This is a genomic window from Acidisoma sp. C75 (assembly GCF_054665095.1).
In genome coordinates this window covers 86804-311725 of sequence record NZ_BAAFHD010000002.1, presented here as the reverse complement: position 1 = coordinate 311725, position 224922 = coordinate 86804, and the positions used below count along the sequence as shown (strand labels likewise).

At 67.9% G+C, this 224922-nt stretch carries 210 protein-coding genes, 1 tRNA gene and 1 pseudogene (1 of these 212 running past the window's edge); 87 read left to right on the top strand and 125 right to left on the bottom strand.

The features are described 5' to 3' along the window. The 6 genes in view from hyfB to ACYQ7X_RS03710 are tightly spaced (at most 9 nt apart) and all read left to right on the top strand, a layout consistent with a single transcriptional unit that may run on beyond the window. Window positions 1-896: the end of a hydrogenase 4 subunit B gene (hyfB, locus tag ACYQ7X_RS03735; protein WP_459695492.1), read on the top strand. The gene continues 1111 nt to the left of window position 1, outside the view; only the last 896 of its 2007 coding nucleotides appear in the window; its start codon lies off the left edge, out of view; its stop codon occupies window positions 894-896. Beyond that, the gene (locus tag ACYQ7X_RS03730; RefSeq protein WP_459695491.1) at window positions 893-1858 is read left to right on the top strand and encodes a respiratory chain complex I subunit 1 family protein; all 966 of its coding nucleotides are present in this window, start codon (window positions 893-895) and stop codon (window positions 1856-1858) included. The genes hyfB and ACYQ7X_RS03730 overlap by 4 nt, the downstream gene beginning before the upstream one ends. Then, complete coding sequence (locus ACYQ7X_RS03725) at window positions 1858-2520, top strand: hydrogenase-4 component E (protein WP_459695490.1); 663 nt, start codon at window positions 1858-1860, stop codon at window positions 2518-2520. Before ACYQ7X_RS03730 ends, ACYQ7X_RS03725 begins: the two co-directional genes overlap by 1 nt. After that, a complete protein-coding gene (locus tag ACYQ7X_RS03720; protein WP_459695489.1) occupies window positions 2517-3965 on the top strand; it encodes a hydrogenase 4 subunit F in 1449 nt (482 codons plus the stop codon). Before ACYQ7X_RS03725 ends, ACYQ7X_RS03720 begins: the two co-directional genes overlap by 4 nt. Then, complete coding sequence (locus ACYQ7X_RS03715; protein WP_459695488.1) at window positions 3962-5389, top strand: hydrogenase large subunit; 1428 nt, start codon at window positions 3962-3964, stop codon at window positions 5387-5389. The genes ACYQ7X_RS03720 and ACYQ7X_RS03715 overlap by 4 nt, the downstream gene beginning before the upstream one ends. Window positions 5390-5398: 9 nt before the next feature. Further along, window positions 5399-5905 carry an NADH-quinone oxidoreductase subunit B family protein gene (locus ACYQ7X_RS03710; protein ID WP_459695487.1) on the top strand — a complete coding sequence of 169 codons (507 nt, stop codon included), beginning with the start codon at window positions 5399-5401 and terminating at the stop codon, window positions 5903-5905. A 74-nt stretch (window positions 5906-5979) separates the two neighbouring features. Here the strand turns inward: ACYQ7X_RS03710 and ACYQ7X_RS03705 are convergent, their stop codons facing one another. The 14 genes from ACYQ7X_RS03705 to ACYQ7X_RS03640 form a co-directional block, all read right to left on the bottom strand. Next, the gene (locus tag ACYQ7X_RS03705) at window positions 5980-7446 is read right to left on the bottom strand and encodes an alkaline phosphatase family protein (protein ID WP_459695486.1); all 1467 of its coding nucleotides are present in this window, start codon (window positions 7444-7446) and stop codon (window positions 5980-5982) included. Between the two features lie 151 nt (window positions 7447-7597). Further along, complete coding sequence (locus tag ACYQ7X_RS03700) at window positions 7598-8584, bottom strand: aldo/keto reductase (RefSeq protein ID WP_459695485.1); 987 nt, start codon at window positions 8582-8584, stop codon at window positions 7598-7600. 132 nt (window positions 8585-8716) lie between these two features. After that, on the bottom strand, window positions 8717-9487 hold the full coding sequence (locus tag ACYQ7X_RS03695) for an ABC transporter permease (protein WP_459695484.1): 771 nt from the start codon (window positions 9485-9487) through the stop codon (window positions 8717-8719). Next, the gene (locus ACYQ7X_RS03690; RefSeq protein ID WP_459695483.1) at window positions 9484-10410 is read right to left on the bottom strand and encodes an ABC transporter ATP-binding protein; all 927 of its coding nucleotides are present in this window, start codon (window positions 10408-10410) and stop codon (window positions 9484-9486) included. Before ACYQ7X_RS03690 ends, ACYQ7X_RS03695 begins: the two co-directional genes overlap by 4 nt. A gap of 177 nt (window positions 10411-10587) precedes the next feature. Then, the gene (locus ACYQ7X_RS03685) at window positions 10588-11274 is read right to left on the bottom strand and encodes a glycosyltransferase family 2 protein (RefSeq protein ID WP_459695482.1); all 687 of its coding nucleotides are present in this window, start codon (window positions 11272-11274) and stop codon (window positions 10588-10590) included. Beyond that, window positions 11262-12314: a radical SAM/SPASM domain-containing protein gene (locus tag ACYQ7X_RS03680; RefSeq protein WP_459695480.1), complete on the bottom strand. Its 1053-nt coding sequence runs from the start codon at window positions 12312-12314 to the stop codon at window positions 11262-11264. Before ACYQ7X_RS03680 ends, ACYQ7X_RS03685 begins: the two co-directional genes overlap by 13 nt. Beyond that, on the bottom strand, window positions 12299-13654 hold the full coding sequence (locus tag ACYQ7X_RS03675; protein ID WP_459695479.1) for a hypothetical protein: 1356 nt from the start codon (window positions 13652-13654) through the stop codon (window positions 12299-12301). Before ACYQ7X_RS03675 ends, ACYQ7X_RS03680 begins: the two co-directional genes overlap by 16 nt. Continuing rightward, entirely contained in the window at window positions 13651-14427 is a 777-nt protein-coding gene (locus tag ACYQ7X_RS03670) for a TIGR04282 family arsenosugar biosynthesis glycosyltransferase (protein ID WP_459695478.1), read from the bottom strand. Before ACYQ7X_RS03670 ends, ACYQ7X_RS03675 begins: the two co-directional genes overlap by 4 nt. Window positions 14428-14625: 198 nt before the next feature. Then, a complete protein-coding gene (locus ACYQ7X_RS03665; protein WP_459695477.1) occupies window positions 14626-15093 on the bottom strand; it encodes a hypothetical protein in 468 nt (155 codons plus the stop codon). A gap of 5 nt (window positions 15094-15098) precedes the next feature. Further along, entirely contained in the window at window positions 15099-15875 is a 777-nt protein-coding gene (locus ACYQ7X_RS03660; RefSeq protein ID WP_459695476.1) for a molybdopterin-dependent oxidoreductase, read from the bottom strand. Then, window positions 15872-16573, bottom strand: a complete 702-nt coding sequence (locus ACYQ7X_RS03655; protein ID WP_459695475.1) for a cytochrome b/b6 domain-containing protein — start codon at window positions 16571-16573, stop codon at window positions 15872-15874. Before ACYQ7X_RS03655 ends, ACYQ7X_RS03660 begins: the two co-directional genes overlap by 4 nt. A 228-nt stretch (window positions 16574-16801) precedes the next feature. Continuing rightward, window positions 16802-18349: a glycerol-3-phosphate dehydrogenase gene (gene glpD, locus ACYQ7X_RS03650; RefSeq protein ID WP_459695474.1), complete on the bottom strand. Its 1548-nt coding sequence runs from the start codon at window positions 18347-18349 to the stop codon at window positions 16802-16804. 168 nt (window positions 18350-18517) lie between these two features. Then, the gene (locus ACYQ7X_RS03645) at window positions 18518-19897 is read right to left on the bottom strand and encodes a purine-cytosine permease family protein (protein ID WP_459695473.1); all 1380 of its coding nucleotides are present in this window, start codon (window positions 19895-19897) and stop codon (window positions 18518-18520) included. Between the two features lie 19 nt (window positions 19898-19916). After that, window positions 19917-22010 carry an oxidoreductase gene (locus ACYQ7X_RS03640; protein ID WP_459695472.1) on the bottom strand — a complete coding sequence of 698 codons (2094 nt, stop codon included), beginning with the start codon at window positions 22008-22010 and terminating at the stop codon, window positions 19917-19919. A gap of 263 nt (window positions 22011-22273) precedes the next feature. Here ACYQ7X_RS03640 and argE point away from each other — a divergent pair, with 263 nt between their 5' ends. Continuing rightward, window positions 22274-23431 carry an acetylornithine deacetylase gene (gene argE / locus ACYQ7X_RS03635; protein WP_459695471.1) on the top strand — a complete coding sequence of 386 codons (1158 nt, stop codon included), beginning with the start codon at window positions 22274-22276 and terminating at the stop codon, window positions 23429-23431. A gap of 1 nt (window position 23432) precedes the next feature. Here argE and ACYQ7X_RS03630 read toward each other — a convergent pair whose 3' ends face one another. The 12 genes from ACYQ7X_RS03630 to ACYQ7X_RS03575 all read right to left on the bottom strand — a co-directional run bounded on the left by ACYQ7X_RS03630 (window position 23433) and on the right by ACYQ7X_RS03575 (window position 37437). Beyond that, window positions 23433-24368: a LysR substrate-binding domain-containing protein gene (locus tag ACYQ7X_RS03630; RefSeq protein WP_459695470.1), complete on the bottom strand. Its 936-nt coding sequence runs from the start codon at window positions 24366-24368 to the stop codon at window positions 23433-23435. A gap of 44 nt (window positions 24369-24412) precedes the next feature. Next, on the bottom strand, window positions 24413-25903 hold the full coding sequence (locus ACYQ7X_RS03625) for an aldehyde dehydrogenase (protein ID WP_459695469.1): 1491 nt from the start codon (window positions 25901-25903) through the stop codon (window positions 24413-24415). 83 nt (window positions 25904-25986) lie between these two features. Next, complete coding sequence (locus ACYQ7X_RS03620) at window positions 25987-26661, bottom strand: DUF1028 domain-containing protein (protein ID WP_459695468.1); 675 nt, start codon at window positions 26659-26661, stop codon at window positions 25987-25989. Next, the gene (locus ACYQ7X_RS03615) at window positions 26658-27086 is read right to left on the bottom strand and encodes a RidA family protein (protein ID WP_459695467.1); all 429 of its coding nucleotides are present in this window, start codon (window positions 27084-27086) and stop codon (window positions 26658-26660) included. The genes ACYQ7X_RS03620 and ACYQ7X_RS03615 overlap by 4 nt, the downstream gene beginning before the upstream one ends. Window positions 27087-27088: 2 nt before the next feature. Continuing rightward, window positions 27089-28363 carry a flavin-containing monooxygenase gene (locus ACYQ7X_RS03610; RefSeq protein ID WP_459695466.1) on the bottom strand — a complete coding sequence of 425 codons (1275 nt, stop codon included), beginning with the start codon at window positions 28361-28363 and terminating at the stop codon, window positions 27089-27091. A 178-nt stretch (window positions 28364-28541) separates the two neighbouring features. Beyond that, a complete protein-coding gene (locus ACYQ7X_RS03605) occupies window positions 28542-29777 on the bottom strand; it encodes an ABC transporter substrate-binding protein (RefSeq protein WP_459695465.1) in 1236 nt (411 codons plus the stop codon). A 50-nt stretch (window positions 29778-29827) separates the two neighbouring features. Beyond that, window positions 29828-30757: a beta-keto acid cleavage family enzyme gene (locus ACYQ7X_RS03600; protein ID WP_459695464.1), complete on the bottom strand. Its 930-nt coding sequence runs from the start codon at window positions 30755-30757 to the stop codon at window positions 29828-29830. 41 nt (window positions 30758-30798) lie between these two features. Continuing rightward, window positions 30799-31590 carry an SDR family oxidoreductase gene (locus tag ACYQ7X_RS03595; protein ID WP_459695463.1) on the bottom strand — a complete coding sequence of 264 codons (792 nt, stop codon included), beginning with the start codon at window positions 31588-31590 and terminating at the stop codon, window positions 30799-30801. A gap of 10 nt (window positions 31591-31600) precedes the next feature. Then, window positions 31601-33649, bottom strand: a complete 2049-nt coding sequence (locus ACYQ7X_RS03590) for an ABC transporter permease subunit (RefSeq protein WP_459695462.1) — start codon at window positions 33647-33649, stop codon at window positions 31601-31603. Then, a complete protein-coding gene (locus tag ACYQ7X_RS03585) occupies window positions 33646-35181 on the bottom strand; it encodes a sugar ABC transporter ATP-binding protein (RefSeq protein ID WP_459695461.1) in 1536 nt (511 codons plus the stop codon). Before ACYQ7X_RS03585 ends, ACYQ7X_RS03590 begins: the two co-directional genes overlap by 4 nt. Before the next feature lie 18 nt (window positions 35182-35199). Next, window positions 35200-36336, bottom strand: coding sequence for a sugar ABC transporter substrate-binding protein (locus tag ACYQ7X_RS03580; RefSeq protein ID WP_459695460.1), 1137 nt, complete (start codon window positions 36334-36336; stop codon window positions 35200-35202). Window positions 36337-36405: 69 nt separating this feature from the next. Further along, entirely contained in the window at window positions 36406-37437 is a 1032-nt protein-coding gene (locus tag ACYQ7X_RS03575; protein ID WP_459695459.1) for an SMP-30/gluconolactonase/LRE family protein, read from the bottom strand. Window positions 37438-37643: 206 nt separating this feature from the next. Here ACYQ7X_RS03575 and ACYQ7X_RS03570 point away from each other — a divergent pair, with 206 nt between their 5' ends. The 4 genes from ACYQ7X_RS03570 to ACYQ7X_RS03555 all read left to right on the top strand — a co-directional run bounded on the left by ACYQ7X_RS03570 (window position 37644) and on the right by ACYQ7X_RS03555 (window position 40608). Further along, the gene (locus tag ACYQ7X_RS03570; protein WP_459695458.1) at window positions 37644-38354 is read left to right on the top strand and encodes a TetR/AcrR family transcriptional regulator; all 711 of its coding nucleotides are present in this window, start codon (window positions 37644-37646) and stop codon (window positions 38352-38354) included. 73 nt (window positions 38355-38427) lie between these two features. Further along, complete coding sequence (locus tag ACYQ7X_RS03565; RefSeq protein WP_459695457.1) at window positions 38428-39333, top strand: SDR family NAD(P)-dependent oxidoreductase; 906 nt, start codon at window positions 38428-38430, stop codon at window positions 39331-39333. A 70-nt stretch (window positions 39334-39403) separates the two neighbouring features. Continuing rightward, a complete protein-coding gene (locus ACYQ7X_RS03560) occupies window positions 39404-40033 on the top strand; it encodes a TetR/AcrR family transcriptional regulator (protein WP_459695456.1) in 630 nt (209 codons plus the stop codon). Between the two features lie 83 nt (window positions 40034-40116). Further along, the gene (locus ACYQ7X_RS03555) at window positions 40117-40608 is read left to right on the top strand and encodes a DUF2852 domain-containing protein (protein ID WP_459695455.1); all 492 of its coding nucleotides are present in this window, start codon (window positions 40117-40119) and stop codon (window positions 40606-40608) included. Between the two features lie 33 nt (window positions 40609-40641). Here ACYQ7X_RS03555 and ACYQ7X_RS03550 read toward each other — a convergent pair whose 3' ends face one another. From ACYQ7X_RS03550 to ACYQ7X_RS03475, 16 genes are all read right to left on the bottom strand, one after another. Then, window positions 40642-41418, bottom strand: a complete 777-nt coding sequence (locus tag ACYQ7X_RS03550; RefSeq protein ID WP_459695454.1) for a cyclase family protein — start codon at window positions 41416-41418, stop codon at window positions 40642-40644. A 46-nt stretch (window positions 41419-41464) separates the two neighbouring features. Further along, window positions 41465-42568 carry an alcohol dehydrogenase catalytic domain-containing protein gene (locus ACYQ7X_RS03545; protein ID WP_459695453.1) on the bottom strand — a complete coding sequence of 368 codons (1104 nt, stop codon included), beginning with the start codon at window positions 42566-42568 and terminating at the stop codon, window positions 41465-41467. A 2-nt stretch (window positions 42569-42570) separates the two neighbouring features. Beyond that, complete coding sequence (locus tag ACYQ7X_RS03540) at window positions 42571-43674, bottom strand: ABC transporter ATP-binding protein (protein ID WP_459695452.1); 1104 nt, start codon at window positions 43672-43674, stop codon at window positions 42571-42573. Next, complete coding sequence (locus ACYQ7X_RS03535) at window positions 43674-44786, bottom strand: ABC transporter ATP-binding protein (protein ID WP_459695451.1); 1113 nt, start codon at window positions 44784-44786, stop codon at window positions 43674-43676. The genes ACYQ7X_RS03540 and ACYQ7X_RS03535 overlap by 1 nt, the downstream gene beginning before the upstream one ends. A 5-nt stretch (window positions 44787-44791) precedes the next feature. Further along, window positions 44792-45649 carry a carbohydrate ABC transporter permease gene (locus ACYQ7X_RS03530; RefSeq protein ID WP_459695450.1) on the bottom strand — a complete coding sequence of 286 codons (858 nt, stop codon included), beginning with the start codon at window positions 45647-45649 and terminating at the stop codon, window positions 44792-44794. After that, window positions 45636-46559 carry a carbohydrate ABC transporter permease gene (locus ACYQ7X_RS03525; protein ID WP_459695449.1) on the bottom strand — a complete coding sequence of 308 codons (924 nt, stop codon included), beginning with the start codon at window positions 46557-46559 and terminating at the stop codon, window positions 45636-45638. Before ACYQ7X_RS03525 ends, ACYQ7X_RS03530 begins: the two co-directional genes overlap by 14 nt. Before the next feature lie 58 nt (window positions 46560-46617). Further along, window positions 46618-48060 carry an ABC transporter substrate-binding protein gene (locus ACYQ7X_RS03520; RefSeq protein ID WP_459695448.1) on the bottom strand — a complete coding sequence of 481 codons (1443 nt, stop codon included), beginning with the start codon at window positions 48058-48060 and terminating at the stop codon, window positions 46618-46620. Window positions 48061-48080: 20 nt separating this feature from the next. Continuing rightward, window positions 48081-49034: an AraC family transcriptional regulator gene (locus tag ACYQ7X_RS03515; protein ID WP_459695447.1), complete on the bottom strand. Its 954-nt coding sequence runs from the start codon at window positions 49032-49034 to the stop codon at window positions 48081-48083. A gap of 173 nt (window positions 49035-49207) precedes the next feature. After that, window positions 49208-51151, bottom strand: a complete 1944-nt coding sequence (locus ACYQ7X_RS03510) for a glycoside hydrolase family 127 protein (protein WP_459695446.1) — start codon at window positions 51149-51151, stop codon at window positions 49208-49210. A gap of 29 nt (window positions 51152-51180) precedes the next feature. Next, window positions 51181-52077, bottom strand: coding sequence for a carbohydrate ABC transporter permease (locus ACYQ7X_RS03505; protein ID WP_459695445.1), 897 nt, complete (start codon window positions 52075-52077; stop codon window positions 51181-51183). Next, complete coding sequence (locus tag ACYQ7X_RS03500; protein WP_459695444.1) at window positions 52074-53006, bottom strand: carbohydrate ABC transporter permease; 933 nt, start codon at window positions 53004-53006, stop codon at window positions 52074-52076. The genes ACYQ7X_RS03505 and ACYQ7X_RS03500 overlap by 4 nt, the downstream gene beginning before the upstream one ends. 43 nt (window positions 53007-53049) lie before the next feature. Continuing rightward, window positions 53050-54315, bottom strand: a complete 1266-nt coding sequence (locus ACYQ7X_RS03495) for an ABC transporter substrate-binding protein (protein WP_459695443.1) — start codon at window positions 54313-54315, stop codon at window positions 53050-53052. Window positions 54316-54373: 58 nt separating this feature from the next. After that, window positions 54374-55408, bottom strand: coding sequence for a LacI family DNA-binding transcriptional regulator (locus tag ACYQ7X_RS03490; protein WP_459695620.1), 1035 nt, complete (start codon window positions 55406-55408; stop codon window positions 54374-54376). A 293-nt stretch (window positions 55409-55701) separates the two neighbouring features. Next, a complete protein-coding gene (locus ACYQ7X_RS03485; RefSeq protein WP_459695442.1) occupies window positions 55702-56355 on the bottom strand; it encodes a ThuA domain-containing protein in 654 nt (217 codons plus the stop codon). Between the two features lie 26 nt (window positions 56356-56381). Further along, window positions 56382-57467, bottom strand: coding sequence for a Gfo/Idh/MocA family protein (locus ACYQ7X_RS03480; protein ID WP_459695441.1), 1086 nt, complete (start codon window positions 57465-57467; stop codon window positions 56382-56384). Window positions 57468-57506: 39 nt separating this feature from the next. Beyond that, window positions 57507-58739, bottom strand: coding sequence for an ROK family protein (locus ACYQ7X_RS03475; protein ID WP_459695440.1), 1233 nt, complete (start codon window positions 58737-58739; stop codon window positions 57507-57509). A gap of 166 nt (window positions 58740-58905) precedes the next feature. On the opposite strand from ACYQ7X_RS03475, the gene ACYQ7X_RS03470 reads away from it, so the two are divergent. Genes ACYQ7X_RS03470 through ACYQ7X_RS03460 form a run of 3 tightly spaced genes read left to right on the top strand, consistent with a single transcriptional unit; the run spans window position 58906 to window position 61990 of the window. Further along, a complete protein-coding gene (locus tag ACYQ7X_RS03470; RefSeq protein WP_459695439.1) occupies window positions 58906-60168 on the top strand; it encodes an extracellular solute-binding protein in 1263 nt (420 codons plus the stop codon). A gap of 33 nt (window positions 60169-60201) precedes the next feature. Beyond that, the gene (locus ACYQ7X_RS03465) at window positions 60202-61092 is read left to right on the top strand and encodes a carbohydrate ABC transporter permease (RefSeq protein WP_459695438.1); all 891 of its coding nucleotides are present in this window, start codon (window positions 60202-60204) and stop codon (window positions 61090-61092) included. After that, the gene (locus ACYQ7X_RS03460; RefSeq protein WP_459695437.1) at window positions 61085-61990 is read left to right on the top strand and encodes a carbohydrate ABC transporter permease; all 906 of its coding nucleotides are present in this window, start codon (window positions 61085-61087) and stop codon (window positions 61988-61990) included. Before ACYQ7X_RS03465 ends, ACYQ7X_RS03460 begins: the two co-directional genes overlap by 8 nt. Window positions 61991-62012: 22 nt before the next feature. Here the strand turns inward: ACYQ7X_RS03460 and ACYQ7X_RS03455 are convergent, their stop codons facing one another. From ACYQ7X_RS03455 to ACYQ7X_RS03440, 4 genes are all read right to left on the bottom strand, one after another. After that, window positions 62013-63029, bottom strand: coding sequence for an ABC transporter permease (locus tag ACYQ7X_RS03455; RefSeq protein WP_459695436.1), 1017 nt, complete (start codon window positions 63027-63029; stop codon window positions 62013-62015). After that, on the bottom strand, window positions 63026-64528 hold the full coding sequence (locus tag ACYQ7X_RS03450) for a sugar ABC transporter ATP-binding protein (RefSeq protein WP_459695435.1): 1503 nt from the start codon (window positions 64526-64528) through the stop codon (window positions 63026-63028). The genes ACYQ7X_RS03455 and ACYQ7X_RS03450 overlap by 4 nt, the downstream gene beginning before the upstream one ends. A gap of 38 nt (window positions 64529-64566) precedes the next feature. Further along, entirely contained in the window at window positions 64567-65559 is a 993-nt protein-coding gene (locus ACYQ7X_RS03445; protein ID WP_459695434.1) for a substrate-binding domain-containing protein, read from the bottom strand. Between the two features lie 146 nt (window positions 65560-65705). Further along, the gene (locus ACYQ7X_RS03440; RefSeq protein ID WP_459695433.1) at window positions 65706-66422 is read right to left on the bottom strand and encodes a FadR/GntR family transcriptional regulator; all 717 of its coding nucleotides are present in this window, start codon (window positions 66420-66422) and stop codon (window positions 65706-65708) included. A gap of 121 nt (window positions 66423-66543) precedes the next feature. On the opposite strand from ACYQ7X_RS03440, the gene dgoD reads away from it, so the two are divergent. Further along, entirely contained in the window at window positions 66544-67716 is a 1173-nt protein-coding gene (gene dgoD / locus ACYQ7X_RS03435) for a galactonate dehydratase (RefSeq protein ID WP_459695432.1), read from the top strand. Then, complete coding sequence (locus ACYQ7X_RS03430) at window positions 67713-68498, top strand: SDR family oxidoreductase (protein ID WP_459695431.1); 786 nt, start codon at window positions 67713-67715, stop codon at window positions 68496-68498. Before dgoD ends, ACYQ7X_RS03430 begins: the two co-directional genes overlap by 4 nt. 27 nt (window positions 68499-68525) lie before the next feature. On the opposite strand, the gene ACYQ7X_RS03425 is transcribed toward ACYQ7X_RS03430, so the two are convergent. After that, entirely contained in the window at window positions 68526-69401 is an 876-nt protein-coding gene (locus tag ACYQ7X_RS03425; protein ID WP_459695430.1) for a LysR substrate-binding domain-containing protein, read from the bottom strand. A 142-nt stretch (window positions 69402-69543) separates the two neighbouring features. On the opposite strand from ACYQ7X_RS03425, the gene ACYQ7X_RS03420 reads away from it, so the two are divergent. The 7 genes from ACYQ7X_RS03420 to phnX all read left to right on the top strand — a co-directional run bounded on the left by ACYQ7X_RS03420 (window position 69544) and on the right by phnX (window position 77125). Continuing rightward, window positions 69544-70737, top strand: a complete 1194-nt coding sequence (locus tag ACYQ7X_RS03420) for a 2-aminoethylphosphonate--pyruvate transaminase (protein ID WP_459695429.1) — start codon at window positions 69544-69546, stop codon at window positions 70735-70737. A gap of 8 nt (window positions 70738-70745) precedes the next feature. Beyond that, entirely contained in the window at window positions 70746-72098 is a 1353-nt protein-coding gene (pbfA, locus tag ACYQ7X_RS03415; RefSeq protein WP_459695428.1) for a (R)-1-hydroxy-2-aminoethylphosphonate ammonia-lyase, read from the top strand. Window positions 72099-72463: 365 nt separating this feature from the next. After that, window positions 72464-73495 carry a 2-aminoethylphosphonate ABC transporter substrate-binding protein gene (locus ACYQ7X_RS03410; protein ID WP_459695427.1) on the top strand — a complete coding sequence of 344 codons (1032 nt, stop codon included), beginning with the start codon at window positions 72464-72466 and terminating at the stop codon, window positions 73493-73495. Continuing rightward, the gene (locus tag ACYQ7X_RS03405; RefSeq protein WP_459695426.1) at window positions 73495-74670 is read left to right on the top strand and encodes an ABC transporter ATP-binding protein; all 1176 of its coding nucleotides are present in this window, start codon (window positions 73495-73497) and stop codon (window positions 74668-74670) included. The genes ACYQ7X_RS03410 and ACYQ7X_RS03405 overlap by 1 nt, the downstream gene beginning before the upstream one ends. Next, on the top strand, window positions 74663-75523 hold the full coding sequence (locus tag ACYQ7X_RS03400) for a 2-aminoethylphosphonate ABC transporter permease subunit (protein ID WP_459695425.1): 861 nt from the start codon (window positions 74663-74665) through the stop codon (window positions 75521-75523). The genes ACYQ7X_RS03405 and ACYQ7X_RS03400 overlap by 8 nt, the downstream gene beginning before the upstream one ends. Continuing rightward, entirely contained in the window at window positions 75492-76310 is an 819-nt protein-coding gene (locus tag ACYQ7X_RS03395; protein WP_459695424.1) for an ABC transporter permease subunit, read from the top strand. The genes ACYQ7X_RS03400 and ACYQ7X_RS03395 overlap by 32 nt, the downstream gene beginning before the upstream one ends. Beyond that, window positions 76307-77125: a phosphonoacetaldehyde hydrolase gene (gene phnX / locus ACYQ7X_RS03390; RefSeq protein ID WP_459695423.1), complete on the top strand. Its 819-nt coding sequence runs from the start codon at window positions 76307-76309 to the stop codon at window positions 77123-77125. The genes ACYQ7X_RS03395 and phnX overlap by 4 nt, the downstream gene beginning before the upstream one ends. Before the next feature lie 15 nt (window positions 77126-77140). Here the strand turns inward: phnX and ACYQ7X_RS03385 are convergent, their stop codons facing one another. After that, a complete protein-coding gene (locus ACYQ7X_RS03385) occupies window positions 77141-77980 on the bottom strand; it encodes a LytTR family DNA-binding domain-containing protein (protein WP_459695422.1) in 840 nt (279 codons plus the stop codon). Window positions 77981-78319: 339 nt separating this feature from the next. Here ACYQ7X_RS03385 and ACYQ7X_RS03380 point away from each other — a divergent pair, with 339 nt between their 5' ends. The 12 genes from ACYQ7X_RS03380 to ACYQ7X_RS03325 are packed head-to-tail and all read left to right on the top strand — an operon-like array spanning window position 78320 to window position 88425. Further along, window positions 78320-79186 (top strand): FAD binding domain-containing protein, encoded by an 867-nt coding sequence (locus tag ACYQ7X_RS03380; RefSeq protein ID WP_459695421.1) that lies wholly within the window; start codon window positions 78320-78322, stop codon window positions 79184-79186. Between the two features lie 11 nt (window positions 79187-79197). Continuing rightward, window positions 79198-79719, top strand: coding sequence for a (2Fe-2S)-binding protein (locus tag ACYQ7X_RS03375; protein ID WP_459695420.1), 522 nt, complete (start codon window positions 79198-79200; stop codon window positions 79717-79719). Further along, a complete protein-coding gene (locus ACYQ7X_RS03370) occupies window positions 79719-82127 on the top strand; it encodes an aerobic carbon-monoxide dehydrogenase large subunit (protein ID WP_459695419.1) in 2409 nt (802 codons plus the stop codon). Before ACYQ7X_RS03375 ends, ACYQ7X_RS03370 begins: the two co-directional genes overlap by 1 nt. Next, window positions 82124-82774, top strand: coding sequence for an SRPBCC family protein (locus ACYQ7X_RS03365; RefSeq protein ID WP_459695418.1), 651 nt, complete (start codon window positions 82124-82126; stop codon window positions 82772-82774). Before ACYQ7X_RS03370 ends, ACYQ7X_RS03365 begins: the two co-directional genes overlap by 4 nt. Before the next feature lie 23 nt (window positions 82775-82797). Further along, window positions 82798-83676, top strand: a complete 879-nt coding sequence (locus tag ACYQ7X_RS03360) for an AAA family ATPase (protein WP_459695417.1) — start codon at window positions 82798-82800, stop codon at window positions 83674-83676. Window positions 83677-83681: 5 nt separating this feature from the next. Then, a complete protein-coding gene (locus ACYQ7X_RS03355; protein WP_459695416.1) occupies window positions 83682-84860 on the top strand; it encodes a vWA domain-containing protein in 1179 nt (392 codons plus the stop codon). Continuing rightward, window positions 84857-85489, top strand: a complete 633-nt coding sequence (locus ACYQ7X_RS03350; protein ID WP_459695415.1) for a nucleotidyltransferase family protein — start codon at window positions 84857-84859, stop codon at window positions 85487-85489. Before ACYQ7X_RS03355 ends, ACYQ7X_RS03350 begins: the two co-directional genes overlap by 4 nt. Further along, the gene (locus tag ACYQ7X_RS03345; RefSeq protein WP_459695414.1) at window positions 85486-86295 is read left to right on the top strand and encodes an XdhC family protein; all 810 of its coding nucleotides are present in this window, start codon (window positions 85486-85488) and stop codon (window positions 86293-86295) included. The genes ACYQ7X_RS03350 and ACYQ7X_RS03345 overlap by 4 nt, the downstream gene beginning before the upstream one ends. Continuing rightward, entirely contained in the window at window positions 86288-86755 is a 468-nt protein-coding gene (locus ACYQ7X_RS03340) for an iron-sulfur cluster assembly scaffold protein (protein WP_459695413.1), read from the top strand. Before ACYQ7X_RS03345 ends, ACYQ7X_RS03340 begins: the two co-directional genes overlap by 8 nt. Beyond that, complete coding sequence (locus ACYQ7X_RS03335) at window positions 86745-87107, top strand: XdhC family protein (RefSeq protein WP_459695412.1); 363 nt, start codon at window positions 86745-86747, stop codon at window positions 87105-87107. The genes ACYQ7X_RS03340 and ACYQ7X_RS03335 overlap by 11 nt, the downstream gene beginning before the upstream one ends. Beyond that, window positions 87104-87802 (top strand): XdhC family protein, encoded by a 699-nt coding sequence (locus tag ACYQ7X_RS03330; protein WP_459695411.1) that lies wholly within the window; start codon window positions 87104-87106, stop codon window positions 87800-87802. Before ACYQ7X_RS03335 ends, ACYQ7X_RS03330 begins: the two co-directional genes overlap by 4 nt. Then, complete coding sequence (locus tag ACYQ7X_RS03325) at window positions 87799-88425, top strand: hypothetical protein (protein ID WP_459695410.1); 627 nt, start codon at window positions 87799-87801, stop codon at window positions 88423-88425. The genes ACYQ7X_RS03330 and ACYQ7X_RS03325 overlap by 4 nt, the downstream gene beginning before the upstream one ends. On the opposite strand, the gene hisI is transcribed toward ACYQ7X_RS03325, so the two are convergent. The 6 genes from hisI to ACYQ7X_RS03295 form a co-directional block, all read right to left on the bottom strand. Next, window positions 88422-88859: a phosphoribosyl-AMP cyclohydrolase gene (gene hisI / locus ACYQ7X_RS03320; protein WP_459695409.1), complete on the bottom strand. Its 438-nt coding sequence runs from the start codon at window positions 88857-88859 to the stop codon at window positions 88422-88424. The genes ACYQ7X_RS03325 and hisI overlap by 4 nt on opposite strands. Then, a complete protein-coding gene (metC, locus tag ACYQ7X_RS03315; protein WP_459695408.1) occupies window positions 88840-90057 on the bottom strand; it encodes a cystathionine beta-lyase in 1218 nt (405 codons plus the stop codon). Before metC ends, hisI begins: the two co-directional genes overlap by 20 nt. Then, window positions 90050-90901 carry a 3-mercaptopyruvate sulfurtransferase gene (gene sseA / locus ACYQ7X_RS03310; protein ID WP_459695407.1) on the bottom strand — a complete coding sequence of 284 codons (852 nt, stop codon included), beginning with the start codon at window positions 90899-90901 and terminating at the stop codon, window positions 90050-90052. Before sseA ends, metC begins: the two co-directional genes overlap by 8 nt. Before the next feature lie 123 nt (window positions 90902-91024). Then, window positions 91025-94498: a chromosome segregation protein SMC gene (gene smc, locus ACYQ7X_RS03305; RefSeq protein ID WP_459695406.1), complete on the bottom strand. Its 3474-nt coding sequence runs from the start codon at window positions 94496-94498 to the stop codon at window positions 91025-91027. A gap of 6 nt (window positions 94499-94504) precedes the next feature. Next, window positions 94505-95116 (bottom strand): thioredoxin domain-containing protein, encoded by a 612-nt coding sequence (locus ACYQ7X_RS03300; RefSeq protein ID WP_459695405.1) that lies wholly within the window; start codon window positions 95114-95116, stop codon window positions 94505-94507. Window positions 95117-95199: 83 nt separating this feature from the next. Further along, window positions 95200-95784: a DciA family protein gene (locus tag ACYQ7X_RS03295; RefSeq protein WP_459695404.1), complete on the bottom strand. Its 585-nt coding sequence runs from the start codon at window positions 95782-95784 to the stop codon at window positions 95200-95202. Here ACYQ7X_RS03295 and ACYQ7X_RS03290 point away from each other — a divergent pair. Both ACYQ7X_RS03290 and ACYQ7X_RS03285 read left to right on the top strand, forming a co-directional pair. Continuing rightward, window positions 95783-96907 (top strand): A/G-specific adenine glycosylase, encoded by a 1125-nt coding sequence (locus ACYQ7X_RS03290; RefSeq protein ID WP_459695403.1) that lies wholly within the window; start codon window positions 95783-95785, stop codon window positions 96905-96907. The two genes, ACYQ7X_RS03295 and ACYQ7X_RS03290, sit on opposite strands and share 2 nt — an antisense overlap. Continuing rightward, window positions 96904-98013 carry an S-(hydroxymethyl)glutathione dehydrogenase/class III alcohol dehydrogenase gene (locus ACYQ7X_RS03285; protein ID WP_459695402.1) on the top strand — a complete coding sequence of 370 codons (1110 nt, stop codon included), beginning with the start codon at window positions 96904-96906 and terminating at the stop codon, window positions 98011-98013. Before ACYQ7X_RS03290 ends, ACYQ7X_RS03285 begins: the two co-directional genes overlap by 4 nt. A gap of 52 nt (window positions 98014-98065) precedes the next feature. On the opposite strand, the gene ACYQ7X_RS03280 is transcribed toward ACYQ7X_RS03285, so the two are convergent. Next, complete coding sequence (locus tag ACYQ7X_RS03280; protein WP_459695401.1) at window positions 98066-99181, bottom strand: AI-2E family transporter; 1116 nt, start codon at window positions 99179-99181, stop codon at window positions 98066-98068. A gap of 251 nt (window positions 99182-99432) precedes the next feature. Between ACYQ7X_RS03280 and ACYQ7X_RS03275 the strand changes: the two genes are divergently transcribed. From ACYQ7X_RS03275 to ACYQ7X_RS03245, 7 genes are all read left to right on the top strand, one after another. Next, window positions 99433-100221, top strand: coding sequence for a malonic semialdehyde reductase (locus ACYQ7X_RS03275; protein WP_459695400.1), 789 nt, complete (start codon window positions 99433-99435; stop codon window positions 100219-100221). A gap of 66 nt (window positions 100222-100287) precedes the next feature. Next, window positions 100288-100740: a type II 3-dehydroquinate dehydratase gene (aroQ, locus tag ACYQ7X_RS03270; RefSeq protein ID WP_459695399.1), complete on the top strand. Its 453-nt coding sequence runs from the start codon at window positions 100288-100290 to the stop codon at window positions 100738-100740. Further along, complete coding sequence (gene accB, locus ACYQ7X_RS03265) at window positions 100737-101216, top strand: acetyl-CoA carboxylase biotin carboxyl carrier protein (protein ID WP_459695398.1); 480 nt, start codon at window positions 100737-100739, stop codon at window positions 101214-101216. Before aroQ ends, accB begins: the two co-directional genes overlap by 4 nt. Before the next feature lie 16 nt (window positions 101217-101232). Next, a complete protein-coding gene (gene accC / locus ACYQ7X_RS03260) occupies window positions 101233-102576 on the top strand; it encodes an acetyl-CoA carboxylase biotin carboxylase subunit (RefSeq protein ID WP_459695397.1) in 1344 nt (447 codons plus the stop codon). Beyond that, the gene (locus ACYQ7X_RS03255; RefSeq protein WP_459695396.1) at window positions 102573-103262 is read left to right on the top strand and encodes a hypothetical protein; all 690 of its coding nucleotides are present in this window, start codon (window positions 102573-102575) and stop codon (window positions 103260-103262) included. The genes accC and ACYQ7X_RS03255 overlap by 4 nt, the downstream gene beginning before the upstream one ends. Window positions 103263-103419: 157 nt before the next feature. Continuing rightward, window positions 103420-104964 (top strand): UxaA family hydrolase, encoded by a 1545-nt coding sequence (locus tag ACYQ7X_RS03250; protein ID WP_459695395.1) that lies wholly within the window; start codon window positions 103420-103422, stop codon window positions 104962-104964. Window positions 104965-104988: 24 nt separating this feature from the next. Then, entirely contained in the window at window positions 104989-105471 is a 483-nt protein-coding gene (locus ACYQ7X_RS03245) for an iron-sulfur cluster assembly scaffold protein (RefSeq protein WP_459695394.1), read from the top strand. A gap of 14 nt (window positions 105472-105485) precedes the next feature. Here the strand turns inward: ACYQ7X_RS03245 and ACYQ7X_RS03240 are convergent, their stop codons facing one another. After that, window positions 105486-105935, bottom strand: coding sequence for an RrF2 family transcriptional regulator (locus ACYQ7X_RS03240; protein WP_459695393.1), 450 nt, complete (start codon window positions 105933-105935; stop codon window positions 105486-105488). A 244-nt stretch (window positions 105936-106179) separates the two neighbouring features. Here ACYQ7X_RS03240 and ACYQ7X_RS03235 point away from each other — a divergent pair, with 244 nt between their 5' ends. Both ACYQ7X_RS03235 and ACYQ7X_RS03230 read left to right on the top strand, forming a co-directional pair. After that, entirely contained in the window at window positions 106180-106398 is a 219-nt protein-coding gene (locus ACYQ7X_RS03235) for a DUF1127 domain-containing protein (protein WP_459695392.1), read from the top strand. Window positions 106399-106497: 99 nt separating this feature from the next. Then, complete coding sequence (locus tag ACYQ7X_RS03230) at window positions 106498-107802, top strand: leucine-rich repeat-containing protein kinase family protein (protein WP_459695391.1); 1305 nt, start codon at window positions 106498-106500, stop codon at window positions 107800-107802. Here ACYQ7X_RS03230 and ACYQ7X_RS03225 read toward each other — a convergent pair. The 3 genes from ACYQ7X_RS03225 to ACYQ7X_RS03215 are packed head-to-tail and all read right to left on the bottom strand — an operon-like array spanning window position 107789 to window position 109510. After that, window positions 107789-108223: a helix-turn-helix domain-containing protein gene (locus tag ACYQ7X_RS03225; RefSeq protein WP_459695390.1), complete on the bottom strand. Its 435-nt coding sequence runs from the start codon at window positions 108221-108223 to the stop codon at window positions 107789-107791. The two genes, ACYQ7X_RS03230 and ACYQ7X_RS03225, sit on opposite strands and share 14 nt — an antisense overlap. Beyond that, window positions 108220-108795: a Smr/MutS family protein gene (locus ACYQ7X_RS03220; protein WP_459695389.1), complete on the bottom strand. Its 576-nt coding sequence runs from the start codon at window positions 108793-108795 to the stop codon at window positions 108220-108222. Before ACYQ7X_RS03220 ends, ACYQ7X_RS03225 begins: the two co-directional genes overlap by 4 nt. Next, a complete protein-coding gene (locus tag ACYQ7X_RS03215; protein WP_459695388.1) occupies window positions 108773-109510 on the bottom strand; it encodes a YggS family pyridoxal phosphate-dependent enzyme in 738 nt (245 codons plus the stop codon). The genes ACYQ7X_RS03220 and ACYQ7X_RS03215 overlap by 23 nt, the downstream gene beginning before the upstream one ends. A 309-nt stretch (window positions 109511-109819) precedes the next feature. Here ACYQ7X_RS03215 and ACYQ7X_RS03210 point away from each other — a divergent pair, with 309 nt between their 5' ends. From ACYQ7X_RS03210 to holA, 6 genes are all read left to right on the top strand, one after another. Next, window positions 109820-111064 (top strand): porin, encoded by a 1245-nt coding sequence (locus ACYQ7X_RS03210; protein WP_459695387.1) that lies wholly within the window; start codon window positions 109820-109822, stop codon window positions 111062-111064. 353 nt (window positions 111065-111417) lie between these two features. Beyond that, window positions 111418-112680 (top strand): porin, encoded by a 1263-nt coding sequence (locus tag ACYQ7X_RS03205; RefSeq protein WP_459695386.1) that lies wholly within the window; start codon window positions 111418-111420, stop codon window positions 112678-112680. Window positions 112681-112902: 222 nt separating this feature from the next. Continuing rightward, window positions 112903-113403 (top strand): DUF3576 domain-containing protein, encoded by a 501-nt coding sequence (locus tag ACYQ7X_RS03200; protein ID WP_459695385.1) that lies wholly within the window; start codon window positions 112903-112905, stop codon window positions 113401-113403. A gap of 166 nt (window positions 113404-113569) precedes the next feature. Beyond that, window positions 113570-116185, top strand: coding sequence for a leucine--tRNA ligase (gene leuS / locus ACYQ7X_RS03195; protein WP_459695384.1), 2616 nt, complete (start codon window positions 113570-113572; stop codon window positions 116183-116185). A 7-nt stretch (window positions 116186-116192) separates the two neighbouring features. Continuing rightward, window positions 116193-116777 carry an LPS assembly lipoprotein LptE gene (lptE, locus tag ACYQ7X_RS03190; protein ID WP_459695383.1) on the top strand — a complete coding sequence of 195 codons (585 nt, stop codon included), beginning with the start codon at window positions 116193-116195 and terminating at the stop codon, window positions 116775-116777. 19 nt (window positions 116778-116796) lie between these two features. Then, window positions 116797-117810 carry a DNA polymerase III subunit delta gene (holA, locus tag ACYQ7X_RS03185; protein WP_459695382.1) on the top strand — a complete coding sequence of 338 codons (1014 nt, stop codon included), beginning with the start codon at window positions 116797-116799 and terminating at the stop codon, window positions 117808-117810. Between the two features lie 48 nt (window positions 117811-117858). On the opposite strand, the gene ACYQ7X_RS03180 is transcribed toward holA, so the two are convergent. Genes ACYQ7X_RS03180 through ACYQ7X_RS03170 form a run of 3 tightly spaced genes read right to left on the bottom strand, consistent with a single transcriptional unit; the run spans window position 117859 to window position 121574 of the window. Then, complete coding sequence (locus ACYQ7X_RS03180; RefSeq protein WP_459695381.1) at window positions 117859-118797, bottom strand: Gfo/Idh/MocA family protein; 939 nt, start codon at window positions 118795-118797, stop codon at window positions 117859-117861. A gap of 36 nt (window positions 118798-118833) precedes the next feature. After that, window positions 118834-120504: a formate--tetrahydrofolate ligase gene (locus ACYQ7X_RS03175; RefSeq protein ID WP_459695619.1), complete on the bottom strand. Its 1671-nt coding sequence runs from the start codon at window positions 120502-120504 to the stop codon at window positions 118834-118836. A gap of 2 nt (window positions 120505-120506) precedes the next feature. After that, window positions 120507-121574 carry an aminotransferase class V-fold PLP-dependent enzyme gene (locus tag ACYQ7X_RS03170; RefSeq protein ID WP_459695380.1) on the bottom strand — a complete coding sequence of 356 codons (1068 nt, stop codon included), beginning with the start codon at window positions 121572-121574 and terminating at the stop codon, window positions 120507-120509. Between the two features lie 110 nt (window positions 121575-121684). Between ACYQ7X_RS03170 and ACYQ7X_RS03165 the strand changes: the two genes are divergently transcribed. From ACYQ7X_RS03165 to ACYQ7X_RS03135, 7 genes are read left to right on the top strand one after another with little or no spacing between them, the layout of a single operon-like run. Then, a complete protein-coding gene (locus ACYQ7X_RS03165; RefSeq protein WP_459695379.1) occupies window positions 121685-122122 on the top strand; it encodes a hypothetical protein in 438 nt (145 codons plus the stop codon). Between the two features lie 38 nt (window positions 122123-122160). Beyond that, a complete protein-coding gene (locus ACYQ7X_RS03160) occupies window positions 122161-122997 on the top strand; it encodes a carbon-nitrogen hydrolase family protein (RefSeq protein WP_459695378.1) in 837 nt (278 codons plus the stop codon). 35 nt (window positions 122998-123032) lie between these two features. Further along, window positions 123033-123827 (top strand): NAD kinase, encoded by a 795-nt coding sequence (locus ACYQ7X_RS03155; RefSeq protein ID WP_459695618.1) that lies wholly within the window; start codon window positions 123033-123035, stop codon window positions 123825-123827. Beyond that, the gene (gene mazG / locus ACYQ7X_RS03150) at window positions 123824-124693 is read left to right on the top strand and encodes a nucleoside triphosphate pyrophosphohydrolase (protein WP_459695377.1); all 870 of its coding nucleotides are present in this window, start codon (window positions 123824-123826) and stop codon (window positions 124691-124693) included. Before ACYQ7X_RS03155 ends, mazG begins: the two co-directional genes overlap by 4 nt. 25 nt (window positions 124694-124718) lie before the next feature. Beyond that, window positions 124719-127487 carry an AsmA family protein gene (locus tag ACYQ7X_RS03145; protein ID WP_459695376.1) on the top strand — a complete coding sequence of 923 codons (2769 nt, stop codon included), beginning with the start codon at window positions 124719-124721 and terminating at the stop codon, window positions 127485-127487. 30 nt (window positions 127488-127517) lie between these two features. Continuing rightward, complete coding sequence (locus ACYQ7X_RS03140; protein ID WP_459695375.1) at window positions 127518-128225, top strand: ATP12 family chaperone protein; 708 nt, start codon at window positions 127518-127520, stop codon at window positions 128223-128225. Next, on the top strand, window positions 128222-128497 hold the full coding sequence (locus tag ACYQ7X_RS03135) for an acylphosphatase (protein WP_459695374.1): 276 nt from the start codon (window positions 128222-128224) through the stop codon (window positions 128495-128497). The genes ACYQ7X_RS03140 and ACYQ7X_RS03135 overlap by 4 nt, the downstream gene beginning before the upstream one ends. Window positions 128498-128576: 79 nt before the next feature. On the opposite strand, the gene ACYQ7X_RS03130 is transcribed toward ACYQ7X_RS03135, so the two are convergent. From ACYQ7X_RS03130 to ftsE, 21 genes and pseudogenes are all read right to left on the bottom strand, one after another. Continuing rightward, window positions 128577-128969 (bottom strand): DUF4167 domain-containing protein, encoded by a 393-nt coding sequence (locus ACYQ7X_RS03130; protein ID WP_459695373.1) that lies wholly within the window; start codon window positions 128967-128969, stop codon window positions 128577-128579. Between the two features lie 311 nt (window positions 128970-129280). After that, window positions 129281-130111: a peptide chain release factor N(5)-glutamine methyltransferase gene (gene prmC, locus ACYQ7X_RS03125; RefSeq protein ID WP_459695372.1), complete on the bottom strand. Its 831-nt coding sequence runs from the start codon at window positions 130109-130111 to the stop codon at window positions 129281-129283. A 50-nt stretch (window positions 130112-130161) separates the two neighbouring features. Further along, window positions 130162-131208 (bottom strand): annotated as a pseudogene (prfA, locus tag ACYQ7X_RS03120) (peptide chain release factor 1); the annotation flags it as partial. Next, the gene (gene hisS, locus ACYQ7X_RS03115) at window positions 131205-132464 is read right to left on the bottom strand and encodes a histidine--tRNA ligase (RefSeq protein ID WP_459695371.1); all 1260 of its coding nucleotides are present in this window, start codon (window positions 132462-132464) and stop codon (window positions 131205-131207) included. The gene hisS and the pseudogene prfA, both read right to left, overlap by 4 nt. Window positions 132465-132561: 97 nt before the next feature. Further along, window positions 132562-133692 (bottom strand): flavodoxin-dependent (E)-4-hydroxy-3-methylbut-2-enyl-diphosphate synthase, encoded by a 1131-nt coding sequence (gene ispG, locus ACYQ7X_RS03110; protein ID WP_459695370.1) that lies wholly within the window; start codon window positions 133690-133692, stop codon window positions 132562-132564. A 48-nt stretch (window positions 133693-133740) separates the two neighbouring features. After that, the gene (locus tag ACYQ7X_RS03105) at window positions 133741-134937 is read right to left on the bottom strand and encodes a helix-turn-helix domain-containing protein (RefSeq protein WP_459695369.1); all 1197 of its coding nucleotides are present in this window, start codon (window positions 134935-134937) and stop codon (window positions 133741-133743) included. Between the two features lie 261 nt (window positions 134938-135198). Next, window positions 135199-139365, bottom strand: coding sequence for a DNA-directed RNA polymerase subunit beta' (gene rpoC / locus ACYQ7X_RS03100; RefSeq protein WP_459695368.1), 4167 nt, complete (start codon window positions 139363-139365; stop codon window positions 135199-135201). Window positions 139366-139463: 98 nt separating this feature from the next. Then, window positions 139464-143645, bottom strand: a complete 4182-nt coding sequence (rpoB, locus tag ACYQ7X_RS03095) for a DNA-directed RNA polymerase subunit beta (RefSeq protein WP_459695367.1) — start codon at window positions 143643-143645, stop codon at window positions 139464-139466. Between the two features lie 317 nt (window positions 143646-143962). Beyond that, window positions 143963-144343, bottom strand: a complete 381-nt coding sequence (rplL, locus tag ACYQ7X_RS03090; protein WP_459695366.1) for a 50S ribosomal protein L7/L12 — start codon at window positions 144341-144343, stop codon at window positions 143963-143965. 92 nt (window positions 144344-144435) lie between these two features. Next, window positions 144436-144954 carry a 50S ribosomal protein L10 gene (gene rplJ / locus ACYQ7X_RS03085; RefSeq protein ID WP_459695365.1) on the bottom strand — a complete coding sequence of 173 codons (519 nt, stop codon included), beginning with the start codon at window positions 144952-144954 and terminating at the stop codon, window positions 144436-144438. Between the two features lie 341 nt (window positions 144955-145295). Further along, on the bottom strand, window positions 145296-146000 hold the full coding sequence (rplA, locus tag ACYQ7X_RS03080) for a 50S ribosomal protein L1 (RefSeq protein ID WP_459695364.1): 705 nt from the start codon (window positions 145998-146000) through the stop codon (window positions 145296-145298). A gap of 4 nt (window positions 146001-146004) precedes the next feature. Further along, on the bottom strand, window positions 146005-146439 hold the full coding sequence (gene rplK, locus ACYQ7X_RS03075; RefSeq protein WP_459695363.1) for a 50S ribosomal protein L11: 435 nt from the start codon (window positions 146437-146439) through the stop codon (window positions 146005-146007). Window positions 146440-146615: 176 nt separating this feature from the next. Then, window positions 146616-148454 (bottom strand): phosphoenolpyruvate--protein phosphotransferase, encoded by a 1839-nt coding sequence (gene ptsP, locus ACYQ7X_RS03070; RefSeq protein WP_459695362.1) that lies wholly within the window; start codon window positions 148452-148454, stop codon window positions 146616-146618. Further along, window positions 148441-148752, bottom strand: coding sequence for an HPr family phosphocarrier protein (locus tag ACYQ7X_RS03065; protein WP_459695361.1), 312 nt, complete (start codon window positions 148750-148752; stop codon window positions 148441-148443). The genes ptsP and ACYQ7X_RS03065 overlap by 14 nt, the downstream gene beginning before the upstream one ends. 9 nt (window positions 148753-148761) lie before the next feature. Further along, window positions 148762-149178, bottom strand: coding sequence for a PTS sugar transporter subunit IIA (locus ACYQ7X_RS03060; RefSeq protein ID WP_459695360.1), 417 nt, complete (start codon window positions 149176-149178; stop codon window positions 148762-148764). Window positions 149179-149214: 36 nt separating this feature from the next. Next, window positions 149215-150111 carry an RNase adapter RapZ gene (gene rapZ, locus ACYQ7X_RS03055; RefSeq protein ID WP_459695359.1) on the bottom strand — a complete coding sequence of 299 codons (897 nt, stop codon included), beginning with the start codon at window positions 150109-150111 and terminating at the stop codon, window positions 149215-149217. Then, window positions 150108-150533: an HPr kinase/phosphorylase gene (locus ACYQ7X_RS03050; RefSeq protein WP_459695358.1), complete on the bottom strand. Its 426-nt coding sequence runs from the start codon at window positions 150531-150533 to the stop codon at window positions 150108-150110. Before ACYQ7X_RS03050 ends, rapZ begins: the two co-directional genes overlap by 4 nt. Before the next feature lie 144 nt (window positions 150534-150677). After that, complete coding sequence (locus ACYQ7X_RS03045) at window positions 150678-151466, bottom strand: lysophospholipid acyltransferase family protein (RefSeq protein WP_459695357.1); 789 nt, start codon at window positions 151464-151466, stop codon at window positions 150678-150680. Next, on the bottom strand, window positions 151463-152149 hold the full coding sequence (locus ACYQ7X_RS03040; RefSeq protein ID WP_459695356.1) for a YdcF family protein: 687 nt from the start codon (window positions 152147-152149) through the stop codon (window positions 151463-151465). Before ACYQ7X_RS03040 ends, ACYQ7X_RS03045 begins: the two co-directional genes overlap by 4 nt. After that, the gene (locus tag ACYQ7X_RS03035) at window positions 152146-153267 is read right to left on the bottom strand and encodes a cell division protein FtsX (protein ID WP_459695355.1); all 1122 of its coding nucleotides are present in this window, start codon (window positions 153265-153267) and stop codon (window positions 152146-152148) included. The genes ACYQ7X_RS03040 and ACYQ7X_RS03035 overlap by 4 nt, the downstream gene beginning before the upstream one ends. Continuing rightward, complete coding sequence (gene ftsE / locus ACYQ7X_RS03030; protein WP_459695354.1) at window positions 153257-153928, bottom strand: cell division ATP-binding protein FtsE; 672 nt, start codon at window positions 153926-153928, stop codon at window positions 153257-153259. Before ftsE ends, ACYQ7X_RS03035 begins: the two co-directional genes overlap by 11 nt. A 389-nt stretch (window positions 153929-154317) precedes the next feature. Between ftsE and ACYQ7X_RS03025 the strand changes: the two genes are divergently transcribed. Next, entirely contained in the window at window positions 154318-154869 is a 552-nt protein-coding gene (locus tag ACYQ7X_RS03025; RefSeq protein ID WP_459695353.1) for a zinc-ribbon domain-containing protein, read from the top strand. A 68-nt stretch (window positions 154870-154937) separates the two neighbouring features. Here the strand turns inward: ACYQ7X_RS03025 and ACYQ7X_RS03020 are convergent, their stop codons facing one another. Beyond that, the gene (locus ACYQ7X_RS03020; protein WP_459695352.1) at window positions 154938-155816 is read right to left on the bottom strand and encodes a 3-hydroxybutyryl-CoA dehydrogenase; all 879 of its coding nucleotides are present in this window, start codon (window positions 155814-155816) and stop codon (window positions 154938-154940) included. 221 nt (window positions 155817-156037) lie between these two features. On the opposite strand from ACYQ7X_RS03020, the gene ACYQ7X_RS03015 reads away from it, so the two are divergent. Then, window positions 156038-158650, top strand: a complete 2613-nt coding sequence (locus tag ACYQ7X_RS03015) for an MMPL family transporter (protein ID WP_459695351.1) — start codon at window positions 156038-156040, stop codon at window positions 158648-158650. Window positions 158651-158694: 44 nt separating this feature from the next. On the opposite strand, the gene ACYQ7X_RS03010 is transcribed toward ACYQ7X_RS03015, so the two are convergent. After that, window positions 158695-159396: a FadR/GntR family transcriptional regulator gene (locus tag ACYQ7X_RS03010; RefSeq protein WP_459695350.1), complete on the bottom strand. Its 702-nt coding sequence runs from the start codon at window positions 159394-159396 to the stop codon at window positions 158695-158697. A gap of 149 nt (window positions 159397-159545) precedes the next feature. On the opposite strand from ACYQ7X_RS03010, the gene ACYQ7X_RS03005 reads away from it, so the two are divergent. The 4 genes from ACYQ7X_RS03005 to ACYQ7X_RS02990 all read left to right on the top strand — a co-directional run bounded on the left by ACYQ7X_RS03005 (window position 159546) and on the right by ACYQ7X_RS02990 (window position 164261). Next, window positions 159546-161126 carry a sugar ABC transporter ATP-binding protein gene (locus tag ACYQ7X_RS03005; protein ID WP_459695349.1) on the top strand — a complete coding sequence of 527 codons (1581 nt, stop codon included), beginning with the start codon at window positions 159546-159548 and terminating at the stop codon, window positions 161124-161126. After that, a complete protein-coding gene (locus ACYQ7X_RS03000) occupies window positions 161123-162199 on the top strand; it encodes an ABC transporter permease (protein WP_459695348.1) in 1077 nt (358 codons plus the stop codon). Before ACYQ7X_RS03005 ends, ACYQ7X_RS03000 begins: the two co-directional genes overlap by 4 nt. Before the next feature lie 67 nt (window positions 162200-162266). Continuing rightward, the gene (locus ACYQ7X_RS02995) at window positions 162267-163223 is read left to right on the top strand and encodes a substrate-binding domain-containing protein (protein ID WP_459695347.1); all 957 of its coding nucleotides are present in this window, start codon (window positions 162267-162269) and stop codon (window positions 163221-163223) included. 27 nt (window positions 163224-163250) lie between these two features. Next, entirely contained in the window at window positions 163251-164261 is a 1011-nt protein-coding gene (locus ACYQ7X_RS02990; protein WP_459695346.1) for an aldo/keto reductase, read from the top strand. Here ACYQ7X_RS02990 and xylB read toward each other — a convergent pair. Further along, a complete protein-coding gene (gene xylB, locus ACYQ7X_RS02985; RefSeq protein WP_459695345.1) occupies window positions 164258-165781 on the bottom strand; it encodes a xylulokinase in 1524 nt (507 codons plus the stop codon). The two genes, ACYQ7X_RS02990 and xylB, sit on opposite strands and share 4 nt — an antisense overlap. Further along, window positions 165778-167031 carry a DNA polymerase IV gene (locus tag ACYQ7X_RS02980; RefSeq protein WP_459695344.1) on the bottom strand — a complete coding sequence of 418 codons (1254 nt, stop codon included), beginning with the start codon at window positions 167029-167031 and terminating at the stop codon, window positions 165778-165780. Before ACYQ7X_RS02980 ends, xylB begins: the two co-directional genes overlap by 4 nt. A gap of 165 nt (window positions 167032-167196) precedes the next feature. Here ACYQ7X_RS02980 and ACYQ7X_RS02975 point away from each other — a divergent pair, with 165 nt between their 5' ends. Then, window positions 167197-167532, top strand: a complete 336-nt coding sequence (locus ACYQ7X_RS02975) for a polyphosphate kinase 2 family protein (RefSeq protein WP_459695343.1) — start codon at window positions 167197-167199, stop codon at window positions 167530-167532. A 136-nt stretch (window positions 167533-167668) separates the two neighbouring features. Next, the gene (locus ACYQ7X_RS02970) at window positions 167669-168298 is read left to right on the top strand and encodes a restriction endonuclease (protein ID WP_459695342.1); all 630 of its coding nucleotides are present in this window, start codon (window positions 167669-167671) and stop codon (window positions 168296-168298) included. A gap of 62 nt (window positions 168299-168360) precedes the next feature. Here the strand turns inward: ACYQ7X_RS02970 and ACYQ7X_RS02965 are convergent, their stop codons facing one another. The 3 genes from ACYQ7X_RS02965 to ACYQ7X_RS02955 form a co-directional block, all read right to left on the bottom strand. After that, complete coding sequence (locus ACYQ7X_RS02965; RefSeq protein WP_459695341.1) at window positions 168361-168834, bottom strand: helix-turn-helix domain-containing protein; 474 nt, start codon at window positions 168832-168834, stop codon at window positions 168361-168363. A gap of 137 nt (window positions 168835-168971) precedes the next feature. After that, window positions 168972-170843 (bottom strand): dihydroxy-acid dehydratase, encoded by a 1872-nt coding sequence (gene ilvD / locus ACYQ7X_RS02960; RefSeq protein WP_459695340.1) that lies wholly within the window; start codon window positions 170841-170843, stop codon window positions 168972-168974. Between the two features lie 151 nt (window positions 170844-170994). Continuing rightward, a complete protein-coding gene (locus ACYQ7X_RS02955) occupies window positions 170995-171225 on the bottom strand; it encodes a dodecin (protein WP_459695339.1) in 231 nt (76 codons plus the stop codon). A gap of 146 nt (window positions 171226-171371) precedes the next feature. Here ACYQ7X_RS02955 and ACYQ7X_RS02950 point away from each other — a divergent pair, with 146 nt between their 5' ends. Next, complete coding sequence (locus ACYQ7X_RS02950) at window positions 171372-172679, top strand: type I glutamate--ammonia ligase (RefSeq protein WP_459695338.1); 1308 nt, start codon at window positions 171372-171374, stop codon at window positions 172677-172679. A 12-nt stretch (window positions 172680-172691) separates the two neighbouring features. Further along, window positions 172692-173345: a cysteine hydrolase family protein gene (locus ACYQ7X_RS02945; protein ID WP_459695337.1), complete on the top strand. Its 654-nt coding sequence runs from the start codon at window positions 172692-172694 to the stop codon at window positions 173343-173345. A 34-nt stretch (window positions 173346-173379) separates the two neighbouring features. On the opposite strand, the gene ACYQ7X_RS02940 is transcribed toward ACYQ7X_RS02945, so the two are convergent. The 6 genes from ACYQ7X_RS02940 to ACYQ7X_RS02915 form a co-directional block, all read right to left on the bottom strand. Continuing rightward, complete coding sequence (locus ACYQ7X_RS02940) at window positions 173380-174000, bottom strand: glutathione S-transferase family protein (RefSeq protein ID WP_459695336.1); 621 nt, start codon at window positions 173998-174000, stop codon at window positions 173380-173382. A gap of 118 nt (window positions 174001-174118) precedes the next feature. Then, window positions 174119-174457 carry a hypothetical protein gene (locus ACYQ7X_RS02935; RefSeq protein WP_459695335.1) on the bottom strand — a complete coding sequence of 113 codons (339 nt, stop codon included), beginning with the start codon at window positions 174455-174457 and terminating at the stop codon, window positions 174119-174121. A 150-nt stretch (window positions 174458-174607) separates the two neighbouring features. Further along, complete coding sequence (gene rnhA / locus ACYQ7X_RS02930; RefSeq protein WP_459695334.1) at window positions 174608-175075, bottom strand: ribonuclease HI; 468 nt, start codon at window positions 175073-175075, stop codon at window positions 174608-174610. Further along, window positions 175065-176024, bottom strand: coding sequence for a homoserine kinase (locus ACYQ7X_RS02925; RefSeq protein ID WP_459695333.1), 960 nt, complete (start codon window positions 176022-176024; stop codon window positions 175065-175067). The genes rnhA and ACYQ7X_RS02925 overlap by 11 nt, the downstream gene beginning before the upstream one ends. Window positions 176025-176134: 110 nt before the next feature. Next, window positions 176135-177463, bottom strand: a complete 1329-nt coding sequence (locus ACYQ7X_RS02920; RefSeq protein WP_459695332.1) for a DEAD/DEAH box helicase — start codon at window positions 177461-177463, stop codon at window positions 176135-176137. 280 nt (window positions 177464-177743) lie between these two features. Further along, window positions 177744-178130, bottom strand: a complete 387-nt coding sequence (locus tag ACYQ7X_RS02915; protein WP_459695331.1) for an MAPEG family protein — start codon at window positions 178128-178130, stop codon at window positions 177744-177746. Window positions 178131-178200: 70 nt separating this feature from the next. Between ACYQ7X_RS02915 and ACYQ7X_RS02910 the strand changes: the two genes are divergently transcribed. The 6 genes from ACYQ7X_RS02910 (at window position 178201) to ACYQ7X_RS02885 (ending at window position 185396) form a co-directional block, all read left to right on the top strand. Further along, a complete protein-coding gene (locus tag ACYQ7X_RS02910; protein WP_459695330.1) occupies window positions 178201-178989 on the top strand; it encodes a CDP-diacylglycerol diphosphatase in 789 nt (262 codons plus the stop codon). Window positions 178990-179076: 87 nt separating this feature from the next. Next, window positions 179077-180201: a hypothetical protein gene (locus ACYQ7X_RS02905; protein ID WP_459695329.1), complete on the top strand. Its 1125-nt coding sequence runs from the start codon at window positions 179077-179079 to the stop codon at window positions 180199-180201. 46 nt (window positions 180202-180247) lie between these two features. Continuing rightward, window positions 180248-180958, top strand: a complete 711-nt coding sequence (gene hisG, locus ACYQ7X_RS02900) for an ATP phosphoribosyltransferase (RefSeq protein WP_459695328.1) — start codon at window positions 180248-180250, stop codon at window positions 180956-180958. After that, window positions 180958-182241, top strand: coding sequence for a histidinol dehydrogenase (hisD, locus tag ACYQ7X_RS02895; RefSeq protein WP_459695327.1), 1284 nt, complete (start codon window positions 180958-180960; stop codon window positions 182239-182241). The genes hisG and hisD overlap by 1 nt, the downstream gene beginning before the upstream one ends. A gap of 105 nt (window positions 182242-182346) precedes the next feature. Beyond that, window positions 182347-184287: a Hint domain-containing protein gene (locus ACYQ7X_RS02890; RefSeq protein ID WP_459695326.1), complete on the top strand. Its 1941-nt coding sequence runs from the start codon at window positions 182347-182349 to the stop codon at window positions 184285-184287. An 86-nt stretch (window positions 184288-184373) separates the two neighbouring features. Then, on the top strand, window positions 184374-185396 hold the full coding sequence (locus ACYQ7X_RS02885; protein ID WP_459695325.1) for an enoyl-CoA hydratase/isomerase family protein: 1023 nt from the start codon (window positions 184374-184376) through the stop codon (window positions 185394-185396). Between the two features lie 49 nt (window positions 185397-185445). Here the strand turns inward: ACYQ7X_RS02885 and ACYQ7X_RS02880 are convergent, their stop codons facing one another. From ACYQ7X_RS02880 to ubiG, 4 genes are all read right to left on the bottom strand, one after another. Next, the gene (locus tag ACYQ7X_RS02880) at window positions 185446-186447 is read right to left on the bottom strand and encodes a sugar-binding transcriptional regulator (protein ID WP_459695324.1); all 1002 of its coding nucleotides are present in this window, start codon (window positions 186445-186447) and stop codon (window positions 185446-185448) included. Between the two features lie 115 nt (window positions 186448-186562). Next, window positions 186563-187666 (bottom strand): alcohol dehydrogenase catalytic domain-containing protein, encoded by a 1104-nt coding sequence (locus ACYQ7X_RS02875; protein WP_459695323.1) that lies wholly within the window; start codon window positions 187664-187666, stop codon window positions 186563-186565. Window positions 187667-187702: 36 nt separating this feature from the next. Continuing rightward, window positions 187703-188707: a dihydroxyacetone kinase subunit DhaK gene (locus tag ACYQ7X_RS02870; protein WP_459695322.1), complete on the bottom strand. Its 1005-nt coding sequence runs from the start codon at window positions 188705-188707 to the stop codon at window positions 187703-187705. Between the two features lie 300 nt (window positions 188708-189007). Continuing rightward, window positions 189008-189739, bottom strand: a complete 732-nt coding sequence (ubiG, locus tag ACYQ7X_RS02865; protein ID WP_459695321.1) for a bifunctional 2-polyprenyl-6-hydroxyphenol methylase/3-demethylubiquinol 3-O-methyltransferase UbiG — start codon at window positions 189737-189739, stop codon at window positions 189008-189010. Between the two features lie 170 nt (window positions 189740-189909). Here ubiG and ACYQ7X_RS02860 point away from each other — a divergent pair, with 170 nt between their 5' ends. The 3 genes from ACYQ7X_RS02860 to ACYQ7X_RS02850 are packed head-to-tail and all read left to right on the top strand — an operon-like array spanning window position 189910 to window position 194575. After that, window positions 189910-191127, top strand: a complete 1218-nt coding sequence (locus ACYQ7X_RS02860) for an aspartate kinase (protein WP_459695320.1) — start codon at window positions 189910-189912, stop codon at window positions 191125-191127. Window positions 191128-191145: 18 nt separating this feature from the next. After that, window positions 191146-192198, top strand: a complete 1053-nt coding sequence (locus ACYQ7X_RS02855) for an NAD(P)H-dependent flavin oxidoreductase (RefSeq protein WP_459695319.1) — start codon at window positions 191146-191148, stop codon at window positions 192196-192198. Then, entirely contained in the window at window positions 192173-194575 is a 2403-nt protein-coding gene (locus ACYQ7X_RS02850; RefSeq protein ID WP_459695318.1) for a phosphoenolpyruvate--protein phosphotransferase, read from the top strand. Before ACYQ7X_RS02855 ends, ACYQ7X_RS02850 begins: the two co-directional genes overlap by 26 nt. A 47-nt stretch (window positions 194576-194622) precedes the next feature. Here the strand turns inward: ACYQ7X_RS02850 and ACYQ7X_RS02845 are convergent, their stop codons facing one another. The 7 genes from ACYQ7X_RS02845 to ACYQ7X_RS02815 are packed head-to-tail and all read right to left on the bottom strand — an operon-like array spanning window position 194623 to window position 201244. Beyond that, entirely contained in the window at window positions 194623-195144 is a 522-nt protein-coding gene (locus ACYQ7X_RS02845; protein WP_459695317.1) for a DUF1178 family protein, read from the bottom strand. A gap of 10 nt (window positions 195145-195154) precedes the next feature. Beyond that, window positions 195155-196024, bottom strand: a complete 870-nt coding sequence (locus ACYQ7X_RS02840) for a ParB/RepB/Spo0J family partition protein (protein ID WP_459695316.1) — start codon at window positions 196022-196024, stop codon at window positions 195155-195157. Further along, entirely contained in the window at window positions 196021-196908 is an 888-nt protein-coding gene (locus ACYQ7X_RS02835; RefSeq protein ID WP_459695315.1) for a ParA family protein, read from the bottom strand. Before ACYQ7X_RS02835 ends, ACYQ7X_RS02840 begins: the two co-directional genes overlap by 4 nt. Next, a complete protein-coding gene (gene rsmG, locus ACYQ7X_RS02830) occupies window positions 196905-197537 on the bottom strand; it encodes a 16S rRNA (guanine(527)-N(7))-methyltransferase RsmG (RefSeq protein WP_459695314.1) in 633 nt (210 codons plus the stop codon). Before rsmG ends, ACYQ7X_RS02835 begins: the two co-directional genes overlap by 4 nt. Further along, window positions 197524-199455 (bottom strand): tRNA uridine-5-carboxymethylaminomethyl(34) synthesis enzyme MnmG, encoded by a 1932-nt coding sequence (mnmG, locus tag ACYQ7X_RS02825; protein WP_459695313.1) that lies wholly within the window; start codon window positions 199453-199455, stop codon window positions 197524-197526. Before mnmG ends, rsmG begins: the two co-directional genes overlap by 14 nt. A gap of 32 nt (window positions 199456-199487) precedes the next feature. Continuing rightward, the gene (gene mnmE / locus ACYQ7X_RS02820) at window positions 199488-200846 is read right to left on the bottom strand and encodes a tRNA uridine-5-carboxymethylaminomethyl(34) synthesis GTPase MnmE (protein ID WP_459695312.1); all 1359 of its coding nucleotides are present in this window, start codon (window positions 200844-200846) and stop codon (window positions 199488-199490) included. Between the two features lie 35 nt (window positions 200847-200881). Further along, window positions 200882-201244: a (2Fe-2S) ferredoxin domain-containing protein gene (locus ACYQ7X_RS02815; RefSeq protein ID WP_459695311.1), complete on the bottom strand. Its 363-nt coding sequence runs from the start codon at window positions 201242-201244 to the stop codon at window positions 200882-200884. A gap of 131 nt (window positions 201245-201375) precedes the next feature. Between ACYQ7X_RS02815 and ACYQ7X_RS02810 the strand changes: the two genes are divergently transcribed. Both ACYQ7X_RS02810 and ACYQ7X_RS02805 read left to right on the top strand, forming a co-directional pair. Then, window positions 201376-201927, top strand: a complete 552-nt coding sequence (locus ACYQ7X_RS02810; protein WP_459695310.1) for a methylated-DNA--[protein]-cysteine S-methyltransferase — start codon at window positions 201376-201378, stop codon at window positions 201925-201927. Continuing rightward, window positions 201924-202895 carry a quinone oxidoreductase family protein gene (locus tag ACYQ7X_RS02805; RefSeq protein ID WP_459695309.1) on the top strand — a complete coding sequence of 324 codons (972 nt, stop codon included), beginning with the start codon at window positions 201924-201926 and terminating at the stop codon, window positions 202893-202895. Before ACYQ7X_RS02810 ends, ACYQ7X_RS02805 begins: the two co-directional genes overlap by 4 nt. A 15-nt stretch (window positions 202896-202910) precedes the next feature. Here the strand turns inward: ACYQ7X_RS02805 and grxC are convergent, their stop codons facing one another. The 9 genes from grxC to ACYQ7X_RS02760 form a co-directional block, all read right to left on the bottom strand. After that, the gene (gene grxC / locus ACYQ7X_RS02800; RefSeq protein ID WP_459695308.1) at window positions 202911-203162 is read right to left on the bottom strand and encodes a glutaredoxin 3; all 252 of its coding nucleotides are present in this window, start codon (window positions 203160-203162) and stop codon (window positions 202911-202913) included. Between the two features lie 68 nt (window positions 203163-203230). After that, window positions 203231-203998: a ComF family protein gene (locus ACYQ7X_RS02795; protein ID WP_459695307.1), complete on the bottom strand. Its 768-nt coding sequence runs from the start codon at window positions 203996-203998 to the stop codon at window positions 203231-203233. 122 nt (window positions 203999-204120) lie between these two features. Beyond that, on the bottom strand, window positions 204121-205272 hold the full coding sequence (locus ACYQ7X_RS02790) for a Gfo/Idh/MocA family protein (protein ID WP_459695306.1): 1152 nt from the start codon (window positions 205270-205272) through the stop codon (window positions 204121-204123). 65 nt (window positions 205273-205337) lie between these two features. Continuing rightward, on the bottom strand, window positions 205338-206402 hold the full coding sequence (locus ACYQ7X_RS02785) for a WD40 repeat domain-containing protein (RefSeq protein WP_459695305.1): 1065 nt from the start codon (window positions 206400-206402) through the stop codon (window positions 205338-205340). A gap of 10 nt (window positions 206403-206412) precedes the next feature. After that, window positions 206413-207411: a CobW family GTP-binding protein gene (locus tag ACYQ7X_RS02780; RefSeq protein WP_459695304.1), complete on the bottom strand. Its 999-nt coding sequence runs from the start codon at window positions 207409-207411 to the stop codon at window positions 206413-206415. Window positions 207412-207470: 59 nt separating this feature from the next. Beyond that, on the bottom strand, window positions 207471-208763 hold the full coding sequence (locus ACYQ7X_RS02775; RefSeq protein ID WP_459695617.1) for an O-antigen ligase family protein: 1293 nt from the start codon (window positions 208761-208763) through the stop codon (window positions 207471-207473). Then, entirely contained in the window at window positions 208763-209890 is a 1128-nt protein-coding gene (locus ACYQ7X_RS02770) for a glycosyltransferase (protein ID WP_459695303.1), read from the bottom strand. Before ACYQ7X_RS02770 ends, ACYQ7X_RS02775 begins: the two co-directional genes overlap by 1 nt. A 79-nt stretch (window positions 209891-209969) precedes the next feature. Then, window positions 209970-210191 (bottom strand): sulfurtransferase TusA family protein, encoded by a 222-nt coding sequence (locus ACYQ7X_RS02765; protein WP_459695302.1) that lies wholly within the window; start codon window positions 210189-210191, stop codon window positions 209970-209972. Beyond that, entirely contained in the window at window positions 210188-210364 is a 177-nt protein-coding gene (locus tag ACYQ7X_RS02760; RefSeq protein ID WP_459695301.1) for a hypothetical protein, read from the bottom strand. Before ACYQ7X_RS02760 ends, ACYQ7X_RS02765 begins: the two co-directional genes overlap by 4 nt. Window positions 210365-210435: 71 nt before the next feature. Here ACYQ7X_RS02760 and ACYQ7X_RS02755 point away from each other — a divergent pair, with 71 nt between their 5' ends. The 4 genes from ACYQ7X_RS02755 (at window position 210436) to ACYQ7X_RS02740 (ending at window position 213393) form a co-directional block, all read left to right on the top strand. Then, on the top strand, window positions 210436-210882 hold the full coding sequence (locus ACYQ7X_RS02755) for a Ros/MucR family transcriptional regulator (RefSeq protein ID WP_459695300.1): 447 nt from the start codon (window positions 210436-210438) through the stop codon (window positions 210880-210882). Between the two features lie 135 nt (window positions 210883-211017). Continuing rightward, window positions 211018-211560 (top strand): Fur family transcriptional regulator, encoded by a 543-nt coding sequence (locus ACYQ7X_RS02750; RefSeq protein WP_459695299.1) that lies wholly within the window; start codon window positions 211018-211020, stop codon window positions 211558-211560. Beyond that, on the top strand, window positions 211557-212390 hold the full coding sequence (locus ACYQ7X_RS02745) for a GNAT family N-acetyltransferase (protein WP_459695298.1): 834 nt from the start codon (window positions 211557-211559) through the stop codon (window positions 212388-212390). The genes ACYQ7X_RS02750 and ACYQ7X_RS02745 overlap by 4 nt, the downstream gene beginning before the upstream one ends. Window positions 212391-212394: 4 nt before the next feature. Continuing rightward, window positions 212395-213393 (top strand): NAD(P)-dependent oxidoreductase, encoded by a 999-nt coding sequence (locus ACYQ7X_RS02740; protein ID WP_459695297.1) that lies wholly within the window; start codon window positions 212395-212397, stop codon window positions 213391-213393. Between the two features lie 8 nt (window positions 213394-213401). Here the strand turns inward: ACYQ7X_RS02740 and ACYQ7X_RS02735 are convergent, their stop codons facing one another. The 9 genes from ACYQ7X_RS02735 to lipB form a co-directional block, all read right to left on the bottom strand. Continuing rightward, window positions 213402-214388: an RluA family pseudouridine synthase gene (locus ACYQ7X_RS02735; protein ID WP_459695296.1), complete on the bottom strand. Its 987-nt coding sequence runs from the start codon at window positions 214386-214388 to the stop codon at window positions 213402-213404. Continuing rightward, window positions 214385-215788 (bottom strand): replication-associated recombination protein A, encoded by a 1404-nt coding sequence (locus ACYQ7X_RS02730; protein WP_459695295.1) that lies wholly within the window; start codon window positions 215786-215788, stop codon window positions 214385-214387. Before ACYQ7X_RS02730 ends, ACYQ7X_RS02735 begins: the two co-directional genes overlap by 4 nt. A gap of 78 nt (window positions 215789-215866) precedes the next feature. Further along, window positions 215867-216298 (bottom strand): 50S ribosomal protein L17, encoded by a 432-nt coding sequence (rplQ, locus tag ACYQ7X_RS02725; RefSeq protein ID WP_459695294.1) that lies wholly within the window; start codon window positions 216296-216298, stop codon window positions 215867-215869. 59 nt (window positions 216299-216357) lie between these two features. Continuing rightward, window positions 216358-217377, bottom strand: coding sequence for a DNA-directed RNA polymerase subunit alpha (locus ACYQ7X_RS02720; RefSeq protein ID WP_459695293.1), 1020 nt, complete (start codon window positions 217375-217377; stop codon window positions 216358-216360). A 95-nt stretch (window positions 217378-217472) separates the two neighbouring features. Next, on the bottom strand, window positions 217473-217865 hold the full coding sequence (rpsK, locus tag ACYQ7X_RS02715; protein ID WP_459695292.1) for a 30S ribosomal protein S11: 393 nt from the start codon (window positions 217863-217865) through the stop codon (window positions 217473-217475). Between the two features lie 99 nt (window positions 217866-217964). Next, entirely contained in the window at window positions 217965-218342 is a 378-nt protein-coding gene (gene rpsM, locus ACYQ7X_RS02710; protein WP_459695291.1) for a 30S ribosomal protein S13, read from the bottom strand. Between the two features lie 149 nt (window positions 218343-218491). After that, window positions 218492-219178, bottom strand: coding sequence for an adenylate kinase (locus ACYQ7X_RS02705; RefSeq protein WP_459695290.1), 687 nt, complete (start codon window positions 219176-219178; stop codon window positions 218492-218494). Continuing rightward, window positions 219175-220524, bottom strand: a complete 1350-nt coding sequence (gene secY, locus ACYQ7X_RS02700; protein ID WP_459695616.1) for a preprotein translocase subunit SecY — start codon at window positions 220522-220524, stop codon at window positions 219175-219177. Before secY ends, ACYQ7X_RS02705 begins: the two co-directional genes overlap by 4 nt. Window positions 220525-220636: 112 nt before the next feature. After that, window positions 220637-221287, bottom strand: coding sequence for a lipoyl(octanoyl) transferase LipB (gene lipB / locus ACYQ7X_RS02695; RefSeq protein ID WP_459695615.1), 651 nt, complete (start codon window positions 221285-221287; stop codon window positions 220637-220639). A 111-nt stretch (window positions 221288-221398) separates the two neighbouring features. On the opposite strand from lipB, the gene ACYQ7X_RS02690 reads away from it, so the two are divergent. The 3 genes from ACYQ7X_RS02690 to galU form a co-directional block, all read left to right on the top strand. Continuing rightward, window positions 221399-221484, top strand: a tRNA-Leu gene (locus ACYQ7X_RS02690). A gap of 139 nt (window positions 221485-221623) precedes the next feature. Continuing rightward, complete coding sequence (locus tag ACYQ7X_RS02685) at window positions 221624-223894, top strand: NADP-dependent malic enzyme (RefSeq protein ID WP_459695289.1); 2271 nt, start codon at window positions 221624-221626, stop codon at window positions 223892-223894. A gap of 210 nt (window positions 223895-224104) precedes the next feature. After that, window positions 224105-224922: UTP--glucose-1-phosphate uridylyltransferase GalU (galU, locus tag ACYQ7X_RS02680; RefSeq protein ID WP_459695288.1), on the top strand; the 818-nt coding region annotated here is incomplete at its 3' end.

The window sequence follows — 224922 nt, the reverse complement described above, 5'->3', positions numbered from 1 at the left end:
GCCTCATCCACCGCATGCCGCGCACCGCCCTCGCCTTCCTCGTCGCCAGCCTCGGCATCGCCGCCTTGCCGCCGCTCAACGGCTTCGTCTCGGAATGGCTGATCTTCCAGAGCATTCTGCTAAGCCCGCATCTCGGCGGCATGGGCATGCGGTTTCTCGTGCCGGCGGTGGGGGTGCTTCTGGCTCTGGCCGCGGCCCTGGCCGCCGCCTGCTTCCTGCGCGCCTTCGGCATCGGCTTCCTTGGCCAGCCGCGCAGCTCGGACGCGGCCTCCGCCCGCGAGGCAGATGGCTGCTCCACCAGCGCGATGCTGGCCGGGGCCGCGCTGTGCCTCATCCTCGGCCTCTTTCCGGGTGTGCTGATCGATGCGTTGCGCCCGGTCTCCGCCGCGCTCGTCGGCGGCGTCATGCCCGCGCAAGGTAGCAATGCCTGGCTCTCGATCGAGCCGATTTCCGCGAGCCGCAGTTCCTATAACGGCCTCGTCATCGCGATCTTCCTCGCCGCCTCCGGCAGCCTGACGGCGGGGCTCATCCACCGCTTCGCCTCCCGCGCGCTGCGGCGGGCGCCTGCCTGGAGCTGCGGCCTGCCAGCGGGCGGGCCAGAGACGCAGTATTCCGCGACCGGCTTCGCCGAACCGCTGCGCCGGGTCTTCGCGACCCTGCTCTTCGCCGATCGCGCCACGGTGCGCCTGCCGCCGCCGGGCAGCACCGCACCGGCGCAGTTCCTCCGCCAGAGCGCCGATCCTGCCTGGCGGTATCTCTACACGCCGCTGGGCAGCCTGGTGCAGAGGCTGGCCGTGCGCTGCAACCAGCTGCAATTCCTCACCATCCGCAGCTATCTCAGCCTGGTCTTCGCGACCCTGCTGCTGCTGCTGATCCTGCTCGCGGTGCGCGGATGAGCGCGCTCCTCGCCCCTTGGCCAGCGGCGTTGCTCGCCCAGCTCTGCCAAATGACGCTGGTAGTGCTGATCGCCCCCGGGGTGACGGGGTTGATCCGCCGCCTGAAGGCGCGGCTGCAGCGCCGCCAGGGCGCCCCGATCCTGCAGCCCTACCGCGATCTCCGCCGCCTTCTCGGCAAAGAGGCGGTGGTGGGGGAGACCACGTCCTGGCTCACCCGCGCCGCCCCCTATGCCGTGTTCTCCGCGACCTGGGTGGCGGCTGCCCTGGTGCCAACCTTCCGCACGCAACTGCTCTTCAGCTGGTCGGGCGATCTCATCGCGATCGTCGCCCTCCTCGGCCTCGCGCGCTTCTTCCAGGCCGCGGCGGCGATGGATAGCGGCGGCGCCTTCGGCGGCATCGGAGCGAGCCGCGAGGTGATGATCGCGTCCCTCGCGGAACCAGCCATGCTCATGGTGGTCTTCACCCTCTCGCTCATTGCCGGCACCACCCAGCTCTCGACCATGGCGCATGTGATGCGCGACCTCGCCGGGCTGAGGCTTTCGATCGCCATGGCGCTGCTCGCCCTCATCATCGTTGCACTGGCCGAGAATACCCGCATCCCGGTGGACAATCCGGCGACGCATCTCGAACTCACGATGGTGCACGAGGCGATGCTGCTCGACTATTCCGGCCGGCATCTCGCCATGCTGGAACTCGCGGCCTCGCTCCGCATGGTGCTCTATATCTCGCTCATCGGCTGCATCTTCGCCCCCTTCGGCCTGGCCAGCGCCCCTGGTTTCACGGGCGGCCTGGTGGCGCTCGCCGCCTACCTGGGCAAACTCGCCGCCGCCTGTCTTCTGCTCGCGGTTTTCGAAATGGCGACCGCGAAGATGCGGCTGTTCCGAGTGCCCAATTTCCTCGGCATCGCGCTCATGCTCGGCCTGCTCGGCACGCTCCTGCTGTTCATTTCGGGTGAGATGTGATGCACTCACTGCCGCTCGACATCGCGCATATGCTGGCCGGCGGGCTCGTGCTCGTCAGCTTCGCGATGCTCTATCAGAACCGCCTGCCCCCGCTGATCTCCTCGCTCTCCCTGCAATCCCTGCTGCTCGGCCTCGCCGTCGGCTGGCAGGCACATATCCAGAAAGCGCCCGAGCTTTACGTGACAGCGGCACTCGCCATCGGCCTCAAATGCGTGCTCATCCCGATCGCCCTGCAGCGGATGGTACGTATCATGGGCATCCACCGCGAGATCGAGGGGGTGATCGGCACGGGCCTCACCATGCTGCTCGGCATCGGGCTCGTGGCGCTGGCGATGGATCTCATGCTGCGTGCGACGGCGGGCGCGAACCCGCTGGTGCGCGAGGATGTCGCCCTTGCACTGGCGACCGTGCTGCTCGGCCTCCTGATGATGGTGATGCGGCGGAATGCGGTGAGCCAGGTGGTCGGCTTCATGTCGCTCGAAAACGGCCTCGTTCTCGCCGGCACCGGCGCGCATGGCATGCCGCTGATCGTGGAGATCAGCATCGCCTTCTCCGTGCTCATCGCCTTCATCGTCATCGGCATCTATCTCTTTCGCATCCGCGAGCGTTTCGACAGCGTGGACCTCGAGACACTCGACCATTACCGGGGCGAGCATCCGTGAGCGGTTACGCACTCACGGGCATTCCCGCCCTGCTCGCCATCCCCCTTGGCGCCGCCATTCTCCTGGCACTCACGCCCGATATCCGCCGCGCCCGCGCGCTCAACATCGCGGCGAGCGCGCTCGGCCTGCTCTGCGCCCTTGGCCTCATCCCCCGCGCGGGCGAAACCTCGGTGCTCTTCCTCACCGATCGTCTCAACATCGTCTTTCTCATCCTCAACGCCTTCGTCGGTCTCACGAGCAGCGTCTTCAGCGCCGGCTATATCGGGCATGAGGTGGCGACGGGGCGGCTCAACCGGCCGGCGCTGCGGCTCTATCATGCGATGTTCCAGCTGATGCTCTTCGCCATGAACCTGGCACTCGCGGCCAATAATATCGGCCTCATCTGGGTGGCGGTCGAACTCGCGACGCTTTCAACCGTCATGATGGTCGGCATCTACCGGACGCATGAGGCCCTGGAGGCGGCGTGGAAATATTTCATCCTCGGCAGCCTCGGGATCGGGCTCGCGCTCTTCGGCACCATCCTTGTCTATCTCGCCGCGAGCGAGGCGCTGGGTGAAGGGCTGGCGGCGATGGAATGGAGCCGGCTCGCCGCCTCGGCACGGCTGCTCGACCCGCGATTGCTGAGCATCGCCTTCGCCTTTCTGCTTGTCGGTTACGGCACCAAATGCGGCCTCGTGCCGATGCACGCCTGGCTGCCGGATGCCCATGCCGAGGGCCCGACACCGGTCTCCGCCGTGCTGTCGGGCCTGCTCCTCAATGTCGCGCTCTATGCCCTGCTACGCTTCAAGATGATCCTCGCGGCGCGCCCAGGCGCCATTCCCCCGGCACCGCTGATGATCCTCTTCGGCCTCGGCTCCGTCCTCTTCGCGGCGCTGATGCTTTACCGGCGGGGGGACATCAAGCGGCTCTTCGCCTATTCCTCGATCGAGCAGATGGGCCTCATCACCTTCGCCTTCGGCATGGGCGGCCCGATCGCCAACCTCGCCGGCATCTTGCAGATGATCCTGCACAGCCTCGTCAAATCCGCGATCTTCTTCTCCGTCGGGCAGATCGTGCAATCCCGCGGGACGCAGAAGATCGCCGAGATCCGCGGGCTGACGGCGAGCCATCCGCTGCTCGGCTGGATGCTGGTGGCCGGGGTTATCGCGATCGCCGGGCTACCGCCCTTCGGCATCTTCACCAGCGAGTTTCTGTTGCTGACCTCAAGCTTCGCGCGCGCACCTCTGCTGGCGTTGAGTGCGGCGGGGGGCCTGCTGCTCGCCTTCGGGGCGCTGCTCTGGCGCATGCAGGGCATGGCTTTCGGCCGGCCGCATGGCAGCGCGGAGCCGGTGCGGGCGAGCTACCTGCCGGCGGCCGCCCACCTCGCCATCGCGCTGGCGCTCGGCCTCATCCTGCCCGGCGCAATGTTGGGCTGGCTGCAAGCAATCGCCGAGCGGCTGGGATGAGCCTCACGACGCAAGCGGCATGGGAAGAGGCGGCCCGTGCGCTCGGCGCCGGCCAGGGCAGCCTCGTGGCCCTCTGGGGAGAGGCTGATCGTGTGCATATGGTGCTGCTCGGCGAAGGCCGCCAAGCAGGGCCAGGCGCGGAAGGGGCGGCGCTGCGCCATCTCACCCTGCCCTGCCCGCAGCGCCGCTACCCCGCCGTCAGCCGCCACCATTCCCCCGCTCTCCGGCTGGAACGCGCGATCGCCGATCTCCACGGCCTGACGCCCGATGGCCTTCCCGATCCGCGCCCCTGGCTCGACCACGGCCGGCCCTATGACTTTCTGCCGGTCGAGGGGGAGCATCTGCATGTCGTCCCGGTCGGGCCCGTGCATGCCGGGATCATCGAACCCGGGCATTTCCGCTTCACCTTGTGCGGGGAAACCGTGGTACGGCTGGAAGCACGGCTGGGCTACGCGCATCGGGGGGTGGAGGCGCTGTTCCACGGTGCGAGCCTCGCCCAGGGTGCGAGGCTCGCCGGGCGCATCTCGGGCGATTCGACCGTCGGCTATGCCATCGCCTTCGCCCAGGCGGCGGAAGCAGCACTCGGCCAGCCCGCCCCGCCGCGCGCCCTCTTCCTCCGCGGCTTGATGGCGGAATGGGAGCGCATCGCCAATCATCTCGGCGATATCGGCGCCATCTGCAACGATGCGGCTTTCCCGATCATGCTCGCCCATTGCGCCACGCTGCGCGAGCGGATGCTCCGCGCCGCCGAAGGCGCCTTCGGCCACCGGCTGATGATGGATGCCGTCATCCCGGGCGGGGTCTCGCATGATCCGGACGCGGCGGCGCTGGCCGGCCTCCTCGCCACTGCGCGGGAATGCGAGGCGCGGTTCCGCCCGCTCGTCGCCCTCTACGAGAAAACCGCCTCCCTGCTGGATCGGACGATCGGCACCGGCATCCTCACCCCTGCCCTTGCCGCCGGCTTCGGCGCCGGGGGCTATGTCGGCCGCGCTTCGGGCCGCAGCTTCGATGCCCGGCGAGATCGCCCCTATCCGCCCTATGACCGGCTGAGCTTCACCGTGCCGGTCTTGCAACAGGGCGACGTGCATGCCCGGCTCTGGTTGCGGGTGCTGGAGATCGCGCAATCCTTTCGGCTGATCGAGCAGATCGCGGCCCATCTGCCCGAGGGCCCAGCCCATCGGCCGCTGCCAGAAATGCCCGGCGCGGGCGAAGGCGAGGGATCGGCCCTGGTCGAAGGTTTCAGAGGCGATATATTCCTGTGGCTGAGGCTCGGCCGAGACGGACGCATCGCGCGCTGCCACGCGCGCGATCCTTCCTGGTTCCAGTGGCCGCTGCTCGAATCCGCGATCCTCGGCAATATCCTGGCCGATTTCCCCCTCTGCAACAAATCCTTCAACTGCTCCTATGCGGGCGTGGATCTCTGAGGAGGCGGCATGCGCAAAACCCTGCTCGATAGCCTGCTGCACCGCCCCTTCACCGAACGCCTGCCGCAGCCGGACGCCGAGATGCAGGCGATGGTGGCGCTGCTGGATCGGGCCGCGCGCCGGCGGCTCGGCCGCAGCCTCGCCATCCGCGTGGTCGATGCCGGCTCATGCAATGGCTGCGAGGTGGAACTGCAGGCGCTGAGCAACCCGCTCTACGATCTCGAGCGATGCGGCCTCAAGCTGGTCGCCTCGCCACGCCACGCCGATGTGCTGCTGGTGACGGGCCCGGTGACGCGCGCGATGGAAGCCGCGCTGCTGACGACCTATGCGGCGATGCCCGCGCCGAAATGGGTGGTGGCGAGCGGCGACTGTGCCGCCGGCTGCGGCCCCTTCGCGGGGAGTGCCGCCTGTATCGGCTCCGTGGCGCGGGTTCTGCCGGTCGCCCTCACCATCCCTGGCTGCCCGCCGGCGCCCGGCCGGGTGCTGGCGGGGCTCGTCGCCCTGCTCGCGGCCTAGTAGGGCAATCCCCGCCCGATGGCCCTGCGCCCGAGGCTGAGGGCACGAGACCGCCATGCTCCCGCGGCGCGCGATCAGACCCGCGGGCGGCCATTGAAGCGCTTGCGCCGGCGGGCGCGGACATAGCCGAGGTGATGGCCGGTGCGGCGCACCCTATGGCGGAAATGCGCTGCGATGCGAGCGACGGAGCCGAGCAGCAACGCCACGATGCCGCTCATGCTGTATTGCAGGCCGCTCGCGCTATCGGTCTTGCGCAGGCGGATGATCTCCTCCCGCGTCGGCGGGGAGGGCACGAAGCGGATCTCCTCCGGCCCCATGTTGAGCGGCGCATCCGCCGCCGCCAGCGCCGGCAGCAGAGATGGCGCTGCCGCCACCCGATCCGTCAGCGGCGGGCCGAGGCCGAAGAGTTCCTGCACGGTCTTGATCACCGAGGTATGGTCGAAAGGCGGCCCGTCCGGATCGTCCGGCCGGATGATGCTGCCCGGCGGGATCAATGGCGAGATGATGACGGCCGGCACGCGGGCGCCGTAGCGATCGAAGCGGAAACCGTCCGGATAGGGGCCGCCGGGCGGCGTCGCCGGTGGCGGCGGCACATGGTCGTAAGTCCCGCCGTGCTCGTCATAGATGATCAGGAACAGCGTTCGGGCCCAATGCGGACCTTGGCGGAGCGCGTTGTAGGTCTCGGCGATGAGTTGCTCGGCATGGATGAGGTTGGTCGGCGGGTGCTGATCGTTGGGCACGATGTTGCGAAAGCGGCTGACGAAATAGCGCGGCTCGATGAAGGTATAGCTCGGCAGCACGCCGGCCCGCGCGTCGGCGGCGAATTCGTGCTCGTAGAGACGGAAATCCGCAGTCGGCAGGCGCGGCCAGAGATCGGCGAGCAGGGAGGTATTGGGCAGGTCGTGAAAATAGACCGCCCAATCCTGCCCGTATTCGGTGAGGCGGCGGAACAGGCTCGGCATGCGATAGGGGAAGTGGGGCGGATCGTTATTGACCCAGCCGCCCGCGGTGCCGGTATGCAGGAAGAAGCGATTGGGCCAGGTCTGGCACGGCGCGGAGGCGAACCAGCGGTCCGACACGCCGAAGGCGCGGGCGAGTTCGCTCAAGACCGGCACCTGCGCCGGCGAGAAGCAATGCATGATCTCGCTCGGTTCGGGTATCGAGGAATCCGGGCCGCGCGGCTGGCGCATGTAGTTATCGACGAAGCCATCCATCCTCGGCACGCCGCGCCCGCGCCCATCCGGCGTCATGCCCGCAGCGCCGAAGAACTGCGCCTCCATATCGTGGAACAGCTCGCCGGGATCGGGATCGGGGCCGGAGGCCTGGGCGCGGCTGAGCCCGGCATCGTTCCATACCCGCGTCATCACCGTGCCATCCGGCCGGTGCCAGGGGTTGCCCTCCTGGCCCGTCAGCCCATCGAAATCCGCGCGGTCGGGATAGAGCCAGCCGAGCACGCTATCGAAGGACCGGTTTTCGAGCATGAGCACGACGACATGCTCGATGACGCGGATCGAAGGGTCGTCGCGGCTATCTGATGGCATGGCTCACCGGCTCAAGCGTGCGGTTCTCCTATGGCCGGTCAGGCGCGCGGCATCCAGGCGAAAGCGGCGCTTTTCCCTGGCGCTGACCTATTCTTGAACGATGCGGCGCGCCTGAGCGGCGGGCTTGCCGCACCGGCCTCTGCCGCTCGCTTCACCAGCGCCCATGCACATGCGGGCGGATATCGGCGTCATAGATCGCGCGCAGGCGCTCCATCACGCTGCCGGAGAGCGGGGGAAGTGCGGCTGCCGCGGCATTGGAGACCGCCTGCTCGGCGGTGCGAGCCCCCGGGATCGCCACCGTCACCGCCTCGAACATCAGAATCCAGCGCAGCGCCAGCCGCGCCATGCTGGCATCCTCGCCGACGAGCGGGCGGATCTTCTCGACCGCGGCGAGCCCGACCTCATACGGCACGCCGGAGAAGGTTTCGCCGACATCGAAGGCTTCGCCATTGCGGTTGAACTTGCGGTGATCGCTGTCCTCGAAGTCGGTATCGGGCTTGAACTTGCCGGTGAGGAGGCCGCTCGCGAGCGGCACGCGCGCGATGATGGCGACGTTGCGCTGGCGCACCAGATCGAACAGCGCCTCCGCCGGCTTCTGGCGAAAGATGTTGAAGATGATCTGGATGCTGACGACGCCGGGATAATCGAGCGCCTTGCGCGCCTCTTCGACGCTTTCCACGCTCACCCCATAATCGCGGATGCGGCCTTGCTGCTTGATCTCCTCCAGCATCTCGAAGACCTCCGGGCGACGGTAGAGCGCCGTCGGCGGGCAATGCAGCTGCACGAGATCGAGCGTATCGACCGCGAGATTCTGCCGGCTGCGATCGATCCAGGCGATCAGGTTATCCCGGCTATAGCCTTCGACCGTCTGCGCCGGCAGCCGCCGCCCCGCCTTGGTGGCGACGAAGGGCCGATCACCGCCGCGCTCCTGGAGGACGGCGGCGATCAGCCGCTCGGAATGCCCGTCGCCATAGACATCGGCCGTGTCGATGAAGGTGACGCCGGCATCAAGCGCCGCATGCAGCGCCTGGCGCGCCGCCTTATCATCCACCTGCCCCCAGCTTGCGCCGATCGCCCAGGCGCCGAAGCCGATTTCGCTCACGGCCTTGCCGGTCTTGCCGAAGAGTCTCGTCTGCATCTCGCATCCCACCTTTTCTGTGTCGTCTTGCGCGGCTGCCGCCGCCCGCGACCGTTTCATGACATTGCAGGGCACTTGGCCGCTCGCTCGCCCGCACGGGCGGGCGGGCGGGCGGTCAAGCGCCGGATCGGCTCACGGCTTCAAGCGATAGCCGGTGCGGAACATCCAGCCGAGCAGCGCGAGGCAGAGCAGCAGGAAAGCCAGCACGAAGCCGAGGCTGGCAGCGACACTGACATCGCCGATGCCGTAGAAGCTCCAGCGGAAGCCGCTCACCAGATAGACCACGGGGTTGAACAGGCTGACCGTGCGCCAGGGCTGGGGCAGCATGTCGATCGAGTAGAAGGCGCCGCCGAGGAAGGTCAGCGGTGTCACCACCAGCGACGGGATGATCGCGAGTTGTTCGAAGCTCTCGGCCCAGATGCCGATGAGAAAGCCGAAGAGCCCGAAGGTCACCGCCGTCAGGATGAGGAAGGCGACCATCCAGCCCGGATGCAGGATACGCACCGGCACGAAGAGCGTGGCGGTGGCAAGGATGATCATGCCGATGAGGATGGATTTGGTCGCGGCCGCGCCGATATAGGCGAGCACCGCCTCGGTGCTGGAGATCGGCGCCGAGAGCAGTTCGAAGATCGTGCGGGTGAATTTCGGGAAGTAGATCGCGATCGAGGCGTTCGAGATTCCCTGCGTCAGCAGCGTCAGCATGATGAGCCCGGGCACGATGAAGGCGCCGTAGCCCACACCGCCGACCTGATGCATGCGCCCGCCGATCGCGCTGCCGAAGACGATGAAATAGAGCACCGTCGTGAGCACCGGCGTCGCCACGCTCTGCAGGATCGTGCGGCGCGTCCGCGCCATCTCGGTGCGGTAGATCGCCCACATGCCGCGCAGGTTCATTCCGTTCATGCGCTGCCCTCCACGAGGCCGACGAAGATATCTTCGAGCGAGGTCCGGCTCGTCTCCAGATCCTTGTAGTCGATCCCCGCGGCCCCGAGTTCACGCAGCAGGCGGGGAATGCCGGTATCGAGCGCATTGGCGTCGAAATCATACACCAGCCGTTCGCCCTCCGCCTCCAGCCGCAAGGGCCAGCCGGCGAGGGCGGGCGGAATGGCGGCGAGCGGCTGCTGGGTGGTGATGCTGAGGCGCCGCTTGCCGAACTTGCGCATCAGAGCCGCCGTCTGCTCCACCAGAACCAGTTCGCCCCGGTGGATCACGCCGACGCGATCGGCCATCTCCTCGGCCTCTTCGAGGTAATGGGTGGTCAGGATGATCGTGACCCCCTGGTCCCGCAGCCTGCGCACCAGCTCCCACATGTCGCGGCGCAGATTGACGTCCACCCCCGCCGTCGGCTCATCCAGAAAGAGAATATCGGGCTCGTGGCTCAACGCCTTGGCGATCATCACCCGGCGCTTCATGCCGCCGGAGAGTTCGACAACGCGCGCCCCGCGCTTGTCCCAGAGCGAGAGATCTTGCAGCAGCTGCGTGATATGGGCGGGATTGGCGGGCTTGCCGAACAGGCCCCGGCTGAAGCGCACGGTATCCTCGACGCGGGCGAAGATATCGAGCGCGATCTCCTGCGGCACGAGGCCGACGGCGGCGCGCGCGGCGCGATACGCCGTCACGCTGTCATGACCGTTGATGGCGACCTTCCCCGAACTCATCGAGACGAGGCCGCAGATGATGCTGATGAGCGTCGTCTTGCCCGCGCCGTTCGGCCCGAGAAGCGCGAAGATCTCGCCTTTTTCGACTGTGAGATCAACCGAGCGGAGCGCGGTCTGGCCGGATTTGTAGGTCTTGGTCACGGCGGAGACGGAAAGGACGGGCGGCATAGACACTCCTCTATGGGCGGCGAGGCACGTCGCTCGTCCCGGATGCGGCGAAAGCCGGCGTGCGAGACGCTCTTGCCAAAAGCCCAGACCTCCGGCGGCGCATCGGGATAGAGCGCGGCGGGGGCGCTGTCAAAAACCAGGGCGTTGCCACAAGGGGCGCGGGCAACGCCCCGCGTTCTACCGCTGCATGGCGAGGCGGCTAAAGGTCGAGATGATCTTGCTGCCGGCGCGGAGCGTGCCGCCGAGCGATCCCGCCACCTTGGACTGCCCGGCCGTGCGGTTGCGGTAGGGCATCGGCACCTCGACGATGCGGAGCTTCTGCCGCGCGGCCTTGACCTGCATCTCGATGTTCCAGCCATAGGTCATCTCCCGCATGTCGAGGGCGGCCAGCGCATCGCGCCGGATCGCGCGGAAGGCGCACATGTCGCTATACCGCACGCCGTAGCGGGCACCCATGGCGAGGCCGGCGAGGCGCCCGGCCAGCACCTGATGCCAGAGCATCGAGCCGCGCTCCCGCTCGCCCCGCGTGCGGGAGGCGAGCACGAAATCATGCGTGCCGGCGAAGAGAGGATCGAGGATGCGGCCGATAAGATCCCCCCGGTCGGCGCCATCGCCATCCATGAAGGCGATGATGCCGGCCGCCGGATCCGCCGCCGCCGCACCCGCCGCACAGGCCCGGCCATAGCCCCGGCCGGCCGCGACCACACGGGCACCGGCGCGGCGCGCGATCTCCGCCGTTCCGTCCGTGCTGCCGCTATCGGCGATGATGATCTCGCCCACAAGTTCGCGGGGGATCTCGGCGATGACGGCGGCGATCGACCCGGCCTCGTTCAAGGTCGGGATGACGAGGCTTACAGGCTCCATCGGAGACCGCAATTCTGGCAAGGGGCGGGCGGCGCGTCGGACAGCAGATTGGTGCGGAAATCCCGGTAGGCCGGGCTGTTCCAGATCTCCCGCAGGCTGGCCTGGGTGGCATCGCCCAGGGTGTAGCCGCTATAGCCTCGGACCGAGAAGGGCGCGATGCAGCAGGGCAGCGCGCGGCCATGGGCGGTGAAATACATCAAAGACCAGGGCCTGCGGCAGGTGGACCAGGCATTATCCGCCTGCTTCTGCAGGCTGAGCCCAGGCTCCGTCGCGCCCGAGGCATCGAGCGTGACGCCGAGCGGCGCGGCCACCGCCTCGGCCGCGGCAATCGCCCGCCGCTCCTCCTCCTGGGTATTCTCGAAGAGGGATTGCGCGGCGCTCGCCATGCCATAGCCCTGCTCGTCGAAAACGAGCCGCTGCAGATGCACCTCGCGGATACCCATGCTGGCGGCCAGGCGGACGAATTCGGGCAGCTGGGCAATGGTCTCCTTGAGGCCCGTGAGCCAGAGGGAGACGCGCGGGCTGGTCGCCCCCATCTTCTGCTGATAGGCGACGAATTTGCCGACATCGCGCACGATGCGGTTGAAGAAGTCCTTGCCGCGCACCTTCGCGTAGGTCTCCCGGTCGGCCGCGTCGAGCGAGACGCGCAATTCGTCGAGCCCGGTATCGATCAATTCCTGAAAGCGCTTCTGCTGCATCAGCGTGCCGTTGGTGTTGAACAGCACATAGGTGCCGCGGGCCTTGAGGTAGCGGATCATCCGCGGCAGATCGCGCACCAGCATCGGCTCACCCACCCCGTGCAGCACGACGCGGGCGATATCGGGCACCTGATCGACGATTTTCGTGAACAGCTCCCAGCTCATATCGGCGGGCGGCTCCAGCGTTTCGAAGGTGCGCGGGCAGGTCTCGCAGAGCAGGTTGCAGCGGTTGGTGACCTCCAGATAGAGGCAGACCGGCGGGCTTTCCGCCCTGGCCGAGCGCTCGGCCGCGATCCGCTCGAAATAGCGCCGCGGGTCGTTCGCCGTTATCGTTGCGGACATGATGAGCCTTCCACGGTTTGCAGGGGGGCGGGCCGGCGGGCATGCAGGCGGCTCTCGGCCGCGAGCAGCAGCAGCACCGGCCCGTAGATGAGCGCCGGCCAGAGAAAGCGGCTATCCCCGAGCGGGTCGATGATGAGCAGCAGCGGCGCGGTGGCGAGCCAGAGCAGCGCCGCCGAGGGCGCGACCACCGCAGGCAGCGCGGCCCAGGCGAAATACCAGTGATAGTGCGGGCTGATGACGAAGAGCGCGAAGCCGATGAGGAGCCCGGCATCGGCGGCAAGGCGCGCGGCGTCATTGGCGGGCGCGGGGCGGGCCAGCATGCGCCAGACGAGCGCCGCGTAGAGCAGCGCGGCGAGGGCGACATAGAACGCCGGGGCGAAGGCCGGCAGCGGCAGGAGATCCCCCAGGCCCGCGAGCAGCCAGAAACCCTGGCCGCTCGCCAACCCCTCCTCACCGGCATAGCCGGGCAGGAAGCCCAGGACATGCGCCCCCGCCCCGCTATAGGCCGCATAGCCGAGGAGGATGACGGCAAGCCCCGCCAGCGCCGGCCGCCAGAAGGTGCCGCCGCGCAGCAGGGCCGGGGCGACCACCAGCGGCAGGAATTTCGCCATCACCGCGGCGCCGAGCGCGGCCCCCGCCCAGCCCAGACGGCGCCGGGCGCGCAGCAGGAGGGCAAGGCCGGTGAAGCCGACGGCGATGGCATCGACATGCCCATCGGAGGCGAAAGACCACAAGGCCAGCGGGTTCCAGGCATAGATGAGGATGCGTTCGGGCGGCAGCCCCGCCATCGCCAGCAGCCGCAGCATGGCGAAGATGCCGAGCGCCTCGAAAGCGATCGCCGCGAGGCGGAAGCTGTTGACGCTGTCCCACAACCGCCCAGCGGCGGCGAAGACCATCTCGGCCACCGGCGGATAGATGGTGCGCGCATATTCCTTGCGGTTGATGTGCGGATAGACCCGCGCATCCCGCAGCCGGGCGAGGGCGGGGTCGGCGGGGATGTAGCGATAGGGGTTGATGCCCGCGGCCTGGACCCGCCCATCCCAGACATAGCGGTAGATATCGGTGGACAGCATGGGCGGGGCGGTGAGCAGCAACACGCGCAGCAAGGCAGCGACGCCGAGGACGAACCAGACGGTGCCGCGCGGCCAGGCCCGGCGCAGGACGAGCCCGACCGAGACGCCGTAGATCGCCGCGCTCGCCACCAGCAGAATGACGAGCCAGCCGAGCCGGGCGACGTGCGGGCCGCCCGGCACCGCCGGCGGATCGATCACGAGCCCGACGGCCGTGAGCAGGAAGAGGGCCAGCGCGCAGGCCGAGAGGAGGGCGAGACGCGCCTTCATGCGGCGAAAATATCCCGCCGGTCGAGCCGTTGCAGCGCCGCGCGGCTGAAGGGCGCGGCATAGCCTTCCGGCCGGGCGGCGAGGCGCGCGAGGCTCGCCGCATCGTCGATATCGTACCAAGGCGGCAGTTCGGCCAAGGCGAGGCCGACTTCGGCCGCGCGGGCCCGCGTCGTCGCGGCGACGGTTTCGGTGCTCCAGACGATATCCCTGAACAAGGCGGCGTGCGGCCTCGTCATACCCAGGAGATAGTAGCCGCCATCGTCGCAGGTGCCGAGCACGGCGCGATCGGGCGGCCCGTCGAGCAGCAGGCGCGCGGCCTGGATGAGCGCCTCCGTCGGCAGATTGGGGGTATCGGAACTCAGCACGCAGGCGGCCGCGTAGCCGGCAGCGAGCAGGCGCTCCACCGCCTGGAAGAGGCAGCGGCCGAAGCCATCGATGCCGCGCGGAAAATCGCCGCCGCCATCGGCCAGCATCAGCCCCACCGCCGGGCCGAGATGCGGGCCGAGCAGCGCCTCAGTGCCGGCGGGCGTATAGGCGGCATAGGCCGCGATCGGCGCCTGCTCCGCCGCACGGGCGAGGTTCTCTGCCGTATCGCGCAGGAAGGCACCGCTGATCATCGCCGCCTCGTCCGGCCGCAGGGGCGGGCAGAGCCGCGTCTTCGAGAAGCCGGGGCGCGGCGCCTTGGCCATGATGGCGATGGCGCAGCGGGCGCCGCGGCGCTGCCTGGCATCCTCTTCCGCTTCCTGCCCTGCGGCGCCTGCCGCATGGCTCATGCCGCTTCGCATCGAACCGTCCCGTTCATGGCCTCGGCCGCCCTGAGAGCCCGCGCGCCGGGCAGTGCCGCACATCCCTCGCCGGAAGATGGTATTGAGGCGCCCGCCCTTGCGCGCAGGCCGACCAAGCGCCGCTGCCCGCCATCCTGCCTATGGGAAAAAGCGCCGCGCCGCGCCGCTGACGGTTGATATCACGACCTAGTGAGATGGCTTGGCCAGCCCGACCTTGATTGTCGTGTCACCCGGCACGGCGGTGGTTCCCGCAGGATCGAAGGTCGGAAAACCCGCGAGCTGCTTCGGCGTGAAAGCCACCACCTCCATATCCTGGCCGAGCAATACCATCCCGTCCACCGGCACGGCAATCTTTCTGCCGCCGAAGCCGTAGAAGCCGCCGAAGTTCATGACGACGAAAATCTCGCCCTGCGCATTCTGCACGACGCCTTGCACCCGGCCGAGAATGACCTGGCTTTCCACCGGTTGCAGGATGAGCCGCCCGGCGAGATCCCCCACCCGCACGGGCTGGGGGAAGCGCATGGCGGCGGATTGCGCAAGGCTCATGCCCGAGGGCGGCGGCATGCCCCCCGGCATCGGGCTCTGCGCGAGCGCGGGCGCCGTGCCGCCCGCAGCGAGGAGGAGGAGGAGCGTCACCCAGCCGACCGCGCGCATCTTGTTCAAATCCCCGCGAACCAGGAAAACCCGCGCGATTCCCAATAGCCGCCTGGGTAGGTATTCGTCACCTCGATCGCCGTGACCCACTTGGCATTCTTGTAGCCGAGCTTCACAGCGGTCCGCAGGCGCAGCGGAAAGCCGAAGGGATCGGCCAGCGGAGCGCCACCGTAATCCAGCGCAAGCATGGTCTGCGGATGCAGCGCGGAGGCCATGTCGATACTGCTCGGATAGTTGTCGGCGGTTTTGAAGGCCACGTATTTGGCCCGCAGATCCGCCCCCACATGTTCGAGGAAGGCGCGCAGCGGCACGCCCGACCAGCCGCCGATATAGCTCCAGCCTTCCACGCAAATATGCTTGATGACCATCGAGCTCTGCGGCAGCGCCTGGAGCTGGGCGAGCGTCCAGGGCCGCTTATCGGCGATGAGGCCGGAGAGTTCGAGCCGCCAGCTCGCCCCGTCCACCGGCTTGACATCCACCACGTCATAATAGGCGTTGAACTTGGGCGGCCGCAGGATCATCGAGGCCGGATAGGTCGGCGCCAGCTTGTTCGGGTTGAAGAGGAAGGCCTGCACCCGGTCGGTCAAGCGCGAAATGGCGATCAGCGCATTCTCGACCGATTGCGGGCTGCTGCCATCGCAGCCGGTCAGCATGACGAGGCTGCCGAGCGTCAGCCCGCCGCGCAGCAGGCCGCGCCGCTCAAGCGAGCGGATGAGCGGGCGATGGAGATCGAGCGCCGTATCGTAGCGGTCGGCATCCGCAGGCCGGAACGGCGATGTCATTGCTTGGCCCCCCGGGCCGGGGCGCGGCGGGGCGGCAGGCGCGGCCCGCCCAGCACCATCGCGCCGATCGTTTTCGGCACCAGAAGCGACAGCAGGACATGAACCAGCAGGAACCCGACGATGATCGCCATGCCGGCGAAATGGAACACCCGCGCAGTCTGAAAGCCGCCGAAAAGAGCGACCAATGGGGAAAATTGCACCGGCTTCCAGATGGCAAGCCCCGTCACCGCCTGATTGACGCAAGCGAGGATGACGATGATGTAGAGCAGCTTCTGGATCGCGTTGTAGATCGTCAGATCCTCATGCGCGATCTTGAAGCGCAGGGTGTCTCGCACCGTGTGCACGAGATCGCGCGGGCGGATCGGCAGCAGCCGCTCCCTGAAACGGCCGGTGGCGAAGCCGTAGGCGAGATAGCAGAGGCCGTTGATGCCGAAGATCCACATGCCGGCGAAATGCCAGTTGAGGCTCGGCGCCGCCCAGCTGCCGAGCCGCCAGAAGCCGCTGAAATGCAGGCCGTGGATGATCACGTCGTCATCATAGATGCCCCAGCCCGAGGTGATCATGACCAGCATGATCCCGGCATTGACCCAATGCATGATGCGGAGAGGCAGGGGGTGCAGCCGCCGCTCGGCGGCGGGTCGGGAGGTCGAGGCCCCGTGCGGCGGCGCTGCCTGGGGGGAAGTCGTCCAATCCGACATCACTACTCCTCACCTCGTCCCGGCGCCTCGATCTTGCACAGCTGCCCGAAGGTGGCCCTACCGCATGACCGGCCACTTCCTCCTAACAAGTTTCCGGAACGACTTCACGCAGAATTAAGCATGCCATCGCACCGTCACACTGGCCGCGCGGCGGCGCAGGAGCGGATGCGAAACCTCCACCCGCGCGACGATCACGCCGGCCGCCCATGGGCGACGCGGGATAGCCGGTCAGGCGACGCGCCTTTCCGCCCCGATGACCGCGCCCAGATCGTCCCGGAGCCGGGCGAGATCAGCCTCGCCCAGGCGCAGGCCGAGCTTGGATCGGCGCCAGAGGATATCCTCGGCGCTGCTCGCCCATTCGGCGCGGACGAGGTAGCGGATTTCCGCCTCCGTCAGATCGGCGCCGTAGAGTCGGCCGAGATCGGCCATCGCGCGCGCATCGCCCAGCACCGCGGGCACACGCGTACCATAGGCGCGCAGCAGGCGGCGGAGGTGGCTTTCGGCCAGGAAGGGATAGCGGGCGGCCATTGCCCGCCGCAGCTCCTCGAAGCCTTGGCGTGGAAAATCGCCGCCCGGCAGCGGCACGCGCCCCGTCCATCCGGGCGCCTCGCCCGCCACCGGCCGCAGATGCGGCGCCAACTGCGCGAGGGCGGATTCGGCCAGCCGCCGATAGGTCGTGATCTTGCCGCCATAGACCGAGAGCAGCGGCGGGCGGCCCGCCTCCGCATCGAGCTTCAGCACGTAATCGCGCGTCGCGGCCTGCGCCGCGGAGGCGCCCGCCTCGTCATAGAGCGGCCGCACGCCCGAATAGGTCCAGACCACCTCATCGGGCGTTACCGCCTTCTCCAGATAGGCGCTGGCCGAGCGGCAGAGATAGGCGACCTCCTCCTCCGTTGCATGCACAAGGGAGGGATCGCCCTGATAGTCCTGATCGGTGGTGCCGATCAGCGTGAAATCCCGCTCATAGGGGATGACGAAGAAGATCCGCCGATCCGCGTTCTGGAAGATGTAGCAGCCGGGATGATCGTAGAGCTTGGGCACGACGATATGGCTTCCCTGGACGAGGCGCACCGGCGCCCGCGCATTGCCGTGCAGCACGCTGTTGCCGACATCGCCGACCCAGGGGCCAGCGGCATTGACGAGCGCGCGGGCATGGACCGTGCGCGTCATGCCTGACGCTTCGTCTCGCACCGCGACCCGCCAGGCAGCGCCCGCCCGTTCCGCCGAAAGGCAGCGCGTCCGCGGGGAGATCACCGCGCCACGCTCCGCCGCCGCCATGGCGTTCAGCACCACGAGGCGCGAATCCTCGACCCAGCAATCGGAATATTCGAAGCCGCGGCGATACTCCGGCCGCAGCGGCCCGCCGGTGACATCCCGCCGCAGATCGAGGCTACGCGTCGGCGGCAATTCCCGCCGCCCGCCGATATGATCGTAGAGAAACAGGCCGAGCCGTAGCATCCAGCGCGGCCTCAGCTGCTTGTGATAAGGCAGCACGAAGCGCAGCGGCCAGACTATGTGCGGCGCGATCCCCCAGAGGACCTCGCGCTCCATCAGCGCTTCGCGGACGAGGCGGAATTCGTAGTATTCGAGATAGCGCAGCCCGCCATGGATGAGCTTGGTCGAGGCGCTCGACGTTCCGGAACCGAGATCTTTCTGCTCGCAGAGAAAGACGCTCCAGCCGCGGCCTGCGGCATCGCGCGCAATTCCGCAGCCATTCACGCCGCCGCCGATGATGGCCAGATCATAGGGTTGAGCGCTACTGCCGGACTCTGCCAATCTGCTGCCCTCCTCCCCGCGCGCTTGCGCGCCTAGCACCCCAGAGAGGCACGAAACTTTCGCAGGCGCAAGCGGCGACGGATCGCAGACGCCGAGCGTTCGAGCGCCGTCGCGCGAGGCTGGCGAGGCGCGGGGCGCGGCCTCCGCCGCCCCCGCCCCGCCGGCCTATCAGGTCGTGATCGCCCGCGGCGCCATGCGCTGCGCCAACAGGTAATAGACCGGGCTGATCACGAGGAGGCCGACGATCCAGGAGAGATCGACGCCGCCGAGCGCCTTCGCGATCGGGCCGGTATAAAGCTCGGTCGAGACGAAGGGCAGCTGGATCAGGATGCCGAGGATGTAGCAGCCGATGGCGGGTTTGTTGAAGCGCCCGTAGATGCCGCCTTCGGCCGTGAAGAAGGCGTTCACGTCATACTCGCCATGGCGGACGAGGTAGAAATCGACGAGGTTGATCGCCGTCCAGGGCACCAGCACATAGAGCAGCAGCAGGATGAAGTTGGTGTAGTTGGTGAGGAAGTTGCCCGCGGCGAAGAGCGCGATCGCCAGCCCGACGAGGGTGATGACGGTCGCCGTCACCATGCGCGCCATGGCACCCGCACGCCAGCTCGGCACGAAGGTATGGACAAGCGTGATCGAGGAAAGCACGCCGCAGTAGAGGTTCATCGCATTGGTGCCGGCGATGCCGACCGAGAAAATGATGACGACGGGAACCGCGATCGCGCCGGTGAAGGTGGTGAGCCCGCTCACCGGATCGCCATTGGCGGCGACGAGGCCGAGCAGCGCGCCCAGGATCATCGGCAGGATGGAGCCGATGGAGCAGCCGAGATACGAAGCCCAGAAAGCGGGTTTCGCGCCCGTATCATGCGGCATGTAGCGCGAATAGTCGGACACGTAGGGCGCATAGGCGATCTGCCACAGCGCGCCGACCGAAATCGTCGAGAAGAAGCCGACCAGCGTGAACTTGTTGAGATGACCGAGATTGGCCGGCACGCCATGGATGAAGACGATCCAGATGAAGGCGAGGACGAGTGCCGCACCCGAGGCGAAGGTCAGAACCCGCGCATAGGCGTGGATGAGATCATGCCCATACATCGTCGCGATCAGGCTGATGACGGCGACGAGCAGGATGAGCAGCTTTTCGTTGACATGCGGCAGGATGGTCGCGAGCGACTGGCCGCCGAGCACGATATTCGACGCCAGGAAGCCGACATACATGATGATGACGATACCGACGACGAGCACGGCACCCACCGAGCCGAACTGCCCGCGCGTCTGCACCATCTGCGGCACGCCAAGCTGCGGGCCTTGGGCCGCATGCAGCGCCATGAAGATGGCGCCCACGAAATTGCCGATGGCGATCGCCCAGATCGAGGAGACGAAGTCGAGCTTGAAGACCGTGGTCGCCAGTGCGCCCGTGACGATCGTCAGCATCATGATGTTGGAGCCGAACCAGATCGTGAAGAGATCGCGGAAGGTGCCGTGCCGCTGATCGTGCGGAATGGGATAGATCGTGTGCTGTTCTATGGCAGCCGGTTTTTCATTGGCCAAGGCACTATCCTCGCGGTGGTTACTGCGCCAGGATGGCGCGGGGATCGAAGGGAAGCAATTCGGCGACTTCGCGCCTGAAGGGCAAGGCCGCAGGATCGCGCGGCACGCCAAGCTCCTCGGCATAGCGGCGCCCGCCGAAGACGGCGGCAGCGATGGTGCCCGGTGCCAGCGCATCGCCGATGGTGGTGACGGAGCGGAGGCCCGCATCGGCCCAATCGCCCGCACGGGCGGCCAGCGCCTGGGCGAGTTCATTCCGCGGCAACCGCGCGGTGACGAGCACCAGCGCGCCCGCTTCCTCCACGCTCTCCCGGCCCGTGAAGGCGCAGGCGAGCCTGGCCTGGCCCTCGCTCGCGCTGATGAGGATCTTGCTCGGCAGAATGCGCACGCCAAGCTCCATCAGCCGGGCCTGGATCTTGTGCTGCTCCATGGTGTTGAAGGTCCAGGCGGAAGCGGTCGCCGCCGGGGTGACGAGGGTGACCGAGAAACCCTCGCGCACCAGAAGTTCGGCCAGCACGCCGCCCATGTAGTAATGGTCATCATCGAACAACAGAACCGCGCGCGCGGCGGGCCGCCGGCCTGCCATCAGATCATCCGGCGTCAGCACCTCCGCGCCGCTGACCGCGAGCGGCTTGAGCACCGCGCGGCCGACGCCATCGCCCCGCCAGTGGCTGCCGGTTGCCAGCACCACATGCTCGAACCCGAAACTCAGAACGTCCTCGGCCGAGAGGTCGCTCTCGAAATAGGTCTCGACATTGGTCATGCGCTGAAGCTGCCCGATCCGGTAATCGGCGACGCGCCCCCAGGCGGAAAGCCCCGGCAACCGCCGCTCGGGGATCAGCCGCCCGCCCAACTGCCGCCCGGCTTCGGCAAGCGCCACCTCATGCCCGCGCCGCCCCAGCATCATCGCGGCTTCCAGCCCCGCAGGGCCCGCGCCCACCACCAGCACGCGGCCATCATCCTCGCGCGGGCGGATATATTCCGGGTGCCAGCCGCGGCGCCATTCCTCGCCCATGGCCGGGTTCTGCGTGCAGCGGGAGATCGAGGATGTATGGTCTCCGGCGATACAGATATTGCAGCCGATACATTCGCGAATATCCTCGATCCGGCCTTCGCGGATCTTCTCCGGGATGAAGGGATCGGCGATCGAGGGGCGCGCGGCGCCGATGAAATCGAGCACGCCCCCGCGGATCATCCGCACCATGGTATCGGGCGAGGTGAAGCGCCCGACGCCCACCACAGGTTTCGTCGTCATCGCCTTCACGCCCGTCACGAAAGGCTCCTGATAGGCTTCATCGGCAAAGCGCGAGGTCTGGCTGTCATTATCCCAGGAGGAAAGCGTCAGATCCCAGAGATCGGGCACCTCGCCCAAATGGCCGATAATGTCCCGCGCTTCGGAAGCGTGCAGTCCCTCCTCGCCGATCATCTCATCGACGGAGATGCGGCAGGCAACGGCAAGGCTATCGCCCACCGCGTCCTTCACGTCCTCGATCAACTCCCGCAGCAGCCGCGCGCGATTCTCCATCGAGCCGCCATATTCATCGGTGCGCGTATTGAAACGGCGGGAGAGGAAGAACATCGGGCCCCCGAAGAGCTTGCCGGCATAGACATAGACCATGTCATAGCCTGCGCGCTTGGCGCGGATGGCTGCTTCCCGGTGCCAGCGGCGGAGATTGCGAATGTCCTCCCGGTCCATCGCGCGCGCCTGCACCGGATCATTGAAGACGCTGAAGACCGGCAGATCCGCCGGCCCCATGGGGATTTCGCGCGAGTAGAGGTTCGGTGCGTTCATCCCGTTATGGCAGAGTTGAAGCCCGGCAAGCGCGCCGTATTGATGCACGGCATCCGCCGTGCGGGCGAGCATCGGAATATCCTGATCGGACCAGATGCGGAGTTCGATGAAGGGGCAAATCTCGGCGGAGGGATGGATCTCCGCCTGCTCGGTGCAGACGACGCCCCAGCCGCCCTGCGCCTTCACCGCCCGCATAGTGGCGAGCGCAGATGGATCACGATAGCCCATGCCGTTGCAATGCGGCACCTGGAAGAAGCGGTTGCGGGCGATGACCGGGCCGATCCGCACCTCTTCGAAAAGCACATCATAGCGCGGATCACGCATTCTGCTCTCATACCTTCAGCATTGACGGCCCGGCCCGGCTCTCGGGCGGATCGGGGCTTCGGCCGCTTCTTCCCCGACGCGAGGCCCGGCCACGGCTTTTGACAGAATTGTGACCGGCGCATAGCAGGGGAAAACAACTTCTTTTTTCCGCCCTGCTTAGCCTCCGCCTAAGCCGCCGATCGGCGGCCCGCCCGGTTGATGCCGCGCGCAAAGCCGGGCATGACGGATAGTGCCGGTTCTCCTCACTGAAAGGGCGCGACCCGATGGACAGCATCGATATCCTGGCGAAGCTCATCGCCTTCCCGACGGTCAGCCGCGACTCCAACCTCGCCCTTATCCACTATGTCGCGGGGCTGTTGGGCGACCACGGCATCGTTTGCGAGATCATCCCCGATCACGCCCATAACAAGGCAAATCTCTTCGCGAGCATCGGGCCGGCCGATCGACCCGGCGTCCTGCTTTCAGGCCATAGCGATGTCGTCCCCGTCGATGGGCAGAACTGGACGCTACCGCCCTTCGAGATGACCGAGCGGGACGGCAGGCTTTACGGCCGGGGGGCGGCCGATATGAAAGGCTTCGTCGCCTGCGCGCTGTCCGCCATGCTCCGCGCCGCCCAGCGCGAACTGCAGACGCCGCTGCACCTCGCCCTCTCCTATGACGAGGAGCTGGGCTGCCTCGGCGTTCATAGCTTGCTCGACATGCTGCGAGCGGCACCGGTCCGCCCGCGCCTCTGCATCGTCGGCGAGCCGACGGAGATGACGGTCGCCACCGGACATAAGGGCAAGGTCGGGGCGCATGCCATCGCCCGGGGGCGGGAGGGGCATTCGGCGCTCGCCCCGCTCGCGCTCAACGCCATCCATCTCGGCTGCGATTTCGTCGCCGCCATTCGTGCCGAGCAGACACGGATCGAGCGCGAAGGCCCGCGGGATGGCGATTACGATATCCCCTATACCACGCTCCATGTCGGGCGCTTCAATGCCGGCGTCGCGCTCAATATCGTGCCGAACCATTGCGCGCTCGATTTCGAGATCCGCAATGTCGCGGCGGATGATCCCTCCGTCATCATGGAGCGGCTGCGGCAGGCGGCGGCAGGCATCGTGGCGCGCGCCGCAGAACATGCGCCCGAAGCCGCCATCGATATCGAGATCTTCAACACCTATCCCGGCCTCGATACGCCGCGGACCTCGGATGCCGTCGCCTTCGTCAAATCGCTGACCGGCGGCAATGCGACGATCAAGGTCGCCTTCGGCACCGAGGGCGGGCTCTTCAGCGCCGAGCTTGGCGTGCCCACGGTCGTCTGCGGCCCAGGCTCGATGATGCAGGGCCACAAGCCCGACGAGTTCGTGAGCATCGAACAGCTTCGCCGCGCGGATGCCATGCTGGCGGCGCTCGAACGCCACCTCGTCCAGGGTCTCGGCTGAGCTATTCAGCCTCGCGGCTGAGCCCGAAGACCCCCTGCTCGCCCACGAAGCGACGGCAATGCTGGACGAAGGCGGCGAGCGTCTGGGTACGATGCTCCGCCGCCGGCATGGCGAGCCCCATGGTCAGCGGACGGATGCCGCCCACCAGCGGCACGAAGCACAGCGGCTTGCCATCGGGCGAAAGCGTGTTGAGCGGCCGCATATTGGCGATGCCATAGCCGAAACCATTGGCGACCATCGAGCGCATGACGGCGATATCCGCCGTCCGCTCGGCGATGTTCGGGCGAAGCCCGCGGGCGTGAAAGGCTGATAGGAAATAATCCCGGCTGAAGGGGAGATCGAGCAGCACCATCGGCTCGCCCACCAGCTCCTCCGGCGTCACTTCCGTGCGGCCGGCCAGCGGGTGCCGTTCCGGCAGCATGACATAGGGCGGCAGCGTGGCGAGCGGCTCGAAAACCAGATCCTGCGGCACGTCCAGATCGTAGGTCAGCGCGACGTCGATCTCTCCCTGCTGCAGCATGTCCAGAAGCTGGCCCTGGTTGCCCTCACACTGCCGCACCCGCACCTCGGGGTAGGCGGCCTCGAACTTGCGCCGCAGCGAGGGCAGCAGGATCTGCGCGAAGGTGAGCAGACAGCCGATGGCGAGCGGGCCGCGCGCCTTGCCCGAAAGATCGCTCGCGATGCCGCGCAAAGCCTCCAGTTCGCTGAGCAGCCGCGCCGCTTCCTTCAGGAAGATGCGCCCCGCCGAGGTGAGGGAAAGCCCATGCGAATGGCGGCGGACGAAGAGATCGATGCCGAACTCCGCCTCCAACTGCACGATCGAGGCGGAGATCGACGGCGGCGAGACGTTCACGAGTTCGGCCGCCCGGGCGATGCTGCCGGCTTCCCCCACCGCCACGAAATATTCGAGCTGCCGCAGCGTGAACCTCAGCGCCATGGTCCCCTCGGCCGGTCAGGCGCCCGGCGCGGGCGAGGCGGGCCTCAATACTTGATCCAGATCGTCTTGAGCGCGGTGTATTTGTCCACCGCATGCAGCGAGAGATCGCGCCCGAAGCCGGATTGCTTCATGCCGCCGAATGGCGTCAGCGGGCTCGTCGCGTCCACCGTGTTGACCGACACGGTACCCACCCGCAAGCGCGGCGCGACGCGATGGGCGCGCGCCAGGCTGTCCGTCCAGATCGAGGCGGCGAGGCCATATTGCGTATCATTGGCGAGGCGGATCGCCTCCTCCTCGTCATCGAAGGCGACCACCGACAGGACGGGGCCGAATACCTCCTCGCGCGCTATCGGGTCGCTCGGCGCGACATCGTCGAAGATCGTCGGCGCGATGAAGCTGCCACGGCCATTCACCGTCACCGGCATGCCGCCCAGAACCAGCCGCGCACTCTCACGGGCGGCGGTGATGAAGCGCATCACCCGCGCCGCATGGCCGGCATCGACCATGGCGCCCATGCGGGTCGCGGGGTCGAGCGGATCACCCGGCTGCCACGCGGCCGCCTGCGCCACGATCTTCTCAAGGAAGGCATCCTTGATCCGACGCTCGACCAGCAGGCGGGAATTGGCGGAACAGACCTCGCCTTGGTTGAAGAAGATGGCGAGAGCCGCCATTTCCGCCGCGGCATCGAGATCGGCGCAATCGGCGAAGACGAGGTTCGGGCTCTTGCCGCCAGTTTCCAGCCAAACCTGCTTCATATTGGATTGGCCGGCATATTGCAGAAAGAGCTTGCCGACGGCGGTGGAGCCGGTGAAGGCGAGGCAATCGACATCGGGGTGCCGGCCGAGCGCCTGGCCCGCCGTCTCGCCCAGGCCCGGCACGACGTTGAGCACGCCCGCCGGCAGCCCCGCTTCCATCGCGAGTTCCGCCAGCAGCAAGGCCGAAAGCGGTGATTGTTCGGCCGGCTTGAGCACGACGGAATTGCCGACGGCGAGGGCAGGCGCGCATTTCCACGTCGCCATATCGAGCGGAAAGTTCCACGGCACGACGGCACCGACGACGCCGAGCGGCTCGCGCCGGACAAGGGCGAGATCCCCCTCCCCGGTCGGCGCGATTTCGTCATAGAGCTTGTCCGCGGCCTCGCCATACCATTGGAAGATGTCGGCAGCTCCTGGCACGTCGATCGTCGCCGCATCCTGGATCGGCTTGCCCATGTCGAGCGATTCGAGCAGGGCGAATTCTTCCAGATGCTCGCGGATGAGCCGGGCGAGGCGCAGCAGCACCTCCTTCCGCTGTCCGGGCTTGGCGCGCGACCACACGCCGCTCTCGAAACTGCGGCGGGCGGCGGCGACCGCGCGGTCGATATCCTCGGCACCGCAGGCGGCGACCTCGGCGAGGACCGCTTCGGTCGCCGGATTGATGCTCGGAAAGGTGCGGCCCGAGCGCGCGGGGACGAAGCCGCCGTCGATGAAGGCGCGATCGCGGAACCGCAGGCCGGCGGCCTTGCGGACCCATTGCTCGTGGCTCAATTCGCTCATCGGCTCATCCCCCTCGCTGTCATTCACCGCGCACGGCGACCCCCGCGGATGCGGACCCGCACGCCACCCTCATCGGCAGCCGTCTATTCGTCACCCGCCACACCATAGCGTGGCGCTGACCGCGGATCGAGCGCACGCCGCACGTAATCCTCAAGCTGCGGCTGGTAGAGCGCCCAGAGCCTGGCCAGCGCCTCGATCGGGCAATCCTCGCTCCAATCGCAGCGCAGATCGGCAACCGGCCAGGACTGCTCGGCCACCAGCTTGAGCCCGGCGGAGCGCACCGGCCCCGCCTCCCCGCCGGCGCTGAGCCCGGCACGGAGTGCTGTGATGAGACGATCGCCGAGCGCAGCCTCCGCGCCGAGGAAAGCCTCCATCATCGCCTGCGGCACGCCCTCATGCGCCAGGAGATTGCCGGCGCAGGCGACGTTCAGGCCCTTGGCCTCGCCCCAAGTGCCGAGCACCCTGGCGCCCGAGTAGATGGCACTCCCGCCATCGGCGCCGACCGCCAGCAGCTGCCGATACTCCGCATGCGGCGCGGTACGGGCGAGGATGGCGAGCGCCTCGGCAGCCGTCGCCCCTGCCGCCATCAGCCGCAGCGCGCGCGTGCCCAAAGCAGGATCCGTCACGTTCTGGCTGGCCACCGCACCGACCTGCGCTTCGGCGAAAGCGCAGCGCGCGGCGACCGCCGGGGAGGAGGAGCTTGTCGCCACGCCGAACATGCCGGTGCGGGCGCAACGCGCGACGATGGTGAAGGTCATGCGCCATCCTCATCGGGGATCACGGCAGTCGCGTCGATCTCGACCAGCCATTCCGGCCGGGCGAGCGCCTGCACGACGAGACCCGTGGAGACCGGAAAGACGCCCTTGGTATATTCGCCCATCACCCGATAGACCGCCTCTCGATGTCGAACATCGGTGATATAGACGACGACCTTGACGAGATGCTCCATCCGCCCACCGCATTCCTCGATGAGCTGGCGGATGTTCTGCATCACCTTATGCGTCTGTTCCGCCGCATCATGGCTGTCGATGTTCTTGGCGGTATCGAGATCCTGCGGGCATTGGCCGCGCAGATAAACGGTCCGCCCGCCGCGGGTAATCACTGCCTGGCAGAGATCGTTGTCGAGCTTCTGCTCCGGGTAGGTATCGCGCGTATTGAACGTGCGGATGCGGGTATGGGCCATGGTTACGCGACCTCGCTCTTCTGTTGCTCACTTGGGCTATAGGCCATGTATTTCATCTGCGTCGCGATATGATCCGCGAGGAATTTCGCATCATGCCACACCCCCCAGATGAAGCTGGAGCCGCGGCGCGTCTGCCAGGGAAGCCCGAGGAAGTAGATGCCGCGCTCGGCCGAGACACCGCGCTGATGGCGCGGCCGGCCACGCTCGTCGAAAATATCGAGTTTGAGCCAGCCGAAATCATTGGTGAAGCCGGTCGCCCAGATGATGCTGGTGATCCCCTCGGCCCCGAGATCGAGCTGACGGATCGGCTGACGCACACAATCCGGATCGGGGCGGATCAGCCGCGCTTCGGGCTCTTCCGGCAGATCGAGACCATTGGCCGTGACGTATGCATCCGCCTCATCCAGCAGCGCGAGGTAATCGGCATCGCCCCGCGCGATATTGGCGGCGAGATCCCCGGCGATCGCGAGCCTATCCTCCTCGAAGCGCTCTACCCGGCCGAGCAGCGTCATCCCTTCGGCCGCGAGGCGCCGGAAATCGACCGTCTGGCCGCCGCGCGCGCCGCTCACCGCGATCGTCACATGCTCTGCCCCCGCCGCCGGCGTCGCCAGATCCCATTTGCCGAGCACGCCGAGCCACCAGACGAAATCCCGCCCGCGATAGCTGCGCGGCGGGCGGCCATGGGGCCCCACCGAGAGGAAGACGCGCCGGCCCGCGCGGCGCAGTTCATCGGCAATCTGGCTGCCGGAGGAGCCGGCGCCGACGACGAGCACAGCGCCCTCAGGCAACTGCCCGGGGTTGCGATAGCCGCTCGAATGCAGCTGCGTCAGCCCAGCCTCCGCCGGCACGATCGGCGGGATAACAGGCGTCTGAAACGCGCCGGTGGCGACAACCACATTCATCGCTTCGATCTCGCCATGCGAGGTCAGCACGCGAAAGCCGCGGGCGTGCGGGATCTTCTCGACGGACTTCACCTCCACGCCACAGCGGATCGGCGCCGCAATCATCCTGGCATAAGAGACGAAATAGTCGGCGACTGCCTCCTTCCCCGGAAAAGCCTCAGGGTCGATGCCGGCGAACTCCATGCCAGGGAAGCGGTCATGCCAGGCAGGGCCATTGGCGACGAGTGAATCCCACCGCTCCGAGCGCCAGCGTTCGGCAATGCGGTGGCGTTCCAGCACGAGATGCGGCACGCCGCTTTTCCCCAGATGCTCGCTCATGGCGAGCCCCGCCTGGCCACCGCCGACGACGAGGGTCTCTATGTGTTCGACAGGCATGCGCGCGCTTCCGTTTCGAGGGGCGGGTGCCCCGGCCAGACGATGGCATAGGCTTCGTTCTGCCATCTACGACCAAGCGCCGCGCGCGCGAATTATGTTTTGGCGCGGCCCGGATTAGCCTGCGCCTAAAGGGGGCCGGCCCGGCGGCTGGCCCGGCGCCCCCTCGGCCCCCCGCGCGTCAGCTCTTGACGAGCGGGCAATCCTCCTCGGCCATCGGCTCGAAGGTATCTTTCGCTGGTGTCTGATGCACGAGGTCGTAATAATCCCAAGGGATCTTGCTCTCGCTCGGCGTCTTCACCCGGAAGAGATAGGAGGGGCACATGAAGCGCCCGTCCTCGCGGATGTAGTTCTTGCCGAATGCGTCATCATCCGTCGGCATCTTCTTCATCTGAGCGACCACCTTGTCTCCCTCCAGCGCCGAGGCCGCGCCGATGGCATCGACGGCCTTGAGGAAATGGAGCGTGCCGCTGTAGCAGCCGGCATGGCCCATGGAGGGGTAGTTGTTCGGCGTCCTTGGCAGCACGCGCTTGGTGAAGGCGCGCGTACGGTCGTTGAGGTTCCAGTAGAAGCTCTCGGTCAGGATCAGCCCCTGCGCGATCTCCAGCCCCATGCCGTGCACGTCACCGAGATAGATGAGCAAGCCGGCGATCTTCATGCCGCTTTGCGTCAGGCCGAACTGATGCGCCTGCTTCACGGCGTTCACCGTATCCTTGCCGGCATTGGCGAGCCCCAGCACCTGCGCGCCGGAGGATTGCGCCTGCAACAGGAAGGAGGAAAAATCCGTCGTCTGCGGGAAAGGGTAGTTGACATTGCCGACGACCGAACCGCCGGCCGCCTTCACCACTGCCGCCGTCTGGTCCCGCAGCAGATGGCCGAAGGCATAGTCAGCGGTGATGAAGAACCACTTCTTGCCGCCTTCCTGCACCATCGCACCGCCGGTGGAATGCGCCAGCATATAGGTGTCGTACGTCCAATGCACGGTGGCCGCATTGCAGTCCTTCCCCGTCAGCAGCGTCGTCGCGGCGTTGGAGTTGATATAAGTGCGGTTCTTTTCCTTGGCGACGCTGGCGATTGCCAGCGCGACAGCCGAATTCGGCACGTCGATGAGCATATCGACGCCATTGTCGAACCACTGCCGGGCGAGACCCGCACCGATATCTGGCTTGTTCTGATGATCGCCCTGGATAACTGTGATGTCGTAGCCCTTCTGTGCCGCGCCCCAATCCTCGATCGCCTGACGAACGCAGGCAAGGGATGTCGCACCGGCGTCACCACTATAGGGGCCGGAGAAATCCGAGCAGACGCCGATCGTGAGCTTCTTCGCATCTGCCGCCCGCGCTCGCCTGGCTGGAAGCGCTGCCAATGCGGCGGCGGCGGCAGCCGACCCCAGAACATCACGCCGAGTTACCCTCATGATCGTCTTCTCCCTTTTGTTGTTATCGTTGCACGTGCCGCAGCCGCCGTTCAGAACGCCACATTCTCCGCGCCCTTGAGCGCCAAGATGCCGCGCGCCTCCGCGGGTGTCGCGATGGCAAGGCCGAGACCTTCGATGATCTGGCGCACCGCGCGCACCTGCTCTGCATTGCTCGCGGCGAGCCGCCCAGGGCCGGCCCAGAGCGAATCTTCAAGCCCCACGCGGACATTGCCGCCCATTGCGGCCGCCTGCGCGGCGATCGCCAGCTGGTTGCGCCCAGCGCCGAGGACAGACCATTGATACCGGTCACCGAACAGCCGGTCGGCTGTCCGTTTCATATGCAACACGTCTTCCGGATGGGGCCCGATGCCGCCGAGGATGCCGAAGACCGTCTGCACGAAGAGCGGCGGCTCTACGAGCCCACGGTCGAGGAAATGGGCGAGGTTGTAGAGATGCGCCGTGTCATAGCACTCGAACTCGAAGCGCGTGCCGCTATCGCCCAGCGTGCGCAGCACAAATTCGATATCCTTGAAGGTATTGCGGAACACGAGATCGCGCGAATTCTCCAGCGCCTCCCGCTCCCACCCATGCTTGAACTCCTGAAAGCGCTGGAGCATCGGGAAGAGGCCGAAATTCATCGAACCCATATTGAGCGAGGCGACTTCCGGCCTGAAGGCTTCAGCTGGGCGCACCCGCTCCTGCACCGTCATATAGGGGGCGCCGCCAGTCGTCAGATTGAGCACGGCATCAGTCGCCTGGCGGATGCGCGGCAGAAAGCGGCCGAAGGCTTCGGGTGTCTGATCCGGGCGACCGGTCTCCTCATCCCGCGCATGCAGGTGGATGATCGCCGCCCCCGCCTCCGCCGCTTCCACTGCCGCGCGGGTGATCTCCTCCGCCGTGACCGGCAGATGCGGAGACATCGAGGGCGTATGGATCGCGCCAGTAACCGCACAGGTGATGATGACTTTACGCGATGCCATGACGCATCCTTTCGTCTCGTGATGAACCGCGGTCACCGGGCTCAAATGGTCTCGACATTGCCGTCCACGCTCAGCGACTGGCCGGAGATATTGCGCCCGGCGGGCGAGAGCAGGAAGGCGACGGTTGCCGCCACATCCTCGGCCGTCACCATACGGCGCAGCGAGATCCGTTCGAGATATTGCGCCTCTATCACCTTGTAGCCGAGGCCGAGCTGCTCGGCCCGCGCGCGGATCACCTTCGTCATGCGCTCGCCCGCGACGATGCCGGGTAGCACCGCGTTGACCCGGATGTTCGCAGGCCCAAGCTCCTTGGCAAGGCTTTGCGTGAAGCCGACGACTGCCCATTTGCTCGCGGCATAGGGCGTGCGATAGGCATAGCCGAGCCGCCCGGCGACGGAGGCGATATTGACGATGGCACCCCCGCCCGCCGCCTTCAGCAGCGGCACCGCCTGCCGGGTGCAGAGGAACTGCCCCGTGAGGTTGACATCGATCGTCCGCCGCCAGGCCTCGGGCGCGATCTCTTCCACCGCGTCTGTCGGCCCCGCGATGCCGGCATTATTGACGAGCGCATCGAGCCCGCCGAGGGCCGCGCGCGCTTCAGCGAAGAGCCGCGCCACCTCCCCCTCGTCCGCGACATCGGCTCGGCTCGCGCCGATCTCCGCATGGGCCGCGCTGAATTGCGCCAGCACTGCGTCCGACACGTCGCAGATATAGAGCTTCGCGCCGCCGGCCGCGAGCCTTTCGGCGATCGCGCGCCCGATGCCGGAGGCACCGGCCGTGACCAGCACACGCAGCCCGCCGTGCTCCCGCCCTTGTTCGTTCAACTCCTGCATCTTCGCCTCCCTATTGGCTTCGCTCCCGCAGGCCGAGAACGGCGACCAGAACGACCAGTCCGAAGATCATGCTCCGGAAGGCGGCCGGCAGCAGCAGCCCTGTCAGAATGGTGGTCAGCGCCGTGAGAAACAAGGCACCGCCCACCATGCCGAGATAGTGCCCGCGCCCGCCCGTCATCAGCGTGCCGCCGATGACGACGACGGCGATGGCCGGCAGCAGGTAGGGATCGCCCATATCGTTGAATGCTTGGCCGGAGAAGCCGACCAGCATGATCCCGACGAGCGCGGAACAGAGCCCGCTCAGCATATAGGTGCGGATCAAGGTGCCGCTGACGGGCACGCCCGCGAAGAAGGCGGCGGTGCGGCTATTGCCGACGGCCTTGAGGCGCCGCCCGTAGGCGGTATGGCTCAGCAGCACGGTCGCGAGCGCCACGAAGAGGATGAGCAGGAGGACGACGGGTGTGATGCCACGCCAATTTCCTGTCATCACCCAGGAGATCGCGGGTGGCGAAGAGCCGCTCGGCGTGCCGTTGGTATAGACGAGCGAGAGCCCGGCGATGATGCCGTTCATGGCGAGCGTCATGATCAGCGGGAAGATGCCGAAGAGTGCGATGCCGATGCCGTTGATCGCGCCGATCAGCGCGCCTGCGAGCAGCACGGCCGGCACCGCCCAGAGGGCGGCTTCGTTCGACGCGCTCGCCCAGGAGGTCAGCAGGATGCCGGCGGCGGTGATGATGGCGGGCGGCGAGAGGTCCAGCCCGCCGCTCATGACGACCGCACCCTGGCCAAGCCCGAGCACCGCCAGGAAGGAAGCGAGCACGAGCAACGAATCGAGATAGGCGCCCGGCCGCACGCGGGCACCGAAGAGCAGCGCCATGACGATGAGCGTGAGCAGGAGCGCGGCCCAAACGGGTGCGGCAAAGCTCAGCGTGCCGGCATTGCGGGCGAAGAACCGGGGGATCGGCGCGCGCGGCAGGCTCGTGTCCGGCCGCAGCGGCGGGGGGACCACGGGCGTCGCCTGGCCTGCCACCTCGCGCCCCGCGCCCGCGTGCAGCCGCCGTCCGCGCAGCCGCGGCCAGACGAGGGAGCTGCCGCCCAGAGACTGGCTCAGCACCGCGGCGACCAGCAGCAGCCCCTCCACCACACTCGCATAATAGGTCGGCACATTGAAGACGAGCAGTAGGTTGACGACGAGCATCAGCGTCAGCGCGCCGAAGATCGCGCCGATCGGCGTGCCGCGCCCGCCGGCGAAAGACGTGCCGCCGAGCACGACGGCGACGAAGACCGGCAGCAGCAGCGGGCCGCCAACGGTCGGGTCGCCCGAGCCGGTCTGCGCGGTGAGGAGAAGACCGCCGCCGGCGTAGAAAACACCCGCCAGCACGAAGGCCCCGATGCGCACGGGGCGAAGCGGCACGCCCTTCATGCGCGCGGCCTCGGCATCGCTGCCCGCCGCATAGAGGTTGAGGCCGAAGCCCGTTCGGCGGATCAGGCTCCAGAGCGCGCCCGCCCCCGCCAGCACGAGCACCGGCGCCGGCAGCAGGCCCGGGATCGCGTTGCCGGTAAAGAATGTCGAGAAGCCCGACGGTACCTGCCCGCCCGGCTGCTCCAGCACGAGGAGCGCGACGCCCCCGACGATGAACATGGTGGCCAGCGTCACGATCACGGACTGCAAGCGCAACAACACCGTCAGCATGCCGTTGATGGCGCCGATCGCGCCACCCATGGCGAGGGCGAGCGCCGTCCAGAGCAGCATCGAACCCGGCGTCGCCTGCATATGCTGGGCAAGCAGGCAATTGGTCAGCGCGATCACCGCGCCCGCCGAGAGATCGAGCCCGCCGGCAATCACCACGATCGCCTCGCCCATCCCGGCAAGCGCGAGGGCCGCGGCGCTGCTCGCCGTGCTCGAGAGATCGTAGTAGCCGAGGCCATGCGCCGATTTCAGCGCAAGCAGTGCCAGCACCGCGAGGAAGGTGAGGATCGCGATGAGCAGGCCGGACTGGCGGCGGAGCAGGCGCGGCAGCGGCGCGCGGCGCGCGAAGGGCGGTGCGCTGGCACTCACGAGACCGCCTCCGCATGCCGCACGCCGGCCGGCACCTCCGCCCCCAGCATGGCCCGGCCGATTGCGTCTTCATCCATCGCCGCCGGCCCGAGTTCCGCGCCGATCGCGCCGCGATAGAGCACGAGCACACGATCCGCGAGCCCTATCAGTTCCGGCACCTCCGTCGAATAGAAGAGCACCGCGCCGCCGGCATCGGCGAAGTCACGCAACAGAGCGTAGATCTCGTGCTTGGTTCCGATATCGACGCCACGTGTCGGGTCGTAGGCGAGCAGGATCTTGCAGTCGGTCAGCAGCCATTTGGCGAGCACGATCTTCTGCTGGTTGCCGCCGCTGAAGGAGCCTGCGCGCTTGTGATGCGCGCGCGGATGCACGCCGAGCCGCGCGAAAGCGGCGTCGACCCGCGCGGCCTCCCGGCTTCGGTCGATGAGGCCGAAGCGCGTAAAACCATCGAGTGCCACGAGAGATGCATTCTCCCGCCCCGTCATGCTCAGCGCCAGGCCCTGGATCTTGCGATCCTCCGGTACCAGCCCGATGCCGGCGCGGATCGCATCGCGCGGGGAGCCGAGCAGCATCTCGCGCCCCCCCACCCTCACCCGGCCGCTGCTCATATGCCCGACGCCGAAAAGCGCGTTGAAAAGGTCGAGTTGGCCCATCCCTTCGAGCCCGGCAATACCGAGGATCTCGCCGGCATCGAGACGGAAGGAGACATCGCGCAGCCTGGGGCCCGCGGTCAGCCGCGCGGCCGCGAGAAGCGGGGGCTCGGCCGGCGGAGCGGGCACGCGGCGCGGCGGGAATGCCGCTTCGACCTGCCGGCCCATGACGAGCGAAAAGACCTCGCGATCGGCGATCACCTCTGTCCGATGCGTGCCGACATGCCTTCCGTTGCGCAGGATGGACAGCCGGTCGCAATAGGCCCGCACCTCCTGGATGCGGTGGGTGATGAGCAGGATCGTCGTGCCCTCGCCCCGCAGCTGCGCGATCCGCTCGCCGAGCCAGGCGACGTCCTGCGCCGCAAGCGCGGCCGAAGGCTCGTCCAGCAGTAAAATCTTCGGCCGCCGCGCGATCGCGCGGAGAATTTCGATCTTCTGGCGGAGCGAGAGATCGAGCGTGCGGATCTCCGCCTCCGGATCGATCTCCGGCAGATCGTAGGTGGCGAGAATTTCCTCAACCCGGCACCGCGCCGCCCGCCGATCGCGCCAGAGGCCGAACCGGCGCGGCGCATCTGGCAACAGAATGTTCTCGGCAACCGTCAGATCGGGGATGAGCGGGATTTCCTGAAAGGCGACTTCGATACCGCGCCTGCTCGACTCCGCACGGCTTGCCAGCGAGACCCGTTCACCGAAGATCTCGATGCCGCCATTATCGGGCCTTAGTAAGCCGCTCAGAATCTTGACGAGGGTCGATTTTCCCGCGCCGTTTTCGCCGAGCAGCGCATGCGTCTCGCCCGCTTCGACCGTGAGGCTCGCATCGGCGAGCGCGACCGTCGCGCCATATCGCTTGGTTATCGCATCGAGCGCGATCGCCGCAGGCATCGGCAGCCTTCCGCCCGCCTATTGCGCGGACGTCTGGTAGGCCTTTTCCGGCACGCCATGGAGTGCGGCCTCAAAACCGACCTCCGGCGTTGCCGGATCATAGATGGTGGCGAACCAGCCAGCTGGCACGAGAGTCGGGTCGAAGGTATTGCAGCCAGCCTTCAGCTCCGCCCAGCTTCCCGATTTGCAGAGCTTGATATTGTCGTTGGTAACGGCGTTGAGCGGCATCATGGTAAGCTTCGGAACCTTTTGCCCGTGCAGCACATCAAGGGCGAGCTTGAGTGCGAGCGCACCGGATGCCTCGTGGCTCTCCATCGAAATGCCCGGCGCACCCATCGGCTTATAGTACCCACCCGCGCCCGGCACGGTGCCGAGGGGCAACATCATGACGCGCATGCCATTGGTGCCTTCCGTGCCGCAGGGGATGAGGTGTTTGAGGCCCGCCTGCGCTTCGAGCGTCCAGGACTGGATGCAGGCAGTCGCCCCCCACACGCCCTGGATGTCCTTCCAGCTTCGCGTCGCCATCACCTCGGTCAGCGCCTTGCGGGCGACCGCCTGGCTCCACATGCCGTTCGGCTCGGCGACGATCTTGATCTTCGGATATTTGGCGAAGACGGCGTGCGCCGCCTTGTTGCGGTCGGTATCGACAGACGTGCCGGGCACGCCGGTGACGAAGATGAGGTTGCCCTGGTAGTTCATGGCTTTGGCGACCCATTCGGCACTCTGCGTCGCGAGCTCCTTCTGGTCGGTCACCACGTTGTAGGCGCAAGGAGCCGTCACCCGCGAGTCATAGGCGAAGACGACGACGTGGTGGGAGCAGGCGTTCTCGATCACCGGGTTAAGCGCGGTCGGCGAGATCGGATAGACGATGATGGCATCGGCCCCCGCCTGCACCATGGCGTTGATCTGCTGGATCTGCCGCTGCACCACGGGGCCTGCCACCTGGATCTGTAGATCGACCTCATTGGCATGGGCCTTTGCCATGGCAACCACCATGTTGCGCGCTTCCGCCTGCCAATCATTGCCGACGTAGCTCATGCTCAGGAAGACCTTGTATTTATGGGCCGCCGTGGCCGAAGCCGGGGTCACGAGGCCTGCGCCGGCGCAGAGCCCGGCCAAGAGGGCAAGGCCTTTAAAGAAGCCGCGGACCGTCATCGTCTTTTCTCCTCCCAGCGCGGGCAGCCGATCTGCACAGCCCTGCCTCTGTTCTTTTTGTTGCAGCTGCTACCAATGCACCATCGGCAGGCCGGGGACGGGCGCCCGGAAATAGCCGATGCGCACGCCCTTCAGATTGCCGACATAGACGGTGCGCAGATCGGGGCCGCCGAAAGTGACGCTCGTGAGCCAAGGCCCGGTTTCGCCGCCGGTCGCGGTGATGAGGTCGGGCGTCACGGCATCATGCCGAAAGGCGTCCATCAGCGCCGCACCCGCCGCACTGCCATGATCATCGTCGAGGATGATGCGAAGTTCGCCCTCCGGCGTGATAGCGAACACCCGATCGGTGAAGATATGCGTGCCCCAGAGATTGCCGTAGGCATCGAAGGCGATGCCGTCGATCAGCGCGCCGTGATCGGCCGGGCCAAAGGTCTCGCGCGCGGTCGCCTCGGCGCGGTCATTGATGCGGAGCCGGGTGATGCAGGGCCCGCAGGTTTCGACCACATAGAGCCATTCCTCCGCGGCATCGAAGCGGATTTCGTTGGTGAAGCGGAAGCCGTCCGCGACGATGCGAAGCGCGCGCCCATCGTAAACCGCAACATAGCCATCAGCCACCTTGGGGCTGATCGCGCGCATCCAATCCTTGATGCGGGTCGAGATCGTCAGCCAGATACGATCCTTGCTGTCCCGCAGGACGAAGTTGACCTTCCCGATCGCGGCCCCCTCGATCCTGTCGATCAGCACGCGGGTTTCGCCGCCGCGCGTCATGACTTCCAGCCGGTCGGTGCCGAAATTCGCGATCAGGATATCGCCGTTGCGCGCGAAGGCGAGGCCGTTCGGCAGCGTGCCTGTGGTATAGCGCGTCGCTTCGTCTGCGGTATTTGCGAAACCGCTGGCCGCCTGCTGGGTGATGAGATGCTGCGTGCCATCGGGCCGGATATGCACCACGCCGCCGCGCGCATCGGCCGTCCACAGCGATCCGTCCCGCTCGGCGAGGATGCATTCCGGCCGCTGCAGACCCTCCCCGATATAGGAGAGATCGTGGGAGGAGACGGTAAAGCCGTCGAGCGGGTTTGCCCGGGAACGCAGCACCGATGACATGCCTGCCACCTCCCTGCAATGCCGCGGCTCACGGCCCCTGGTGGCCGCGCGCAGCTTGTTATTGGACGTTCGTCCAAGTTCTAGAAGCCTCATCCCCGCACGTCAAGCAGCCGCGCGCGCCGGTCCGCCGCTTGCGGCGCGCAGCCCCTGCCGCTGGACCCTGCGGCAGGCGGGGGCTAGAAGCGGAGGCGAAGGTCAGGGAATCGATGGCAGTCGCAAAGCTCGCATCTTCTTCCGCCACCGCGGCCGATCGTGGGGCCGCCCGGGCGCCGGCCCGCGGGCGCGATACCAAGGCGCTCATCCTCAATGCCGCCGAGGCGCTTTTCTCGGTGCACGGCTATGATGGCGTCTCGATGCGCGCGATCACCGATCGCGCCGGGGTCCGCCTCGCCTTGGTGACCTATCATTTCGATACCAAGGAATTGCTTTTCGAAGCGGTCATCGCGCGGCGCGCCGAAGTCCTCAACGAACGGCGGCTGGCCGCCCTCGGCCTCGTTCTCGCCCACGGCAAGCCGAGCTTGCGCGAGATCCTCGAAGCCTTCATGCGGCCCTATCTCGATCTCCGCGTTTCGCATGATGCCGGCTGGCGCAACTACAGCCTGCTCATCGCGCAGCTGGCGCAAACCAATCGCTGGCTGCCGCTCGTCGATCGCTATTTCAACCCGACCGCGCAGGTCTTTCTCGCCGCCTTCTGCAACGCTTTGCCCAAGGCGCCGCGCCCCCGCGTTTCGCGCTGCTTCGTCTTCGCAATCCAACTCATGGTGAGCGAGCTTGCCGGCAATGGCCGCGTCGATACGCTCTCCGACGGTGTGCTCGACAGCGACGACGTGAAGGCGGTCTACGAGGATATGATCCCCTTCCTGCTCGGCGGGTTCGAGCGCTTGCTGCAAAAGCCCCCGGCGGCGCCCCGCGCATGATGAGTGCGCCCGATGGGTTGGACGTTCGTCCAAGCAGCCCTGCATTCCCTCCAGCGATGAAAAGAGAGACCCTATGAGCATCAGCTTCGCGGGCAAGGTCGCGATCGTCACCGGCGCGGGCGGCGGGCTTGGGCGGAGCCATGCGCTCGGGCTTGCCGCGCGCGGTGCCCGCCTCGTCGTCAACGATCGCGGGGCCGATGGAGCGCCGCCGCCTGCCGCCCTCAAGGTCGTGGCCGAGATCGAGGCGGCGGGCGGCACGGCCATCGCCGACGGCGCCGATGTCACCAAGCCCGAGCAGGTGGCCGCGATGGTGGCGAGCGCCGAGCGGGCCTGGGGCCGCGTCGATGTCCTCGTCAACAACGCCGGCATCCTGGCTGACAAGAGCTTCGCCAAGATGGAGCTTGCGGCGTTCGAGCGCGTGCTCGCCGTGCATCTCGCAGGCGCCGTCCATTGCAGCAAGGCCGTCTGGGAGGGGATGCGCGCGCGGGGCTATGGGCGGATCGTCTTCACCACCTCGTCCTCTGGCCTTTACGGCAATTTCGGCCAGGCGAATTACGGCGCGGCGAAGGCGGCGCTCATCGGCCTGATGAATGTGCTGCATCTCGAAGGCGAGAAATACGATATCCGCGTCAATGCGCTGGCGCCCATGGCGCTGACACCGATGACCGAGGGGCTGTTCTCGTCCCGCGAAGCGGCGCTGCTCTCGCCCGAGGCGGTGACACCCGCGGTCCTCTTCCTGGCGAGCGACGGGGCACCTTCCCGCACCATTCTCGGCGCCGGCGCCGGGGTCTTCGCCGTGACGCACATTGCCGAGGCGCCGGGCCGCTATCTTCCGCCGGAAGACCGCACGCCGGAAGGGATTGCAGAACATTGGGCCGAGATCAGCCGGCTGGCAGGCGCCGCCCCCTTGCATGATGCCTTTTCGCAATCCCGCAAATACGTGGCCCTGGCGACGGCGAAGGCCGACGCGCCCGGCTGAGACGCCGCCCGCCCAAGGGGGATGCCAAATCCCGCGCCATGGCGTAAGGGGCGGGCATGAGTGGGTGGACATGAGCTGGTCAGGGCACAGGCGAGGCTATCACCACGGCAATCTGCGGGAAGCGCTGGTGGAAGCCGCGCTCGCGCTGATCGCCGAGGGCGGCCCGGCAGCCTTTACGGTGGCCGAAGCCGCGCGCCGCGCCGGCGTCAGCCCCGCCGCGCCCTATCGCCACTTCAAGGATGCCGAGGCGCTGCTCGCCGAGGTGGCACTCCGCGGGTTCGACAAGCTGGCCGCGCGGCTGGAAGAGGCCGCCGCCAACGCCGAACCCGGCCGCTGGCAGGGTTTCGAGGCGATGGGCCTCGCCTATCTCGATTTCGCCCGGCGGGAGCCCGCCTTCTATGCTGCGATGTTCGAGGCGCGGCTGGACGAGGCGGCGCATCCCGGCCTGCTGCTGGCGAGCGAGCGGGCTTTCGCCGTGCTGCGGAACGCGGCAGATCTCCTCGCCGCCTCCTTCCCCAAGGAGCGGCGGCCACCCGCGCTGATGATCGCCCTTCATGTCTGGGCGATGTGCCACGGCATCGCCTCCCTCTTCGGCCGGCAGGATGCCGGGCGGCGCCGCCTGCCCATGGCACCCGAGGAACTGCTCGAAGCCGGCCTTCTCGTCTATCTGCAAAGCCTCGGCCCGTCCGCCAGAGCGTGAGCGCCGCCGCAAGTCCGCTTGACGGAGGATCGCGGTGCCGTCTAATGTAAATGTGCTTTACATTCACATGGGAGCCTTCATCAATGTCGGGCGCCAATCAGGCTTATGGCGGCAGCACCTCTCCTCCCTGGTCGCAGGACGAGCGGCTCTGGGCCCTCTGGTCGATCTCGCGGCCGCTGCTCGGCGCCGCCGCCATCCTCGGCTTCATCCTGTGGTGGCCGATCGGCTTCGCGCTGCTCTTTCTCGCGATCTATAACCGCCGCCTCGGCCGCATCTTCTTCGGCGGGCCGCGGGGTGCGGGCGGCTTCTGCGGCGGCGGCGGCCGCTCCGCGCGCTGGGCGGCGGCGCGCTCCGCCTGGTGCGGGCCGGCCGGCCGCTCCAGCGGCAACCACGCCTTCGACGACTATCGTGCAGCCACACTGCGCCGGCTGGAAGAGGAGCAGGAGGAATTCGCCTCCTTCCTCGATCGTCTGCGCTTCGCCAAGGACAAGGCGGAGTTCGACCAGTTCATGGCCGAACGCCGCCAGCGCGGCAGCGGCGCCGCGCCTGAGGAGCCGCAAGCCTCGCCCGGCTGAAGCCCCAGCCCGGACCCCCGCGCACGCCCCCTGTCACTCCGGCAGGATGGCGACCGCGCGGGTCCACCCGGCGGAAGCCGCGCGGATCTTCACCGGAAAGCAGGAGACGAGGAAGCCCTTGGCCGGCAGGGCCTGCAGATTATGCAGCTTCTCGATCTGGCAATAGCCGATCTCCCGCCCGGCCTTGTGGCCTTCCCAGATCAGCCCGGCATCGCCGGTTTCGGCGAAGCGCCGGGCGGTATGGCTGAAGGGCGCATCCCAGCTCCAGCCATCGGTGCCGACGACGCGAACGCCTTGCGCTGCCAGATGCAGCGTCGCTGCCCGGCCGAAGCCGCAGCCGCTATGGATGTAATCCGCCTCCCCATAGCGGCTACCGGCGCGGGTATTGGCGAGCACGATGTCCAGCGGGCTGAGCTGATGCCCGATCCGCGCGAGTTCCGCATCGATATCCGCAGGCTGCACGACATAGCCATCCGGCAGGTCTCGGAAGTCGAGCTTCACGCCGGGCTGGTAGAACCATTCGAGCGGCAGTTCGTCGATCTTGGCGGCAGGCTGCCCGCGATCCATGGTCGGGTGATAATGCCATGGCGCATCGACATGCGTGCCGTTGTGGGTAGATAGCGTCACCGTCTCCACCGCCCAGCCCTGGCCGTCCGGCAAATCCTCGGGCTTCAGCCCTGGAAAATAGGCGGCGATGGCAGCCGCCGTCTCCCCATGCCCGTGATAGGTGATGGAGACTTTCTGCTGCGGCGGATCGGCCGGCACGTCATTTTCGAGCGGAATGGAAATGTCGATCAGCCGGCGGGGCATGGGGCGGTATCCTCGAACTGCGTGGCGACGGGTGACGGTGCCGCGCTCAACGCCGGGCGGCGATCTCCGCCGCCCCCGGCCCGGTCATCAGAACCTTGATGGAATCGAGCGAGTTGGCAAGGCGGATCGCCTCATCCCAGTCCGCGAAGCCATAGGCGTGCGTCACGATACCCTTGGAGGTGACGAGCCCACGCGCCAGCAGGTCGATCGCAATCGGATAGCAATAGGGACCGAGATGGGCGCCCCGCACGTCCAGCTCCTTGCGATCGCCGATGATCGACCAATCGACGGAGGTCTCCTTGCCGAAGACCGAGAACTCCACGAACCGGCCGAGCTTGCGGATGAGCGTGAGGCCCTGCGTCACCCCCGAGGGCGAGCCCGTCGCCTCGATATAGACATCGCAGCCATAGCCGCCGGTCGCGGCGCGGACGATCGCCTCCGCATCCTCCTCCGCCGGGTTGATCACGATATCTGCGCCGAAGCCCCGCGCGAGTTCCAGCCGCTCGGGCACCATGTCGATGACGATGAGCTTCTTCGGCGTCTTGAGCTTCGCCACTTGCACCATCATCAGCCCGATCGGCCCGGCGCCGGCGATGACCAGCACATCATCGAGCTGGACATCGCCGCGCTGCACCGTGTGGATCGCGCAAGCCAAGGGCTCGATGATCGCGGCATCCTCGAGCGACAGTTCCGGCGGGATGACATGCACGCGCGCCGTGCGCGGGATGAGCATATAGTCCGACATGCCGCCATCAGCGACATCGCGCTGGAAGCCGAAGATGTTGTGCACCTCGCACATCCAGTAGCTGCCGCTGCGGCAATAGCGGCAGCGGTCACAGGGCACGATCTGCTCGGCGATCACCCGATCGCCCTGCTTGACGCCGAAATGCGCGGCGGCCTCTGGCCCCAGTTCGTCCACCACGCCGAAGAATTCGTGGCCCGGCACCACGGGCGCCTTCACCCAGGGGTTCTTGCCCCAGAACATGGCAGCGCCCGACCAGCATTTGCAGTCGCTCGCGCAGATGCCGCAAGCGGCGATGCGGATGACCATTTCGCCTGGCCCCGCCACGGGGCGCGCCTTCTCCTCCACCCGATAATCCTCGGGCCCGTGGCAGACGATCGCGGTCATCCGGTTGTTCGGCAGGCTCATGGTCATACCCTCTCTGCAAGATTGCGGGTGGCGGCAGCCGGCATGCCCCCATGCAGGAGCGCCTCGCCGCTCGCCGCATCGAAGAGGTGCAGCGCCGCCGGATCGAAGCCGATCGGGATCAGCGTGCCGGCGCGCGCGGCCACGCGCTGATAGGAGACGGCGACGAGCAGCCGGCCAGCCATGTCGAGTGCGACATGCGCCTCGTCCCCCAGCCAGTGGTTGGAAATCACACTCGCCCGCCACGCCCCGTCTCCGAGCGTGATGGCATGCGGCCTGAGCCCGAGGGTAACGGCCGTGCCCGGCGGCGGCAGTGGCAAGCCAGGCAGGCCGATGCGCACCGCGCCCTCGCCTTCAAGCCGCAACCCGGCCCCTTCGACCACAGCCGCCAATGCGTTCATCGGCGGCTCGCCAAAAAAGGTGGCGACGAAGAGGTTGGCCGGCCGCTCACGCAGTTCGTCCGGCGTCCCGTATTGCTGCAACACACCGCCCTCCATCACGGCGATGCGGTCCGCCATCGCATTGGCCTCGGTCTGGTCATGGGTGACGAGCACGGAGGTGAGCCCGCGCGCCCGGGTAAGCGCTTTGACGCGGCCGCGCAGCACGGCGCGCAGCTGGGGTTCGAGCTGGCCCATCGGCTCATCCAGCAGGTGCAGCTCGGCATCGCGGGCAAGCGCGCGGGCGAGCGAGGCGCGCTGCTGCTGGCCGCCGGAAAGGCCCGCCGGCTTGCGCCCCAGGATAGGCTCGATCTCCAGCAGCTCGGCCAGTTCGCGCACCCTTTGGCGCGGATCGAGGCCGGCACGCGCGGTCAGGCCGAAGCCGATATTCTCCGCAACCGTCAATGGCGGGTAGAGGGCATAGCCCTCGAAGGCCATGGCGACGCGGCGCTGCGCCGGGGGCAGCCCGTCGATCCGCCGGCCGCCGAGCGCGATGCGCCCCTCCGTCACCGCCTCGAAGCCGGCGATCATGCGCAGCGTGCTCGTCTTGCCGCAGCCGGAGGAGCCGAGAAGGGCGATGAATTCGCCATCCGCGATCTGCAAGGACAAATCGCTCACGGCTCGCGCCGGGCCACGGCCATAGATTTTGGTGACGTGGGCGAGTTCAAGCATCAGGCGGCCTCCCGCGCCGGGCTGCCCGCATCCGGGGCCAGTAGCCCGCTCTCGGCATCGTAGAGCAGAGCGGTTTCAGGGTCCGGCCGAAACCAGACGGTGCTGCCGGTTGCAGGCGGCATGCCGATGAGGCTCGCGAGGATCTCCTCCCCCGCCGCGTTGCGCAGAAGCAGCACCACTTTGCCATGCAGCGGGGTCGTCGCGGCAACCGTGGCCGGCACCGCCCCTTCGGTCGGGGTTTCGAAGAGGGCGATGCTTTCCGGGCGAAGCCCCAGCAGCGCCGCACGGCCGGCGATGGCGGCCATCGGGCGCAGCCGCATCTCAAGCCCGAGCGCCGAAAGGCTGAGCGTTTCGCCAGAGGCTTGCGGCCGGCAGGGCAGAAGGTTGAGCGGCGGATCGCCGAACAGCCGGGCAGCGGCCAGGGTGGCGGGCGCCGCATAGACGCGCTCCGGCGTATCGACCTGCACGATCCGGCCTGCGATGAGCACGGCGATCCGATCGCCAAGGGCCATCGCCTCGCGGTAATCCTGCGTCACGTAGATGGCGGCGGCCTCCATGCGGCGCAGCAGGCGCGGCAGTTCCATGCGCATCTCGTAGCGGAGCTTGGCGTCCACATTGCGCAGCGGGTCGTCCATCAGCAAAACCTTGGGCGCGGCGACGAGCGCGCGGGCCAGCGCGGTGCGCTGCTTCTGGCCGTTGGAAAGGGCCCGCGGCTGTTGGCTCAGCACATGCTCGATCTTGAGCAGGCGGGCGATCTGGCCGACCTTCTCCGCCACCTCGGGCTCCGCCAGCCGGCGCGCGTGCAGCGGGCTCGCGATATTCTCCCGCGCCGACATATGAGGGTAGAGCGCGAAGTTCTGGAAGGCGACGCCGATGCCGCGCCCCTCCGGCCCGACTTGGGAGACATCGCGGCCGCCGATCACCACCCGCCCGCGCGCATTGGGGTCAAGCCCGGCGATCGCCCGCAGCAGCACCGTCTTGCCGGCGCCCGAAGGGCCGAACAGCACCAGGGTCTCACCGGGCGCGACCGCGAGATCGACGCCGTGGAGAACCTCGGTCTTGCCGAAGCCCGTGCGGATCCCCTCGATCCGCAGGCCCTCTATGGGCAGCATCGCGCTCATCCTTTCACCGCCCCGAGGCTGAGGCCTTCGACCAGCCAGCGTTGCGCATAGAGCGCGAGGGCGAGGGTCGGGAGGACGGACAGAACGATGGCGGCGGCGATGATGCCATACTGAATGCCGGACGCCGTGACGAAGGCCAAGGCGCCGACGGTCACCGGCTGCTTGTCGGCCGAGGCCAAGACCAGCGCGAAGACGAAATTGTTCCAGGCGAAGATGAAGGAGAGCAAGGCCGCCGCCGCGATGCCTGGGCCGGCGAGGGGAATGGCGATCCTGGTGAAGGCCCGCCACCAGGAATGACCATCGACCCGGTAGGCGTATTCGATATCGGGGCTCGCATCCTCGAAATAGCCGCGCACGATCCACAGGATGAGCGGCAGGCAGATGAGCTGATAGATCCAGACCAGGCCGAGATAGGTGTTGCTGAGGCCGACATCCTGAAAATAGAGGCTGAGTGGCAGCAGCACGAGCAACGGCGGGGCGAAGCGGAAGGAGAGCAGAGTGAAGGCGATATCCTCCCGCCCGCGAAAGCGAAAGCGCGCGAAGGCATAAGCCGCCGGCACCCCGAGCACGAGCGAAACCGCAACGGAGCAGACCGAGAGCAATACCGAATTCCAGAGATTGTGCAGGAAGGTGATGTTGATCACCCCGGTTGCCGTGATGAGCTTGCCGGAAAGCAGCGCCACGTAATTCTGCAGCGTCAGATGCGGCGTCAGCGTCGGCGGCACACGCAGGACCGTCTCATTCGTCTCGAAGGACATGAGCAGGATCCAGAAGATCGGGAACAGGAAAAAAATCACGACGACGGCGAGGGTAATGCCTCGCAGCACCCGCAACAACCTGTCACGCCAGGCCATGAGACCGCTCCCTCAGCTTCGTCCACTGCTTCACGAAGACCTGGCTCAGCACATAGGTGATCGCCCAGAGCACCATGAGGATGGCGGCCGATCGGCCGACATTGGTGTAGGAAAAGAATTCGAGATAGGCCCGCACCTGGAAGACGAGCAGGCTATTGCCGGGGCCGCCCTGCGTCATCGCATAGATGATGTCGAACTGCTGGATGCTGTCGAGCGTGCGGAACAGGACGGCGGTAAAGAGGAAAGGAGTGAGCATCGGCAACGTGATGCGCAGGAAAACGAAGCCGGCATTGACCCCGTCGAGCTTCGCCGCCTCGAAAGGCTGCTGCGGAAGCGAGCGCAGCCCCGCCAGCAGCAGGATCATCATGAAGGGCGTATAGACCCAGATATCGACGAGCACGACGGTGAACATCGCCGTGTGCGGGCTCGACGCCCATTTGAAATCGGTGACCCCGAGCAGCGAGATCAGCCAGCTCAGCACCCCGAAGCCGGGATTGGTCATCAACTTCCACATCAGCGCCGCAATCGCCGGCGCCGTCATCAGCGGCATGAGCAACGCGATCGAGATGATATTGTTGAGCCGCGTGCGCTCGCGCAGCAGAAGCGCGATGCCGAGGCCGAGCAGAAGCTCAAGCAAGACCGTTGAAACGGTGTAGATGAAGGAGACCTCGATGGTGTTCCAGAAGTCGGGATCGGTGAAAAGGCTGATGTAGTTGCCGAGCCCGATAAAGCCCCGCAGATAGGGCATCGAGAGGTTGTAGCGTTCCAGACTGTACCAGACAGCGGTGACGAAGGGGATGAGAATGCCGATGCAGACGAGCAGAGCCGGTAGGCTGAGCAGATAGGGCAGCGCACGCGGCAGCCACGGCCGGCGGGGCGCGAGAGGTGGTGCGAGGCTTGGTTCGCTCATACTCTTCTCCGAAAGCAGCGCGCAGCCGGAACCTCAGTCCCGGCCGCGCGGCAGGTCATCAGCCGAGGCCGGCCTCGCTCATCTGGCGGTTGGTCGCCTCGGCCAGTTGATCGAGCCCCTCGTTCACCGGCACCTGCTTCGCCACCATGCGCTGCAGGGCGGCCGCCCAGTCGGTCGTCACGTTGAAGAAGAGCGGCTGCGGCGTGAAGTAGATTTTCGCATCGGGCGAGGTAACCTGGTAGGTCTCCAGGAAGCCGGGCACCTTCTCCTTCATGTGGGACTGGAACTCAGGGTCCTTCCAGATACTCGCGCGCACCGGGTCGATCATGTCATGATCGCGCGCGCCGAAGAGCAGATGATCGGTGCCGGTCGCCCATTGCATGAAGAGCCAGGCGGCATCCTTGCGCCGCGAGAAGTTCGACATGGCGAGCGACCAGATCCAAACGTTCGAGGTCGGGTGGCTCATCGCCGGGTTCGGGGCGATCGGAGCGAAACCGAGTTGACCCTTCATCTTCGTGGCGCCCGTCGCTGTGAAGTAGCCGAGGCTGTCGGCATCGTAGATCATGCCGGAGGTTCCGGCGCCGAGATCCGCACCCACTTCGTACCAGGTATAGGTCGCCCAGTTCTTCGGGCCGCTATCCTGCACCATCTTGACGAACTGCGCCGTGAACTCTTTCGATTCCTTCGAGTTGACGGCCGATTTCAGCTTGCCTCCGGCTACCGTGAAATCACGTGCGCCGAAATTCGCGTAGCCCGAGAGGAAGCCCGGGTGGATTGTGGCCCAGGAGCGGCTACCGCGCACGCCCACGCCATACATGCCGTTTCCGCCCTGCTGGGTGATCGTCGCCGCGGTCGTCATCAACTCTTGCATGTTCTTGGGCGGGCTGAGCTTGAGCCGGTCGAAAACCGGCTTGTTGTAGGTCAGCATATAGACTTCGAACCCCCAAGGGAGCGCCCATTGCTTGGCGCCCGGCCCACCCAGCGCATCGCCCGGCTTGCCGGACCAACTGTCCGAGGCCCGGAGATTGGGCAGGATATCCTCCCAGTCGTAATTGGGCGCGACCTTCGACTTGTCCTGCAGGAACTCGTTCATATCAACGAGCCAGCCCGCCGGTCCATATTGCCAGGTCTGGTACGCGCCGGTCATGAAGGCATCGTATTCGGTGGAGCGGGAGGAGAGTGCCGCCGTGACTTTATCGAAATACACGTCCTCGGGGAAAATGTCGTAGGTGACATTCATGCCCGTCAGCTTCTTGAAGGAATCCAGATCCGCGATCATCGAATCGGCATAAGGATGCTTGTTCAGAAGCAGCTTCAGCGTCTTGCCCTTATGCGCCTGCCAGTTGAAGTCCGCCGCGAGGGCGCGGGTGGCAGCGGCATTCACCATCATGTCGGCCATCGCGGCCGTGACGCCCAGGGCGCCGAGCCGACGCATCAACTCGCGCCGCCCGATCCCGCGCGCCACGAAGTTGGCGCAGAGGTCTTTTGCTTTCTCGTGCATCTCTCTCTCCTCGCTTATTGTTATGAAGGATGGGTTGCATCCGCCCCTGGCCGCCAGCGCCGCTGCTCGGCCGTCACGGCGGCCGGGGCGATGGCGTTGGCCGGGGCCAAGGGGGCGATGGCGCGGTAGTGCCGGCGAAAAACCCGCGGCGCCATGCCCTTATGGGCCAGGAACTGTCTGTTGAAGTTTGAAAGGTTGTTGAACCCAACACGAAAGCAGATATCGGCGATACTGCTGTCGTCGGCGATCAGCATCTCGCAGGCCAGCTTGATCCGCATGTCATTGACGTAGTGAACGAAGCTCACGCCCGTATGGCGGCGAAACGCGCGGGAAAAAGCGGCGAGGCTGTAGCCGCTCAGCTGCGCCATCTCCGATTCCTGCAGCTTCGATTGAAAATTATGGGCGATGTAGTCGAGCACGAGGTTGAGCGGCTGGGCCATATAGGTCGCCGGGTCGGGGCGATAGTTCCGGCTGGAGAGGATGCGCTTGCCGGTCGATCGCTGCAGCAGATCGAGCAGCGCGAAGAACAGGGCAAGACGGCGAACCCCGCGGGCGGCCAGTAATTCGCGCAGCAGCGGCTCGGCCTTGCGTCCATCCTCCGCCGAGAATTCGACACCGCGCCCGGCATCGCGCAGCAGATCGCCGACTGCGGCCATCTCGGGGAAGGCATTCAGGCAGCCTTGCACAAAATCCTCGCCGAATTGCACGATGAGGCCGCGCTCCGGCACGCTCGCTCCGGGCGGCACGTCGCTGATCCAGTTATGTGGCAGATTGGGTCCGGTCAGGATGAGATTGCCCGGCTCAAAAGTCCCCACATGATCGCCGACGAACGCGCGGCCGCTCGTTGCGGTAACAAGATGGATTTCGTACTCTGGGTGAAAGTGCCAGCGCACCGTGCGATAGGGATAGCCATGCGCCCAGGCGGCGAAAGACACATCCGTGTGCAGGCTGACGATTTCTCGATCAGGCTGCATCGACGGCATGCTCCAGCAATACCGAGAATTTCGGCACACTCTTCCTCCCCTTACGGGAGGGTTTCTTCGCCCCTCCGCGTGTTCGAGCCGGCGCAGTCTATCTGCATATCAACCTCTCTTTCTACATCACGAGGCGCACGAAATTGATACTTTTTTGCCCGCGCCGGTCCTGCTCACGCAGCCGTGCCAGCGGCCTCCTGGCGGAGCCAGACGAGCATTTCACCGGGCTCACGATTGTCCCAGGCGAAATAGGGAACCGCGCGCAGCGGGGCCGCGCGGCGGCGCGGGGCGGCAGCACTGTAGAGGGCGCCCTCCGCCGGCTCTTCCCGCCAGGCCTCGGCCGCCAAGGCCACCACGCCCTCCAATCCGCTTGCGCTCTCGCAGCGAAACCGGGCGCCGGCGGGAAGCACGAGGCTGTTGAGCGCCGCCCCGTTATCCTGCTCTTCCAGGCAAAAGACGAGCGGCCCGCGGGTGAGCGCGACGCGGCCCTGGTTGGCCCCTACCGCGGGATGGCTCCAGAGCCTGCGCACCGCCATGGGCAGGTCGATCGCGAGATGATCGCCAAGGCGCCATTCGCGATCGATCGCGACATAGCCGGAAGGGGCAAGCGGTTCGGCCGGGATCGGCTTGCCGTTGAGGGTTATCCGCGCACCGCTGCACCAGCCAGGCACACGCAAGTGAAGGGTGAAGCGCACCGCCTCGGCCGGCTCGACGGTGAGGCGCACCGCGCCCTCCATCGGGTAGCGCGTCTCCTGCCGCAAGCGCACGGCCGTGCCTGCCACCTCCAGCCGCGCATCGGACGCCATATAGAGATGGACTGCAACCTCCCGCTCGGCAACGCCATAGGCATAGGTGCCGATCGAAGCCACGAGTCGGGCGATATTGGGCGGGCAGCAGGGGCAACGATGCCAGATCCAACGATGATGGGCGCCCCGGCTCTCCAGCGGATTGTCATAGAAGAAGCGCGCGCCGTCTCGCGAAAGGCCGACCAGCGCGCCGTTATAGAGCGCCTGCTCCATCACATCCGCGTAGCGACGGTCGGGGCCCCGGCCGAGCATGCGGCTCGCCCAGAAGACGAGCGCCACCGCCGCGCAGGTTTCGGCATAGGCAGTGGCATTCGGCAGATCGTAATCATAGGTCAGGCCCTCATTATGCGCTGATGGGCCGAAGCCGCCGGTGACATAAAGGTTGCGGCCGGTCAGATGATCCCACAAAGCATCGAGCGCCGGGCTCAGCGTGTCGTCTCCGAATTCGGCGGCGACATCGGCCATGCCGGCGTAGAGATAGGCCGCACGTACGGCATGCCCCACCACCTTGCGCTGGGCGCGCACCGGCAGATGCGATTGGCTGTATTCGTAACTGCCGAAATAATACGCGGCCGGATCGGCCCCGCGCGCCCGCGCTTCGATATCGAAGTAATGCGGCTCGGTCCCGCGCGCGTCGATGAAGAAGCGCGCAAGCTCGAGGTAGCGCCGCTCGCCCGTCGCCCGCCCGAGCTTGACGAGTGCGAGTTCGATCTCCGGATGGCCGCAATAGCCGGGAATCTGCCCCGCGCCCGGCCCGAGAACGCGTGCGATATGATCGGCATAGCGGCTCATGATATCGAGGAAGCGGCGCTTGCCGGTCGCCTGGAAATAGGCGACCGCGCCTTCGATGAGATGGCCCGCATTGTAGAGTTCATGGCAATCTCGCAGATTGGTCCAGCGCTTTCCGGGCTCGATGCGCAGATACCAGGAATTGAGGTAGCCATCCTCGGCCTGCAGCCGGGCATAGGCATCGACTATGCCGTCGATCCGCGCTTCGAGCGCCGGGTCGGGCCGCCGGATGAGGCTATAGGCGGCGGCTTCGATGCTCTTGCCGAAATCCGAATCCCAGAACATCTGGGTGGAGACCGTGCTGTTATCACCCTGAAACGGAATGCGCAGGCCGGGATTGGGCCGCGCAGGGTCGATCTGATCGAGCATGCCGGCGGCGAAGCAGCGGTCGAGCAGGGTATGGACGGTCACGGAAGCGACGATATCAATCCACGTGCCGAAGAAGCCGTCCACACCAATCTGATGCACGCCAAGCGGACGGAAGGGCGCAGGCGGAGCCGCGGAGTCGGTCTGATCGTTCACGAAGACATCTCCCTTGCGGATATCGGCCGTCACTTGACGGAGCCGGCGGTCAGACCGCGGATGTAGTAGCGTTGTAGAAACAAGAACAGAAGCAGGCAGGGCACCATCATCACCGTCACGCCCGCCTGCACCGCACCCCAGTCGATCGAGCCAAAGCGCCCGGACTGCACAACGATCATCAGCACGGGTAAGGTGTATTTGCTTTGGTCGGAGAGGAAGATGAGGGCAGCAAGGAAATCGTTCCATGCGTAGAGAAAGGCGAAGAGGCCAACCGAGATGGTGCCGGGAAAGACCAGCGGCGTCATCACGCGCAGTAGCATGCCGAGATCAGCGAGCCCATCCAGCCGGGCCGCTTCCTCGATCTCACGCGGCACCGTATCGAAAGCATTGCGCATCATGAAAACGGAGAACGGCAACTGCACCGTTGAATAGACGAAGACGAGGCCGAGCAGACTGTTCTGCAGCCCGAGCTTGACGAGGATGAGGAACAGCGGCGTGAGGATGGATTGAAACGGCACCATGATCGTCGCGAGGATCAGGATGAAGATCGGCGCCTTGAAGGGAAAGCGGAATCGCGAGAAGGCATAGCCCGCCAGGGTAGCGACGAAGACGGTCAACGCCGCCGTGCCGAGGGCGACCATGAGGCTGTTCGCGATATAATGCAGAATGCCGCTGCCGAGCGCATCGAGGCGGCGATAGCTCGCGATGCTGAGGCCGCTCGCCGACCATGGCGGGAGAGGCGGCGCACCGGCATCGCGCGCCGGGCGGAAGGCGGCGAGCACGGTGAAGACGATCGGCGCCAGGAACAGCAGGCCGACAATGCAGCATGTGGCGTGAAAAAGGATATGCGGCGGGCGGAGCGCCTTCCGTCGCGGCCGCGCCAAGCGCTCCGCGCTTTTGGCAGGCGGTGCCAGGGTCAGGCTCATCGCAGATCCTCCCGGTCTCGCAGCAGCCAGAGTTGCGCGCCGCTCAAAACCATGAGGATGCCGAGCAGCACGACGGAGAGGGCCGCGCCATAGCCCAGCCGGAAAGACACGAAAGAGGTGTTGAAGATCCAATAGACCGCGGTCATCGTCTCGTTCTGCGGGCCACCCGAGAGGATGATGTAGAACTGATCGAAGGCCAGCATCGAGCCGGTGATGCAGAGGATGAGCGCGAGCGCCAGCGGCCTGCGGACCAGCGGCAGGGTGATGAAGCGGAAGCGTTGCAGCGCGGATGCGCGGTCAATCCTGGCTGCCTCGTAGTAGTCACCCGGGATGGATTGCAGACCGCTCATGATGATCACCATGTAGAAGCCTGCCATCTTCCAGACGACCATGATGACGACAGACCAGAAGGCCGGCTCGAACCGCGCCAGCAGGTTGATCCGCTGCCGCTGGCCAAGGATCGCCTGCAGGAGCGGCGAGAAGAGGCCGGAATCGACATTGGACAGCCAGACCCAGAGCAGGCTTGCTGAGGCGAAGCCGATCACCACCGGCAGAAAGAAGGCCAAGCGATAGGCACCCACCGCGCGGCCTCGCCTTTCGACCAGCAGGGCGAGGGCAAAGCCGGCCGCGATCAGCCCGATCGTGGCGGCGACGGTGTAGAGCACGGTGAAGCGGACCGCGTCCCAGAAGCCGGCGTCCTGCCAAAGCAGGCGGTAATTGGCAAAGCCGATCCAGCGTGGCTGGCCGATCAAGGGCCAGCGATGCAGGGACATCCAGCCCATCATCGCGAGCGGCAGGAGGAAGAAGAGAAGCACGAGGATGAGGGCTGGCAGAACGTAGAGCAGCGCGCCCCAGTTCTGCCGGCGCCGCGGCCGCCGCCTGCGGGGCAAAGGCGCCGCGGCCATCCGGTCCATCGCGCTACTGTCCATGGCCTGATGCTCTTCTCCGCAGGGGAAATGCCGCAAGCTGGCTTCAGGGTGCCGTGTCGATCGTCGTCTGCATTGCCGACTGGGCGGATTTGATCGCCGGCTGCACCGCTGCCGCGTTTCCGAAAATCGCCTTGTTCAGCATCGTGATCCAGGGGCCGTTGGCGGAGTTGATGAGATCGTTGAAAACGGTTGAATAGGGTGTGCGGCCATGCGCCATGGCTTGAGCCGTCACCAGATAGCGCGCATCGAGGCCCTGGAGCGCCTGCTTGATGATATCCTCCCGCACAGGCAGAGAGCCGTTATGAGCGAGGATGCGCTGGCCTTCGAGCGAATAGGCGAAGCGGAGGAAGGCCTCGATCGCCGCAAGCTTCTTGGTGCCGCGCGACACAACGAAGTTATCTCCGCCCGCGAAGGAAGACCAGCCGCCGCTCTCCCCGGGGATGAAGGTCACGCCATAATGCAGCCCGGGGTCTTGCGCGTTCAGCGCACCGATGGCGAAGGAGCCGAGCGAGGTGAGGCCGATCTTGCCGGTGGCAAAGGCGGAGAAGAAGTTTGCACCGTTATCGGTCTCGGCGCCGGCCGGCACCGAGCCATCCGCCACCATCGCGCGGTAGAAATCGATCGCGGCATGCATCTGCGGCGTGTCGAGCGTCGCTTTCTTGCCGCCATCGGCAAAGAGATGGCCGCCCGATGCCCAGATCAGCGGGGCGAAGGTGAAGATCTGGCAGCCGCCGCAATCGCCCGAGAAATAGAAGCCTTTGATACCGTGCCCGAGGGCGGTGATCTTTTTCGCGTCAGCCCGCATCTCCGCCCAAGTCTTGGGCGGCGTCTCCGGATCAAGCCCCGCCTGCTTGAAGAGATCCTTGTTCCAGACCAGCACGGAGGCATCGCCCGAGAAGGGCAGGCCGTAGATCTTGCCCTGATAGGTGCCGACCGAGAGATGCGCGGGGGAAAGCGCATTGAAATAGGGCAAGGATTTCGCGAAGCCGGTGAGATCCTGCAATTCCCCGGCCGCGGCGAAGGCCGGCGTATAGATGAGATCGAGGGTGAGCGCATCCGGGGCCGCGCCGCTCGCCGCCGCGACGGCGTATTTCTGCACCATCTGCGCGGTCGGCACGATCTGCAGATCAACATGATCCTTGCTTTGCGCCTTGTTGAAGGCATCGACGATCTTCGGCATGAAGACCTGATCGTCCGAGCGCGCCCAGACATGGATCGTCTCGGCGCGCGCCGGGGCGGTGCCGAGAACCACAGCCGCAAGCCCGATGCAGGCGGCCACACCGCCCGCCCGCCAGAACCCGTTTTTCATCAAGCCGTCCCCCTCCCTGCGCGGTTACGATCATCGCGTGCCGCGTTATGTTTTTCCTCTAGCCGGCCACCGATCCTCCTGCACCGCAGGATTGCCGTATCACCAGATGACACGGCATCCGCCGGATACCCGGCGAGACCGGCTTTCCCTCGATCATCTCGAGCAGCGTGACGCCGGCCGCCTCACCCAGCATCTTGAGCCGCATATCGACGCTGGTCAGCGGCGGGCGCGTTGCCTGGGCAAAGATATCCCAGTTGTCGTAACCGATGACGGCGACATCCTCCGGCACCCGCCAGCCGCCCGCCTGCAGCGCATCGACGAGACCGCGGGCAATCTGATCATTGCCGCAAAAGACCGCGTCGGGCCGCGCGCCCTCTGGAAAGATCTGACGGAAGGCGCGGCCGATATCGTAGCCGAAGGCCTCGGACCAGGCGCCATGCAAAGGCGCGCCGGCGGCGAGGTTCGCCTCGGAGAGCGCGCGCCGCCAGCCGGCGGCACGCCGGTTCACCGCCTCGAAGTCCTCCGGCCCGGTAACATGCGCGATACGGCTCCGGCCGAGCGCGATGAGGTGGCGGGTGGCGAGCATGGCGCCCGCCTCGTCATCCGGCAGAAAGCTCACGGCGCCTGCTGGGCTTGCAGCATTGACATAGACGGCCGGCACATGCTGCGGCAGGCGCCCGATTGGCGGCGCGCGGTCGATACGTTTGCCCGCGATGACGAGGCCATCGACCTGCTTATCCTCCATCGCCTCGATATTGATGCGCGCGCGCTCCGGATCGTCCTCCACCGCGCAGAGGAAGACGGAGACGCCACGCTCGGCCATGGCGGAAGCGAGGCCGGCCGCGACCGGCAGGGTGAAGCGGCCATATGTATCGTTGGTGATGAGGCCGAGGGTGAAGGACCGCCGGCCGACCAGGGCGCGCGCCATGGCATTAGGCCGAAAGCCGATTTCCTGCGCGATACGCTGGACACGTTCCCGCGTGTCGGGCGCCATCCGCCCGAGCTGGTTGAGCGCCTTGGAGGCGGTGGAGACGGAGACGCCGGCCGCCGCCGCGACATCACGGATGGTCAGGCGCCGGGCGGCCTTCCCCATCGCCGTCACGGCCCATTGATGCTCGCCTCGCTCCATCCCTGCCCCGTGTTGCGCTTTCGGTTCCGCTTACTGCGCAATCGTTTTTTCTCTCATGAGAAAACGTCTTCTCAGCGGGGAAGTCAAGGCTTTCCTACCCACCTCGCGGCGGCAGGGATATGGGCGGACGCGGGCCCCCGCGCGCCACCGGCCCGCAGCCGCGACGAGGCCAGGGGCGCGAAGCGCGCGCTCCAGGCGATGATGGGGTGAGGTGGCGTTACCCCAGCCGGACCACTCCGTGCGGCTGGGGATCGGCTTCAGGCAGCGTCGCGCGCCGCCCAGAGCAGCCCGCGGCGGAACATCTCGCGCATCTCGGGCACGGCGAATTCGGCGGCGACATGGCCGAGCGAGGAATAGAATACCCGGCCCTCTCCGTGCCGCCGCTTCCAGGCGACCGGCATCACCACCCCCTCGATCCAGGGCGCATGCGCGCCGGAGAAGCGCGTCGTCGCCAAGACCTCGTTGGAGGGGTCAACATGCATGTAGTATTGCTCGGAGCGATAGGAAAATGAGGCCGGGAGACCAGCGACGATCGGATCGTCCGGCGCGGTGATCTCCACCGTATAGTCAATGATATTGCCGGGATGCGCCACCCACTGGCCGCCAACCATGAAGTGGTAGTCCACCGCTTCGCGAAAGGCATCGGCCATCCCGCCATGAAAGCCGGCAAGCCCGACGCCGCCTTCCACCGCGCGGCGGAGATTGTCCAGCTCCTCCTTCTCGATCTTCGACATGGTGTAGATCGGCACGATCACGCTCATCTCGGCGATGGCGGGATCGGCGAACGCTTCCGTCGTGTTCTCGATATAGGTCTTGAAGCCGGCTTCTTCGAGCATGGCGGAGACGATTCGGGCCCCCTGCTCGGGCTCATGCCCCGCCCACCCACCCCAGACGATCAATGCCTCGCGCATCGCCGGCCTCCCCTTTTCTTGCGCTGTCAAAGTCCCGCCACCGCCATCGGCTCCGGCCGCTGCGGCCGGCTTTCGATGGTGATGAAGGCGCCGTCCTCGGAGGAACGGCCGATCGCTTCCATGACTTCGAGGACGTGATAGGCGAGTTCGCCGCTCGCCCGGTGCGGCCTGCCGGCACGGATCGCCTGCGCCATCTCGGCCACGCCGAGGATGCGGTAATTGCCATCGGCATAGGCATGCTCGGTCTTCACCCGCCGCCACATCCCGCCGGGGCGGGCGCGGCGGATCTCACCGCCGAAGAAGTTCGGGTCCGGCACGAGGAGCGAACCTTCGGTGCCATAGAGTTCGAGCGGCTGATGCCGATGCTTGGCGACATCGAAGCTCATGGCGATCGAGACGATGGCGCCGCCCGCGAAGAGCAGCGTTCCGGCCATATGCGTCGGCACATCAACCGGAATCTTGGTGCCGGAGAGCGGCGCGCTGGTGATGGTGCGCTCCGCCCGCAGCCGGCTGCCCATACCCGCCACCTGAGCCACCGGGCCGAGCAGGTTGACGAGATCGGTGATGTAGTAGGGCCCCATATCCAGCATCGGCCCGCCGCCCTTTTCGTAATAGAAGGCCGGCGCGGGATGCCAGCGCTCATGGCCAGGGCACATGAAGAAGGCGGTGCCCGCCACCGGCTGGCCGATCACGCCGGCATCGACCAGCTTGCGACAGGTCTGATGCGCTCCGCCGAGAAAGGTATCAGGCGCTGATCCCAGCCGCAGCCCCCGCGCCTCGGCCGCTTGCAGCAGCTGCCGCGCCTCGGCCGTGGTGATGCCGAGCGGCTTTTCCGAATAGGCATGCTTGCCGGCGGCGAGGATCTGCAGGCCAACCGCTACATGCACGCGCGGAATGGTGAGGTTGACGACGATCTCGATCGCCGGGTCTTGCAGCATTTGCTCCACGCTCATCGCGCGATGGCCGAATTCCGCCGCCCGCCGCTCCGCCGCCTCAGGCACGGCATCGGCGAGGCCAAGGATATCGAGGATGGGGAAGCCCCGCGCCGCCTTGAGATAGGCCGCACTGATCGTGCCGCAGCCGATGATGCCGATGCCAACCCGCTCGCTCATTCTCGTTCTTCCTCCCCCCTGAGCCTCAAGCCACGGCGCTCATGGCGATCCCACCGGGCCGGTGGTGTTCCATGGCGCGCCATACAAATCCCGCAAGGTCAGCGCCGCGGCACCGCGCGCCCAGGAATCCTCGCTCCAGCGATGCACCGCAATCTCGGGTACCGGGGCGAAGCCGGGCGGCAGGGCGGCGAAGACGGCGCGGCGGAGGGCAGCGAGCAGAATCTCGCTGGCGCTGATCGCCTCGCCAGCCAGCACCACCATGCGCGGCGCGAACAACGCGACGAGATTGGCGATGGCGGCGCCGAGCGCCTCCCCGGCAGTATCGAGGGTGGCGCCCAGGCGCTCGTCTCCCGCCTGCGCCGCCGCGGCGACCGCCGCGATCGCTCGGCCGGCGCGTGCCGCGGTCTGAAACTGCCCCGGCGCCATCACCGCTTGCGCCGCCGCCAGGATCGCCGCTTCCGAGGCGCGCTGATCGAGCCGGATCGGCGCCCCAGCCTCGGCGCCGGAGCCGAGAACGAGCCCGCCGAGATCAGGCGCCAGGCCATTCGCGCCCCGGAACAATTCGCCGTGATACATGATGCCGAGCCCGAGCCCATGACCGAGGCTGACGACCAGGAAACTATCCATCCCCCGCGCCTCGCCGAACCAGCTTTCCGCCATGGTGAGCAAATTCACATCGCTCTCGATCACCGTCGGCATGCCCAGGCGCTGCTGCAGGGCGGCGGCGAAAGGCACATTCGGCTCACCGAAGATCGGGCTTGATTGACAAATCCCGGTATCGCGCTCCACCCGCCCCGGCAGGCCGACGCAAACCCCCGCGATGCGCTCGGCCGGCAAGCCCGCCTCGGCGATGCAACGCTGCACGCCATCCTCCACCAGATCGGCGATGACCGAGACGGGCTGACGGCTGATGCGAATAGGCAAAGTCAGGCTGGCGAGAGGATTGGCGCAGAAATCCGTGGCGGCGACGGTGATATGGTCCGGCGTGAGCTTGGCGCCGACCACGAAGGCCGCTTGCGGATTGAGCGCCAGGAGCACCCGCGGCCGGCCACGCACAAGATCGGCGCCACCAGTCTCACGCAGATTGGCAAAGGCTTGCGGCACGATCAGCCCATCATCGAGGAGGGCGGCGGTGATGGCGGAAACGGTCGTCGGGCTCAACTGCGTCAGCGCGCAGATTTCCACCCGTGCGACCGGCCCGGCACGGCGAATCGCATCCATCACGAGGAAGCGATTGATCGCGCGCATCAGTTCGGGATCGGCTGTTTTCATCCTGATCCGGATTAAGTCTCCGATCGCGCAGCCTTGTCAATCGAGCGGTTTCGCTGCCCCGCAGCAATTATCTGTCTCTTCTTGACAGCACCGGGGCGGCAGACGCAGAATTTATCCGCATCACAAAAAAAGAGCGCCATCCGCGCCGCAGCTTGAGGGAAACGCCATGCTGAAGAAGATGATCGGCCTCGCTTCCGCGATCGCGCTGCTCGCCGCCAGCGGCAGCTTTGCCGAGGCGAAGACGGTGCTGCGCATCGTGCATGTCGAGACCAACCCAACCGAGATCGCGCTCTGGAACAAGATCGCCGCTGACTACGAAAAGCTGCATCCGGATGTGACGGTCGAATTCCAATACCTCGAAAACGAGGCCTACAAGGCCAAGCTGCCGACCATGCTGCAAAGCAGCGATCGCCCCGCCATCATCTACAGCTGGGGCGGCGGCGTGATGCGCGCGCAGATCGATGCGGGCTATATCCGCCCGGTCGGCCCCGCCGGGCTCGCGGTGATTCCCCATATGATTCCGGCCGATGTCGCGGCATATAAGGTTGACGGTAAATACTACGGCCTGCCCTTCCTCACCAGCGACGTCGCGTTCTTCTACAACAAGGCGCTGTTCGCCAAGGCCGAGGTCGATGCCGCGCAGATCAAGACGTGGGACGATCTGCTTGCCGCGGTGAAGAAGATTAAGGCGGCGGGCATCATCCCGATTTCGGTGGGCGCCGGCGAGAAATGGCCGATGCATTTCTACTGGGCCTATCTCGCCATGCGCGAGGGCGGTGGCGATATCGTGCCGCAGGCGGAAGCCGGCAAAGCCGGCGGTTTCGCGGGGCCCGCCTTCGTCGCCGCCGGGCAGAAGCTGCAGCAGCTCTCAGCCTTGCACCCGTTCCAGCCGGGCTATGTCGGCTCGCTCGCGCTTCAGGCCGCCGGGCAGTTTGGCGATGGCAAGAGCGCCATGCAGCTGATGGGCAACTGGCTGTTGAGCACAGAGGCCACGAGTTCGACGAGCGGCCACGGCTTGCCCCCCTCCGATATCGGCGTCCTCAGCTTTCCGGTGATCCCCGGCACGCCCGGAAAGGCGACCGATCAGCTCGGCGGCGTCAATGGTTGGCTGATCACCAAGAATGCGCCGCCGCAGGCCGAGGATTTCCTCGCCTTCTTCTTCCAGCCGAAATACCAGGAACAGGCCGCGGCCGAGGGTGATTACATCCCCGCCCTGGCCGGCATGACGCAGTATATCAAAGACCCCAATATGCGGCAGATCGCCGAGAATATCGAACATGCCAGCACCTTGCAGATCTTTTTCGATCAGGAGCTTGGCCCCTCGGTCGGCCGTGTCGTCAACGATGCGTCCGTCGCCGTGGCCGCCGATCAGATGACGCCCAAGGCAGCCGCCCGGCAGGTGGAACGGGCCTGGAAAGACTCGCAATGATGGCCGGCGGGCGGAGCTGAGGAGCGCGGCGCGATGTCAGCGAGCGCAAGGCAGCATCGGCGAGACGGCGGCGCGCTGCTGACGGCGCTCATCTTCGTGCCGCCCGCCGTTCTGCTCTTCACCATCTTCGTCATCCTGCCGCTCGGCGAAGCCGCCTGGTTCAGCCTCTTCAAATGGAACGGGCTCGGCTGGCCGCATCTCTATATCGGTCTCGAGAATTACCTGCGCCTCGCACAGAATGCCGATTTTCAGACCGCTCTGCTCAACAACCTGCTCATCATCGTCTTCTCGATCGCGATCCAGCTGCCGCTCGGCCTTGGCGTGGCCCTGCTGCTCGCGCGCCGCGCCTGGGGTGCCGTCACCTTCCGGCTGATCTTCTTCCTCCCCTATGTCCTCGCCGATGTCGCGGCGGGCCTCATCTTCCGCTTTATCTTCGACGGCAATTACGGCCCGGTCTCGGCCGTGGCGCAGGCATTAGGCGGCCAACCGCTCTTCATGCTGGCAAGCCCGAGCCTCGCCTTCACGGCGCTCATCATCGTCATCATCTGGAAGTATTTCGGCTTTCACATGATGCTCTATATCGCCGGCTTGCAGGGGATCGACCGGCAGCTCTACGAGGCGGCGGAGATCGATGGCGCCGGCGCCATCCAGCGCTTCGTCTCCATCACCCTGCCGCAGCTCGCCCCCATGATCAAACTCTCCGTGTTCTTCTCCGTCATCGGCGCGCTGCAGCTTTTCGACATGGTCATGCCGCTGACGGGCGGCGGGCCTTTCGAGCAGACGAATACCATGGTCTCCTTCATGTATAATTTCGGCATCACCCGGATGCGCGTGGGCTACGGCTCGGCCATCGGCGTCGTGCTCTTCATCATCTGCGTGGTCTTCGCACTCTTCTACCAAAAGTTCCTGATGCGCGATGCGTGAAACAACCCTCGATCGAGCCGGGATCGCACAGCGCGCGCCGGGCAAGGCTCTCGGCAAAACGCGCTCCCGCGGCCGGCAGGCGACGCTCTTCGCGGTCTGGCGGCTGGGCGTGCTCCTGATCCTCGCGACCATCGTGCTACTTCCCCTGCTCGCCACGCTCTTTGGCGGCTTCAAGGATCTCGGAGAGCTGCGCACCAATCCGCTCGGCCTGCCGCATGTCTGGCTCTGGCGGAATTACTGGAACATCCTGGCGAGCCTCCGCTATTGGCGGGTGCTCGGCAATTCGCTGTTCATCGCGGGCTTCACCGTTCTGCTCACCGTCACGCTCGCCGCCACCTCAGCCTTTGCCTTCGCGCATCTGCGCTTCTTCGGGCGGCGTTTCCTCTTCAACTATCTCGTGCTCGGGCTCATGTTTCCGGCCGTCGCGGCGATCCTGCCGCTCTTCATCCGGGTGCGGCAACTGGGCCTCGTCGATACGCCCTGGGGCGTCATCCTGCCGCAGGTCGCCTTCGGCCTCGCCATGGGCGTGCTTCTCATGCGCAATGCCTTCCGCCAGCTGCCGGTGGAACTGCTCGATGCCGCGCTGGTCGATGGCTGCGGCTATATGCGCTACTTCGCCCATATCACCCTGCCGCTTTCGCGGCCCATCCTCACCACCGTCGGCATCATCGCCTTCGTCGGCAGCTGGAACAACTACCTCGTTCCGTTGATCATGCTCGATTCTGCGCATCTCTATCCCTGGCCGCTCGGCCTGATGGATTACGAGGGGCAGTATTCCACCGCCTGGCAGCTGGTGCTGGCCTTCATCACGCTCACCATCCTCCCAGCCATCCTGATGTTCATCCTCGCCCAGCGCTACATCGTCGAGGGTTTGACGGCGGGCGCCGTGAAGGGCTGACGCCGGGCCGAGGCGCGCTGCGCTACGGCAGGCCGACGCCCTTAACCCCCGCGCGCCGTTGCTGGATGATAACCGCAATCACCAGCAGGCCGCCCTGTGCGATATCCTGCCAGAAGCTGTTGACGTTGAGGATGATCAGGCCATTCTCCAGCACCCCGAGCAGGATGACGGCGAGGATGGTGCCGACGACGGTGCCGCGCCCGCCCTGCAAGGCGACACCGCCGAGGGCGGCGGCGGTGATCGATTGCAGCTCCAGCCCCTGCGAACCCGATGTCGGCTGGCCGGAGCCGGTTCGTGCCGTCAACAGAACGCCGGCGAGCGCCGCGACCAGCCCGGCCAGCATGTAGCAGCCGATGATATAGCGGTTGAGCGGAATCCCGGCGAGCCGGGCGGCGATCGCGTTGCCGCCCACGGCGTAGATGTTGCGGCCGATATCGGTGAAATGCAGCATCAGCTGAACCAGCAGGGCGACCACCGCCAAGACCCAGATGAGCACGGGAATGCCCGCCACATGGCCGCGGGCGAGGAAGACGAAGAGGTGGTTCATCCCGGTATAGCCCTGGGCCCGCCCATCGGAGACGAGATTGGCGATGCCGCGAAACGCCGCGAAGGTGGCGAGGGTCGCGATCACGGCATTGACCCGCCCGTAGATGATCACGAGGCCGTTGAAGAGGCCGAGGCAGAGGCCGAGGAGCAGAGCGGCGAGGATACCCACCCAGGCGCTGCCGGTTGCCATGAAGACCATCGCGGAGACCACGGAGGTCAGCCCCGCCTGGCTGCCGACGGAGATGTCGAGCCCGCCGAGCAGCATGACCACGGTCTGCACGACGGCGAGAACGCCGACGATCGCGATCGTCGTGCCGATGGTCTCGATATTGCTCGCGTAGAAGAAGTTGCTGTTCTGGAGGCCGATGAAAAGGATGAGAAGGATGAGCGCAAAGAGCAGGCTCACATTCTGCACGCCGATCGCGGCGAGCAGCCGGCGGGCACCCCAAGCCGGCGGAAGCGGTTGCCTCGGCTCCCGCGCCAGTTCCGTCATGCCGCATCCTCCAGAATGGCGAGGCTGAGGATCTTCTCCTCGGTCGCCTCGGCGCGGGAAAGCTCGCCTCGGATCCGGCCACCCTGCATGACGAGGATGCGATCGGCGACGCCGAGCACCTCCGGCAGTTCCGAGGAGATGACGAGGATGGCGCCGCCCGCGGCTGCCAGCCGGTCGATGATGGCGTAGATATCCGCCTTGGCGCCGACATCCACGCCCCGCGTTGGCTCATCCAGGATGAGCACCTTCGCTTCCCGCGCGAGCCAGCGGGCGAGCACCGTCTTCTGCTGATTGCCGCCCGAGAGGGTCGCCACCTCTTGCTCGATCGTCGGCGTGCGCACGCGCAACTCCTGCACGTAACGGCGCGCGATCCGGCTTTCCGCGGCCCGGCTGACCAGGCGCCAGCGCTGCAAGCGGCCGAGAACGGCGAGGCAGATATTGTCCCGCACCGAGCGCTTCATCAGCAGGGCCTGCTGCTTGCGTTCCTCAGGCGCGAGGGCGAGCCCCGCCTGCACCGCATCCCGCGGGGAGCGCAGATGCAGGCTTGCGCCATCCACCTCGATGCTGCCGGAAAGGATGGGCGTATCGCCGATGATCGCATGCGCAAGCTCGGTGCGCCCCGCACCGACGAGACCGGCGAGCGCTACCACCTCCCCGGCCCGCACCTCGAAACTGATGCCGGATACTTCGGCGGTCGTCACCCCGCGCAGCCGTAGCATGGTCGTGCCCGGCTGCCGCGCGCCATGCGGAAAGAGAGCGGAGAGATCACGCCCCACCATCATCCGCACCAGTTCCGGCTCGCTGGTTTCGGTCGCAAGCCGCTCACCCACCGAGGCGCCGTCGCGCAGAACGAGAATGCGGTCGGCGATGCGGAAGATCTCCTTCATGCGGTGGGAGACGTAGATGATGGCGATGCCCTCCTCCTTGAGGTGCGCGATGAGCCGAAAGAGGCTCTCCACCTCATGATCGGAAAGCGATGAGGTCGGCTCGTCGAAAGCGATCACCCGGGCGCCGCCGGTCAGCGCTCGGAGGATTTCGATCACCTGCCGCTGCGCGGGGGAGAGGCTGCGCCCGAGCTGGGCGGGGTGGAGCACGCCGGCAAAGCCGTAGCGCGCCAGATCCCGCGTCAGCTCGGCATGGAGGCGGCGCCGATCGACGAGCAGCCCCCGCCGGGGCAAGGCGCCGGCATAGACATTCTCGGCCACCGAGACATCCGGGATGATCTCCGGCTCCTGCACCACAACCCGCACCCCAGCCGCGCGCGCGGCCTGCGGCGTTGCGAAGACGGTCGGCACGCCATCGGTGACGATCGCCCCCGCATCGGGCTGATGCACGCCGCTCATCAGCCGCAGCAGGGTCGATTTGCCGGCGCCGTTCTCGCCCATCAGGGCGAGAACCTCCCCCGCCCGCGCCGTCAGCGAGACGCCGCGCAGCGCCTGGACGGCGCCGAAGCGCTTGGCGATGCCGTCCATGCGCAGAAGAGCTTTGCCCTCAGCCACGCCGCACCCTGCCCCGCCTGCCGCTCAGCCGCCGCCGGCTAGCTGCATTGCTTCATCACGCTCTTCCAATTCTGCGGCGTCACGATCGTCGTGGTCGCGATGGTCTTGGCCGGCAGCGGCGTGTGGTTGCGGATGCTGTCCACCAGAACCTTCACCGCCGCGCTGCCGACATCATGGCCGCTGATGAAGAGGGCCGCCTTGTTGCCGGAAGGCTGGCCCGCCTGCCAGTCCTTGCAGGTGAGATAGGCGCCGAGCCCGACGCCGATGATGTTCTGCGGGCCGATCCCGGCATTGGAAAGGGCGGTGACGGCACCGGTTTCGCTTTCGTCGTTGCAGCCCCAGACCACCCAATGCTTGATGCCCGGATTAGCGGTAATCACCGCGCCGGTGCGGTTCTGCGCGTCCACCACCGAATTGTCAGTGCCGATCTTGATCACGGTCGGCATCGCGCCGCCCGCAGCGGCCCGGAAGCCCGCCTCCTCGCCCTTCTGACGGTCCTGGCAATCGGAAAGCTGTTCCTCGAAGGCGGCGGCGATCCGCGTCTCCTGCGCCGTCCACCCGGCCTTCTTGTAGAGTGCACCGGCAGCCTGGCCGACCTTGTAGCCCATCTGATAGCTGTCGAACCCGACGAAGGCGGCAGGCACGCCCGCGCCGCTCTTGATCGGATCATCCGAGGCGACTAGCGGGATCTTCGCGCGGCTTGCCATATCAATCACCTCGGGGCCGATCTGCTGATCGGGCACCACGATCGCGATACCGTTCACCTTCTGCCCGACCATGACGTTCATGGCGCTGATCGCGGCGTTGGAATCCATATTGACGTTGACCACGTCGATCTTGACGTGTCCGAGGGCCGCAGCCTCGTCCTTCGCGCCCTGCGCCTCATCGACGAAATACTGCTGATCGCCCTGCTTCTGGATATAGGCGATGGTGAGCGGCGCGCTTTGCGCTCGCGCGGCCGCCACTCCCATCACGCCGCCGGCCGCGACCAGGGCGAGCGCCACGCCGAGCCTGCAGGATAATCTGATCATGAGCCGCTCCTCCTCGAATTATTGTTTTGTGCCCGGAGCCTGCCGGGTTTCAGTGCGATAGACGAAGCAGCCTTAGTCAAACATCCGATGTTTGGCGGAGTCAAGTCAGGTAAATTATCGGCCCCGGCAACTTTCGTGCGCCCGCTTCAGGAGGCCTGGCGGGCACGTTCCTCCAAGTGCAGATCCTTGGCCGCGACCGTCAGCAGCCGCCGCATCGCCCGATCCGCCCGCGCCTCGCTGCGCAGGCGGATCGCCTCCAGAACCTCGGCATGCACCGCGAAGGCTTCGTCATCCGAAGGCGCCGTTTCGGTGGACACACGGAAGGCCGCGAGCAGGACGGAGGCGATCGTGCCGCCCCATTGTTCGAGAAACATATTGCCGCTGGCGGAGAGCACGGAGACGTGGAAATCGAGATCGGCCTGCAGGCGCTCACCAAGGCTGCGGGCAGTCTTCATGCGCAGGAAGGCGTTTTCGATCATCGCCAACTGGGCCGCGGTGGCATTGGCCGCCGCCATCGCCGCGGCCCCCGGCTCGATCAGCAGCCGGCATTTGAGGAGGCTGGCGAAGATCTCGCGGCCGAGTTCGGGCCCGCACCAGGAGAGGAGTTCCGGATCCATCATGTTCCAGCCGGAGCGTGGCCGCACCCGCGTGCCGATGCGCGGCCGCACTTCGAGCATGCCCTTGGCGCTCAAGACCTTGATCGCCTCGCGCATGGCGGAGCGGCTGACGCCGAGTTCCGCCCCCAGCTCCTCCATGCTTGGCAGCAGGCTGCCGCTCGGGAACTGGCCCGTCAGCACCCGACGGGCGAGTTCGGCGACCACGATCTGATGGACGCGCGGGCGCGTCTGATTTCCGCCTTGCATTCCCTATTCATCCGACTACTCTTCTACTAACGTCATACTCTTCAATCGCCCGTAGGCCAAGAACAATGCCCCGAACCCAATCGGCAGACCGCCGGGCCGCCTCCCTTCGGGAGGGCGCGGCATGAAGATCACCGGGCTGCGCACCCTCGTCGTCAATGCCGAAATGCGGAACTGGATCTTCGTCCGCGTCGAGACCGACCAGCCCGGCCTCTACGGCTGGGGGGAAGCGACGCTCGAATGGAAAACCCGCGCGGTCACCGGCGCGGTCGAGGATCTGGCGCCCCTCATCATCGGCAAGGATCCGCGCGATATCGAAAACCTCGTGCGCATCATGCACAAGCACGGCTTCTGGCGCATCGGCGTCATCGGCAGCAGCGCGATCGCCGGGATCGAGGTCGCACTCTGGGACATTCTCGGCAAAAGCGTCGGCCTGCCCGTCTGGCGGCTGCTCGGCGGCAAGATGCGGGAGCGGGTGCCGGTCTATACCCATCTCGGCCTTGGCCAGGTCAACGCCGTGTACAACTCGATGTCGGCCGGCCCGCTCATCGAGCGCGCGCAGGAGGTGCTCGCCCTCGGCTATCGCGCGATGAAGGTGGTCTTTATCCCTTATACCCACTACACCGCCTCCAACCGGGCGATCGACCAGGTTGCCCGCATGATGCAGGATCTGCGCGCGGCGGTGGGCGAGGAGGTGGAGCTGATGGTCGATTTCCACGGCCGCTGCGCCTCGGCTGGGGCCGCGCTGCATTATATCGACGCGCTCGCCGCCGGCCGCCCGCTCTTCGTCGAAGAGCCTCTGCCGCCGCAGGACGTCGCCGGGTTGAAAAGCATCGCCGATCGCAGCCATGTGCCGCTGGCGGCAGGGGAGAGGCTGATCGACCGCTGGGAGTTCGAGCCTTTCTTCCGGGCCCGCGCGATCGATATCGCCCAGCCCGATCTCTGCCATGTCGGCGGCTTCACCGAAGCGCGCAAGATCGCCGCGATGGCGGAACTGGCCGGCGCCGGCATCGCGCCGCACAACCCGCTCGGGCCGCTCGCCGGCGTCGCGGCGCTTCATTTTGATATTGCAACACCAAATTTCGTCATTCAGGAGGAGATGGTCGGTGCCGTCCCCTGGTATGGCGAGGTTCTGCAAGGGCCGATCCGCATGATCGACGGCGCCTGGCAATTGCCCGAGGCGCCCGGCCTCGGCATCGAGATCGACGAGCGGGTCGCTGCCCGCCATCCTTTCAAGCAGGAGATCATGACGGCGGCCGAAGCGGTGCTGCCCGATGGCACGGTGGTGGACTGGTGAGCGCGAGCGGTGGCCGGCTCGCCGGCAAGATCGCCCTGATCACCGGCGCGGGGCGCGGGATTGGCGCGGCGACCGCCCGCGCCTTCGCGCGCGAGGGTGCGGCCGTGGTCATCGCCGAGCGTGACGAGGCGAGCGGCGCGGCCACCGCCGCGGCAATCCAGGCGGCGGGTGGCCGCAGCCTCTTCGTGTTGACCGATATTGCCGAGCCCGACGCCGCCGAGCGCTGCGTGCAGCAAACCCTCGCCGCATTCGGCCGTATCGACTGCCTGGTCAACAACGCCGGCATCAACGTCTTTCACGAGCCGCTGGAGACGACGGAGGCCGAGTGGCGGCGATGCTTCACGGTCGATCTCGAAGGGGTCTGGCATATGTGCAAGGCGGCACTGCCGGCGATGCTGGGCGAGCGCGCGGGGAGCATCGTCAACATCGCCTCAAGCCATTCGAGCACCATCATCCCGAATACCTTTCCCTACCCCGTCGCCAAGCATGGTCTGCTCGGCCTCACCCGGGCGCTCGGCATCCAATATGCGGCGCAGGGCGTGCGCGTGAACGCGATCGCCCCCGGCTATATCGAGACGGAGGCGGCGCGGGCCTATTGGGCAAGCTTCGCCGATCCGGAGGCCGAGCGGCGCAAGGCCTATGATCTGCATCCGCCGAAGCGGATCGGGCGGCCCGAAGAAGTCGCGATGACGGCGCTTTTCCTCGCCTCCGACGAAGCGCCCTTCATCAATGCCGCCTGTATCGCGATCGATGGCGGGCGCTCGGTGCTCTATCACGAATGATACGGCGGCGCCCGCTCAGGCGGCGCGTCAGCCACCCCCGAGCTGAAGGGCGCGCGCCGTCTCGAAGAATGCGCGGATCGTCTTCGCCTCCGCGCGTTCCTTGAGGCAGAGCATCACCTCGTCCATCGCCATCGGCGGCCCGGCAATGGCGAGGCGGGCCAGCCGCGGATCGTGGCCGAATTCCGCTTCGGAAACGAATCCGATGCCGAGGCCGATGGCAACGATCTCGCGCATCGCTTCGCGCCCCTCTGCCTCGATCGCGAAGCTGAGCGCGATGCCCTGGGCAGCCGCGGCTTCCTCCACCTTCTTGCGCGTCTTGGAGCCCTGCTCGCGGCCCACCAGCGGATAGCGGGCGAGTTCGGCCAAACCCACCGGGCCGGCGCCGGCCAGCGGATGCCCGGCCGCGACGCAGGCGAGGATCGGGCTCGTATTGAGGCGCACGGTCTCGGTATCGCGCATCGGCGGCGTATCGCCGATCACGCCGATATCGGCCTCGTAGCTCGCCAGCGCCTGGCTGATCGTTTCGGTATTGCCGCTGCGCAGCACCACCTGCACGCCCGGGTAGCGGGCGCGAAAGGCCGTGAGTACGGGCAGCACGTGGTGCACCGCATCGGCCATGATGGAAAGCCGGCCGAGGCGGAGCGCGCGGGATTCGGAGAGCAGTTCCAATGCCTGCGTCTCCGTCTCGAACATACGGCGGGTGATGGCGAGAAGCTGCTCGCCCGCTGCCGTCAGCACCACCTGCTTGCGCTGCCGGCTGAAGAGCAAGATGTCGTACTCCTCTTCGAGCTTGCGCACCTGGTCCGAAATCGCCGGCTGGGTCAGCAGCAATTCGCTCGCCGCCCGCGAGAAGCCGCCATGGATGGCGACGTAGTGGAAGGCGCGGAGCTGGACGTAGCGCAAGGGTGCCTCCCGGGCTGGCAGCGAGGGGTGGTCGGCAAAGAGAACTGCATCAGGCTGATTTATGCTTCAATACAAAATAGCGATTTTTCAGATGGTTTGATTTGCCCGATGCTGATCGCCAATGCGGCAGACGGAGATGAGCATGACGGCCCTGGCCGAGGACTGGACGGCGGAGCCCCTGGCGGCGCCGGCGGAGGGCGAGCCCTATCTGCTCACCCCCGGGCCGCTCACCACCGCGCGCTCGGTCAAGCAGGCGATGCTGCGCGACTGGGGATCCTGGGATGGCGATTTCCGGGCGCTCACCGCCGGGCTGCGGCAGGCCCTGCTGTCGCTCCTCGGCGATGCGGCGCCGGCCTTCGATTGCGTGCCCATGCAGGGCAGCGGCACCGCCTGCGTGGAGGCGATGCTCGCCTCCTTCGTGCCGCGGGATGGCCATGTGCTGGTGCTCGCCAATGGCGCCTATGGCAAGCGCGCGGCGGAAATTCTGACCTATCTCGGCCGCGCGCATCGGGTGATCGACAAGGGGGACTACCTGCCGCCGCGCGGGGCGGAGGTGGCGGCGGCCCTCGCCGCGGACCCGACGCTGAGCCATGTCGTCGTCGTCCATTGCGAGACGAGTTCCGGCATCCTCAACCCGGTGAGCGAGATTGCCGCGGCCGTCTATGCCGCCGGGCGCAAGCTCCTGGTCGATTCGATGAGCGCCTTCGGCGCGGTGGAGACGGATTTCCGCTACGAGGCGCTGGTCTCCTCGGCCAATAAATGTATCGAAGGCGTGCCGGGCTTCGGCTTCGTCATCGCCCGCAAGGCCGAGTTGGAAGCCGCCAAGGGGCGCAGCCACTCCCTCAGCCTTGATCTGCATGCGCAATGGGCGACGCTGGAAAAGACCGGGCAGTGGCGCTTCACCCCGCCCACCCATGTCGTCGCCGCCTTCGTCGAGGCGCTGCGCCTACATGCGGCGGAAGGCGGCATCGCCGGGCGGGGCGCGCGCTATGCGGCCAACCGCGCGGCCCTCGTCTCCGGCATGCGGGCGGCCGGGTTCGAAACGCTGCTGCCGGATGAATGGCTCTCTCCGATTATCGTCACCTTCTTCTGCCCAGGCGACCCGGCCTTCGATTTCGCCCGCTTCTACACGCTGATGAAGGAGCGCGGTTTCATCATCTACCCAGGCAAGCTCACGGCGGTGGAGAGTTTCCGCATCGGCTGCATCGGCCAGATGGACCCGCCGGTGATGCGCCGCGTCGTGGTCGCGGCGGTGGAGTCGCTCGCCGCCATGGGGGTGGCGAGCGCGGCGCCGCCGGCCGCCGCCATCGCCGCCCGCGCCCGCCTCGCGGCTTGAGGTCGCGCATGCCGATCATCCATACCGAGGGCGAATCCAACCGCTCGGATGCGCGGGCGCGCTGGTCTGCCGGCCTCGCCGATCCGGCGACGCAGGATCTTTTGCGGCGCGATGCGGATGCCTTCCTGCATCAAAGCCTCTCCAGCCCTTGCCTCAGCGCCATCGCGCGCGCGGACGGCATCTGGATCGAGGATACCGCCGGCCGCCGCTACATGGATTTCCATGGCAACAGTGTCCATCACATCGGCTATGGCCACCCCCGGCTGAAGGCCGCGATCATCGACCAGATGGAGCGGCTGAGCTTCGCGCCCCGCCGCTTCACCTGCGAAACCGCCGTGGAACTGGCCGAGACGCTCGGCACCCTGGCGCCCGGCGATCTCGGCAAGGTGCTCTTCACCACCGGCGGGTCGGACGCGATGGAGGTCGCGCTCAAGCTCGCCCGCGCCGCCACCGGCCGCTTCAAGACGCTCTCCTTCTGGGATTCCTTCCACGGCGCGGGCTTCGGCGCCGCGAGCGTGGGCGGGGAGGCGACCTTCCGCTCCGGCATCGCCGGGCCGCTGCTGGCTGGGGCCGAGCATGTCGCGCCCTGGGCAAGCCACCACTGCCCCTATGGCACCGCCTCGCTCGCCTCTTCCGCGCGCGCCTGCGCCGCGATGATCGCCTATGTGCTGGCGCGCGAGGGTGATTTCGCCGCCCTTGTGGCGGAGCCGATGCGAGCGACGCCCAACCCGCCCGCGCCCGGCTTCTGGCGCGCCGTGCGCGAGGCCTGCGATCGCCACGGCACGCTGCTGATCTTCGACGAGATCCCGACCGGGCTCGGCAAGACCGGGCGGCTCTTCGCTTCCGAGCATGACGGTGTGACGCCTGATATCCTCGTCATCGGCAAGGCGCTTGGCGGCGGCATGCTGCCGATCGCCGCCTGCATCGCGCGGCGGGCGCTCGATGTCGCGGGCGACTACGCCATCGGCCATTATACGCACGAGAAGAACCCCATCACCGCGCGGGCGGCGCTGACGACGCTCGCGATCATCCGCGAAGAAGGGCTCGTCGGGCGCGCGGCGGAGCTTGGCGCCCATGCCCTCGGCCGGATGGGCGATCTCATGGCGCGGGCGCCGCATATCGGCGAGGTGCGCGGACGTGGCCTGCTCTTCGGCGTCGAGATCGTGACCGACCGGGAGAGCATGACGCCGGACAATGCGCGGGCCGAGCGCATCTATTATCGCTGCCTGGAAGCGGGGCTGAGCTTCAAGATCAGCCAGGGCAATGTGCTGACCCTTTCGCCGCCGCTCGTCATCGCCCGCGGCGATCTCGATCATGCGCTCGATATCATCACCCAGGCCATTCGCGCCGAAAGCGATTGACGGAAACGAGGCGGCCGGCGGCCGATCATATCGGCTGTTCTGCCGGGCTGTTCCGCGCCACAGGGTCAGTCTCTCACTGGGAGAAGCGGCGGCCGCGCAGGGCGCAGGATGCGACCAATTGCCAGCAGAGAAGCACGGTCCATAGTCTCGTTTTATGACAATACTGTTGCAATTTGTCCAACTGCCCAATATGATTGAAATAAGTCCATCAGTTTATTTTTGGATTTCATAAATTAAATAGATTTTACTTAAAGTTCCTTTCGCGGCAGGTATGCGTCTCAAGCGGCAAGCCATCGCCGGCAATCTTGGGGACATGGCCGGTGGATCAGCCGCAGGCCGCTCCCTCCTGAAAAAGGGGCATCGTCATGCGCGCAGGATTCTCTCTGGCTGCGGGTCTTCTCCTGGCAACTCTGGCCGGTGCCTCGGCCGAGGCCGCTTCCGGGGTCGTCACCATCTACAGTGCGGACGGCCTGCACGATGGCAACCCCAGCTGGTACGGCAAGGAATTCGCCGCCTTCACCAAGGCGACCGGCATTCAGGTCCAGTATGTCGAAGGCGGTTCGGGCGGCGTGGTCGATCGGATCGAGCGCGAAAAGTCCAATACCCAGGCCGATGTTCTCGTCACCCTGCCGCCCTTCATCCAGAAGGCGGCGGCAGATGGTCTGCTCGCCCCCTATACCCCGGCCGCGGCCGCGGCGATGCCGGCGGCGAACAAGGACCCCAAGGGCGAATACTACGCCATGATCAACAACTATCCGAATTTCATCTACGACGCCGCGGTGCTCAAGCAGCCGCCTGCCACCTATGCCGATCTGCTCAAGCCCGAATTCAAGAACAAGCTGCAATATTCCACCCCCGGCCAGGCGGGTGACGGCACGGCCTTCATGCTGCAGGTCTTCCATGCTTTCGGCAGCAAAGCGGCGGGGCTCGATTTCCTCAAGAAGCTGCAAGCCAATAATCGCGGCCCCTCGGCTTCCACCGGCAAGCTCACCGCGCTTGTCAACAAGGGCGAACTCTATGTCGCCAACGGCGATCTGCAGATGAACCTCGCCCAGATGGCCGATAATCCGAACGTGAAGGTGTTCTTCCTCGCCGGCCCCGACGGCAAGAAGAGCGCCTTCGCGCTGCCCTATGATATCGCGCTCGTCGCCCATGCGCCGCATGCCGAAAACGGCCGCAAGCTGATCGATTTCCTGCTCAGCAAGCAAGCCCAGGCCGATGTCAGCACCATCGCGCAGGGCGTGCCGGTGCGCTCGGACGTCACGCCGACGGACGCCAACTACCAGAAGCTGCAGGCGATGCTGCAAGGCGTGACGATCTGGCAGCCGGATTGGACGGCGATCCTCAGCGAGCTGAAGAGCGACATCGCCGCCTACAACAACGCGACGGCGAATTGATGAGCGAGGCCGCCATCGGGGGGCGCGGATTGCACGCCGCTGCCGCATCCGCTTCCACTGCCGCGCCGTCGGTCGCGGCCCCGGTGGTGGCGGCTACGGCGGCGGCGGCGGGCGCGAGCGGTATCCGCTTCGCGGATGTCAGCGTCACCTATGGCGGCCTCACCGTGCTCGCCGATCTCAGCCTCACCGCCGAGCCGGGCGAGATCGTCGCTCTCATCGGCCCCTCGGGCTCGGGCAAGACCACCGCCTTGCGGGCGGTGGCGGGCTTCGTCCGCCCCTCGCGCGGCCGGATCTTCATCGGCGAGCGGGACGTGACGGATCTGCCCCCCTATGAGCGCCGCATCGGCATGGTGGTGCAGAACTACGCGCTCTTTCCCCATATGCGGGTCGAGGAGAATGTCGCCTTCGGCTTGCGTGCCCAGGGGGCCGAGCGGCGGCTGATCGCTGCCCGCGTCGCCGAATGTCTCGAGATGGTCGGCATGGCGCGCTATGCCAAACGCCTGCCGCGCGAGCTTTCGGGCGGCCAGCAGCAGCGCGTTGCCATCGCCCGCGCCCTCGCGGTGCGGCCGCAGGTGCTCCTGCTCGACGAGCCGCTTTCCGCCCTCGATACCCAGATCCGGCGCAGCATGGTCGAGGAAATCGCCCGCCTGCATCGCGATCTTCCTGATCTGACGGTGCTCTATGTCACGCATGATCAGGGCGAGGCGCTGACGCTCGCCGATCATATCGGCATCATGCGGGATGGCCGGCTGCAAGCCTTCGGCCAGACGCAGGCGCTGTTCCAGGCGCCGCCCTCGCGCTTCGCGGCGGAATTCCTCGGCCGCGCCAATCTTCTGCCGGTGCGCCATCTCGGCCAGGGCAGCCTGCTCTTCGGCGCCGCGCCGCTGCGAGCGGCCAATCCGCGCGGCCTGCCGCCGGGGGAGGCGCTGCTTTGCATCCGCCCGCATCATCTCCGCCTCAGCCCCGGCCCTGGCCTCACGAACCGGCTTTCGACGAAGGTTTCGGCTACTCAATGGCAGGGGGATGCGCTGCACATCACGCTGGAGGCCGAGGGTCAGGTGCTGCGCCTCACCTGCCCGCCGATGCCCGCGCATCCCGCCTATGGCGCGCCGCTCGATCTCTTCTTCGATCCTGCCGAGGTCACGCTCGTGCCGGAGGAGCCGGACAGTGTCTGATTTGGCGCTCTCAGCCGCCGGGCGCGGCGCAAGACTCGGCCCCGTCCTGTGGGTCGCGGCGCCGCTTCTCCTGCTCCTGCTGTTCTTCTTCTATCCCCTGGCGCTCATCGCGGGCTCGGCGCTCGGCCAGGGCGCCGGCGGCTTCCTCGCCGTTCTCGCCTCCCGCCAGTTCGCTCACGGGCTGGAGCACACCCTCGCCATCGCCCTCACCGCCACCGCCGGCTGCCTTATCCTCGGCTTCGTCCTGGCGCTGACGATCGCCTTCCTGCCCTTCCCCGGCGCGCGCCTCGCCGCCCGGGTGATCGACACCATCATCGCGCTGCCGACCTTTCTCGTCACCCTCGCCTTCACCTTCCTCTACGGCTCGGCCGGCTTGCTGAACGAGGCGCTGATGCACGCCTTGGCCCTGCCGCTGCCGCCCGCCGATTTCCTCTATTCGCAATGGGGGGTCATCCTGGCGGAAATCACCGTCTATACGCCTTTCGTCATGCGCCCGCTGCTGGCGGCCTTCGCCACGCTCGAAGCCGCCCAGCTCGAAATCGCGAGCAGCCTCGGCGCCAGGCCCTGGCGCATCGTGCGGCAGATCATCCTGCCGGCTGCGCTGCCCGCCCTCCTGGCCGGCGGCAGCCTCTGCCTGCTGCTCACGGTCAACGAATTCGGCATCGTCCTCTTCATCGGCGCCAAGGACGTGATCACCCTCCCCATGCTCGTGTACGAGAAGGCGATCCAGCAGTTCGACTATAGCGGCGCCTGCACCATCGCCGTCGTCAACGTGCTGCTCTCCCTCAGCCTCTATGCGCTCTACCGCTTCATCCTCGGCCATGTCGCAGGCAGCCATGCTCGTCTGGTCTAGAAGCGCCCGCCTCGCCATCTGGGCGGTGATGGTGCCCCTCTTCCTCGTCGTCTATGGTCTGCCGATCGGTGTCATCCTGCTCGCGAGCCTGGCGCGGAGCTGGAACGGCGTGCTGCCCGCCGCCTTCACCCTCAGCCATTACGGCGCCGCCCTGCATGGCGATTCGCTCAACGCCCTCGTCACCAGCCTGTTGACCGGCCTCATCGCCAGCCTCGCCGCCCTCGTCAGCGGCGCCTGGGCGGCGCTCGCCCTGCGCCGGCTGCCGCGCCGCGGCGCCCGCTGGCTGGATGCAGTGTTTTTCGTGCCGAGCGCGGTTCCCTCGGTCTCCGTCGGTCTCGGCCTGCTCGTCGCCTTCAGCCAGAAGCCGCTGCTCCTCAACGGCACGCCCGGCATCGTGCTCGCCGCCCATTTCGTCCTCGTCAGCGCCTTCACCTATGGCAATCTCCGTGCCGGCCTCGCGCGCATTCCGGCGGAATGCGAGGCGATCGCCGAAAGCCTCGGCGCGCGCCCCTTCTACCGCTTGCGCCGGGTCACACTGCCGCTGCTCGGCCCCTATCTGATTTCGGCCTTTTCGCTGAGCTTCGCCCTCTCGATGGGGGAGCTTGGCGCCACCATCATGATCTACCCGCCAGGCTGGGTCACGCTGCCGGTGCAGATCTTCGCCCTCTCCGATCGCGGTGCGATTTTCGATGCGGCAACGCTGACGGCGCTGCTCGGCTTCGCAACCCTTCTGATGCTGACCGCACTGTCCCGCCTCACCGCGCGGGCCCTTTCAGGAAACGGATGACCGCCATGCCCTTCACCCATCTCCGCGCCGTGGTGTTCGACTGGGCCGGCACGGTGGTCGATTTCGGATCGCGCGCGCCGATGGGCGCCTTCGTCGAAGCCTTCGCCGCCTTCAATGTCGCCATCACCATCGCCGAGGCGCGCATCCCGATGGGCATGGCCAAGCGCCCGCATGTCGCGGCGCTGCTCGCCATGCCGCGGATCGCCGCCGCCTGGGCGGCGCGCCACGGCCAAAGGCCGGGCGAGGCGGAGATCGACGCGGTGTACGAGGTCTTCGTGCCGAAGAACATCGCCGTGGCCGCCGATTACGCGGATCTCATCCCCGGCGCGGCCGAGGCCGCTGCCGCCATCCGCGCGCAGGGGGCGAAGATCGGCAGCACCACCGGCTATACGCGGGAGATCATGGCCCAGATCCTGCCCCGCGCCGCCGCCCAAGGCTTCACGGCGGACGCCATCGCCTGCACCGGCGATGCCCCCGAAGGCCGGCCGAGCCCCTTCCTGATGTGGCGGGTGCTGGCCGAACTCGGCTGCTACCCGGCCGGCCGGGCGGTGAAGATCGACGATACCGAGGTCGGCGTCGCGGAGGGCATCCATGCGGGCGCCTGGTCCATCGGCGTCGCGGTAACGGGCAATGCCTTCGGCCTCTCGGCGGAGGAAGCGGCCGCCCTGGCCCCGGCCGATTTCGCCGAACGCCGGGCCGCGGCGGCAAGCCGGCTGCACGCCGCCGGCGCCCATTACGTGATCGATGGCGTGGCGGATCTCATGCCGGTGCTGTTCGAGATCGAAGGCCGGCTCGCCCGCGGCGAGCGGCCCTGATCGCCACCGCCACCGTCAAGCGAGGCCGAAACGTTCCTTGAGCGCCGGGAGCTTCTGCTTGCTGACCGGCACCGGCGGGCCCAGCGGTTCGGGCAAGGCGATCAGGAAGCCTTCGTCCTGGCGCAGGATCTCGGTCACGTAGTCGAGATTGACGATATGGCTGCGATGGACGCGCAGGAAGCGCGCGGGATCGAGCCGGCTTTCGAGCACCGAAAGCGAGAGGTTGGAGAGGTAGCGATCCTGCAGGGCGACGATGGTGGTGTAATGCCCCTCCCCCTCCAACCGGCCGATATCCTTGACATCCACGAGCACGATCCGGTTATGGCGATAAACCGGAATGCGGGAGATGAGCCGCATCGGCGCCGCCGCCGTCTCCGGCTCGCCTTCGGCCACCGCCGGCGCGGTCGTCAAATCCGTCAGGTCGTAGAAGATCATGCAGAAGCCGGCGCGGCCGTCGGCGGCCATCATCGGCGATACCTTGATCATGAGCATCCGATCGGGGATGTTGATCATCATCGCCTGCGGCGGCGGCGATTTGCCATGCGGGCCGCCCTCGCCCTGCCCAAGGAGAAAGGCGATCTTCTCTCGGCTTTTCGGCGGATGCAGCGCCAATACGTCCACGCCGAACATCGCCTCGAGCGCCACGCCGAGCGATGGCTGAGCGGCCGGCTGCAGAACCTGGATCGCCACATCGTTCAGCGCCGTCACGCGCCGCTCCGCATCCAGCCAGACGATCCCGGGATTGAACTGTTCGAGCTTGTGCTGGAAGGATTCGCGTGGCGAACGTGGGCGCGGCGCGGCGGCAGCGCCGGCAGCCCGCTGAGCGGATCGGTCGTCTCGGGTTGAGGTCTTCACGCCGCCGGCCTTCCGTGGTTCACGTCTCTCGGGAATAACGCTCGATAAGGCTTGCGCTTTTGCCCCGCGGCCGTTTTTTGCCGGCCTTGCGTGCAAGCCTATGGAGCTTCGCGCGGCGGAGCAAGCGCGGCGGCCGCATGCGCAGGCTCCGTGCCGCTTGCGCGCTCCGGCGCCCGCTCGCGGCGCCAGGCCCCTCCCTCACGCTATCAAAACGATGTTTCGTGCAATTCCCGTTGCCGGCTGCGATCCGCTTCCGGGAGCTTGGCCCCGCAGGCCCGGCGGATGCTTCCGCATGGCCCAACCGCTGTCAGAAGACAGTCTGCCGATCAGGGAGGAGCTATGATCCCGCGTCCCTTCGCCTATCACGCGCCGGAATCGGTCGCCGCCGCCATCGCCTTGCTGCAGGATCATGGCGACCAGGCGAAGCTGCTCGCTGGCGGCCACAGCCTGCTGCCGATGATGAAGCTGCGCTTCGCCGCGCCCGAGCATCTGATCGACCTCGGGCGCATCGCCGAACTGCAAGGCATCGCCCGCGATGGCGCGGAGATCCGCATCGGCGCGATGACGACGGAGCGGGAGATCCTCGCCTCGCCGCTGCTCGCCGAACACCTGCCGCTGCTGGTGGAAACCGCGCGGCAGATCGCCGATCCGCAGGTGCGGTCGAAGGGCACGATCGGCGGCGATATCGCTCATGGCGATCCGGGGAACGACCATCCGGCGGTGATGCTGGCACTCGATGCCGCCTTCACCCTGGCGGGGCCGGGTGGCACGCGGCGCGTCGCGGCGGCGGATTTCTTCCTCGGCACCTACATGACGGCGCTGGAACCCGACGAGATCATGACGGAGATCCGTATCACCCCGCCAGCCACCGGCAGCGGCACATGCTACGCCAAGCTGAAACGCAAGACCGGTGACTACGCGACCGCGGCCGCCGCTGTCGTGCTGCGGATGGAGGCGGGGCGCGTGGCTCATGTCGCGATCGGGCTCACCAATGTCGCGCCCTGCGCCATGCGGGCCGCGGCGGCGGAGGCCGCTCTGCTGGGCCGCGCGCTGGACGAGGCGGCGATCGCCGATGCCGCGCGGCTGGCCCAAGAGGCTTGCGAGCCTTCCGCCGACCTCCGCGGCGATGAGGAATACAAGCGCGCCATGGCGGGCCAGATGGTCGCACGCGCACTCCGCACCGCCCTTTCTCGCTGCACCGGCTGAGGAACCCGCGCATGACCAAAAAAACCGTCGTCAGCTTCAGGCTGAATGAAAAGCCGGTCGATATGCTTGTCGAGCCGCGGGAGCTTCTCATCCACACCTTGCGCGAACGGCTCGAAACGCGCGGCCCCCATATCGGCTGCGAGACGAGCCATTGCGGTGCCTGCACGGTCGATATGGACGGCATCTCCGTCAAAGCATGCACCGTGCTCACCGTGCAGTGCGAAGGGCGCGAGATCCTGACGATCGAGGGCTTTGCCAAGGGCGGCCAGTTGCATGCGCTGCAGGAGGCCTTCATGCAGGAGCACGGGCTGCAATGCGGCTTCTGCACCCCGGGGATGATCACACGCGCCTATCGGTTGCTGCAGGATAACCCGAGCCCGACGGAGGAGGAGATCCGCTACTGGATGTCCGGCAATCTCTGCCGCTGCACGGGATACCAGAACATCGTCAAGGCCATCCAATATGCGGCGGCCAAGCTACGCGGCGAGGCGGTGGAAACCTCGCATCCCCTGATGGCAGAGGTGACCGGCTGATGAACGAAATCTCGCCTGATCTCGGCCGTCTCGAAAAGCTCGAAGGCATCGGTTGCGCGCGCAAGCGGCGCGAAGACCCGCGCTTCATCCAGGGGCGCGGCACCTATGTCGATGATATCCACCTGCCTGGGATGCTGTTCGGCGTGATGGTGCGCAGCCCCTATGCGCATGCGCGCATCCGCGCGATCGACACCGCCCGCGCCAAGGCGATGCCGGGCGTGCATGCGGTGCTGACGGCGGAAGACCTGAAACCCCTCAAGCTTCATTGGATGCCGACGCTCGCGGGTGACGTGCAAGCGGTGCTCGCCGATGGCAAGGTCTGCTTCCAGAACCAGGAAGTTGCCTTCGTCGTCGCCGAGGATCGCTACATCGCGGCGGATGCGGCGGAGCTTGTGGATGTCGATTACGAGGAACTGCCGGCGGTCGTCGATCCTTTCCGCGCGCTGGAGCCGGACGCACCCGTCATCCGTGAGGATCTGGCAGGCAAGGATGTCGGCGCGCACGGGCCGCGGCGGCACCACAACCACATCTTCAACTGGCAGATCGGCGATCGGGACCGGACGGATCGGGCCTTCGCCAATGCGGCGGTGACGGTGAAGCAGGATATGCTCTATCCCCGCGTGCATCCCTGTCCGCTGGAGACCTGCGGGTCGGTCGCGAGCTACGATCCGGTCAAGGGCGATCTCACGGTCTGGATCACCTCCCAGGCGCCGCATGTCGTGCGCACGGTGGTGGGCCTGCTTTCCTCCATTCCGGAATCCAAGATTCGCATCATCTCGCCCGATATCGGCGGCGGCTTCGGCAACAAGGTCGGCGTCTATCCGGGCTATGTCACGGCGATCGTTGCCTCCATCGTGCTGGGGCGGCCGGTGAAGTGGATCGAGAGCCGCAACGAGAACCTGACGACGACCGCTTTCGCGCGCGATTACTGGATGACGGGCGAACTCGCGGCCGACGCCGATGGGCGCATCAAGGGATTGCGCGTCAATGTCACGGCCGATCACGGCGCCTTCGATGCCTGCGCCGATCCCACCAAATGGCCGGCCGGCATGTTCCATGTCTGCACCGGCTCCTATGATATCCCGACCGCGCATGTCTCGGTCGATGGCGTGTACACCAACAAGTTTCCCGGTGGCGTCGCCTATCGCTGCTCCTTCCGGGTGACCGAGGCGGTCTATCTCGTCGAACGCATGATCGACGTGCTGGCCCAGAAGCTCGGGATCGACAAGGCCGAAATCCGCCTGCGCAACTTCATCGCCAAGGAGCAGTTCCCCTATCACACGCCGCTCGGCCTCGAATACGATTCCGGCGATTACGCACCGGCCTTGCGGCGCGTCATGAAGGCGGTGGATTACGACGCGCTGCGGGCGGAGCAAGCCGCCAAGCGGGCCGATCCGAACTGCCCGGTGCTGATGGGCATCGGTATCACCACCTTTACTGAAATCGTCGGCGCCGGGCCGTCCAAGAATTGCGACATCCTCGGCATCGGCATGTTCGATAGCTGCGAAATCCGCGTCCATCCCGATGGTTCGGCAATTGCGCGGATGGGCACGATCACCCAGGGCCAGGGACATCAGACGACCTATGCCCAGATCATCGCGACCGAGGCGGGAATCCCGGCTTCCGTCATTCATGTCGAGGAAGGAGATACCTCAACCGCGCCCTACGGCCTCGGCACCTATGGTTCACGCTCGACCCCGGTGGCGGGGGCAGCCGTCGCCCGCGCCTCACACAAGATCCGCGAGAAGGCACGCAAGATCGCGGCACATCTGCTCGAAGTGTCGCCAGACGATCTCGAATTCGACCTCGATCAGTTTCGCGTCAAGGGCGATCCCTCGCGCGCAAAGGGCATGAAGGAAATCGCCTGGGCGGCCTACAACAACGTGCCCGAAGGCATGGAAATGGGATTGGAGGCTGTGGATTACTACGATCCGCCAAATTTCACCTTCCCCTTCGGCGCTTATCTCGCCGTCGTCGATATCACCAAGGCGACCGGCGAGATCAAGGTACGGCGCTTCTACGCGCTGGATGATTGCGGCACCCGCATCAATCCGATGATCATCGAGGGGCAGATCCATGGCGGGCTGACGGAGGGCTTCGCCGTCGCCTTCGGGCAGGAATTGCCTTACGACGAACAAGGCAACGTGCTCGGCGGCACCTTGATGGATTACTTCGTGCCGACCGCGGTCGAAACCCCGCATTGGGAGACGGATTATACCGTCACCCCCTCGCCGCATCATCCGATCGGCGCCAAGGGTGTCGCGGAATCGCCGCATGTCGGCTCCATCCCTTGCTTCAGCAATGCGGTGGTGGATGCCTTCGCGCATCTTGGCGTGACGCATACCGGCATGCCGCACAACGCCTATCGCACCTGGAAGCAATTGAACGCGCTTGGGGTTGCCGGATGAAGATCACGATCGAGAAAAGCCTCGACCTGCCGCTCTCCCCGGCGCTCGCCTGGGATATGTTGCAGGATATCGAAGGCGTGGCCGCCTGCCTGCCGGGTGCAAAAATCACCGAGCAGCTGGACGAGACGCATTACAAGGGCACGGTCTCCGTGAAGCTCGGCCCGGCGACGGTGAGCTTCAAAGGCGAGATCGAAATCGCCGGCCGCGACGAAGCGGCCGGCACGCTGCATATCATCGGCAAGGGCTCCGATCAGGGCGGCACCTCGGGCGCCTCCCTCGATCTCCACGCCTCCATCATAGCCCTGCCCGGAGGCGGCGCGCGGTTGAGCGGCGTCTCGGATGTGACTGTGACCGGCAAGGTGGCGACCTTCGGGGCGCGGCTCATGAACAGCGTCTCGGAAGTGTTGTTGCAGAAGTTCTTCACCAATCTCGCCGCCCGGGCGGAGGCGCTGCGCGCGGCCCAGCCGGCAACAGCCGCCGAGGTGAGCGCACCCCCCGCTATGGCCGCATCCACCACGGCATCGGCTACCATGCCCGCGCCGATGCCCGCACCGGCGGCGGAGACGAAGCTGAATGCGCTGACGCTGCTCTGGGCGATCATCAAGGATTTCCTGGCGAACCTCTTTCGCCGCTCAAAGGCGACATGACGGAGAGGAGGGCCGGCGGCCGCATGGCCGCCATCGGCGCGATGCAGCATCGGCTGGAGGCTGCCGGCTATATCGCCGAGCGCGATCTCGTGGCGACGCTGATGTTGATGGGCGAGCTGCGCCGCCCGCTGCTGGTCGAGGGTGATCCCGGCGTCGGTAAAACCGAAATCGCCAAGGCACTCGCCAAAAGTCACGAGACGCGGCTGATCCGGCTGCAATGCTTCGAAGGGCTCGACCAGCACCACGCCCTTTACGAGTGGAACTATCAGCGCCAATTGCTCGCGATCCGCCTGGCGGAGACTGCCGGCCCCGGCAGCCTCGCGGAGGAGGCGCTGTTCTCCACCCCGTATCTGCTGCGCCGCCCGCTGCTCGAAGCACTGCTGCAGCCGAGCCCCGCCGTGCTGCTGATCGACGAGATCGACCGGGCGGATGAGGCTTTCGAAGCCTTCCTGCTGGAAGTGCTCTCCGACTATCAGGTGAGCATCCCGGAGATGGGCACGATCCCCGCGACCAGCATCCCCCTCGTCGTGCTGACCTCGAACGGCACGCGCGAACTCTCCGACGCGCTCCGCCGCCGCTGCCTCTACGCCTATCTCGGAAGCCCAAGCTTCGCGAAGGAGAGCGCGATTCTCGCTCTCCGCCTGCCCGACCTGCCGGAGCGGCTGGCGCGGCAGATCGTGGAATTCGTCCAGGCCCTGCGCCAGCTTGGCCTCAAGAAGCCGCCCGGCATCGCTGAGACGCTGGATTGGGCGGCAGCCCTGCTCGGCCTCGGCATCGCCGGCCTCGATACCGCAGCGCCTGAGGATATCCGCGAAACCCTCGCCGCGCTGCTCAAGACGCGGGAGGATGTTCAGGCGCTTGAGCCGCCGGCGCTTGAGCGCCTGCTGGCGATCGCGGGTTAGCCGCCATGACGGAGCGCCCCCCGAACCACGCGCTCGGGGCCGCGCTCGCCGCGCGGATCACGGGCTTCGTCGGTACCCTGCGGGCCAACGGCTTCCTTGTCGGGATGCAGGAGCAGGCGGATGCGCTGCGCCTTGCCGCTGCCATTGGGGTGATGGAAAAGCAGCCGCTCCGCTGGGGCTGGCGCAGCCTGCTCTGCACCCGGGCGGAGGATTGGTCCCGCTTCGACGATCTGTTCGAGAGCTACTGGCTGCCGCCCAACCGCCGGGCCCTGGTCGAGACGCGGGCGGGCGGCGCGGGCCTCGCCGAGCGGAGCGATGCGGCGGGCGCTCCCGGTGGCCGGCCCGGCCCGGTGCTGGATCATGAGCCGGGGGCGGAGGACAGCGGCGTGCCGGGCGATGCCGCCGAGGCCGGGGCAAGTGCTGCCGCCAGCGCCGAGCAGGCCGATTTCCGTTCGCTCACCGACCGGGTACAAACCTACGCGATCGAAGCCGCCATCCGCCGCTTCGCCCGCCGCCTCAAGCGGCTCCGACTGCGGCGGGAAGGGGCCGCGCAGCGCGGCGCGCGGATCGATCTGCGGCGCACGATGCGGCGCAGCCTGGGCTCGGGCGGGGCATCGCCGCAGGCGCTGCGCTTTCGCGCGCCGCGCCGCCGGCGGCCGCGGCTGATACTCCTGCTCGATGTCAGCCGCTCAATGTCCCTCACCAGCTTCTTCTATCTGCGGGTCGCCCGCGCGCTCGCCCTCGAACTCGGCGATGTGCACGTGTTCCTGTTCCATACCCATCTCACCCACGTGTCCGAGGCGCTGAAGGAGGCCGATCCTTGGGCCGCGCAGGAGCGGTTGCAGTTGCTCTCGGCCGGCTGGGCGGGCGGCACCCGCATCGGCGAAAGCCTCGCCGCCTTCAACCGCCTCCATGCCGGTCGCCTGCTGCATGGCCGCACAGTGGTGATCATCGCGAGCGATGGCTACGATACCGGCCGGGCGGGGCTGCTCGGCGCCGAGATGGCGGCGATCGCGCGGCGCGCCCGGCGCGTCGTCTGGTTCAATCCCGCCAAAGCTGATCCGCGCTACCAGCCGCTCGCCCGCGGCATGCGCGAGGCGCTGCCCTTCATCGATCTCTTCACGGCCGCGCAGTCCCTTGCCACCATGGAAGCGGCGCTGACCGAGGTGCTTGACGTATTATGACCGCGCCCTTTGCCTTCTCCGCCGTCGTCCTGGCCGCCGGGCTTTCCACCCGCATGGGCGGCCCGCACAAATTGCTGCTCGATTTCGGGGGCGAACCGGTGCTTCGCCGCGTCGTCTCCGCCCTGCTGGCCCTGGGCCCGGCCGAGGTGGTTGTCGTTACCGGCCATCGCGCGGCCGAGATCGGCGCGGCGCTCGGCGGCCTGCCGCTTCGCCTCGTCCACAACCCCGATTACGCCGCGGGGCAGGCGGGCTCGGTCGCCACCGGCATGCGGGCGCTCGCTGCGCCCTGCGCGGCGGTGATGATCATGCTCGGTGACCAGCCGCTGCTCACCCCCGCGGCGCTCGCCCGCCTCCTCGCCGCCTATGGCGCGATGCCCGCCGACCGCTCCATGCTGGTGCCACTCTACCAAGGCACTCGCGGCAATCCGGTGATGGTGGCCGCCCGGCATATTCCCGCAATCGCCACCGGCGCCCTCAGGCTTGGCTGCCGCAAGCTGATCGAAATGTATCCCGAGGAGGTGGCGTTGGTAGAGATGGCGGACCCCGCCTTCATTCGCGATTGCGATACGCCAGAGGATTACGCCGCGCTCCGCGCCCATCTCGGCCGCGCAGCGGAGGGCCTGGCATGATGAGCACGGCCGCGCTCACCGCCCTCATCACACGCCTTACCCGCGACGCACAGCCCTTCGCGCTGGCGACCGTCGTGCGCAGCCGGGCGGCGACTGCGGCCCGGGCGGGGGCGAAAGCGGTGATCCTCCCCGATGGCTCCCTCGGCGCCGGCTGGATCGGCGGCGGCTGTGTGCAGGGGGCGGCCCTCCGCGCGGCCCGCGCGGCGCTCAGCGAAGGCAAGCCGCGCCTCATCTCAATACAGCCGGAGGAGGCGCTCGCCGCCCTCGCCGTCCACCCTGGGGAGGAGCGGGACGGCATCCATTTCGCGCGCAATGGCTGCGCGAGCCGGGGAAGCGTCGATATCTTCATCGAACCCGTCTTGCCGGCGCCGCGGCTCTGCCTCTTCGGCGCCTCGCCGGTAGCAGAGACGCTCGCCCGCCTCGCCCCCGAATGCGGCTTCACCGTCATCCGCGATACGGCGGAGGGGAGCGAGACGCCGCAGCAGGGCCAAGCGACGGCGGGCTTCGCCGTGGTCGCCACCCAGGGGCGCGGCGATGCTGCCGCCCTCAAGGCGGCACTCGGGCTCGGCGCGTCCTACACCGCCTTCGTCGGCTCTCAGCAAAAGGTCGAAAGCCTCAAGGCAGCCTTGCTGGCGGAGGGGCATCCGCCCGGGCCACTTTCCCGGCTGCATGGGCCGGCGGGGCTGCCCATCGGCGCCGCCACGCCGGAGGAGATCGCGCTTTCGATCCTTGCCGAAATGGTACGCGCGCGGCGCTGCCCGGCGCCCCAGCGGAAGGATGACGTGGAGGGTGGCGCGGATGACTGACCTGGCCGCCCTGTATCACGACAGCATCATGGCGCGCGGCCGCGAGCCACGCTTCTTCCGCGCATTGGCAGAGTTCGATCGGGAGGTACGGGAGATCAACCCCCTCTGCGGGGACCGGCTGACGCTCCGCCTGCGCTGCGATGCGGCCGGCAGCATCGCGGCGATCGGCGGCGAGCTTCGCGCCTGCATCATCTGCATCGCATCGGCCGATCTCATGGCCGAGATGGCCCAGGGGATGACAGGGGCGGACGCGGAGGCTTGCGCCACCGGCTTCGCAACGGCGCTCCGCTCCGGCGGCGAGGGCGAGGGCGAGGGCGAGAGCGCCTGGCCGCCACGGCTCGCCCCTCTGCAGATTTTTGCTCCGCTGCACGCGGCGCGCTCGCGCATCCGCTGCGCCCTCCTGCCGTGGCAGGGTCTCGTGCATGCGCTGAAACCGGAAGCCGCCGCCGATGCCAGCTGAAACGCCCGCACCGATCCTGGCACCCGCCATGATGCCTGACCCCGAGGATGTCCTCACCACGGCCCATGCCTGGCGCGAAGCTGGGGAGCGGGTGGCGCTCGCCACCGTCATCGCCACCTGGGGCAGTTCGCCCCGCCCCGTCGGCAGCCAGATGGCGCTCACGGCCTCAGGCCGCATTCTCGGCTCGGTCAGCGGCGGCTGCGTCGAAAGCGCGGTGATGGAGGCGGCGATGGCGACCCTTGCCGATGGCCGGGGGCAGCTGCTGGAATTCGGCGTCTCCACCGAACGCGCCTGGGAGGTGGGGCTCGCCTGCGGCGGTCGCCTCCAGATCTTCGTCGAGGAACTGGCGTGAGGCCGGAGATCCGCACGGCCCTGCTGGCGGCGCGCGCCGCCCGGCAGCCGGTGGTTCTGGCGACGAACCTCGCAACCGGCGGGCAGCTGCTCTGGCCGCGCGACGAACTGCCCGCGGATCTCGCGCGGGCCGCGCGCCAGGCACTCGCGGAGGATCGCAGCACCACCCTGCCGCATCAGGGCGACGCCTGGTTCCTCCACGCCTATCCGCCGCCGCTGCGGCTCTTCCTCATCGGCGCGGTGCATCTCGCGCAAGCGCTTCTGCCGCATGCCGCTCCGCTCGGCTTCACGCCGGTGTTGGTCGACCCGCGCCCCGCCCTCGCCACCGCCGAGCGCTTCCCCGCCGTGCCGATCATGACCGATTGGCCGGATGAGGCGCTGGATCGCGCCGAGCCCGATGCGCGAAGCGCGATCCTGGCCCTCACGCATGATCCGAAGCTCGACGATCCGGCGCTCGACCGCGCCTTGCGCTCGGACGCCTTCTATATCGGCGCGCTCGGCTCCCGCCGGTCGCATGCCGCGCGGCTCGATCGGCTGGCAGCCCTCGGCCATGCCCCGCCCGCCCTCGCCCGCATCAGGGGCCCGGTCGGCCTGCCGCTGGAAGCCATCACCACGGCGGAAATCGCGCTGTCGATCGCGGCCGAGATCGTCGCCGTGCGGCGCGGCAGCAGCCTCAGTTGGACGAGCCGAAAATGAGGCGCCGCGGCATCACCTGCCCCGCCGTGGCGCCGGGGCAAAGCCGGCAGGCGCTGCTCGGGCAAGCGGGGCTGGTGGCCTCCACTGCGATCGGCGCCGGGCTGCTGAGCCGCGCCCTCGGCCTCGGAGGCCTTGCCCCCATGATGCGGCCGGCGGGCGCCATGGGCACTGCAATGCACCCCGGCATGGCGCTGCAGATGGCGGTGCTGATGGCGCTCGTCGGGGTACTCATTCCGCGCCCGGCCTGCCTCGCCGCCTGGTTCGGCCTCGCGCGGCTCGGCCTCTGGGTCATCGGCCTGACCCTCTTCGCACTGATCGACGCGGCTGCCGTCATGGCGGCGATGGGTGCGCCCGATACGGCGACGGCAGCGGCACTTGCCGCCGCGCCGCTTTTCATCGGCCTGCTGCTGACGATCATCGTACCGAGCGGCGAGCGCTGCTGCATCGGCTTCATGCTGATCATGGCGCATTTCAGCCTGATGAGCTGGCCCTGGCTCGCGCTGTGCGCCGTCCTTGGCCGGCTCGGCGATGACGGGCTCTGCCAACTGGCCGCACCGCCAGGCCGAAGCGCAAGCCACGCCTCGGACAGGATGACGCGCGCGCTCCGGCGCCGTGCGGACTAAGACGCGCCGTCGCCCGGGCGCTGCTGCGCATACAGCAGGTCAGGGGCGATTTCGGGCGCGGCAATGGTGACGAGCCCCTCCGGCCGCGCCGCTCGGTAGTAGCAGGAGCGGCGGCCGGTATGGCAGGCGACCCCCTGCTGCTCCACGATCAGCAGCAGGCTGTCGCCATCGCAATCGAGCCTCAGTTCGCGGAGATGCTGCACCTGGCCCGAGGTTTCGCCCTTGCGCCAAAGCGCCTGGCGGCTGCGGCTGTAGTAGCAGACCCGGCCGGTGGCGAGCGTCTCCTCCACCGCCGCGCGGTTCATCCAGGCCATCATCAGCACCTCGCCCGTGCCCACCGCCTGGGCGATGGCGGGCACCAGCCCCGCGGCATCGAAGGCGATGGCGGCGAGAACCGCGGCGGAGCCTCGCGCCTCAGACACCGGACACCTCATTCAGGCGGGCGAAGCCGCGCTCGAGATCGGCCTTGATATCCTCCAGATCCTCGAGCCCGATATGCAGGCGCATGATCTCGCCGCCGAAGGCGCCGGTGCCGGCGCTGCGCTGGATGGTGCCCGAGGTCGGCAGAACCAGGCTCTCATACCCGCCCCAGGAGGCGCCGATGCCGAAGAGGGTCATGCCATCGATCATCGCCGAGACGGCATCGGGGCCGAATTCGGGGCGAAGGACGACGCCGAAGAGGCTGCAGGCCCCGGTAAAATCCCGCTTCCAGATAGCGTGGCCGGGTGAGTCGGGAAGTGCCGGGTGCAGCACGCGCAGAACCTCCGGCCGAGCCGCCAGCCAGTGGGCCATATGCAGCCCCTGCTCCATCTGATGGCGCAGCCGCACGCCAAGCGACCGCACGCCCCGCAGCGCCAGCCAGCAATCATCCGGGCTCGCGAACTGGCCGAGCGCCATCGCGCCATCGCGCACCACCTGCCAATGCGCGTGATCGGCGACAGTGACGGCACCGAGGATGATATCGGAATGGCCGCCGATATATTTCGTCAGCGCCTGGATCGAAACATCGACACCGTGGCGGAACGGCTGGAAGAAATGGATGCCCCAGGTATTGTCCATCATCACGACGGCGCCGCGCTGATGCGCGACGGCCGCCAGCGCCGGCACGTCCTGCACCTCGAAGGTATGGCTGCCCGGGCTTTCGAGGAAGAGCACGCGGGTTTCGGGCTGGAAGAGCGGTGCCAACTCCTCCGCCGTGATCATCGGATCATAATAGGTGGTGCTGATGCCCATCGCTTTCAGCATGCCGTCGCAGAAGCGCCGCGTCGGGCCATAGACGCTGTCGGGCACCAGCAGATGCTGGCCGGTCTTGAGGAAAGCGAGCAGCGGCGTGGTGATAGCGGCGAGGCCCGAGGAGACGATCTGGCAGCGCGTCCCGCCCTCGATATCGGCGACGGCGTTTTCCAGCGCGAAATGCGTCGGCGTGCCGTGGGTGCCGTAGATGAGCGCTTGCTCCAGCCGCTTGCCGCCCTCGCTCGCGCGGTGGGCGAGATCGGGGTGCAGCACGGTCGAGCCGCGGACCACCGCTGGGTTGACGAAGCCATGCACGCGCGGGCCCGGCCGGCCGAGCTGGGTCAGCCGCGTCGCGAAGCGCGCGCGGGAAGGCGAGGAGGCGTCGTGCTGGTCAGCCATTCTGTCCTGTTTCCACTGGGGTATCGGGGCGGCCGCCCCATTCGCTCCAAGAGCCATCATAAAGCGCGGGCTCCGGCAAGCCCGCGACGGCAAGGCCGAGCGCCAGCACCGCGGCGGTAACGCCGGTACCGCAGCTCGTTACCACCGGGCGGGTGCCATCGGCGCCTTGCGCGGCGAAGCGGGCGCGCAGCGCGTCCGGCGGCAGCATCGTCCCGTCCGCCGCGAGAAGGTCGGAGAAGGGGAGGTTGCGGGCGCCCGGCATATGGCCGCCCCGCATGCCGGGGCGCGGCTCGGGCGCGGCGCCGGCAAAGCGGGCGGCGGCGCGTGCATCGAGGATCAGCGCCGAACGATCCTCGACGATCCGGCGCATCTCGCTGAGATCGCGCACCGCCTCCGGCCGGAAGCGCGGCGTGAAGCGCGCGGCGATGAGCGGCGCCAGGGGCAAGCCCGGCTCCACCGCCCGGCCTTCGGCCCGCCATTTCGGCAAGCCGCCATCCAGCACCGCCGCCGCCGCATGGCCCATGGCGCGCATCATCCACCAGCCGCGCGCGGCGGAGAACAGCCCGAGCTGATCGTAGAAGACGACGCGCTTGCCATCCCCGATGCCGAGCCGGCCGACCATCGTGGCGAAATCCGCCGGCGCGGGCAGCATATGGGGCAGGTCGCTCGTCTGATCCTTGATCGCCTCGATATCGAAGAAGACGGCGCCCGGCAGATGCGCCTCGGCGAAGCCCGCCAGGGCGTTGCGCGGATCGTTCGGCAAAAAGAAGGTGCAGTCGCAGATGACGAGATCGGGCTCGGCGAGATGGTCGGCGAGCCAGGCGGTCGTTACCAGCGGTGTCATGCCCTCATCCTCCCCCAGGGCGGCTTGGCCTGCCGCCGCGCCGTCGAGTGTCCGCCCGGGCGCCACCGGAGGGCAAGAGCATGCCAGCGCAGCCCAGAACCTCCCGCCCCGCGCGGGCCGCGCCTATTCCGCGGCCATCTTGGGCGGCGGCTCGGTCATCGCCACGGCGCGGTTGAGATCGACCGACAGCAGGCGGGAGACGCCGCGCTCCATCATCGTCACCCCATAAAGCCGGTCCATCCGCGCCATGGTGTGGTGATGATGCGTGACGACGAGGAAGCGCGTGCCGGTTTCGCGCACCACCTCGTTGAGCAGGGTGCAGAGCCGTTCGACATTGGCATCGTCGAGCGGCGCGTCCACCTCGTCGAGCACGGCGAGCGGCGCGGGATTGCTGCGAAACACCGCGAAGATGAGGGAGAGCGCCGTCAGCGCCTGCTCGCCACCGGAGAGCAAGGAGAGGGTGGAGAGCTTCTTACCCGGCGGCTGGGCATAGATTTCGAGGCCCGCCTGCAACGGGTCATCGGCGCCGACGAGCGCCAGATGGGCGCGGCCGCCGCCGAACATGCGCGCGTAGAACATCTGGAAATTCTGGTCGATCTCGGCGAAGGCGGCTGTCAGCCGCTCGCGCCCCTCGCGGTTGAGATGGCCGACCGAGCCGCGCAGCTTGGCGATCGCCGAGACGATATCGCCCTTTTCCCGGTCCATCAGCTCAAGCTGGCGGGTGATCTCCTCCGCCTCCATCTCGGCGCGAAGATTGACCGGGCCCATCTCCTCCCGCTCCTTCGTCAACCGCTCGAATTTACGGCGGGCCTTCTCTTCCGCCTCCTGGCTCGGCTCGCCGGCGATTTCGGGGAAAGCAGGATTGGCGCCGAGCCGCTCCAGCACCCGCTCGGCGACCGTGCCCCAATGATGGTCGGCGGCTTCGAGCGCCGCCTCGGCGCGCACCAGATTCTCGCGCGAAAGCGCCTGCGCCGTCTCGGCGGCGCGAGACGCCTTTTCCGCCGCCCGCGCTTCGGCCTCCGCCGTGCGCAGCCGCTCGGAGGCGGTGCGGTGCGCGGCTTCCGCCTCGGCCAGCAGGGCCACTTGCGCCGCCCGCTCGGCGGCGAGCTTCTCCGGCACCGCGACGAGGGCGGCATGCTCGGCCTGCGCCTGGGCCTGGCGTTCGCCGAGATCGGCGATATGGCTGCGGGCGGCGGTCGCCCGCTCGGCCCAGCCCTGCCGCTCCCGGGCAAGCGCCGCGCGGCGTTCCGCGCGGCTTTTGCCGTCCCTGATCAGGCCATCGCAGCGGGCGCGGCTGTCGCTCTCCTCGCGCCGGGCGCGTTGCAGCGCGCTGCGGGCGGCCTCCACCTCGGTCCGCATGGCGGAGAGATCGGGCAAGGCTGCCGCCTCGGCCCGTATGGCCGCCAGGGCAGCCTCCGCCTCGGCCCGTTCAGGCTCCGCCGCCTCGATCTGCGAGACGATGCCGGAGAGGCGGGCTTCCGCGGCCGCTGCCCGGGTGGCGAGCGCCGCTGCGGTATTGCGCAGCCGCTCGGCCGCCTGATCGGCCTCCCGACGGGCAGCCCGCGCCGCCTGTTCCTCGGTGAGGCTGGCGCGATCGGCCGCCTGCGCCGCATCCTGTGCCGCCTTCGCCTCGGCGGCCGCCTGGTCCGCCAGCGCACCTTCGTCGCGCAGCCGGCGCAGGCGGTTGCGCTGGGTCAACCGCACGGTCGCCGCGGTCGGCGTGCCCGGCTTGATGGTATAGCCATCCCAACGCCAGACGCCGCCTTGCTCCGAAACCAGGATCTGCCCGGGGTGGAGATGCGGTTGCAGGCCGGGCGCCGCCTCGGCCGGGCAAAGCAGGATGTGGGAGAGGGCGCGCGCCAGCGCCGCCGGCCCCTGCACCAGCGCGCCGAGCGGCTGGCAGCCTTCGGGCAGCCGAGCCTCCTGGTCGAGCGGCGGCAGCGCCCGCCAATAGCGGGCGGCGCTCTCCTCGGTCGCGGCGCTCAACTCCTCGCCGAAGGCGGCGCCGAGGGCGGATTCCAGCCCCGGCGGCACGGAAAGCTCATCCACCAGCGAGGCGGCGCCGCGGGCATTCTCACCCACGCTCAGCACCTCGCTCAGCGCGCGGATCTCGGCCTTCAGCCGGGTCGCCGCCGCTTCGGCCGCATTGGCCTTCTCGCGCGCCGCCGCGAGGGCAGCCTGGGCTGCAACCCGCGCCCGCTCGGCGCTTTCCTGCCGGGTCGCGGCATCCCGCCGTGCCGCTTCCGCCGCTTCCGCCGCGGCCTTCGCCTCGGCAAGCTTCTCCGGGGCGATGAGGTCGGCCGCGAAGCGTTCGCGCTCCACCGTCAGCCGCGCCACCTGCTCGCCCGCGCGCCGGCTGCGCGCTTCAGCCTGGGACAGGCGGCCGGTCAGCGCCTGGGCCGCCGCGGTCAGCGTCGCATGCCGCTCGGTCGCCGCCTGGGCCGCGGCTTCGGCCTGGCGCGCCGCCTCGGCGGCGGCGCCCATGGCGGCTTCGGCCTCGGCCAGCCGGGCGTCGGCCTCGCCCTCGGCGGCGGCCAAAGCCGCATCCTCGGCGGCGAGGCGCGCTTCCGCCTCCGCCGCATCGCGCATCATGCCTTCGGCCCGGCCGAGATCGCGCGTCGCCTGCTCCAGCCGTGCGGCAGCCGAGGTGATGGCCGCGCGGGCTCGCGCCTCCTCGGCGGCGATCTGCTCGGCCGCCACCTTCTGCCGCTCGAAGCCGGTGCGGGCCTCGGCCTCCGCCGCCCGCAAGGCGGGCAGCAGATCATGCCCCTCGCCATGCGCGGCCTCCGCCTGGCGGGCCGCGGCGGCAGCCTCCGCCGCGCGGGCCTCGGCCTCGGCGAGCGCGGCGCGGGCGGCGATGCGGCCCCGTTCGGCGCGAAGATGCTGGATGCCGAGGAATTCGGCCTCCGCCGCCCGGATGAGGCCCGAGATGGAGCGGTAGCGCGCGGCCTGGCGGGCCTGCTTCTGCAAGCCCTGCAGCTGGATCTCGACCTGGCCGCGCATATCCTCGGCCCGCTGCAGATTGGCCTCCGCCGCCCGCAGTTTCAGCTCCGCTTCATGCCGCCGCGCCGCCAGCCCGGCGATGCCGGCAGCCTCTTCCAGGATGGCGCGCCGTTCCTCGGGCTTGGCACCCACGATCGCGGCCACCCGCCCCTGGCCGACCATGGCGCAGCTCCGCGCGCCGCTTGCCATATCGGCGAACAGCGTCTGCACGTCCCGCGCCCGCACGTCCCGCCCGTTCAGCCGGTAGCCGCTGCCGGAGCCGCGCTCGATCTTGCGGGTGATTTCGAGATCCGCCTGCTCGTGATGCGGCGGCGGCACCATCCCCGCCGCATCCTCGAGCTGGACGGTGACTTCCGCCATGTTGCGCGACGGCCGGGTGGTGGTTCCGGCGAAGATGATGTCGTCCATCTCCCCGCCGCGGAGGGAGCGGGCATTCCCCTCCCCCATCGCCCAGCGCAGCGCGTCCACGATATTGGATTTGCCGCAGCCATTCGGCCCGATGATGCCCGTGAGCCCCGGCAGAATGTCGAGGCTGGTCGCGTCGGCGAAGCTCTTGAAGCCCGCGATGCGCAGGCGGGCGACCCGGGCGGGCATCCGCTGCTACCCGGCCAGCCCGATGGCGGCGGTGAACTCGTCGTAGCTCATATCGCCGGCGACGGTCTTGCCCTTGATGCGGAAAGAGGGCGTCGCCTCGATCTTGTAGAGCTTCTCGTCCTCCACCTGCTGCGTCTGAATCCAGGTCTTGAGCGCGTTGTCGGCGACCGCCTTGTCGAAGGTCGGCCGGTCCATCCCGGCGAGCGCCGCCATCTTCCACAGCTCGTCCGTATAGTTCACGCCGGGGGCGAAGGCCCAGGTATCCTGGCTCGCGAAAAGCGCGGTGACGAAGGGGTAATACTGGTCGGTCGGCAGCCAGCGGGCGATCATCGCCGCCTCCAGCGCCACCGCATCGAGCGGGAAATCATGATAGACGATGCGCAGCTTGCCCGGCTTGACGAGCTTATCCATCACCTCCGGCATCGTGGTCATCGAGAAATGCGCGCAATGGGTGCAGGTGAGGGAGAAGAACTCCTCCACCGTCACCGGCGCGGTGGCCGAGCCGATGAAGCGCGCGGTCTCGGTCGGCGGCGTCTGGTCCGCCCGGGCGAGGCGGGGGGCCACCATGGCGGCGGCCAGGCCTGCACCGGCGACGGTGAAAAAGCGGCGAGAGATCATCAGCAGAACCTTCTATATCTTGTGGTGAATAGCAGAGGTGGCAACTAGCTGTCGATATTCGCGTCGAGTCTCGCGAGCAACCGTCAGGACTGGCGGGGTTTCCGGCGGGCCTCTACCGCCTGGCCGAGGCGGGCCAGCGCCTCATGCAGCGGGCCCGCCGCGATGCCGGGCAGAGGGGGCGGCGGGGGCAGCGGCGCGGCTTTTGCCGGCCGCGCGGCGGGGCGGAGCGCGCCGGGCGCCAGCGGCACGAAGCGAAGGCGCTGCACCAGCGGCCGATCCCGCCCGGCGCCGAGATGCGCGTTCAGCCGCTCGATGAGCTGCGGCGCGAGATGCTGCAATTCCATGGCGACCGGCCCTTGGGCGCCGATCGTCAGCGTGCCGGCCGAAAGCTTCTGCGGCAGGGTGAGGGGTGCGAGCGTCGGGCCCATGATCTCCGGCCAATCGATCATCAGCTGGGCGCCAGCGGGGGAGCGGCGGCGATAGCTCAGGCGCGTCACCCGCGCGATGAGGCCGCCGATCGGCCGCATCGCAAAGCTGCGGGCCGCGGCATCGGGCTGGGCTCGCGCCTTGCCCTCCGGCGCCCGCGGCGCCATGCTCCGCCCTGTGCCGCGCGCCTCCCGCCCCTCCCGACCGTCCCCGCCATCCGTGGTGAGTTCATCCTCGTCCATGGCAGCGCCGCCCTCCATCTCCCGCCTGCTTGCCTGGTATGGCCGCCACCGCCGGATTCTGCCCTGGCGGGCGCTTCCAGGCGAGGCGGCGGAGCCCTATCGCGTATGGCTCTCCGAGGTCATGCTACAACAGACGACGGTGCAAGCCGTCATCCCTTATTATGAACGATTTCTAAGCCTTTTCCCGAGCGTGGGCGCGCTGGCGGCGGCCGAGGATGGCGCCGTCATGGCAGCCTGGGCGGGGCTCGGCTACTACGCCCGCGCCCGCAACCTGCTCGCCTGCGCCCGCGCCGTGGCGGCCGCCGGCGGCAAGTTTCCCACCAGCATCGCCGGGCTGCGCGCGCTGCCTGGCATCGGCGACTATACCGCCGCCGCGATCGGCGCCATCGCCTTCAACCTGCCCGCGGTGCCGGTGGACGGCAATGTCGAGCGGGTGCTGAGCCGCTTCTTCGCCATCGAGACGCCGCTGCCGGCAGCCAAGCCGCGCATCCGGGCGGAGGCGGCGCGGCTGATGGAGCAGGCCGCGGCCCGCGCCGCGCCATCCGATACCGCCCAGGCGCTGTTCGATCTCGGCGCCACGCTCTGCACGCCGGCGAATCCGGCCTGCGCTCTCTGCCCCTGGGCGGAAGCCTGCGCCGGCCGGCGCCAAGGAATTGCCGCGAGCCTGCCGCGCAAAGCCCCCAAGCCCGCCCGGCCGCGCCGCCACGGCGCGCATTTCCGCCTGACCGACGCCGCCGGCCAGATGCTGCTGCGCCGCCGGCCGGCGCGCGGGCTGCTCGGCGGCATGGTGGAAATCCCCGGCACCGAATGGCGGGCCGAGCCCTGGACGATGGCCGAGGCGATCGCCGCCAGCCCCCTACCTGCAGCACCCTGGGCGGCCCTCGGCCAAGTGCGGCACGTCTTCACCCATTTCGAACTTATCGTCGATGTCTATGCGGCGTCGCTTCCATCCCTTCCGGCGTCGGCTACGGCCAAGGGATTTCTCTGCCCACCGGGCGAGCTTGGCGCGCAGGCGCTGCCGAGCCTGATGGCCAAATGCCTCGCCTTGGGCCACAACAGGATGCCGCAGGCCAAGCCTGCCGCAGAGACCTCCGACCTTCTCGTTCAGGAAGCAAAAGCATGAAAACCCGTGCCGCCGTCGCCCGCGCCAAGGCCCAGCCGCTCAGCATCGAAACGGTCGATCTCGAAGGCCCGCGCGAGGGCGAAGTCCTCGTCGAGATCCGCGCCACCGGCATCTGCCACACGGATGAATTCACCCTCTCCGGCGCCGATCCGGAGGGCATCTTCCCCTCCATCCTCGGGCATGAGGGCGCGGGCGTGGTGGTCGATGTCGGCGCGGGCGTGACCAGCCTGAAGAAGGGCGACCACGTCATCCCGCTCTACACGCCGGAATGCCGCAACTGCGAATACTGCCTCAGCCGCAAGACCAATCTCTGCGTCGCCATCCGCGCGACGCAAGGCCGCGGCCTGATGCCGGACGGCACCTCCCGCTTCTCCTGCGAAGGCGCGCCGATCTACCACTACATGGGCACCTCGACCTTCTCGAACTTCACGGTGCTGCCGGAAATCGCGCTCGCCAAGATTCGGGAAGACGCACCTTTCGAGAAGGTTTGCTACATCGGCTGCGGCGTCACCACCGGCATCGGCGCCGTCATCAACACGGCGAAGGTCGAGCCCGGGGCGCGCGTCGTCGTTTTCGGCCTGGGCGGCATCGGGCTCAATGTCGTGCAGGGCGCGCGGCTGGCCGGCGCGGAGATGATCGTCGGCGTCGATCTCAACCCCGGCCGCGTCGCGATGGCCGAGAAGTTCGGCATGACGCATTTCGTCAACCCGGCGGAGGTCGAGGGCGATCTCGTCCCCTATCTCGTCAACCTCACCAAGGGCGGGGCCGATTACAGCTTCGAATGTATCGGCAATGTGAAGGTGATGCGCCAGGCGCTGGAATGCGCCCATCGCGGCTGGGGCAAGTCGATCATCATCGGCGTGGCACCGGCCGGCGCCGAGATCAGCACCCGACCCTTCCAGCTGGTGACGGGCCGGCAGTGGCTCGGCACCGCCTTCGGCGGCGCCCGCGGGCGGACCGACGTGCCCCGCATCGTCGATTGGTACATGGACGGCAAGATCAATATCGACGATCTCATCACCCATGTCCTGCCTTTCGAGCAGATCAACGAGGGGTTCGACCTCATGAAGCGCGGCGAATCGATCCGCACCGTCGTCACTTACTGATCGCGCGCCGCGGCGGCAGGCGGGGCCCGCGCCGCGTCTATCGCCGGCCGCCCTATCGCCGCGGCCCCGGCGTAAGCGCCGCGACGGTTCTCGCCTTCCGCTCCGGCTGGCTCGCCGCCTCGATGGCGGCGACCGTCTCGGCCGGCACGCCGCGGGCGAATTCCTCCGCCAGGATGAAGCCGACGCCGAGCAGCACCGGTCCGAGGAAGACGCCGAGCAGCCCGAAGGCGAGCGCCCCGCCGAGCACGCCGAGCAGGGTCAGCACGAAGGGCAGATGCGCGCCGCGGGCGATGAACCAGGGGCGGATGAGGCTATCGGCGATGGAGATGCCGATGCCGCACCAGAGGCCGAGGGCGACGCCGGCGACATCCGCGCCGCTGCTGAGCAGCCAGATCGCGGCCGGCACCCAGATGAGCGCGCCGCCCCCCGGCACCAGCGAGAAGAAGGTGCCGACGAGGCCGAGCATCCCCGCATTGGGCACGCCGCTCAGCCAGAGGCCGAGGCTGAGCAGCAGCCCCTGCACCACGGCGGTACCGAGAATGCCATAGACCGCGCCGCGCACCGTCGCGCCCACGATGCGCAGCAACCGCTCCGCCTGGGCGCCAGCGATGCGATAGAGAATGCCGCTGATGCCGCGCGCCAGCCCCTCGCCATAGAGAAAGAGAAAGAAGGCGAGGAACAGCGCGAGCCCCATGCGCACCACCCCATCCGTCACGGCGAGGAGCACGTGCAGCCCCTCCTTGGCCGCGAAGCCCATATAGGGATGCAGCGCCGCCAGCAGGCTTTCGAGATCCGCCGACCACTTGTTCCAGACATCGGCAATGGTTCCGCCGAAGATCGGAAAGGCCGAAACCCAGCCCGGCGCCGGCGGCAGGCCGAAGATCAGCACCTCGTTGATCATCCGCCGCAGATTGGCGACGTTCTGCAGCCCGCTCTGGGCGATGAGGGACAGCGGCAGGAGCACCAGAAGCGCGGTCATGACGATGACAAGCAGCGCCGCCACCCCGCGCGGCAGCCGGCCGCGCATCCGCAGCCAGGTATAGATCGGCCAGGTGATGAAGGTGAGGATCGCGGCCCAGGCGATGGCGGCGATGAAGGGTTGCAGCACCGCGAGGCAACCCGCGACGAGCATGCCGAGCAGTACCCAGATCAGCAATCGTTCGGTCAAGGCGAAGCTCTCTCTCGGCAAAAGGCGGCGGAGGCCGCGACTGTTACATTAAATCACGCGGCCAAGCATCCGCCGCGTCGCCCCGCTTGTCCTTACCGCAGCCGAAACCGGGTCCCTGGGCGCGCGAGGCCGCCGCTCGGCCGTTGATCCCGCCCGGGCGCGTGCTATCACTCGGCCAAGATGACGGGCGCGCATCGCTTGCGGATCGGACCTCCGAGCCAAGTCTGCGCCGCAGGCCGAAGGACGGGCGGATGACCGATGTGACGGAACAGAAGGCGGAGCATGCGGCGGGCGACGCGGTGGCGGCGGCCGACGCCTCGCACGAGGCGCCCCCTCTGCCGCATGCGGCGGAAGCGCCGGCGGCCGAGGCAGCTGCGGCCGAGCACGGTGCGGAGGATCTGGCTGGCGCCGGTCCTGGCGCAACCCATGACGCGGCCGCGCCGGCCGCACTCGGCTACGATCTGACCGCCGCCGAGCTGGAACGCGCCTTCCACGCCGCCCGTACGCCCCGCGCCTGGACGGCGCGGCCGGTCGCGGAAGAGACGCTGCAACACCTTTACGATCTCATGAAACTCGGCCCGACCTCGGCCAATTGCGCCCCGGCTCGGCTGGTCTTCCTGAAGAGCCGCGAGGCGCGCGAGAAGCTGCGCCCGGCGCTGACCCCCGGCAATCTCGATGGCGTGATGAAGGCGCCCGTCACCATCATCGTCGCCTATGATTCGTCCTTCTACGATTTCCTCCCCCGCCTCTATCCGCAGGCCGAGGATGCGCGGGACTGGTTCGCCTGGAATCATGATTTCGCGCAGGAGACCGCCCTGCGCAACGGCAGCCTGCAGGGCGGCTACCTCATCCTCGCGGCCCGGCTGCTCGGGCTCGATTGCTGGCCGATGTCCGGCTTCGACAATGCCCGCGTCGATACCCTCTTCCTCGACGGGCGGGGCTGGCGGTCCAACTTCCTGCTCAATATCGGCTATGCCGAGCCGGTCGAAGGGCCGCGCAACCCGCGCCTGATGTTCGAGGAAGCGTGCGAGATCCTGTGATCCTGGCTCGCGTGCATGCGCGGTGGGGCATTGGCCGCCGCGGCGCCCTATGCTAGCCTGGGCAATATGACCACCTTGCCGCTGATCGCCGTGCTCAACGGCCCCAACCTCAATATGCTCGGGCTGCGCCAGCCCGAGGTCTATGGTTCGGCGACGCTCGACGATGTCGAGCAGCTTTGCGCCGAAACCGCGGAGCTGCTCGGGCTCGCTATTGATTTCCGGCAGACGAACAGCGAGGGTGAGCTGATCTCCTGGGTTCAGGAATGCCGCGGCCGGGCCAGCGGCATCGTCATCAACCCGGCGGGCCTCAGCCATACCTCGATCGCGCTCATGGATTCCCTGCTCGCCGCCGAATTGCCGGTGGTCGAGGTCCATATCTCCAACATTCACCGCCGGGAGGAATTCCGGCACCACTCTTATGTCTCTAAGGTCGCGACCGGCGTGCTCTGTGGCTTCGGTATCCACAGCTACGCTCTCGGGCTGACCGCGATGGCACGTATTCTGGAGGGAGGCCTATGAACCCGCTGTCTTTTGATCCAGAGGATATTCGCGAGCTTGCGGCCATTCTCGATGCCACCGGCCTCAGCGAGATCGAACTCTCCGACAAGGACCGCCGCATCCGCCTGGCGCGCAAGCCAGCCCCGGTGAATTACGTGCAGGCGGCGCAGACCGCCGCCCCTGCCGCGGCACCGGCCGCCGCCATCGCCGCGCCGAGCGCCGCGCCGGTGGAGGCCGCCGCCACGCTGCCCGATGCGAGCCATCCCGGCGCGGTGACGAGCCCGATGGTCGGCGTCGCCTATCTCTCGCCCGATCCGGACAGCGCCAATTTCGTCAGCGTCGGCCAACGGGTGGAGGCGGGGCAGACGCTCCTGCTGATCGAGGCGATGAAAACCTTCAACCAGATCAAGGCGCCCCGCGCCGGCACGGTCTCGCGCGTCATCATCGGCAGTGGCACGCCGGTGGAGTTCGGCGAAGTCCTGATGATCCTGGATTGAGGACGCCGGACCGGTAATGTTCAAAAAAATCCTTATCGCCAATCGCGGCGAGATCGCGCTGCGCATCCAACGCGCCTGCCGCGAAATGGGCATCGCCTGCGTCGCCGTCCATTCCACGGCCGATGCCGATGCCATGCATGTGCGGCTGGCCGATGAGAGCGTCTGCATCGGCCCGCCCGCCGCGCGGGATAGTTACCTCAACATCCCCGCCATCCTCTCGGCCGCCGCCATCACCGGCGCGGATGCGATCCATCCCGGCTACGGCTTCCTCAGCGAAAATGCCAGCTTCGCCGAGATCGTGGAGGCGCACGGCATCACCTTCATCGGCCCCACCGCCCAGCACATCACGGTGATGGGCGATAAGATCGCCGCCAAGGATACGATGCGGGCGCTCGGCGTGCCGCTCGTCCCGGGCTCGGAGGGCGCGCTGCCGGATCTCGGCGCGGCGGCCGAGGTCGCGGCCAGCATCGGCTATCCCGTGCTCATCAAGGCGGCCGCCGGCGGCGGCGGGCGCGGCATGAAGGTCGCCCGCACCGCGGACGAGCTGGCGGAAGCCTGGAAGCTCGCCCGCACCGAAGCCAAGGCCGCCTTCGGCAACGATGCCGTCTATATGGAGAAATACCTCGATCGGCCGCGCCATATCGAGATGCAGGTGCTGGCCGACAACCACGGCGGCGTCGTGCATTTCGGGGAGCGTGACTGCTCCCTCCAGCGGCGCCACCAGAAGCTGCTGGAGGAGGCAGGCTCGCCCGCCATCAGCCCGGCCGAGCGCGATGCGCTGGGCGAGACGGTGACGGCCGCACTGAAGGGGCTCGGCTACCGCAACGCCGGCACCTTGGAGTTCCTCTATCAGGACGGGCAGTTCTGCTTCATCGAGATGAACACCCGCCTTCAGGTGGAGCATCCGGTGACCGAGATGGTCTGCGGCGTCGATCTCGTGCGCGAGCAGATCCGCATCGCCTCCGGCGAGCCGCTTGGCTACACCCAGGCTGACATCACCTTCTCGGGCCATGCGATCGAGGCGCGGGTGACGGCGGAAGACCCCGAAACCTTCACGCCGAGCCCGGGCGTCATCTCCGCCTTCCACGCCCCCGGCGGGCTTGGCGTGCGGGTGGATAGCGCGATCTATGCCGGCTACCGCGTGCCGCCCTATTACGATTCAATGATCGCCAAGCTCATCGTCCATGCGCCGGACCGTCCGCAGGCGATCGCCCGCATGCGCCGCGCGATCGAGGAATTCGCGGTCATCGGGGTCAAGACCACTTTGCCGCTGCATCAGCGCATCCTCAGCGATCCGGGCTTCCAGGCAGGTGATTATACCATTCACTGGCTTGAGAAGTTCGTCGCCGGAGAGGCGTGAGCGCCTTGCGGTGGCGCGCCGCTCCCGCCGCGCTGGTCTTCGCCTGCATCCTCGGCCCCGGGCTCTGCGCGGATCTCTTCCCGGGCCTCGGCGGGGGCGCGGCCATGGCCGCGGCTGAACCGCCCTTCACCTGGCCAGATAGCCCGGCGGCGCGGGCCGAGGCGGAAGCCCGCCTCCTCAGCCTGCAAGCGGCACTCGCGCATCAGCCGAGTGCCACCCGCGTGCTCGGCGAATGGTGCGCCCGCTATCACCTGGCGCCCGATCCCCAGATCGTCGCGATCCAGGTGAAGGGCGCGCCGCATGCGGCGCCGGCAAGCGTGCGCCACAACCTCGCGCTACGGCCGGGCGAGGCGCTCGGCTATCGGCGCGTGCGGCTGCTCTGCGGCGCGCTCGTACTGTCGGACGCCGAGAACTGGTATGTGCCGGATAGGCTGACGCCGGCGATGAACGCCCTGCTCGACCATACCGACACGCCCTTCGGCCTCGCCGTGAAGAGCCTGCACTTCACCCGCCGCACGCTCGCGAGCGAGCGGCTGTGGCGGCCAGAGGCCACCCCGCCGGGGCCGAGGCTTGCGATCCCCGAGCACGTGCTCCGCAACATCGGGCTGCTGACGGCGGAAGGCGGCGCCCCCATCTCCCAGGTGATCGAGAACTATACCGCGGCCGTCCTCGGCCCCGCGCCGTGATCATCGCGCCATGCGCGGCAGGGCCAGCCGCGGGCGCCATTCATCGCTGGCGCGGCCTGGCGCAAGGGCGCAAGATTGCGTTTTCATCCACCCGCCCGGCTGGGCGGCAGCGCGAACGAGCGGCCGGGGCACATCGGCCGCCCAAGGGTTTGGAACCATGCTGAATACGCTCTCCGCCACCATGCATCTCAATGCGCGCGACAATGTCGCGATCGCGCGCGTCGAAATCCCGCAAGGAACCAGCCTGCCGGATCGCGGCCTCGCCGCGCTGCAGCGCATCCCGCGCGGCCATAAGATCGCGCTCCGGCCGATCCCCAAGGGCGAGCCCATCCTGCGCTACGGCCAGGTGATCGGTTTCGCCAGGGAGGATATCGCCCCCGGCAGCCATGTCCATGTGCAGAACTGCGAGATCCATGATTTCGCGCGGGATCATGCCTTCGGCGTCGATGCCAAGCCGACCGCGTATATCGAACCGCGGGCGACCTTCCAGGGCATCATCCGCCCCGATGGCCGGGTGGCGACGCGCAACTACATCGGCATCCTGACCTCGGTGAACTGCTCGGCCGGCACCGCGCGCTATATCGCCGAGGCCTTCCGCCGCAATCCCTTCACGGGTGATGCCGGGCTGCTGGCCGATTACCCGAACGTGGACGGTGTGGTGGCGCTCACCCACAAGACCGGCTGCGGCATGGCGATCGCCGGGGAGGGGATGGATACGCTCCGGCGCACCATTGCGGGCTATGCGCAACACGTGAATTTCGCCGCCGTCCTCGTCATCGGCCTCGGCTGCGAGACGAACCAGATCGGCCCCATCATGCAGAGCCGTGGCATCCAGCCGAACAGCCGGCTCGCCACCATGGTGATCCAGGAATCGGGCGGCGCGCGCAAAAGCATCGAAGCCGGCATCGCCCGCGTGCGGGAATTGCTGCCCGAGGCGAATAGCGTGACGCGGGTTCAGGTTCCCGTCTCCAACCTCACCGTCGCGCTGCAATGCGGCGGGTCGGACAGCTTCTCCGGCCTCACCGCCAATCCGGCGCTCGGCCACGCTTCCGATCTCATCGTGCGCCACGGCGGCACGGTGATCCTGACCGAGACGACCGAGATCTACGGTGCCGAGCATCTGCTGACCCGGCGGGCGGTGAGCCCTGCGGTCGGGCAGAAGCTGCTCGATCGTCTCGCCTGGTGGGAGGATTACACCCGGCGCAATGGCGGCGAGATCGACAACAACCCCTCCCCCGGCAACAAGGCCGGCGGTCTCACGAATATCGTCGAGAAATCGCTCGGCGCGGTCGCCAAGGCGGGAACGACCAACCTCGTCGATGTCGTCGGCTATGCCGAACCGGTGACGGAAAAAGGCCTCGTGATCATGGACGGGCCAGGCTTCGATCCGGTCTCCGCCACCGGCCAGATCGCGGGCGGGGCCAATATCCTCTGCTTCACCACCGGCCGCGGCAGCGTGTTCGGCTGCAAGCCGACGCCCTCGATCAAGCTCGCCACCAATACGCCGCTCTACGAGCGCCAGCCGGATGACATGGACATCAATTGCGGCACCATCGCCGATGGCGCGGAAACGGTGGAGGAGTGCGGCCAGCGCATCTTCGAGACCATCCTCAGCGTCGCATCCGGCACCCGCACCAAGAGCGAGGAGATGGGCTTCGGTGATGACGAGTTCGCCCCCTGGCAGCTCGGCGCCACGGTCTGACAGGCGCTGGCCGATGATGCCCGCGTGAGCGGCGATCCGGCGCCTGGCGGTCCGGCAGCGGAGAGGCTGGCGCCTGAGGCGATCTATCAGGCGACGATCATGGAGCGTGCGCGCCGGCCGCGCCACCAGGGCCATATCGCCGCCCCGGATGCCGCGGGCGCGGCGCGCAACCCGCTTTGTGGCGATCGCGTCTCCCTCGAACTCAGCCGCCATGCGGATGGGCGGATTGCTCTGGTGCGGCATCAGAGCCGCGCCTGCGCGATCTGCGCCGCCGCCACCGATCTGATGGCCGAACTGGTGGTGGACCGCACGGCGGAAGAGTCCGCCGGGCTGTTCCGCCGCTTTGCCCGCAGCCTGCGGGGCGGGCAGCCGATCGGCGATGATGCCGCGCTCGCCCCCCTCGCCTGCTTTCAGCCGCTCGGGGCGATTCCATCCCGCATTCCCTGCGCCCTGCTCGGCTGGGAAGCGCTGCTCCTCGCCCTCGGCGTCGGGGAAGAGGAAGCCTGACGCGCCGCCTGCGGTCAGAGCACGAGGGCGGCCGCGCCCGGCCCGCGGCGGCGCGCGCCATGGGCTTCGGCCCGCTGCATCAGCCCGGCCAGCGTCACGCCGCTCAACTGCCGCCGCAAATTGGCCTCCAGTTCCTGCCAGAGCGGCTCAAGGGCGGCGGCACGCAGCGCCCCGCCCGCGGCCTCGCCATGCGGCACCTCCTCCGCCGTCACGGCGGCGACGATCTGGGAGAGCGTGATGCGCGCGGCGCTGCGGCCGAGGCGATAGCCGCCCCGGGGGCCGCGCAGGCTTTCGAGCAGCCCGGCCCTGGTCAGCACTTGCAGCACAGGCTCGATGCCGCGCCGGGCCATGGCGAGGCGGTCGGCGATATCGCCCGCGCTCTCAAGCCGCTCGCGCCCGGCATGCCAGCCGATATCGAGCATCACCGCCACTGCCGTATAGCTGCGCTCACGCCGCATGAGCATCGGCCCGTCCTCCGGATCATCCGCCGGCATTGGGCGATGCGCGGCCTGCCGCTCTCATATAGGCAGCGATACGAGCCGGGGGAGAGCCGCCTCGGCGCGGCATGCGGAAATGCTGGCCTCGCCCGAATGCTCGGTATAACGAACATGTGACGGAATTGCATGTCACCACGCTGCACTGCGCAATGGAATCTGCCGAAGGACGGGCTTATGTTGCATCGCATCACAAATGCTGAGGAGCATGACCATGGCCCTTCTCGCCCATTCCCAGTCTTCCAGCCTCGGCCACAGCCTGAACGGGCGCATCCAGGCGCTGCGTCTCCGCTTCGAGCGTTTCGTCGAGGCGCGCCGTGAACGCGCCCGCCTCGTCCGCGAACTCGAAACCTACTCGGATGAGGAACTCGGCGAACTCGGCCTCAGCCGCCTCGATATCCCGGCGGTCGCCGCCGGCTCCTACCGCCGCTGATCCGAGACAGGCCTTTCGCCCGGCCAAGCGAAGGGCCTTGCCGGTGGCAGTGCCGGGCGGTGCCGCGCCGAACCTTCCCGCTCAGCGCGCAGCCGCCCGATGAGCGCCGGCGAAGTGAGCCTCGCGGCACTCCGCCGCGGGGATCTCTCCGGGGCGCGTCGGCTCGATCTCGCGGGTGCGGGTCTCGACACTTGGCCCGCTGAGCTTTCGGCGCTCGCCGACACGCTCGAATTCCTCGATCTTTCCGGCAATCCGCTGACGGCACTGCCGGCCGACCTCGCCCGCTTCCGCCGCCTGCGCATCCTCTTCCTCTCCGGCACGCGCCTCCGCCGCCTGCCGGAGGTTCTGGGCAGCTGCCCCGCCCTCGCCCAGATCGGCATCCGCGCGGCCGGCCTCGAAGAGATCCCGGAGACCGCGCTGCCCCCGAGGCTCCGCTGGCTGACCGTGACCGACAACGCGCTTCACCGCTTGCCCGCAGCCCTCGGCGCGCGGCCCCATCTGCAGAAGCTGCTGCTCTCCGGCAACCAGCTGACGGCGCTGCCGGAAAGCCTCGCTGGCGCCACCCAGCTCGAACTGCTGCGGCTTTCCGCCAATCGGCTGGAGCGGCTGCCCGGCTGGCTGGGCACCCTCCCCCGCCTCGCCTGGCTGTCCTGGGCGGGCAATAGCTTCGGTCCAGCCTCGCACCTGCCGGCCGAGCCGCCTATTGCCTGGGCGCGCCTGCGGCCCGATCCGCAAGCCAGCGGGCCGCTCGGCGAAGGCGCCTCCGGCACGGTGCAAGCCATGCGGCTGCGGCCCACGGGGGCAGCGGTTGCGGTCAAGCTCTTCAAAGGCCGGATGACGAGCGACGGGCTGCCCGGCCAGGAGATGGCGGCGATGCTGGCCGCCGGCCGCCACCCGCATCTTCTCTCGGCACTCGGTGCGGTTCGCGGCCACCCCGAAGGCGCCGAGGCGCTGGTGATGCCGCGCCTCAGCCCCGATGCCCGCCCGCTTGCCGCGCCACCCAGCCTCGATAGCTGCACGCGCGACATCTACCCGCCCGGGAGCCGCTTCACCTTGGGCATGCTCCGCACCATCGCGCGCGGGGTCGCCTCGGCCACCGGCCATCTGCATGCCGCCGGCCTCTCGCATGGCGATCTCTACGCGCATAATATCCTGTGGGATGGGCAGCGCCCGATCCTCAGCGATTTTGGCGCCGCATCGCGCCTGCCCTCCGGGCCCGAAGCAGCCGCGCTCGCCGGTATCGACCGGCGCGCCTTCGGCATTCTGATCGCCGAGCTGCTTGATCGCTGCTCGCAAGCAGGGGAAGTGCCGGGCCTCGCTGGCCTCGCCGCCGCCTGCCAGGCGCCGGCCGGGGCGGGCGCGCCGGCCATGGCGGAGATCGAACGCCTGCTCAGCGCGGTTTGACCGCGCCCCTCTCGCCGTCCTGCGCGCGGGAGGCGGCGCGTCTGCGCAAGCGTGGCTTCGGCAGCGGGGCGGTCGCGTCCAACAGCGCGTGCATGGCGGCGATGGTCTCGGGCGAGAGGCTGTGGATCGTCTGGGCGAGGCGGTTAGCCAGCGCCGTCTGCTCCGGCAACAGCCCGGCGGTATTGACCGTCACGCGCGGATGGGAAAGCCGGGCGAGTTCCGCCAGCTCCTCCGCGTCATCCCAGATGAGGCCGAAGAACTCGCAGACCTGATGGACGAGCCCGGCGCTCGGCCGGCCGCGGCGGCCATGTTCCAGCGCCGAGAGATAGGCGGGCGAGACCTGTAGCTGGGCGGCGAGGGCCGCGAGCGTCACATGCCGGGCCTGGCGCAGCGCCCGCAGCCGCGCGCCGAAGGGCGTCATGTCCGGCGCCGCAACAGCAGCAGTACGGCGCCGGTATTGGCGCGGTGGGGATGGACGGCGGCCAGGATGCCGCCGCGGATCTGCGGCAGGTTGAGCCAGTGCGGCAATTCCCGCCGCAAGACCCCGCCTTCGCCGGCGCCGCGCCCGGTGACGATCTCGACGCAACGGATGCCCTCGCTGCGGGCGCTGGCGATGAACTGCTCGAAGGCGGCGAAGGCCGCCTGGGCGGTGCGGCCATGCAGGTCGAGCTGGCGTTCCGGCCGCAGCCGGCCGCGCCGCAACCTGTCCCAGGAGGCGCGGTCGAGCCCGGGTGTCGGCGCACCGACGGCGATTTCAGCAGCCGCCTGGGCGCCGGCGGGCAGACGTCGTGCCACGCGGGGCGGGGCCTTGCCGGGCGCCTCGATCACCGCGGCGGCGGCGGGTGGCGGCGCGGGCGGCGCGGGCGGCTCGGCCGGGACGGCGAAAGCGGCGAGCGCCATCGCTTCGGCCGGATGCAGCGGCTTGGCGCCGATGGTCTGGGCAAAGCCCAGCCATTCGGCCCGCTCCTTTTCAGTGAGCCGGCGCGGGGCCAAGGGCCGGTCCTGCCGGTCGGTGGCCGAAGATCGCGGTGCCGATACGGACATAGCTGGCGCCGCAGGCAATCGCCGTGGCGAAATCGGCCGACATGCCCATGGAGAGGCCCGCCAGCCCATGCCGCCGCGCGCAATCGGCAAGCCAGCGGAAATGCGGCAGCGGATCGGCCTCGGCGGGGGGGATCGCCATCACCCCCTGCAGCTTCTCCCCGAAACGCGCCTGCATGGCGGCGATGAAGCGATCCGCCTCCGCCCGCGGCACGCCGCCCTTCTGCGGCTCGTCCCCGACATTGACCTGCACGAAGAGCCCTGGGCAGCGCCCTTCGCGGGCAGCCGCATCGGCAATCGCATCGGCGAGCTTCGGCCGATCCAACGTTTCGATGACATCGGCGATCCGCACCGCATCGCGCGCCTTGTTGGTCTGCAAACCGCCGATGATGTGGAGCGTGAAGTCCGCCTCGGCCCGCAGCGGGAGGAATTTCGTCGCCGCCTCCTGCACCCGGTTTTCGCCGAAAACCCGCTGGCCGGCGGCGAGGGCCGCCCGCACCGCGCCCTCCGGATGAAATTTCGACACGGCAACCAGTGTAACCGCCGCGGCATCGCGCCCCGCGGCTGCCGCGGCGGCCGCGATCGCGGCGCGCACCGTGCCGAGGGCAGCAGCAATGGCCGCGGCGGAACCGGCGGCGACCGGAGCGGGCTCAGCGGGCTCTGTCATGAGCGGCAAAATCCGCCCAAGGCCCCCGGCGGTCAAGTGTCGCGGTGGGGCACGCTTGTCTCGCAAGCTTAACACAAGCTCCGGGAGGGCTGTGGCAAAAGCCCCACAGGCAGCTGTTGCAAAAATGTCAGGATTGCTGAGGCGTCGGCCAGACCGCGCCTCGGGCTCTCTCCCGACAGGGACGCAACAGGCGTTTGACGACGATTGAAACCATAGTTTGGCGGAGACCCGGCCATTCGCGGGAATGGCACGCCTCCGCCACGCCGGCGGCCTCCTGGCGCTCGGCTTTAACGAAGGATGGCAGTTTTCATGCGACAGTATCTCTTGGCCGGCGCGGCCGCCCTCACCGCCGCCCTGGGCCTTGCCAGTGCCGCCCAGGCCCAGGTTTCGAGCCCCGATTTCACCAAGAAGATCACGCCCGGCAGCGTCGTCGTCCGCCTCGGCGGGCGCGTGGCGCAGTGGGCCGGCGTGAGCGGCTTCACCGGCCAGAGCTATGGTGGCACGAAATACGCGGGCACCGGCTTTGGCGGCTATTTCCGCCTCTACCCCGGCTTCGATGGCGTCGCCGCGAACGGCCTGCAGTATGGCGCGCAGGCGGAAATCCGCGAGAACACTGCCTCCAGCCCGGGCACCAGCGCCAGCAGCGAGACGCTCTATGTCCTGCGTGACTTCGGCTATATCGGCCTGCCGCAGCTCGGCCTCGTCCGCTTCGGCCAGCAGGAAGGCGCGATCTACCTCTTCGATACCGGCCGCTTCGAAGGTGGCCCCGAGGGCTTCAACGACGGCGGCTGGAACGGCGACGTGCAGAACTACTTCGTCAATGCCCCGGCCCGCCCGATCTATCCCTTCACCTGGGGCAACAACACCCGCACGACCGACAAGATCGACTATATCAGCCCGAGCTGGAGCGGCCTGAGCTTCGGTCTCAGCTTCGAGCCGAACCAGACGGCCGAGAACTACAGCCCGGCCGTGACCTCGAGCCCGACCGCCAACGACCTGCGCCGCAACACGGTCGAAGTCGGCGCGCGCTACAACCAGAAGTTCGGCGGCCTCGGCCTCAATATGTCCGCAGCCTACATGGGCTCCGGCGCCGTCGCCTATACCGGCGCGGCCAAGGCCGGCCTGCCCTATCAGGCGGTCAATGTCGGCAGCTTCGGCATGACCCTGAGCTATGCCGGCTTCGTCGTCGGCGGCAACACCAAGTTCGGCAACATGAATGGCCAGTTCGAGCCGAACTACCAGGGTGGGGCGACAGCGGTCGGCTGGCTCGCCGGCGGCTCCTACACCACCGGCCCGCTGACCGTCGGCGCCAGCTATTTCGTCTATGACAGCCAGGGCGACTGGTCCTCGCCGACGACGGAAGGCACCCGCCGGGAATACGGCGCGGCCGCCGGCCTCACCTACCTCCTGGTGCCGGGCATGAAGCTCTTCGCCTCCTACCTTTATGGCGGCCGTCACCAGCATGGTTACGACTTCCTGGCCGGCAAGGCTGGCGCCTCCAACAACGACACGATGGCGCAGGTCTTCGCCGTCGGCACCTGGCTCTACTGGTAAGCCAGGAACGCCTCACTTCCCGGCCGGGGTGGTTGCTCCGGCCGGCGGCGGACGAGAAAAGCGGCCGGATCCGGCCGCTTTTTTTGTGATCGGCCACTGCGCCACTCCTGGATGCCCTGCGAAACCGTGCCCCTCAGCGAGATCGCTTCACCCGCGCAGTGCTTGTGGTTTTTTTGCCACAGTGTTTCGTAAATGTCATGCTGCGGCTGCGTTCCGGTTGCGGTTTTGACAGGTGGATGACCATTATTCGCCGCGCTACTCCTAAAGCCGCTCGGCATCTTCTGCATGAGCACAGGTTGACGGTAGGGGCGGAATATTGATGGCCGGTCTCCGGCTTTAACCAGGAGGAATAAATGCGTAAGCTCCTACTCGCGACGGTTGCGACCGTGGGCGCCTCGATGGCGCTGGTTTCCATGGCCAGCGCGCAGACCGCGGCTCCGGGCTCCGTCACGGTTCGCTTGAACGGCCGCGTCAACTGGTACGCGGGCGTTGAAGGCTCTACGGCTGACAACATCAACGGCACCAAGACCTCGACCGCCGGCTTCACGGGCTATATGCGCCTCTACCCGGGCTTCGACGGCGTCGCCGCCAACGGCCTGCACTACGGTGCTGCCGCCGAAATCCGTGAGAACGGCGCATCCGGCACCGGCACGAGCGCCAACACCGAAACCCTCTATGTCTTCCAGGCCTATGGCTACCTCGGCCTGCCTCAGCTCGGCCAGGTCAGCTTCGGTCAGGAAAACGGCCCGACCGTGCTGTTCGAGACCGGCACCTTTGAAGGCTTCAACGACGGTGGCTGGAATGGTGACATCCCGGCGCTCCTTCCCGGCGCTGCCTATGTGACCTATCCCTTCGTCGACTCTGGCTTCAACCAGACCTCGAACAAGATCGTCTACCTGTCCCCGACGATGGGCGGCTTCCAGTTCGCGCTCGGCTTCACGCCGAACAACACGGCTGAGAACTACGGCCCGGCGATCACCTCCACCCCCTCGCCGGTCTTCCAGGCGAATGGCGGCCAGGCCAAGAACGTCATCGATATCGGTGGCCAGTTCACGCACACCTTCGGCCCGGTCGGCATCCAGCTCGGCCTCGACTACCAGTATGGCGGCAAGGTCGGCTACACCGGCAGCAGCGCCGCTGTTAACGGCCTGAACTACAAGGCCCTGAGCGTCGTGTCCGGCGGCGCCACGATGACGGTTGCCGGCTTCACCTTCGGCGGCAACGCGGTTTACGGTGCCTATAACACCTCCTCCTTCCAGCTGGAGCCCGATGGCGGCAGCAACGCGGTCGGCTGGCTCGGTGGTGCGCAGTACACCGCTGGCCCGATGACCTTTGGTGCGAGCTACTTCCGCTTCAACACGACGGGTAACCTGCCCGGCGGCACCGAAGCTGGCGGCGTGATCACCTCCCAGGGCCTGACCCCGGGCCAGCAGGTGGACAACGGCTTCGCGGCCGGCGGCACCTACACCCTGGTTCCCGGCGTCAACCTGTTCGTCGACTACCTCTATGGCTGGCGCCAGCAGGGTGGTTACGACTTCCTGACGGGCAATGCCGGCACGGCGAACAACCGCGTGCAGGCTCAGCTCTTCGGCGTCGGCACCCAGATCCAGTGGTAAGCTGACTGGCTTCGGCTAGGTATGAAGAGGCGGCGGGGTTTTCCCCGCCGCCTTTTCTTTGATCCCTGAGCCTGCTTGATGCTTGGCAGGCGGGACGGTGAAGGTTAGAGACAAGGCCCCGCGCATTGGTGCGGTCTCCTTCTCCGGGCAGGCGCAATGGCATCGACGAACAGGACTTCCCTTTTTCTAGCGCGCGGTTTCTCCGCCGCCATCATCCTCAGCTTGGCCGCGCTTTCCGGCTGCGGCGGGACGGTGAAGCCGGTCAACCCCACGGTGCTGAACGGCGACGAAGTCTCCGGCCCCGGCTATCGCGATCAGGGCGGCGGACTGCTCGGCGCCAACGGGCTCTCCTTCGGCATCAACAAGAATCCGCATGCGACGAATGGCGCAGGCGCCACCGGCATCGGCGTCAACGCCTATCTCTGGCGCGGCGCGCTCGATACCCTCTCCTTCATGCCGCTTTCCTCGGCCGATCCTTTCGGCGGCGTCATCATCACCGATTGGTACCAGCCGCCCGGCGACGCGACCGAGCGCTACAAGGCAACCGCCTATATCCTCGGCCAGGATCTCCAGGCCGATGGCGTGCGCGTCACCGTCTTCAAGCAGGTGCTGCAGAACGGGCAGTGGACCGATGCCCAGGTGGCCCCCGGCACCGATCAGGAGCTGGAAGACAAGGTGCTCGCCCGCGCCCGACAGCTGCGCGTCGAATCCGCGACCAACTGAGGCGCTTGCCCGCGGCGACCAGCCAGCCGCGGGCAGCCCGCTCGCCTCTCCTTCTCCGCCCGCGCAGCGGCGCCGACCGGCCTTGGGGGCAGGTTTGGCGCCGGCGCAAACCGCCCGTCCTCACCCGCGACTTGCCCCGACGCGGGAAGTGCCGGATAGACAGGCCATGACCGATCCTACCTCGCCCGAACCGCAAAGCCCGCGTTACGACTTCCGCACCCTGGAGCCGCAATGGCAGCAAGCCTGGGACGCCAGGGGCTGCTTCGCCGCGCCGGACGTGCCGGAAGACGGCCGCCCGAAATATTACGTGCTGGAGATGTTCCCCTACCCTTCGGGAAAGATCCACATGGGCCATGTCCGCAACTACACCCTCGGCGACGTCGTCGCGCGCTATCGCCGGGCGCGGGGCTTCAACGTGCTGCACCCCATGGGCTGGGATGCTTTCGGCCTGCCCGCCGAAAATGCCGCGCGGGAACGGCGCATTCACCCCGCCCGCTGGACCTGGGACAATATCCGCGCCATGCGCGGCGAACTGAAGCGCATGGGCCTCTCGATCGACTGGTCGCGCGAATTCGCCACCTGCCAGCCGGAGTATTACGGCCAACAGCAAAAGCTCTTCCTGCGGTTCATGAAAGCCGGGCTCGTCGAACGGCGCGAGTCCTGGGTCAACTGGGATCCGGTGGATGGCACCGTGCTCGCCAACGAACAGGTGATCGACGGGCGGGGCTGGCGTTCCGGCGCGCTGATCGAAAAGAAGAAACTCTCCCAATGGTTCTTCTCCATCACCAAATTCGCGCCTGAGCTGCTGGCTGCCCTCGATGGGATGGATCGCTGGCCCGAACGGGTGCGGCTGATGCAGGCGAACTGGATCGGCCGCAGCGAAGGGGCCCGCATCCGCTTTCCGCTGACCGCGCCCGAGGGCGGCATCGCCGATATCGAAGTCTATACCACGCGGCCGGATACGCTCTTCGGCATGTCCTTCCTGGCACTCGCGCCCGAGCATCCGCTGGCGCTTGCGATCGCCGAGAAGAACGCCGCGGCGGCCGATTTCATCGCCGAGTGCCGCCGCCTCGGCACCACCGCCGCGGCGATCGAGACGACCGAAAAGCGCGGCCTGCCGACGGGCCTCAGCGTCCGCCATCCCTTCATCGCGGATGCCGAAATCCCGGTCTGGATCGCGAATTTCGTGCTGATGGACTATGGCACCGGCGCGATCTTCGGCTGCCCCGCGCATGACCAGCGCGATTTCGACTTCGCGACCGCCTATGGGCTGCCGATTCGGCCGGTGGTGAAGCCGGCGCAGGGCGACCTGCCGAGCGGAGAGGCCTATAGCGGCCCCGGCACGCTGATCAATTCCGGCTTCCTCGATGGCCTTGGCGTCGAGGATGGCAAGGCCGCCGCCATCGCCCGCCTCAAGGAGATCGGCTGGGGCGAGGGCGAAACCAACTGGCGCCTGCGGGATTGGGGGGTGAGCCGGCAGCGCTACTGGGGCTGCCCCATCCCGGTCATCCATTGCGACGCCTGTGGCATCGTGCCGGTGCCCGAAGAGCAACTCCCGGTGGTGCTGCCCGAGGATGTCAGCTTCGACCGGCCGGGCAATCCGCTCGACCATCATCCGAGCTGGAAGCACGTCGCCTGCCCCGCCTGCGGTGCGGCCGCCCGGCGCGAGACCGATACCTGCGATACCTTCGTCGATAGTTCCTGGTATTTCGCCCGCTTCTGCAGCCCGCAGGCGGCCGAGCCCGTGCTGCGCGCGGCGACCGATTACTGGATGCCGGTCGATCAGTATATCGGCGGGATCGAGCATGCGATCCTGCACCTGCTCTATTCCCGCTTCTTCACCCGGGCGATGGCCTCCTTCGGGGATATCGGCACCGCCGAGCCCTTCGCCGGCCTCTTCACCCAGGGCATGGTGACGCATGAAAGCTACCGCGGCGCCGATGGCCGCTGGCTCTACCCGACCGAGGTCGAGCGCCGGTCCGATGGCACCGCCGTCGTCGCCGGGACGGCCGAGCCAGTGACGATCGGGCGGATCGAGGCGATGTCCAAATCGAAGCGCAACACCATCGATCCGGGCGCCATCATCGAACGCTACGGCGCCGATACCGCGCGCTGGTTCATCCTGTCGGACAATCCGCCCGAGCGCGACATGGAATGGACCGAGGCGGGGGTTGCCGGCGCCTATCGCTTCACCCAGCGCCTCTACCGCCTGGCGGAGACGATCGCGGCCCTCGGCCCGGTCTCCGCCCCGGCCGAATGGAGTTCTGCCGCGCGCAAGCTCCGCCGCAGCACGCACCGCACCATCCAGGCGGTGACGGAGGCGATCGAGGGTTTCGGCTTCAACCTCGCCGTCGCCCGTCTCTACGAGCTTGCCGGCGCGATGACGGAGGCGGAGAAGGATGCCGCCGCGGCACCGGCCGATACCTCGCTGGCCGCCGCCCGGCGCGAGGCGCTCGGCATGATGATCCGCCTCTCGGCGCCGATGATGCCGCATCTGGCGGAGAGCATGAACGCCCTGCTCAACCCCGGCGGCGGGCTCGTCGCGGATGAGCCCTGGCCGGCGCATGACGAAAGCCTGACCGCGGCGGAAAGCGTCATCATCGCCGTGCAGGTCATGGGCAAGCTGCGCGGCACGGTCGAATTTCCGCCCGGCAGCCCGGCCGATGCGGTCATCGCCGCGGCGGAGGCCGAACCCAACGTCGCCCGCGCGCTCGAAGGCAAGCGCATCGTCAAGCGGGTGCATGTGCCGGATCGTATCGTCAACTTCGTCATCGCAGGTTGAGCGCGGCATGAGCCCGATCCCCCGCCGGAGATTCCTCTCGCTCAGCGGCTCCGCCCTCGGGCTCGGCCTTGCCGGCGGGCTCGCGGGCTGCGATCCGCATCCGCTCTACGCACCGGGGGCTTTCGGCAACGTGCCGGCGGGCGCGCAATCGGTGCAAGCGCAGCTCCGCGAGGTCGCCGTGCCGCTGCTGAGCGACCGCGTCGGCCAGGTGCTGCGCCAGGCACTCCAGGCGCGGCTTTATGGCGGCGAGGTGCCGACGGTGACGCGCTACACCCTCGCGCTGTCCTTCAACGTCACCCAGGTCGGCCTCGGCATCCAGCAGGACAGCACGATCACCTATGTGCGGTTCATCGCCACCGCCCCCTGGACCCTCACCAGCCAGGACCAGCCGGACAAGGTGCTGCTGCGCAATGTGGCGGAGGCGACGGATAGCCTCAATGCCTTCGACAATCAGCCCTTCGGCCAGGAACTCGAAACCTCGGTGGTGGATCGTCGGCTGGCCGATATGGTCGCCGACCAGATCGTGACCCGGCTCGCGCATTACTTCACGCCGAGCGGCCGGCGCCTCGAGGCTGCCCAGAAGCAGGGTTGAGCTGCCGCATGGGCCGCGCATGAAGATCGACGCGCGGGAGTTCCCCGGCCTCTGCCGGGATGCCGCACGGCTGCGCGCCCTGCTGCTCTACGGCCCCGATGCCGGCCTGGTGCGCGAACGCGGCGAGGCCCTGGCACGGGCGGCGGCCGGCACGCTGGACGATCCTTTCCGCTTCATCGAACTCACCCGCCCCGATGCCGGCACGCTGGCGCTGGAGGCAACGGCCATCGCTTTCGGCGGCGGCCGCCGGGTGCTCCGCGTGCGCGAGGCAACGGATAGCCTGGCCGGCGCCCTCCCCGCGCTCTGCCGGGATGCCGAAGGCTCGCTCATCATTCTCGAAGCCGGGGAGCTGACCCCGCGCTCCAAGCTGCGGGCCTGGGCGGAGAAGGACCAGCGGGCCGGGGCGCTCGCCTGCTACCCCGAGGAAGGGGCGGCGCTCAAGACCACGCTGCGCGGCCTTTTCGAGGCGGAGGGGGTGACGGCGAGTGGCGAGGCGCTCGATTGGCTGGCCGCCCGCCTCGGCGGCGATCGCGGGCTGGTGCGCGCCGAGGCCCTCAAGCTCGCCCTCTATGTCGGCGAAGGGGGCGTTATCGATATGGCGGCGATCGAGGCGGTGGTCGCCGATCAGAGCGATCTTTCGGCCGAGGACGCGCTTTATGCGGCGACCCGCGGCGCCGTCGGCGAGGCTGAGCGCGCGGCCGCCATCGCCCTCGCCGAAGGGGCGACGCCGGTGGGTCTCATCCGCGCGGCGCATGGCCATATGGACCGGCTGGCGCAGCTTGCGGCGCTGCGCAGCACCGGCGCCGGGCCTCAGGAAGCGGTGAAGGCGCTGCGGCCGCCGGTCTTCTTCCGGCGGGAGCGCGCCTTGATCGAGGCGGCCGGGCTCTGGAGCGAGGCGGCGGTGGGCGCCGCCCAGCGCGCGCTGCGCGAGGCCGAGATCCAATGCAAGAGCACCGGCCTGCCGGCGGAGGCGGTGGCGCACGGCGCGATCATCGCGCTTGCCCGCCGCGCCCAGCGCCTGCGGGGCCGGTAAGCCGCAAAGCCGGGCGGCGCCCGCGGTGACGCCGACCGGAGGGGCGGATCAATCCTCGAAAGCAGCCGTCATCTGCCGCTCGCCGAGCAGAAAGGCATCGGCCACCAGGCGCAGCGGGCGGATATCGACATGCGACTCCCCCTCTTCCAGCAGGCGTGCGAACATCTCGTAGATGCGCGGGTATTCCTGCATCGCCTGAGCGATGACGGTATCGCCGTTGACGGCGAGGGTCGCGCCGCCATCGGTGAGGCTCAGCACGGTGCCTTCCGTGGTCTCGGCGGTGATCGTCCAGCTCTGCTCGCCCTCCTGCCGCCAGTCGAAGACGGCGCCGAGATCGGCGCCCGCCACCGGATCGGCGGTCGTGAAGCGCAGGGTGGCGCCGATCGGCGTCTGCCTGTTGGCAGGCACCTCCAGCCGCGCCGCGGTGACGAAGAGCGGCTCGGGCGCGATTTCGGTGACGATCGAGAGAGCGTTGATCCCCGGATCGAAGACGCCGAAGCCGCCCGGCTCCCAGATCCAGGCCTGGCCCGGATGCCAGCGGCGCACATCCTCCCGCCAATCGACCGCGAGCCGGGCGAGGCGGCGCCCGGCGAGGCGCTTGCGCGCTTCCTCCACGCCGGGGTTGAAGCGGGAATGCCAGGTGGTGAAGAAAACCCGCCGCTCGGCCTCGGCGATCGCCGCCAGTTCCGCGATCTCGCCCAAGGTCGCCGCCGGGGGCTTTTCGATCAGCACGTCCCGCCCGGCGAGCAAGGCCGCCCGCACCGCTTCGAACCGGCCGGCCGGGGGCGTGCAGATCGCCACCGTATCCACCTCCGGCATCGCCTCGTACAGCGCCTCCTGGGTGCGGAAGCTCGGCAACTCGTTCACCGTCGCACCACGCCCGCTCACGATGGCGGCCAACTCGAAGGCCGGATTGGCGAGGATGGAGGGCACATGCTGGTCGATCGCGATCTTGCCCAGACCGATGATGGCAATCTTTCTCGTCACTGGCGTCTCCCTGGTCAGCCCTCGTCGGGGCCGCGTTCAGAATAGTCCGATGATTCGCCCCTCGGCGTCTAGCCCGATCCGCTCGGCAGCGGGCACCCGCGGCAGGCCCGGCATCGTCATGATGGTGCCGGCCAGCACGACGACGAAGCCTGCCCCGGCGGACAGCCGCACCTCCCGCACCGGCAGTCGATGGCCGCTCGGCGCGCCGAGCAGGCTCGGATCGGCGCTGAAGCTATACTGGGTCTTGGCGATGCAGACGGGCAGATGGCCGAAGCCTGCCTCGCTGATGGCGGCAAGGCGGCGGGCCGCGGTGGGGGCGAAATCGACCCCCTCGGCGCCGTAGATCTCGGCCGCGACCGTTTCGATCTTGCGGGCCAGGGGCAGCGAATCGGCGTAGATCGGCGCGAATCGCGCAGCATCTTGAGCGAGCACGCCGCGCACCGCGCGGGCAAGCTCCTCTGCCCCGGCGCCGCCATCGGCCCAATGCGTGCAGGAGACGAGCCGCACCCCGGCGGGCTCGAGCAGCCCCCGCAGCGCCGCCCGCTCCTCCTCGCTATCGCTCGTGAAATGGTTGAGCGCGACCACCACCGGCAGGCCGAATTTGCGCATATTCTCGACATGGCGCAGCAGATTGGCCGCGCCGCGCACCACCGCCGCCACGTTCGGCGGGCCGAGCGCATCCTTCGCCACGCCGCCATGCATCTTGAGCGCCCGGATGGTGGCGACGACGACCGCGCAATCCGGCGCGAGCCCGGCCTGCCGGCACTTGATGTCGAGGAATTTCTCGCCGCCGAGATCGGCGCCGAAGCCTGCCTCCGTCACCACCACATCGGCGAGCCCGAGGCCGAGCCGCGTCGCCATCACCGAATTGCAGCCATGGGCGATATTGGCGAAAGGCCCGCCATGCACCAGCGCCGGCGAGCCTTCCAGCGTCTGCACCAGATTGGGCTGAAAGGCATCGCGCAGCAGCGCCGCCATGGCGCCGGCGGCCTTGAGATCCGCCGCCGTGACAAGGCTCTGGTCCCGCCGCTCGGCGACCACGATGCGGCCGAGACGCGCCTGGAGATCCTCAAGGTCGCGCGCCAGGCAGAAGATCGCCATGACCTCGGAGGCGACGGTGATATCGAACCCATCCTCGCGCGGGGCGCCGTTGGCAACCCCGCCGAGGCCGTTGATGATAGCGCGGAGCGCGCGGTCATTCATATCGAGCGCGCGGCGCAGCCGGATGCGGCGCGGATCGATACCGAGCGGATTATCCCAGAAGAGGCTGTTGTCCAGCATCGCGGCGAGCAGGTTGTGCGCCGCGGTGATGGCGTGGAAGTCCCCGGTGAAATGCAGGTTGATCTGGTCCATCGGCGCCACCTGCGCGCGGCCCCCGCCGGTCGCCCCGCCCTTGACGCCGAAACAGGGGCCGAGGCTCGGCTCCCGCAGGCAGATCATCGTGCGGGCGCCGAGGCGGTTGAGCGCGTCCCCGAGGCCGATCGTCGTCGTCGTCTTGCCTTCGCCCGCCGGCGTCGGGCTGATCCCGGTGACGAGGACGAGCTTGCCCGGCGGCCGGGCGCTGGCCTCGGTCACGAAATCGAGCCCGACCTTGGCCTTGAAGCGTCCGTAGGGCTCGAGCGCCGCTTCCGGGATGCCGGCCTTCGTTGCGATCTCCGCGATCGAGCGGAGTGCCGCGCCGCGGGCGATCGCCTCGTCATGACCCATGCTCATGCGTCTTTCCATTCCCCTGCGCTCAGCGGTGCCGCCCCGCCATCCTGCCCGTGCCAGCCGAGTTCATCCAGCGTCTGCCCGATGGCGGCGACGGCAAAGCGGATCTCCGCCACCCCGATTGCCCCGATCGCGCCGATCCGCATGCTCGGCTCCTCGGTATTGCGGAAATTGCTGATGAGCACGCCGTGGGTCTTCAAGACCTCGACGAAGTGGCGGAGATCCCAGTCGGGATGCGCAGGGGCGCGGATATTGGCGATGATCGGGCCTTGGAACCGCCGCTCCAGCCGGTCGAGCGCGGTGCCGAGTGCGACCATGGCCTGGATGGGCGGCGTGAAGCGGGCGGCGCCGGGCCCGTTCTCCTCACCGTTGCGGTAGATGTCGGCGAGATCGAGCGTCCAACTGCCGGCCTTGCCCCGGGCCGCGACCAGCCGCGGAATGGGGCAGACGGCGATGCCGAAGCCGGGCAGCCCTTCGAGGCACTTATTGGCGGTGAAGAGCAGCGCATCGATCTCCGGGTGGTCGGCGATGCGCACCGGCAGCGCGCCGAAGGCGGAAACCGCATCGAGGATCATCCGCCGGCCATGGGCGCGCACCACCTCGCCGATCGCCGCCACGTCATGCACGATGCCGGTACTGGTCTCGCTATAGACCAGCCCGACATGCGTGATGGCAGGATCGGCCGCGAGCGCTTCGCCGACCGCCGCCGCATCGAGCGGGCGGGTGAGGGACGCCGGCAGCACCGAGACGCGGCGCCCGGCTTCCCGCGCCAGGCGGAGCATCCGATCCGCATACTGGCCAGTGGCGGGGATCAAGATCTTCCCCGGCGCCGCGCTGTCCGAGCCGGGAAGGAAGGTGCGAAGCGCCGCCTCAACCACGAAATGGCCTGAGCCCTGCAGGCTGAGCGCGGCATGCGCGCCCTCCACCCCGCCCGCCAGCGCGCGCAGCCGCTGCAGCAGATGGGCGATCTCCTCCCGCACCGCCTGATCCCAAGGCGCGACATCGCGGTTGGCCGCCTGCCGCACCGAGGGATGCGTCATCACCGGCCCGGGAATAAGCAGAAGCATGCCGCAGATCTTTCTCCAGTTCTCGCCCCTCTCGCTTGGCATGGAGCCATCCCCGAATCCAGCCCAAGACGGCATCGCAGAGCAGCGGAATTGCTGGTAAGGAGAGGAACATGACCCTGCCATTCACCCTTCCCCCCTGGCTGCCCTGGTGGGTGCCGATCCTCGTTCTGGTTCCGATCATCCTCTACCTGCTGATTTTTCTTCTGATGCCCTTCAGCGTCTTCGGAGTGAAATCGCGGCTGGACGTGATCGAGGCGCGGCTGGACGAGTTACAGGGCGAGATCCGCACGCTCTCGCTGCGCCTGGGCGAGCCCGTGCGCCCCTACCGGCCGGACGAGGATGCCTATGATCTTCCGCCCGTGCCGGCGCGTGCCGCCCCCGCCCCGGCCGCGGCCTTCCGCGCCCGGCCGCCGGTGCCGCCCGCCCCCGATCCCTATCGCTACGACGATGAGCCGGAGCCCCGCGCCCAACGTGGCCAGCGCCCCCTGCGGCCGGAGCCGCGCATCGAGCCGCGGCCGCCCCGCGCCGAACCCCGCTTCGACCGCTGAAAGCTGACCGCCATGGACGAAAGCAAGGCAGCCCCCCGATGCGTGTGAGCGCGATCCAAATGAACCCCGGCGCCGACAAGCGCCAGAACATCGCCCAGGCGCGCGACCTGATCCAGGGCGCGCTGGCCGATGGCCGGCCGCGCGTCATCGCCCTGCCGGAGATGTGGAGCTGCCTCGGCGGCGACCGCGCGACCAAGCTCGCCGAGGCAGAGGGCCTGCCTGCCGCCGGCAGCGGCGAAAGCGGCGGCGAGGCTTACGAGTTCCTGCGCGAAGTGGCGCGCGGCAACGGCGTTTTCGTGCATGGCGGCTCGATCGCCGAACGGGTGGGCGAGCAGCTCTTCAACACCACCCTCGTCTTCGACCCGGAGGGGCGGGAAATCGCCCGCTACCGCAAGATCCACCTCTTCGATATCGTGACCCCGGATGGCCAGGGCTATCGCGAAAGTGCCACCTTCGGCAGCGGCGAGACGGTGGAGACGGTCTCGATCGCCGGGGTCACCTGCGGGCTGGCCATCTGCTACGATCTTCGCTTCCCGGAGCTTTTCCTGGCACTCCGCCGCCAGGGGGCGGAGGTGATCTTCCTGCCCGCCGCCTTCACCGTGCCGACCGGGCGGGACCATTGGGAGGTGCTGCTCCGCGCCCGCGCGATCGAGACGCAGTGCTGGCTCGTCGCCCCCGCCTGCTGGGGCCGCCATCTCGACGCGAGCGGCCAGGCGCGGATGACCTATGGCCGCTCGATGATCTGCGATCCCTGGGGGCTCGTCGCCGCCTGCGCGCCGGACGGCATCGGCTGGATCACCACGCGGATCGACACCAGCATGACCGAAAGGGTGCGGCAGGATATGCCGGTGCTCGCTCATCGGAAGCTCGCGTGAGCGTGCCGCAGGCGCTCGGCCGCGCCGGGGCGCCGCTGCCGCTCGAAGAGCTGCTGGGCGGCGTGCCGCCGACGCGCATCGCCTTCGTCGCCTCCTCGTCCATCCAGGCGCAGGCCCGGCATGACCGGCTGACCGCGCGCTATGGCAACGTGCCGGTGGCGGAAGCCCAGGTGGTCGTGGCACTCGGCGGCGACGGCTTCATGCTCGAAACGCTGCATAGCGTGCTCGGCCGCCCGCTGCCGGTCTATGGCATGAATTGCGGCTCGGTCGGCTTCCTCATGAACAGCTATTTCGAGGAGGCCTTGCCCGAGCGCCTCGCCCAGGCGCAGGGCGCGGCCCTGCACCCCTTACGCATGCATGCGGTGACGCAGACGGGCGCGGTGGAAGAGGCGCTGGCGCTCAACGAGGTTTCGCTCCTCCGCCAGCTGCGGCAGACCGCCAAGATCCGCATCTCGGTCGATGGCCGGGTGCGTCTGCCCGAACTCATCTGCGATGGCATCCTGATCTCGACCCCGGCAGGCTCCACCGCCTACAACCTCTCGGCGCATGGCCCGATCGTGCCGCTTTCGGCCAATCTGCTGCCGCTGACGCCGATCAGCGCCTTCCGCCCGCGCCGCTGGCATGGCGCGCTGCTGCCGAGTTCGGCCGATGTGCTGTTCGAAATCCTCGAGGAGGACAAGCGCCCGGTGGCGGCGGTCGCCGATTCCTTCGAGGTGCGGCGGGTCGTCTCGGTCGCGGTGAGCGAGGAGCGCTCGATGTCCGCGACCGTGCTCTTCGACCCCGACCAGGGCCTTTCGGAACGCATTCTCACGGAACAATTCACCGCATGAACGACCAGCCCGACATCCAGGCAGCGCGCGCCGAGGCGAGCCTGCGCGCCCTCCTCGAAACCATGGCCCGGCTGCGCGATCCGCTTACCGGCTGCGCCTGGGATCTGAAGCAGGATTTCGCCTCCCTCGCCCCTTATGCCGTGGAAGAGGCCTATGAGGTGGCCGAGGCGGCGGAAGCCGGCAATGTGCCGGCGCTGCGCGAGGAGCTTGGCGATCTCCTGCTGCAGGTGGTCTTTCACGCCCAGATCGCGCGGGAAACCGGGCTCTTCTCCTTCGCCGAGGTCGCTCAAGGGATCAACGACAAGCTCGTCCGCCGGCATCCGCATATCTTCGCCGATGCCGCTCAGCGCGACGCTCCTGCGCAAACCCTCGCCTGGGAGGCCCAGAAGGCGGAGGAGCGGGCGGCCAAGCGCGGGGCAGAGGGCCCGCCAAGCGCGCTCGACGGTGTCGCCACTACCCTCCCCGCGCTCACCCGCGCGGAGAAGCTTTCCGCCCGCGCCGCGCGCGTCGGCTTCGACTGGCCGGGGATCGAGGATCTCTTCGCCAAGATGGCCGAGGAGGTGGCGGAGCTGCAGGCCGAACTCCCGAAGGCGGACCCCGCCCGTGTCGCGGACGAGCTGGGCGATCTTCTCTTCGTCGTCGCCAATCTCTGCCGCAAGCTCGGGCTCGACGGGGAGACGGTGCTGCGCGCCGCTAACGCGAAATTTACCCGCCGCTTCCAGGCGATGGAAGCGCGCCTGCGGGCCGCGGGGCGGAGCCCGGGCGAGGCCGGGCTCGCCATCATGGAAGCCGAATGGCAGGAGGTAAAGGCCGCCGAGCGGCGCGCGCTGCCGGGCGCGACGCGGCGGCCAGGGGAGAGCGCCTGAGGCGCGGCCGTGATAAAGGCGTGCCATGGACCGAGCGACTCGCGAACAGACCCCGATCTCTCACCCGCCGCGGCGGCGGCGCCTGTGGCCCCGGCTGCTGCTGGCCTTCATCCTGGTCATCATCCTGCTGCCACTGGCCGCGGCGGCCGTCTTCTATCTGACCTTCGATCCCAATAGCTATAAGGGCCGGATCGAAGCGGCGGCTTCCGAGGCGCTCGGCCGCCCGGTCGCGATCGACGGGCGCATCGCCCTCGCCTTCTCCCTCACCCCGCACATCACCGCGGACGCCGTCCGCATCGCCAATCTTCCCGGCGGATCGGCGCCGGAGATGATCCGCGTCGCTTCCATCAGCACCACCATCGCCCTGCTGCCGCTGCTGCATCATGCGATCGAGATCGACAGCCTGACGCTGCACCAGCCGAGCATCCTGCTGGAACGGACGAAGGACGGGGCGCCGAACTGGGTCTTCACCCCAGAAGCCGCGGCGCCGGCGCCGGGTGCCGCGGCACCCGCCCCCGCCGCGCCGGGCGCGCCGGTGGCCCTGCCGCCGGCGCCGGGGCGCGGAGGCTGGCAGGTTTCGGTGCATGCGATCCGGATCACCGACGGCACGGTGACCTGGCAGGCGGGCGCAGTCTCGCGGCAGGTGGCGATCAAGACGGCGACGGTCACGGCAGAGGGCGCGGCCGGAACGACAACGACCGCGAGCCCCCTCGCCTTCAAGGCCGATCTGCTCTGGCAGAACCAGCCGGTGAGCCTCAGCGGCAGCACGGGCCCGATCGCCGGCTTCATCGCCCCGGCGGCAGGCGCGGATTGGCCGGTGCAGGCGCAGCTGGCGGCCGCCGGCGCTACCCTCTCCGTTGATGGCGGCTTCGGCACACCTGCCAAGATGGCCGGCTACCGCTTCATCGTGACGGCGCATATCCCGGCCCTGGAGAAGCTGCAACCGCTGCTGCCGCCCGGGCTTTTGCCGCCCGGGATGGTGCTGCCGCCGCTGCGGCAAGTGGCGATCGGCGCGACGGTCGCCGATGCCGGCGCGGGCAGCCCCGTGCTTCGGGATCTCAGCCTACAGGCCGGCAATTCAGACCTCGGCAGCCTGCTGCCCGGCCTTAGCCTCACCAGCCTCGCGCTGACGACGCCGGGGCCGGATCAGCCAATCGCGCTCAACCTGCTCGGCGCGCGCCAGGGCTTCGCCTTCACGCTCGCCGGCTCCACCGGGCCGCTGGCCGCACTCCTGCCGCCCGCCACCACGGCGGAGCCGGCCGGCAGCAGCTCGGCCGCACCGGCGGCGGCGGCTCAGCCGGGGGCGCCGCAGCCGGTGGCGCCGCAGCCGGTGGCATCACGGCCGGTCGCCCCGCTCGCGGCGCCATGGCCGATCGATCTGCAATTCACCGCCGGCAGCTCCAACCTGCATCTGCAAGGCGCGCTCGCCGATCCCGCCGCCCTGCGCGGCCTCTCCCTCTCAATCTCGGCGCAGATCGCGCGGCTCGATACCTTGTCCCCACTGCTCGGCTTCCCCCTGCCGCCGATCCCGAGCCTCACCGGCTCCGCCCTGCTGCGGGACGGGCCGGAGGGCCTCGCCCATGGGTTGAACCTGACCGGGCTCAACCTCACCGCGCCGGAGGGGGATCTGGAGGGCGCGATCGGCCTCGCCTTCGGCAAACCGCTGACCGTCTCGGCCGATCTCCGCTCCGCCCAGCTCGATCTCGACGGGCTGTTCGCCCCCGCCACACCTGCGGCCGTGGCGGCAGCACCTGGCGCGCCAGCGGCCACTGCGCCGGGGGCGGCACTCCCGGCGCCCGCGCCGGCACCGGCACCGGGCCCCGCCCTGGTGCCGGCGATCCCGCTGCCTGTCGGGCTGCTGCACGCGGCCGATGGCTCGGTCAACCTCGCTTTCGCCAGCCTCCGCCTGGGCGGCATTCCCTATCGCGCCCTCGTGCTGCATGCCCGCTTGCAAAACGGCGTCTTTGCCCTCGATCCATCCTCCGTCGTGCTGCCGGGCGGGCGGGTGCTGGTCGCGGTGACCGTCGATGCCCGCCCCACCGTCCCGCATGTCACCCTCGCCTTCCAGGCGCAGTCCCTCGCGATCGCGCCGCTGCTTGCGGCCTTCGGCCTGCCGCCCGCCGCCCAGGGTTTCGCCGATACCTTCGCCCGCCTCGTCTCGGACGGCGCGAATACCCGCGCGCTGGTCGCCGATGCCAGCGGCGCGATCGGGCTGGCCTCGGTCAACAGCGTGGTGGATGGGCGCACCCTGGCGCAGCTGCTGGCGCCCGCCGTGCATGCCGCCGGCGTCCTGCCGGAGAATGTGTTGACGGCGGCAGGCGCGGTGCCGGTGCATTGCCTCGCGCTGCGGCTTGATGCGGTGCAGGGCAAGGCGCGCGTCACCGCTCTGCTGCTCGATACCAGCCTGATGGAACTCCAGGGCCAGGGGACCGTCGATTTCGGCACTGAAAGCCTCGATCTCGCGCTCATGCCGCAGCTCTTCCTCGGCGAGATGGACTTGACCGTGCCGGTCAGCATGACAGGGCCGGTCAACGCGCCCAAGTTCGGGCGGGTCGGCAAGCTCGTCATCAGCCAACAGCCCGGGGGGGGTGGCGGTGGCGGCATCGGCGGTTTCCTGCAATCGGTGATCGGCCATGGCAAGGCGGCGCGCCACGGCGTATCGCCTGCCTGCGGCCCGGCGCTCTCCCTGGCGCGGAACGGCCAGCCGGGCGCGGGGCCGGCCGATGCGGCCAGCGGCCGCAGCCTGCTCAACCGGCCGATTGATCTCTTCCAGCAACTCCTGCATGGCGGATAGAGGCGCCCGGCGCCGCGGGGCGATCGTGACATGAAGCGCTTTTGGACCGAAACGGCGGTGGCACGCGAAGGGGAGCACCACTCCCTGCTGTTGGACGGCAAGCCCATGCGCCTGCCGGGCGGCGAGGTGTTGCCGATCCGCAGCCGCGATCTGGCCGAGGCGCTGGCGGAAGAGTGGCGCCAGCCGGCGCCGGGCGCCGAGATCACGCCTGCGCAGCTGCCGCTCACCCAGCTTGCGGCGACCGCCCTGCTGCGGATCCCTGGCCGCGAGGCGGCGGTCGCCGAAAGTATCGCCGCCTATGGCCGCAGCGATCTGCTCTGTTACCGGGCGGCCGAACCGGCGGCCCTCGCCGAACGTCAGCAGGCCGCCTGGCAGCCCTGGCTCGACTGGGCCTGTCGTCAGCATGATGCGCCGCTGCGCGTGACGCAGGGGATCGCCTTCGTGGACCAGCCGGTCGCAAGCCTCGCCGCCCTCGCCCGCGCGGTCGGCGCGCAGGATCAGCACGGGCTCGCGGCCCTCGGCGTGCTGGTGCCCGCCTATGGCAGCCTCGTGCTCGGCCTCGCCGTGATCGCGGCGGCGCTCGACCCGGTAGAGGCCTACCGCCTCTCGGTGCTCGATACGCTGTATCAGGAAGAGCGCTGGGGCGCGGAGCCGGAAGCGGTGGCCCGGCGGGCGGCAGCGGCGGCCGATGTTTCGGCCGCTGCGCGCTATTTCACGCTGACGAGGGAGCAAGCATGAGCTGCAAACGCCTCATCATCGCGGGCCAGGTGCAGGGCGTCGGCTTTCGCGCCTGGGCGAGCGAGCGGGCCGCCGAGCTCGGCATCGCCGGCTGGGTGCGCAACCGCACGGATGGCACGGTGGAAGCGCTGATCAGCGGCACGGCCGATGCGGTGGAGGAAATGGCCCGGGCCTGTCGGCGCGGCCCGCGCCATGCCCAGGTTCTCGATATCGTGGAAGCGATCTGCGATCCGCCGCACGAGCCGGGCTTCCAGATTTTGCCAACCGTCTGAGCTGCCGGCAAAGCCGCGGCACCGGGCCTCTCTTGGGAGAGAGATCCGCAGCCGGCCGGGCTTTGCGGCGCGCAGCCGATCAGGCTTCGGGAGCGGCCACCGCGATCGGAATTTCCCGCGCTTCGACGGCGACGGGGCGCATCTCTTCCTCGCCCTCACCCTGCTCGGTCTCGTCCGCGCCACCGGCCTCATCGCTCGTCGCCCGCCGCTGATGCACGGATTGCTGTTGCTGCTGGTGCTGGGCGGCCGCCTGGTTCATGGCGGTGACGATGCGGAAGTAATGCTCGGCATGCTGGAAATAGCCCTCGCCCAGCACGCGGTCGCCCGCGCTCGTCGCATCCCGGCCGAGCTGGAGATATTTCTCGAACAGCTGCTGCGCCGTTCCCCGCACGCGGATATCGGGGCCGTTGCTGTCGAAAACATGGTTGCGGTTGAGCGGAACGCCGTTGGCATTCGCACCCTGGTGCCGCATTCCGCCGCCATTGCCACCGCCACCACCGCCGCCACCGGCGCCGTTACCCCGATGGCCACGACCACGCATCCGTTTGATGTTCATCCTGACGACAAGCCGCTTTCCTGTTGGCCACCTGGGCTCGCCTGCTCCAAACCGGCGCAGTGAACGCAAGCCAAGTCGCACGCTTCGGACTTTTGGGTTCTCCTGGCCGGGCCTCGGGCTTGGCCGAAAGCATGGGGGCCAGGGAACGCTGCGGGTGGATAGCGTCTCTGCATCCCGACCCAGCGAGCGCAGGCTAACCCGAGGGGCCCCTCGAAGCCAACCGTTTTTTATGGGAGGGAGACGGCGATGATGCGGGGGAGGCCTGCAAGGTCCGGCCGCACGCCCTGCACGGTGAGGCCCGCCGCGGCGGCAAGCGCCGTGAGCGCCGGCGCCTGGCCAATGCCGAATTCGAAGAGCGCGAGCCCGTCCGCGGTCAGCAGCCCATGGAGCGCCGGGAAGAGGCGCCGGTAGGGGCCAAGCCCGTCGGCCCCGCCATCCAGCGCCAGCCGCGGCTCATAGGCCCGCACCTCGGGCATCAGCCCCGCGATATCGGCGGTCGGGATATAGGGCGGGTTGCAGAGGATGAGATCGAAGCGGCCGGCGAGCGGCGCATCCCAATCGCCGAGGATGATGGCGCCGCGATGGGCGAAGCCCAGGCGAAGCATATTGGCGCGGGCGATGCGCGCGGCGGCCTCCGAAAAGTCGAGGCCGAGGCCGAAGGCCGCCGGATATTCGACCAGCGCGGCGAGCAGCAGACAGCCGCTGCCGGTGCCGAGATCGGCGATACGCCGCACCGCGGACCGCTGCGGCCGGAGATCGAGCGCCATCTCGATCATCGCTTCGGAATCCGGCCGGGGGGTCAGCGTCGCCTCGGTCACGGTCAGCGGCAGGCTCCAGAACTCGCGCTCGCCGATGATCTGGGAAGCCGGCCGGCGCTCGGCGCGGGCGGCGAGCATGGCGGTGAAGCGGGCCGCTTCGTCGGCCGAGAGGCAGCCGCCCTTGCGGCGCAGCAGCCCGGCATGATCGGTGCCAAGCGCCGCCGCGAGCAGGATGCGGGCCTCACGCCGCGCCTCGGCGATGCCGGCCGCGGCCAGCAGCTCCGCCCCTTCCGCGAGCATCGGATCGAGCGGCGTCTCGCCCACGCCGGCTCAGGCCGCCTGGGCGGTGAGCTCGCGAGCCGGGCCGCCTGGTCTTCGGCCATCAGCGCCGCGATGATCTCATCGAGCTCGCCGAGCATCACCCGGTCGATCTTGTAGAGGGTGAGGTTGATGCGATGGTCGGTCACCCGGCCCTGGGGGAAGTTGTAGGTGCGGATACGCTCCGAACGGTCGCCAGTGCCGACCTGCGATTTGCGGTCGGCCGCGCGCGTCGCGTGCAGGCTCGCCCTTTCCTGCTCGTAGAGCCGGGCGCGGAGGATTTTCATCGCCTTGGCACGGTTCTTGTGCTGGCTCTTCTCTTCCTGCATGGCGACCACGATGCCGCTCGGCAGATGGGTGATGCGGACGGCGCTTTCCGTCTTGTTGACGTGCTGGCCGCCGGCGCCGGAGGCGCGGAAGACGTCGATGCGCAGATCGCTTTCATTGACCGCGACATCCACCTCCTCGGCCTCCGGCAGCACGGCGACCGTCACCGTCGAGGTATGAATGCGGCCCTGGGACTCGGTCTCCGGCACACGCTGGACGCGATGGACGCCGGATTCGAATTTCAGCCTGGCGAAGACGTTCCGGCCGGTGATGCTGGCGATGCCTTCCTTGAGGCCGCCAAGCTCGGTTTCGCCATAATCCATGACCTCGAAGCGCCAGCCCTGCGCATCGGCATAGCGCTGATACATGCCGAAGAGCTGGGCGGCGAAGAGCGCCGCCTCATCTCCGCCTGCCGCCGGCCGCACTTCGAGAATCGCAGAACGCTCATCCGCCTCGTCCTTCGGCAGCAAGGCGAGCTGGATCGCCTGCTCCATCTCCGGCAGGCGGCGCCTCAAGCTCTCCGCCTCGGCTTCCGCCAGATCCCGCATCTCGGGCTCGGCCATCAGCGCCTCGGTCTCCGCCAGCGCCCTCTCAGTCGCGCGGAAGTCGGTGATCAGCGCGACGATCGGCTCCAGCTCGGCAAGCTCGCGGGAGGCGCGGACGAATTCCGCCCCGGTCGCGCCGGAGGCCAGCCGATCCCGCAATTCCGCGGCGCGGGCGAGAATATCCTCGAAGCGATCGGCGAGGCTCAAGCGCTCGGCTCCGCCGCCAGGGCGCGGATCGCTTCCGCGAGGCGCGCGAAGGGCACCTCGGCCTGGGTGCCGGAGACGAGATCCTTGAGCTGGGCGACGCCCCGCCCCGCTTCCTCGGCGCCGAGGATGACGGCCGCGCGTGCGCCCGCCTTGTTCGCCCGCTCCATGCGGCGCCGGAGATTGCCGCGATAGGCCATCTCGGCCCGGATGCCCTGCCCCCGCAACTGCTGGAGCAGGATGAAGGCCGCAGGCTCGGCCTCCTCGCCCGCGGGGATGACGGCGACCGCCGGCCTCCCGGCCGCGAGGCCAGAGACCAGCATGGCGAGCCGCTCGATCCCGGCGGCCCAGCCGACGGCCGGCGTCGGCGGGCCACCCATCTCCTCCACCAGCCCGTCATAACGGCCGCCGGCCATCACCGTCCCTTGCGCGCCGAGCGCGGTGGTGACGAATTCGAAGGCGGTGTGGTTGTAGTAATCGAGCCCACGCACGATGCGCGGATTCTCGACGAAGGGAATGGCGAGCGCGGTGAGATAGCCGCGCAGCGCCTCGTAGAAGCCAGCAGCCGCCGGGGTGAGATGGGCCCCGATGCTCGGCGCATCGGCCAGGATCCGCTGATCCCCTTCGTCCTTGCTGTCGAGGATGCGCAAGGGGTTGCGGGCGAGGCGGATTCGGCTCTCCTCGGACAGGCTGCTCTCATAGCGCGTGAAATAGCCGACAAGAGCGGCCCGATAAGCGGCGCGGCTTTCGGCCTCGCCCAGGGTGTTGATCTCCAGCACCACGGAGCCCGCGATGCCGAGGGCCGAGAGGATCTGCCAGCCGCAGGCGATGACCTCGGCATCGGCCTGCGGTTCGGCCGGGCCGATCAGCTCGATCCCGATCTGATGGAACTGGCGGTAGCGCCCCTTCTGCGGCCGCTCGTAGCGGAACATCGGCCCAGCATAGAAGACCTTCTGCGGCAGGCTCTGGGTGAGGCCGTTCGTCACCAGCGCGCGGCAGACGGCGGCGGTGCCCTCCGGCCGGAGCGTGAGGCTCTCCCCCCCACGATCAGTGAAGGTGTACATCTCCTTCGTCACCACATCCGAGGTCTCGCCCAGGGTGCGGGAAAAGACGCGGGTATCCTCGAAGATCGGTGTGGACCACTCGTCGAAGCCATAAAGGGCGGAGACGCCCCGCGCCTGATCCACCACATGCGCGTGGCGGCGCTGATCCTCGCCGATGAGATCACGGGTGCCGCGCGCGGGTTGCAGACTGGACAAGGGATGAGCCTCGAAGCGGGATGAAGGGCGTGGTGTAACAAAAAAGGCCTCGCCCCCCTATACGGGAAGCGAGACCCTTCTCTGCTATCGACGCCGGCTATTCGGCGGCTTCGGCGGGCTCCGGCGTCACTTCGGCGGCGCGGATCGCGGCGGCCTTCTGCTCGACGAGTTCGACCACATGGTCGATCATCGCATCCTTATCCACCGTATGGTCCTGCCGGCCGGCGGCATAGACCATGTGGCGGCCGGCGCCGCCGCCGGTCACGCCGAGATCGGTCATCAGCGCCTCGCCCGGGCCGTTCACCACGCAGCCGATGATCGAGAGCGTCAGCGGCGTCTCGATATGCTCCAGCCGCTCCTCCAGCGCCTGCACGGTGCGGATGACATCAAAGCCCTGCCGCGCGCAGGACGGGCAGGAGATGATGCGCACGCCGCGATGCCGCAGGCCGAGGGATTTCAGGATCTCCCAGCCGACGCGCACCTCTTCCTCGGGCTCGGCCGAGAGCGAGACGCGCATGGTATCGCCGATGCCGGCCCAGAGTAGCGAGCCGAGGCCGATCGAGGATTTGACGGTGCCGGTGCGCAAGCCCCCCGCCTCGGTGATGCCGATATGCAGCGGATGGTCGCAGACCTCGGCAAGCTGCTGATAAGCCGCGACGGCGAGAAAGACGTCCGACGCCTTCACGCTGATCTTGAACTCGTGAAAATCGTGATCCTGCAGGATCTTGGCATGCTCCAACGCGCTTTCCACCAGCGCATCGGGGTTGGGTTCGCCGTATTTCTCGAGCAGATGACGCTCGAGCGAACCGGCATTGACGCCGATGCGGATGGAGCAGCCGTGATCGCGCGCCGCCTTCACCACTTCGCGCACGCGGTCGGCGCTACCGATATTGCCCGGATTGATGCGCAGGCAGGCTGCACCGGCTTCCGCCGCCTCAATCGCCCGGCGGTAGTGGAAATGGATATCGGCGACGACGGGAACGCGAAGCTGCGGGATGATCTCCCGAAGCGCCGCCGTGCTCTCCTCATCAGGGCAGGAAATGCGGACGATATCGACGCCGGCGGCCTCGGCCAGGCGCACCTGGGCAACGGTGCCGGCCACATCGGTCGTCAGCGTATTTGTCATGGTCTGGACGGAGATCGGCGCATCGCCGCCCACCTTCACGGGCCCGACACTGATCTGGCGCGATTTGCGGCGCTGGATCTGCTGATAGGCGCGGTAGTTCATGGCTGGCTCCTGTTGCCGCACAAGCGGCGGCCGTCTGGTCCGGAAGGCTTACTGGGCGGAAGCGGGGGCCGCCGGTGCGGCGGCGGGTGCGGCCGCGGCGCCCGGGCTCACGGGTGTCATGCTGTCGCCGCTCGCGGCCCTGAGGCTCTGGGCATCGAGGGGAACATTGTGCAGCACATGGCCCTTGAGCGGGCCGATGACATTGCCGGCGAGCACAACCTCCGTGCCGGCCGCGTTGCCGGTGGTGAGTGTCAGCTGCGGCTGGTCCGGCACGGTGTATTTATCGCCCGGATGCAGGATCGCCTGATAGAGGACGCGGCCTTGCGCATTCTTGATTTCGATCCAGGCATCGGCGGTCGCCTGGACGACCATCGGAGCGCCACCCGCGGGCCCGACCTGATCGACGGCGGGAGAGACGCCGCCGGCCGCACCCGGCACGGCCGGCTGGGCAAGGGCGACCGCGCCAGCCGAGCCGGTGCCGGCCGTGCCGGTAGCGCCGGGGCCGCTACCGTTGGCGGCGATGGCCGCCGCCTGGGATGAGGCGGATTGCCCGCCGGCCGCGGGCGCACTACCGCCAGCATTGGCTGCAAGCCCGGCCGTGGCGGCACCCCCCGCGGCAGGCGCGGGGGGCACGGCGGCGGCGGCCGAAGAGGGCGAGACATTCTGATCGGCAGGCGGCAGGGCGACGCCCGGAGCTGCCGCAGCGGTCTTCGTGCCCGCGCTGGCAGGGGGCTTCGCCACCGCGAGGGCGGGCGGTTTCGGCGTCGCGGGCGGCGCGAGCGGCTCCAGATGGGCTGGCAGCGCCTCGACCGTCTGGACCGAGCGAGCACCGCGGCCGGAATAGTGATACCAGCCGATATAGCCGCCGATCGCGACGATGACGCCCACGAGCACGATCACTCCGGCGGGCACACCCCGCGTCGGCACCGGGGCAGGAAAATCAAGCTCGGTCTTGCGATTGACCTCCGCGCGCTCGGCGCGGAAACGGCGGATCGCCTCGTTCGAATCGAGGCCCACCGCCTGGGCGTAGTTGCGCACGAAACCGACTGCATAGGCGGTGCCCGGCAGGTTGCGGATATCGCCCTCTTCGATGGCTTTCAGATAGACGACCTTGATCCGCAGCGCATCGGCCACGCCATCGATCGGCCAACCCAGCCGCTCACGCGCGGCGCGCAGTTCGGAGCCGATCCGCGAGCTATTGCCGTCGGGCCGGTCGAAACTGTCGTCAGGGAATTGCCGCTCCATGAGATCTGTATCAGTGCCGTTTTGCAGGGGTGCCACTCTTCAAGGTTCCGTGCCGCTCGGCCGAGCGACGGAGACCCTCACGACCATCGTGTGCCAGAGCCGCCGCCCAGTGTGGTTGCTGGGACCGGGATAATGCCTTGTTTCAAAACACCCGTCGAGCCAGCCATGATTAAATCTCAGCGAACCTCTCGCCCCGCCACCGCCGGGACCATAGGAGGATGATTCCTCCGTATGATCCCGGTTTCAAGACAGGCGGGGAAATTATTCCGCCGCGATGTCCGGGCCTGCGAGCTTGCGGACCTCCTGGCGCAGGGTCTGCCCCTTGGCCTGGCCCGTCGCCACCTGGCGGAGACGGTTCATCACGCTGCCGGTGCCGGCCGGAATGAGGCGGCCGACGATGACATTCTCCTTCAAGCCCTGGAGCTGGTCCATCTTGCCGGCGGTCGCCGCTTCCGTGAGCACCCGTGTCGTCTCCTGGAAGGAGGCGGCGCTGATGAAGCTATGCGTCTGCAGGCTTGCCTTGGTGATGCCCTGCAGCACCGGCATGCCGACGGCAACGCGCTCGCCCGCATTCATCCGCTTGTCGTTCTCCGTCTCGAACTCGGCGCGGTCCACCTGCTCGCCCACCAGGAAGGTGGTATCGCCCGGATCGGTGATCTCGACCTTCTGCAGCATCTGGCGGACGATCACCTCGATGTGCTTGTCGTTGATCTTCACGCCCTGCAGGCGATAGACGTCCTGGATCTCGTTGACGAGGTAATCGGACAGCGCCTCGACCCCGAGCACGCGCAGAATGTCGTGCGGCACGCGCGGGCCATCCACCAGCGGATCGCCCACTCGCACGAAATCGCCTTCCTGCACCGAGACGTGCTTGCCCTTCGGCACCAGATACTCGGTCTCCTCGCCGGTCTCATCGTTCTTCACGATGATGCGGCGCTTGGCCTTGTAATCCTTGCCGAATTCCACCCGCCCGTCGATCTCCGCGATGATCGCATGGTCCTTCGGACGCCGCGCCTCGAAGAGTTCGGCCACGCGCGGCAGACCGCCGGTGATGTCGCGCGTCTTGGAGCCTTCGCGCGGGATACGCGCCAGCACGTCACCTGCCGCGACCGTCGCGCCGTTCTCGATCGAAAGGATCGAGTCCGGCGAGAGGAAGTAGCGGGCGTCGGAGCCGTTGGTGAGCTTGAGCACCTCGCCGCGGGTATCCTTGAGCAGGATGCGCGGGCGCAGATCCACCGCCTTCGAGGTCTGCTTGTAATCGACGATGACCTTGGAGCTGAGGCCGGTCACCTCGTCCATCCGCTCGACCAGCGTGACGCCTTCCAGCACATCGGCGAATTCCACCACGCCCGCGCGCTCGGTGATGATCGGCAGGGTGTAGGGATCCCATTCCGCGAGCTTCTGGCCACGGCTCACGGCCAAACCGTCATCGGTCAGCAGCCGCGCGCCATAGGGCACGCGGAAGCGGGCACGCTCGCGGCCATTGGCATCGGCCAGCACGATCTCGCAGTTGCGGCTCATCACCACGGGCACGCCCGAGGAGTTGGTGACCACGTTGCGATTGCGCACCTGCACCGTGCCGTCATGGCTCGCTTCCACGCTCGACTGCTCGGCGCCGCGCTGGGCGGCACCGCCGATATGGAAGGTGCGCATGGTGAGCTGCGTGCCGGGCTCGCCGATCGACTGCGCGGCGATGACGCCCACCGCCTCGCCGGCATTGACCGGCGTGCCGCGGGCGAGATCGCGCCCGTAGCAATGGCCGCAGCAACCAACCGGCGCCTCGCAGGTCAGCACCGAGCGGATCTTCACCGCTTCCACGCCGGACTTCTCGATGAGCTCGGCCTGCGGCTCCTCAATCAGCGTGTTCTTGGCGACGAGGATCTTGCCGGTGGCGGGGTCCGCCACATCCTCGGCCGAGGTGCGGCCCAGGATGCGCTCGGACAGAGACGAGACAACCTCACCGCCATCCATGACGGCGCGGACGGTCAGCCCCTTCTCGGTGCCGCAATCCTCTTGGACGATGATGCTGTCCTGCGCCACATCCACCAGGCGGCGGGTGAGATAGCCCGAATTCGCCGTCTTCAGCGCCGTATCCGCGAGGCCCTTGCGGGCGCCGTGGGTGGAGTTGAAGTATTCGAGAACCGAGAGGCCCTCCTTGAAGTTGGCGATGATCGGCTGCTCGATGATCTCGCCCGAGGGCTTGGCCATCAGGCCGCGCATACCGGCGAGCTGGCGCATCTGCGCGGGCGACCCACGCGCGCCGGAATGGCTCATCATCCAGACCGAGTTGGTCGGCGTGCCGATCTCCTGCTTCGAGATCTCCTTCATCATCGCAGCCGCAACCGCGTCCGTGCAACGCGACCAGGCATCCACCACCTTGTTGTAGCGCTCGCCCGCCGTGATCAGACCATCCTGATACTGCTGCTCGAACTCCTTCACCTCGGATTGGGTCTTGGCGATGAGTTCGCTCTTCTCGGCCGGAATGATGAGGTCATTCTTGCCGAAGGAGAGGCCGGCTTTCGCCGCGTTGGAGAAGCCGAGGCCCATCAGGCGATCCGCGAAGATCACGCATTCCTTCTGGCCGCAATGGCGATAGACCGCGTCGATCACGTCCGAGACGTTCTTCTTCGTCAGCTGCTTGTTGATCAGCGCGAAGGGCACGCTCGGATGCAGCGGCAGGATCTGCCCGATCAGCATGCGGCCCGGCGTCGTCACCACGATGCGGCGCACCACCTCGCCGCTCGGCAGCTTCTCCTGCACGCGGGCGCGGATCTTGTCGTGCATCTTCACGCGCTTGGCGGCGAGGGCATGTTCCAACTCGCCGATCGTGCCGAAGGCCGGGGCCTCGCGCTCCTCGGTCGCGCGGAATTCCGGCGTCTCCAGGGAGAGATAGTAGAGGCCGAGGACGATATCCTGGCTCGGCACGATGATCGGCTTGCCGTTCGCCGGGCTCAGGATGTTGTTGGTGGACATCATGAGCACGCGCGCTTCGAGCTGCGCCTCGATCGAGAGCGGCACATGGACGGCCATCTGGTCACCGTCGAAATCCGCGTTGAAGGCGGTGCAGACGAGCGGATGCAGCTGGATCGCCTTGCCTTCGATCAGCACCGGCTCGAAAGCCTGGATGCCGAGTCGATGCAGCGTCGGCGCGCGGTTGAGCATCACCGGATGTTCGCGGATGACCTCTTCGAGGATGTCCCACACCTCCGGCCGCTCCTTCTCGACCATCCGCTTGGCGGCCTTGATGGTCGTCGCATGGCCGTATTTCTCGAGCTTGGCATAGATGAAGGGCTTGAAGAGTTCGAGCGCCATCTTCTTCGGCAGGCCGCACTGGTGGAGCTTCAGCTCCGGCCCGACGACGATCACCGAACGGCCGGAATAATCCACGCGCTTGCCGAGCAGGTTCTGCCGGAAGCGGCCCTGCTTGCCCTTCAGCATATCGGAGAGGGACTTCAGCGGACGCTTGTTGGCGCCCGTGATGGCGCGGCCGCGGCGGCCGTTATCGAAGAGCGCGTCGACCGATTCCTGCAGCATGCGCTTCTCGTTGCGCACGATGATATCCGGCGCGCGCAGCTCGATCAGCCGCTTGAGGCGGTTGTTGCGGTTGATAACGCGACGATAGAGGTCGTTCAGGTCCGAGGTGGCGAAGCGGCCGCCGTCGAGCGGCACCAGCGGGCGCAGCTCGGGCGGAATGACCGGCACGACGTCGAGGATCATCCAGGAGGGCTGCGAGCCGGAATCGGCGAAAGCCTCAACCAGCTTGAGGCGCTTGACGAGCTTCTTGCGCTTGGCCTCGGAGGTCGTCGCCTTCAGCTCGACCCGCATGCGGGTCTTCTCGGCGTCGAGATCGATATTGGCGAGAATCTGCTTCACCGCCTCGGCGCCGATGCCGGCGCGGAAGCCATCTTCACCGAACTCGTCCTGCTTGGCGTAAAGCTGCTCCTCGGTCAGCAGCTGATGCAGCTTGAGATCCGTCAGACCTGGTTCGAGGACGATGTAGTTCTCGAAATAGAGAACCTTTTCGAGATCCTTCAAGGTGGTGTCGACCATCAGGCCGATGCGCGACGGCAGGGACTTCAGGAACCAGATATGGGCGACCGGGGAGGCGAGCTCGATATGGCCCATGCGCTCGCGCCGCACCTTGGCGAGCGTCACCTCCACGCCGCACTTCTCGCAGATGATGCCACGGAACTTCATCCGCTTGTACTTGCCGCACAGGCACTCGTAATCCTTGATCGGGCCGAAGATGCGGGCGCAGAACAGCCCATCCCGCTCCGGCTTGAAGGTGCGGTAGTTGATCGTTTCCGGCTTCTTGATCTCGCCATAGGACCAGCTGCGGACCTGCTCGGGCGAGGCGATCTTGATCTGGATCTGGTCGAAGGTCATCGGCTGACCGGTCTGACCCAGGATTTTCATAAGCTCGTTCATGCGGGCTTCACCTTCAAACCCTTCCCCGCTGCGGCCACCGGCCGCCGCGGGGAGAGGGATTCCATCGAACGCGTTTTATTCGTCTCTAACCGCGAGGCTCACGCCGGCTGATTGTCCAGGTCCACATTGAGGCCCAGGGACTTCAGCTCCTTCACCAGCACGTTGAAGCTTTCCGGAATGCCGGCCTCGAAGTTGTCCTGCTCGCGCACGATCGCCTCATAGACCTTGGTGCGGCCGGACACGTCGTCCGATTTCACCGTCAGCATTTCCTGCAGCGTGTAGGCGGCACCGTACGCCTCAAGCGCCCAGACCTCCATTTCGCCGAAGCGCTGGCCGCCGAACTGCGCCTTGCCGCCCAGCGGCTGCTGGGTCACGAGGCTGTAGGGGCCGATCGAGCGGGCGTGGATCTTGTCATCAACCAGGTGGTGCAGCTTCAGCATGTAGATATAGCCGACCGTGACCTTGCGCTCGAAGGGCTCGCCCGTGCGGCCATCCGTCAGCGTCACCTGGCCCGAGGTATCGAGCCCAGCCTTCTCGAGCATCGCTTCGATATCGCCCATGCGCGCGCCGTCGAAAACCGGCGTCGCGATCGGGATGCCCTTCTTGAGGTTCTGCCCAAGCTCGATCAGCTCCTGCGGGGACATGTTGGCGATGGTGTCGCGATAGACGCGCTCGCCATAGATGTCGCGCAGCTTGTCGTGCAGCTCCTGCTGCGCCTGGCCGGTGCGACGGTATTCCTCGACCAGCTCGCCCACCTCGCGGCCGAGCGCGGCACAGGCCCAGCCGAGATGGGTCTCGAGAATCTGCCCGACATTCATCCGGCTCGGCACGCCGAGCGGGTTGAGCACGAGATCGACATGCGTGCCGTCTTCCAGGAAGGGCATGTCCTCGATCGGCGTCACACGTGAAACAACGCCCTTGTTGCCATGCCGCCCGGCCATCTTGTCGCCCGGCTGCAGCTTGCGCTTCACGGCGACGAAGACCTTGACCATCTTCATGACGCCGGGGAGCAGCTCGTCGCCGCGCTGCAGCTTGTCCACCTTGTTTTCGAAGCGCTGCTGCAGCCGCGCGACGGAGGCATCGAACTCGCGGCGGATGGTCTCGATCTCCGCCATCACCGCATCGTCCTGCACCCCCATATGGCGCATCGCGCCGCGCGGATGTTCGGCCAAGACCTCCTCGGTGATCTCCGTCCCCGCGCGGATACCCTTGAAGCCGCCGGATGCCTTCTGGCCGAGCAGCTTCTCGCGCAGACGGTTGAGGAAGGAACGCTCCTGAATCGCCTTCTCGTCGTCACGGTCCTTCGCGAGGCGCTCGACCTCGGCGCGCTCGATCGCCATCGACCGCTCATCCTTGTCGACGCCGCGGCGGCTGAACACCCGGACATCGACGATGGTGCCGGAAACCCCCGGCGGCAGGCGCAGCGAGGTATCCCGCACGTCGGAGGCCTTCTCGCCGAAGATCGCGCGGAGCAGCTTCTCTTCCGGCGTCATCGGGCTTTCGCCCTTCGGCGTCACCTTGCCGACGAGGATATCGCCCGGATGCACTTCGGCGCCGACATAGACGATGCCCGCCTCGTCGAGGTTGCGCAGCGCCTCCTCGCCGACATTCGGAATGTCGCGGGTGATCTCCTCCTGGCCGAGCTTGGTGTCGCGCGCCATGACCTCGAATTCCTCGATATGGATCGAGGTGAAGACGTCGTCACGCGCGATGCGCTCGGAGATGAGGATGCTGTCCTCGAAGTTGTAGCCATTCCAGGGCATGAAGGCGACGAGCACGTTGCGGCCGAGCGCGAGCTCGCCGAGCTCCGTGGACGGTCCGTCGGCGATGATGTCGCCCGCCTGCACGCGGTCCCCCACACGCACCAGCGGCCGCTGGTTGATGCAGGTCGACTGGTTGGAGCGCATGAACTTGCGCAGGCGATAGATATCGACGCCGCCGGTGCCGCCCTCGCCAGAGGAGGCGCGAACCACGATCCGCGCGCCGTCGATCTGATCGACGATACCACCCCGGCGGGCGACGATCGTCGCGCCCGAATCCCGCGCGACCGCGGCTTCCATGCCGGTGCCGACGAGCGGCGCATCGGCGCGGATGAGCGGCACCGCCTGCCGCTGCATGTTCGAGCCCATCAGCGCGCGGTTGGCGTCGTCATTCTCGAGGAAGGGGATGAGCGCGGCGGCGACCGAGACGAGCTGGCGGGGTGACACGTCCACCGCCGTCACCTGCTCCGGCGGCACCAGGCGGAAATCGCCCTGCTGACGCACCGAGACGAGGTCTTCGGCGAAGCGGTTGCCGTCGAGCGGCACATCCGCCTGCGCCACGATGAGTTTTTCCTCTTCCATGGCGGAGAGGTATTTCCAGCCGTCCTTGACCTCGCCATTCTCGACCAGGCGATAGGGCGTCTCGATGAAGCCGTATTTGTTCACCTTGGCATAGGTGGCCAGGCTGTTGATGAGGCCGATATTCGGGCCTTCCGGCGTCTCGATCGGGCAGATGCGGCCGTAATGCGTCGGGTGCACGTCGCGCACCTCGAAGCCGGCACGCTCGCGGGTGAGGCCGCCGGGGCCAAGCGCCGAGAGGCGGCGCTTATGCGTCACTTCCGAGAGCGGGTTCGTCTGGTCCATGAACTGGCTGAGCTGGGACGAGCCGAAGAACTCGCGCACCGCGGCGGCCGCCGGCTTCGCGTTGATGAGGTCATGCGGCATCACCGTGTCGATATCGACCGAGCCCATGCGCTCGCGGATTGCCCGCTCCATGCGCAGCAGGCCAACGCGATACTGGTTCTCCATCAGCTCGCCGACCGAGCGGACCCGGCGATTGCCGAGATTGTCGATATCGTCGATCGAGCCGCGGCCGTCCTTGAGTTCGCAGAGGATCTGCACGGTGCGCAGAATATCCTCCTTGCGCAGCACGCGAACGGTATCTTCCGCCTGCACGCCGAGGCGCATGTTCATCTTCACGCGGCCGACCGCCGAGAGATCGTAGCGATCGGGATCGAAGAAGAGGCCGCGGAAGAGCGCTTCCGCCGTCTCGCTGGTCGGCGGCTCGCCCGGGCGCATCACCCGGTAGATGTCGATCAGCGCATCGTCGCGGCTGGTATTCTTGTCCACCGCGAGGGTGTTGCGGATCCACGGGCCCTTGGTCTGGTCGATCGCGAGCGTCGGCAGCTCCGTGATGCCCGCCTCTTCGAGCGCCGTGAGACGCGCCTCCGTCAGCTCCTCGCCCGCCTCGATGAAGATCTCGCCGGTATTCTCGTTGACGATATCGATCGCCATGAAGCGGCCGATGAGATCGAGCCGGGTCGCGAGCACGGTCTTGGTCTTCTCGGCGATGCGGCGGGTAAGCCGCGTCGTCATCTTCTCCTCGGGCTTGGCGACGATCTCGCCCGTCTCGGCATCGACGAGATTTTCGAACAGCTTCATGCCGCGGAAGGCTTCCGGCTCGAAGGGCCGCGCCCAGCCCTTGGCGGTCTGGGTAAAGGTCACCGTGCCGTAGAAGGTACCGAGGATCTCCTCGGAATCCATCCCGCGGATCTCGCCGATATCGATGCTCTCGCCCTTCGCCGCGCGGGCTTCGCGCAGCTTCGCGGTTGCCAGGCTGTCGAGCGCATAGAGCAGCGTCGTCACCGGCAGCTTCCGCTTGCGGTCGATGCGGACATAGACAAGGTCCTTGGCGTCGAATTCGAAATCGAGCCAGGAGCCGCGATAGGGGATCACCCGGGCGGTGAAGAGGAACTTGCCGCTGGAATGCGTCTTGCCCTTGTCGTGGTCGAAGAACACGCCCGGGGAGCGGTGCATCTGGGAGACGATGACGCGCTCGGTGCCGTTGATCACGAAGGTGCCGTTATCGGTCATGAGCGGCAGATCGCCCATATAGACCGGCTGCTCCTTGATGTCGCGGATCGAGCGGGCGCCGGTATCCTCGTCCAGATCCCAGACGATCAGGCGGAGCACCACCTTGAGCGGGGCGGCGAAGGTCATGCCCCGCTGGATGCATTCCTCAACGTCGTATTTCGGCTCTTCCAGCTCGTAATAGACGAATTCGAGCCGGCCGCGGCCGGCAAAATCGTCGATCGGGAAGACCGATTTGAAAACTTCCTGAAGGCCCGTCTGCGTCCGGCTGTCGGGCGCCACGTTCATCTGCAGAAACGCCTCGTAGCTGGCGCGCTGCACGTCGATCAGGTTCGGCATCGGCGCCACTTCCGGGATGCGTCCGAAGCTTTTGCGAATACGCTTCCGCTCGGTGAAGGAATGGTTCGAGCCACCTGAAATAGCGTTCATCGCTTGCCCTTAGCCCTCGATTATCATGCCGGCGCCGGAACAAAGCCGGACAACCTCTACTCTGGCAGCCCCGCCCAGCGGAATGCTGCCTCGCCTTGCCCCGCCCGCTGCCCGCTGCCCGAGCGGCCTCGGTCGAAGCCGAACCCGCAACAGCCTGGCGCCGCAAACCGGGGCCGTTTTACGCAATCTCACGCCACTCCGCCGTTCAAAGGCGGCAACTCTACCCCGCAACCAAGGAAAGGGTGGAGATCCAGCCGATCCCCACCCCTTTTCAGCCAGCGATGCCCATCCCGGCGCGGAAGCCGGGATGGCCGAAATCACTTGATTTCGACAGAGGCCCCATTCTCCTCGAGAAGCTTCTTGATCTTCTCGGCTTCGTCCTTGTTGACGCCTTCCTTGAGGGGCTTCGGCGCGCCCTCAACGAGGTCCTTCGCTTCCTTCAGGCCGAGGCCCGTGATGGTGCGAACTTCCTTGATGACGTTGATCTTCTTGTCCCCGGCCTTGGCCAGGATGACCGTGAACTCGGTCTGCTCTTCAACCGGAGCGGCAGCCGCGCCACCAGCTGCCGGAGCAGCCGCGACCGCAACCGGAGCGGCGGCGGAAACGCCCCACTTTTCTTCGAGCAGCTTGGAGAGCTCGGCGGCTTCCAGAACGGTCAGGCTCGAAAGCTCTTCCACGAGACGGGAAAGGTCAGCCATTTGCAACTTCCTACTATATAAACTTTGGTCGGTTCAATGCAAGCCACGGTGAGCGGCATTACATTATGGAAAGATGGGCACGCCTGCTTGCGTCAGGCCGCCTCGTCCTTTCTGGCATAGGCCCCGAAGACCCGCGCGAGGTTGCCGGCCGGCGCCTGAACGACGGCTGCGATCCGGGTCGCCGGGGTGTTGATCATCCCCAGCAGCCTGGCGCGTAGCGCATCGAGCGACGGCAGTTCGGCGAGCGCCTGCACGCCAGACGCATCCAGCGTCTGCTTGCCGAGCGCACCGCCGACGACGACGAACTTCTCGTTGGTCTTGGCGAACTCAACGGCCACCTTTGCCGCCGCTACCGGATCCTTGGACCACGCAAGCGCGGTCGGGCCCTTCAGCAGGGGTTTGATGCCGTCGAATTGGGTCCCATCCAGGGCGAGGTTGGCCAGACGGTTCTTCGCAACCTTGAAGTTCACCCCTTCGGCCCGCATCTTGCGCCGCAGATCCGTCACCTCGGCAACCGTCAGCCCGTTATTCCGGGTGACGACGACCATCGACGTATCGGCGAACACAGCCGCGAGCGAAGCGACAAACTCGTGCTTCTCCGTACGGTCCACGTTCAACTCCGCAACCTAAAGGCGACAGGATCAGCTCCCGCCGCCGGGTTTCCCATGGGCGCCGCCCTGGGCTCATCGCCCAGCCCGGCACCCGGTTCGCCTGTCCTTCAAGCCGGAACCGCCAAAGCCGCTTTGCCCCATTTCCTCGTGGGAAGGGGGTGGAAGAGGCCGGCTTCCCCGTCTCCCAAGCGCGGGCGGGCTCGCCCTTTAAGCGCCGGCCCATGCCGACGCACGTCTGGTCTCGGACAGGTTTCGGAGGCGCGGACAAGCCGCCCCTCCTGCGCGCCAGGAGGCCGAAGCCTCCAGGCGAATTCTGCAACAAGCCGCTCGCGGCGGCCTGCTTACTCGGCGGCGGCAGCGGCCAGCGTCGAGACATCGACGCGGATGCCGGGCCCCTGGCTCGAACTCAGCGCCGCCTTCTGCACATAGGTGCCCTTGGCGCCCGAGGGCTTCGCCTTCTGCACCGCATCGGCGAGCGCGCGGATATTCTCGAGCAGCTTCTCCTCGTCGAAGGAGGCCTTGCCGATGCCGGCATGGATGATGCCGGCCTTCTCCGCGCGGAACTCGACCTGCCCGGCCTTGGCGGCGGCCACGGCGCCCTTCACGTCCACCGTCACGGTGCCGAGCTTCGGGTTCGGCATCAGGCCGCGCGGCCCGAGGATCTTACCGAGGCGGCCGACGAGGGCCATCATGTCCGGCGTCGCGATGCAGCGGTCGAAGGCGATATCGCCCGCCTGCACGCGCTCGGCCAGGTCTTCGGCGCCCACCACGTCGGCGCCGGCGGCCAGAGCTTCCTCGGCCTTCGGGCCACGCGCGAAGACGCCGACCCGCAGCGTCTTGCCGGTGCCGTTCGGCAGGCTGATCAGCCCACGCACCATCTGGTCAGCGTGGCGCGGATCGATCCCGAGGTTCATCGAGAACTCGACCGTCTCGTCGAACTTGGCGCGAGCATTGGCCTTCACGATCTTCACCGCTTCGGCGAGGGAATAGGTCTTGGTGCGGTCGAAAGCCTGGTAGGCCGCCGCGAGACGCTTGTTCTTCGCCATCGGATCAGCCCTCCACCACCGAAAGGCCCATCGATCGGGCCGAACCAACCAGCATGCGGACGGCGCCTTCAACGTCGTTCGCGTTCATATGCACCATCTTCTGGGCGGCGATCTCGCGCAGCTGCGACATCGTCACGCGGCCGACCGTCGCGCCCTTGCCCGTGGTCGTCGAACCCTTCTTGATGTTCGCGGCCTTCATCAGGAAATAGGTGTTGGGCGGGGTCTTGGTGATGAAGGTAAAGGTGCGGTCGGCATAGGCGGTGATGACCACCGGCACCGGCATCCCGGGCTCCATGCCCTGGGTCGCGGCGTTGAATTCCTTGCAGAACTGCATGATGTTGAGGCCGCGCTGGCCGAGCGCAGGGCCCACCGGCGGAGACGGATTGGCCTTGCCGGCCGGGATTTGCAGCTTGACGTAGCCGACGATTTTCTTCGCCATGACCCTCGTTCCTGTTGAACGCGAACAAGGACCGCGGTTCATTCGAGCCCGAGATCATCCCGGCCTCTCCCGCGTTCCGATGGAGGCGGCGCCAATAGCGGATCGCGCCGCGCGAGTCCAGCATCGCCCGGCGTGTGGGCCCGCCGGGCAGCCATGCGGCGGAAGGCGCTGGGGCCTCAGGCGGCGCCGAGCTTTTCGGCGAAATCCTCGACCAGCCTGCGGATTTCCGCCGGCTCCGTCTGCTCCATCACCCGCCGGGCGAGGCGGGCGCAATCCGCGCTCGAGACGTTCCGCACCACGAACTTGACCCGCGGTACCGCGCTCGCATTCATGCTGAGCGTGCGCAGCCCGAGGCCGAGCAGCAGCGGCGTGAGCTTCGGATTGGCCGCCATCTCGCCGCAGACGGAGACCGGCTTGCGCAGCCGCAGGCTCGCCTCGACCGTGAACTGCACCAGGCGCAACAGCCCGGGATGCAGCGGATCGTAGAGCTTGGCGACCTCGGCGTCCCCACGGTCCGCGGCCAGCGCATACATCGTGAGATCATTGGTGCCTATGGCGAAGAAATCCGCCTCCAGCGCCAGGGCATCGGCGGAAAGGGCGGCGGCCGGCGTCTCGATCATGATGCCGAGCGGCGGCAGCCGCGCCGGCAACTCCTCGCCCCGCCGCTTGAGCCGGCGGATCACCTTCTGCAGGCTCTCGCGCGCGGCCCGCACCTCCTCGACCGAGGTGACCATGGGCAGCAGGATCTGCACCGGGCCGAGGCGCGCGGCCCGCAAGATCGCGGCAAGCTGGGTCTCCAGCAATTCGGGGTGGCGCAGCAGCATGCGGATGCCGCGCAGGCCGAGTGCCGGGTTGATGCCTGCGACCTCCTGCGCGATGCCGCGCGCCTGCAAGGCCTCGATCTCCTTCTCGCCGCCCCAGTCGAGCACGCGGATAGTGACGGGATCGCCCTCCATCGCTTCCACCGCCGCGCCATAGGCCTCGGCCTGCTCATCCTCGTCCGGCACGTCCTCGCGGTTCATGAACAGGAACTCGCTGCGGAAAAGGCCGATCCCCTCCACACCCGCCTGGGCGATGAGCGGCAGCTCGATCGGCACTTCGAGGTTGGCGAGCAGTTCCACCGCCTGGCCGTCGGTCGTCTCTGCCGGCAGGCGGCGCAGCTGGGCGAGCTTCTGCCGCTCCCGGGCGAATTGGGCGGCCGACCGGCGGGCGGCGGCGAGCGTCGCGCTGCCGGGGTGCTGCGTCACACTGCCGGTGCCGCCGTCCAGCACCAGGAGATCGCCGCTGCGGATCGCCGCCGTCGCCCCTTCCGCGCCGAGCACGGCCGGGATGCCGAGGGCGCGCAGCATGACCGCGGTATGCCCGTCCGCGCCGCCTTCCTCCGTCACCACCCCGGCGAGCCGCGCCGGGCTAAGCAGTGCGGCATCGGCAGGGCGGAGGTTTTCCAGCACCAGGATGGTGCCTTGGGCGAGCTTGGCGAAGCTCTCGAACGGGGTTTCGGTGAGATTGCGAATGAGGCGACGGCCGATTTCGTGGATTTCCTCGGCCCGCCGCTTGAGGCCCGCCCGGTCCTTGTCCGGCACCGCCATGACCGCGGCGGCGAGGGCCTCGACCTCCTCCTGCACCGCCGTCTCGGCCGAGGCGAGACCTTCGATGCGCCGGCGCACGCCGCGCAGCAGGCGCGTCGGCCCGATCATCTGCATATAAGCCTCGATCAGCGGGGCAAGTTCCGCCTGCCCCTCATCGGGCAGCATGGCGATCTGCGCGCGGAGCTTGGCGAGCTGCCGCCGCGCCTTGGCGACAGCGGCATCCAGCCGGGCAAGCTCGCCCTCTACCGCCTCGGGGGCGATCGCAACCGGGCTCAGATCGGGGGTGCGGTCCTCAACCAGATAGGCGGGGCCGACGGCGATGCCGGCGCCAAGACCGAGCCCGCGGAATGCGCGTTCGGCAGCGGCTGGCTTGGCGCGCCCGGCGGGCGGGCTCTTCTCGGCTGGCCGCGCCTCATTCTTCCTCATGAAAGCCTGCCTCGATCAGCGAGGCCACGGCGTCCATCGCCTCCTTGGCGTCCCAGCCCTCGGCCGAGACCACCACCCGCGAGCCTTGCCCGGCGCCGAGCATCATCAGCCCCATGATCGAGCGGGCGGAAACCGCCTGCCCATCCTTGGAGACCAGCACCTCGGCGCCGAACCGCTCGGCGGCAGTGACGAGCTTGGCGGCGGCACGCGCATGCAGCCCCCGCTTGTTGACGACGACGAGGCTGCGGCTAAGCCCGCCGCCCGCCGCCGGGTCGGCCTCAAGCCCCCCCTCACTCACCGGCGCGCCTCACTGGCAGGGGCCGCGCACGCCGGCCAGCACCTGGGATGCACAGGCGATGTATTTGCGGCCGGCTTCCTGCGCGCAGGAGACGGCGCTTTTGAGGTTCTGCTGGCCGCGCACCTTGGCGAGCTTGACGAGCATGGGCAGGTTGACCCCGGCGATGACTTCGAGATCCCGGGAATTCATCAGAGAAATGGCGAGGTTGCTGGGGGTTCCGCCGAACATGTCGGTCAGCAGAACCACGCCGTCCCCGCTATCGACACGGTCGATCGAGCGCTGAATGTCGCGCCGCCGATCCTCCATATTGTCGTCTGGGCCGATACAGACGGTTTCGACGCCGGCCTGCGGTCCCACGACGTGCTCCATCGCAGAGCGCAACTCCTCGGCCAGATGGCCGTGAGTAACGAGCACAAGACCAATCATGATAGTTTCAGCGGCCTCCCATGGCCTGCCATGCTGTTAAGCATCCGCCCGACCTTGCCCTTCCCCGGCCTCTTCCCGTCCGAGCTCGCGATGCAGGATCAGCGGCTGCCATCCTGCATCCCTCACGACCTCGCCCAGGCTTTCGATCAAGAAGACAGATCGGTGCCGCCCCCCAGAACATCCGATCGCGACGGTGACGTATTTCTTACCTTCCTGCACGAAGCGCGGCAGCAATAGCAAGACCATCGATCGAATGGCATCCTGGAAGGTAGCGCAATCCGGATCCTGGCGGATATATGCGCAAACCTCGGGATCTAATCCAGTGCGGGGCCTCAGCGTCGGCTCGTAGTGAGGATTGCGCAGGAAGCGGGCATCGAAGACGAGATCCGCCTCCGGCGGCAGGCCGGCACGATAGGCGAAGGAGACGAGGGTGAGGGAGAGCCCTTCCCGCGCGCTCAGCCCGAAGCGCTGGCCGATGGTCTGGCGGAGCTCGGGCAGAGGCAGGCGCGAGGTGTCGATCACGAGATCGGCGGCGGCGAGCAGCGGCTCGGTCAGCCGGCGCTCGGCCGCCACCCCGTCCCGCACCTGGCCTTGCGGGGCGAGCGGGTGGCGGCGCCGCGTCTCGGTATAGCGGCGGAGCAGGGCGGCATCCTCGGCGGTGGCGTAGATGAGGGCGACCGAGAGCCCCGCCGTGCGGCGCAGCCGGCCCACCGCCTCGACCACGGCGCCGGCCGCGAAGCCGCGGGTGCGGGCGTCGATGCCGATGGCGAGCGCGCGGTCCGTCCGGCTCAGCAGATCGTCGAGCAGGGAGAGCGGCGGGTTATCCACCGTCTCGTAGCCGAGATCCTCGAAGGTATGGAGGATGGAGGATTTGCCGGCGCCCGAGAGGCCCGAGACGAGGACGATGCGCCGGCCCGCCTCCGGCTGGCTCATGCCAGCGCCCCGGCGAGCAGCCGCGCCTCTCCCGCCGCGACCGCGAAGGCCCAGGCCGCGACCAGCGGGGCCGAGGCCGGACGAGGATCGAGGTGGATGAGCGGCAGGCCGAGCGTCGCATGGCGCTGTGGCTGCGGCAGGCGGGGCGGCGGCTCATGCGCGAGTTCGGCCACCAGCACCGGCCGCGCTTGCGCAAGATACGTCTGGCACAGCAGGCCAAGTCCCCGCACCTCGATCAGCCCGGCGAGGCGTTCCGGCGGCCTCGCCCAGCCATCGGGCCCGATTTCCACCTGATCATCGGCGAGCAGGGCGAAACCGCGATCCATCAGCCGCAGCAAAAGATCCGATTTGCCGATGCCGGGAACTCCGGTCAGCAGGATCGCGAGGCCATCCCGGGCGGCGCAACTGGCATGCAAGAGCATCGCGCGGAGAATGCGACAAGCGGCGGGCGGAAGGAAGCGGCATTTCGCGGATAATTGGTTCGTCCCAGGTTTTCCCAAGGTCATCCCCAAGCTCCTCCGGAATCGCCGGCAAGACCCTGTGGACAGGAAAAATGCCGATATATTCTAGCGATAAGAAATCTTCTTCGTGCGTGAGTCGAGGGATTCGGCATCTTCACCCACAATGTTATCCACAGGGGTGGCCATTTCATCCTCAAGTTGTCCCCAAGCCGCGTCGAGCGCCTGGACGAAGGCCGCGCGCGGCAGGCCGGAAGGCAGCGCCCGGCCGATGCGGATGCGGATGGTGCCGGGGAATTTACGGAAGGCATTGCGCCCCCAATGCGCCCCGGAATTGGTGACGACGGGAAAGACCGGCACCGCCATGGCGCCCGCCAGCGCCGCCACGCCGGGCTGGATGATACGCGCCTCCCCCGGTGCCGCCCGGGTGCCTTGCGGGAAGATCACGACCTGCCGCCCTGCCGCCCGCGCCGCCTCGCCGCGCCGAATGAGATCGCGGATCGCCCGCGCGCCGGCCTTGCGGTCCACCGGGATCATGCCGCCGGGTTCGAGGCAGGCGCCGAAGAGCGGGATCTTCAGCAACTCCTTCTTGAGCACGTAGGAGGGCCGCGGCAGCAGCATCCAGATCACCGTATCGAAAGCGGATTGATGCGTGGAGGCGATAAGGAAGGGCGCGTCGAGCGGCAGATGCTCGACCCCCTCGATACGCACCCGGATGCCGACGACACGGCGCAGGCACCGCACCACCGCCCCCGCCCAGAGCCTGCCGAAGAGCGCCAGCCGATCCGCCCGCCCGGTATGCAGCCAGATGAAGGCGCGCAGGCTGTAATAGGCGGTCAGCGCGATGAAGCAGATGTTGAACAGCAGGGATGAGCAAAGACGCCAGGCACGCGTCATGGCAGGCGGTTCCTCTCGAACAGGCTCGCGATCGGGGAGACCCGCGCTTCCGCAAGCAGCCACTTGGTATATTCGCCGACCAGCAGCCGCCAGACATGCGGCCGGGCGCCATCGAAGATCAGCGCCGGCTGCACGCGCATCGGGTAGAAGATCACCCCCGGCATGGCGCGGGACATTTCGAGGAGAGCGCGCGGCATGTGATAGCCGGCCGTCACCACGATGAGCGAGCGGATGTGATGCGCGGCGACCCAGGCGGCGGTCTCCTCCGCATTGCCCACCGTGGTCTGGGCGCGATGGCCAAGGGTGACATGGCTTGCCGATGGCGGGCGGGAGAGATGCGCCGAGCTTTCGAGATCATGCAGCGTCACCGCCGGCGGCACGCCGGAGATCAGCAGCTGGTCGGCATGGCCCTCGTTCAGCATCTCGAAGGCGGCGGCCAGCCGATCCTCCCCGCCCGTGAGGACGACGATGCCATCCGCCCGCGCCGGCGGCTCGGACGGCAGATAGGTCACGTAGAGAAACCATAGGAAGCCGGCGCACCAGCCTGTCAGCAGCAGCAGGCAGAGGAAGGCCGCAAGGCGGCGGAGCAGCGGCGGCGTGGAATGGGCGGCGAGCGCCCGCCCGCGCGCCTGCTTCGACGGCCCGGCATGCCGCCGTCGCGCAAAGCGCCGCGGCCGTTTCACGGCAGCTGTCTCAGCCAGCGCCGCACGGTCAGTTCCGCGGTGAGATAGCCGATCAGCGCTGCGGTGACCGGCAGGATCGGTAGCGCAATCCAGATCGCGAGTGGCAGCGCGAGGAGAGCCGGGCCCTCGCCCGCCGCCGCGGTCGTGCCACCCACGGCGAAAGGCGCGGCGAGCGCCGCGAGCCAGAGCAGCACCGGCAGCGCAGCGATCGCCCCGCCTGCCCCGCCGGCCGCCGCGAGGCGCATGGCGCGGCGGGCGAAGCGCCCGGCGATATAGGAATCGGTCGCGCCAAGGCCATGGACAATCTCGATCGATTCCCGGCGTGCGGAGAGCCCGGCCCGCGTCGCGACGGTGACGACCGCGATCGCGACCGCGATGACCAACAGGAGGGCGACCGCCGCGCAGGCCTGCAGGCTGCGCGCCAGGGCCGAGAGGCGTTCGGCCCAGATATCGGCGCTTTCCGTCACTGTTTCGGGCGCGACCGCGCGCAGCCGCGCGGCGAGATCGGAGGGCACCGCGCGGCCGGGCGCGAGTTCGGCGGCGATCACCGCCGGCAAGGGAAGTCCCAGGCTGCCGCTGCCCATGCCGAGCCAGGGTTCGAGCAGGTGGCTCAGCTCCTGCGCCGTCATCGCTCGGGCGGAGCGGATGGCCGGATCGGCCCGCAGGAGGCCGAGCACCGCGCTCACCCGGTCTCCCGTCTGGCCGACAGCCGGATCATGCGGTGTCGGCACCTGGATCGTCAGTTCCGCCTCCGCGCCTCGCTGCCAATGATGGGCGAGGGTCGCGGTCGCCATGGCGCCGGCGAAGGCAAGCGCCGCGAGAAAAGCCATGGCAGCGACGAGAAAGGGCAGCAGCCGGTCCGACAGCGCCCGGCGGAGGCCGAGATCGTCGAACCCCATCGGCCGCAGCAGGCCTGAGCGTCGCTCCCGCGTGCGGGGCGGGACAGCAGAACGAGATGGAGCGGGTTCGGCGCGCTCGGCCGACACTGCCTCCGCCACTCCCCGCCGGCGCGGGCGGCCGGGCTCGGAACTGCGGCCCATCGGTTCGCGCGCGCCGCGCGGCGGCGGCACGGCGGGGTGCGGCTCCTCCCAGTCCTCCCAATCGTCCTCAGCCATCATGCACCAGCCGGCCGGCATCGAGCCGCAGGGTGCGGGCGGGGTAGCGCGCGGTGAGGGAATCATTATGCGTCGCGACGATCGCCGTCGTGCCGATCCGGTTCAGCTCCTGAAACAGCTGCATGAGCCGCTCGGCCTGGGCATCGTCGAGATTACCGGTCGGCTCGTCCGCCAACAGCAGCACCGGCCGGTTGATCACCGCGCGGGCGATGGCGACCCGCTGCTGCTCGCCGCCGGAAAGCTCGTAGGGGCGGGATTCGATCTTCGCGCCAAGGCCGACCCAGCGCAGCATCTCCACCACATCCGCCCGGATCTGCCCTTCCGGCCGGCCGGCGATGCGCAGCGGCAGGGCGACATTGTCGAAGGCCGTGAGGTGCGGAAGCAGACGGAAATCCTGAAAGACGACGCCGATGCGCCGGCGCAGGCGCGGCAGCGCCCGCCGCTCCGCCCGGCCGATATCGATGCCCTGGATGGACAGCCGCCCGCGCGAGGGGCGCACCGCGAGATAGATCATGCGCATGAGGCTCGTCTTGCCGGCGCCGGAAGGTCCCATAAGCCAGCGGAAGCCGCCCTCGGGCACGGCGAAGCTGAGATCGTGCAGCACCTCTGTCTGGCCGTGCGGCCCGGCGGGATAGCGCAGGCTGACATTTTCAAGCTCGATCATCGGGAGCCGTCATCCTTGAAGAGATCTCCATTCTCCGCCACCGCGCCTCGCAGACCACCCCCCGCCCGCCTCCGGCAAGCGGCGCCCTCGTCACGCTTTCGCGAAGCGGGCGGACGGCGCGGCACCGGACGGGCCACCATCCCTCGCACCGCCCCGGGCGATCTGTTTGAGAATAATGAAGAATAAACGCAGCCTGCGCCAGCGAAGCCTCCGTATAAGGATTGCACGCGGCCATGCTCTTGGCCACAATCGGCGCGGCATGCGCAGCCATCGGGCGGCGGGGCTGTGCCCCGTCCGCTCCCCGCCCGTGGGCGCGCGCCATGCGGCTTTCCAGCCCGACCGGATGCCTGGTCCGCGCGGGCTCTGCTCCAATAAGGGTATGGGCGCGGATGCGGCTGATCTGTCGTGAATGTTCGGCAACCTACGAGGCTCCGGACGATCTGTTCGGCGCGCAGCCGCGGGCGGTGCGCTGCAACCGCTGCGGCTATCAATGGACGGTGCCGGCTGCCCCGCCACTCGCGGCGAGCGGGTCTTCCGCGCCGCCGGCGCCGATCGCCCAGCCCGCAGCCAGCGCCCCGATGCAACCACCACCACCCGCGGCCCCTGCCGCCGCGGCGCGGGATACCGCCGATTCCGATACCCGGCCGATAACGCCCGAGCCCGTCTCCGCCATTCCTGCCTCTACCCGCACCCTGCTCGAAGGCCATCAGACCGGCAAACGCACCGCCGCGATGCCCGATATCCAGGAGCGCCGGCTCGCGCATGATACGCTGTTCGACCCCGCACCCTCCACCCGCCGCCGCTCGGGCATCAACGGCTGGAGCATCTGGATTGCCGCGATGGTGATCGTCCTGCTGGTGATCAGCGCCATCCTGTTCGAGCCGCAGGTGGTACAGAGCGTCCCCGCACTCGCCAAGGTCTATCGCGCCGTCGGCCTGTGAGCCGAGGCCGCCCGGCCCATCCCCAGCAGGCGCACCGCCACCGAGCCCGCACGCGCGGGGAGCGGGCGCTACCGGCTCGGCCGCGGCGGGTCGGCGGTATAATCGTAGAAGCCGCGCTTGGCCTTGCGCCCGAGCCAGCCGGCCTCGGCATATTTCACCAGCAGCGGGCAAGGCCGGTATTTGCTGTCACCCATCCCCTCATGCAGCACCCGCATGATCGCGAGGCAGGTATCGAGCCCGATGAAATCGGCCAGCTCCAGCGGCCCCATCGGCTGATTGGTGCCAAGCTTCATCGCCGTGTCGATCGCGCTGACCGTGCCCACGCCTTCCATCAGCGCATAAGCCGCCTCGTTGATCATCGGGATGAGGATGCGGTTGACGATGAAGGCCGGGTAATCCTCTGCCACCGCCGTCACCTTGCCCATGCGCCGCGCCAGGGCCTCGACCGTGGCGAAGGTCTCGTCATCGGTCGCGATGCCGCGGATAATCTCGACGAGCTTCATCACCGGCACCGGATTCATGAAGTGCATGCCGATGAAGCGGTGCGGGCGGTCCGTCACCGCCGCAAGGCGAGTGATCGGGATCGAGGAGGTATTGGTCGCCAGGATCGCATCCGGCCGCGCCTCGCGCAGCAGATCCTTGAGGATCGCGATCTTGACCTCCTCCCGCTCGGTCGCCGCCTCGATGATGAGATCGCAGCGGTCGAGCGCGCGTTCGGTACTGATCCGGGCGAGCGCCGCTTCCTTCTGCTCGGGCGTGATGATGCTTTTGTGAACCTGCCGCTCCAGGTTGCGGGCGATGCCCTCCCGTGCCGCGGCAAGCGCCTCGGCCCGCACATCTGTCAGGCAGACCGCAAGCCCCGCGAGGGCGGCGACATGCGCGATGCCGCTGCCCATCTGGCCGGCGCCTACGATGCCGAGGCGCTCGATATCCCTGCCGTCCGCCATGTCCCCGCTCCCCTTGCCGCTGCCTTTCGCGCAGGCCGGAGTATCGGTGGCTTTGGCGCGCCTGCCAACGGCGGAAAGAGGGAGGAGTACGCCGGCACGCTTCACCCTGGCCGGGCGATCCGGTATTGCGGTGCGGTGTTTGGCCTGCCGCAGCCCTGGGGCCCCGGCCATGACCCGAGACCATGGCTGCGACGATGATGGATAAGGACCGATAAGCGCCAATGTGGGTTCAGAACAAGCTGGCGGCTGTCGCACGCCTTTGCAGCCGCCGCGCGCCCTGGGTCGTGCTCATCGCCCTGATCCTTGCCGTGGGCAGCGCGCTCTTCACCACCCGCCATCTCGGCATCGATACGAATACCGATGATCTCTTCTCGCCCAAGCTGCGCTGGCGGCAGGCAGAGATCGCCCTGAACAAGGAGTTCCCCCAGTTTCAGGATCTGCTGGTGGGCGTGATCCAGGCCAAGACCCCGGAAGAGGCGGATCTGACGGCGGCTGCCATCGCGCGCGCCGCCGCCGCCGACAAGCAGCATTTCCGCACCGTCCGCCGGCCGGACAATCTCGCCTTCTTCAAGCAGGAAGGGCTGCTCTTCCTCAGCCTCCAGGACCTCAATAGCTTCCTGAACAGCCTCGTCCAGGCGCAGCCCTTCATCGGCCAGCTGGCGGCTGACCCCTCGATGCGCGGCCTGCTGACGGCGATCGGCCTCATCGGCCAGGGCGCGGCGCAAGGCCAGGTCGATCTCTCCGCCTACAGGACATCGCTGGCCGCCTTCGATCGCGGCCTGCGCGCCGCGGCGCAGGGCCATCCCGAGCCGGTCTCCTGGCAGAAGCTGCTCGGCGGCTCCTTGAGCGACCGCGCCGGGCCGGACCGGTTCGTCCTGGTGCAGCCGGTGCAGGATTATGGCGCGATCGAGCCCGGGGCGGCGGCGACCGACGCGCTCCGCAAGATCGCAGCCGCCGTGCCGACGATCGCCGACGGCCGCGCGAGCTTTCGCATCACCGGGCAGATCGCGCTGGCGGACCAGCAATTCGCCTCGCTCACCCAGGGCGTGGTGCTGGATAGCGTGCTCTCCGTGCTCTTCATCCTGCTCTGGCTGGTGCTCGCGGTGCGGCGGCTGCGCTATATCCTCGCCATCATGTTGACGCTGGTGCTGGGCCTGCTGCTCACCACCTTCTTCGCCGCCGCCACCATCGGCTCTCTCAACCTCATCTCCGTCGCCTTCGCGGTGCTGTTCGTCGGCCTCGCGGTAGATTTCGCGATCCAGATTTGCGTGCGCTACCGCGACGAGCGGCGGGGCGCGGAGGATGCGGAGGCAGCCCTCATGGGCACCATGCGCAAGGCCGGCAATTCCGTGCTGCTCGCCGCCGTCGCCATCGCCGCCGGATTCTTCGCTTTCGTGCCGACGAGCTTCGCGGGCGTCGCCGAACTCGGCCTTATCGCAGGGGTCGGCATGCTCATCGCCTTCGCCTGCACGGTCACGGTTCTGCCGGCGCTGATCACCCTGCTGCGGCTGCCGGCCGAGGGCGGCGAGATCGGCTGGAGCCGGCTCGCATCTGCCGACATGGCCCTCTGGCAGCATCGGCGCCGGGTCGTCGGTCTGTTCGGCCTCATCGCGCTCGCCGCCATCCTGCTCATTCCCCGCATCGCCTTCGACAGCGACCCGCTCGACACGCAGGACCCGCATTCCGAAGCGATGCAGACGCTGCGCAGCCTCATCGACAATCCGCTCACCAATCCCTACAGCATCGACATCCTGGCGCCCTCGCCCGCAGCGGCGGCCAGCCTGGTGCAGAAGCTCGACACGCTGCCCGAGGTTGATCACGCCCTCTCGATCGAAAGCTTCGTGCCGGGGGACCAGCAGGCCAAGCTCGCCGCGATCGCCGATACCAACGAAATTCTGGCACCGACGCTCAACCCCGGCCCGGCCGCGCCGGTCGTGGTGGGCGATATCCGCATCGCGCTCGCGACCACGCTCAAGGCGATCGACAGCGCCCGCCCGAAGCTGCCCGCGGATAGCCCGCTGCTTGCCATCGGGCAGGATCTCAAAATCCTCGAAGGCAAGACCGATGCCCAACTGATGGCGGCGAACAAGGCGCTCACCGCCTTCCTGCCGCAGCAACTGGCGACGCTCCGCACCACGCTCTCGGCGACCCCCGTCACCCTCGCGACACTGCCCAAGGATCTGACGGTGGACTGGCTGACGCCGGACGGGCGGGCGCGGGTTCAGGTGCTGCCCAAGCAATCGGCGATGAACAGCACCGGCCTCGGCGCCTTCGTGCGCGAGGTGAAGGCGGTTGCCCCCAATGCCGGCGGTTCGGCCGTCGCGGTGATCGAGAGCGCGCATACCATCATTGGCGCCTTCCGCGAGGCGGCGGTTCTGGCGCTCATCGCCATCGCCGTCATCCTCTTCCTGTTCCTGCGCCGGCCGATGCATGTCCTGCTGATCCTGGCGCCGCTGGTGCTCTCCTCGCTGATGACGGTGCTGGTGATCGTGCTGCTGCCGCTGCCGCTCAATTTCGCCAATATCATCGCGCTGCCGCTGCTGCAGGGGGTGGGCGTCTCCTTCAACCTCTATTTCGTGATGAACTGGCGCGCGGGGGAGCGCAGCTTCCTCGCCTCCCCCACGGCACGCGCGGTGCTGTTCTCCGCCCTCACCACCGGCACGGCCTTCGGCTCGCTCGCCTTCTCCCACCATCCGGGCACGGCCAGCATGGGCCTGCTGCTGCTGCTGAGCCTTGGCTGCACGCTGGTGGCGACCTTCGTCTTCGAGCCGGCGCTCCTCTACCTCGTGCGCGCGCCGGGCGCCGATCGCGGGCAGGAGTCCGGGGGCGAGTAGGGCGGATCGCGGTCAGGCGGCGTCGTCGTCCCTCCGGGATCCGCCTAGCTGATCAGCCAGCGGTCGGCCGAGGATTGCAGATGCATGCGCATCGCGGCCTCGGCGCGCAGCGGATCGCGCGCTTCAAGCGCAGTGACGATCGCCTCATGCTCAGCAAGCGCCACCCGCCAGGTCTTATCCGAATCGAACTTGCTGCTGAGCAGCTGGTGAATGCCGCTGTGGCGGGCATCGAACAGATCGCCCACCAGGCGGCCGAGCACGCTATTGCCGGCGAGTGCCGCGATGGCGAGGTGAAAGCGCCGGTCCTGCTCCAGCGGGCTCTCCCCGGCATCGATCCGCTGCCGCATCGCTTCCAGAAGTGCGGCAAGCTCGGCGACCGCTTGCTCGCTCGCGCGGGCGGTGGCGAGGACGATGACCGCGCCTTCGACCGCGATGCGCGCCTGCATGATCTCGGACGGGCTCTCACCAAGACCGCCCTCCTGGCTCGGCGCCTTTTCGGCACGGCTCGTCACGTAAATGCCCGAGCCCATCCGCACCTCGACGCTGCCGCCGATTTCAAGCGCGATCAGCGCCTCGCGTAGCGAAGGACGCGAGACGCCGAGAAGCTGGGCGAGCTCCCGCTCTGCCGGCAGGCGCGAAAGGGGCGGGAAATGCCCCGCCGCGATGAGCTGCCGAATCTGGCTCGCCACCACCTGATAGAGGCGTTTCGCCTCAGGCGGTCGGGCCAATTCCTCGTCTTGGAGCACGGCATCTCCTTTTTTGGCCACGCATTGCCAGCTTCGGCTTGACCGGTAAGGCCAATATACCTAGCCTCACCTCCAAACGCCGTCTAGATAACCGCGGCGCCGTTCGGCCGCCATCGCCCTGGTGGCCGGCACCATGGGAGGGGACTGTCATGAAAGCAGCAGGCCTGGGCAGCCCCCAAGCCCGCGCCCCGCTCACGGGTGCTGAACCTGTTCTGCGACTGGATGGGATAACCAAGCGCTTTCCCGGCGTTCTGGCGCTCGACAGTGTGAGCTTCGATCTGCGGCCCGGCGAGGTGCATGCGCTCTGCGGCGAGAACGGCGCCGGCAAATCGACGCTGATGAAGATCATCAGCGGCGTGCAGAAGCCCGATGCCGGCACGATCCTCTACAAGGGCGCGCGCCGCCAATTCGCCTCGACGCTGGAGGCCGAGCGCGTCGGCATCGCCATCATCCATCAGGAACTGAACCTCGTTCCGCATCTTGATGTCGCGGAGAACATCTTCCTCGCGCGCGAGCCGCGGCGCGGCCCCTTCGTCGATCGCCGCCGGCTGCTGCGCGAGGCGGAAGCCTGCCTCCGCCGCCTCGGCCTTACGATCGACCCGCGGGCCTCGGTGCGCTCGCTCTCCGTCGCGCAGCAGCAGATGGTCGAGATCGCCAAGGCGCTCTCGATCAACGCGCAAGTGCTGATCATGGACGAGCCGACCTCCTCGCTCACCGAATCCGAGACCATGGTGCTGTTCCGGGTGATCCGCGATCTGCGGGCGGAGGGTGTCGGCATCATCTACATCACCCACCGGCTCGACGAGATGGCAGCGATCGTTGACCGGGTAACGGTGCTGCGGGACGGGCGAATGGTCGGCACCAGCGATCTCGCCGCGACCTCGACGGACGAGATCGTCTCGCTGATGGTCGGCCGTTCGCTCGACAAGAAATTTCCTGCCCCGACGCGGAGCCCGAGTAGCGAAACGATCTTCGCGGCCGAAGGGCTGAGCCGCCGCGGCGCCTTCCAGGATGTGAGTTTCACCCTTCGCCGCGGCGAGATCCTGGGCTTCGCCGGCCTCATCGGCGCCGGCCGCACCGAGGTTGCGCGCGCGATCTTCGGCGCGGACAAGCTCGATGCCGGCCGCATCCGCTTCGAGGAGCGGACGCTCGCGATCGGCCAGCCGCGCCAGGCGATCGCCGATGGCATCGCCTATCTCTCCGAAGATCGCAAAAGCCAGGGGCTGGCGGTGAAGATGTCGGTCTCGGCGAATATGACGCTCGCCAATATCGGCGGCGTCGCCTCCCGCCTCGGCCTGCTCAACCACGGCCGCGAGACGGAGATCACGCAATCCTATATCGACCTGCTCGGCATCCGTACGCCATCGCCGCGGCAGACGGTGCGGCTGCTCTCGGGCGGCAACCAGCAGAAGATCATCATCGGCAAGTGGCTCTTCACCGGCTCCCGCCTGTTCTTCTTTGACGAGCCGACGCGCGGCATCGATGTCGGCGCGCGCTACGCGATCTATCAGATCATGGATGAGCTGGCGGCACGCGGCGTCGGCGTCGTGCTCATCAGCTCCGACCTGCCGGAGATCCTCGGCATGTCCGATCGCGTCGCGGTTTTCCATGCCGGGCGGATCGCTGCCATCCTCAACACCCACGAGACGGACCAGGAAGAGATCATGCACTACGCATCCGGGCGCGGCGGCGCTCTCCGCCCGGCCCCAGCCGCGCGAGCCGAGGCATGAAGGGCGAAACCCCGGGCGAGATGGTCTCGGCCCCCCAGGGCTTCGGCCCAGCGGAGGAGAAGGCCGCCCCCCCCGCCGCGCGCGGCCGCTGGGGCGACCGGCGGCGCGAACTCATCCAGAAATTCGCCGCCTTCTGCGGCCTCGTGCTCCTCATCATCGCCTTCTCGGTGACGAGCCGGGCCTTCCCGACGATCGACAATGCGCTGACGGTCTCGCTGCAGGTCACCTCGATCGGCATCCTCGGCGTCGGCATGACTTGCGTGATCATCACCGGCGGGATCGATCTTTCCGTGGGCTCGATCCTCGCGCTCTCGGGCGTCGTCGCCGCGATGGCGACGCAGGCCGGCCTGCCGGTCTGGCTCGCCTTCCTCTGCGGGATCGCCGTCGGCGGGATCTGCGGCGTTGCCAACGGCCTGCTCGTCACCAGGCTGCGGCTGCCGCCCTTCATCGCGACGCTCGGGATGATGATGGTGGCGCGCGGCGTGGCGCTGCAGATCACCGGCGCGCGCGCAGTCTCCGGCCTCGGCCAGGGCTTCGGCGTGCTCGGCAACGGCTCGCTCTTCCGCGTCGAGACGATCGGGGCGGACGGCTTTCCGAACGTGCTCTTCCCGGGCATTCCCTACCCCGTCATCATCATGGTCGCCCTCATGGTGCTGGTGTCGCTCCTGCTCACGCGCACCGTGCTCGGCCGCCATATCTATGCCGTCGGCTCCAATGGCGAGGCGGCGCGGCTCTCGGGTGTCAATGTCTCTGGCGTCACGCTCTTCACCTATGTGCTCTCGGGCACGCTCGCCGGCGTCACCGGCTGCATCCTGATGTCCCGCCTCGTCACCGGCCAGCCGAACGAAGGTGTGGGCTACGAACTGGATGCGATCGCGGGATCGGTCATCGGCGGCACCTCGCTGATGGGCGGCCTCGGCACGATCTCGGGCACCGCCATCGGCTCGTTCATCATCGGCATTCTGCGCAACGGGTTGAACATGAACGGCGTCTCCTCGTTCACCCAGCAGATCGTCATCGGCTTGGTCATCTTGGTCACGGTGTGGATCGATCAACTCCGCAACCGCAGCTGAGCCGCGCGTCCCCATAACCCACGCCCGTCAACCCCGCAGGGGCGCGGGACAAAAAGGAGAGGAACAGATGAAAAGACATACCCTTCGCGCCCTGCTCGCGGCAGGCGCCGCCATGGCGCTGCTATCCGCGGTCTCCCCCGCCCGCGCGGCGGACAAGGAGATTGCCGTCATCGTCAAGACGGTGAATTCCAACTACTGGCAGAACGTCCGCAAGGGCGCGGAAGCGGCCATCAAGGATGCGCCGGGCTACCATCTCACCTTCCAGGGCCCGGCGTCCGAATCCGCGGTCGCCGATGAAGTCAATATGGTGGATAATGCCGTCAACCGTCACGTCGCCGGCATCGTGCTCGCCCCCTCCGATCCCGATGCGCTGATCCCGGCTGTCAAAGCCGCCTGGGAAGCGCATATCCCGGTGGTCATCATCGATTCCGCGCTGGGTGACGCCGGCAAGCGCTACTACCAGTCCTTCCTCTCCACGGACAACCGCAAGGCAGGCGCGCTTTGCGCCCAGGCTCTGCTCGCCAAGACCGGCAAGAACGGCGAGATCGCCATCATGTCCTATGTCGCGGGTGTCGGCTCCGAGATCGGGCGCGACGGCGGGTTTGAGGACTACATCAAGGCCCATTCCAACATGAAGATCATCGGCCCCTACTACTCGCAATCCCAGATGGCGACGGCGCTCAACCAGACCACCGATGTCTTGACCGCGCATCCCCATCTCACCGGCATCTTCGGTGCGAACGAGCCGACGGCGATCGGCATGGGCCGCGCCCTCAAGCAAGCCGGCCGCACCAATGTCGTCGCCGTGGGCTTCGACGGCAACAAGGATCTGCAGAACTTCGTGCGCGACGGGACGCTGATCGCGATCGCCGTGCAAGGTTCCTACCAGATGGGCGACAAGGGCGTGCAGACGCTGCTCTCCGTTCTGCACCACAAGCCGGTGCCGAAGCAGATCGATACCGGCGTCGTGCTCGTGACCAAGGCGAATGTCGATTCGCCGCAGGCGCAGAACGTCCTTTACTGAAGTTTCAGGCGCCGAGCGGAGGTTGCGATGATACCATCGACCCGGAGATCCCTCCCGCGCAGTGGGCTTGAGGTGACGATCCTCGGCCTCGGCTGCGCGCAGATGGGCGGGCTCTATCGCGACATGCCGCTCGGCGCCTGCCAAGAGCTGATGAAGGCCGCCTGGGATGCGGGTATCCGCTATGTCGATACCGCGCCCTATTACGGCTATACGCGGTCGGAACGGCGGGTGGGCACGCTGCTCGACGGGCTGGCGCGGGAGAGCTTCGTGCTCAGCACCAAGGTCGGGCGGCTCATGCTGCCCGAGGCTTCTCCCCGCGGGGAGACAGGCGAGTGGTTTGACCCGCTGCCCTTCCGCCCGCGCTATGACTACAGCTATGACGGCATCATGCGCTCCTTCGAAGCGAGCCAGCAGCGCCTCGGCATGATCGCGATCGACGTGCTCTATGTGCATGATATCGGGCGCGTCACCCATGGTGCGGCGCATGCGCATTACTGGGAGCAGCTGACGACGGGCGGGGGCTTCCGCGCGCTCGGCGAATTGCGGGCGGATGGCCGCGTCCGCGCCGTCGGCCTCGGCGTCAATGAATGGGAAGTCGTCTCTGCGACAATGGATGTCTTCGATCCGGACATCACCATGCTCGCCGGGCGCTACACGCTGCTTGAGCAGACAAGCCTCGGCCTGCTCGATCGCTGCCGGGCGGCCGGGCACGCCATCGTCGCCGCTGGGGTCTTCAACTCCGGCATTCTCGCCGGCACCAGCAAGTTCAACTATGCCGAGGCGCCGGAGGCGGTCGTTACCCGCGTGGGGCAGCTGCAGCAGGTCTGCGCCGAGCATGGGGTGCCGCTGAGCGCCGCCGCCCTGCAATTTCCGCTGCATCACCCGGCAGTCGTCTCCTGCGTCGTCGGCGCCCGCTCGGCAGCGCAGCTCGCCGGCAATCTGGAGGCATTCGCGCAGCCCATTCCCCCTGCCTTCTGGAGCGCGCTCAAGGCGCGCGGCCTGCTGGAGCCGGACGTGCCGACCGGCGAGGCGGGTTAGGCCGGGCCGCGTTCGGCCGGGCCGCGGGAGGCGTGGCCGCTGGAGGCCGGGCTGCGGGCCCGGCGAAACTCCTGCTTCAGCGCGCGGTAGAGGCTGCGATAGGCCTCGATCCGCGGCAGATAGGCCTCCCGCAGCGCGGGCTCCGGCGCGATCCGCTCGATCACCTTCGGCGGCGCAGCCGTCAGCGGGCCGCCGGCCGCCATGCGCCCCAGCCGGGCGGCGCCAAAGGCCGCCCCTTGCGCCCCGCCCTCGAAACAGCCGAGCGTGAGGCCTGTCGCCGAGGCGATGATACGCGCCCAGAGCCGGCTGCGCGCGCCGCCGCCGATGAAACCCACGTCACCCACCGCGATGCCGGCGGCAGCCAGCGCCGCCACGCCATCGGCGAGGCTGAAGGCGACCCCCTCCAGCACCGCCTGGATCATCTGCGCGCGCGATGCCTCCGCCCCCAGGCCGAAGAGCACGCCACGCGCGAAAGGATCGTTGTGCGGGCTTCGTTCCCCGGTGAGATAGGGGAGAAAGAGCAGCGCGCTCGGGCCACGGAAGCCGGCCTCGACCTCGGCGAGCAGAGCCGCGATATCCGTGCTGCCGCCGAGGCGTGCCATGGTGGCCAGCGCGCTCGCCCCGTTCAGCATGGCCGCCATGGCGCTCCACCGGCCGGGCAGGCAGTGGCAGAAGGCATGCACCGCCTGAGCCGGCGCCGGCTGGTAGCGACTGGTGGCGACGAAGACCTGGCCCGAAGTGCCGAGGGCGACGAAGCCGCGCCCATCTTCCACCACGCCAATGCCCAAGCCCCCCGCCAGGGTATCGCCCGCGCCGCCCGCCACCACCGCCGTGCTCGGCAGGCCGAAGCGCGCCGCGATCGCCGGGCGCAGCCGGCCGGTGGCGGTCGGGCTTTCGACGATCGGCGGCAGCAGGCTCGGCTCGATCCCGAGCCGCGCGATCGCCTCCCCGCTCCAGCGCCGCGCCGCCTGGTCGAGCAGCCAGGTGCCAGCGGCATCGGATACATCCGTCACCGCCTCGCCCGTGAGATGCAGGCGGATGACATCCTTGGGCAGCAGCATCCGCCGCGCACGCGCAAGCACCAGCGGCTCGTGCCGCTTCAGCCAGAGCAGCTTGGGCGCGGTGAGCCCCGCCATGGCGGGCACGCCGAGGATGCGCGCGAGATCCTCGCCCTCGGCCTGCAATTCTTCCGCCTCCAGCTCCGCCCGCCCGTCGTTCCAGAGCATGGCCGGGCGGACCGGCCGATCCTCGGCATCGAGCAGGGCGAGGCCGTGCATCTGGCCGCTGAGGCCAATGCCGGCGACGCGCGCCATCAGCGGCGCATGGGCGGCGGCGAGGGTATCGAGCGCGGCCGAGACCGCCTGCCACCAATCGCCAGGTGCCTGTTCGGAGGCGAGCGGCATGGGCTGGCTCGGCGCCGGCACCGGCTCCGTCACCGCCGCGAGCACCTGCTCGGCCTCGTCGATGATCACGGCCTTGACCGCCGAAGTGCCGAGATCGATGCCGAGAAAGCAGGTCATGGTTCGAAGCCTCGCCCGCGCCCGATGATGGTGATGCCGAACCGGTCACGAAGCCGGTCCAGCGCCTTCTGCCGCGCGACCCGACGGGCGGAATCCGGGTCTGCGAGGTCGATCGGATCAGCCTCCGCCGCCGGGCGCAAGGGCTGGGCGCCGAGGCCGAGAAGGCGAAAGGCGGTGCCATCCGCCTCGCGCGTAAGCAGCGGCCGCGCCGCCTGAAACAGCGTATCCGGCAGCGCGGTCGGCGCGGCAAGGCGGAGGCTGCGGGTGCGCAAGGCGAAATCGGCCGTCTTGAGCTTCAGAGTGATGCCGGCGGCGGCGAAGCCCGCGGCGCGCAGCCGCTCGCCAAGCTTCTCGGCCAGACGCCAGAGGATCTGCTCGAGCGCCGCAGGCTGCGCGATATCCTCGTTGAAGGTGGTTTCGCTGCTGATCGATTTCGTCTCCCGCACGGGCTCCACCCGCCGGTCATCCTCGCCCCGTGCGCGGCGGACGAGGGCTGGGCCATCGGGGCCGAGCAGCCGCAGCGCCGCCTCGGTATCGAGCCGTTGCAGCTGGCCGAGGCGGGTCAGGCCGAGGCGGGCGAGCCGGGCGGTCGCGGCCGGGCCGATGCCGGGCAGCAGGCTGACGGGCTCGCCCGCCAGCAATTCGGCCGCTTCGGAACCGATGACGGAGAAGCCGCGCGGCTTGTCCCGCTCGGCGGCGAGCTTGGCGAGCAGGCGGTTGCCGGCGAGGCCGATCGAGATGGTGACGCCGATCTCCTGCTCCACCCGCCGGGCGAGGCGGGCCAGCATCACGGCAGGCGGGGCGCGGTGCAGCGCCGCGGTGCCGGAGAGATCAAGCACCGCCTCGTCGATCGAGAGCGGCTCCACGAGCGGGGTAAGATCGGCCATCAGCGCCCGGATGCGGCGGGATTCGGCGACGTATTTCGCCATATCAGGCTTGAGCACCACGGCCTCGGGGCAGAGCTTGCGGGCCTTGAACATCGGCATGGCCGAGCGCACCCCCGAAAGGCGGGCGATATAGCAGGCGGTGGAGACGACGCCGCGGGTGCCGCCGCCGATGATGAGCGGCTGGGCGGCAAGTTCCGGACGGTCGCGCTTCTCGATGCTGGCATAAAAGGCATCGCAATCGACATGGGCGATGGCGAGCGTCAGAAGCTCGGGATGGCTGACCGAGAGCCGCGCGCCGCAGGCCCCGCAGAGGCGGCTTTCTCCATCGCTCACAGCATCGCAGGTTCGGCAGAGGCGCGGCATCGCGGGACCATGGTTCGGGCGCCAAGCTTACGGTGGTTTGCGGCGGAATGGGAGAGCGCTGGCTGGCCGGGCGCCACGTCTTGAGCGCGATCAATTCGCGGATCGCATGGGTCCTGTTAGGCTTCATCTGATGAACGCATGACAACCGGGCAGGGGGGGAGAGCGATGGGGAAGCGGTCCAGAGAGCAGCCGGCGGAGGCTCCGGCATCCGAGACACCGGAAGCGGCGAAGCTTTCCGGCAAGATCTACGCGCGGGAGTTGGAGCGGCTGCATGTGGAGCTGGTGAAGCTTCAGACCTGGGTGGTGCACAAGGGTCTCAAGGTCTGCGTCGTCTTCGAAGGGCGCGATGCCGCCGGCAAGGGCGGCACCATCAAGGCGATTACCGAGCGGGTGAGCCCGCGCATCTTCCGTGTGGTGGCGCTGCCCGCCCCGACCGAGCGGGAAAAGACTCAGATGTATGTGCAACGCTACGTGCCGCACCTGCCGGCGGCGAGGTCGTGATCTTCGACCGCAGCTGGTATAACCGCGCGGGTGTGGAGCGGGTGGTTGAGTGGCTTTGTTGACGGGGGTCAGGCTCAGAGAGGCGCTGATTCTATTCTTCTTGCGGCTCTTCTAGAAAATTCAGGGTCAAAAGCTCATGAGCTCTTGGACAACGGCTATAGATTTATCTGCAGCGACATCGGCTATAAGTCTTGGAATTGCTGCATTCAGACGTGAGAGACGCACCAAAAATATCAATCTAATCGTCGTGGCGAATTTGAAATGGTCAGAATCAATAGCGCCTCTGATGTTTGAGAAAAATTGTGCGGAGTTTCTAAAGCTTATTGGCTGGCGTGCTGAACTGACCAAGGTGTCCGGAGATCAGGGTGCAGATATTATTGCATGGAAAGAAGGCATAAAAGTTGTTTGTCAATGCAAAAAGTATTCTAAATCCGTCGGCAATAAGGCTGTTCAGGAGGCTTTTGCTGCTAAGCAGTACTATAAAGCGAATGCGGGAGCGGTTATCACCAATGCAAAATTCACCCGCTCTGCGATGGACCTTGCGACTGCCACGGATATAAAATTATTTCATTTTCACGAGTTATTGAAATTTAATTCTGTTATTATCAAAGGCGGTCGCGATGTTGATCCAGCGACGTTTGCCCCTAGCCAAATAGGCTCAAGTGATACGTTCGAAGCAATTCAGCATATCCTGTATGCAATATCTGGGCTCAGCGCTATCGGCTTACTTATAAGTATCTTATCTGTATGCGGCGGTTTTCGTTGAGATACAAACGGATAAATTCGTGAACATCACAGAGACCGTAAAGGCGGTTGGCGAACATCCCGTCAGATCAAATCCGCGTCGAGCTCCGCCAGGCCGGACAAAGCCTCGGCACGTTGACGGTCTCGCGCCTCCTTATAGGCAAACAGATCCTCGGCGCGGATACGGCGGTGCCGCCCGACAAGATCGTATGGAATATCCTCCCGCTCGAGCAGCTGAATCAGGAATGGCCGCGATACGTTGAGAATGTCCGCCGCCTGCTGGGTCGTGAGCATCTGCGTCACAGGCACCAGCGTCACCGCATCGCCACTGCCGATGGATCGCAGCATATCGAGCAGGAGACGAGAAAGATCCGGCGTCAGAACGATTTCGGCCTGTTTGCCGTTCTCGAGGATGGTGAGCGTCGTATCCTGTCCTGCCTCGCTTTTCGCAGCGATGACGCGCCGCAGCTGATTGGCGGCAGCTTGCTCCCTCGCCGAAGGCAAGCGGGCACCGATGCGCTGGGTGGACAGCGGCTGGGCGGAAGCTGGCACGGTCATTCTCGTCATCCCATCGACTGTTTCCTATACCCATATGGCATGTCTAAGCGCAACATTCGAAACACGATCCCCGTCTTGAAACAAAAAGGGCGGAGCCTTGCGGCCCCGCCCTGTCCCGCCCTGAACGCGCGAAGGGCTTACCCCCGCTCGACCTGGCTCACATCTCGCACCGCGCCACGGGAGGCAGAGGTCGTCATCGCCGCATAGGCGCGCAGCGCGGGGGAGACGACGCGCTCGCGCTGTTCCGGTTTCCAGGCGGCGGCGCCCTTCTTCTCCATCTCGATCCGCCGCAGCGCCAGCTCCTCATCCGAGAGCGCAACGCGCAGGATGCGGTTCGGGATGTCGATCTCGATGGTATCGCCGTCGCGCACCAGGCCGATGGCGCCCCCCTCGGCCGCTTCCGGCGAGATATGGCCGATCGAAAGCCCCGCCGTGCCTCCGGAGAAGCGGCCATCGGTGATGAGGGCGCAAAGCTTGCCGAGACCCTTCGATTTCAAATAGCTCGTGGGGTACAGCATCTCCTGCATGCCGGGGCCGCCCTTCGGCCCTTCGTAGCGGATGAGCACCACTTCCCCGGGCTTGACCCGATCGCCGAGAATGCCGGAGACCGCATCATCCTGGCTCTCGAAAATATGGGCCGGGCCGGAGAAGACGAGGTTGGAAGGATCGACCCCGGCCGTCTTCACGATCGCCCCTTCGAGCGCGATATTGCCGAAGAGCACGGCCAGCCCGCCATCGCGGCTGAAGGCGTGCTCCACGCTGCGGATGACGCCCTTTTCGCGATCGGTATCGAGCTCCGCGAAGCGGCGTTCCTGGCTGAAGGCCTCCGTCGTCCGCACGCCGCCCGGGGCCGCGCGGTAGAGCTTGCCGGCCGTGCTTTCCGGATCGGCGCCGCGCACATCCCATTGGGCGATCGCCGCGCCCATGCTCTCGCTATGCACGGTCGGCACGTCCGTATGGATGAGGCCGGCGCGGTTCAACTCGCCGAGCAGCGCCATGATGCCGCCCGCGCGATGTACATCCTCCATATGGACGCTCATCACCGAGGGCGAGACCTTGCAGAGATTGGGCACCCGGCGGGAGAGCCGATCGATATCGGCCATGGTGAAATCGACGCCGCCTTCCTGCGCCGCGGCCAGCAGATGCAGCACGGTATTGGTCGATCCGCCCATCGCGATGTCGAGCGACATGGCATTCTCGAAGGCTTTGAAGCTCGCGATGCTGCGCGGCAGGGCGGAGGCATCCTCCTGCTCGTACCAGCGGCGTGCGAGATCGACGATGGTCCAGCCGGCTTCGACGAAGAGCTTGCGCCGGTCGGCATGGGTCGCGAGCAGGCTGCCATTGCCGGGAAGCGAGAGGCCGAGCGCCTCGGTCAGGCAGTTCATGGAATTGGCGGTGAACATGCCGGAGCAGGAGCCGCAGGTCGGGCAGGCGGAGCGTTCCTGCGCCAGGGCCTCCTCATCCGAGACATGCGGATCGGCCGCCGCCACCATGGCGGTGATGAGATCGGCGCGCTTCTCGATCGCCGCCCCGCCAGAGCCATCGGCGCGGATCTTGCCCGCTTCCATCGGGCCGCCGGAGACGAAGACGGTCGGGATATTGAGCCGCATCGCCGCCATCAGCATGCCGGGCGTGATCTTGTCGCAATTCGAGATGCAGACCAGCGCATCGGCGCAATGGGCTTGCACCATGTATTCCACGGCATCCGCGATCAGCTCACGCGAGGGCAGGCTGTAGAGCATGCCGGCATGGCCCATGGCGATGCCGTCATCCACCGCGATGGTGTTGAATTCCTTGGCGACGCCGCCGGCCTTCTGCACCTCGCCGGCGACGAGCTGGCCGAGATCCTTCAGATGCACGTGACCAGGCACGAATTGCGTGAAGGAATTGGCGATCGCGATGATCGGCTTGCCGAAATCGCCATCCCCCATGCCGGTCGCGCGCCAGAGGGCGCGGGCGCCGGCCATGTTGCGGCCATGGGTGGAGGTGCGGGAGCGATAGGCGGGCATCGTGCGGATCCTTGAACCAGCCGCAGCGCGGCGTCTTGCGATCGATTATGGTTCAAACTACGCCGCCCCGGAACATTTTGCGACCCGCGACGCCTGTGCCTGTGGAATTTCTGGTCTCCGCTTGAGGCAGGCGCGGGGGCGCACGGTCGGGTCAGGGTCGCAGATCGGCGCCCTCTTCCTCGACCGAGAAGCCGATCTTCAACGTCACCTGGTAATAGGCGACGCGCCCTTCCTCCACCTGGCCGCGGGTTTCCACCACCTGGAACCAGCGGATATGGCGGATCGTCTCGGAAGCCTTGGCGATGGCGGCGGCGATCGCATCCTCGATGCTCGTGGTGGATGACCCGACGACCTCGATCAGCCGATAGACATGGTCCGTCATGGGAAGCCTCCTCTGCGCGCTGGGGTAGGCAGAGAGGTTGGGTGCGGCCGCATTTCCTCAAGCCCGATGGTCTTTTCTTGACCGCCGGCCGGCGCGCGTGATCCGCTCACCCGCGGGGGCCGGAACCCCGGGGCCCGGAGGCGCGGATGCAGGAAGAGCTGGTCTTTGTCGGGGTATGCGATCTGGCGGGGCTGGTGCGCGGCAAGGGCTTCCCGGCGGCGGAGCTGGAGGAAAGGCTCCGCCGGGGCGTCGGGCTCACCGGCTCCAACATCATGATCTCGGCCTTCGGCACCATCGCCTCCTCGCCCTTCGGCACCCGCGGCGACCTCGTGATGATGCCCGACCGCACGACCGCCGTGCAGGTGCCTTTCGACGAGGGGGCGGCGGAGCATTTCTACCTCGCCGATATCCAGGAACTCGACGGCAGCACCTGGCCCTTTTGCCCGCGCGATTTCCTGCGCCGGGCGCTGGCCGCGCTGAAAGCCGAGACGGGGCTGCACATCAAGGCCGCCTTCGAGCAGGAATTCACCCATTGCGGCATGGAGGAACGCCTCGGCGACGCCTATTCCCTGGCCGCCTATCGCCGCCAGGGCATTTTCGGCGAAAGCCTGATGGCGGCGCTGCGGGCGGCCGGGCTGGTGCCGGACAGTTTCCTGCCCGAATACGGCCCGCGCCAGTTCGAGGTGACGATCAAGCCGAGCTTCGGCCTCAGAGCGGCGGATGAGGCGGTGATCTGCCGGGAGATGATCCGCGCGGTTGCCGAACGGCTGGGCTTCCGCGCGAGCCTCGCACCCATCATGGCGCCGGATGGCATCGGCAACGGCACCCATATCCATTTCAGCCTGTGGGACGAGGCGGGCATGCCGCTCACCCAAGGCGCGCCGCATCACCCGTACGGCGTGGCGCCACGGATCGCCCCTTTCCTCGCCGGTATCCTGCACCACCTGCCGGCCTTGACGGCGATCACCGCGCCCTCGGTCGCTTCCTATTACCGCTTGCAGCCCGATCGCTGGGCGCCGGTCTGGGCCTTTCTCGGCCGCAACGATCGGGGCGCGGCGCTGCGCGTGGCGCCGGTCTTCGCAACCGCGGCGGAGAGTGCGGCGCAGCAGTTCAACCTCGAATACCGGGTGGCGGATGCCGCCGCCTGCCCCTACCTCGCTCTCGGCGCGCTCGTCTGGGCCGGGCTCGACGGCTACCGACAAGGCCGCGCCCTGCCGCCGGAGCCGGAGGATTTCTGGGCGATGGACGAGGCCGCGCGGGCCGAGGCGGAGATCGCGACGCTGCCGCGTTCCCTCGATGAGGCGCTCGACCGGCTCGAAGCCACCGAGGAGGTGGCGGGCTGGTTCGGCGCCCCGTTCCTCTCCGCCTATCTCCGTTTCAAGCGGGACGAGATCGCGGCGCTCGCCGGGCTCGAGCCGGCGGATATCTGCGACCGCTACCGTGCGGTCTATTGAGGATCATTCCCGATGAAGAATTTCGGCCTCAGCCGCGACGTGCCGGTGGTGCCGGGGGCGACGGCCCTCCTGCTCATCGACGTGCAGACCTACACGATGCGGGGCGGAGGCGCGTATGCCGGGCTTGATCCGGCAACGATCGAGGCGCGATACGGCTATTTCTTCCAGGAAATGGAGGGGCGGGCGGTGCCGAACATGCAGCGCCTGCAGGCGGCCTGCCGCGCGCGCGGCATCGAGGTGATGTTCACGGTGATCGAGAGCCTCACAGAGGACGGGCGGGAGATGAGCCTCGACTACAAGATCAGCAATCTCTTCTGCCCGCGCGGTTCGGCCGATGCGCGGGTGATCGAGGCGCTCGCCCCGGTGGGGGACGAGATCGTGCTGCCGAAAACCTCCTCCTCGGTCTTCATCTCCACCAATATCCACTATCTGCTCGGCAATCTCGGCATCCGCCATCTCATCATCGCCGGGGCGCTGACCGATCAATGCGTCGACTCCGCGGTGCGGGACGCTTGCGATCTCGGCTATCTGGTGACGGTGCCGGTCGATGCCTGCGCGACGGCGAGTGAGGTGCGCCACCTCTCATCGCTCGCCAATAATCGCGGCTATTGCCGGCAGATAACGACCGAGGCGCTGCTTGAGGAGATCAGCCGGCTGAAGGCCTGAGGCAGCGCCTGCGGCCTTTGCCGCAGAGCCTGCCTCAGCTTTCCCGCTGGGCATTGACCGCGTGCACCGAAGCGCGCGCCGCCATGCGGTTGCGATGATCGAGCAGTTTGGGGAAGCGCGCGGGATCGACGCCATCACCCTCCATCCATTCGGCGAAGACGAAAAGGTAGGGGTCGCAGATGGTGAACTGCTCCCCCATCGCCCAGGGGCCGCGGAAGAGCCGCGTCTCGATCATCTCGAAACCGGCGCCGACGGTCTGCGGCACCTTGCGGCGCATCTCGGCGATCGCCTCCGGCCCATCCGCCCAGCGGTTGCCGCGCAGCTTGTGGGCATGCGCGACATGCAGGGTGGCGGCGAGATAGAGGTTGAACGAGAGGATCTCGGCTCGCTCAAAGGGGTCTTCCGGCAGATGCACCGGCGAGCCTGGGCTGATTTCCGCAATATAGGCGAGAATCGCCGCCGTCTCCGTGAGGATGCCGCGATCGGTGCGGAGCGCCGGCACCCGGCCCTTGGGATTGATGGCGAGATATTCGGGCCGGGTCTGCTCCCCGGCCCTGAGGCTTACTCGGACCGCCTGATAGGCGATCCCCGCTTCCTCCAGCGCGATATGCGCGGCGCGCGCGCAGCTATCGGGATCGTGGAAGAGGGTGATCATGGCGGAAGCTCCGGTCTGAGATGCGCGGCAGCATCGCATCCGCGCGGGGCTCCCCGTCAAGCCGCTGAGCGGCGCTCGGGCGCGGCGCGGCCCTTCCCCGCCCGAGCGCCGCCGCCGCTTAGTTCCCGGCGGGCGTGCCGCTCGCTTTCCCCATGCCGGGCCCGGTGCCGGCCTGAGCACCGGCAGGCGCGGTGGTGCCCGCCCCGGTGGAGGTGGTGCCGGTACTCGTCTGGCTCGGCATCGCCATGGTGCCCTGGTTGGTGCCGCCCACCTCGGCGCCCGTGCTGCTGCCGGAGCCCGAGGGCGTGCCCGTCTTGGTGCCGGGGTCGATGATCCCGTTGCTCGATGTCGCCGAGGGGGTGGTGGCGGCGCTGCCGCCGCTCGTGCTCTGGGCCAGGGCGGCGACCGGCGCCAAGGCCAGTGCCGCGCCGAAGAGGGCGGTTGTTACTCTACGCATCAGGAAACTCCCGTCAGATCATGCGGCCGCGCGATGCGGCTGCTTGACGGCTGAAGTGGGAGGCCGACGCCCGGCCTGCACCGGGCCGCGCTCTCAACTTAGGTTGACGTGACGGGTGCTTGAGCGGGGGTTGCAGGGGCATCCCGCTCGTCAGGAGCCGGCCAGCATCTCCTCGCGCGCCCGCGTCGCCAGTTGATCGGCCCGCTCGTTCATCGGGTCGCCGGCATGGCCGCGCACCCAGCGCCATTCGACCTCATGCTGGGCGGCGGCCGCCAGGATGCGCTGCCAGAGATCGATATTGGCGACCGGATCGCCCGCGGCGTTGCGCCAGTTCTTCCGTACCCAGCCGGTCGTCCAACGGGTGATGCCGTTGCGCAGATATTCGCTATCCGTATGCAGCACGACGCGGCAGGGCCGGGTGAGGGCGGTCAGCGCCTCGGCGGCGGCGGTCAATTCCATGCGGTTGTTGGTCGTCTGCCGCTCGGCGCCCGAAAGCTCTTTCTCCGCGGTGCCGAAGCGCAGGATCGCACCCCAGCCGCCCGGGCCGGGATTGGGCTTGGCGCCGCCATCGGTCCAGATCTCGACCGTGAGGCGCGGCTTGTCCGCCTCATCCGGCATAGGCGGCAATCCCCCGGGCATGGCGGTGGAAGCGCAGCTTGCGCAGGTATTCGAGCGGGTCTTTGCGCGTCACCAGCGCATTCGCGGGGGTATAGAGCCAGTCGTGCAGCCGGGTGAGCAGGAAGCGCATCGCCGCCCCCTGCGCCAGGATGGGGAGTGCCACCTCCTCCGCCGCCGTCAGCGGCCGCACCGCCTGATAGGCCGCGATCATCGCCCGCCCCTTGGTCACGTTGAAAGCGCCGTCCGGCTCGAAACACCAGGCGTTGAGGCAGATCGCAAGATCATAGGCGAGGAAGTCGGTCGCCGCGAAGTAGAAGTCGATCAGGCCGGAAACCCGGTGCTTCAGGAAGAAGACGTTGTCCGGGAAGAGATCCGCATGGATCTGGCCGAGCGGCAGATCGCGCGGCCAGGCGGCGAGGATCTGGTCGAGGGAAGCGGATAATTCGGCGCCGAGGCCGGGGGAGACTTCGTCGGCGCGGCCGAGGCTGCGGGCGAGCAGCGGCGGCCAGCCGGCGGGGCCGAGCGCGTTTGGCCGCCGTGGGGCGTAGCTCGCGCCGGCGGCATGGAGTTCGGCCAGCGCTTCGCCGACCGGCCCGCAATGGGCAAGCTGCACCCGCCGCGGCCAGATGCCGGGCAGGAAGGTGGTGATGGCGGCGTGCCGCTCGGCCAGCATGCGCAGAGCCGCGCCATCCCGCGCCGCGACCGGCTGCGGGCAGGTCACGCCCTGGCGGGCGAGATGCTGCATGAGGCCGAGGAACCAGGGGAGGTCCGCCGCCTCCACCCGCTTCTCGTACAGCGTGAGGATGAAATCCCCGGCCGTGGTACGCAGCATGTAGTTGCTGTTCTCGACCCCTTCGGCGATGCCGCGGAAGGCCACCATCTCGCCGATATCATAGGCGGCGAGAAAGGCGTGCAGCGCCTCGTCGGAGACTTCGGTATAGACGGCCATCGGCACCCGCTCGGAAAATTCGCCCCGTTCCTAATGCAGATCCCGGCCGGAGGGAATCATCCGGCCGGGATCGGTATCAGGTGGCAGTGCGATCGGCGCAGAGGCCTCTCTCAGGCCGCGTGGCGCTGGCGCGGCCTACGGCCGGAGCCGGACCGCCGGCCCCGCCGCTTCGGCCGATCCTGCTGCGCCCGGTCCCCCGCCGCCGTCGCGCGGGGATGGGCATCGGCCGCGAGCGCCTGCGGCGCCGCGCCCGCTTCCCCCGCATCATTGGCCGGCAGCGCGGCAAGGGCTGCCGCCTGCGCCACCTGCATCTGCACCCCGGTCAGCTTCTGGATGTCGCGCAGGAAGGTCCGCTCCGCCGGATCGCAGAAGGCGAGCGCGATGCCCGAGGCGCCGGCCCGCGCGGTGCGGCCGATGCGATGGACGTAGCTTTCCGGCTCGTTCGGCAATTCGTAGTTCACCACATGCGTGATGCCGGTGACATGGATGCCGCGGGCGGCAAGATCGGTCGCCACCAACACGCGGGACTGGCCGCCCTTGAAGCGGTCGAGGATACGCTGGCGCTGGTTCTGGCTCTTATTGCCGTGCATCGCATCTGCCGGAATGCCGGCGGCTTCGAGATGCTCGGCCACCTTGTCCGCGCCCCGCTTGGTGCGGGTGAAGACGATCACCCGCTCCATCGCCCGATCCTGCTGAAGGAGGCCGACGAGCAGCCGCTTCTTGGCACCGGCATCGGTGAAGAAGACGTGCTGCTCGATCTTGTCGGGCGTTGCGGTTTCGGCCTTCACCTCGACCCGCACCGGCTCGCGCAGCAGCGAATTCGCGAGCTGGCCGATCTCCTTCGGCATCGTCGCCGAGAAGAGCATCGACTGCCGCTGCTCGGGCAGTTCCCGCAGGATGGTGCGGATATCCTTGATGAAGCCGAGGTCGAGCATCTGGTCGCCCTCGTCCAGCACGAAATGGCTCACCTGATCGAGCAGCAATTCGCGCGTGGTCATGAGGTCGAGCACGCGGCCCGGGGTGCCGATGACGATATCGGTGCCGCGCTGCATGCGCTGCACCTGCGGCGCCCGGCCGACGCCGCCGAGGATGACGACGGTGCGGATGCCGGTGCCGGCGGCGAAGTTGCGGATGCTCTCGTTGATCTGCAGGGCGAGTTCCCGGGTCGGCGCCAGGATGAGGGCACGGGTGCCGAAGGGCCGCACGCGGATGCGCTGGGCCATGAGGTGCTGGATCACGGGCAGGGCGAAGGCGCCGGTCTTGCCGGTGCCGGTCTGCGCGAGGCCGAGCAGATCCCGGCCTTTCAGGAGTTCGGGGATGGCCCGCGCCTGGATCGGGGTCGGGGCCGTGTACGCCAGCTCGGCGAGCGCCGTCTGGATCGCCGGAATAAGGCCGAGATCGGCGAAGCTCGCCGCGACAGTCTTGGGGGTATCGGTCACACAAGTCTCCACGCCGCCAGGCGGCCACGCAGGCGGCCGGGCGGTTCGTGTTCAAGCTCCCCGCGCGATGCGGAGTGGAACAGGTTTGGAAGAAATTGCTCGGAGAAGGATGGCACGGGGCCGTAGGGGCCAGAAGGATGCGCCATCGTTCGCGCATCCCGCGAGCGATCTGCGGGCTCTCTACCGCGGCGCAGCAAAACCGTCAATGGCGCTCAGGCCAGCCCTGTGCGCCACGCGGCCGAGAGGTCGCCCCGGTCGCGCTAGGCAAGGTGAGCTCAGCCTAGGCGAGGCCGATCAGCATGAGGACGAGGCCGAGGGTGCTGAGGAGCCAGATGATCGAGCGGACCCAGGGGATACCGGCGACGTAGAGCGGCCAGTAGATGATCCGCCCCCAGACATAAAGTTCCGCCCCGGTGGTGACGGTTCCGCCATGGCGGCCGAGCAGCTGGGCGGCGAGCGCGAGGGCGACGAAGTAGGGGTAGGTCTCGCGGAAATTGGCATAGGCGCGGACGACGCGGCCGCCCACCCCGCTCAGCGGCGGCTCGGCATCCCGCGGGCTGGCGCTGGCTCCGAAACCGCGTTCGAGGCTGAAAGCTGCACCCGTCGCCAGGCATTGCAGCAGCCCGATGAGGACTGACCAAAGCAGCAGGCTCATCACTGTCGTCATGCGTTCGCCTTCGGGATGAGCTAAAGCTTTCGGAGAAGCCGCGAGCACTATGATGGAGGCTGCCTTGGGGGTGATCAAGTCTGTCGTAACAAGGAAGCGGCGCCTGCGGCGCGGTGCGGTGGCGGCGCTGGCGCTCCTCGCCGGCTTTCTGCCGATCCTCCTGCTGGGCGCGGCGAGCAACCCCAACGCGCTGTGGAACATCCTGCACGATCAATGCGTGCCGGATCAGAAGGCCTTCGGCCATCCGGCACCTTGCACCAAGGTTGATCTGCGCGCCGGCTATGTGGTGCTGAAGGATCTCGTCGGCGCGACGCAGTATCTGCTGCTGCCGATCGCGCGCATCACCGGCATCGAGAGCCCGGCTCTGCTCCGGCCCGGCACGCCGAATTATTTCGCCGATGCCTGGGAAGAACGGCGGCTGGTCGATCAGCGGCTCGGCAAGACGCTGCCGCGGCAGGATCTCAGCCTCGCGGTCAATTCCGTGTACGGGCGGTCACAGGATCAGCTGCATATCCATATTGATTGCATCGCGCCGGCGGTCTCCCGCGCGCTCGGCGCCCATCTCGGCGCGGTCGGGCCCTATTGGGCGCCTTTCCCGGTGCAGCTCGCAGGCCATGGCTACGAGGCGATGCGGATCGACGGGGCGAGCCTCGGCGCGGCCAACCCCTTCCACCTGCTGGCAAGCGGCCTGCCCCCGGCGCGCCATGCCATGGGCGACTATACCCTGGTGCTGGTGGGCGCGACCTTCCCGGATGGCGAGCCCGGCTTCGTGTTGCTGGCGGACCGGGCGCGCCTCGCATTCGGCAACCACGCGAGCGGAGAGGATCTGCAGGACCATGCCTGCGCCATCGCCCGGTAAGGGCCGATCTGGCAGGGTGATGCTGGACGTAGCCTCGGGCGCGGGATAAGCCGCGCCGAGCCAGTGCCGCGAGGAGAGATGCCGGCCTTGCATGCCCCAGAGCCTGGAAGGACCGGCGCCCGCGCCGCGCCCGCCCGCCCGCCCGCCCTGCCTGTGCGCGGCCGCGGCATCGATGGCGCGTGGTATTGCGGCATCTACGCCGATATCGGCGCCGCCGGGGCCGATCCGGTGGCGCATTATCTGGAGCATGGCTGGCGCGAGGGGCGGCGGCCCAACCCGGGATTCGACCCCGCCTTCTATCGCGGGCAGTTCCCCGAGCCGCCCGCGGGCGACCCGCTTGCGCATTACCTCGCCGTCGGTGAAAGCGCGGGGCTGCGGCCGATCGCCTGGTTCGACCCGGACTGGTATCGCGCGGCCCATGCGATCCCGGCCGAAGAGAATTGCCTGCTGCATTACCTCGCGCATCGGGCAGGCGGCACGGTCAGCCCCAATCGCCGCTTCGATGCCGCCTTCTACCGGGCGCGCTATCCGGATGTGGTCGAAGCCGGGCTGGACCCCTTTGCCCATTTTCTCGAGCGTGGCCGGGACGAAGGGCGGCTGCCCCGGCCCGAGGCCGCGATCTTGCGGGATTCCGGGCTGGTGGATGCCAACTACTACTTCATCAATGCGCCTGAGGTGCATAAAGCGGGGATCGACCCTGCGGAGCATTACGCGGCCACCGGCTGGCGCGAATACCGCCGCCCGAACCCTTATTTCGACGGGGTCTGGTATGCCGAGCGCTACGGCTTGCCCAGCGGGATCAGCCCGCTCTGCCACTATATCCTGGTGGGCGAGGCGCGGGGCCAGCGCCCGGGCCTCTATTTCGATCCGGGCTGGTACCGCCGCGCCTATGGCCTCGCCCCAGAAGAGAACGCGCTGGCCCACTACCTCGCCAACCGCGCGACCCGCCGGTTCAGCCCGCTGCCGCTCTTCGATATCGACTTCTATGCCGCGACCCATGCGGACGAGCTTGGCCGCGCGCGGGATCTCTTTGCCCATTACCTCGCGATCGGCGCGGTGCGGGATTTCAATCCGAACCCCTGGTTCGATGCCGCCGCCTATCGCGCGCGCTACATGAACGGCACGCCGCCGCCGCCCGCCGCCACGGCCGAAGTGGCGCGCAATCCGCTGCTGCATTTTCTGTGCAGCTTCGTTCTGGCGGCCGATCGCTGAAGCCGCCTTTCCGCCCTGCCGCCCTGATGGTAGGAGCCGCGGCATGATGAGCCAGTCCGATCCGACCACCCGCGACGATCGCAACCTGCCCGAGGCGGGGCCGGGCATCGTGATGGCCCTGCCCAAGGGCCGCATCCTCAGCGAATGCGTGCCGCTCTTCGAGCTGATGGACATCACCCTGCCGCAGGACCTGATCGAGGAAAGCGGGCGCCGCCTGCGCTTCCCGACCAGCGATGCGGGACTCGACATCGTGCGCGTACGGGCCTTCGACGTCGCCACCTTCGTGGCCTTCGGCGCGGCCGATATCGGCGTCTGCGGCGCCGATGTGCTGATGGAATTCGACTACCCCGAGATCTACGCCCCGCTCGACCTCGGGATCGGCCGCTGCCGGGTTTCCGTCGCTGAGCCTGGGGAGACGGCGGGGGCGGACGATGCCGCTCGCTGGTCCAGCGTGCGGGTCGCGAGCAAATACCCGAATATCGCGCGGCGCCACTTCGCCGCCCGCGGCATCCAGGCGGAAGTGGTCAATCTCAGCGGCGCCATGGAACTGGCACCCCGGCTCGGCCTCTCGCGCCTGATCGTCGATCTCGTGCAGACCGGCTCGACGCTCAAAGCCAACGGGCTGGTGGAGACCGAGGTGATCGCCGAGGTGTCGAGCCGCCTCATCGTCAACCGCGCGGCGCTCAAGACCAAGCCGGCGGTGATCGGCGCCTGGATCGCGCGGTTCCGCGATGCGGTGGAACGGGAGGGAGTGTGATGCAGCGCCTCGACAGCCGGGAGGCCGATTTCGCGGCCCGTTTCGCAGCCCTCCTCTCCCAGGCGCGGGAGACGACGGAGAATGTGGCGGCCGCCGTCTCCGCCATCATCGCCGCGGTGCGGGCAGAAGGTGATGCCGCGCTCTGCCGCTACACCAACAGCTTCGACCGGGTCAGCCTGACGCCCGAGAGCCTGCGCATTCCCGAAGCCGAGATCGCCGCCGCGCGGGGCACGATCGAGCCTGAGCTACTTGCCGCTCTCGATCTCGCGGCCGCGCGGATCGAGGCTTTCCATCGCGCCCAGATGCCGGGCGATCTCAGCATGCGGGACGCCGCGGGCTATGAGCTCGGCCTGCGCTGGACGCCGCTCGACGCCGTCGGCCTCTACGTACCGGGCGGCAAGGCGGCCTATCCCTCCTCGGTGCTGATGAATGCCATTCCCGCGCGCGTCGCCGGGGTAGAGCGGCTGGTGATGACGGTGCCGGCACCCGATGGCCGGCTCAACCCGCTGGTGCTGGCGGCCGCTGAGCGGGCGGGGGTGACGGAACTCTACCGCGTCGGCGGCGCCCAGGCGGTGGCGGCGCTGGCCTACGGCACGGAACGCATCGGCGCTGTCGATCGGATCGTCGGCCCCGGCAATGCCTATGTCGCCGAAGCGAAGCGCCAGGTCTTCGGCCGTGTCGGGATCGACGGCATCGCCGGCCCGTCGGAGGTCGTCATCCTGGCCGACGGCGCCAATGATCCGGCGCATGTCGCGATGGATCTGCTGGCCCAGGCGGAACACGACCAATCCGCCCAGAGCATCCTCATCACCGATGATGGCGGCTTCGCCGACCGGGTCGCCGCGGCCGTGGCGGCCGCGCTGCCCGGTCTGCCGCGCGCCGCGATCGCCGGGGCAAGCTGGGCGGCGCATGGCGCGATCATCCTGGTGCGCGATTGGGCGGAGGCGGCGCGGATCACCAATCAGCTCGCCCCCGAACACTTAGAAGTGATGGTGGCGGAACCGGAGGCGCTTTTCGCCCAGATCCGCCATGCCGGCGCGGTCTTCCTCGGCCGCCACCTGCCCGAAGCGGTGGGGGATTACATCGCCGGGCCGAACCACGTGCTGCCGACCGGACGCACTGCGCGCTTCGCCTCCGGCCTCTCGGTCTTCGATTTCCTCAAGCGGACGACTTGGGTGAAGGGCGATGCCGCGGCGCTCGCCGCCGTGGGGCCGGCCGCCATCCGCCTCGCGGAGGCCGAGGGTCTCCATGCACATGCAGCATCAATCATGATACGTTTGTGATGATCAGGCAACGAAATCGCCACCGCTAACTGAAAATTCGCTCCCGCTTAGATCGCGGGAAGGCTTTGCCAGCTATGGTCCTACCGTCGATCGGACGGAGGGGTCATGTCGGAGACCATATCGAATTCCATCACGCAGGGCACGACGCTGACGAGCAACCCGGTGCTGATCACCAGCACGGGCTCCGTCATCGTCTCCAATGCGGATGCGATCACCGCCCCGGGGACGACTGCGCCATCGGGCTGGACCATCACCAACCAGGGCACCGTGGTGGCGTCCGGCGCCACCCATAACGGCATCAACCTTTCGGGCGGCGGCTCGATCACCAATAGCGGAACGATTTCGGGCTATCTCAACGGCATCAACGTGGCAGGCGGGATCGCGACCGTCACGAATACCGGAACCATCGATTCAAGCCCGACCAAGATCGTCGCCAATACGCCGAACTACAAATACGACGGTATCTTCCTCGCCAATGGCGGGCTGGTGACCAATACCAGCGGCACGATCTATGGCGGCATCTCGGGGGTGGATATCTCGGGCGGGTCCGGCACCGTCAACAACACCGGTCTGATTGATACGACAACCCTGCAGGGCAACGGCGTCGGGCTCGAGAAGGGCGGCACCGTCATCAATGCCGGCAGCAACGGGATTTACGGCGATTTCTCAGGCGTATCGATCTATGGCGGGCCTGGCGTGATCACCAACAGCGCCATGATCAGCGCGGTGGGGCTGAGCGGTGATGGCGCCTATCTCGGCGGCGGCGGCAGCGTGACCAATCTCGTCCACGGCTCGATCACCGGCACCTATGAGGGCGTCGTCGGCGGTAGTTCGGCGGCGCTCACCGTCACTAATTCCGGCTATATCTATGGCTATGACGTGGGTGCCGATCTGCAGGGCGGCGGCATGATCACCAATCTCGCCGGCGGCAAGATCGAGGCCAAGACCACCGCCATCAAATTGCTCGCGGCCGGCACGGTGGTGACAGATGGGGCCATCATCGCCCAGGCTGGCACCGGCACCGCGATCGGCTTCGCCTCCGGCCAGACGAACCTGCTGCTCGTGGAAAGCGGCGCCACCTTCGCAGGTTTGGTGACCGGGGGCGGCGCCGGCAGCACGCTCGAACTCGGCGCCGTGGCAAGCGGCAGCACCGCGAGCCTCAGCGGCATCGGCAGCCAGATCACCGGCTTCAACACCATCACCTTCGATAGCGGCGATAGCTGGTCGCTCTCCGGCAGTTTTACCAGCTTCAACGGCGATACCGTGCAAGGCCTCGCCGCCGGCGATACGATCGTGATGACGGGCGTCACCACCGTGACTGCGAGCGTTTCGGGTGGTGTGCTCTCGCTCACCAGCGGAACGACCACCGATACGCTCACCCTGGGCGCGGCCGCCACGACCGTGCAGGTTCAAACCGTGAGCGGCGGCATCGCGCTGACGCTGCCCTGCTTCGCCGCTGGCACGCGGATCACGACGCCGGAGGGGCCCAAGCCGGTGGAAGACCTCGCCGAGGGTGACCGCGTCGTCACGCTCCGCGGCGATACCCTGCCGATCATCTGGAAGGGCCAGCGGCAGGTGGATTGCGCCAGCCACCCACGCCCCGAGGAGGTACAGCCGTTCGTGATCGAGGCCGGTGCTTTCGGGCCCGCCGTGCCGGTGCGGGATCTGCTGCTCTCGCCCGACCACGCGGTGCTGGTGCAGGGCGTGCTCATCCCCGTCAAATACCTCGCCAATGGGCGGACGGTGCGGCAATTGCCGATCGACGATGTGACCTATCATCACATCGAACTGCCCCGCCATGCCGCGATCCTCGCGGAGGGGCTGCCGGCGGAAAGCTATCTCGATACCGGTGACCGGGCGCAGCTCGGTCTGGCACGGGATTACGCCCGGGCAACGACCGATCGGGACATCCAGATGCTGCGCGATGCGCTGGCCTGCGCGCCGCTCCGCATCACCGGGCCTGAGGTGGAGATGGTGCGGCGCCACCTCGCGCGCCGGGCGGAACACACGGCACGGCTTGCGCCGATCGCCGAGCGAGCCGCCTGAGGAGGCGACGCGCCGGGAGAGAGGATTGCCCTCGGCGCGGCTTTGGCGGAACCTCACCTCCGGCATCAGCAGCGGGAGGGGCGGGCATGGCAACCGAAGCGGGCCAGGGCCCTGGCGTAGAGGCATCGCGCCAGGGGCGCATCGGGCAGCTCAGACTCACCCGCGCGCGGGCGCTCAATGCGCTGGACCTGCCGATGATCCGGCTGCTGCGGCAACAGCTGGAAGCCTGGGCCGAGGATGCGGCGATCGCGGCGGTGGTGGTGACGAGCGAGGGCCGCGCCTTCTGCGCCGGCGGCGACGTGCGCTGGGTGCGGGCACGCATCCTGGAGGGGGACTATGCCGCGGCGGAGCAATTCTTCGCCGAGGAATATGCCCTGAACGGGCTCATCGCGCGCTTTCCGAAACCCTATATCAGCCTCATCGGCGGCATCTGCATGGGCGGCGGGCTCGGCATTTCTGTGCATGGCACGCATCGGGTGGTGACGGAGCAGGCAGCACTCGCCATGCCGGAGACGGCGATCGGGCTGACCCCGGATATCGGCGCGAGCTTCTTCCTGCCCCGCCTTGCCGGTTTCCTCGGCACCTATCTCGGCCTCACCGGTGCGATCCTCGATGGGCCGGACGCCGTCCATGCCGGGCTTGCCACCGCCTATGTGCCGTCAGAGCGGCTCGGCGATCTTTCGGCCGCGCTCGAAGGTGAAGGGCCGGCGGCGATCCCGCGCTTTTGCGCGCCGCTGCCGCCTTTCTCCCTCGCGGAGCACGGGCACCTTATCGCCGCCTGTTTTAGCGCCGATAGCCTGGCCGAGATCGAGGCGCGGCTGGCCGCGGCCGGCAGCCCCTTCGCGCAGCAGGCGCTTGCAGCCCTTGGCCGTATGTCGCCCTCGGCGCTCTGCTGGACGCTCGCCTCCCTGCGGGCGGGCGCGACGCGCGATCTCGACGCCTGCCTCGCCGCGGAGCTCCGCCTGGTCCGCCGCATCATCCGGCTCGAAGACTTCGCGGAAGGGGTGCGTGCGATGCTGGTCGATAAGGACCGCAAGCCACGCTGGAACCCCGCCCGGCTCGATGATGTCGATCCGCGACGGATCGCCGGTCTTCTTCAGCCGGGTTAGTCCTATCGCGGGCCTGCTGGCCCGGATCGTCACCGCGCCCGCAGCCGCGCTATGCCGGCGGGGAGGGCCGCTCCCGCCGGGTCGCGTCATCCAGGCTGAGGACGGTATGGGCATTGCTGAGGCTGGTCGCCAGCGTATTGATAACGCCGGTGCGAAGCGCCCCGAGAATGCCGGCGGCCTTCGTGCTTTCGCTGGCGATTGCGATGACGTTGGGGATGCGCCGGAGCTCGGAGGTCGTCAGGCCCATGATGCGCCCCTGCAGATCCCGGCTCGACGGTAGGCCCTGAATATCGAAGAAATCATAGCCCATCATATCGCCGATGGTGCCGGAGAGGCGCGCCTGCGTGACTTCCTGCGGGGTGAACCATCCCATCCGGACCATATTGCTGTCCTCGCTGAGATCGCCGACCCCGATGAGCGCGAGATCCGCCCGCCGGGCCCGATCGAGCGTCTGGCGCACGGTATCGTTCTGCATCAGCGCCGCGCGGGCGGCCGCATCTTCCACCAGCGCCGGGGCGTAGAGCGTTTCGCTCTCCCCGCCGAAGCGCGCGGCGAGGCGGCGGCCGATATGGTCTGGGTTCATGATCTCGCCGGCGCGCAAACTGCCGCCGATCGCCGAAACGAAGGCGATGGCGCGCGCGGCGGAGGTGGAAACGATGGCATCGGCGACAGCGGCAACGTTGCGGCCCATGCCGACGGCGACGATCATGCCATCGCGCAGCAGCCGGTTGAGATGGGCGGCGACGAGGCTGGCCAGTGCCTGGCGCTGCGTTTCCTGGTTGCGATGATCGACCGCGACGATCAGCCGATCGAGGCCGAAGCGGCGGATGAATTCCTTCTCGATCTCACCCGCGACCCCGGGATGTGGGCGGACGCGGATTTCGACGATGCCCTCCTCCCGCGCCCGCTTGAGCAGGCGGCCGATCTTGGCGCGGGACATGCCGAACCGCTGAGAAAGCTCTTCTTGCGTGACCTCGTCGGCGTAATAGAGCGCCGCGATCTCGGTCATCACATCCGTCTCGGCATCCTTCTCGTCAAGACGTTGCGACATGGGGCGGGGCTGCCTCTGCGAAGCTGGTGGGGAAGGGCGGTTCGGGGGCGAGCTTCGCCGATATCCCCACCGACCGGAAGACCCCGCCCGCTGCGGGGCCCGGCAGCGGCATCGCTCAGGGGATGAGGATGGTCTTGATCGAATTCTCGCCCTTCTTCATCAGCTCGAAGCCCTTCATGAAGTCCTTCAGCGGCAGCTTGTGGGTGACGACGCCGTCCGTCGGCAGGCGGCCATCGGCGATCGCCGCAATGGTGAAGGGATAGCAATAGGGTCCGAGGTGGGCTCCGTAGATATCGAGGTGCTTGCGGTCCCCGATGATGCTCCAATCCGCCGTCACTTCTTCCCCGAAGACGCTGAATTCGACGAAGCGGCCGAGCTTGCGGATCATGTTGAGGCCCTGGCGCACGCTCGCCGGGTGGCCGGTCGCCTCGATATAGACATCGCAACCATAGCCTTCGGTCATCTTCTTGACCTCGGCGACAACATCGGTCTCCAGCGGGTTCATCACGATATCGGCGCCGAACTTCTTCGCGAGCGCCAGGCGATCGGCCTTGGTGTCGAGCACGATGAGCTTGGAGGGGTTCTTGAGCCGCGCCGCGCCGACCATGCCCAAACCCAGCGTGCCCGCGCCCGCGAGCACCACGATATCGTCCAACTCGATCTTGGCACGGTTGACGGCATGGACGGAGCAGGCGAAGGGCTCGATCAACGCGGCCTCTTCGAGGGTGAGGCTCTCCGGCACGTGATACGTGCGGCTTGTCTTGGGGAAGCGCATGTAGCGCGCCATGGCGCCGTTGACGTTGTTCTGGAAACCGTAAAGGTCGTGCACCTCGCACATCCAGTATTCGCCGCGCTTGCAGTAGCGGCACTTGTCGCACGGCACGATCTGCTCGGAGATGAGGCGATCGCCGACCTTGAAGCGGCCTTCGGCGGCGATGTTCGCACCGACCTCGACCGCCCGGCCGATGAATTCATGGCCCGGAATCATCGGCTGCTTGACGTATTTCGGCTGCCCCTTGTCATCGCCCCAGAAGGAGGGCGCACCCTGAAAACACTTGATATCGCCGGCACAGATGCCGACGGCTTCGACCTCGATGATGATATCGTCGGGCCCGGCGCGAGGTACCTCAACCTGTTCGAAGCGGTAATCACCCGGCGCATAAGCGACGACGGCATCCATCCGGTCGGGGAGCTGATTGGGGAGCGCGGAACTGCTCATGATGCGTTTCCTTGGATCTTCTGGGCAGGTTCGAGGTCAGGCGCCGAGGACCGTGAGGCCGATCGACTGCGCTGGGCGGCCAAGCAGCCGGTCCAGCTCGGCATCGAGGCGCGTCACCGTGATCGAAGCGCCCATCATCTCCAGCGAGGTGAAATAGTTGCCGACGAAGCGATGCCGCGTGCGGATACCCCGGGCGGCGAGGATCTCATCCACATGATTGTAGAGCAGATAAAGCTCCATCACCGGGGTCGCGCCGAGGCCGGAAACCAGGACCGCGACATCCTCGCCCGCAGCGAAGCCCTTGTCTTCCAGGATGCGCTCCATCATCAGCGCCGCCATGTCACGTGCCGGCTTGATGGGCATGACGGCGACCCCGGGCTCCCCGTGATGGCCGATGCCCACTTCCATCATGCTAGGCGCGATGGTGAAATTGGGCTTGCCGGCAGCCGGGATGGTGCAGGCGGAGAGGCCGATGCCGAGGCTGCCGGTATTGTCGATCGCCTTCTGCGCGGCGGCGATCACCGCGTCGAGGCTGCCGCCTTCATCGGCAAGCGCACCCGCCACCTTCCACATCATGATTTCGCCAGCGACGCCACGGCGCTTGGCAGCATCTTCCTTCGGGGCCGAGGCGACATCATCGTTCGCGACGACGGTACGCACCTCGATCCCGTCCTTTGCGGCGAGCTTGACCGCCATCTTCACGTTCATATTGTCGCCGGCGTAATTGCCATAGAGACAGGCGACCCCGGCGCCGGCATCCGCTGCTTTGAAAGCCTCGTGAAAGCTCTTGGCGGTGGGGGAGGCGAAAATCTCGCCACAAGCGACGGCGTCGCACATGCCTGGACCGACAAAGCCGAGAAAGGCAGGCTCATGCCCCGAGCCGCCACCCGTGACGATGCCGACGCGGCCCGCCCCCCGGTGCCGCGCGGCACGCAGCACGCGAGGATTGGCCGTGGGGGCGAGAAGATTGGGGAAGGCCTTAAGCACGCCGGCGATGGCTTCGTCCGCGACCTGCTCCGGATCATTGATGATGCGGTTCATGCGCGGCGCATCCCGGCACAAAGCGGCTGGGCCATGACCATCCTCCCTTAATCCCTCAGACTTCTTGGCCGAAACTCTCCCCGCGAACTGCGCAAATGTCAACCATGTCCATCAAACGCGCGGATTATTCCGAGGGAAGGAATAGCCAGACGGCGCCAATAACACGGAAATTTCCCCATCCTTGGCCGAATGACGAGCCGGAAGGGTCTTATCTGGCTAAATGGCGGTGAGCGATTGAGCGGTGAATGAGAAATTCTGCACCGCAGCAGACGAGGGTGAGTGGGCGCTGAGACTGGCGCCTCACCCAGCGGCATGCGTGAAGGCCATGATGTAATTGACCGAGAGATTGCGGCTTTCGTGCCACCGCCGGCGCAGCGGATCGTAGCTGAGGCCGCTACTCGCCAGGGTGCGGAAGCCGGCCGCGGCAGCAAGCGCGGCCAGTTCCCGCGGCGGCAGGAATTGCCGCCAGTCATGGGTGCCGCGCGGCAGCAGCCGGGCGATGTATTCCGCGCCGATCTTGGCAGTGAGCAGGGAGCGCAGCGTGCGGTTGAGGGTGGAGAGGATGAGGAGGCCGCCGGGTGCGACGACTTTGGCCAGTTCCTGCAGGAAGGCCGCCGGTTCCGGTATGTGCTCGATCACTTCGAGCGCGGTGACCACCGGGAAGCGCGCTCCTTCGCCCGCGAGGGTCTCGAGCCGCCCGAGGCGATAGCGCAGGGGCAGGTCGCGCCCGGCGGCATGGCGCTCGGCCGCGGCGATGGCGGCGGGGGCGGCATCGAGGCCGAGCACCGGAAACCCCCGCCGGGCCAGCGCTTCGGAGAGCAGGCCGGCACCGCAGCCGAGATCAAGGATCTCGCCGCCGGCGGGCAGCTGGCCGCCCTGCCAATGGCGGGCGATCCGCTCGGCGATCCAGCCCGAGCGCAACGGGTTCATCTGATGCAGCGGCGCCATCGGCCCATCGGGGCGCCACCATTCCGCCGCGAGGGCGTCGAAACGGGCGATCTCGTCCGAGGAAAGCGTGGCATCCTGTTGCATTATTGCCCCTGAGCTGTGGCACCGCTATGAGATCCGCCATGGTTGGCAGGCCCGGTCGCGGCGCTTGCGCCTAATGTAAGGCCGCGGGCCGCGCCTGCCTAATCCGCGGCGCAGCCCCTGGCCCCCGTCATCATGCGAGCCCGCGTGGCGGATCGCTTCGGAAAGGTATCATGGCCCGCATCGTCATGAAGTTCGGCGGCACCTCGGTCGCCGATCTCGACCGTATTCGTAATGTCGCCGCGCGCGTCAAGCGCGAGGTGGAGGCGGGCAACGAGGTGGCCGTCGTCGTCTCCGCCATGTCGGGCACCACCAACCAGCTGGTGGCCTGGTGCCAGAGCCTCTCGCCATTGCATGACGCGCGGGAATATGACGCCGTCGTCTCCACCGGCGAGCAGATCACCGCGGGGCTGCTGGCGATCGCCTTGCAGACCATCGGCATCGAGGCGCGATCCTGGGCCGGCTGGCAGATCCCCTTCCGCACCGATGGCGCGCATGGCAAGGCGCGGATCGAGACGATCGAAGGTGCGGAGCTTATCCGCCGCATGGGGCTCGGGCAGGTGGCGGTCGTTACCGGCTTCCAGGGCCTCGGCCCCGATAACCGCATCACGACGCTCGGCCGCGGCGGCTCGGATACCTCGGCGGTGGCGCTGGCAGCCGCTCTCGGCGCCGACCGTTGCGACATCTATACGGATGTCGATGGCGTCTATACCACGGACCCCAGAATCGTGCCGCGCGCCCGCAAGCTTGAGCGGATTTCCTTCGAGGAGATGTTGGAACTCGCTTCCGTGGGTGCGAAGGTGTTGCAGACGCGCAGCGTGGAACTGGCGATGAAGGCGCGGGTGCGGGTTCAGGTTCTGTCGAGCTTCCAAGATCTGCCGGGAACGCTCGTCGTCGATGAGGATGAGATCGTGGAAAAGGAAATCGTGTCCGGTATCGCCTATTCGCGAGACGAGGCGAAGCTGACCGTGCGGGGCGTGCCGGACCGGCCTGGCGTCGCCGCCACCGTCTTCGGCAAGCTCGCGGCGGAAAACGTTAATGTCGATATGATCGTCCAGAATGTCTCCGAAGAGGGCATGACCGACATGACCTTCACCGTGGGGCAGACCGATCTCCCTCGCGCCCAGGCAGCGCTCACCGCCGCCCAGCCCATGATCGGCTACGAGGCATTGCTCGCCGATACCAACGTCGCCAAGATCAGCGTCGTCGGCGTCGGCATGCGCAGCCATGCCGGCATTGCCAGCACCATGTTCAAGGCGCTGGCCGAGAAGGGCATCAATATCCAGGTGATTTCGACAAGCGAGATCAAGGTCAGCATCCTGATCGCCGCGGAATATACCGAGCTTGCCGTGCGCTCATTGCACACGGCCTACGGCCTCGATTCGGTCTGAGCAGGGATGATGGACGCGATGGACAAGCCCGCCCCCGCGGAGCGACCGGCGATGGCCGCACTCGATGCGCTGTGGCAGCGCGGCCAGGCCTTCCTTGGCACGCGCTATGCCATCATGGGCGGGGCAATGAGCTGGGTGAGCGAACGGCACCTCGTTTCCGCCATCTCCAATGCCGGCGGTTTCGGCGTCATCGCCTGCGGCTCGATGCCGCCGGCGCTGCTGGAGAAGGAGATCGCAGCGACCCAGGCGCTGACGGACAAGCCCTTCGGCGTCAATCTGATCACCATGCACCCGGACCTCGATGCGCTGATCGAGATCTGCCTGCGGGCGCGCGTCGGGCATATCGTGCTGGCCGGAGGCGTGCCCTCGGGTGCTGCGGTGCGCGCGGTGAAGGATGGCGGCGCCAAGCTCATCTGCTTCGCGCCAGCCCTGGTGCTCGCCAAGCGCCTCGTTCGCCTCGGCGTCGACGCCCTGGTGATCGAGGGCTCCGAGGCCGGTGGCCATATCGGCCCGGTTTCGCTGATGGTGCTCGCGCAGGAAATTCTGCCGGTGATCCGCGAAGTGCCGGTCTTCGTGGCGGGCGGACTCTGCCGGGGCGATGCCATCCTCGGCCTGCTGGAAATGGGCGCGGCGGGGGCGCAGCTCGGCACCCTTTTCGCCGCGACGCGGGAGAGCATCGCGCACCCGAACTTTAAACAGGCCTTCTTCCGCGCCCAGGCGCGCGACGCCGTGCCGTCGGTACAGCTCGACGACCGATTTCCAGTCATTCCCGTGCGCGGCTTGGTCAATGCTGGCACCCGCCGCTTCCTCCGCCATCAGGCCGAGACCGTCGAGCGCTTCCAGCGCGGCGAGACGACGCGTGAGGAAGCCCAGCTGTCGATCGAGCATTTCTGGGCCGGGGCGCTGCGCCGCGCGGTGATCGACGGCGATGTCGAGGAAGGCTCGGTGATGGCCGGGCAATCCGTGGGCCTGGTGCGAGAGGAGAAGCCGGTGGCGGAGGTGATCGCCCAACTCGTCGCCGAGGCGACCGCCATGCTGGCCAGCCGTGGGCACGCCGCAATCCCCGCCTGACGCCCAAGGGTGGACGCCGCGCCGGCTCTTCGCGAGCCTGCGCGAGCAGTTGGCGCGCGGCACCACGCCGCTGCCGAAGCTGATCGAACTCGTCGCCGCCGAAATGGCGAGCGCGGTTTGCGCGCTTTATGTCATGCGGCCGGGCGAGGTGCTCGAACTCGTCGCCACTTGCGGGCTTTCAGCCGATGCGGTCGGGCAGACCCGGCTGCGCCTCGGGGAAGGGATCGTCGGTCTGGTCGCGGCGATGGGCAGCCCGCTCAACCTTGCCGACGCCCAGGCGCATCCGGGCTTCGCCCGCCGACCGGAGACTGGGGAGGGCGAATTTGCCGCCCTGCTCGCCATCCCGATCCGCCGCTCGGGCCATATGATCGGCGTGCTCACCCTGCAGGACCGCGCGCCGCGCCGCTTCAGCGAGCTGGAGCAGGAAGTTCTGGAATCAGTCGGCATGCTGCTTGGAGAGATGCTGGCGAGCGCAGGCGCGGTCGAGGTCCGCGAAGAGGGGTTTGGTGCCGCGCTGCCCCGCCGGTTCGACGGGCTGGCGCTGGCCGATGGCATCGTGCTCGGGCGCGTGGTGCGAGCCGAACAGCCGCTGACGCGCCAGCCGGTCCTGGCCTCGGACCCCGAGCACGAAATGCGCCGGCTCATGGCGGCGAGCGAGCATGTCCAGCGTGGTCTCGACGAGTTGGTCGGCAAAACGATTGGCCCCACCACGGATGAGCAGACCAGCGATATTCTCGCCGCCTACCGCCTGATCGCCGCGGATGCCGGCTGGATGAAGCGGGCGAGCGCGATGATCGAGGGCGGGTTTTCTGCCGAGGCGGCAGTGCTGCGAGTGCTCGGCGATTTGCGGGAACGCATGCGCCGTATCGCCGATCCCTATCTGCGGGAGCGGCTGGTCGATATCGAGGATCTTGGCAACCGGCTCTTGGCCCAACTGGCCCGGCTGCATGCAGCGGCGGCTTCCGCCCTGGTACCTTGCCGGGATGGCGAGATGGCGGGAGGCGCCGCGGATGGCAAGTCGCTCGGCAGCGCGCCAGGAGATGTGCCGGGCGCTGAGACGGACGAGGCGCGCGGCGCCATCCTCGTCGCCCGGCGGCTGGGGCCGGCGGAACTGCTCGATTGGCATCATCGCGGCATCGCCGGCCTGGTGATCGAGGAGGGCAGCACCGCAGGCCATGCGGCGATCCTCGCCCGTTCGCTCGGCCTGCCGGCGCTTTCCGATGCGCGCGGCGTCGTCGATGCGGTGCAGGCGGGCGATAGCGGCATTCTCGACACCGAGGACGGGATCTTCATCCTCAGACCTGAAGATGAGGTGGTGCAGGCCTATCGGAGCGCGCTCTCGGCGCAGGAGGCCAATGCCGCACAGTGGCAGGTTCTGCGCGACCTGCCGGCGGTTACCGCCGATGGGGTGGCGGTCAGCCTGATGATCAATCTTGGCCTGCCCCTCGAACTGCCACAGCTGGAGGCGACCGGAGCGGACGGGATCGGCCTTTACCGCACCGAAATTTCGCTGCTGGCCCAGCACCGGCCGGAGGCGGCATCGGCAATCGGCGGCGGCACCAGCCCCGGTGGCGACCGGCTGTTCGAGCGGCAGGTGGCGGAATATGCGCGCGTTCTGGACCAGGCGGGGGCGCGGCCAGTGCTGTTCCGCACGCTCGATCTCGGTGGGGACAAGATCCTGCCGACGGCCGAACTGCCGCAGAGCGAAAACCCGGCGATGGGCTGGCGCTCGCTCCGCATCGGGCTTGACCGGCCGGCGACCTTGCGCCGGCAGATCCGCGCGCTGCTCGCGGCCGGGCGCGGGCGGAAGCTCTCGGTGATGTTTCCGATGGTCGCGACTGTCGCCGAATTCCGCGCCGCACGCGCGCTCTTCGATGCCGAACTCGCGCGCAGCGAGGAAAAGCCGCATTCCGTCCAGGTGGGGACGATGCTGGAAGTGCCCGCGCTGTTGTGGCAGTTGCCGGCGCTGATGCGCGAGGTGGATTTCGTCTCGGTCGGCTCCAACGATCTGATGCAATTTCTCTTCGCCGCCGATCGCGGCACGCCCAATCTCGCGGGGCGGTACGACCTTATTTCGCCGCCAGTGCTCGATCTGCTAGAGAGCGTGGTGCGCCATGCCGCTACCGAAGCGGTGCCGCTCTCCTTCTGTGGGGAGGCGGCGGGGCGACCGCTGGAGGCGAGCATCCTGCTCGCCCTCGGCTTCGCGTCGCTATCGATGTCGCCTTCCGCACTGCTGCGGGTAAAGAGCGCGGTCCGCAAGCTGGATCTGGCAGCCTTCCGCCGCGTGCTCGCTTCAATCCGGACGCAACATGCGACGGCGCCGAGCCTGCGCGAGCCGCTCGGCACCTGGGCGCGGGAGCATGGCTTGCCGGTGTGACCGACCAGCTGCGGGGCGGGCGGGGCGCCGCTGCGCGGGTTGGATGATCAGCTATCCGGCCGCGGTAGCCAGGGCATGACGCCGAATTCGATGCCCTCGTCGCTGAGCGCTTCCGCCTCGTCCCGCGTCGTCTCACCATAGATGCCGCGAGCCTCGGCCTCGCCATAATGGATACGGCGCGCCTCCTCGGCGAAATCCTGACCGACGTAATCGCAATGCTTCTCCACCTCTGCGCGTACCCGCTGCAGCACGGCGCGGATCTCATCCGGTATCGTATGGCCGGTGACCGGCGGCGCCGCCGGGGCGGTTGGGGAGGAGCGGCCTGACGGCAGGCCGGGCTCCGCGGCCGCCGCCCGGTCGTCCACCCGGCGCTCAGCCGCGGGCCGTTCAGCTGCATGTTTGGCGCTGCGCGCGAGGGCAGGGGCCATCAAGGCGCGGGAAACCGCCGTCGTATTGCAGATCGGGCAAACGATGAGCCCCTGGGCCGCTTGCTGTTCAAAGGAGGCGCTGTCTTTGAACCAGCCATCGAAGCTGTGCTGCCGCGCGCATTGCAGGGCGTAATGGATCATGCAGGCAGCCCTACTTTTGCATGAGCAGGCTGATGAGACCTTCAAGCTGCTCGAAGGTCTTATAGGTAAGCTGCAGCGTGCCGCCGCGCCCGCGCGGCGTAATGGTGGCGGCAAGGCCCAGCCGTTCCTCCAACTCCCGCTCGATCATCCGCGTGTCGGCGTCCTTTTCGGCCGGCGCGCGGCGCTTGGCGCCTGGGTCACCCTCGGCGGTGCGGCTGGCCAGCGCTTCCGTCTGCCGCACGTTGAGCCCCTGGGCGATGACATTCTGAGCGGCGCGGACCGGGTCCGGATGGCTGAGCAGGGCACGGGCATGGCCGGCGCTGAGCGTGCCGCGGCGCAATTCGGCCTGAACCGTGGCCGGCAGTTTGAGGAGCCGGATGGTATTGGCGATATGGCTGCGCGATTTGCCGACGCTTTCCGCGACACGTTCCTGGGTCAGCGCGAATTCCTCGATCAGCCGGCGATAGCCTTCGCCCTCATCGATGGGGTTAAGATCCTCGCGCTGAAGGTTTTCGACCAGCGCCGCAGCCATCGCCGCCGAATCGCTTAGCGCACGCACCAGCGCCGGCATCTCGTGCAGACCGGCCTGCTGGGAGGCGCGCCAGCGGCGTTCACCCGCGATGATCTGAAAGCGGCCCTGCGCCCCCGGATCCGGCCGCACCAGGATCGGCTGCAACACGCCTTGCTCACGGATCGAGGCGGCGAGGGCCGCGAGTTCGTCGGGATCCACCTGGGTGCGCGGCTGAAAGGGGCCCGGCGCGAGGAGATCGACCGCGATCAGCTGAATGCTGTTCTCGCGCGGCGGCAGGGCGCTCGTATCTTCCCCGAGCAGCGCGGCAAGGCCCCGCCCGAGCCGCGGCCCGGCATCACGCGCGCTCACGCGACGTAATCCGGCTGCCGGGCGAGACGATCGACCAGTTCGGCCGCGAGGCGGATATAGGCCTGCGAGCCGGGCGAGCGGAAATCATAGAGCAGCAGCGGCTTGCCGTGGCTGGGCGCTTCCGAGATGCGCACGTTGCGCGGAATGACCGTCTCGTAAACCGTATTGCCGAAGAAGCTGCGCACGTCCTGAGCCACCAGATCCGAAAGATTGTTTCGGCGATCGTACATGGTCAGCACGATGCCGTGAAGGGAAAGACCGCTATTGAGACGGCGGCGGACCGCGTCGATCGTCTGGGTGATCTGGGTGATGCCTTCCAGCGCGAAAAATTCGCATTGCAGCGGCACCAGCACCGCATGCGCCGCGACCAGCGCATTGAGGGTGAGGAAGCCGAGGCTGGGTGGGCAGTCGATCAGCACGAAATGATGGCGGCTGAGCTCGGGCCAAGCGGTGAGCGCATCCTTGAGGCGGGTTTCGCGCGCCTGAGCACCGACGAGGGCGAGTTCCGCAGCCGTCAGATCGGGGTCAGCCGGAAGCAGGGAGAGGCGCGGGATCATGGTCTCGAGCGTCGCGCCGGCGAGCGGCGCCTGATCCACCAGCACGGAATAGATCCCCCGGCCACGCGCATTGCGGGCAACGCCAAGGCCGGTAGAGGCATTGCCTTGCGGATCGAGATCGACCAGCAGCACCGAGTGGCCGACGGCGGCCAGCGCCGTCGCGAGGTTGATGGCGGTGGTGGTCTTGCCCACGCCCCCCTTCTGATTGGCGATCGCGATGATGCGCGGGGCGGTCGGCGGGTCCGGTAGCGGATGGGCGGTGAGGTGCGAAGACAGAAGCTGGCGGTCAGCCTCGATCAGGGCGCGGGCGCGCGAGGACGCACTCATGAGGAGAGGCCTTTAGGTCTGAGGTCACGCAGAAGCAGCAGCTGGGCCCCAGGGGCCACGCCGCTCGGCACGGTTTGCAGCGTCATGCTCCAATCACAGGCGGCGGCGTCGATCTCGGCCTGGAACCGCTGACCTTTGGGGAAGAGGCAAAGCCCCCCGTCGGCGAGCAGCGGATAGGCGAGCGCGAGGAGGCGCGGCAAGGGCGCCAGGGCCCGGGCCGTGACGAGTGGCGCTGGGGCCAGCGCCACATCCTCGATGCGGCAGGCATGCACGGTCACCGGTGCGCCGGTTTGCGCTGCCGCCTCCCGCAAGAAGGCCGCTTTGCGGAGATCGGATTCGACAAGCTCGAAACGGATGCCGGTTGCGAGTGCCAGAACCAGCCCCGGCAGCCCGCCCCCGGAGCCGAGATCGATGGCGCGGTTAAGGCCTGGCGGGATCAGTGGCAACAGTTGCAACGCATCGCGGATATGGCGGTCCCACAGATGGTCGAGGTCGCGGCTGCTGACCAGTTGCACGGTCCCATTCCAGCGGCGCAGCAGCTGGGCATAAAGCTCCAGCCGCTCGGCGAGCGCCGGTGGCAGGGCTGTCGCTGCTGACGCAGGGCTCGGCGCGGGGTTAGCGTGTTTCACGTGAAACGCTTCCATCGAGCTTCCGCAGCCCCGCCATTAGAATCGCGAGGCCCGCCGGTGTCATTCCCGGGATGCGGGCGGCAGCCCCCAGGGAGCGCGGACGATGGAGAGCAAGTTTGTCCCGCAGTTCCGCGGAAAGTCCGCCGAGTTGATCAAGATCGAGCCGATCGGGCAGGAGAATGTCCTCCTGCCGCTTGAAGCTGCGGATTTCGGCTTCCTGCCGCCCGAGATAGGCCGCGTAGCGGGCTTCGGTCTCCAGGCTGGCGAAGATCCGCGCAGGCAGGCCGGCGAGGGTCGGAAACGCCTGCCGTAACGCGGCTTCGGGCAGGCTGCGCAGAGCGAGCACCTCGTAGAGGCTCCGCAGCCGCCCGTCCGCTCGGGCATCGATGCCCCGTGCGGCAAGATCTTTCGGGCTGTAGCACTCGCTGCGAAGCTGCTGTCGCGCATCCTCCAGGGCCTGCATCGAAGCCGTGAAAGCAGCCTCCCGCGCGGACGAGACGCAGCCCCAGCCCATCCCCTTGGCCGTCAACCGCTGATCGGCATTGTCGGCGCGGAGCGAGAGCCGATATTCTGAGCGCGAGGTGAACATCCGGTAGGGCTCCGTCACCCCATGGGTGATGAGGTCATCCACCAGCACCCCGATATAGGCCTCCGCGCGGTCTATCTGGACGGCATCGCCCCCGGCAGCCTTGCGCGCGGCATTGATGCCGGCAAGCACGCCCTGCGCCCCAGCCTCCTCATAGCCGGTGGTGCCATTGATCTGGCCGGCCAGGAAGAGGCCGGGCATCGCCCGCAGTTCCAGGCTCGAGGAGAGCGCCCTTGGATCGACGAAATCATATTCGATCGCATAGCCATGACGGAGCACCCGAGCGTTCTCGAGCCCCGGAATGGTCTTGAGTAGGGCATCCTGAACGCCGGCTGGCAAGCTCGTCGAAATCCCATTCGGATAGACGACCTGCCCATCTGGATTGCCCTCAAGCCCCTCCGGCTCGAGGAATATCTGATGCCGCTCGCGATCGGCGAAGCGGTGCACCTTATCCTCGATGGATGGGCAGTACCGCGGCCCGCGGCCGGAGAGATGGCCGCCATAGACCGCGGATTCATGCAGATGCGCGCGGATCAGCGCATGGCTCTCGGGCGTCGTCGCGGTAATTCGGCAGGCAATCAGGGGATTGGCGATCGGCCCGCTGAGCGTGCTGAACGGCTCCGGCTCGGCCTCGCTCTCATCCGCCGGCAGCGCCTCCCAGGCAATGCTTCGCTTGTCGAGCCGCGGCGGCGTGCCGGTCTTGAGCCGACCGATCGGCAGGCCGAGCCCGCGCAGCCGCCCGGCCAGCGGAATCGCCGCTGCCTCGCCAACCCGTCCGCCCGCGCGCTTTTCGCCGCCGACATGGATCGTTCCATTGAGGAAGGTGCCGGTCGTGATGACCACCGCGCCGCAAGCGAAGCGGCGCCCCGCAGCATCGATTACGGCTGAGACCGCGCCTTGGGCATCACACGCGATATCGACTGCCTCACCGGCGAGTACCGAGAGGTTCGCTTCCGCCGCCAAGGCCTGCTGCATCGCCTGGGCATAGAGGAAGCGGTCCATCTGCGCGCGGGGCCCGCGCACTGCCGGGCCCTTGCTGCGATTGAGTAGCTTGAAGTGGATGCCGGCGGCATCCGCCACCCGTCCCATCAGCCCGTCCATGGCATCGATCTCGCGTACCAGATGGCCCTTGCCGATACCGCCGATCGCCGGGTTGCAGGAAAGCGCACCGATAGTCTCCAGCCGATGGGTCAGCAAAAGGGTGCGGGCGCCCATCCGAGCGGCAGCGGCCGCAGCCTCGCATCCGGCATGGCCGCCGCCGATCACGATCACGTCGAAACGACGCGCTTCCGAAGGGGGAAACAACGCGTGGATCTGGTTCATGCTCTGCATGCGCCGGTCATACAGCCCGGCGCGTTTCGTCGCTACTTTCCGATGCAGAAATCGGCGAAGATGCGGTCGAGCAGCGCCTCCACACCAGCCGTCCCGGTGATGCCGCCAATCGCGCGGCGCGCCAGGCGCAAAGCCTCCGCCCGCAGCTCGATCTCGCAATCCTCAAGCGCTGCCTGCAAATGCCCGGCCGCTTCCTGCAGCTGCGCCCGATGGCGTTGCCGCGTCAAAGGCGGCGGCCCGCTTGCCTCCGTCATCTGCCGGGCGATCGCGCTCAGCGTCGCGTGAAGCTCTGCCATGCCGAAGCCGGTTTGCGCGCTCACCGCCAACGCCACCCCATCGGGGGCAGCCGTAGCGTCCGGGGGGCAGAGATCCGCCTTGGTCCGCAGCCGAAGCCGCTCCGGCGTCGGCCGCTCATCGGCCTCGCCCCCCAGCGCGGGCACCCTTCCATCTAGCGCGGCATCCGGCGCCGCAGGCCCGTCCGCCGCCTGGAGATCGAGAATAAGATCAGCGCGGGCCGCCTTGGCGCGGGCCCGCCGCACGCCTTCCGCCTCGATCGGATCGGCGGTATCCCGCAAGCCGGCGGTATCCACCAGGGTGACCGGCACATCGGCGAAGGTCACGGTCACTTCCAGCGTATCCCGGGTGGTGCCGGCGCGCGGCGAGACGATCGCCACATCCCGCCCGGCGAGGGCATTCACGAGCGTCGATTTGCCGGCATTCGGCGCCCCTTGGACGACGAAGACCAACCCCTCCCGCACCCTTTCGCCCCGCCTGCCATCGGCCAGATGCTCTTGGATCGCGCGCGCAAGACCCGCGATTCCGGCAAGGGTCGCTGCCTCGATCTCCGGCGGCAGCGCCTCATCCGGAAAGTCGATCAGCGCTTCCTGATGGGCGAGAAGGGTCGTGAGTTCGTCCGACCATCGCTCGTAGAGGGCGCCGAGGGCACCATCCATCTGGCGAAGCGCCTGGCGGCGCTGGGCGGCGGTCTCGGCGGCGACGAGATCGCCGATCGCTTCCGCTTGCAGGAGATCGAGCCGGCCAGAGAGAAAGGCACGGCGACTGAACTCGCCAGCGGCCGCCATGCGCAGCCCGAGGGCGGTCAGCGCCTCGGCCACGCCTTCCAGCACCGCGCGCCCGCCATGCAGATGAAGTTCGGCCACATCCTCGCCGGTGTAGGAGCGGGGGGCTGGAAACCAGAGCACCACCGCCTCGTCCAGCACCTCGCCAGCGTGGTCGTGCAGGCGGCAAAGGCTCGCGCGCCGAGGCTCCGGCAGGCGGCCGGCGAGGGCGAGGAGCGCCGCCGCCGCCCGCGGCCCACTGATCCGGAGCGCGGTGATCGCGCTGCGGCCTGCCGCCGTCATCGGCGCGAAGATCGTATCCTCGTCCATCATGCCCGCAGCCCCCTCGCTGCGCTGCCGGGTCTGCCTCAGGCCGCCCGGCCGGGCGGCAGGCGCAGCCGCTCCACCGGCTGTCCACCCAGCAGATGGTCGGTAACGATGGCATCGACATCGGCGCGGCTGGTAATCCTGTACCAGATGCCGGCGGGGTAGATGACGAGGCAAGGCCCCTCCTCGCAGCGATCGAGGCACCCGGCGAGGTTGACGCGGGCATGAGCGACGCCCGCCTCCTTCACCCGCACCTTCATGTAATCCCGCAAGGCTTCCGATCCGCCGGCAGCGCAGGAACCGCGCGGATGGCCGTCCGGCCGACGATTGCAGCAGACGAAGAGATGCAGATCGAAATAGGGAGGAGCAGCATCCGCTGCGCTGGTCACACTCGGCTCGGCCATGCCCTGATCCTCCTCGGTCGCGCCGCTTTAGCCACAGGGCGCGGCGGCCGTCCATCCTTCCGCAGGCGGTCGCGCTTGACAAGAAGCCGCCAGCGAGGGCCGCATAGGCCTCCATCGGATCGGACGGAGCCTTGCCCCAGCTCTCCCTGCATACGCCCGTCGGCGCGATCACGGTCTCGGCCGAGGACGAGGCGATCGTCGCGCTCGACTGGGGCTGGGGGCGCGACCAGGAGCCCACACCTCTGCTGCTGCGGGCCAAGGCCTGGCTGCAGGCCTATTTCGATGGAGAGGCCGGCGCGATGGATTTGCCCCTCAACCCCGCCGCCACGCCCTATCGGCAGAAGATCTGGCGATATATCTGTGAAATTCCGCCCGGCTCCGTCGCCAGCTATCGGATGGTCGCCGAGGCCGCCGGCGGCTCGCCGCGCTCCGTCGGCATGGCGATGGCGAGCAACCCGATCCCGCTTCTTATCCCCTGTCATCGTGTCCTTGGCCAAGGCGCGGGCGGCGCCTACCGCATCGGGGGGTATAGCGGCGGCGAGGGGATCGAGACCAAGCGCTTCCTGCTGGCACTCGAAGCGCGGGCCGCCCGGAGAGCCGCGCCGGGCTGCCCCCTCGCGGCGACGCAGGGCGCGAGGGTCGAGGCCAGCGCGCCGATTATGACGAGGGACGAACAGCCATGACCCATGTCATTCGCGTCCACGCAACCGGCGGGGCAGACGTCCTGCAGTGGGAGCAGGCACCGACGCCTGAGCCCGGCCCCGGCCAGGTGCTGATCGACCAGGCGGCGATCGGCCTCAACTTCATCGATGTCTATTTTCGCAGCGGCCTCTACAAAACCCCCCTGCCGATGACCCCGGGCATGGAGGCGGCTGGCACGGTGCTCAAGCTCGGCGCGGGGGTGACCGACCTCGCGGAGGGCGATCGCGTCGCCTATGCCTCCATGCCCCTCGGCGCCTATGCCGAGCGGCGAGTGATGCCGGCGGACCGGCTGGTCCGCCTGCCCCCAGGCATCTCCTTCGCAACCGCCGCCGGCATGATGATGTCTGGGTTGACCGCGCAATTTCTTCTCCATCGCACCTATGCCGTGAAGCCGGGCGACGTCATTCTGGTCTATGCCGCTGCCGGCGGTGTCGGCCTCGTCCTCTGCCAATGGGCGAAGCATCTCGGCGCCACCGTGATCGGCGTCGTCTCGCGGGAGAGCAAGGTAGCGATCGCCGCCGCGCATGGCGCGGATCATGTTCTGCTCGAAGCCGAGGATATCCCCGCCCGCGTGCGGGAGATTACCCAGGGCGCCATGGTCCCCGTGGTCTATGACAGCGTCGGCGCCGCGACCTTCATGCGCAGCCTCGATTGCCTCGCCCCGCTCGGCATCATGGTCAGCTTCGGCAATGCCTCGGGTCCGGTGCCGCCCGTCGATATCGGCCTCCTGGCGGCCAAGGGCAGCCTTTTCCTGACGAGGCCGAGCCTCGCGACCTATACCGCCAAGCGCAGCGCGCTTACCGCGGCCGCGGCCGATCTCTTCCGCGTCGTGGAGGCCGGGATCGTCAAAATCGAGGTCGGCCAGAGCTTCCCGCTCCGCGAAGCGGCGGAGGCGCATCGCGCCCTCGAAGCCCGGCAGACCATGGGCAGCACCATCCTCCTTCCCTGATCAGCAAGCCCTGCCTCAGGCGAGCAGCGGGTCAAGCCCGCCACTGCGGTCGAGCGCGACGAGATCGTCGCAGCCGCCGATATGGCGCCCATCGATGAAAATCTGCGGCATGGTGCTGCGGCCGGAGCGGGCCATCGCCTCCGCCCGCGCCGGCGTGCCGTGCCGCGCGTCGATCTCGCGATAGGCCGCGCCCTTGCTCTCCAGCAACTGCTTGGCGCGGGCGCAATAAGGGCAATAGGGCTGGGTATAGACGTCGATATTCGCCACGGCGATCTCCTCTGCTTCGCCCTCAGAATGGCGGGAGAGCGGCAAACGGCAAGGGCCGGGAAGGGTGGTCAGCCTTCCGCCTGCCGAGGGTCCGGCACCCGGGCGATGGCGAGCACGCTGACGCGCGCGGCCCCGCCAGCGAGCAAGGCGGCCGTGCAGGCGGAGGCGGTCGCTCCCGATGTCAGCACATCGTCGATCAGCAGAATGTGCCGGCCGGCGAGGAGCGGCCTCGCCGCCGGGCGGACCGCGAAAGCCCCGGCGACCGCCTGGCGCCGTTCCCGCGCGGAAAGCGACCCGAGCGGCTGGGTCGCGCGGCGGCGGAGCAGGGCGTCCGGCAGCCACGCCCGCCTCTGCCGCCGCGCCAGCCGGGCGGCGAGCAGTGCCGCCTGGTTGAAGCGGCGAGCGCGCAGGCGGCTCGGATGCAGCGGCACCGGTACCAGGAGATCGGCCTCGCTCAGCAGCCCCGCCCCGGCGCGGGCCATGAGCGTCGCCAGCAGCGGCGCGAGTTCCGTGCGGTCACCGTGCTTGAGCGCCAGGATCAGCTCCCGCGCCGGATCATCGTAGATGAGCGCCGCCCGCGCCGCGGCGAAGGGTGGAGGATGCGCCAGGCAGGCTGGGCAAAGGCCACCGAGGCCCAGCATCTGGAAGGGCAGGCCGCAGCGGCTGCAGAGCGGCGCCGAGATGAAGGTGAGGCGGCTGAAGCAGGCCGCGCAAAGCTGCGGCCTCTCCTGCACCAGCGTGCCGCAGCTGGGGCAGGCGGGCGGCAGCAGGCAATCGAGGCCGAAGCGCACGGCCGGCTTCAAAGCCCGGCCGAACTCGGTGAGATCTATCCGCATCCCACCAGTATGGTTCGGTTTCGAACCGAAATCCATGCGGAAGCGATGCGGCTCGCTCTTCTCCTACGCGGCTCCCATGGCCCCTCGGCCCCGCCGGGCGGCCCCGCCAAGCGCCGCCGGGCTCAGAGCCCGCCCACCCAAGCGGCGTTGCGGCGGTTCGATTCGAGCGCGGCCTCGATGAACTTCATGCCCATCTCGCCCTGCTCCACCGTCGGCAGCAGAAGAGCCGTGGCCGCGGGGGCGCGGCCTTCCCAGCGCGCCACGATCTGTTCGGCGGCGTCGGTGTAGAGCTGGGCGAAGGCTTCGAGATAGCCCTCCGGATGCCCCGCCGGTACCCGCGCGGCATAGGCAGCGCCGTCGCCCGATTGCGGCCCGCCGCGGGTGATGTGCCGTGGCGGCTCGCCATGGCGGGTGAAGATCAGCTCGTTCGGCTGCTCCTGGTGCCAGGAAAGCCCGCCCTTGGCGCCGAACACCCGCAGCCGAACGCCGTTGACCTCGCCGGGCGCAACCTGGCTCGCCCAGAGCATGCCGCGCGCCCCACCCTCGTAACGCAGCAGGATATGGACGTTGTCGTCGAGCTTGCGGTCCTCCGCGAAGATCGAAAGCTCCGCGGCCAGCGCTTCCGCCCGCAGCCCCGTCACGTAATGGGCGATGTGATAGGCATGGGTGCCGATATCGCCCAGGCAGCCGCCGCCGCCCGATTGCGCCGGATCGGTGCGCCACACCGCCTGCTTGAGGCCGGTCTTTTCCACCGCCTCGGTCAACCAGCTCTGCGCATATTCGACGTGGATGACGCGGATATCGCCCAGCTCGCCAGCGGCCACCATCGCCCGCGCCTGGCGCACCATCGGATAGCCGGCATAGGTGTGCGTCACGCCGAAGACGAGGCCGGTGCGCCGCACGATCGCCACAAGCTCGGTCGCTTCCGCCGCCGTCATGGTCAGCGGCTTGTCGCAGATCACATGGAAGCCCGCTTCGAGGAAGGCTTTCGCCGGGGCGTAGTGCAGGTTGTTCGGCGTCACGATGGCGACGGCGTCGATCCGGTCATCCCGCGCGCGCTCGCCTTCGACCATCGCCTGCCAACTCGGATAGGCGCGGGCGGGGTCGATATGGCAGGCCTCGCCCGCGGCGCGGGATTTCGCCGGATCGGAGGAAAAGGCGCCGGCCACGAAATCGTAGCGATCGTCGATCCGCGCCGCGAGGCGATGCACCGGCCCGATGAAGGAGCCGGGCCCGCCGCCCACCATGCCCAGCCTGATGCGGCGTTGCGTCATCTCACTCGCTCCCTCCTGCCGTGGGGCCGGGTTGCTCCCGGCGCCTCATCGGTCAGAGCAAAGCCTCAGCGCTTCGAGAGGTCAACCACCCCGGCGAGCCCCGCCTCGGTTCCGAAGGCGAGATGGCTGCCATGCTCGTTCCAGGCGAGGGTAGAGACCGGGCTGCCGCCGGGGGATGCCACGGGCAGGATGCGCCCGCTCTCCACCTCGGCCAGCACAACCCGGCCGTCGGCGAAGCCCGCCGCCACCACATCCGATTTCGGGTTGAACAGCACCCGCGTCACCAGCACGCCGCCGCCACCCGCCAGCTCCATCGGTGCCTTGCCCATCGGGCCGCCGCCGAAGAAGGGCCAGAGCACCACGGTATCGGCGCCGGAGGAAGCGAGCCAGCGGCCGGAGCGCGAGAAGGAGACGCTTTCGGGCTTGGAGGGATAGCCGCTCATCCGCATATGCTGGCCATCGCCCAGCCGCCAGCCGTGCAGCGCGTTTTCCTGCATGCCGGTGACGACGGATTCGCCGTCCGGGTGCAGCGCGACGCCGATATGGCTGCCCTTCCATTCCAGCCGGCGGGGCGCATCGGTCTTAGCGGCGACGAACCAGAGGCTGGCGCCGTTGTAATGCGCCGCGGCGATGCGCTTGCCGCGCCCGTCGAAGGCGATGCCCGTCACCGTCGAAGGATGGTCGAGCGATTTGAGCTTCTGCCCCGTCGCGTCGAAGAGATGCACCTGCTTGCCGGCGGCGCAGGCGAGCACGGGCATATCCTTCTCCCGCCCCTTGGCCGGCAGATAGGCCGCGACATGCTCGACCCATTTGGAGCCGAGATCAGCGAGCGTCACCGCTTCGCCCGATGCCCGCACGCGGCGAAGGTCCCCGTCATCCCCGCCGGTGATCACGCTGCCCGGCAGGATATCGGCCGTGAGCCCCAGCACCGCGCCATCATGCGCCACCTGCGAAAGCCAGGCGCCTCCGGCTGTCACCGGCGCGAAATGCACGCTGCCGTCGCCGAGGCCGAAGGCGGCGAAGCCTCCACCCCGCTCGAAAGCCGCCTGGACGACGAAGGCATCGAGCATCCGCGTCTCCCCGCGGCTTTCGACGAGCGGGCTGAGGGCAGAGAGGTCTGAGGCCAGCATCGCTCCGCGCTCAGCCGGCCTGGCAGGATTCGAAGCCGCGGCGCAGCTGCGGGCGGTTGAGATCGCGGCCGATGAAGACGATGCGGCTCTGCCGCTTCTCGCCCTCCTTCCAGGGCCCGATGAAATCGCCATCGGCGATCATGTGCACCGCCTGGAAGGCGAAGCGCCGGTCCTCGCCGGCGTAATCAAGGATGCCCTTGGTGCGCAGCAGGTCCGGCCCCTTGGCGTTCAGCACCGTGCCGATCCAGCCGTTGAACTTCTGCGGGTCGATAGGCTTCGACACGGTGAAGCTCATGCTCGAGATTTCCTCGTTATGCTCATGCTCGTCGGTATCGAGGAAATCGGGATCGAAGGCGAGGATGCGGTTGAGGTCGAAGGCCCGCCGGTCGAGCACCGCTTCGATCGCGACCTTGGATTTCTCCGAGCGGATGATCGGGGCGAGCGCGTTGATCGCGCGGATGCGCGCCTCCACCCCGGCGAGCTCATCGGCGCTCACGAGGTCGATCTTGTTGAGCAGGATGACATCGGCGAAGGCGATCTGCGCGGCCGCCTCGGCACTATCGGCCAGCCGGGCAGGGAGGTTCAACGCGTCCACCACCGTCACGATCGCGTCGAGGCGGGCGCGGGCGCGCACGCCCTCATCCACGAAGAAGGTCTGCGCCACCGGGGCCGGGTTGGCGAGGCCGGTCGTCTCGATGATGATGCCGTCGAACTTCGTGCGCCGCTTCATCAGCCCGGCGAGGATGCGAATGAGGTCTCCCCGCACGGTGCAGCAGATGCAGCCGTTGTTCATCTCGAAGACCTCCTCGTCGGCATCCACCACGAGGTCGTTATCCACGCCGAGTTCGCCGAATTCGTTGACGATGACGGCGTATTTGCGGCCGTGGTTCTCGGTCAGGATGCGGTTGAGCAGCGTCGTCTTGCCAGCGCCCAGATAGCCGGTGAGCACGGTGACGGGGACGAGATCCTGGGAGAGGCCGGGGGCGGTGTCAGCGATGGTATCGGGCATGAGAGTTCACTCCGGTCACGAGGACGAACCGAGGGTTATAGAGGACCAATCCGGTCCGGTCATTCGGCAGGGCGGGAACCCGGCCTTGCTTCCCGCGCAGATGCGCCGGCACTCCAACGCGCTTCGGCCAACCCCCAGCCGAGCACCACGAAGAAGTAGCCGCTCACCGGCAGGGCGGTGAAGGCACTGGTGGAGGCGATCGGCCAGAGATGGATGAGGCAGCCAGCGAAAAGCCCGACCCGCAGCGGGTTGGGGTTGCGCCACAGGCCGCGCCCCACCCCCCAGAGCCAGGCGAGGCACATCAGCGAAAACAGCACGAGGCCGGGATAGCCGCCATCCGTGCTTGCCTGGGTGTAGAAGTTGTGCGGATGGATCTTGCAGATCGCGGCGCCACCACCGTCGTGGCCCGGCATGCGCGACCAGCCGACGAAATAGCGCGGCTGCGGGCAATCCCGCCGGAAACCGGCATAGCCGAGGCCGACGATCGGGTTCTGCTCGGTCATCTCGTCGGCCCGCCGCCAGAGATAGCCATAGGGGCTGGTCTGGAAATGATCCATCTGGCGGCTGAATTTCTCGACCAGGCGATAATAGGTCGGCGGCGAGATGATGGGGGACGCGGCAAGCACCACGCCGCCGACGACGACGACCGCGATCGCCACCGGGCGCAGGCGGGGCAGCAGGATCGCCGAGACGACGAGGCCAAGGCCCGTGAGCAGCACCGGCATGCGCTGGCCGATGAGGATCATCACCGCGATGCCGAGGGCGGCCAGGGCGAGCCCGAGGATGCGCCAAAGCCAGGCCCGCCGCTCGATCAGCGCCATCACCGGGGGCAAGAGCGCCGGGAAGAGGATGCGCACCAGCTCGGGCCCCGCGCGCGGCTTGAAGAAGGGGCCGGTCAGCTCGCCATCCACGAAGCGGCCATCGCCGAAGAAGTTCTTGCCCGTCAGCCACTGCCACAGGCAGTTGATGCCGATATAGGCGGCGGTCGCCTGCACCGCCCAGCGCAGCCAGAGCCGATGGCGCGCCTCCCGCAGCACCCAAAATTCGAGGGCTGCGGCAAAGACGAAGAACCGCACCATCGCCGCCGCCTGCACGAAATCGGGCCAGTCGCCATGCAGCACCGGCGGGGCGGGGAGCGAGCAGAGCATCTCCCAGATCCACCAGGCGGCGGCGAAGGGCACCCAGCCTTCGCGCAGCCAGCCCCAACGGCCGCTCCGCGCGCGATCGAGCAGGAAGAGCAGGGCGGTCCCGGACATCAGCACGTCGGCCAGCCCACGCCCGTCGAGCAGGCCGGGCATCACCAGGAGAACCAGGGTGAGCGCCATGCGCTCGATCAGCAAATTGAGCGGCATCACGCGCTGAGCAACTCCATCCTCATGGCATCCAGACGGATGCGGGCGGCAGGCAGATCGTAATCGCGCACCCGGCGCAGGCCGGCGGCGGCGAGTTCGGCGCGGCGGGGAGGGTCACGCGCCAGGGAGAGGATCGTGGCCGCCATTCCTGCCGGGTCCTCAGGCTCGATCACCGCCGCTACCCCCTCGGTCAGTTCGGCGAGCCCGCCCCGCCGGCTCGCCACCAAGGCGGCGCCGGCAGCCATCGCCTCCAGCGCAGCCAAGCCGAAGGGCTCTTGCCAGCGACTGGGCACGACCGCAATGGCGCTGCCGCTCAATTCCGTCATGACGGTCGCGTGATCGCGATAGCCGAGCAGGCTGATGCCGGCGGCTTCAGCGCGCGGCCGCAAGGCGGCGATGAAGGGTGTCTCGGGGCTATCCGGGCGGAACCGGTCGGCGCCGATCATCGCCGCCTGCCAGCCGGGAAGCTCCGGCAGCGCCGCGGCGCAGGCGGCAACGAAGGCATCGGCGCCCTTGTCAGCCACCAGGCGGCCGGTGAAGAGGATCCGCGCCTGCCGCCGTTCGGCCGGCAGAGGAGGCGGGAGAGCCGCGAGGTCAAGGCAATTGGGCAGCACGCTTGGCCGCGGCAGGGTGGCGGGCAGCCCCTCCATCCAGCAATCGGCGAGGAAGCCCGAGACGCAGACGACGCGCCCGAGACCAGCGGACAGGGCCGCGCGTTCGGCCGCGCGCGCCGCGCCCCGCATGCCGCGCGGATCGTTGTGCAGGAAGAGCGCAATGCGCCGCGCCGGGAAGCGTCCGGCCAGCCGGCGGGCGAGATCGGGCCGGTTGTGGACCTCGATCAGCGCCGGGCGCAGGGCGCGCAGCGCCTGGCCGACACCGGCGGCGTAGCGCCGATCCCCGCCGATCGGCCACCAGCCTTGCCGCACCGCGCGATAGGGGCGGGGGAAGAGCGGCTCCGAGCCCGCTTGCGCGCCGATGATGGTGGTGGCGAAAGCCGAAGCCGCGAGGCCCGGCCGCTCCTCGGTCAGCCGTGCCTGCAAAAGCGCGATGGCGCCGGCCGAGTGCGGGCCAAAGCCTTCCCGCGGCGGCAGGATGGCGGCGACACGTGGCCGCGGGTCTGCCGCCACGGCCGCGCTCTCGGCCGTCGCTAGCATCGCCGCCCGGCCGGCATCGCGCTTTCAGAACCCGCCATTTCTGGGGCAGGTTTCACGCCTTGGGCCCGCGCCGGATGAAAAGGGTGAGGCTCTCGCCATCCTCCGCGCTCTCCTGGCTTTCGAGGATGCGGTGGCCCTGGGCGCTCGCCATGCGCGGCACGCTTTCCCGCGGTTCCGCCCCACGCAGCCGCACGGCGAGGATCGCCCCCTCGGGCAGTTTCTCCAAGGCGAGGCGGGTGCGCACGAAGGTCATCGGGCAGGTGTCGGCCGTCACGTCAAGAAATGCGTCGGGCCGAGTATTTGGCGTGCTTTGCATGATGCAGTTGATTCCAGCCGATAGCGGTTGCCGGGGTTTATGATCTCGATGTAGAAAAAGAAAGCAAACGGCGTTTCCAGGTATAAGGCGAACGAATCGACATCGCTGGATTGCTCGGTTTCTGGCTTCACGGCCGGCCCACCAAAAAATATCTAGCGCGCCGCAGCTCACTTCTAAACGATCCGGCCAGGAGTTTTTTTTGATGTCCGACGAGACCCCAAACCTCAGCGTGCTTGGCTGGACGGCGCAGATCGTTTCCGCCCATGTCTCCCACAATACCGTCGCCCCCGAGGCGCTGCCCGGCCTCATCCAAGAGGTCTTCCGCACCCTGTCCAATGTCGGCGCGCAGCCCGAAGTGTCCGAGAAGCCGCAGCCCGCCGTGCCGATCAAGAAGAGCGTGTTCGGGGATTACATCATCTGTCTGGAAGACGGAAAGAAGCTCAAGATGCTCAAGCGGCATCTCAAGACCGCCTACAATCTGGAGCCGGAACAGTATCGCGAGCGCTGGGGCCTGCCGCCCGACTACCCGATGGTGGCGCCGAACTATGCCCGCCAGCGCTCCTCCCTCGCCAAGAAGATCGGCCTCGGCACCAAGCCCCGCGCGCCCGTGAAAGCGGCCGGCTCCGCCCGGTCCGGCCGCGGCGGCTGAGCACGCCCGGGGCAGTCCGTGCTTTGCCACGGCCTGCCGGTCCCTCTATAACGGGCGGGCCGCCCTCGTGCGGTCTCGCCGCGGCAGGCGGCGACACATGGCCCAAGGGCTGAGTTTGGGGCGAAGGCTGAGCGGATGATGTCGCGCATCGAGCGCCTGTGCATCGAAAAAGGTCTGAAGATGACTGGGCAGCGCCGGGTCATCGCGACGGTGCTGTCGGAAGCGTCGGATCACCCCGATGTCGAGGAGCTTTACCGCCGCGCCGTCGCGCTCGACAATCGCATGTCGATCGCCACCGTCTATCGCACCGTCCGCCTGTTCGAGGAGAACGGCATTCTCGAACGGCATGATTTCGGCGGTGGTCGCGCGCGCTACGAGCCGACGACGCCGGGGCCGCATCACCACCTCGTGGATGTCGAGAGCGGGCGCGTCATCGAATTCATCGATCCGGAGCTGGAGGAGGCGATCCGCACCATCGCCGGGCGCCTCGGCTTCGATCTCGTCTATCACCGGCTGGAACTCTTCGGCCGCCAGCAGCAGGCGCAGACGAAGAGCGCGGCGGCCCGGCAGGGTGCCGCTCGCCGCCCGCCCGCGCGGCCGGCCGCGGGCGGGGCGCATGCCGCCGGCGGCGCCACCACTGCCGCGCCCGCCCTCGCGCCCAGCATGGACGCGAAGTGATCCCCTCCGACACCTTCGCCGGCTTCGATCGCGAGGAGGGAATAGGCGAGCTGCGCGCCGGCAACCTCGGCCTGCGCATCGTGAGCACGCCGGATGAACTCGATGCCGCCCAGGCGCTGCGCTACCGCGTTTTCTACGAGGAACTCGGCGCCCATGCCGATTCCCGCACCGAGGAAACCCAGCGCGACTGCGACCGCTATGATGCCGTGGCCGATCATCTCCTGGTCGTCGATCACGATCTGGGCAACGGGCCGGATGCGGTCATCGGCACCTATCGGCTCATCCGACGCGAAGCGGCGGAGACCATCGGCCGCTTCTACTCGGCGGACGAATACGACATTTCTGTCGTCGAGAAATTCCCCGGTCGCGTGCTCGAACTCGGCCGCTCCTGCGTTGATTCCGCCTATCGGGGGCGGGCGGTCATGCAACTGCTGTGGCGGGGCATCGCCGCCTTCGTCTTTACCCACAACATCGACCTGATGTTCGGCTGCGCGAGCCTGCCGGGCACGGATGTCGATGCGCTGGCCGCCGATCTCACTTATCTGCATGCGCATCACCTGGCGCCGCCGCATATCCGCCTCCGCGCTTTGCCGCACCGCTATGTCGAGATGCGGCGAATGGATCCCGCGGCGATCGACGCGCGGCAGGTGCTGGTCGGCCTGCCGCCCCTCATCAAGGGCTATCTCCGGCTCGGCGGCTTCGTGGGCGATGGCGCGGTCGTCGATCACCAGTTCAACACCACCGATGTCGCGGTCGTGGTGCAGACCGATCTCGTGACCGGCAAATACTACCGCCATTTCGAGCGCGAGCAGCGCGACAAGCGCGGCTGAGCCAATGCCGGGCCCGAGCGTCCTCGTCAATTCGCCACTGCTGGCGCCGGAAGGGGTGGCGATGCTGGAGGCGGCAGGCTTCACCCTGCATTACACCGAAGCCTTCCCCGCCCCTGAAACGGTCGCGCGGATCGCCGCCCGCTGCGATGCCTTGGCCATCATCGCGCGTCAGGGAGCGATCACCGCCGGCGTCATGGATGCCGCGCCCGGTCTGCGGATCATCGCCCGCCACGGCGCGGGTACCGACGAGGTGGATCTCGGCGCGGCGCGCGCCCGCGGCATCATGGTCACCCGCACGCCGGGCGCCAATGCCCGGGCGGTCGCGGAACACGCCCTCGCCCTCATGCTCACCCTGCTCAAGCAGATGCCGGCGCTGCAGGCGCAGACCGTGGGCGGCGGCTGGCGCGAAGGCGGCACCATGGTGGGCGATGCCGAGGGCACGCGCCTCGGCCTCCTCGGCCTGGGGCCGATCGGGCAGCACACCGCCCGCCTCGCCAGCGCCTTCGGCATGCAGGTCTCAGCCTTGTCCCGCCACGCAGCGCCCGGCGCCTATGCCCATGCCCGCCGGGCCGAAAGCCTCGATGCGCTGCTGGTGGAGAGCGATATCCTCTCCCTCCACACCGCGCTCACCCCCGAGACCCGCGGCCTGATCGGTGCCGAGGCCATGGCCCGCCTGCCGCGCGGCGCTTTCCTGGTGAATACCGCGCGCGGCGGGCTGGTGGATGAAACCGCGCTGCTCAACGCTCTGGAAAGCGGCCATCTCGGCGGCGCCGCCCTTGACGTGACGGAGCCCGAACCCCCGGCCGCCTCGCATCCCTTCCGCCGGCATCCTCGCGTCATCCTCACCCCCCATGTCGGGGGTTCGACCCATCGCAGCATGGCACAGCTGGCGATCGACGCCGCCGAATGCGTCATCGCCTGCCTCACCGGCCGGCCCGTTCCGGCGGAGCGCATTGTCGTCCCCGGCGGCCGAGGGACCAGGGATCGCGCCCGCAGCAGCTGACGCCGGGGCTAGGCTTTGAGGCGGCGCGGCGGCTCCGCCGCCGGCGCGACGAAGCCGAGCTGGCGGAAGCTCTCCTCCATATGCGGCGGCAGCGGCGCGGCCACGGTCAGCGTGCCGCCCGCCGGATGCGGCAGCGTCAGCGCGCGCGCATGCAGATGCAGCTGCGGCCTCAACACCTCCATTTCGATATCGCCGCCATAGGCGGTATCGCCGAGGATCGGATGCCCCATCGCCGCGCAATGCACGCGAAGCTGATGGGTCCGCCCGGTATGGGGATAAAGCCCGAGCCAGCTGAACTTCCGCCCCGCATGGTCGAGCGTCTCGTATTCGGTGATCGCCCTCTGCGCATCCGGGTCGGCGGGATGGGCGATGGCGCTGCGCGCGCCGCCTAAGCCGTCGCGCCGCGTCAAAGCCTGGTCGATGAGCCCTTCCAGCGGCACCGGCAGCCCGAGCACCACCGCCCAATAGGTCTTGCGCACGCTCCGCGTGCGAAACGCGGCGGCGAGCTTCGCGGCATTGCCGGGCGAGCGGGCGAGCAGCAGAACGCCCGAGGTATCGCGGTCCAGCCGGTGGACAAGCCGCGGGCGCTCCTCCGAGCCGAAGCGGAGCCCGTCGAGCATCCCGTCGAGGTGGCGGGTGATGCCGGGGCCGCCCTGCGTCGGCAAGCCGGGCGGCTTGTCGAGGACGATGAGCCACTCGTCCCGATAGAGCACCATCCGCTCGAGATCCTTGATCGTTCGGGCATCGAGCGGCTTCTCCGCCTTGGGCGGCAAGCTTTCGGCCGCCACCAGCACGGGCGGCGGAATGCGCACCGCCTCGCCCGGCTGCAGGCGGGTATTCGCCTCCGCCCGGCGGCCCGAGACGCGGATCTGCCCGGTGCGGCAGAGCTTGGCGATGGCCCCCTGGGTGAGGCCCGGGAAATGGCGGCGAAACCAGCGATCTAGCCGGATATCGCCCTCATCCGCGCTGACGATCCGCTCCTGCACCGTGCTCATTCGCCCCGCTCCTGCTGGCGCTTCTCGCGCAGCTTCGCCCAGTAGTCGAGCCGCTTGGCGATCTCGCGCTCAAAGCCGCGTTCCACAGGCTGGTAGAGGCTCGGCCGCTCCATCCCGTCGGGGAAGTAGTTGCGGCCCGAGAAGGCCTCCTCCTCGTCATGGTCGTAGGCATAGCCATCGCCATAGCCGAGGTCGCGCATCAGCTTGGTCGGCGCGTTGAGGATATGGGCCGGCGGCATGAGGCTTCCTGTTTCGCGCGCCGCGCGGCGGGCGGCGCCGAAGGCGGCATAGACGGCGTTCGATTTCGGCGCGGTCGCGAGATAGACGACGGCCTGTGCCAGCGCCAGCGCGCCTTCCGGGCTGCCGAGCCGCTCATAGGTCGTCCACGCGGTTTCGGTGAGGATGAGGGCCTGGGGGTCCGCCATGCCGATATCCTCGGCCGCGAAGCGCAGGATGCGGCGGGCGATGTAGCGCGGGTCTTCGCCGCCGGCCAGCATGCGGGCGAACCAGTAGAGCGCGGCATCCGCATCCGATCCGCGCAAGGATTTATGCAGCGCCGAGATGAGGTTGTAATGCTCCTCGCGGTCCTTGTCGTAGAGGGCAGCGCGCTTGGCGAGGAGATCGGCGAGGCCGGTGGGATCGAGCGCGGGCTGATCCTCCGGCAGGGAGAAGAGCTGCTCAGCCATGTTGAGCAGATATCGCCCATCACCATCCGCCATGGCGCCGAGCGTCGCCCGCGCCTCCCCCGTCAACGGCAGATCGCGGCCGATCTCGGCCTCGGCGCGGGAGAGCAGCTGGGCGAGGGCCGCATCGTCCAGCCGCTTGAGCACCAGCACCTGAGCGCGGGAGAGCAGCGCGCCGTTCAGCGCGAAGGATGGGTTCTCGGTCGTCGCGCCGATCAGGGTGACGATCCCTTCCTCCACCACCGGCAGGAAGGCATCCTGCTGGGCACGGTTAAAGCGGTGGATTTCATCGACGAAGAGGAGTGTCCCTTCGCCGGTGCGGGCGCGGCGGGCCGCCTCCTCGAAGACCCGCTTGAGATCCGCCACGCCGGAAAAGACCGCCGAAATTTGTGAAAAGACCAGCCCTGCCTGCTCGGCGATGAGCCGCGCGATCGTCGTCTTGCCGACGCCAGGCGGGCCCCAGAGGATGAGGGAGGACAGCGAGCCGCGCGCCAGCATGCGGGTGAGGGTGCCATCGGGGCCGAGGAGATGGTCCTGCCCGATCACCTCGCCAAGGGCGAGCGGGCGCAGCCGGTCGGCGAGCGGCCGCAGCCGCGGCCGGCCGCCACGCCGGGCGCCTCCCTCGGCGCGGCCGCCATCCGCACGGCCAGCATCGGCGCGGCCGTAGGGCTCCGGCGCGCCGAAGAGATCATCCGAAGGGCCGGGAGAACGGGCCAAGTGCGCACCTCACAAACGAGACAGGGGGCGAGCCCTGCGGCCCGCCCCCTGAACTGCCTTCGGCCAAGCGGCGAGGTATTACGCCTCGCCGAGGGCCTCGTCATCATTGGCGACCTCGGGCTTCGGCCCGCTGTCGAGCCCCTTGGCGGCCGGGTCGCGATCGACGAATTCGATGATCGCCATATCAGCGGCATCGCCGTAGCGCACACCCGCCTTGAGCACGCGGGTATAACCGCCGGCGCGCGTCTTGTAGCGCTCGGCGATCGTCTCGAAGAGCTTGGCGACGATCGTCTCGTCCCGCAGCTGGGCATAGGCCTGGCGGCGGGCATGCAGATTGCCGCGCTTGCCGAGCGTCACGAGCTTTTCCGCCACGGGGCGAAGTTCCTTCGCCTTGGGCAGGGTCGTCGTGATCTGCTCGTGCTTGATAAGCGCGACGGCCATGTTGCGGAACATCGCCGCGCGGTGGGTGGAGGTAACGCCGAGCTTCCGCCCGGAAACGCCGTGACGCATGGTTTCAGTCCTTTGACCTGTGCGCGCTGATCATCAAACGGTTGAAGGGAGGCCGGACGTCAGAAGGGCTCTTCGAGCCGGCGGGCGAGGTCTTCGATATTCTCAGGCGGCCAGCCCTGCACGTTCATGCCGAGCGAGAGCCCCATTGCGGTCAGCACTTCCTTGATTTCGTTCAAGGATTTGCGGCCGAAGTTCGGCGTGCGCAGCATCTCCTGCTCGCTCTTCTGAACGAGATCGCCGATATAGACGATATTGTCGTTCTTCAGGCAGTTCGCCGAGCGGACGGAGAGTTCGAGCTCGTCCACCTTGCGGAGCAGGTTGCGGTTGAAGGGCAGATCGTCCTGCTGCTCTTCCAGGCGCAGCTGCTGCGGCTCGTCGAAATTGATGAAGAGTTGCAGCTGGTCCTGCAGGATACGCGCGGCGAGCGCCACCGCATCCTCGGGCGTCACCGACCCATTGGTTTCGAGCGTCAGCAGGAGCTTGTCGTAATCCGTCACCTGGCCGACGCGCGTGGGCTCCACCTTGTAGGAGACGCGCTTGACCGGGGAATAGATCGCATCCACCGGGATGAGGCCGATCGGCGCATCCTCGGGCCGGTTCGCCGCCGCGGCGACATAGCCCTTGCCGATATTGACGGTGAATTCCATGCCGAGCTTGACGCCCTCGTCCAGCGTGCAGATGACGAGATCGGGGTTCATGATCTCGATGTCATGCCCGGCCTGGATCTGCTCGGCGCGCACTTCGCCCGGGCCGGTGGCCGAGAGCATCATGCGCTTCGGGCCCTCGCCGTGCATGCGCAGCGCCAACTGCTTCACATTGAGCACGATGTCCGTCACGTCCTCGCGGACGCCAGGGATGGTGCTGAATTCATGCAGCACACCGTCGATCTGCACGGCCGTCACAGCGGCACCCTGCAAGGAAGACAGCAGGACACGGCGGATCGCGTTGCCGAGAGTCATGCCAAAGCCGCGCTCCAGCGGCTCCGCCACGACGGTGGCGACGCAGGAGGGATCGTTACCCGACTCGACTTCGAGCTTCTCGGGCTTGATCAGCGATTCCCAATTTCTCTGCAATACCACGTTCGCCTCTTAAAAGAATGAAGCCGGGCGCCGGATCCTTGCCGCTTTGCGGAAAGGATCGGCCGCGCCGGCGACAGGACCGCCCGCAGCCTCCGTCAGACGCGGCGGCGCTTGCGCGGCCGGCAGCCGTTATGCGGAACGGCCGTCGTATCCCGGATCGAGCTGACCGAGAAACCGACGGTCTGGAGCGCCCGCAGGGCGCTCTCGCGGCCGGCACCCGGGCCGCTTACCTCGATCTCGAGATTTTCCATCCCATGCTCACGCGCCTTGCGGCCCGCATCCTCCGCCGCCATCTGAGCAGCGTAGGGGGTGGATTTGCGGCTGCCCTTGAACCCCTGCGCGCCCGCCGAAGACCAGGCGATCGTATTGCCCTGGGCGTCGGTGATCGTCACCACGGTGTTGTTGAAGGTCGCGGCAACATGCGCCACGCCAGAGCTGATGTTCTTGCGCTCTTTCTTACGGGGCCGAGTCGAGGCGGGCTTCGCCATAGATCAATCCTGTCACTGATGACGCAGCCGCCAGACCGGAGGGTCTGGCGTGCCAAGGCGTCGGATAGAGTTCACGTCGCGCGCGGAGGGCCGGAGCCCTTAGCGCGTCACCTTCTTCTTGCCGGCGATCGCCACGGCCTTGCCCTTGCGGGTGCGGGCATTGGTGTGGGTGCGCTGGCCACGCACCGGCAGGCCCTTGCGGTGACGCAGGCCGCGGTAGCAGCCGAGGTCCATCAGCCGCTTGATGTTCATCGAGACTTCGCGCCGCAGATCACCCTCGACGCGGAATTCGCGGTCGATCAGTTCGCGGATGCGGAGGATCTCGTCGTCCGACAGCTGGTTGACCCGGCGCTCGTGCGGAATGCCGAGACGGTCACAGATCTGCACCGCGTTGGTCGGACCGATGCCATAGATATAACGCAGACTGATGACCACCCGCTTGTTGGTCGGGATGTTCACCCCGGCAATACGCGCCACGCTTCACACTCCTCAAGCGCCGAACGCGGCAAAGCGTTCGGCTGGTCGCCCCGGATATGGCCGAGAAAAAGATCCGACCAGGACAACCGCCCTCGATCGGTGGAGGTGCGGAATAGCGCCGCGCCTAACTGAGAGTCAACCGCTGCAGATCAACTTTGCGTGAGCGCATGGGAGACTCCGCGCTTCGGCAGGGTCTCCAGCGCCGCCTCGATCTCGGCACCCACCTCGTCAATCTCGGCCAGCCCATCGACGATGCGGAGCCGGTCCTGCGCCTCGTAATAGGGCAGCAGCGGCGCCGTCTGGCGGTTATAGGCTTCGAGCCTGGCCGAGACGACTTCGCGCTTGTCATCGGGGCGGCGGACGAAATCATGGTGGCCGCAGATGTCGCAGGTGCCTTCGGACTTCGGCTGCTTGAAGCTGTCGTGGTAGCTCGCGCCGCAGTTCGCGCAGGAGAAGCGGCCGGCGATCCGCTCGATGAGAACGGCATCGTTCACCCGCAATTCGATCACCGCGTCGATCGGCGTGCCGCGCTCTTCGAGCAGGCGGTCCAGCGCCTCGGCCTGCGGCACCGTGCGGGGAAAACCATCCAGGATGAAGCCGTGCGCGCAATCGGGCTTTTCGATCCGGCTGCCGAGCATGGCGATGATCACCGCATCGGGCACCAGTTCACCGCGCCCCATGATCTCGCGCGCCTTGAGGCCGATCTCGCTGCCGGCGGCCACCTCTGCGCGCAGCATGTCGCCGGTCGAGATCTGCGCGATGCCATGGCGCAGCTGCAACCCCTTCGCCTGCGTGCCCTTCCCCGCGCCTGGTGGCCCCAGAAGAATGATATTCAACGACCTCTCCCTCGCCCGCGGCCCCGTTTGATGAGGCCCTCATATTGATGCGCGATCAGATGGGACTGGACCTGCGTCACCGTGTCCATCGTAACCGACACGATAATGAGTAGGCTGGTGCCGCCAAAATAAAAAGGCAGGCTGTAATGGCCGATCAGGAATTCCGGAACCAAGCAAACCACGACGAGGTAGAGCGCGCCGATCGTCGTCAGCCGCGTCAGGATACGGTCGAAGTAGTTGGCCGTGTTCGTCCCCGGCCGGATGCCGGGGATGAAGCCGCCCTGCTTCTTGAGGTTGGTGGCCGTTTCCTCGGGGTTGAAGACGACCGCAGTATAGAAATAGGCGAAGAAGATGATCATCGCCGCATAGAGGATCATATAGACCGGCTGGCCGTGGCCGAGCGAGCCTGCGAGCCACTGGACCCAGGCGGGGCTGCCGGCGCCGGCATGGGAGAAGCCGATGATCGTCGCCGGGATAAGCAGGATGGAACTCGCGAAGATCGGCGGAATGACGCCCGAGGTATTGATCTTGAGCGGCATGTGGCTGCTCTCGCCGCCATAGACGCGCTGGCCGACCTGCCGTTTCGGATACTGGATGATGATCCGCCGCTGCGCGCGCTCCATGAACACTACGAAGCCGATGATGACGATCGCGCCCAGGATGAAGGCGATGACGAAGAAGGGCGAGAGCGCGCCGGTTTTGCCGAGTTCGAGAAGGTTGACGAGCGCGCTCGGCAGGTTCGCCACGATCCCCGCGAAGATGATGAGCGAGGAGCCGTTGCCCACGCCGCGCGCGGTGATCTGCTCGCCGACCCACATCAGGAACATGGTGCCGCCGACGAGGGTGACGACGCAGGTGAAGCGGAAGAAAAGCCCGGGGTCGATCACCGCCGGGCCGAGGCTGCCGCGCATCGTCTCGAGCCCGACGGCGATGCCGTAGCTCTGGAAGATCGCGATCACCGCAGTGAGGTAGCGGGTATATTGGTTGAGGCGTCGGCGGCCGACCTCGCCTTCCTTCTTCAGCGCCTCCAGCGACGGAATGGCGGAGGCCATGAGCTGGATGATGATGCTCGCGCTGATATAGGGCATGATGTTGAGCGCGAAGACCGTCATGCGGCCGAGCGCGCCGCCCGAGAACATGTCGAACATGCCGAGGATGCCGCCGCCGTTGCGCATCATGAGCTGGCTCATGACGGCCGGATCCACCCCGGGCACCGGGATATAGGTGCCCAGCCGGAAGACCAGCAGCGCCCCGAGTGTGAACCAAATACGCTTCTTGAGCTCGGTCGCCTTGGCGAAGGTGCCGAAGTTCAGATTAGCCGCGAGTTGTTCGGCCGCCGAGGCCATACCCAATTCCCATCTTTGCGACGCCGGGCGGGGCGGGTGATCTCTGGCCGCCGCGCGTCTTCTTCTCAGTCCGTCCACACCAAGCCCGGGCCGTTCCGCCCGTCGCCACCCCTCAGCCCTGGGCGAGGCGACCGCCGAAGACATCGGCCCATGCCGCCGCGAGCGCGGCATCAAGCTCCGCCATGGTGGCGAGGATGCCGAGCGCATGGATGCTTGTCACCCCATACTCGCGGATGCCGCAAGGAACAATGCCCGCGAAGTGGTCGAGATCGGGTTCGAGGTTGATGGCGACGCCATGCCAGGTGACCCAGCGCGTCACCCGCACGCCGATGGCAGCGATCTTGGCCTCGGTGCCGGCGGCGCGGTCCGCGACCCAGATGCCGACCCTCCCATCCCGCCGCTCGCCCCGGATGTTGAAACGGTCGAGCGCGCGGATGATCCAGTCCTCGAGGCCATGCACATAGGCGCGCAGATCCCGCGCCGGCAGGGGGCCGTGGGCGCGTTCGAGATCGAGCATGACATAGCCCACCCGCTGGCCGGGGCCGTGATAGGTCCATTGGCCGCCGCGCCCGGCATCGAAGCTCGGGAATCGGTCGGGCGCCGCGAGATCCTCGGGCTTCGCCGAACTGCCGGCCGTGTAGAGCGGCGGGTGTTCGAGGAACCAGACCTGCTCGGCCTCTTCGCCCGCCCGGATGGCGCGGATGGCACGCTGCATCTCGGCGATCGCGGCGGGGTAGGGGACCAGCCCATCGCTGATCCGCAGGCGCGGCGCATCCGCCGGGCGCGCATCTGATGCCACATCAGCGCGTGTATTCACGCTCATCTCTCCTGTTGCTGCGGCGTCCATCATTGGCTATACGGCGCCACCCACGATGCGGTCGTGGCGGAATGGTAGACGCGCAAGCTTGAGGTGCTTGTGGGGGAAACCCTGTGGAAGTTCGAGTCTTCTCGACCGCACCATCTTTAAGACCTTCAGACAGCTAAAAATTCATGGCTGAAACGCCGGGCTTCAGCTTGCCCCGCGCGTTGCATCCTGACCGCTCCCTTGGTCTTATCACCCTCTGACGGAACGGCGCGACCCGGCGCCCGAGGGGGAAACGTGGACGAAAATCTTCGCAAGGCGGCGCTCGACTATCACCGTTACCCGCGGCCTGGAAAGCTCGCGATCGAGCCGACCAAGCGCATGGCAACCCAGCGCGATCTTTCCCTTGCCTATTCGCCCGGCGTCGCCGCCGCCTGCCAGGCGATCGTCGCCAATCCGGACGAGGCGAAGCTCTATACCGCGCGCGGCAATCTCGTCGGCGTCATCTCCAATGGCAGCGCCGTGCTCGGCCTCGGCAATATCGGGGCGCTCGCCTCCAAGCCGGTGATGGAGGGCAAGGCGGTGCTCTTCAAGAAATTCGCCGGGATCGACGTCTTCGATATCGAGGTGGACGCCGCCGACCCCGACCGCTTCTGCGATGTGGTGGCGGCGCTCGAGCCGACCTTCGGCGCCATCAACCTCGAAGACATCAAGGCGCCGGAATGCTTCGCGATCGAGGCCAATCTGCGCGAGCGGATGAAGATCCCGGTCTTTCACGATGATCAGCACGGCACCGCCATCACCGTCGCCGCCGCGGTCACCAACGGGCTCACGCTGCAGGGCAAAAGGCTCGCCGACATCAAGGTCGTCACCTCCGGCGCCGGCGCCGCGGCGCTCGCCTGTATCGATCTGCTGGTCGCCATGGGCCTCAAGGTCGAGAACGTCTTCCTCACCGATATCGAGGGCGTGGTCCACCGCGGCCGCAACAATATGGGGCCGAACCTCGCGCGCTATGCGCAGGATACCGCCGCGCGCAGCCTGGAAGAGGTGCTCGAGGGGGCCGATCTCTTCCTCGGCCTCTCCGCTCCGCGCGTGCTCAAGCGCGAATGGCTGCCCAAGCTCGCGCCCAAGCCCGTCATCATGGCGCTCGCCAATCCCGAGCCCGAGATCCTGCCCGAACTCGTCCGCGCCGAGCGCCCGGATGCGATCGTGGCGACCGGCCGCTCGGACTATCCGAACCAGGTGAACAACGTCCTCTGCTTTCCCTTCATCTTCCGCGGCGCCCTCGATTGCGGGGCGACGACGATCAACGAGGCGATGAAGACGGCCGCGGTCGAAGCGCTTGCCGGCCTCGCCCGGATCGAGGCAAGCGAGACGGTGGTGGCGGCCTATGGCGGCGCCGCGCCGATCTTCGGGCCGGACTACATCATCCCGAAGCCCTTCGATGCGCGGCTGATCCTGGAGATCGCCCCCGCCGTCGCCCGCGCCGCGCAGGAAAGCGGCGTCGCCCGCGCGCCGATCACCGATTTCGCGCAATATCGGCGGGAGCTGGAGCGCTTCACCTATCGCTCCGGCCAGCTCATGCGGCCGGTGGTGGCGGCCGCCCAGCACACGCTGCACCGCGTCGTCTATGGCGCAGGCGAGGATGAGCGGGTGCTGCGCGCCGTGCAGACGGTGGTGGATGACGGCATCGCCCGCCCCATCCTCATTGGCCGGCGGGAACACATCGCCCAGAAGGCGCGGGAGATGGGCCTGCGGCTCGACTTCCAGAAGAGCGTCTCGATCATCGATCCGGCGACGGATGCCGAGCTGCTCGCCCCCGTCCTCGCCAAATACAAGACGCTCGCCGGCAGGCGGGGGGTGCGGCCCGATGCGGCGGAGCTGCGGCTCCGCTCGCATTCCACCGTGACGGCCGCCATGCTGGTCGCCGAAGGGATGGCCGATGCCGCGATCTGCGGCGGCTTCGGCGATTGGTGGCGCCATCTGCAATACGCCTTGCCGATCATCCCGCGCCGGCCCGGCGTGAGCCGCATCTACGCGATGACGGCGGTGATCCTGAGCGAGGGCGTCCTCTTCTTCTGCGATACGCATATGAATGTGGACCCGACGGCCGAGCAGGTGGCGGAAATGACCGAGCTTGCCTCCGAAGCGGTTGCGGCCTTCGGCATCACCCCGAAAGTCGCCCTGCTGTCCCATTCCTCCTTCGGCTCCAGCAATTCGGAATCGGCCCGCAAGATGCGCCGGGCGCTGGCGCTGATCCGGGAGCGCCAGCCCGACCTCGAAGTCGATGGCGAGATGCAGGCGGATGCGGCGCTGGCCGAGACCGTGCGGGCGCGCGCCATCGAAGGCAGCACCCTCTCGGGCACGGCCAATCTGCTCGTGCTGCCGACGCTGGATTCCGCCAATATCGCCTTCAACCTCATCAAGGCGGCGGGAGATGGTCTGCAGGTCGGGCCGATGCTGCTCGGCATGGCCAAGCCGATCCATATCCTGGTGCCGACGGCAACCGCGCGTGCTGTCACCAACCTCACCGCGATCGCGGCCGCAGGTGTCGCCAACCACCGCTGATCCGTGCCTCCTGGCAACGAGGTGATGCCACCGCCTGCGCATGGCCTGCGCGGGCGGTGGCCGGCTCTTTTCAGGCTCATCCCCTGGAATTCAGCCGCCCCGGCCTTACCTTGAATTGGAATGCCGCGGAGGGCGACTTCCGGGCTTGCCTTTCCTGCGCTAACCAGCACAGAACGTTCGCCCAACATTTCGAGTGATCCGAGGTAGCTGATGCCCATCAAACCGTTGCGCAAAGCGGTCTTGCCGGTTGCCGGCCTGGGAACCCGGTTCCTGCCCGCGACCAAGGCGATGCCGAAGGAAATGCTGACGGTGGTGGACCGGCCGCTCATTCAATATGCGGTGGACGAGGCCCGCGCTGCCGGCATCGAGCAATTCTGCCTCGTCTCCGGCCGCGGCAAGACCGCCCTTATCGACCATTTCGACGTGGCGTACGAGCTTGAGGCGACGTTGCGCGAGCGCGGCAAGGATGAAGCTCTCGCCCAGCTTGCCGAAACCAAGCTCGATCCCGGCGCCATCACCACGGTTCGCCAGCAGGAGCCGCTCGGCCTCGGCCATGCCATCTGGTGCGCCCGCGCCTTCGTCGGTGACGATCCCTTCGCGATCCTGCTGCCGGATGATCTCGTGCTCGCCGACAAGCCCTGCATGCTTCAGCTCGCCGAGGCGTATGAGCAAACCGGCGGCAGCGTCGTCGCCGTCACCGAAGTGCCGCACGACCAGACCAACCGCTACGGCATCCTCAAGGTCGGGCATGACGATGGCAGGCTCGTCGAGGTGACCGGCCTCGTCGAGAAGCCGAAGCCCGAGGTCGCCCCCTCCAACCTCTCGATCATCGGCCGCTACGTGCTGATGCCCGAAGTCATCGGCCATCTCTCGAAGATGGAGCGGGGTGCCGGCAACGAGGTGCAGCTGACGGACGCCATGGCCAAGATGATCGGCCATTCCCCCTTCCATGGGCTGCGCTTCGAAGGCACGCGCTTCGATTGCGGCGACAAGGCGGGCTATCTCGAAGCGCAGATCGCCTTCGGCCT

Excerpts from the sequence above, each read along its gene's own strand:
- ACYQ7X_RS03730 (WP_459695491.1), top strand. The coding sequence starts at position 893 with ATGAGCGCGCTCCTCGCCCCTTGGCCAGCGGCGTTGCTCGCCCAGCTC.
- ACYQ7X_RS03725 (WP_459695490.1), top strand. The coding sequence starts at position 1,858 with ATGCACTCACTGCCGCTCGACATCGCGCATATGCTGGCCGGCGGGCTC.
- ACYQ7X_RS03715 (WP_459695488.1), top strand. The coding sequence starts at position 3,962 with ATGAGCCTCACGACGCAAGCGGCATGGGAAGAGGCGGCCCGTGCGCTC.
- ACYQ7X_RS03710 (WP_459695487.1), top strand. The coding sequence starts at position 5,399 with ATGCGCAAAACCCTGCTCGATAGCCTGCTGCACCGCCCCTTCACCGAA.
- ACYQ7X_RS03705 (WP_459695486.1), bottom strand. The coding sequence starts at position 7,446 with ATGCCATCAGATAGCCGCGACGACCCTTCGATCCGCGTCATCGAGCAT.
- ACYQ7X_RS03700 (WP_459695485.1), bottom strand. The coding sequence starts at position 8,584 with ATGCAGACGAGACTCTTCGGCAAGACCGGCAAGGCCGTGAGCGAAATC.
- ACYQ7X_RS03695 (WP_459695484.1), bottom strand. The coding sequence starts at position 9,487 with ATGAACGGAATGAACCTGCGCGGCATGTGGGCGATCTACCGCACCGAG.
- ACYQ7X_RS03690 (WP_459695483.1), bottom strand. The coding sequence starts at position 10,410 with ATGCCGCCCGTCCTTTCCGTCTCCGCCGTGACCAAGACCTACAAATCC.
- ACYQ7X_RS03685 (WP_459695482.1), bottom strand. The coding sequence starts at position 11,274 with ATGGAGCCTGTAAGCCTCGTCATCCCGACCTTGAACGAGGCCGGGTCG.
- ACYQ7X_RS03680 (WP_459695480.1), bottom strand. The coding sequence starts at position 12,314 with ATGTCCGCAACGATAACGGCGAACGACCCGCGGCGCTATTTCGAGCGG.
- ACYQ7X_RS03675 (WP_459695479.1), bottom strand. The coding sequence starts at position 13,654 with ATGAAGGCGCGTCTCGCCCTCCTCTCGGCCTGCGCGCTGGCCCTCTTC.
- ACYQ7X_RS03670 (WP_459695478.1), bottom strand. The coding sequence starts at position 14,427 with ATGAGCCATGCGGCAGGCGCCGCAGGGCAGGAAGCGGAAGAGGATGCC.
- ACYQ7X_RS03665 (WP_459695477.1), bottom strand. The coding sequence starts at position 15,093 with ATGCGCGCGGTCGGCTGGGTGACGCTCCTCCTCCTCCTCGCTGCGGGC.
- ACYQ7X_RS03660 (WP_459695476.1), bottom strand. The coding sequence starts at position 15,875 with ATGACATCGCCGTTCCGGCCTGCGGATGCCGACCGCTACGATACGGCG.
- ACYQ7X_RS03655 (WP_459695475.1), bottom strand. The coding sequence starts at position 16,573 with ATGTCGGATTGGACGACTTCCCCCCAGGCAGCGCCGCCGCACGGGGCC.
- ACYQ7X_RS03640 (WP_459695472.1), bottom strand. The coding sequence starts at position 22,010 with ATGCGTGATCCGCGCTATGATGTGCTTTTCGAAGAGGTGCGGATCGGC.
- argE (WP_459695471.1), top strand. The coding sequence starts at position 22,274 with ATGGACAGCATCGATATCCTGGCGAAGCTCATCGCCTTCCCGACGGTC.
- ACYQ7X_RS03630 (WP_459695470.1), bottom strand. The coding sequence starts at position 24,368 with ATGGCGCTGAGGTTCACGCTGCGGCAGCTCGAATATTTCGTGGCGGTG.
- ACYQ7X_RS03625 (WP_459695469.1), bottom strand. The coding sequence starts at position 25,903 with ATGAGCGAATTGAGCCACGAGCAATGGGTCCGCAAGGCCGCCGGCCTG.
- ACYQ7X_RS03620 (WP_459695468.1), bottom strand. The coding sequence starts at position 26,661 with ATGACCTTCACCATCGTCGCGCGTTGCGCCCGCACCGGCATGTTCGGC.
- ACYQ7X_RS03615 (WP_459695467.1), bottom strand. The coding sequence starts at position 27,086 with ATGGCCCATACCCGCATCCGCACGTTCAATACGCGCGATACCTACCCG.
- ACYQ7X_RS03610 (WP_459695466.1), bottom strand. The coding sequence starts at position 28,363 with ATGCCTGTCGAACACATAGAGACCCTCGTCGTCGGCGGTGGCCAGGCG.
- ACYQ7X_RS03605 (WP_459695465.1), bottom strand. The coding sequence starts at position 29,777 with ATGAGGGTAACTCGGCGTGATGTTCTGGGGTCGGCTGCCGCCGCCGCC.
- ACYQ7X_RS03600 (WP_459695464.1), bottom strand. The coding sequence starts at position 30,757 with ATGGCATCGCGTAAAGTCATCATCACCTGTGCGGTTACTGGCGCGATC.
- ACYQ7X_RS03595 (WP_459695463.1), bottom strand. The coding sequence starts at position 31,590 with ATGCAGGAGTTGAACGAACAAGGGCGGGAGCACGGCGGGCTGCGTGTG.
- ACYQ7X_RS03585 (WP_459695461.1), bottom strand. The coding sequence starts at position 35,181 with ATGCCTGCGGCGATCGCGCTCGATGCGATAACCAAGCGATATGGCGCG.
- ACYQ7X_RS03580 (WP_459695460.1), bottom strand. The coding sequence starts at position 36,336 with ATGACGGTCCGCGGCTTCTTTAAAGGCCTTGCCCTCTTGGCCGGGCTC.
- ACYQ7X_RS03575 (WP_459695459.1), bottom strand. The coding sequence starts at position 37,437 with ATGTCATCGGTGCTGCGTTCCCGGGCAAACCCGCTCGACGGCTTTACC.
- ACYQ7X_RS03570 (WP_459695458.1), top strand. The coding sequence starts at position 37,644 with ATGGCAGTCGCAAAGCTCGCATCTTCTTCCGCCACCGCGGCCGATCGT.
- ACYQ7X_RS03565 (WP_459695457.1), top strand. The coding sequence starts at position 38,428 with ATGAGCATCAGCTTCGCGGGCAAGGTCGCGATCGTCACCGGCGCGGGC.
- ACYQ7X_RS03560 (WP_459695456.1), top strand. The coding sequence starts at position 39,404 with ATGAGCTGGTCAGGGCACAGGCGAGGCTATCACCACGGCAATCTGCGG.
- ACYQ7X_RS03555 (WP_459695455.1), top strand. The coding sequence starts at position 40,117 with ATGTCGGGCGCCAATCAGGCTTATGGCGGCAGCACCTCTCCTCCCTGG.
- ACYQ7X_RS03550 (WP_459695454.1), bottom strand. The coding sequence starts at position 41,418 with ATGCCCCGCCGGCTGATCGACATTTCCATTCCGCTCGAAAATGACGTG.
- ACYQ7X_RS03545 (WP_459695453.1), bottom strand. The coding sequence starts at position 42,568 with ATGAGCCTGCCGAACAACCGGATGACCGCGATCGTCTGCCACGGGCCC.
- ACYQ7X_RS03540 (WP_459695452.1), bottom strand. The coding sequence starts at position 43,674 with ATGCTTGAACTCGCCCACGTCACCAAAATCTATGGCCGTGGCCCGGCG.
- ACYQ7X_RS03535 (WP_459695451.1), bottom strand. The coding sequence starts at position 44,786 with ATGCTGCCCATAGAGGGCCTGCGGATCGAGGGGATCCGCACGGGCTTC.
- ACYQ7X_RS03530 (WP_459695450.1), bottom strand. The coding sequence starts at position 45,649 with ATGGCCTGGCGTGACAGGTTGTTGCGGGTGCTGCGAGGCATTACCCTC.
- ACYQ7X_RS03525 (WP_459695449.1), bottom strand. The coding sequence starts at position 46,559 with ATGAGCGAACCAAGCCTCGCACCACCTCTCGCGCCCCGCCGGCCGTGG.
- ACYQ7X_RS03520 (WP_459695448.1), bottom strand. The coding sequence starts at position 48,060 with ATGCACGAGAAAGCAAAAGACCTCTGCGCCAACTTCGTGGCGCGCGGG.
- ACYQ7X_RS03515 (WP_459695447.1), bottom strand. The coding sequence starts at position 49,034 with ATGCAGCCTGATCGAGAAATCGTCAGCCTGCACACGGATGTGTCTTTC.
- ACYQ7X_RS03505 (WP_459695445.1), bottom strand. The coding sequence starts at position 52,077 with ATGAGCCTGACCCTGGCACCGCCTGCCAAAAGCGCGGAGCGCTTGGCG.
- ACYQ7X_RS03500 (WP_459695444.1), bottom strand. The coding sequence starts at position 53,006 with ATGGACAGTAGCGCGATGGACCGGATGGCCGCGGCGCCTTTGCCCCGC.
- ACYQ7X_RS03495 (WP_459695443.1), bottom strand. The coding sequence starts at position 54,315 with ATGAAAAACGGGTTCTGGCGGGCGGGCGGTGTGGCCGCCTGCATCGGG.
- ACYQ7X_RS03490 (WP_459695620.1), bottom strand. The coding sequence starts at position 55,408 with ATGGGGAAGGCCGCCCGGCGCCTGACCATCCGTGATGTCGCGGCGGCG.
- ACYQ7X_RS03485 (WP_459695442.1), bottom strand. The coding sequence starts at position 56,355 with ATGCGCGAGGCATTGATCGTCTGGGGTGGGTGGGCGGGGCATGAGCCC.
- ACYQ7X_RS03480 (WP_459695441.1), bottom strand. The coding sequence starts at position 57,467 with ATGAGCGAGCGGGTTGGCATCGGCATCATCGGCTGCGGCACGATCAGT.
- ACYQ7X_RS03475 (WP_459695440.1), bottom strand. The coding sequence starts at position 58,739 with ATGAAAACAGCCGATCCCGAACTGATGCGCGCGATCAATCGCTTCCTC.
- ACYQ7X_RS03470 (WP_459695439.1), top strand. The coding sequence starts at position 58,906 with ATGCTGAAGAAGATGATCGGCCTCGCTTCCGCGATCGCGCTGCTCGCC.
- ACYQ7X_RS03465 (WP_459695438.1), top strand. The coding sequence starts at position 60,202 with ATGTCAGCGAGCGCAAGGCAGCATCGGCGAGACGGCGGCGCGCTGCTG.
- ACYQ7X_RS03460 (WP_459695437.1), top strand. The coding sequence starts at position 61,085 with ATGCGTGAAACAACCCTCGATCGAGCCGGGATCGCACAGCGCGCGCCG.
- ACYQ7X_RS03455 (WP_459695436.1), bottom strand. The coding sequence starts at position 63,029 with ATGACGGAACTGGCGCGGGAGCCGAGGCAACCGCTTCCGCCGGCTTGG.
- ACYQ7X_RS03445 (WP_459695434.1), bottom strand. The coding sequence starts at position 65,559 with ATGATCAGATTATCCTGCAGGCTCGGCGTGGCGCTCGCCCTGGTCGCG.
- ACYQ7X_RS03440 (WP_459695433.1), bottom strand. The coding sequence starts at position 66,422 with ATGCAAGGCGGAAATCAGACGCGCCCGCGCGTCCATCAGATCGTGGTC.
- dgoD (WP_459695432.1), top strand. The coding sequence starts at position 66,544 with ATGAAGATCACCGGGCTGCGCACCCTCGTCGTCAATGCCGAAATGCGG.
- ACYQ7X_RS03420 (WP_459695429.1), top strand. The coding sequence starts at position 69,544 with ATGACGGCCCTGGCCGAGGACTGGACGGCGGAGCCCCTGGCGGCGCCG.
- pbfA (WP_459695428.1), top strand. The coding sequence starts at position 70,746 with ATGCCGATCATCCATACCGAGGGCGAATCCAACCGCTCGGATGCGCGG.
- ACYQ7X_RS03410 (WP_459695427.1), top strand. The coding sequence starts at position 72,464 with ATGCGCGCAGGATTCTCTCTGGCTGCGGGTCTTCTCCTGGCAACTCTG.
- ACYQ7X_RS03405 (WP_459695426.1), top strand. The coding sequence starts at position 73,495 with ATGAGCGAGGCCGCCATCGGGGGGCGCGGATTGCACGCCGCTGCCGCA.
- ACYQ7X_RS03395 (WP_459695424.1), top strand. The coding sequence starts at position 75,492 with ATGTCGCAGGCAGCCATGCTCGTCTGGTCTAGAAGCGCCCGCCTCGCC.
- phnX (WP_459695423.1), top strand. The coding sequence starts at position 76,307 with ATGACCGCCATGCCCTTCACCCATCTCCGCGCCGTGGTGTTCGACTGG.
- ACYQ7X_RS03380 (WP_459695421.1), top strand. The coding sequence starts at position 78,320 with ATGATCCCGCGTCCCTTCGCCTATCACGCGCCGGAATCGGTCGCCGCC.
- ACYQ7X_RS03375 (WP_459695420.1), top strand. The coding sequence starts at position 79,198 with ATGACCAAAAAAACCGTCGTCAGCTTCAGGCTGAATGAAAAGCCGGTC.
- ACYQ7X_RS03370 (WP_459695419.1), top strand. The coding sequence starts at position 79,719 with ATGAACGAAATCTCGCCTGATCTCGGCCGTCTCGAAAAGCTCGAAGGC.
- ACYQ7X_RS03365 (WP_459695418.1), top strand. The coding sequence starts at position 82,124 with ATGAAGATCACGATCGAGAAAAGCCTCGACCTGCCGCTCTCCCCGGCG.
- ACYQ7X_RS03360 (WP_459695417.1), top strand. The coding sequence starts at position 82,798 with ATGGCCGCCATCGGCGCGATGCAGCATCGGCTGGAGGCTGCCGGCTAT.
- ACYQ7X_RS03355 (WP_459695416.1), top strand. The coding sequence starts at position 83,682 with ATGACGGAGCGCCCCCCGAACCACGCGCTCGGGGCCGCGCTCGCCGCG.
- ACYQ7X_RS03350 (WP_459695415.1), top strand. The coding sequence starts at position 84,857 with ATGACCGCGCCCTTTGCCTTCTCCGCCGTCGTCCTGGCCGCCGGGCTT.
- ACYQ7X_RS03345 (WP_459695414.1), top strand. The coding sequence starts at position 85,486 with ATGATGAGCACGGCCGCGCTCACCGCCCTCATCACACGCCTTACCCGC.
- ACYQ7X_RS03340 (WP_459695413.1), top strand. The coding sequence starts at position 86,288 with ATGACTGACCTGGCCGCCCTGTATCACGACAGCATCATGGCGCGCGGC.
- ACYQ7X_RS03335 (WP_459695412.1), top strand. The coding sequence starts at position 86,745 with ATGCCAGCTGAAACGCCCGCACCGATCCTGGCACCCGCCATGATGCCT.
- ACYQ7X_RS03325 (WP_459695410.1), top strand. The coding sequence starts at position 87,799 with ATGAGGCGCCGCGGCATCACCTGCCCCGCCGTGGCGCCGGGGCAAAGC.
- hisI (WP_459695409.1), bottom strand. The coding sequence starts at position 88,859 with ATGAGGTGTCCGGTGTCTGAGGCGCGAGGCTCCGCCGCGGTTCTCGCC.
- metC (WP_459695408.1), bottom strand. The coding sequence starts at position 90,057 with ATGGCTGACCAGCACGACGCCTCCTCGCCTTCCCGCGCGCGCTTCGCG.
- sseA (WP_459695407.1), bottom strand. The coding sequence starts at position 90,901 with ATGACACCGCTGGTAACGACCGCCTGGCTCGCCGACCATCTCGCCGAG.
- smc (WP_459695406.1), bottom strand. The coding sequence starts at position 94,498 with ATGCCCGCCCGGGTCGCCCGCCTGCGCATCGCGGGCTTCAAGAGCTTC.
- ACYQ7X_RS03300 (WP_459695405.1), bottom strand. The coding sequence starts at position 95,116 with ATGATCTCTCGCCGCTTTTTCACCGTCGCCGGTGCAGGCCTGGCCGCC.
- ACYQ7X_RS03290 (WP_459695403.1), top strand. The coding sequence starts at position 95,783 with ATGGCAGCGCCGCCCTCCATCTCCCGCCTGCTTGCCTGGTATGGCCGC.
- ACYQ7X_RS03295 (WP_459695404.1), bottom strand. The coding sequence starts at position 95,784 with ATGGACGAGGATGAACTCACCACGGATGGCGGGGACGGTCGGGAGGGG.
- ACYQ7X_RS03285 (WP_459695402.1), top strand. The coding sequence starts at position 96,904 with ATGAAAACCCGTGCCGCCGTCGCCCGCGCCAAGGCCCAGCCGCTCAGC.
- ACYQ7X_RS03275 (WP_459695400.1), top strand. The coding sequence starts at position 99,433 with ATGACCGATGTGACGGAACAGAAGGCGGAGCATGCGGCGGGCGACGCG.
- aroQ (WP_459695399.1), top strand. The coding sequence starts at position 100,288 with ATGACCACCTTGCCGCTGATCGCCGTGCTCAACGGCCCCAACCTCAAT.
- accB (WP_459695398.1), top strand. The coding sequence starts at position 100,737 with ATGAACCCGCTGTCTTTTGATCCAGAGGATATTCGCGAGCTTGCGGCC.
- accC (WP_459695397.1), top strand. The coding sequence starts at position 101,233 with ATGTTCAAAAAAATCCTTATCGCCAATCGCGGCGAGATCGCGCTGCGC.
- ACYQ7X_RS03250 (WP_459695395.1), top strand. The coding sequence starts at position 103,420 with ATGCTGAATACGCTCTCCGCCACCATGCATCTCAATGCGCGCGACAAT.
- ACYQ7X_RS03240 (WP_459695393.1), bottom strand. The coding sequence starts at position 105,935 with ATGCTCATGCGGCGTGAGCGCAGCTATACGGCAGTGGCGGTGATGCTC.
- ACYQ7X_RS03235 (WP_459695392.1), top strand. The coding sequence starts at position 106,180 with ATGGCCCTTCTCGCCCATTCCCAGTCTTCCAGCCTCGGCCACAGCCTG.
- ACYQ7X_RS03230 (WP_459695391.1), top strand. The coding sequence starts at position 106,498 with ATGAGCGCCGGCGAAGTGAGCCTCGCGGCACTCCGCCGCGGGGATCTC.
- ACYQ7X_RS03225 (WP_459695390.1), bottom strand. The coding sequence starts at position 108,223 with ATGACGCCCTTCGGCGCGCGGCTGCGGGCGCTGCGCCAGGCCCGGCAT.
- ACYQ7X_RS03215 (WP_459695388.1), bottom strand. The coding sequence starts at position 109,510 with ATGACAGAGCCCGCTGAGCCCGCTCCGGTCGCCGCCGGTTCCGCCGCG.
- ACYQ7X_RS03210 (WP_459695387.1), top strand. The coding sequence starts at position 109,820 with ATGCGACAGTATCTCTTGGCCGGCGCGGCCGCCCTCACCGCCGCCCTG.
- ACYQ7X_RS03205 (WP_459695386.1), top strand. The coding sequence starts at position 111,418 with ATGCGTAAGCTCCTACTCGCGACGGTTGCGACCGTGGGCGCCTCGATG.
- leuS (WP_459695384.1), top strand. The coding sequence starts at position 113,570 with ATGACCGATCCTACCTCGCCCGAACCGCAAAGCCCGCGTTACGACTTC.
- lptE (WP_459695383.1), top strand. The coding sequence starts at position 116,193 with ATGAGCCCGATCCCCCGCCGGAGATTCCTCTCGCTCAGCGGCTCCGCC.
- holA (WP_459695382.1), top strand. The coding sequence starts at position 116,797 with ATGAAGATCGACGCGCGGGAGTTCCCCGGCCTCTGCCGGGATGCCGCA.
- ACYQ7X_RS03175 (WP_459695619.1), bottom strand. The coding sequence starts at position 120,504 with ATGGGTCATGACGAGGCGATCGCCCGCGGCGCGGCACTCCGCTCGATC.
- ACYQ7X_RS03170 (WP_459695380.1), bottom strand. The coding sequence starts at position 121,574 with ATGCTTCTGCTTATTCCCGGGCCGGTGATGACGCATCCCTCGGTGCGG.
- ACYQ7X_RS03165 (WP_459695379.1), top strand. The coding sequence starts at position 121,685 with ATGACCCTGCCATTCACCCTTCCCCCCTGGCTGCCCTGGTGGGTGCCG.
- ACYQ7X_RS03160 (WP_459695378.1), top strand. The coding sequence starts at position 122,161 with ATGCGTGTGAGCGCGATCCAAATGAACCCCGGCGCCGACAAGCGCCAG.
- mazG (WP_459695377.1), top strand. The coding sequence starts at position 123,824 with ATGAACGACCAGCCCGACATCCAGGCAGCGCGCGCCGAGGCGAGCCTG.
- ACYQ7X_RS03145 (WP_459695376.1), top strand. The coding sequence starts at position 124,719 with ATGGACCGAGCGACTCGCGAACAGACCCCGATCTCTCACCCGCCGCGG.
- ACYQ7X_RS03140 (WP_459695375.1), top strand. The coding sequence starts at position 127,518 with ATGAAGCGCTTTTGGACCGAAACGGCGGTGGCACGCGAAGGGGAGCAC.
- ACYQ7X_RS03135 (WP_459695374.1), top strand. The coding sequence starts at position 128,222 with ATGAGCTGCAAACGCCTCATCATCGCGGGCCAGGTGCAGGGCGTCGGC.
- ACYQ7X_RS03130 (WP_459695373.1), bottom strand. The coding sequence starts at position 128,969 with ATGCGGCACCAGGGTGCGAATGCCAACGGCGTTCCGCTCAACCGCAAC.
- prmC (WP_459695372.1), bottom strand. The coding sequence starts at position 130,111 with ATGCTCGCGGAAGGGGCGGAGCTGCTGGCCGCGGCCGGCATCGCCGAG.
- ispG (WP_459695370.1), bottom strand. The coding sequence starts at position 133,692 with ATGAACTACCGCGCCTATCAGCAGATCCAGCGCCGCAAATCGCGCCAG.
- ACYQ7X_RS03105 (WP_459695369.1), bottom strand. The coding sequence starts at position 134,937 with ATGGAGCGGCAATTCCCTGACGACAGTTTCGACCGGCCCGACGGCAAT.
- rpoC (WP_459695368.1), bottom strand. The coding sequence starts at position 139,365 with ATGAACGAGCTTATGAAAATCCTGGGTCAGACCGGTCAGCCGATGACC.
- rpoB (WP_459695367.1), bottom strand. The coding sequence starts at position 143,645 with ATGAACGCTATTTCAGGTGGCTCGAACCATTCCTTCACCGAGCGGAAG.
- rplL (WP_459695366.1), bottom strand. The coding sequence starts at position 144,343 with ATGGCTGACCTTTCCCGTCTCGTGGAAGAGCTTTCGAGCCTGACCGTT.
- rplA (WP_459695364.1), bottom strand. The coding sequence starts at position 146,000 with ATGGCGAAGAACAAGCGTCTCGCGGCGGCCTACCAGGCTTTCGACCGC.
- rplK (WP_459695363.1), bottom strand. The coding sequence starts at position 146,439 with ATGGCGAAGAAAATCGTCGGCTACGTCAAGCTGCAAATCCCGGCCGGC.
- ptsP (WP_459695362.1), bottom strand. The coding sequence starts at position 148,454 with ATGAGGAAGAATGAGGCGCGGCCAGCCGAGAAGAGCCCGCCCGCCGGG.
- ACYQ7X_RS03060 (WP_459695360.1), bottom strand. The coding sequence starts at position 149,178 with ATGATTGGTCTTGTGCTCGTTACTCACGGCCATCTGGCCGAGGAGTTG.
- rapZ (WP_459695359.1), bottom strand. The coding sequence starts at position 150,111 with ATGAGCCAGCCGGAGGCGGGCCGGCGCATCGTCCTCGTCTCGGGCCTC.
- ACYQ7X_RS03050 (WP_459695358.1), bottom strand. The coding sequence starts at position 150,533 with ATGCTCTTGCATGCCAGTTGCGCCGCCCGGGATGGCCTCGCGATCCTG.
- ACYQ7X_RS03045 (WP_459695357.1), bottom strand. The coding sequence starts at position 151,466 with ATGACGCGTGCCTGGCGTCTTTGCTCATCCCTGCTGTTCAACATCTGC.
- ACYQ7X_RS03035 (WP_459695355.1), bottom strand. The coding sequence starts at position 153,267 with ATGATGGCTGAGGACGATTGGGAGGACTGGGAGGAGCCGCACCCCGCC.
- ftsE (WP_459695354.1), bottom strand. The coding sequence starts at position 153,928 with ATGATCGAGCTTGAAAATGTCAGCCTGCGCTATCCCGCCGGGCCGCAC.
- ACYQ7X_RS03025 (WP_459695353.1), top strand. The coding sequence starts at position 154,318 with ATGCGGCTGATCTGTCGTGAATGTTCGGCAACCTACGAGGCTCCGGAC.
- ACYQ7X_RS03020 (WP_459695352.1), bottom strand. The coding sequence starts at position 155,816 with ATGGCGGACGGCAGGGATATCGAGCGCCTCGGCATCGTAGGCGCCGGC.
- ACYQ7X_RS03015 (WP_459695351.1), top strand. The coding sequence starts at position 156,038 with ATGTGGGTTCAGAACAAGCTGGCGGCTGTCGCACGCCTTTGCAGCCGC.
- ACYQ7X_RS03005 (WP_459695349.1), top strand. The coding sequence starts at position 159,546 with ATGAAAGCAGCAGGCCTGGGCAGCCCCCAAGCCCGCGCCCCGCTCACG.
- ACYQ7X_RS03000 (WP_459695348.1), top strand. The coding sequence starts at position 161,123 with ATGAAGGGCGAAACCCCGGGCGAGATGGTCTCGGCCCCCCAGGGCTTC.
- ACYQ7X_RS02995 (WP_459695347.1), top strand. The coding sequence starts at position 162,267 with ATGAAAAGACATACCCTTCGCGCCCTGCTCGCGGCAGGCGCCGCCATG.
- ACYQ7X_RS02990 (WP_459695346.1), top strand. The coding sequence starts at position 163,251 with ATGATACCATCGACCCGGAGATCCCTCCCGCGCAGTGGGCTTGAGGTG.
- xylB (WP_459695345.1), bottom strand. The coding sequence starts at position 165,781 with ATGACCTGCTTTCTCGGCATCGATCTCGGCACTTCGGCGGTCAAGGCC.
- ACYQ7X_RS02980 (WP_459695344.1), bottom strand. The coding sequence starts at position 167,031 with ATGCCGCGCCTCTGCCGAACCTGCGATGCTGTGAGCGATGGAGAAAGC.
- ACYQ7X_RS02975 (WP_459695343.1), top strand. The coding sequence starts at position 167,197 with ATGGGGAAGCGGTCCAGAGAGCAGCCGGCGGAGGCTCCGGCATCCGAG.
- ACYQ7X_RS02970 (WP_459695342.1), top strand. The coding sequence starts at position 167,669 with ATGAGCTCTTGGACAACGGCTATAGATTTATCTGCAGCGACATCGGCT.
- ACYQ7X_RS02965 (WP_459695341.1), bottom strand. The coding sequence starts at position 168,834 with ATGACCGTGCCAGCTTCCGCCCAGCCGCTGTCCACCCAGCGCATCGGT.
- ilvD (WP_459695340.1), bottom strand. The coding sequence starts at position 170,843 with ATGCCCGCCTATCGCTCCCGCACCTCCACCCATGGCCGCAACATGGCC.
- ACYQ7X_RS02955 (WP_459695339.1), bottom strand. The coding sequence starts at position 171,225 with ATGACGGACCATGTCTATCGGCTGATCGAGGTCGTCGGGTCATCCACC.
- ACYQ7X_RS02950 (WP_459695338.1), top strand. The coding sequence starts at position 171,372 with ATGCAGGAAGAGCTGGTCTTTGTCGGGGTATGCGATCTGGCGGGGCTG.
- ACYQ7X_RS02945 (WP_459695337.1), top strand. The coding sequence starts at position 172,692 with ATGAAGAATTTCGGCCTCAGCCGCGACGTGCCGGTGGTGCCGGGGGCG.
- ACYQ7X_RS02940 (WP_459695336.1), bottom strand. The coding sequence starts at position 174,000 with ATGATCACCCTCTTCCACGATCCCGATAGCTGCGCGCGCGCCGCGCAT.
- ACYQ7X_RS02935 (WP_459695335.1), bottom strand. The coding sequence starts at position 174,457 with ATGCGTAGAGTAACAACCGCCCTCTTCGGCGCGGCACTGGCCTTGGCG.
- rnhA (WP_459695334.1), bottom strand. The coding sequence starts at position 175,075 with ATGCCGGATGAGGCGGACAAGCCGCGCCTCACGGTCGAGATCTGGACC.
- ACYQ7X_RS02925 (WP_459695333.1), bottom strand. The coding sequence starts at position 176,024 with ATGGCCGTCTATACCGAAGTCTCCGACGAGGCGCTGCACGCCTTTCTC.
- ACYQ7X_RS02915 (WP_459695331.1), bottom strand. The coding sequence starts at position 178,130 with ATGACGACAGTGATGAGCCTGCTGCTTTGGTCAGTCCTCATCGGGCTG.
- hisG (WP_459695328.1), top strand. The coding sequence starts at position 180,248 with ATGAGCCAGTCCGATCCGACCACCCGCGACGATCGCAACCTGCCCGAG.
- hisD (WP_459695327.1), top strand. The coding sequence starts at position 180,958 with ATGCAGCGCCTCGACAGCCGGGAGGCCGATTTCGCGGCCCGTTTCGCA.
- ACYQ7X_RS02890 (WP_459695326.1), top strand. The coding sequence starts at position 182,347 with ATGTCGGAGACCATATCGAATTCCATCACGCAGGGCACGACGCTGACG.
- ACYQ7X_RS02885 (WP_459695325.1), top strand. The coding sequence starts at position 184,374 with ATGGCAACCGAAGCGGGCCAGGGCCCTGGCGTAGAGGCATCGCGCCAG.
- ACYQ7X_RS02880 (WP_459695324.1), bottom strand. The coding sequence starts at position 186,447 with ATGTCGCAACGTCTTGACGAGAAGGATGCCGAGACGGATGTGATGACC.
- ACYQ7X_RS02875 (WP_459695323.1), bottom strand. The coding sequence starts at position 187,666 with ATGAGCAGTTCCGCGCTCCCCAATCAGCTCCCCGACCGGATGGATGCC.
- ACYQ7X_RS02870 (WP_459695322.1), bottom strand. The coding sequence starts at position 188,707 with ATGAACCGCATCATCAATGATCCGGAGCAGGTCGCGGACGAAGCCATC.
- ubiG (WP_459695321.1), bottom strand. The coding sequence starts at position 189,739 with ATGCAACAGGATGCCACGCTTTCCTCGGACGAGATCGCCCGTTTCGAC.
- ACYQ7X_RS02860 (WP_459695320.1), top strand. The coding sequence starts at position 189,910 with ATGGCCCGCATCGTCATGAAGTTCGGCGGCACCTCGGTCGCCGATCTC.
- ACYQ7X_RS02855 (WP_459695319.1), top strand. The coding sequence starts at position 191,146 with ATGGACAAGCCCGCCCCCGCGGAGCGACCGGCGATGGCCGCACTCGAT.
- ACYQ7X_RS02845 (WP_459695317.1), bottom strand. The coding sequence starts at position 195,144 with ATGATCCATTACGCCCTGCAATGCGCGCGGCAGCACAGCTTCGATGGC.
- ACYQ7X_RS02835 (WP_459695315.1), bottom strand. The coding sequence starts at position 196,908 with ATGAGTGCGTCCTCGCGCGCCCGCGCCCTGATCGAGGCTGACCGCCAG.
- mnmG (WP_459695313.1), bottom strand. The coding sequence starts at position 199,455 with ATGCAGAGCATGAACCAGATCCACGCGTTGTTTCCCCCTTCGGAAGCG.
- mnmE (WP_459695312.1), bottom strand. The coding sequence starts at position 200,846 with ATGATGGACGAGGATACGATCTTCGCGCCGATGACGGCGGCAGGCCGC.
- ACYQ7X_RS02815 (WP_459695311.1), bottom strand. The coding sequence starts at position 201,244 with ATGGCCGAGCCGAGTGTGACCAGCGCAGCGGATGCTGCTCCTCCCTAT.
- ACYQ7X_RS02805 (WP_459695309.1), top strand. The coding sequence starts at position 201,924 with ATGACCCATGTCATTCGCGTCCACGCAACCGGCGGGGCAGACGTCCTG.
- ACYQ7X_RS02795 (WP_459695307.1), bottom strand. The coding sequence starts at position 203,998 with ATGCGGATAGATCTCACCGAGTTCGGCCGGGCTTTGAAGCCGGCCGTG.
- ACYQ7X_RS02790 (WP_459695306.1), bottom strand. The coding sequence starts at position 205,272 with ATGACGCAACGCCGCATCAGGCTGGGCATGGTGGGCGGCGGGCCCGGC.
- ACYQ7X_RS02785 (WP_459695305.1), bottom strand. The coding sequence starts at position 206,402 with ATGCTGGCCTCAGACCTCTCTGCCCTCAGCCCGCTCGTCGAAAGCCGC.
- ACYQ7X_RS02780 (WP_459695304.1), bottom strand. The coding sequence starts at position 207,411 with ATGCCCGATACCATCGCTGACACCGCCCCCGGCCTCTCCCAGGATCTC.
- ACYQ7X_RS02775 (WP_459695617.1), bottom strand. The coding sequence starts at position 208,763 with ATGCCGCTCAATTTGCTGATCGAGCGCATGGCGCTCACCCTGGTTCTC.
- ACYQ7X_RS02755 (WP_459695300.1), top strand. The coding sequence starts at position 210,436 with ATGTCCGACGAGACCCCAAACCTCAGCGTGCTTGGCTGGACGGCGCAG.
- ACYQ7X_RS02750 (WP_459695299.1), top strand. The coding sequence starts at position 211,018 with ATGATGTCGCGCATCGAGCGCCTGTGCATCGAAAAAGGTCTGAAGATG.
- ACYQ7X_RS02740 (WP_459695297.1), top strand. The coding sequence starts at position 212,395 with ATGCCGGGCCCGAGCGTCCTCGTCAATTCGCCACTGCTGGCGCCGGAA.
- ACYQ7X_RS02735 (WP_459695296.1), bottom strand. The coding sequence starts at position 214,388 with ATGAGCACGGTGCAGGAGCGGATCGTCAGCGCGGATGAGGGCGATATC.
- rplQ (WP_459695294.1), bottom strand. The coding sequence starts at position 216,298 with ATGCGTCACGGCGTTTCCGGGCGGAAGCTCGGCGTTACCTCCACCCAC.
- rpsK (WP_459695292.1), bottom strand. The coding sequence starts at position 217,865 with ATGGCGAAGCCCGCCTCGACTCGGCCCCGTAAGAAAGAGCGCAAGAAC.
- secY (WP_459695616.1), bottom strand. The coding sequence starts at position 220,524 with ATGGCCTCGGCGGCCGAACAACTCGCGGCTAATCTGAACTTCGGCACC.